The organism is Nocardioides panacisoli (assembly GCF_019448235.1).
GTDB classification, from domain to species: domain Bacteria; phylum Actinomycetota; class Actinomycetes; order Propionibacteriales; family Nocardioidaceae; genus Nocardioides; species Nocardioides panacisoli_A.
The window spans coordinates 1,695,183-1,921,689 of record NZ_CP080409.1 but is presented as its reverse complement, the minus strand read 5'-3'; the positions used below and the strand labels follow the sequence as shown (position 1 = coordinate 1,921,689).

215 protein-coding genes, 2 tRNA genes, 1 pseudogene and 1 riboswitch (2 of these 219 only partly in view) are annotated in these 226,507 nt (G+C 72.2%); of the genes and pseudogenes, 121 read left to right on the top strand and 97 right to left on the bottom strand.

What is annotated here, in order from left to right:
* From KUV85_RS09375 to KUV85_RS09360, 4 genes are all read right to left on the bottom strand, one after another.
* Positions 1-2,633, bottom strand: partial view of a bifunctional FO biosynthesis protein CofGH gene (locus KUV85_RS09375; protein ID WP_219959624.1) — the 5' portion only. Its footprint begins 7 nt before the window's first position; only the first 2,633 of its 2,640 coding nucleotides appear in the window; it begins with the start codon at positions 2,631-2,633; the stop codon falls past the left edge of the window.
* A 46-nt stretch (positions 2,634-2,679) separates the two neighbouring features.
* Positions 2,680-4,821 (bottom strand): acyltransferase family protein, encoded by a 2,142-nt coding sequence (locus KUV85_RS09370; RefSeq protein ID WP_219959623.1) that lies wholly within the window; start codon positions 4,819-4,821, stop codon positions 2,680-2,682.
* 92 nt (positions 4,822-4,913) lie between these two features.
* On the bottom strand, positions 4,914-6,062 hold the full coding sequence (locus tag KUV85_RS09365; RefSeq protein ID WP_273543984.1) for an acyl-CoA dehydrogenase family protein: 1,149 nt from the start codon (positions 6,060-6,062) through the stop codon (positions 4,914-4,916).
* Positions 6,062-7,090, bottom strand: coding sequence for an LLM class F420-dependent oxidoreductase (locus tag KUV85_RS09360; RefSeq protein WP_219959621.1), 1,029 nt, complete (start codon positions 7,088-7,090; stop codon positions 6,062-6,064). Before KUV85_RS09360 ends, KUV85_RS09365 begins: the two co-directional genes overlap by 1 nt.
* A gap of 131 nt (positions 7,091-7,221) precedes the next feature.
* Between KUV85_RS09360 and npdG the strand changes: the two genes are divergently transcribed.
* Positions 7,222-7,917 (top strand): NADPH-dependent F420 reductase, encoded by a 696-nt coding sequence (npdG, locus tag KUV85_RS09355; RefSeq protein ID WP_219959620.1) that lies wholly within the window; start codon positions 7,222-7,224, stop codon positions 7,915-7,917.
* Here npdG and KUV85_RS09350 read toward each other — a convergent pair.
* Genes KUV85_RS09350 through KUV85_RS09340 form a run of 3 tightly spaced genes read right to left on the bottom strand, consistent with a single transcriptional unit; the run spans position 7,905 to position 10,060 of the window.
* Positions 7,905-8,459, bottom strand: coding sequence for a hypothetical protein (locus tag KUV85_RS09350; protein ID WP_219959619.1), 555 nt, complete (start codon positions 8,457-8,459; stop codon positions 7,905-7,907). The genes npdG and KUV85_RS09350 overlap by 13 nt on opposite strands.
* A 12-nt stretch (positions 8,460-8,471) precedes the next feature.
* The gene (locus KUV85_RS09345; protein WP_219959618.1) at positions 8,472-8,810 is read right to left on the bottom strand and encodes a hypothetical protein; all 339 of its coding nucleotides are present in this window, start codon (positions 8,808-8,810) and stop codon (positions 8,472-8,474) included.
* On the bottom strand, positions 8,807-10,060 hold the full coding sequence (locus tag KUV85_RS09340; protein ID WP_219959617.1) for a PspC domain-containing protein: 1,254 nt from the start codon (positions 10,058-10,060) through the stop codon (positions 8,807-8,809). The genes KUV85_RS09345 and KUV85_RS09340 overlap by 4 nt, the downstream gene beginning before the upstream one ends.
* Positions 10,061-10,204: 144 nt before the next feature.
* On the opposite strand from KUV85_RS09340, the gene KUV85_RS09335 reads away from it, so the two are divergent.
* Genes KUV85_RS09335 through pcrA form a run of 5 tightly spaced genes read left to right on the top strand, consistent with a single transcriptional unit; the run spans position 10,205 to position 15,950 of the window.
* Positions 10,205-11,470 (top strand): ATP-binding protein, encoded by a 1,266-nt coding sequence (locus tag KUV85_RS09335; protein WP_219959616.1) that lies wholly within the window; start codon positions 10,205-10,207, stop codon positions 11,468-11,470.
* A complete protein-coding gene (locus tag KUV85_RS09330; RefSeq protein WP_425299332.1) occupies positions 11,467-12,129 on the top strand; it encodes a LuxR C-terminal-related transcriptional regulator in 663 nt (220 codons plus the stop codon). Before KUV85_RS09335 ends, KUV85_RS09330 begins: the two co-directional genes overlap by 4 nt.
* Entirely contained in the window at positions 12,126-13,025 is a 900-nt protein-coding gene (locus KUV85_RS09325) for a M15 family metallopeptidase (RefSeq protein ID WP_219959615.1), read from the top strand. Before KUV85_RS09330 ends, KUV85_RS09325 begins: the two co-directional genes overlap by 4 nt.
* A 21-nt stretch (positions 13,026-13,046) precedes the next feature.
* Positions 13,047-13,406: a hypothetical protein gene (locus tag KUV85_RS09320; protein WP_219959614.1), complete on the top strand. Its 360-nt coding sequence runs from the start codon at positions 13,047-13,049 to the stop codon at positions 13,404-13,406.
* 54 nt (positions 13,407-13,460) lie between these two features.
* Positions 13,461-15,950 carry a DNA helicase PcrA gene (gene pcrA / locus KUV85_RS09315; RefSeq protein ID WP_219959613.1) on the top strand — a complete coding sequence of 830 codons (2,490 nt, stop codon included), beginning with the start codon at positions 13,461-13,463 and terminating at the stop codon, positions 15,948-15,950.
* Between the two features lie 48 nt (positions 15,951-15,998).
* On the opposite strand, the gene KUV85_RS09310 is transcribed toward pcrA, so the two are convergent.
* The gene (locus KUV85_RS09310) at positions 15,999-16,904 is read right to left on the bottom strand and encodes a M23 family metallopeptidase (RefSeq protein WP_219959612.1); all 906 of its coding nucleotides are present in this window, start codon (positions 16,902-16,904) and stop codon (positions 15,999-16,001) included.
* Positions 16,905-17,234: 330 nt separating this feature from the next.
* On the opposite strand from KUV85_RS09310, the gene sucC reads away from it, so the two are divergent.
* Positions 17,235-18,398 (top strand): ADP-forming succinate--CoA ligase subunit beta, encoded by a 1,164-nt coding sequence (gene sucC / locus KUV85_RS09305; protein WP_237690120.1) that lies wholly within the window; start codon positions 17,235-17,237, stop codon positions 18,396-18,398.
* Between the two features lie 20 nt (positions 18,399-18,418).
* Positions 18,419-19,327 carry a succinate--CoA ligase subunit alpha gene (sucD, locus tag KUV85_RS09300; RefSeq protein ID WP_219959610.1) on the top strand — a complete coding sequence of 303 codons (909 nt, stop codon included), beginning with the start codon at positions 18,419-18,421 and terminating at the stop codon, positions 19,325-19,327.
* A 77-nt stretch (positions 19,328-19,404) separates the two neighbouring features.
* Here sucD and KUV85_RS09295 read toward each other — a convergent pair whose 3' ends face one another.
* Entirely contained in the window at positions 19,405-20,790 is a 1,386-nt protein-coding gene (locus KUV85_RS09295; RefSeq protein WP_219959609.1) for a hypothetical protein, read from the bottom strand.
* Positions 20,783-21,295, bottom strand: a complete 513-nt coding sequence (locus KUV85_RS09290) for an RNA polymerase sigma factor (RefSeq protein WP_219959608.1) — start codon at positions 21,293-21,295, stop codon at positions 20,783-20,785. Before KUV85_RS09290 ends, KUV85_RS09295 begins: the two co-directional genes overlap by 8 nt.
* Positions 21,296-21,418: 123 nt before the next feature.
* On the opposite strand from KUV85_RS09290, the gene KUV85_RS09285 reads away from it, so the two are divergent.
* Positions 21,419-22,825: an HNH endonuclease signature motif containing protein gene (locus tag KUV85_RS09285; protein ID WP_219959607.1), complete on the top strand. Its 1,407-nt coding sequence runs from the start codon at positions 21,419-21,421 to the stop codon at positions 22,823-22,825.
* Positions 22,826-22,835: 10 nt separating this feature from the next.
* Here KUV85_RS09285 and KUV85_RS09280 read toward each other — a convergent pair whose 3' ends face one another.
* A complete protein-coding gene (locus KUV85_RS09280; protein WP_219959606.1) occupies positions 22,836-24,743 on the bottom strand; it encodes a hypothetical protein in 1,908 nt (635 codons plus the stop codon).
* A 72-nt stretch (positions 24,744-24,815) separates the two neighbouring features.
* Here KUV85_RS09280 and KUV85_RS09275 point away from each other — a divergent pair, with 72 nt between their 5' ends.
* The 5 genes from KUV85_RS09275 to KUV85_RS09255 all read left to right on the top strand — a co-directional run bounded on the left by KUV85_RS09275 (position 24,816) and on the right by KUV85_RS09255 (position 29,673).
* The gene (locus KUV85_RS09275; protein ID WP_219959605.1) at positions 24,816-26,111 is read left to right on the top strand and encodes a DUF6350 family protein; all 1,296 of its coding nucleotides are present in this window, start codon (positions 24,816-24,818) and stop codon (positions 26,109-26,111) included.
* Positions 26,112-26,120: 9 nt separating this feature from the next.
* Complete coding sequence (purN, locus tag KUV85_RS09270; protein WP_219959604.1) at positions 26,121-26,738, top strand: phosphoribosylglycinamide formyltransferase; 618 nt, start codon at positions 26,121-26,123, stop codon at positions 26,736-26,738.
* A gap of 11 nt (positions 26,739-26,749) precedes the next feature.
* Positions 26,750-26,827, top strand: a riboswitch (ZMP/ZTP riboswitch).
* 37 nt (positions 26,828-26,864) lie between these two features.
* Positions 26,865-28,475, top strand: coding sequence for a bifunctional phosphoribosylaminoimidazolecarboxamide formyltransferase/IMP cyclohydrolase (purH, locus tag KUV85_RS09265; protein WP_219959603.1), 1,611 nt, complete (start codon positions 26,865-26,867; stop codon positions 28,473-28,475).
* Positions 28,476-28,495: 20 nt separating this feature from the next.
* The gene (locus KUV85_RS09260; protein WP_219959602.1) at positions 28,496-29,359 is read left to right on the top strand and encodes a bifunctional methylenetetrahydrofolate dehydrogenase/methenyltetrahydrofolate cyclohydrolase; all 864 of its coding nucleotides are present in this window, start codon (positions 28,496-28,498) and stop codon (positions 29,357-29,359) included.
* On the top strand, positions 29,356-29,673 hold the full coding sequence (locus KUV85_RS09255) for a DUF3017 domain-containing protein (RefSeq protein ID WP_219959601.1): 318 nt from the start codon (positions 29,356-29,358) through the stop codon (positions 29,671-29,673). Before KUV85_RS09260 ends, KUV85_RS09255 begins: the two co-directional genes overlap by 4 nt.
* Positions 29,674-29,738: 65 nt before the next feature.
* Here KUV85_RS09255 and KUV85_RS09250 read toward each other — a convergent pair whose 3' ends face one another.
* Positions 29,739-30,725: a malate dehydrogenase gene (locus KUV85_RS09250; protein WP_219959600.1), complete on the bottom strand. Its 987-nt coding sequence runs from the start codon at positions 30,723-30,725 to the stop codon at positions 29,739-29,741.
* 104 nt (positions 30,726-30,829) lie between these two features.
* Between KUV85_RS09250 and KUV85_RS09245 the strand changes: the two genes are divergently transcribed.
* Entirely contained in the window at positions 30,830-31,507 is a 678-nt protein-coding gene (locus KUV85_RS09245; protein ID WP_219959599.1) for a hypothetical protein, read from the top strand.
* A 118-nt stretch (positions 31,508-31,625) separates the two neighbouring features.
* Positions 31,626-33,827, top strand: a complete 2,202-nt coding sequence (locus KUV85_RS09240; protein ID WP_237690119.1) for an NADP-dependent isocitrate dehydrogenase — start codon at positions 31,626-31,628, stop codon at positions 33,825-33,827.
* A gap of 39 nt (positions 33,828-33,866) precedes the next feature.
* On the opposite strand, the gene KUV85_RS09235 is transcribed toward KUV85_RS09240, so the two are convergent.
* A complete protein-coding gene (locus KUV85_RS09235; protein WP_219959597.1) occupies positions 33,867-35,891 on the bottom strand; it encodes a hypothetical protein in 2,025 nt (674 codons plus the stop codon).
* A gap of 175 nt (positions 35,892-36,066) precedes the next feature.
* On the opposite strand from KUV85_RS09235, the gene KUV85_RS09230 reads away from it, so the two are divergent.
* A complete protein-coding gene (locus tag KUV85_RS09230; protein ID WP_219959596.1) occupies positions 36,067-37,308 on the top strand; it encodes an MFS transporter in 1,242 nt (413 codons plus the stop codon).
* Between the two features lie 82 nt (positions 37,309-37,390).
* Positions 37,391-40,939 carry an ABC transporter ATP-binding protein gene (locus KUV85_RS09225; RefSeq protein WP_219959595.1) on the top strand — a complete coding sequence of 1,183 codons (3,549 nt, stop codon included), beginning with the start codon at positions 37,391-37,393 and terminating at the stop codon, positions 40,937-40,939.
* A 13-nt stretch (positions 40,940-40,952) separates the two neighbouring features.
* Here the strand turns inward: KUV85_RS09225 and KUV85_RS09220 are convergent, their stop codons facing one another.
* Positions 40,953-41,573, bottom strand: a complete 621-nt coding sequence (locus tag KUV85_RS09220; RefSeq protein ID WP_219959594.1) for a TetR/AcrR family transcriptional regulator — start codon at positions 41,571-41,573, stop codon at positions 40,953-40,955.
* A gap of 45 nt (positions 41,574-41,618) precedes the next feature.
* Here KUV85_RS09220 and KUV85_RS09215 point away from each other — a divergent pair, with 45 nt between their 5' ends.
* From KUV85_RS09215 to KUV85_RS09190, 6 genes are read left to right on the top strand one after another with little or no spacing between them, the layout of a single operon-like run.
* Positions 41,619-42,971 (top strand): cytochrome P450, encoded by a 1,353-nt coding sequence (locus KUV85_RS09215; protein ID WP_219959593.1) that lies wholly within the window; start codon positions 41,619-41,621, stop codon positions 42,969-42,971.
* Positions 42,971-43,816 (top strand): SDR family oxidoreductase, encoded by an 846-nt coding sequence (locus KUV85_RS09210; RefSeq protein ID WP_219959592.1) that lies wholly within the window; start codon positions 42,971-42,973, stop codon positions 43,814-43,816. Before KUV85_RS09215 ends, KUV85_RS09210 begins: the two co-directional genes overlap by 1 nt.
* A gap of 54 nt (positions 43,817-43,870) precedes the next feature.
* On the top strand, positions 43,871-44,938 hold the full coding sequence (gene trpS, locus KUV85_RS09205) for a tryptophan--tRNA ligase (RefSeq protein ID WP_219959591.1): 1,068 nt from the start codon (positions 43,871-43,873) through the stop codon (positions 44,936-44,938).
* Positions 44,938-45,453 (top strand): 2'-5' RNA ligase family protein, encoded by a 516-nt coding sequence (locus KUV85_RS09200; protein ID WP_219959590.1) that lies wholly within the window; start codon positions 44,938-44,940, stop codon positions 45,451-45,453. The genes trpS and KUV85_RS09200 overlap by 1 nt, the downstream gene beginning before the upstream one ends.
* A gap of 5 nt (positions 45,454-45,458) precedes the next feature.
* A complete protein-coding gene (locus KUV85_RS09195) occupies positions 45,459-46,511 on the top strand; it encodes a YihY/virulence factor BrkB family protein (RefSeq protein WP_219959589.1) in 1,053 nt (350 codons plus the stop codon).
* A gap of 19 nt (positions 46,512-46,530) precedes the next feature.
* Complete coding sequence (locus KUV85_RS09190; RefSeq protein ID WP_219959588.1) at positions 46,531-46,749, top strand: SCO4848 family membrane protein; 219 nt, start codon at positions 46,531-46,533, stop codon at positions 46,747-46,749.
* A gap of 72 nt (positions 46,750-46,821) precedes the next feature.
* On the opposite strand, the gene KUV85_RS09185 is transcribed toward KUV85_RS09190, so the two are convergent.
* Genes KUV85_RS09185 through KUV85_RS09175 form a run of 3 tightly spaced genes read right to left on the bottom strand, consistent with a single transcriptional unit; the run spans position 46,822 to position 50,334 of the window.
* Complete coding sequence (locus KUV85_RS09185) at positions 46,822-47,565, bottom strand: succinate dehydrogenase/fumarate reductase iron-sulfur subunit (protein ID WP_219959587.1); 744 nt, start codon at positions 47,563-47,565, stop codon at positions 46,822-46,824.
* A complete protein-coding gene (locus KUV85_RS09180) occupies positions 47,562-49,583 on the bottom strand; it encodes a fumarate reductase/succinate dehydrogenase flavoprotein subunit (protein WP_237690272.1) in 2,022 nt (673 codons plus the stop codon). Before KUV85_RS09180 ends, KUV85_RS09185 begins: the two co-directional genes overlap by 4 nt.
* A gap of 34 nt (positions 49,584-49,617) precedes the next feature.
* Positions 49,618-50,334 carry a succinate dehydrogenase cytochrome b subunit gene (locus KUV85_RS09175; protein WP_219959585.1) on the bottom strand — a complete coding sequence of 239 codons (717 nt, stop codon included), beginning with the start codon at positions 50,332-50,334 and terminating at the stop codon, positions 49,618-49,620.
* Positions 50,335-50,526: 192 nt separating this feature from the next.
* Between KUV85_RS09175 and KUV85_RS09170 the strand changes: the two genes are divergently transcribed.
* The 5 genes from KUV85_RS09170 (at position 50,527) to fdhD (ending at position 57,245) form a co-directional block, all read left to right on the top strand.
* On the top strand, positions 50,527-51,330 hold the full coding sequence (locus KUV85_RS09170; protein ID WP_219959584.1) for a hypothetical protein: 804 nt from the start codon (positions 50,527-50,529) through the stop codon (positions 51,328-51,330).
* Positions 51,331-51,368: 38 nt separating this feature from the next.
* The gene (locus tag KUV85_RS09165; RefSeq protein WP_219959583.1) at positions 51,369-53,213 is read left to right on the top strand and encodes a fumarate reductase/succinate dehydrogenase flavoprotein subunit; all 1,845 of its coding nucleotides are present in this window, start codon (positions 51,369-51,371) and stop codon (positions 53,211-53,213) included.
* Between the two features lie 9 nt (positions 53,214-53,222).
* Complete coding sequence (locus KUV85_RS09160) at positions 53,223-53,993, top strand: succinate dehydrogenase/fumarate reductase iron-sulfur subunit (protein WP_219959582.1); 771 nt, start codon at positions 53,223-53,225, stop codon at positions 53,991-53,993.
* A gap of 108 nt (positions 53,994-54,101) precedes the next feature.
* Positions 54,102-56,414, top strand: a complete 2,313-nt coding sequence (locus KUV85_RS09155; RefSeq protein WP_219959581.1) for an FdhF/YdeP family oxidoreductase — start codon at positions 54,102-54,104, stop codon at positions 56,412-56,414.
* Between the two features lie 3 nt (positions 56,415-56,417).
* Positions 56,418-57,245 carry a formate dehydrogenase accessory sulfurtransferase FdhD gene (gene fdhD / locus KUV85_RS09150; protein ID WP_219959580.1) on the top strand — a complete coding sequence of 276 codons (828 nt, stop codon included), beginning with the start codon at positions 56,418-56,420 and terminating at the stop codon, positions 57,243-57,245.
* A 39-nt stretch (positions 57,246-57,284) separates the two neighbouring features.
* On the opposite strand, the gene KUV85_RS17630 is transcribed toward fdhD, so the two are convergent.
* The 4 genes from KUV85_RS17630 to KUV85_RS09135 all read right to left on the bottom strand — a co-directional run bounded on the left by KUV85_RS17630 (position 57,285) and on the right by KUV85_RS09135 (position 60,980).
* Positions 57,285-57,410, bottom strand: a complete 126-nt coding sequence (locus KUV85_RS17630) for an MFS transporter small subunit (protein WP_273543983.1) — start codon at positions 57,408-57,410, stop codon at positions 57,285-57,287.
* A gap of 27 nt (positions 57,411-57,437) precedes the next feature.
* Positions 57,438-58,820, bottom strand: coding sequence for an OFA family MFS transporter (locus KUV85_RS09145; RefSeq protein WP_219959579.1), 1,383 nt, complete (start codon positions 58,818-58,820; stop codon positions 57,438-57,440).
* A gap of 95 nt (positions 58,821-58,915) precedes the next feature.
* Positions 58,916-59,875 (bottom strand): LysR family transcriptional regulator, encoded by a 960-nt coding sequence (locus KUV85_RS09140; protein ID WP_219959578.1) that lies wholly within the window; start codon positions 59,873-59,875, stop codon positions 58,916-58,918.
* A gap of 52 nt (positions 59,876-59,927) precedes the next feature.
* Complete coding sequence (locus tag KUV85_RS09135; RefSeq protein ID WP_219959577.1) at positions 59,928-60,980, bottom strand: glycosyltransferase; 1,053 nt, start codon at positions 60,978-60,980, stop codon at positions 59,928-59,930.
* Between the two features lie 159 nt (positions 60,981-61,139).
* On the opposite strand from KUV85_RS09135, the gene KUV85_RS09130 reads away from it, so the two are divergent.
* The 3 genes and pseudogenes from KUV85_RS09130 to meaB all read left to right on the top strand — a co-directional run bounded on the left by KUV85_RS09130 (position 61,140) and on the right by meaB (position 66,090).
* The gene (locus KUV85_RS09130) at positions 61,140-62,903 is read left to right on the top strand and encodes a methylmalonyl-CoA mutase family protein (RefSeq protein WP_219959576.1); all 1,764 of its coding nucleotides are present in this window, start codon (positions 61,140-61,142) and stop codon (positions 62,901-62,903) included.
* Between the two features lie 83 nt (positions 62,904-62,986).
* Positions 62,987-65,092: pseudogene (gene scpA / locus KUV85_RS09125) on the top strand (methylmalonyl-CoA mutase); the annotation flags it as partial.
* Positions 65,092-66,090 (top strand): methylmalonyl Co-A mutase-associated GTPase MeaB, encoded by a 999-nt coding sequence (gene meaB / locus KUV85_RS09120; protein WP_219959574.1) that lies wholly within the window; start codon positions 65,092-65,094, stop codon positions 66,088-66,090. The pseudogene scpA and the gene meaB, both read left to right, overlap by 1 nt.
* 11 nt (positions 66,091-66,101) lie before the next feature.
* Here the strand turns inward: meaB and KUV85_RS09115 are convergent, their stop codons facing one another.
* From KUV85_RS09115 to KUV85_RS09100, 4 genes are all read right to left on the bottom strand, one after another.
* Entirely contained in the window at positions 66,102-67,433 is a 1,332-nt protein-coding gene (locus KUV85_RS09115) for an ABC transporter permease (RefSeq protein ID WP_219959573.1), read from the bottom strand.
* The gene (locus KUV85_RS09110; RefSeq protein WP_219959572.1) at positions 67,430-68,653 is read right to left on the bottom strand and encodes an ABC transporter permease; all 1,224 of its coding nucleotides are present in this window, start codon (positions 68,651-68,653) and stop codon (positions 67,430-67,432) included. The genes KUV85_RS09115 and KUV85_RS09110 overlap by 4 nt, the downstream gene beginning before the upstream one ends.
* Positions 68,650-70,161, bottom strand: coding sequence for an ABC transporter ATP-binding protein (locus KUV85_RS09105; protein ID WP_219959571.1), 1,512 nt, complete (start codon positions 70,159-70,161; stop codon positions 68,650-68,652). Before KUV85_RS09105 ends, KUV85_RS09110 begins: the two co-directional genes overlap by 4 nt.
* Before the next feature lie 89 nt (positions 70,162-70,250).
* Positions 70,251-71,351 (bottom strand): BMP family lipoprotein, encoded by a 1,101-nt coding sequence (locus KUV85_RS09100; RefSeq protein ID WP_219959570.1) that lies wholly within the window; start codon positions 71,349-71,351, stop codon positions 70,251-70,253.
* Between the two features lie 262 nt (positions 71,352-71,613).
* Between KUV85_RS09100 and KUV85_RS09095 the strand changes: the two genes are divergently transcribed.
* Together KUV85_RS09095 and KUV85_RS09090 are read left to right on the top strand one after the other, a co-directional pair.
* Positions 71,614-72,024 (top strand): cytidine deaminase, encoded by a 411-nt coding sequence (locus tag KUV85_RS09095; protein ID WP_219959569.1) that lies wholly within the window; start codon positions 71,614-71,616, stop codon positions 72,022-72,024.
* A gap of 3 nt (positions 72,025-72,027) precedes the next feature.
* Positions 72,028-73,314 carry a thymidine phosphorylase gene (locus tag KUV85_RS09090; RefSeq protein WP_219959568.1) on the top strand — a complete coding sequence of 429 codons (1,287 nt, stop codon included), beginning with the start codon at positions 72,028-72,030 and terminating at the stop codon, positions 73,312-73,314.
* On the opposite strand, the gene KUV85_RS09085 is transcribed toward KUV85_RS09090, so the two are convergent.
* Both KUV85_RS09085 and KUV85_RS09080 read right to left on the bottom strand, forming a co-directional pair.
* Positions 73,307-73,828: an Rv3235 family protein gene (locus tag KUV85_RS09085; RefSeq protein ID WP_219959567.1), complete on the bottom strand. Its 522-nt coding sequence runs from the start codon at positions 73,826-73,828 to the stop codon at positions 73,307-73,309. The genes KUV85_RS09090 and KUV85_RS09085 overlap by 8 nt on opposite strands.
* Positions 73,825-74,493, bottom strand: coding sequence for a LysM peptidoglycan-binding domain-containing protein (locus tag KUV85_RS09080; protein ID WP_219959566.1), 669 nt, complete (start codon positions 74,491-74,493; stop codon positions 73,825-73,827). Before KUV85_RS09080 ends, KUV85_RS09085 begins: the two co-directional genes overlap by 4 nt.
* 103 nt (positions 74,494-74,596) lie before the next feature.
* Here KUV85_RS09080 and KUV85_RS09075 point away from each other — a divergent pair, with 103 nt between their 5' ends.
* Positions 74,597-75,133 carry a hypothetical protein gene (locus tag KUV85_RS09075; protein WP_219959565.1) on the top strand — a complete coding sequence of 179 codons (537 nt, stop codon included), beginning with the start codon at positions 74,597-74,599 and terminating at the stop codon, positions 75,131-75,133.
* Positions 75,134-75,145: 12 nt separating this feature from the next.
* On the opposite strand, the gene KUV85_RS09070 is transcribed toward KUV85_RS09075, so the two are convergent.
* Genes KUV85_RS09070 through KUV85_RS09055 form a run of 4 tightly spaced genes read right to left on the bottom strand, consistent with a single transcriptional unit; the run spans position 75,146 to position 78,496 of the window.
* Positions 75,146-75,472, bottom strand: a complete 327-nt coding sequence (locus KUV85_RS09070; protein ID WP_237690117.1) for a sec-independent translocase — start codon at positions 75,470-75,472, stop codon at positions 75,146-75,148.
* Positions 75,473-75,500: 28 nt separating this feature from the next.
* On the bottom strand, positions 75,501-76,673 hold the full coding sequence (locus KUV85_RS09065) for an Mrp/NBP35 family ATP-binding protein (protein ID WP_219959564.1): 1,173 nt from the start codon (positions 76,671-76,673) through the stop codon (positions 75,501-75,503).
* Positions 76,674-76,707: 34 nt separating this feature from the next.
* Entirely contained in the window at positions 76,708-77,244 is a 537-nt protein-coding gene (locus KUV85_RS09060) for a DUF1003 domain-containing protein (RefSeq protein WP_219959563.1), read from the bottom strand.
* Positions 77,237-78,496 (bottom strand): magnesium transporter MgtE N-terminal domain-containing protein, encoded by a 1,260-nt coding sequence (locus KUV85_RS09055; protein ID WP_219959562.1) that lies wholly within the window; start codon positions 78,494-78,496, stop codon positions 77,237-77,239. The genes KUV85_RS09060 and KUV85_RS09055 overlap by 8 nt, the downstream gene beginning before the upstream one ends.
* Positions 78,497-78,606: 110 nt before the next feature.
* On the opposite strand from KUV85_RS09055, the gene KUV85_RS09050 reads away from it, so the two are divergent.
* The 9 genes from KUV85_RS09050 to KUV85_RS09010 all read left to right on the top strand — a co-directional run bounded on the left by KUV85_RS09050 (position 78,607) and on the right by KUV85_RS09010 (position 88,730).
* Positions 78,607-79,044 (top strand): hypothetical protein, encoded by a 438-nt coding sequence (locus KUV85_RS09050; protein WP_219959561.1) that lies wholly within the window; start codon positions 78,607-78,609, stop codon positions 79,042-79,044.
* Between the two features lie 10 nt (positions 79,045-79,054).
* Positions 79,055-80,362 carry a phospholipase D-like domain-containing protein gene (locus tag KUV85_RS09045; RefSeq protein ID WP_219959560.1) on the top strand — a complete coding sequence of 436 codons (1,308 nt, stop codon included), beginning with the start codon at positions 79,055-79,057 and terminating at the stop codon, positions 80,360-80,362.
* A 157-nt stretch (positions 80,363-80,519) separates the two neighbouring features.
* Positions 80,520-82,517, top strand: a complete 1,998-nt coding sequence (locus KUV85_RS09040; RefSeq protein WP_219959559.1) for an endonuclease/exonuclease/phosphatase family protein — start codon at positions 80,520-80,522, stop codon at positions 82,515-82,517.
* A 54-nt stretch (positions 82,518-82,571) separates the two neighbouring features.
* Complete coding sequence (locus KUV85_RS09035; RefSeq protein ID WP_219959558.1) at positions 82,572-83,621, top strand: hypothetical protein; 1,050 nt, start codon at positions 82,572-82,574, stop codon at positions 83,619-83,621.
* The gene (locus tag KUV85_RS09030) at positions 83,618-84,646 is read left to right on the top strand and encodes a glycosyltransferase family 2 protein (RefSeq protein ID WP_219959557.1); all 1,029 of its coding nucleotides are present in this window, start codon (positions 83,618-83,620) and stop codon (positions 84,644-84,646) included. The genes KUV85_RS09035 and KUV85_RS09030 overlap by 4 nt, the downstream gene beginning before the upstream one ends.
* The gene (locus tag KUV85_RS09025) at positions 84,643-86,205 is read left to right on the top strand and encodes a class I SAM-dependent methyltransferase (RefSeq protein WP_219959556.1); all 1,563 of its coding nucleotides are present in this window, start codon (positions 84,643-84,645) and stop codon (positions 86,203-86,205) included. Before KUV85_RS09030 ends, KUV85_RS09025 begins: the two co-directional genes overlap by 4 nt.
* Positions 86,206-86,242: 37 nt before the next feature.
* A complete protein-coding gene (locus KUV85_RS09020; protein WP_219959555.1) occupies positions 86,243-86,488 on the top strand; it encodes a DUF6752 domain-containing protein in 246 nt (81 codons plus the stop codon).
* Positions 86,485-87,576 (top strand): hypothetical protein, encoded by a 1,092-nt coding sequence (locus KUV85_RS09015; RefSeq protein WP_219959554.1) that lies wholly within the window; start codon positions 86,485-86,487, stop codon positions 87,574-87,576. Before KUV85_RS09020 ends, KUV85_RS09015 begins: the two co-directional genes overlap by 4 nt.
* Positions 87,577-87,698: 122 nt before the next feature.
* Positions 87,699-88,730 (top strand): endonuclease/exonuclease/phosphatase family protein, encoded by a 1,032-nt coding sequence (locus tag KUV85_RS09010; protein WP_219959553.1) that lies wholly within the window; start codon positions 87,699-87,701, stop codon positions 88,728-88,730.
* Here the strand turns inward: KUV85_RS09010 and KUV85_RS09005 are convergent, their stop codons facing one another.
* Complete coding sequence (locus tag KUV85_RS09005; protein WP_219959552.1) at positions 88,731-89,927, bottom strand: acyl-CoA dehydrogenase family protein; 1,197 nt, start codon at positions 89,925-89,927, stop codon at positions 88,731-88,733. It lies immediately after the preceding gene.
* A gap of 176 nt (positions 89,928-90,103) precedes the next feature.
* On the opposite strand from KUV85_RS09005, the gene KUV85_RS09000 reads away from it, so the two are divergent.
* Positions 90,104-91,162 carry a MaoC family dehydratase gene (locus tag KUV85_RS09000; RefSeq protein ID WP_219959551.1) on the top strand — a complete coding sequence of 353 codons (1,059 nt, stop codon included), beginning with the start codon at positions 90,104-90,106 and terminating at the stop codon, positions 91,160-91,162.
* A 22-nt stretch (positions 91,163-91,184) separates the two neighbouring features.
* On the opposite strand, the gene KUV85_RS08995 is transcribed toward KUV85_RS09000, so the two are convergent.
* Positions 91,185-91,652, bottom strand: coding sequence for a DUF6174 domain-containing protein (locus tag KUV85_RS08995; protein WP_219959550.1), 468 nt, complete (start codon positions 91,650-91,652; stop codon positions 91,185-91,187).
* A gap of 73 nt (positions 91,653-91,725) precedes the next feature.
* Between KUV85_RS08995 and KUV85_RS08990 the strand changes: the two genes are divergently transcribed.
* Positions 91,726-92,367: a DUF6758 family protein gene (locus KUV85_RS08990; RefSeq protein WP_219959549.1), complete on the top strand. Its 642-nt coding sequence runs from the start codon at positions 91,726-91,728 to the stop codon at positions 92,365-92,367.
* Positions 92,368-92,378: 11 nt separating this feature from the next.
* Here KUV85_RS08990 and KUV85_RS08985 read toward each other — a convergent pair whose 3' ends face one another.
* Positions 92,379-93,140 carry an SDR family NAD(P)-dependent oxidoreductase gene (locus KUV85_RS08985; RefSeq protein ID WP_219959548.1) on the bottom strand — a complete coding sequence of 254 codons (762 nt, stop codon included), beginning with the start codon at positions 93,138-93,140 and terminating at the stop codon, positions 92,379-92,381.
* Positions 93,141-93,187: 47 nt separating this feature from the next.
* Here KUV85_RS08985 and KUV85_RS08980 point away from each other — a divergent pair, with 47 nt between their 5' ends.
* The 3 genes from KUV85_RS08980 to KUV85_RS08970 are packed head-to-tail and all read left to right on the top strand — an operon-like array spanning position 93,188 to position 95,556.
* The gene (locus KUV85_RS08980; protein ID WP_219959547.1) at positions 93,188-93,973 is read left to right on the top strand and encodes a ParA family protein; all 786 of its coding nucleotides are present in this window, start codon (positions 93,188-93,190) and stop codon (positions 93,971-93,973) included.
* A complete protein-coding gene (locus KUV85_RS08975) occupies positions 93,973-94,662 on the top strand; it encodes a L,D-transpeptidase (protein ID WP_219959546.1) in 690 nt (229 codons plus the stop codon). The genes KUV85_RS08980 and KUV85_RS08975 overlap by 1 nt, the downstream gene beginning before the upstream one ends.
* Before the next feature lie 51 nt (positions 94,663-94,713).
* Positions 94,714-95,556, top strand: a complete 843-nt coding sequence (locus KUV85_RS08970; protein ID WP_219959545.1) for a hypothetical protein — start codon at positions 94,714-94,716, stop codon at positions 95,554-95,556.
* Positions 95,557-95,640: 84 nt separating this feature from the next.
* Here KUV85_RS08970 and KUV85_RS08965 read toward each other — a convergent pair whose 3' ends face one another.
* A complete protein-coding gene (locus KUV85_RS08965) occupies positions 95,641-97,164 on the bottom strand; it encodes a DEAD/DEAH box helicase (protein ID WP_425299402.1) in 1,524 nt (507 codons plus the stop codon).
* 183 nt (positions 97,165-97,347) lie between these two features.
* Between KUV85_RS08965 and KUV85_RS08960 the strand changes: the two genes are divergently transcribed.
* The gene (locus KUV85_RS08960; protein WP_219959543.1) at positions 97,348-98,013 is read left to right on the top strand and encodes a ferritin-like fold-containing protein; all 666 of its coding nucleotides are present in this window, start codon (positions 97,348-97,350) and stop codon (positions 98,011-98,013) included.
* Positions 98,014-98,037: 24 nt separating this feature from the next.
* Here KUV85_RS08960 and KUV85_RS08955 read toward each other — a convergent pair whose 3' ends face one another.
* Together KUV85_RS08955 and chrA are read right to left on the bottom strand one after the other, a co-directional pair.
* A complete protein-coding gene (locus KUV85_RS08955) occupies positions 98,038-99,162 on the bottom strand; it encodes an endonuclease/exonuclease/phosphatase family protein (RefSeq protein WP_219959542.1) in 1,125 nt (374 codons plus the stop codon).
* A gap of 73 nt (positions 99,163-99,235) precedes the next feature.
* Positions 99,236-100,444, bottom strand: coding sequence for a chromate efflux transporter (chrA, locus tag KUV85_RS08950; protein ID WP_219959541.1), 1,209 nt, complete (start codon positions 100,442-100,444; stop codon positions 99,236-99,238).
* Between the two features lie 122 nt (positions 100,445-100,566).
* On the opposite strand from chrA, the gene eno reads away from it, so the two are divergent.
* The 9 genes from eno (at position 100,567) to KUV85_RS08905 (ending at position 106,668) form a co-directional block, all read left to right on the top strand.
* Positions 100,567-101,844, top strand: a complete 1,278-nt coding sequence (gene eno / locus KUV85_RS08945) for a phosphopyruvate hydratase (RefSeq protein ID WP_219959540.1) — start codon at positions 100,567-100,569, stop codon at positions 101,842-101,844.
* A gap of 14 nt (positions 101,845-101,858) precedes the next feature.
* A complete protein-coding gene (locus KUV85_RS08940; RefSeq protein WP_219959539.1) occupies positions 101,859-102,428 on the top strand; it encodes an FtsB family cell division protein in 570 nt (189 codons plus the stop codon).
* Positions 102,425-102,967, top strand: coding sequence for a DUF501 domain-containing protein (locus KUV85_RS08935; RefSeq protein WP_219959538.1), 543 nt, complete (start codon positions 102,425-102,427; stop codon positions 102,965-102,967). Before KUV85_RS08940 ends, KUV85_RS08935 begins: the two co-directional genes overlap by 4 nt.
* A complete protein-coding gene (locus tag KUV85_RS08930) occupies positions 102,964-103,887 on the top strand; it encodes a Ppx/GppA phosphatase family protein (RefSeq protein WP_219959537.1) in 924 nt (307 codons plus the stop codon). The genes KUV85_RS08935 and KUV85_RS08930 overlap by 4 nt, the downstream gene beginning before the upstream one ends.
* A 25-nt stretch (positions 103,888-103,912) precedes the next feature.
* On the top strand, positions 103,913-104,434 hold the full coding sequence (locus KUV85_RS08925; protein WP_219959536.1) for a glycine cleavage system protein R: 522 nt from the start codon (positions 103,913-103,915) through the stop codon (positions 104,432-104,434).
* The gene (locus KUV85_RS08920) at positions 104,431-104,976 is read left to right on the top strand and encodes a peptide deformylase (protein ID WP_219959535.1); all 546 of its coding nucleotides are present in this window, start codon (positions 104,431-104,433) and stop codon (positions 104,974-104,976) included. Before KUV85_RS08925 ends, KUV85_RS08920 begins: the two co-directional genes overlap by 4 nt.
* Positions 104,977-105,051: transfer RNA gene (locus tag KUV85_RS08915), tRNA-Leu, on the top strand.
* An 18-nt stretch (positions 105,052-105,069) separates the two neighbouring features.
* On the top strand, positions 105,070-105,744 hold the full coding sequence (locus KUV85_RS08910) for a class I SAM-dependent methyltransferase (protein ID WP_219959534.1): 675 nt from the start codon (positions 105,070-105,072) through the stop codon (positions 105,742-105,744).
* Positions 105,745-105,837: 93 nt separating this feature from the next.
* Entirely contained in the window at positions 105,838-106,668 is an 831-nt protein-coding gene (locus KUV85_RS08905) for a Bax inhibitor-1/YccA family protein (protein ID WP_219959533.1), read from the top strand.
* Positions 106,669-106,746: 78 nt separating this feature from the next.
* Here KUV85_RS08905 and KUV85_RS08900 read toward each other — a convergent pair whose 3' ends face one another.
* Positions 106,747-107,781: an SGNH/GDSL hydrolase family protein gene (locus KUV85_RS08900; RefSeq protein WP_219959532.1), complete on the bottom strand. Its 1,035-nt coding sequence runs from the start codon at positions 107,779-107,781 to the stop codon at positions 106,747-106,749.
* A 65-nt stretch (positions 107,782-107,846) separates the two neighbouring features.
* On the opposite strand from KUV85_RS08900, the gene KUV85_RS08895 reads away from it, so the two are divergent.
* On the top strand, positions 107,847-109,256 hold the full coding sequence (locus tag KUV85_RS08895; RefSeq protein WP_219959531.1) for a cystathionine beta-synthase: 1,410 nt from the start codon (positions 107,847-107,849) through the stop codon (positions 109,254-109,256).
* Here the strand turns inward: KUV85_RS08895 and KUV85_RS08890 are convergent.
* Entirely contained in the window at positions 109,238-110,191 is a 954-nt protein-coding gene (locus KUV85_RS08890) for a GNAT family N-acetyltransferase (RefSeq protein WP_219959530.1), read from the bottom strand. The genes KUV85_RS08895 and KUV85_RS08890 overlap by 19 nt on opposite strands.
* 79 nt (positions 110,192-110,270) lie before the next feature.
* Here KUV85_RS08890 and fdxA point away from each other — a divergent pair, with 79 nt between their 5' ends.
* The 3 genes from fdxA to KUV85_RS08875 are packed head-to-tail and all read left to right on the top strand — an operon-like array spanning position 110,271 to position 113,151.
* On the top strand, positions 110,271-110,597 hold the full coding sequence (gene fdxA, locus KUV85_RS08885; protein ID WP_219959529.1) for a ferredoxin: 327 nt from the start codon (positions 110,271-110,273) through the stop codon (positions 110,595-110,597).
* A gap of 7 nt (positions 110,598-110,604) precedes the next feature.
* Entirely contained in the window at positions 110,605-111,711 is a 1,107-nt protein-coding gene (gene dapC / locus KUV85_RS08880) for a succinyldiaminopimelate transaminase (protein WP_219959528.1), read from the top strand.
* 51 nt (positions 111,712-111,762) lie between these two features.
* A complete protein-coding gene (locus KUV85_RS08875; RefSeq protein ID WP_219959527.1) occupies positions 111,763-113,151 on the top strand; it encodes a mycothione reductase in 1,389 nt (462 codons plus the stop codon).
* 30 nt (positions 113,152-113,181) lie between these two features.
* Here KUV85_RS08875 and KUV85_RS17670 read toward each other — a convergent pair whose 3' ends face one another.
* The gene (locus KUV85_RS17670; protein WP_219959526.1) at positions 113,182-114,150 is read right to left on the bottom strand and encodes a hypothetical protein; all 969 of its coding nucleotides are present in this window, start codon (positions 114,148-114,150) and stop codon (positions 113,182-113,184) included.
* Between the two features lie 47 nt (positions 114,151-114,197).
* The gene (gene dapD / locus KUV85_RS08865; protein WP_237690116.1) at positions 114,198-115,133 is read right to left on the bottom strand and encodes a 2,3,4,5-tetrahydropyridine-2,6-dicarboxylate N-succinyltransferase; all 936 of its coding nucleotides are present in this window, start codon (positions 115,131-115,133) and stop codon (positions 114,198-114,200) included.
* A gap of 278 nt (positions 115,134-115,411) precedes the next feature.
* Here dapD and ileS point away from each other — a divergent pair, with 278 nt between their 5' ends.
* A complete protein-coding gene (gene ileS / locus KUV85_RS08860) occupies positions 115,412-118,711 on the top strand; it encodes an isoleucine--tRNA ligase (protein ID WP_219959524.1) in 3,300 nt (1,099 codons plus the stop codon).
* A 10-nt stretch (positions 118,712-118,721) separates the two neighbouring features.
* Here ileS and KUV85_RS08855 read toward each other — a convergent pair whose 3' ends face one another.
* Positions 118,722-119,567, bottom strand: a complete 846-nt coding sequence (locus KUV85_RS08855; RefSeq protein ID WP_219959523.1) for an LLM class F420-dependent oxidoreductase — start codon at positions 119,565-119,567, stop codon at positions 118,722-118,724.
* Between the two features lie 163 nt (positions 119,568-119,730).
* Here KUV85_RS08855 and dapE point away from each other — a divergent pair, with 163 nt between their 5' ends.
* The 6 genes from dapE (at position 119,731) to KUV85_RS08825 (ending at position 124,045) form a co-directional block, all read left to right on the top strand.
* Positions 119,731-120,801 carry a succinyl-diaminopimelate desuccinylase gene (gene dapE / locus KUV85_RS08850; RefSeq protein WP_219959522.1) on the top strand — a complete coding sequence of 357 codons (1,071 nt, stop codon included), beginning with the start codon at positions 119,731-119,733 and terminating at the stop codon, positions 120,799-120,801.
* 1 nt (position 120,802) lies between these two features.
* Complete coding sequence (locus KUV85_RS08845) at positions 120,803-121,531, top strand: TIGR00730 family Rossman fold protein (protein WP_219959521.1); 729 nt, start codon at positions 120,803-120,805, stop codon at positions 121,529-121,531.
* A gap of 12 nt (positions 121,532-121,543) precedes the next feature.
* Positions 121,544-121,846, top strand: coding sequence for a DivIVA domain-containing protein (locus tag KUV85_RS08840; RefSeq protein WP_219959520.1), 303 nt, complete (start codon positions 121,544-121,546; stop codon positions 121,844-121,846).
* A gap of 101 nt (positions 121,847-121,947) precedes the next feature.
* Positions 121,948-122,115, top strand: coding sequence for a DUF3117 domain-containing protein (locus KUV85_RS08835; protein ID WP_219959519.1), 168 nt, complete (start codon positions 121,948-121,950; stop codon positions 122,113-122,115).
* Positions 122,112-123,707: a leucyl aminopeptidase family protein gene (locus KUV85_RS08830; protein ID WP_219959518.1), complete on the top strand. Its 1,596-nt coding sequence runs from the start codon at positions 122,112-122,114 to the stop codon at positions 123,705-123,707. The genes KUV85_RS08835 and KUV85_RS08830 overlap by 4 nt, the downstream gene beginning before the upstream one ends.
* A complete protein-coding gene (locus KUV85_RS08825) occupies positions 123,707-124,045 on the top strand; it encodes a hypothetical protein (protein WP_219959517.1) in 339 nt (112 codons plus the stop codon). The genes KUV85_RS08830 and KUV85_RS08825 overlap by 1 nt, the downstream gene beginning before the upstream one ends.
* A gap of 54 nt (positions 124,046-124,099) precedes the next feature.
* Here the strand turns inward: KUV85_RS08825 and KUV85_RS08820 are convergent, their stop codons facing one another.
* Positions 124,100-124,738, bottom strand: a complete 639-nt coding sequence (locus KUV85_RS08820) for an O-methyltransferase (RefSeq protein ID WP_219959516.1) — start codon at positions 124,736-124,738, stop codon at positions 124,100-124,102.
* A gap of 170 nt (positions 124,739-124,908) precedes the next feature.
* On the opposite strand from KUV85_RS08820, the gene sigE reads away from it, so the two are divergent.
* From sigE to KUV85_RS08805, 3 genes are read left to right on the top strand one after another with little or no spacing between them, the layout of a single operon-like run.
* Entirely contained in the window at positions 124,909-125,529 is a 621-nt protein-coding gene (gene sigE / locus KUV85_RS08815) for an RNA polymerase sigma factor SigE (RefSeq protein WP_219959515.1), read from the top strand.
* The gene (locus tag KUV85_RS08810) at positions 125,529-126,065 is read left to right on the top strand and encodes a hypothetical protein (RefSeq protein ID WP_219959514.1); all 537 of its coding nucleotides are present in this window, start codon (positions 125,529-125,531) and stop codon (positions 126,063-126,065) included. The genes sigE and KUV85_RS08810 overlap by 1 nt, the downstream gene beginning before the upstream one ends.
* A 43-nt stretch (positions 126,066-126,108) precedes the next feature.
* A complete protein-coding gene (locus KUV85_RS08805; protein ID WP_219959513.1) occupies positions 126,109-127,455 on the top strand; it encodes a S1C family serine protease in 1,347 nt (448 codons plus the stop codon).
* 12 nt (positions 127,456-127,467) lie between these two features.
* Here the strand turns inward: KUV85_RS08805 and KUV85_RS08800 are convergent, their stop codons facing one another.
* Positions 127,468-127,704, bottom strand: coding sequence for a helix-turn-helix domain-containing protein (locus KUV85_RS08800; protein ID WP_219959512.1), 237 nt, complete (start codon positions 127,702-127,704; stop codon positions 127,468-127,470).
* A gap of 136 nt (positions 127,705-127,840) precedes the next feature.
* Between KUV85_RS08800 and KUV85_RS08795 the strand changes: the two genes are divergently transcribed.
* Complete coding sequence (locus KUV85_RS08795) at positions 127,841-128,467, top strand: hypothetical protein (protein ID WP_219959511.1); 627 nt, start codon at positions 127,841-127,843, stop codon at positions 128,465-128,467.
* 9 nt (positions 128,468-128,476) lie between these two features.
* On the top strand, positions 128,477-129,679 hold the full coding sequence (locus tag KUV85_RS08790) for an AAA family ATPase (RefSeq protein ID WP_219959510.1): 1,203 nt from the start codon (positions 128,477-128,479) through the stop codon (positions 129,677-129,679).
* Here the strand turns inward: KUV85_RS08790 and KUV85_RS08785 are convergent.
* Together KUV85_RS08785 and KUV85_RS08780 are read right to left on the bottom strand one after the other, a co-directional pair.
* Complete coding sequence (locus KUV85_RS08785) at positions 129,669-130,982, bottom strand: hypothetical protein (RefSeq protein WP_219959509.1); 1,314 nt, start codon at positions 130,980-130,982, stop codon at positions 129,669-129,671. The two genes, KUV85_RS08790 and KUV85_RS08785, sit on opposite strands and share 11 nt — an antisense overlap.
* The gene (locus KUV85_RS08780) at positions 130,979-131,371 is read right to left on the bottom strand and encodes a hypothetical protein (RefSeq protein WP_219959508.1); all 393 of its coding nucleotides are present in this window, start codon (positions 131,369-131,371) and stop codon (positions 130,979-130,981) included. Before KUV85_RS08780 ends, KUV85_RS08785 begins: the two co-directional genes overlap by 4 nt.
* A gap of 119 nt (positions 131,372-131,490) precedes the next feature.
* Between KUV85_RS08780 and KUV85_RS08775 the strand changes: the two genes are divergently transcribed.
* From KUV85_RS08775 to KUV85_RS08765, 3 genes are read left to right on the top strand one after another with little or no spacing between them, the layout of a single operon-like run.
* Complete coding sequence (locus tag KUV85_RS08775) at positions 131,491-132,912, top strand: WS/DGAT/MGAT family O-acyltransferase (RefSeq protein ID WP_219959507.1); 1,422 nt, start codon at positions 131,491-131,493, stop codon at positions 132,910-132,912.
* 55 nt (positions 132,913-132,967) lie between these two features.
* Complete coding sequence (gene pruA / locus KUV85_RS08770; protein WP_219959506.1) at positions 132,968-134,596, top strand: L-glutamate gamma-semialdehyde dehydrogenase; 1,629 nt, start codon at positions 132,968-132,970, stop codon at positions 134,594-134,596.
* Between the two features lie 28 nt (positions 134,597-134,624).
* Positions 134,625-134,780: a hypothetical protein gene (locus KUV85_RS08765; RefSeq protein ID WP_219959505.1), complete on the top strand. Its 156-nt coding sequence runs from the start codon at positions 134,625-134,627 to the stop codon at positions 134,778-134,780.
* A gap of 26 nt (positions 134,781-134,806) precedes the next feature.
* Here KUV85_RS08765 and KUV85_RS08760 read toward each other — a convergent pair whose 3' ends face one another.
* Complete coding sequence (locus KUV85_RS08760) at positions 134,807-135,286, bottom strand: DUF2505 domain-containing protein (RefSeq protein ID WP_219959504.1); 480 nt, start codon at positions 135,284-135,286, stop codon at positions 134,807-134,809.
* A gap of 129 nt (positions 135,287-135,415) precedes the next feature.
* Here KUV85_RS08760 and KUV85_RS08755 point away from each other — a divergent pair, with 129 nt between their 5' ends.
* Entirely contained in the window at positions 135,416-140,320 is a 4,905-nt protein-coding gene (locus tag KUV85_RS08755) for an NAD-glutamate dehydrogenase (protein ID WP_219962826.1), read from the top strand.
* A 100-nt stretch (positions 140,321-140,420) separates the two neighbouring features.
* Here KUV85_RS08755 and KUV85_RS08750 read toward each other — a convergent pair whose 3' ends face one another.
* Complete coding sequence (locus KUV85_RS08750) at positions 140,421-141,335, bottom strand: Ku protein (RefSeq protein WP_219962825.1); 915 nt, start codon at positions 141,333-141,335, stop codon at positions 140,421-140,423.
* 47 nt (positions 141,336-141,382) lie between these two features.
* Between KUV85_RS08750 and ligD (KUV85_RS08745) the strand changes: the two genes are divergently transcribed.
* A complete protein-coding gene (ligD, locus tag KUV85_RS08745; protein ID WP_219962824.1) occupies positions 141,383-142,312 on the top strand; it encodes a non-homologous end-joining DNA ligase in 930 nt (309 codons plus the stop codon).
* On the top strand, positions 142,305-143,222 hold the full coding sequence (gene ligD, locus KUV85_RS08740) for a non-homologous end-joining DNA ligase (protein ID WP_219962823.1): 918 nt from the start codon (positions 142,305-142,307) through the stop codon (positions 143,220-143,222). Before ligD (KUV85_RS08745) ends, ligD (KUV85_RS08740) begins: the two co-directional genes overlap by 8 nt.
* A gap of 16 nt (positions 143,223-143,238) precedes the next feature.
* On the opposite strand, the gene KUV85_RS08735 is transcribed toward ligD (KUV85_RS08740), so the two are convergent.
* The gene (locus KUV85_RS08735; RefSeq protein ID WP_219962822.1) at positions 143,239-144,717 is read right to left on the bottom strand and encodes a hypothetical protein; all 1,479 of its coding nucleotides are present in this window, start codon (positions 144,715-144,717) and stop codon (positions 143,239-143,241) included.
* Between the two features lie 147 nt (positions 144,718-144,864).
* Here KUV85_RS08735 and KUV85_RS08730 point away from each other — a divergent pair, with 147 nt between their 5' ends.
* Positions 144,865-145,308 (top strand): hypothetical protein, encoded by a 444-nt coding sequence (locus tag KUV85_RS08730; protein WP_219962821.1) that lies wholly within the window; start codon positions 144,865-144,867, stop codon positions 145,306-145,308.
* Positions 145,309-145,333: 25 nt separating this feature from the next.
* On the opposite strand, the gene KUV85_RS08725 is transcribed toward KUV85_RS08730, so the two are convergent.
* The 4 genes from KUV85_RS08725 to KUV85_RS08710 are packed head-to-tail and all read right to left on the bottom strand — an operon-like array spanning position 145,334 to position 148,348.
* A complete protein-coding gene (locus KUV85_RS08725) occupies positions 145,334-146,530 on the bottom strand; it encodes an ArsA family ATPase (protein ID WP_219962820.1) in 1,197 nt (398 codons plus the stop codon).
* Complete coding sequence (locus KUV85_RS08720) at positions 146,527-147,510, bottom strand: ArsA-related P-loop ATPase (RefSeq protein WP_219962819.1); 984 nt, start codon at positions 147,508-147,510, stop codon at positions 146,527-146,529. Before KUV85_RS08720 ends, KUV85_RS08725 begins: the two co-directional genes overlap by 4 nt.
* A 14-nt stretch (positions 147,511-147,524) precedes the next feature.
* Positions 147,525-147,746: a DUF3107 domain-containing protein gene (locus tag KUV85_RS08715; protein WP_219962818.1), complete on the bottom strand. Its 222-nt coding sequence runs from the start codon at positions 147,744-147,746 to the stop codon at positions 147,525-147,527.
* A 2-nt stretch (positions 147,747-147,748) separates the two neighbouring features.
* Complete coding sequence (locus tag KUV85_RS08710; RefSeq protein ID WP_237690268.1) at positions 147,749-148,348, bottom strand: TetR/AcrR family transcriptional regulator; 600 nt, start codon at positions 148,346-148,348, stop codon at positions 147,749-147,751.
* Between the two features lie 220 nt (positions 148,349-148,568).
* Here KUV85_RS08710 and moeZ point away from each other — a divergent pair, with 220 nt between their 5' ends.
* The 3 genes from moeZ to KUV85_RS08695 all read left to right on the top strand — a co-directional run bounded on the left by moeZ (position 148,569) and on the right by KUV85_RS08695 (position 150,377).
* Positions 148,569-149,768 (top strand): adenylyltransferase/sulfurtransferase MoeZ, encoded by a 1,200-nt coding sequence (gene moeZ, locus KUV85_RS08705; protein ID WP_219962816.1) that lies wholly within the window; start codon positions 148,569-148,571, stop codon positions 149,766-149,768.
* A 31-nt stretch (positions 149,769-149,799) separates the two neighbouring features.
* A complete protein-coding gene (locus KUV85_RS08700) occupies positions 149,800-150,123 on the top strand; it encodes an MGMT family protein (RefSeq protein ID WP_219962815.1) in 324 nt (107 codons plus the stop codon).
* A gap of 62 nt (positions 150,124-150,185) precedes the next feature.
* Entirely contained in the window at positions 150,186-150,377 is a 192-nt protein-coding gene (locus tag KUV85_RS08695) for a PspC domain-containing protein (protein ID WP_219962814.1), read from the top strand.
* Positions 150,378-150,463: 86 nt separating this feature from the next.
* Here the strand turns inward: KUV85_RS08695 and tpx are convergent, their stop codons facing one another.
* Positions 150,464-150,955: a thiol peroxidase gene (gene tpx, locus KUV85_RS08690; protein ID WP_219962813.1), complete on the bottom strand. Its 492-nt coding sequence runs from the start codon at positions 150,953-150,955 to the stop codon at positions 150,464-150,466.
* Positions 150,956-151,029: 74 nt separating this feature from the next.
* Complete coding sequence (locus tag KUV85_RS08685) at positions 151,030-153,477, bottom strand: SCO7613 C-terminal domain-containing membrane protein (protein WP_219962812.1); 2,448 nt, start codon at positions 153,475-153,477, stop codon at positions 151,030-151,032.
* 499 nt (positions 153,478-153,976) lie between these two features.
* Here KUV85_RS08685 and KUV85_RS08680 point away from each other — a divergent pair, with 499 nt between their 5' ends.
* The 3 genes from KUV85_RS08680 to KUV85_RS08670 are packed head-to-tail and all read left to right on the top strand — an operon-like array spanning position 153,977 to position 161,150.
* Positions 153,977-154,642, top strand: coding sequence for a lysophospholipid acyltransferase family protein (locus KUV85_RS08680; RefSeq protein ID WP_219962811.1), 666 nt, complete (start codon positions 153,977-153,979; stop codon positions 154,640-154,642).
* A 47-nt stretch (positions 154,643-154,689) separates the two neighbouring features.
* Complete coding sequence (locus KUV85_RS08675) at positions 154,690-157,914, top strand: ATP-dependent helicase (RefSeq protein ID WP_219962810.1); 3,225 nt, start codon at positions 154,690-154,692, stop codon at positions 157,912-157,914.
* Entirely contained in the window at positions 157,911-161,150 is a 3,240-nt protein-coding gene (locus KUV85_RS08670; RefSeq protein ID WP_219962809.1) for an ATP-dependent DNA helicase, read from the top strand. The genes KUV85_RS08675 and KUV85_RS08670 overlap by 4 nt, the downstream gene beginning before the upstream one ends.
* Before the next feature lie 21 nt (positions 161,151-161,171).
* Here KUV85_RS08670 and aztD read toward each other — a convergent pair whose 3' ends face one another.
* A complete protein-coding gene (aztD, locus tag KUV85_RS08665; RefSeq protein ID WP_219962808.1) occupies positions 161,172-162,416 on the bottom strand; it encodes a zinc metallochaperone AztD in 1,245 nt (414 codons plus the stop codon).
* An 84-nt stretch (positions 162,417-162,500) separates the two neighbouring features.
* Between aztD and nudC the strand changes: the two genes are divergently transcribed.
* Complete coding sequence (nudC, locus tag KUV85_RS08660) at positions 162,501-163,409, top strand: NAD(+) diphosphatase (protein ID WP_219962807.1); 909 nt, start codon at positions 162,501-162,503, stop codon at positions 163,407-163,409.
* A 30-nt stretch (positions 163,410-163,439) separates the two neighbouring features.
* On the opposite strand, the gene KUV85_RS08655 is transcribed toward nudC, so the two are convergent.
* Positions 163,440-163,685, bottom strand: coding sequence for a mycoredoxin (locus KUV85_RS08655; RefSeq protein WP_219962806.1), 246 nt, complete (start codon positions 163,683-163,685; stop codon positions 163,440-163,442).
* A 75-nt stretch (positions 163,686-163,760) separates the two neighbouring features.
* Between KUV85_RS08655 and KUV85_RS08650 the strand changes: the two genes are divergently transcribed.
* The 4 genes from KUV85_RS08650 to KUV85_RS08635 all read left to right on the top strand — a co-directional run bounded on the left by KUV85_RS08650 (position 163,761) and on the right by KUV85_RS08635 (position 167,115).
* The gene (locus KUV85_RS08650; RefSeq protein ID WP_219962805.1) at positions 163,761-165,830 is read left to right on the top strand and encodes an ATP-dependent DNA helicase UvrD2; all 2,070 of its coding nucleotides are present in this window, start codon (positions 163,761-163,763) and stop codon (positions 165,828-165,830) included.
* 512 nt (positions 165,831-166,342) lie between these two features.
* Positions 166,343-166,648 carry a WhiB family transcriptional regulator gene (locus KUV85_RS08645; protein ID WP_219962804.1) on the top strand — a complete coding sequence of 102 codons (306 nt, stop codon included), beginning with the start codon at positions 166,343-166,345 and terminating at the stop codon, positions 166,646-166,648.
* Positions 166,649-166,695: 47 nt separating this feature from the next.
* On the top strand, positions 166,696-166,860 hold the full coding sequence (locus KUV85_RS08640) for a hypothetical protein (protein ID WP_219962803.1): 165 nt from the start codon (positions 166,696-166,698) through the stop codon (positions 166,858-166,860).
* A gap of 84 nt (positions 166,861-166,944) precedes the next feature.
* On the top strand, positions 166,945-167,115 hold the full coding sequence (locus tag KUV85_RS08635) for a hypothetical protein (protein WP_219962802.1): 171 nt from the start codon (positions 166,945-166,947) through the stop codon (positions 167,113-167,115).
* On the opposite strand, the gene KUV85_RS08630 is transcribed toward KUV85_RS08635, so the two are convergent.
* Positions 167,116-167,952 (bottom strand): hypothetical protein, encoded by an 837-nt coding sequence (locus tag KUV85_RS08630; protein WP_219962801.1) that lies wholly within the window; start codon positions 167,950-167,952, stop codon positions 167,116-167,118.
* 126 nt (positions 167,953-168,078) lie between these two features.
* Positions 168,079-168,237 carry a DUF5679 domain-containing protein gene (locus KUV85_RS08625; protein WP_219962800.1) on the bottom strand — a complete coding sequence of 53 codons (159 nt, stop codon included), beginning with the start codon at positions 168,235-168,237 and terminating at the stop codon, positions 168,079-168,081.
* A 144-nt stretch (positions 168,238-168,381) separates the two neighbouring features.
* Here KUV85_RS08625 and KUV85_RS08620 point away from each other — a divergent pair, with 144 nt between their 5' ends.
* The 4 genes from KUV85_RS08620 to KUV85_RS08605 all read left to right on the top strand — a co-directional run bounded on the left by KUV85_RS08620 (position 168,382) and on the right by KUV85_RS08605 (position 172,123).
* On the top strand, positions 168,382-169,209 hold the full coding sequence (locus tag KUV85_RS08620; RefSeq protein WP_219962799.1) for an enoyl-CoA hydratase/isomerase family protein: 828 nt from the start codon (positions 168,382-168,384) through the stop codon (positions 169,207-169,209).
* Positions 169,210-169,569: 360 nt separating this feature from the next.
* Complete coding sequence (locus KUV85_RS08615) at positions 169,570-170,622, top strand: PHP domain-containing protein (protein WP_219962798.1); 1,053 nt, start codon at positions 169,570-169,572, stop codon at positions 170,620-170,622.
* Between the two features lie 36 nt (positions 170,623-170,658).
* Complete coding sequence (locus KUV85_RS08610; RefSeq protein WP_219962797.1) at positions 170,659-171,192, top strand: M48 family metallopeptidase; 534 nt, start codon at positions 170,659-170,661, stop codon at positions 171,190-171,192.
* Between the two features lie 73 nt (positions 171,193-171,265).
* Positions 171,266-172,123: an alpha/beta hydrolase gene (locus KUV85_RS08605; protein ID WP_219962796.1), complete on the top strand. Its 858-nt coding sequence runs from the start codon at positions 171,266-171,268 to the stop codon at positions 172,121-172,123.
* A gap of 19 nt (positions 172,124-172,142) precedes the next feature.
* Here the strand turns inward: KUV85_RS08605 and KUV85_RS08600 are convergent, their stop codons facing one another.
* From KUV85_RS08600 to KUV85_RS08575, 6 genes are all read right to left on the bottom strand, one after another.
* Entirely contained in the window at positions 172,143-172,781 is a 639-nt protein-coding gene (locus tag KUV85_RS08600; protein ID WP_219962795.1) for a hypothetical protein, read from the bottom strand.
* A complete protein-coding gene (locus tag KUV85_RS08595) occupies positions 172,778-173,236 on the bottom strand; it encodes a hypothetical protein (protein ID WP_219962794.1) in 459 nt (152 codons plus the stop codon). Before KUV85_RS08595 ends, KUV85_RS08600 begins: the two co-directional genes overlap by 4 nt.
* 4 nt (positions 173,237-173,240) lie before the next feature.
* Positions 173,241-174,794 carry a hypothetical protein gene (locus tag KUV85_RS08590; RefSeq protein WP_219962793.1) on the bottom strand — a complete coding sequence of 518 codons (1,554 nt, stop codon included), beginning with the start codon at positions 174,792-174,794 and terminating at the stop codon, positions 173,241-173,243.
* Complete coding sequence (locus tag KUV85_RS08585) at positions 174,791-175,075, bottom strand: hypothetical protein (protein ID WP_219962792.1); 285 nt, start codon at positions 175,073-175,075, stop codon at positions 174,791-174,793. The genes KUV85_RS08590 and KUV85_RS08585 overlap by 4 nt, the downstream gene beginning before the upstream one ends.
* Before the next feature lie 74 nt (positions 175,076-175,149).
* A complete protein-coding gene (locus KUV85_RS08580) occupies positions 175,150-175,707 on the bottom strand; it encodes an NUDIX domain-containing protein (RefSeq protein ID WP_219962791.1) in 558 nt (185 codons plus the stop codon).
* Positions 175,704-177,047, bottom strand: coding sequence for a zinc-dependent metalloprotease (locus KUV85_RS08575; protein WP_219962790.1), 1,344 nt, complete (start codon positions 177,045-177,047; stop codon positions 175,704-175,706). The genes KUV85_RS08580 and KUV85_RS08575 overlap by 4 nt, the downstream gene beginning before the upstream one ends.
* A 62-nt stretch (positions 177,048-177,109) precedes the next feature.
* Between KUV85_RS08575 and KUV85_RS08570 the strand changes: the two genes are divergently transcribed.
* From KUV85_RS08570 to KUV85_RS08545, 6 genes are all read left to right on the top strand, one after another.
* Positions 177,110-177,538, top strand: a complete 429-nt coding sequence (locus KUV85_RS08570; protein ID WP_219962789.1) for a molybdenum cofactor biosynthesis protein MoaE — start codon at positions 177,110-177,112, stop codon at positions 177,536-177,538.
* 78 nt (positions 177,539-177,616) lie between these two features.
* A complete protein-coding gene (locus tag KUV85_RS08565; RefSeq protein ID WP_219962788.1) occupies positions 177,617-177,874 on the top strand; it encodes a hypothetical protein in 258 nt (85 codons plus the stop codon).
* Between the two features lie 52 nt (positions 177,875-177,926).
* On the top strand, positions 177,927-178,970 hold the full coding sequence (locus KUV85_RS08560) for a YlbL family protein (RefSeq protein ID WP_219962787.1): 1,044 nt from the start codon (positions 177,927-177,929) through the stop codon (positions 178,968-178,970).
* A 10-nt stretch (positions 178,971-178,980) separates the two neighbouring features.
* Entirely contained in the window at positions 178,981-179,535 is a 555-nt protein-coding gene (locus KUV85_RS08555) for a PPA1309 family protein (RefSeq protein WP_219962786.1), read from the top strand.
* On the top strand, positions 179,532-182,516 hold the full coding sequence (locus KUV85_RS08550) for a UPF0182 family protein (RefSeq protein WP_219962785.1): 2,985 nt from the start codon (positions 179,532-179,534) through the stop codon (positions 182,514-182,516). The genes KUV85_RS08555 and KUV85_RS08550 overlap by 4 nt, the downstream gene beginning before the upstream one ends.
* Positions 182,517-182,601: 85 nt before the next feature.
* A tRNA-Met gene (locus KUV85_RS08545) sits at positions 182,602-182,678 on the top strand.
* Here the strand turns inward: KUV85_RS08545 and KUV85_RS08540 are convergent.
* The 6 genes from KUV85_RS08540 to KUV85_RS08515 are packed head-to-tail and all read right to left on the bottom strand — an operon-like array spanning position 182,657 to position 187,388.
* On the bottom strand, positions 182,657-183,226 hold the full coding sequence (locus KUV85_RS08540) for a nucleoside deaminase (RefSeq protein WP_237690229.1): 570 nt from the start codon (positions 183,224-183,226) through the stop codon (positions 182,657-182,659). The two genes, KUV85_RS08545 and KUV85_RS08540, sit on opposite strands and share 22 nt — an antisense overlap.
* 58 nt (positions 183,227-183,284) lie before the next feature.
* On the bottom strand, positions 183,285-183,623 hold the full coding sequence (locus KUV85_RS08535) for a hypothetical protein (protein WP_219962784.1): 339 nt from the start codon (positions 183,621-183,623) through the stop codon (positions 183,285-183,287).
* Complete coding sequence (locus tag KUV85_RS08530; protein ID WP_219962783.1) at positions 183,620-184,831, bottom strand: fatty acid desaturase family protein; 1,212 nt, start codon at positions 184,829-184,831, stop codon at positions 183,620-183,622. Before KUV85_RS08530 ends, KUV85_RS08535 begins: the two co-directional genes overlap by 4 nt.
* Positions 184,832-184,865: 34 nt before the next feature.
* Complete coding sequence (locus KUV85_RS08525; protein ID WP_219962782.1) at positions 184,866-185,942, bottom strand: ferredoxin reductase; 1,077 nt, start codon at positions 185,940-185,942, stop codon at positions 184,866-184,868.
* Positions 185,943-186,001: 59 nt separating this feature from the next.
* Positions 186,002-186,655: an arsenate reductase ArsC gene (locus tag KUV85_RS08520; RefSeq protein WP_219962781.1), complete on the bottom strand. Its 654-nt coding sequence runs from the start codon at positions 186,653-186,655 to the stop codon at positions 186,002-186,004.
* 55 nt (positions 186,656-186,710) lie between these two features.
* A complete protein-coding gene (locus KUV85_RS08515; RefSeq protein ID WP_219962780.1) occupies positions 186,711-187,388 on the bottom strand; it encodes a helix-turn-helix domain-containing protein in 678 nt (225 codons plus the stop codon).
* Positions 187,389-187,418: 30 nt separating this feature from the next.
* Between KUV85_RS08515 and KUV85_RS17695 the strand changes: the two genes are divergently transcribed.
* The 4 genes from KUV85_RS17695 to KUV85_RS08495 all read left to right on the top strand — a co-directional run bounded on the left by KUV85_RS17695 (position 187,419) and on the right by KUV85_RS08495 (position 192,103).
* Positions 187,419-187,910 carry an HU family DNA-binding protein gene (locus tag KUV85_RS17695; RefSeq protein ID WP_425299391.1) on the top strand — a complete coding sequence of 164 codons (492 nt, stop codon included), beginning with the start codon at positions 187,419-187,421 and terminating at the stop codon, positions 187,908-187,910.
* A gap of 113 nt (positions 187,911-188,023) precedes the next feature.
* Entirely contained in the window at positions 188,024-188,575 is a 552-nt protein-coding gene (locus tag KUV85_RS08505) for a PadR family transcriptional regulator (protein ID WP_219962778.1), read from the top strand.
* Positions 188,572-190,593 (top strand): NADPH-dependent 2,4-dienoyl-CoA reductase, encoded by a 2,022-nt coding sequence (locus KUV85_RS08500; RefSeq protein WP_219962777.1) that lies wholly within the window; start codon positions 188,572-188,574, stop codon positions 190,591-190,593. The genes KUV85_RS08505 and KUV85_RS08500 overlap by 4 nt, the downstream gene beginning before the upstream one ends.
* Before the next feature lie 79 nt (positions 190,594-190,672).
* Positions 190,673-192,103 carry an MFS transporter gene (locus tag KUV85_RS08495; protein ID WP_219962776.1) on the top strand — a complete coding sequence of 477 codons (1,431 nt, stop codon included), beginning with the start codon at positions 190,673-190,675 and terminating at the stop codon, positions 192,101-192,103.
* On the opposite strand, the gene KUV85_RS08490 is transcribed toward KUV85_RS08495, so the two are convergent.
* The gene (locus KUV85_RS08490) at positions 192,087-192,980 is read right to left on the bottom strand and encodes an oxidoreductase (RefSeq protein ID WP_219962775.1); all 894 of its coding nucleotides are present in this window, start codon (positions 192,978-192,980) and stop codon (positions 192,087-192,089) included. The two genes, KUV85_RS08495 and KUV85_RS08490, sit on opposite strands and share 17 nt — an antisense overlap.
* A gap of 37 nt (positions 192,981-193,017) precedes the next feature.
* Complete coding sequence (locus KUV85_RS08485) at positions 193,018-193,821, bottom strand: Crp/Fnr family transcriptional regulator (protein WP_219962774.1); 804 nt, start codon at positions 193,819-193,821, stop codon at positions 193,018-193,020.
* 113 nt (positions 193,822-193,934) lie between these two features.
* Between KUV85_RS08485 and KUV85_RS08480 the strand changes: the two genes are divergently transcribed.
* Positions 193,935-194,537, top strand: a complete 603-nt coding sequence (locus tag KUV85_RS08480) for a hypothetical protein (protein ID WP_219962773.1) — start codon at positions 193,935-193,937, stop codon at positions 194,535-194,537.
* 30 nt (positions 194,538-194,567) lie between these two features.
* Positions 194,568-195,299, top strand: a complete 732-nt coding sequence (locus tag KUV85_RS08475) for a DsbA family protein (RefSeq protein WP_219962772.1) — start codon at positions 194,568-194,570, stop codon at positions 195,297-195,299.
* Between the two features lie 9 nt (positions 195,300-195,308).
* Here the strand turns inward: KUV85_RS08475 and KUV85_RS08470 are convergent, their stop codons facing one another.
* The 6 genes from KUV85_RS08470 to KUV85_RS08445 all read right to left on the bottom strand — a co-directional run bounded on the left by KUV85_RS08470 (position 195,309) and on the right by KUV85_RS08445 (position 200,848).
* Positions 195,309-195,713, bottom strand: coding sequence for a hypothetical protein (locus tag KUV85_RS08470; protein ID WP_219962771.1), 405 nt, complete (start codon positions 195,711-195,713; stop codon positions 195,309-195,311).
* 2 nt (positions 195,714-195,715) lie between these two features.
* The gene (egtD, locus tag KUV85_RS08465; RefSeq protein ID WP_219962770.1) at positions 195,716-196,684 is read right to left on the bottom strand and encodes an L-histidine N(alpha)-methyltransferase; all 969 of its coding nucleotides are present in this window, start codon (positions 196,682-196,684) and stop codon (positions 195,716-195,718) included.
* A gap of 4 nt (positions 196,685-196,688) precedes the next feature.
* Entirely contained in the window at positions 196,689-197,978 is a 1,290-nt protein-coding gene (gene egtB, locus KUV85_RS08460) for an ergothioneine biosynthesis protein EgtB (RefSeq protein WP_237690228.1), read from the bottom strand.
* A gap of 103 nt (positions 197,979-198,081) precedes the next feature.
* On the bottom strand, positions 198,082-199,458 hold the full coding sequence (locus KUV85_RS08455) for a dihydrolipoyl dehydrogenase family protein (RefSeq protein ID WP_219962769.1): 1,377 nt from the start codon (positions 199,456-199,458) through the stop codon (positions 198,082-198,084).
* Complete coding sequence (locus tag KUV85_RS08450) at positions 199,455-200,339, bottom strand: cytochrome c biogenesis CcdA family protein (RefSeq protein WP_219962768.1); 885 nt, start codon at positions 200,337-200,339, stop codon at positions 199,455-199,457. Before KUV85_RS08450 ends, KUV85_RS08455 begins: the two co-directional genes overlap by 4 nt.
* A gap of 5 nt (positions 200,340-200,344) precedes the next feature.
* Positions 200,345-200,848 carry a TlpA family protein disulfide reductase gene (locus KUV85_RS08445; protein ID WP_219962767.1) on the bottom strand — a complete coding sequence of 168 codons (504 nt, stop codon included), beginning with the start codon at positions 200,846-200,848 and terminating at the stop codon, positions 200,345-200,347.
* 85 nt (positions 200,849-200,933) lie between these two features.
* On the opposite strand from KUV85_RS08445, the gene KUV85_RS08440 reads away from it, so the two are divergent.
* Entirely contained in the window at positions 200,934-202,103 is a 1,170-nt protein-coding gene (locus KUV85_RS08440; protein ID WP_219962766.1) for a DUF3179 domain-containing protein, read from the top strand.
* Here the strand turns inward: KUV85_RS08440 and KUV85_RS08435 are convergent.
* Positions 202,096-203,112 carry an NADP-dependent oxidoreductase gene (locus KUV85_RS08435; protein ID WP_237690227.1) on the bottom strand — a complete coding sequence of 339 codons (1,017 nt, stop codon included), beginning with the start codon at positions 203,110-203,112 and terminating at the stop codon, positions 202,096-202,098. The two genes, KUV85_RS08440 and KUV85_RS08435, sit on opposite strands and share 8 nt — an antisense overlap.
* 49 nt (positions 203,113-203,161) lie before the next feature.
* Here KUV85_RS08435 and KUV85_RS08430 point away from each other — a divergent pair, with 49 nt between their 5' ends.
* Both KUV85_RS08430 and KUV85_RS08425 read left to right on the top strand, forming a co-directional pair.
* The gene (locus tag KUV85_RS08430; protein WP_219962765.1) at positions 203,162-204,172 is read left to right on the top strand and encodes an alpha/beta hydrolase; all 1,011 of its coding nucleotides are present in this window, start codon (positions 203,162-203,164) and stop codon (positions 204,170-204,172) included.
* Positions 204,169-204,894 carry an acyltransferase gene (locus tag KUV85_RS08425; RefSeq protein ID WP_219962764.1) on the top strand — a complete coding sequence of 242 codons (726 nt, stop codon included), beginning with the start codon at positions 204,169-204,171 and terminating at the stop codon, positions 204,892-204,894. The genes KUV85_RS08430 and KUV85_RS08425 overlap by 4 nt, the downstream gene beginning before the upstream one ends.
* A gap of 12 nt (positions 204,895-204,906) precedes the next feature.
* Here KUV85_RS08425 and KUV85_RS08420 read toward each other — a convergent pair whose 3' ends face one another.
* Positions 204,907-205,479, bottom strand: coding sequence for a TetR/AcrR family transcriptional regulator (locus KUV85_RS08420; protein WP_219962763.1), 573 nt, complete (start codon positions 205,477-205,479; stop codon positions 204,907-204,909).
* Positions 205,480-205,517: 38 nt separating this feature from the next.
* Between KUV85_RS08420 and KUV85_RS08415 the strand changes: the two genes are divergently transcribed.
* Together KUV85_RS08415 and KUV85_RS08410 are read left to right on the top strand one after the other, a co-directional pair.
* The gene (locus tag KUV85_RS08415; protein WP_219962762.1) at positions 205,518-206,777 is read left to right on the top strand and encodes a DUF445 domain-containing protein; all 1,260 of its coding nucleotides are present in this window, start codon (positions 205,518-205,520) and stop codon (positions 206,775-206,777) included.
* Between the two features lie 34 nt (positions 206,778-206,811).
* Positions 206,812-207,033 (top strand): RNA-binding S4 domain-containing protein, encoded by a 222-nt coding sequence (locus tag KUV85_RS08410; RefSeq protein ID WP_219962761.1) that lies wholly within the window; start codon positions 206,812-206,814, stop codon positions 207,031-207,033.
* A gap of 91 nt (positions 207,034-207,124) precedes the next feature.
* Here the strand turns inward: KUV85_RS08410 and KUV85_RS08405 are convergent, their stop codons facing one another.
* The 5 genes from KUV85_RS08405 to KUV85_RS08385 all read right to left on the bottom strand — a co-directional run bounded on the left by KUV85_RS08405 (position 207,125) and on the right by KUV85_RS08385 (position 212,210).
* The gene (locus tag KUV85_RS08405) at positions 207,125-207,502 is read right to left on the bottom strand and encodes an FKBP-type peptidyl-prolyl cis-trans isomerase (RefSeq protein ID WP_219962760.1); all 378 of its coding nucleotides are present in this window, start codon (positions 207,500-207,502) and stop codon (positions 207,125-207,127) included.
* 10 nt (positions 207,503-207,512) lie between these two features.
* Positions 207,513-210,086, bottom strand: coding sequence for a DUF4153 domain-containing protein (locus tag KUV85_RS08400; RefSeq protein WP_219962759.1), 2,574 nt, complete (start codon positions 210,084-210,086; stop codon positions 207,513-207,515).
* A complete protein-coding gene (locus KUV85_RS08395) occupies positions 210,083-210,775 on the bottom strand; it encodes a response regulator transcription factor (RefSeq protein WP_219962758.1) in 693 nt (230 codons plus the stop codon). The genes KUV85_RS08400 and KUV85_RS08395 overlap by 4 nt, the downstream gene beginning before the upstream one ends.
* Before the next feature lie 63 nt (positions 210,776-210,838).
* The gene (locus KUV85_RS08390) at positions 210,839-211,270 is read right to left on the bottom strand and encodes a CBS domain-containing protein (RefSeq protein ID WP_219962757.1); all 432 of its coding nucleotides are present in this window, start codon (positions 211,268-211,270) and stop codon (positions 210,839-210,841) included.
* A gap of 10 nt (positions 211,271-211,280) precedes the next feature.
* On the bottom strand, positions 211,281-212,210 hold the full coding sequence (locus KUV85_RS08385) for an inositol monophosphatase family protein (protein WP_219962756.1): 930 nt from the start codon (positions 212,208-212,210) through the stop codon (positions 211,281-211,283).
* Positions 212,211-212,226: 16 nt separating this feature from the next.
* On the opposite strand from KUV85_RS08385, the gene KUV85_RS08380 reads away from it, so the two are divergent.
* Together KUV85_RS08380 and KUV85_RS08375 are read left to right on the top strand one after the other, a co-directional pair.
* On the top strand, positions 212,227-212,685 hold the full coding sequence (locus KUV85_RS08380) for a DUF2231 domain-containing protein (protein ID WP_219962755.1): 459 nt from the start codon (positions 212,227-212,229) through the stop codon (positions 212,683-212,685).
* 136 nt (positions 212,686-212,821) lie between these two features.
* Complete coding sequence (locus KUV85_RS08375; RefSeq protein ID WP_219962754.1) at positions 212,822-213,793, top strand: hypothetical protein; 972 nt, start codon at positions 212,822-212,824, stop codon at positions 213,791-213,793.
* Positions 213,794-213,827: 34 nt separating this feature from the next.
* Here KUV85_RS08375 and rsgA read toward each other — a convergent pair whose 3' ends face one another.
* The gene (gene rsgA / locus KUV85_RS08370; RefSeq protein WP_219962753.1) at positions 213,828-214,829 is read right to left on the bottom strand and encodes a ribosome small subunit-dependent GTPase A; all 1,002 of its coding nucleotides are present in this window, start codon (positions 214,827-214,829) and stop codon (positions 213,828-213,830) included.
* Between the two features lie 7 nt (positions 214,830-214,836).
* Entirely contained in the window at positions 214,837-216,114 is a 1,278-nt protein-coding gene (gene aroA, locus KUV85_RS08365; RefSeq protein WP_219962752.1) for a 3-phosphoshikimate 1-carboxyvinyltransferase, read from the bottom strand.
* A 42-nt stretch (positions 216,115-216,156) separates the two neighbouring features.
* Here aroA and KUV85_RS08360 point away from each other — a divergent pair, with 42 nt between their 5' ends.
* The 4 genes from KUV85_RS08360 to rsrA all read left to right on the top strand — a co-directional run bounded on the left by KUV85_RS08360 (position 216,157) and on the right by rsrA (position 218,558).
* Positions 216,157-216,921, top strand: coding sequence for an SOS response-associated peptidase (locus KUV85_RS08360; protein WP_219962751.1), 765 nt, complete (start codon positions 216,157-216,159; stop codon positions 216,919-216,921).
* A 16-nt stretch (positions 216,922-216,937) separates the two neighbouring features.
* The gene (locus tag KUV85_RS08355) at positions 216,938-217,594 is read left to right on the top strand and encodes an alpha/beta family hydrolase (RefSeq protein ID WP_219962750.1); all 657 of its coding nucleotides are present in this window, start codon (positions 216,938-216,940) and stop codon (positions 217,592-217,594) included.
* 72 nt (positions 217,595-217,666) lie between these two features.
* Positions 217,667-218,284: a sigma-70 family RNA polymerase sigma factor gene (locus KUV85_RS08350; RefSeq protein ID WP_219962749.1), complete on the top strand. Its 618-nt coding sequence runs from the start codon at positions 217,667-217,669 to the stop codon at positions 218,282-218,284.
* Position 218,285: 1 nt separating this feature from the next.
* Positions 218,286-218,558: a mycothiol system anti-sigma-R factor gene (gene rsrA / locus KUV85_RS08345; protein ID WP_219962748.1), complete on the top strand. Its 273-nt coding sequence runs from the start codon at positions 218,286-218,288 to the stop codon at positions 218,556-218,558.
* A 64-nt stretch (positions 218,559-218,622) separates the two neighbouring features.
* On the opposite strand, the gene KUV85_RS17690 is transcribed toward rsrA, so the two are convergent.
* From KUV85_RS17690 to KUV85_RS08330, 4 genes are read right to left on the bottom strand one after another with little or no spacing between them, the layout of a single operon-like run.
* Complete coding sequence (locus KUV85_RS17690; protein WP_425299401.1) at positions 218,623-218,700, bottom strand: 50S ribosomal protein bL37; 78 nt, start codon at positions 218,698-218,700, stop codon at positions 218,623-218,625.
* 48 nt (positions 218,701-218,748) lie between these two features.
* Positions 218,749-219,132: a thioesterase family protein gene (locus KUV85_RS08340; RefSeq protein WP_219962747.1), complete on the bottom strand. Its 384-nt coding sequence runs from the start codon at positions 219,130-219,132 to the stop codon at positions 218,749-218,751.
* Between the two features lie 10 nt (positions 219,133-219,142).
* Entirely contained in the window at positions 219,143-220,807 is a 1,665-nt protein-coding gene (locus tag KUV85_RS08335) for an acetolactate synthase (protein WP_219962746.1), read from the bottom strand.
* Between the two features lie 9 nt (positions 220,808-220,816).
* On the bottom strand, positions 220,817-221,542 hold the full coding sequence (locus tag KUV85_RS08330) for a DUF2785 domain-containing protein (RefSeq protein ID WP_219962745.1): 726 nt from the start codon (positions 221,540-221,542) through the stop codon (positions 220,817-220,819).
* A 68-nt stretch (positions 221,543-221,610) separates the two neighbouring features.
* Here KUV85_RS08330 and KUV85_RS08325 point away from each other — a divergent pair, with 68 nt between their 5' ends.
* On the top strand, positions 221,611-223,089 hold the full coding sequence (locus KUV85_RS08325; RefSeq protein WP_219962744.1) for a sensor histidine kinase: 1,479 nt from the start codon (positions 221,611-221,613) through the stop codon (positions 223,087-223,089).
* A gap of 25 nt (positions 223,090-223,114) precedes the next feature.
* Here the strand turns inward: KUV85_RS08325 and KUV85_RS08320 are convergent, their stop codons facing one another.
* The 5 genes from KUV85_RS08320 to sodN all read right to left on the bottom strand — a co-directional run.
* Positions 223,115-223,369 (bottom strand): WhiB family transcriptional regulator, encoded by a 255-nt coding sequence (locus tag KUV85_RS08320; protein WP_219962743.1) that lies wholly within the window; start codon positions 223,367-223,369, stop codon positions 223,115-223,117.
* A gap of 460 nt (positions 223,370-223,829) precedes the next feature.
* Positions 223,830-224,864, bottom strand: coding sequence for an EamA family transporter (locus tag KUV85_RS08315; protein ID WP_219962742.1), 1,035 nt, complete (start codon positions 224,862-224,864; stop codon positions 223,830-223,832).
* Complete coding sequence (locus KUV85_RS08310; protein WP_219962741.1) at positions 224,861-225,529, bottom strand: FMN-binding negative transcriptional regulator; 669 nt, start codon at positions 225,527-225,529, stop codon at positions 224,861-224,863. The genes KUV85_RS08315 and KUV85_RS08310 overlap by 4 nt, the downstream gene beginning before the upstream one ends.
* Position 225,530: 1 nt before the next feature.
* The gene (locus tag KUV85_RS08305; RefSeq protein ID WP_219962740.1) at positions 225,531-226,121 is read right to left on the bottom strand and encodes a helix-turn-helix domain-containing protein; all 591 of its coding nucleotides are present in this window, start codon (positions 226,119-226,121) and stop codon (positions 225,531-225,533) included.
* A gap of 138 nt (positions 226,122-226,259) precedes the next feature.
* Positions 226,260-226,507 carry the 3' portion of a superoxide dismutase, Ni gene (sodN, locus tag KUV85_RS08300; RefSeq protein WP_219962739.1) on the bottom strand. 154 nt of this gene lie beyond the right edge of the window, so 248 of the gene's 402 nt are visible here — the last part of the coding sequence; the start codon falls outside the window, past its right edge — the gene reads right to left on this strand; its stop codon occupies positions 226,260-226,262.

Genomic DNA, 226,507 nt, shown 5'->3' with positions numbered 1-226,507 from the left:
TAGAGGGTCCTGCGCTCGCGGACGGGGCGGTCGATGCCGGCGCCGATCTCCTCCAGTTCGGCGACGGTCTTGGCCGAGCCGTGCTCGGAGCCGGCCATGCGGGAGATCGTCTCCTCCATCAGGGTGCCGCCGAGGTCGTTGGCGCCGGCGTTGAGCATCGCGCGGGTGCCCTCGACGCCGAGCTTGACCCAGGAGGTCTGGATGTTGCGGATGCGGCCGTGGAGCAGGATCCGTGCCATCGCGTGGACGGCGAGGTTGTCCCGCATCGTGGGGCCCGGCCGCGCGACGCCGGCGAGGTAGATCGGGGAGGAGTTGTGCACGAAGGGGAGGGGGACGAACTCGGTGAACCCACCTGTCTCGTCCTGGATGCGGGACAGGACGCGGAGGTGGCCGACCCAGTGGCGGGGGTTGTCGACGTGGCCGTACATCATCGTCGAGGTGGTCGGCAGCCCGATGCGGTGGGCGGTGGAGACGATGTCGATCCAGGTCGCGGCGGGGAGCTTGCCCTTGGTCAGCACCCAACGCACCTCGTCGTCGAGGATCTCCGCGGCGGTGCCGGGCAGGGAGCCGAGGCCGGCCTCGCGGGCCTTGATCAGGAAGTCCTCGACCGAGAGCCCGGTCCGGGCGGTGCCGTTGACGACCTCCATCGGGCTGAAGGCGTGCACGTGCATCTCGGGCACGCGCTGCTTGACCGCCTGCACCAGGTCGAAGTACGCCGTCGCCGGCAGCTCGGGGTCGATGCCGCCCTGCATGCAGACCTCGGTCGCGCCGAGGTCCCAGGCCTCCTGGGCGCGGTCGGCGACCTGGGCGTAGGACAGCGAGAAGGCGTCCGCGTCACTCTTGCGCTGGGCGAAGGCACAGAAGCGGCACCCGACGTAGCAGACGTTGGTGAAGTTGATGTTGCGGTTGACGACGTAGGTGACCTCCTCGCCGACGGTCTCGCGGCGCAGGTCGTCGGCGAGCCGGGCGACCTGGTCCAGCAGGTCCCCCTCCGCGGTCATCAGGGTCAGCGCGTGCTCGTCGCTGAGGTTGCCCGGGTCGGCCTCCGCCGCACGCAGGGCGTCGTGGCCGGCGGTCGTGAGAGCTGCGGGGGTCTCGACACGCCGCTCGCTGGCGCTCGCGTCGGCTCGACCAGCAAGGTCGGGCTGCTGGGCGTCGGCTCGACCCGCGAGGTCGGGCTCGTCACTGGTGGCCGTGTCGAGGCCCGCCGAGGTCTGCGCGGCGGCCTCGCGGATGGCGTCCCAGTCGCCGTAGACGGTGTCGAAGTCGGCGCGGCGGTCCTCGGTGCGGCCGGTCTGGTCGATCGCGGCGTGCAGGTCGGTGCGGCCGAAGCCGCCCTGGCCCTCGAGGCCGCCGTCGGGCTCCTGCCAGGGCAGGCCGGTGGGGCGGGCGTCGGGCAGGGCGAGGCCGTCGGCGTCGGCCAGTGCGGCGACGTGGCCGGCGACGCGGGGGTCCAGCCAGGGCTCACCGCGCTGGAGTGCGCCGACGACGTACTCGGGGTGGACGGTCAGGCGTGCCCGCAGCTCGAACCCACACTCCGCGGTGATGTCGCGCAGCCGGTCCAGCGAGGGCCACGGGCGTTCGGGGTTGACGTGGTCCGGCGTCACCGGCGACACGCCGCCCCAGTCGTCGACGCCGGCCTCCAGCAGCAGGCGGCACTCCGTCGAGCCCTCCGAGGAGTCCACCAGGTTGGGCGGTGCCTGCACCCGGGCGCGCGGTCCGAGCACGAGGCGGGTGACCGCGATCGCGGCCCGGAACTCCTCCAGCCCGAGGTCGTCGCTGTGGCGCATCGCGGTGTCGGGCTTGGCGCGGAAGTTCTGCACGATCACTTCCTGCACCGCTCCGAAGTCACGGGAGGTGCGCCGCAGCGCGAAGATCGTCTCGGCGCGCTCGGCCAGTGTCTCGCCGATGCCGACCAGCAGGCCGGTGGTGAAGGGGATCGAGTGGCGCCCGGCGTCGTCGAGCACCCGGAGCCGGACGTCGGGGTCCTTGTCCGGGGAGCCGTGGTGGGCCTCGCCCTTGGTCTCGTACAGCCGCCGTGACGTGGTCTCGAGCATCATGCCCAGCGACGGGCTCACCGGCTTGAGCCGGTTGAGCTCGGTCCACGACATCACGCCGGGGTTGAGGTGGGGCAGCAGCCCGGTCTCCTCCAGCACCCGGATCGCCATCGCACGCACGTAGGCGATGGTGGAGTCATAGCCCTGCTGGTCCAACCACTCGCGCGCCTCGGGCCACCGGTCCTCGGGACGGTCACCGAGGGTGAACAGGGCCTCCAGGCAGCCGAGGTCGGCGCCTTGGCGGGCGATGTCGACGATCTCGTCGGGGGAGAGGTACGGCGCCCGGCCCTCCCGTGCTGCCTGCTTCGGCGTCTCGACGAAGGTGCAGTAGTGGCACCGGTCGCGGCACAGCCGGGTGACGGGGATGAAGACCTTCGGCGAGTAGGTGACCGTCGTGGGTCGCCCGGCCGCGACCAGGCCCGCATCACGCACCCGGCCCGCCGCCGCGGTCAGCCGGTCGAGGTCCTCACCGGTGGCGGCCAGCAGTGCGGCGGCCTCCTCGACATCGAGCGCGGCGCCGCGCTCCGCGCGCGCGAGGGAACGCCGGATCTGCTGGGGAGTGGGGCCGTCAGCCATCCCCCTCAGGCTAGCGCCCGGGCGGGTGTCGCCCGGACCCGGTCCATCACCCGTTCCAGAGCTTCATGGCGCGGCCCAGGGGCTCGGCCAGCTGCTCGGCGTACTCGGTGGTCATGTGGTTGCGGTCGCGGTAGGGGATGGTGTCGCCGATGACCGGCGGGCACACCCCGTCGGAGCAGAACCACGGCCAGGTGTCGACGTAGCGGGCGCCGGTCTTCTCGGCGGCCTCCTCGCTGGCGGTGGTGAACTTTCCCTGGCGTCCGCTGGGGCCGCCGGCGCAGTCGCCGAGGTTCACTCCACGGTTGCTCAGGCACTCCCCGATCCGGTCGGACCGGCGGGGGATGTCGCCGAGCATGACCACCTCGCCGGTGTGCGGCTGGACCTCGGTGATGAGCTTCTCGAAGCCGTCGCGGACGGCCGGCAGCAGCACGTCGATGTCGGTCTCCCGCTCGCCGTCCACCAGGACGCCCGTGCCGGCGGTGGTGGAGACCGCGACGACCTCCGGCTCCATCTCCTCGATCTGGGTCTGCGCCCAGTCGTTGAAGTCCTCGCACTCCTGCCAGATCTCGTCGGCACCGGCACGGAGCAGGTCCGCGCGGACGGCCGTGCACTGGGACTTGACCAGGTAGTAGACCTTGAGGCCGGCGCGCTCGGCGATCTTGTCGATGGCCGGGATCCAGTGCCGGCCGTGGGAGTTGCCCAGGACCACCATCGTGCGGTCGGACTCGGTGTCGCCGCGGGGGCACAGGCTCCAGGGAGCGGCGCCGTAGTCGCAGTCGCCGACGTCGGCGATGTCGTCCTTGAGCTCGAGCAGGGGTGGATTGAGGTCCGCCGGGACGTCGGCGCCCTCCTGCGCTGCCCGGGCGGATGCCTGGACCTGTGCCACGACCGGGTTGCTGTCCAGCTCGTCACCACTCGGCGCCCGGTCGAACTCCTCGGTGGTGATGGCGCCACCACCGCCGTCGATCTCGACGTGGGTGGTCACGGTGATCAGCACGCTGGCGGCGCAGACCATCGTCACCGTCGCGGGGTAGAGCACCAGGCCGTCGCCCCAGCTCTTGGGCAGCCCCCGCCGCAGCGGGGTCTCGATCCAGTAGTAGCTGGCGAAGGAGACCGCGAAGATGATGGCGATGGCGAAGACCATCCCGCGCGCGCTCAGGTCGCGGCCGACGTACTGGGTGGCCACGATGATGATCGGCCAGTGCCACAGGTAGAGCGAGTACGACGCGTCCCCGATCAGGCGCATCGGCTTGCAGCCCAGCGCGCGCTGGGTCGCGGGGACCTTCGCCTCGCTCATCTCGGTGCCGGCGAAGATGATCGCCGCGGTGCCGAGCACCGGCAGCAGCGCCGCGTAGCCGGGGAACGCGGTCTGCGGGGTGATGATGAAGGCGGCGACCGCGATCGCCACCAGCCCCAGGACCCCCAGCAGGTTGCGGGCGCGGGCGGTGAGTGGGCCGGCGTACTTCGGCGCGACGACGGCCAGCAGGCCACCGACGCCGAACTCCCAGATGCGGGTGAGCGTGGAGAAGTACGCCGTCTGCGGGCTGACCGTGGAGGCGTAGATCGACCACGCGAAGCTCAGCGCGGTGATCACGGCGAGCGCGACGAAGATCGTGCGCGTGGGGTCGCGGTCGGCCCGCGTGCCGGTGGCCGCCCGCTTGGCGGCGTACGCCACGCAGGCGAGCAGCAGCAGCGGCAGGAAGACGTAGAACTGCTCCTCGACCGACAGCGACCAGTAGTGCTGGAACGGCGACGGGGCCTCGCCCTGGGCGAAGTAGTCGGTGTTCTCGGTCGCGAAGCGGATGTTGGCCGCGAACATCGCCGCCCACACCGCGTCGTACGCCGCCTCCTCGGCGGCGATGAGGTTGAGCCAGAACCAGGTCGCCGCGAGTGTGACGAGCGCCGTCACCGTCGCAGCGGGCAGGATGCGGCGGGCCCGGCGCTGGTAGAAGGTGCTCAGCGACAGCGTGCCCGTCCGGTTGATCTCCTTCAACAGCAGGAAGGTGATCAGGAACCCCGAGATCACGAAGAAGATGTCGAGGGTGACGAAACCGCCGGGGTAGAGGTCCAGGCCGGCGTGGTAGGCGATGATGAGCAGCACCGCCAGGGCCCGCATGCCCTGGATGTCACCCCGGAACTTGACCTTCGCGGCCCTGGGGCGGCCCGTGGCCGTGTCTGAGTTGGTCATGGCTCGTTCGGTCGGGTGCTGAGAACCGGCTCAGGCTATCAACGTGGTCCCAACCGGACCGACTCACGGGCGCGCCCCGCAGGGCGCTCGGCTCAGAGGCCGAGCGACCGGCCGATGATCTCCTTCTGAATCTCGGTGGTGCCGCCGTAGATCGTCTGGATCCGGGTGTCGGCGTACGCCCGGGAGATCGGGTACTCGGTCATGTAGCCGTAGCCGCCGAAGAGCTGCAGCGCCTCGTCGACGACCTTCTTCTGCAGCTCGGTGGTCCACCACTTCGCCATCGACGCCAGGGAGGTGTCGACGTCATCGGCGTTGAGCTTCTCCACGCAGTGGTTGACGAACGTGCGGGCGACGTAGGCCTCGGTGGCCAGCTCGGCGATGGTGAAACGGGTGTTCTGGAACTTGCCGATCGGGCGGCCGAACGCCTCCCGCTCCTTGACGTAGTCCAGCGTGATGTTGAGGACGTGCTCGATCGCGGCGACGGCGATGCAGGCGATGGAGACGCGCTCCTGGGGCAGGTTCTGCATCAGGTAGATGAAGCCCTGGCCCTCCTCGCCGAGCAGGTTCTCCTTGGGTACGTGGACGTCGTCGAAGGACAGCTCGGCGGTGTCCTGGGCCTTCAGGCCGAGCTTCTCCAGGTTGCGGCCGCGCTCGAATCCCGCCATGCCCCGCTCGACGACCAGCAGGCTGATGCCCTGGTGTCCGGCGTCGGGGTCGGTGCGGGCGACCACGATGACCACGTCGGAGAGGATGCCGTTGCTGATGAAGGTCTTCGACCCGTTCAGCACGTAGTGGTCACCCTTGTCGACCGCGGTCGTCCGGATGCCCTGCAGGTCCGACCCGGCGCCCGGCTCGGTCATCGCGATCGAGGAGATCAGCTCGCCCGAGACGAGCCCGGGCAGCCAGCGCTGCTTCTGCTCCTCGGTGCCGAGGGCGGTGATGTAGGGGACGATGATGTCGGTGTGCACCGCGAACCCCGGGCCGTTGGCACCCACCCGGGCGAGCTCCTCGGCCACGATCATGTTGTAGCGGAAGTCCTTGACGCCGAGGCCGCCGTACTCCTCGGGGACGTCGAAGCACAGCAGGCCGGTGTCGCCGGCCTTGCGCCACAGCTCGCGGCTGACCTGACCGTCCTTCTCCCACTGCTCGTGGTACGGCGCGACCTCCTTGTCCATGAAGGCGCGGGCGGTCGCACGGAAGTCCTCGTGCTCGGTCTCGTAGATGGACGGCTGGTCGGGCATCAGAGCCACTCCTTGATCTGGGCGATGGTTGCTGCGGGGTCCTCGGTCATCGGGGTGACCTGGAGTTCGGTGACGCCGGCCTCGCGGAACGCCTCGATGCGCTCCTTGACGTAGGACTCGGGCCCGACGAGGTTGCCGGCCTCGAGCCAGGCGAGGGGCACCTCGGCCTCGGCCTCCTTCTTCTTGCCGGACAGGTAGAGGTCCTGGATCTTCTTGGCCTCGGCCTCGAAGCCGTAGTCGCAGGCGAGCTGGTTGTAGAAGTTCTTCTCCCGCGAGCCCATGCCGCCGACGTAGAGCGCGTAGACGGGCCGCATGAAGTCCAGGACGCCCTTGACGTCCTCGCCGATCGCGACCGCGCCGCCGGCGGCGACCTGCAGCGGACCGAGCTCGGGGGAGCGCTTGGCCTTGCCGCGCTCCAGGGACTCGCCCCACACCTGGTGGGCCTTCTCGGGCAGGAAGAGGAACGGCAGCCACCCGTCGGCGACCTCGGCGGTCATCGCGACGTTCTTGTCGCCCAGGGCGGCGACCCACAGCGGGACGTCGGGGCGCTCGGGCTGGTTGAGCAGCTTCAGTGGCTTGCCCAGGCCCAGGCCCTGGTCGGCGGGCAGCGGCAGGGTGAAGTTGCGGCCGTCGTACTCCAGCTTCTCGCGGCGCAGCCCCATCCGCAGGATGTCGATCATCTCCCGCGTGCGGCCCAGCGGACGCTCGTACGGCAGGCCGTGGAAGCCCTCGATGACCTGCGGGCCGGAGGCGCCCAGGCCGATCACGGCCCGGCCGCCGGTCACGTTGTCGAGCCCGGCCGCGGTCTGCAGCATCGCGCCGGGCGTGCGGGAGAAGACGTTGAGGATGCCGGCGCCGATCTCGACCGTCTCGGTCTTGGCGGCGAGGTAGCCCATCAGCGTCGGGGCGTCGAACCCGTAGGGCTCGGCGACCCAGATCCGGTCGAGCCCGGCCTTCTCCAGGGCGGCGACCTGGTCGGCGGACTCGCGGGGGTTGCCGGCGTAGACCAGCGGCATCGAGAGCTTCATTGTCATCCCTTTCCGGGGACCGTGTTCGAGGGGCGGATCAACTGTGACAGTATTACTGTCACAATCGCAAGGGTGAGACCGGGTCCACCGGACTGCCCACGGTGTGGGACGCTGCGGAACGAGGAGGACCAGTGACTGACACGACGTACGAGGTCGCCGTCATCGGCGGCACGGGCCCGCAGGGCAAGGGACTGGGCTACCGGTTCGCGCGAGCCGGGCACCGGGTGGTGCTGGGGTCGCGGACCGCCGAGAAGGGCGAGGCCGTGGCCGCCGAGGTCACCGATCGCCTCGAGGGCATCAGCGGTGCCGGCACCGTGACGGGCGCCGCCAACGCCGATGCCGTCGCCCAGTGCGAGGTCGTGCTGCTCGCGGTCCCGTACGACGGCCACGACGAGCTGGTCGCCTCGCTCGACCTCGCGGGCAAGACCGTCATCTCCTGCGTGAACCCGTTGGCCTTCGACAAGCGCGGAGCCCACGGCCAGGTGATCAACGGCGGCGAGGGGTCGGCGGCCGAGTCGGCCCAGGAGCTCGCTCCCGAGGCCACGGTCGTCGGTGCGTTCCACAACGTGTCCGCCATCGGGCTGTGGAGCGAGGAGGACTTCCTCGACGAGGACGTCATCGTCGTCGGCGACGTCAAGGACACCAAGCAGGTCGCCATGGACCTCGCCGCCGCGGTCACCGGTCGGCGCGGCATCGACGGCGGCAAGCTGCGGCTCGCTCGCCAGCTCGAGCCGTTCACGGCGGTGCTGATCTCGATCAACCGGCGCTACAAGGCCCACTCGGGCATCCGGGTGACCGGACTCCCGGTCGAGGGTCAGGGCTCGTGATGCCAGGTCAGGAACGAGTAGAGCAGGTCCTCACCGCCGATGCGGTAGGCACTGCCGACGACCAGTTCGCGGCACCCGTAGCTCTTGCCTGAGACGGTGAACTCGCTGCCGTCGGGGTAGCCGAAGACCAAGCGGTAGCCGGGACCGATGTCCTGGGTGCACATCTCGGGCTTCTCGCCGCGCTGCTCGAGCCGGTTGATGTACTTCGTCAGGCGCGCGACGCTGTGCTCCATCAGCAGGTCGGGCTCCCTGAGTTTCGTGCCGACGCCTTGGCACAAGCGGACCGAGGTCGCCCCCGCGGGCACCGCGTCCGGCGCGTCCGGGTCGATCTCGTCGATCGGGTCGGTCTCACCCTCGGCGGGCGCCTCGGGGCACTCCGGCGGGGGTGGCGGCGTCTGGCTCGCCGGGTCAGTGGCCGAGTCGGTCTCCTCGTCGCCGCTGCCGGACAGGTTGACCGCCGCGACGACGACCGCCACCACGGCGATGGTCACCACCACGGCGGCCGCGGTCCGAGGCCACGCTGCTCCCTGGTCGGTGCGCATGCCCCCAGCGTGTCACGGACGCCGCGGCGTCGTGGCCCGACGTGCCCGGCTGCCCGCCGACGCGGCGAGGCCCGCCGCACCGGCGATGATCCACGGTGCGGGCAGCAGCCACTGGTGGTCGGCCAGCGACACGGCATCGCTCACGACCAGCGCCCACACGAGGGTCAGCCCCAGGAACGCCACTCCCATGACCAGGTGGCCGACGTTGACCGGGTGCCGACCCGACGTCACGGTCGGCATCGTCGTGGTGGGCGTGGTCGGCTCCTCCCGGGGCGGGTAGGACTCGTACTCGTCCGTCGTGGCCCGGTACTCCTCCTCGGGGAGGTCCTCGGGGTGCTCGCTCCAGTTCATGGCAGGTCCTCGGGGGTGATGATCTCGATCTGTCCGATCCGGCCGTCGGCGTCGATGTGCAGCACCGGCCAGTCGTCCTCGCCGTAGCTGATGCGGTCGGCCGAGTCGGAGTAGGTGTCGCCGAAGACCTTGATCTCACCGACGACGATGTCCGCCTCGCCCTGCACGGCGAGGCCGCTGGCGGGCACCAGCACCTGGACGTGGCCGATGCCGAGGTCCAGGTCGAGGTCGTGCCGGTCGGTCGCGTCGAGGTCGTCGAGGTCCACCTCGGTCAGGTCCAGCTTGATCTCGCCCATGCCGACCGCGTAGTCATCCTCGAGCTGGGAGAGCCGCTCGGGCGTCACCCGCGTCTGGCCGACACTGACCATGCTGTCCGAGAGCGGCACGCTCACCGAGAGCACCAGCGTCGCGATCGCGGCCAGCAGGCCGAGCGGGACCAGGCCACCGGCGCGGCCGTAGAAGGCGCCGACCAGCAGCATCACACCGCAGGCGGCCACGACCACGGCCGGGTACGCCGCCAGCGGCACGGCGAGGCCGGCCAGCTGCAGCGTGAGCAGCACCCCGGTGGCCACGGCGGCCAGCGCGAGCGTGAAGCCGAACCACAGCGGCCCCGCACGGCGCGGGTCGCGCCACACGACGTCACGGGAGTCCTCGGGGCCGGCCCACGTGCCGCCGTACGCCGAGGCGTAGGCATCGGTGTAGGCGTCGGTGTAGCCGGACGCGTACGACGCCGCATCCGCGTCGGGCCCGCTCCCGCGTTCAGCGTCGGGGCGGTCGCCGCCGGGGTGGCGTCGTACGGCGAGGTAGATCGCGACGACCACCGCCGCGATGGCCAGCGGCCAGGGGAACCCGAAGCCGCCGAGGGTGTCGCCCACCGCAGCCAGGGCGGCGAGGCCGCCGGCGACCACGAGGATCGTGGCGCGGCTGCGACCGTCGACGTTGACGACCGCCTGGTGGGTGCGGTCCTCGGGCACGAAGAGCCAGCAGGCGCCGTAGAGCAGCAACCCGCCGCCGCCGAAGAAGACCAGCACGACGAAGGCGATGCGCACGACCACCGGGTCGATGTCGAGGTGCCGGGCGATGCCGCCGGCGACACCGGCCACCTTGCGGTCGCTGGCGCTCCGCCGCAGCCGCGGCAGGTCGCGGATCTCGTCGCGCGTCACCCGGGGACCGGGCGGGGGCGGCGGAGGCGGTGTCGCGGTCGGGCCGCCGCCGGGGGTGCCGGCGTCGCCGGGCGGTGGGGAACTCATGGACACGATCCTGCGCCATCACCCGGCGGCGGACCATCGGGGACAGCCCTGATCCCGCCCCGCTTCCTGCGGGGGTGCCTCAGGGTGGGGTCAGGGTCATTCCCGCTGCCCCGTCGCCACCCGACGTGTGACGATGGAGGCACCATGTCGACCGTCCCGTCCGCACCGCCGGTGCGCGAGGTGCGCCGCGCCCACCGCGACCCCGATGACCAGCTCATCGGGGGCGTCGCGGCGGGCCTGGCCCACCACCTCGCGGTGCCCGTGCTGTGGGTACGCGTGGGGTTCGTGCTCGCCGCGGCGGCGGGCGGTATCGGCATCGCCTTCTACGCCGGCCTCTGGGTGATGCTCCCGGCGAGTCCGCCGCGCCCGGCCGCCCCGCCGGGCCTGGAGAGTGCGAGCCGCGACGGCCGCCGCCCACGGCATCGGCCGCGGGTCCGTGACGCCGGACCGATCGTCGCTCTCGGCGCGGTCGGACTGGGGCTGCTGTTCGTGCTGGGTGGCGGCGCGACCTGGGTGTGGCCGGTCGCGATCGGCATCGTCGGTGTCGCCCTGCTGTGGCGGCAGGCCGACGAGGCGCAGCGCGAACGCTGGCTCGACGCGACCGGTCGGGTGGACATCTCCCGGGTCGTGCTCGGTCGTGGCGGGTGGGCGGCGTACGCACGGCTCGCCGCGGGAGCCGTCCTGGTGCTGGGGGCGCTGGTGCTGTTCGCGCTGCGGGGTGGGTCGTTCTCGTTGGCGCGTGACATCACCATCGCCACGCTGCTGGGCGTCGCGGGCATCCTCGTGGTCGCGGGGCCGTGGGTCTACCGGCTCGCGACCGAGCTCACCGACGAGCGCGCCGAGCGGGTCCGGACGCAGGAACGGGCCGACGTCGCCGCGCACCTGCACGACTCGGTGCTGCAGACGCTGGCACTGATCCAGAAGAACCCGGCCGACGCGTCCCGGCTCGCGCGGGCACAGGAGCGGGACCTGCGGTCCTGGCTCTACTCCGGCGAGACGGCCGACGAGCGCACGGTCGCCAGTGCGCTGCGCGCGATCGCCGCGGACCTCGAGGACCGGTGGGGCATCGCGGTGGACGTCGTCGCTGTCGGCGACCGCGACCTCGGCGAGGGCGAACGACCCGTGGTGGCCGCCGCACGCGAGGCCCTCACGAACGCGGCCAAGCACGCCGGCGTGGACCGGGTCGACGTCTACGCCGAGATCACCGACGACTCCCTCGACGTCTTCGTGCGTGACCGGGGCGCCGGGTTCGACCCCGACGCCACCCCGGAGGGGCGGCTCGGCGTGCGGGGCAGCATCATCGACCGCATGGCCCGCCACGGAGGCACCGCCGAGATCCGTTCCGGGCCCGGCGAGGGGACCGAGGTGCGACTGCACCTGTCGGGCACGACTGAGGAGGCCGAGCAGTGACCGAGCAACCGTCGGGTGTGGTGCGCGTGGTGGTCGTCGACGACCACGCGATGTTCCGCCGTGGGGTCATCGCCGAGCTCGAGGCGAGCGCCCGGGGCCGCATCGAGGTCGTCGGGCAGGCCGCCGACGTCGACGAGGCCGTGGCCGTCATCGGCCGCGGGGCCCCGGACGTGGTGCTGCTCGACGTCCACCTGCCGGGAGGCGGGGGTGCCGAGGTCATGCGCCGGTGTGGTCCCACCGAGGTGCGCCACCTGGCGCTCTCGGTCAGCGATGCGGCCGAGGACGTGATCGGGACCATCCGGGGCGGTGCGCGCGGCTACGTCACCAAGACCATCACCGGCGAGGAGCTGGTCGACGCGATCGTGCGGGTCTCCGAGGGAGACGCGGTCTTCTCGCCTCGGCTGGCGGGCTTCGTGCTCGACGCCTTCGCGGGCTCCATCGAGGTGGCGAGCGTGGACGAGGACCTCGACCGGCTCACCGAGCGCGAGCGCGAGGTGATGCGGTTGATCGCGCGCGGCTACTCCTACAAGGAGGTCGCCAAGGAGCTCTTCATCTCGATCAAGACCGTCGAGACCCACATGTCGGCCGTGCTGCGCAAGCTGCAGCTCTCCTCACGCCACGAGCTGACCCGCTGGGCCTCGGACCGCCGGCTGCTGTGAGCTTCCCGGCCGCCAGCCGCGTCGCGCTGATGGTCCTGTTGGCCGTCGTCGCCGCTGCCTGTGCCAGCGGGCCGTCGGACGACATGCCGACCGTGGACCGATCCTTCCCCAGCGCGGCATCGGAGTCCCCCTCCAGTGCGCGCGAGGGCAGGAGCCCGACCCCGACCGACCCGGAGCCGCGCGGCCCGGCGTACTCGGACTGGGAGCTGGGGGCGTCGCCGTTGCCGCTGCGGCCCGACGGGTTCGGCGAGATGCCCGCGACGCCGCCCGAGCTGCGTGAGCGGCGCTTCCGCACCGAGGACCGGCTGCCGCCGCCGGAGGGCGGCCGGTTCCGGTCCAGCATCGCCGCGATCACTCCCGAGGTCCGTCAGCGGATGGGGGAGACGTGGTCGCCGCGGTGCCCGGTGCCGCTGGAGGACCTGCGCCACCTCACGGTGAGCTTCCGCGGCTTCGACGGCGCCGCGCACACCGGCGAGCTCGTCGTGGCCGCCTCGGAGGCCGAGGGGGTCGTGTCGGTCTTCGAGGCGCTCTACGCCGCCGACTTCCCGATCGAGGAGATGCGGCTGCCGACCACCGCGGACCTCGAGGCGGCCCCGACCGGCGACGGCAACAACACCGCCGGTCTGGTGTGTCGCGCCGCCCGCGGCACCGACTCCTGGTCCGCACACGCGCTCGGGCTCGCGATCGACCTCAACCCGTTCCAGAACCCCTACCGCAGGGACGACGTGGTGCTGCCCGAGCTGGCCCGCGCCTACCTCGACCGCGACTGGGAGCGTCCGGGGATGGTCGCCGGCGACGGGCTGGCCGTGCGCGAGTTCGCCCGGATCGGCTGGTCGTGGGGAGGCGACTGGCGGACCCTGAAGGACTACCAGCACTTCAGTGCGAACGGCCGGTAGGCGCTCGATAGGGTGGTGCGCATGGAGACGCTGCGCCTGGTCCTGCTGGTCATTCACATCCTCGGGTTCTCTGCCCTGATCGGTGGACTCCTCGTCCAGGCGAGCGGCGGCCAGGAGAAGCGGGTCAACGGGGCGATGCGCGACGGTGTCGGCACCGCGTTCCTCGCCGGTCTGTTCCTCGTCGGCGTGCTCGAGGCCGGCGACGACCCGGTCAACCACGCGAAGGTCGGCGTCAAGCTGGTCATCGGCCTGGTGCTGCTGGTGCTGGTGATGGCCAACCTGCGCAAGGAGCGCATCCCGCAGGGCCTGTGGGTCGGGATGGTCGCGCTGGCCGTCATCAACGTGGTGGTGGCCGTCATGTGGTCGCCCACGCACGCCTGAGCCCGTCGACCGGTCGCGGCGGCGGGGGGTGCCCGGCCGTAGGCTGAGGGTGACATGAGTACGCCGAAGCCACTCCCGGGATTCGACCACCTCACGCCCGTCGCGGAGGAGCCGCGCACCACGCGCCGGGGGCCGAGTCGCGAGGAGCTGCTGGAGGGGCTGAACGACCCCCAGCGCGAGGCGGTCCAGCACGCGGGTGCACCGCTGCTCGTCGTCGCCGGCGCCGGGTCGGGCAAGACCCGCGTGCTCACGCGTCGCATCGCCTGGCTGATCTCCGAGCGTGGCGCCCACCCGGGCTCGATCCTGGCCATCACCTTCACCAACAAGGCGGCCGCGGAGATGAAGGACCGGGTCACCGACCTGGTCGGCAACCGCGCCCGGATCATGTGGGTCAGCACCTTCCACTCCGCGTGCGTGCGGATCCTGCGCAAGGAGGTCGCGCACCTCGGGCACGAGCGGCTGAAGTCGAACTTCTCCATCTACGACGCCCAGGACCAGAAGCGACTCATCGCGCTCGTGCTGCGCGACCTGGACCTCGACCCGCGCCGCTTCCAGCCGGGACCGGTCCTGGGCTGGATCAGCAACCACAAGAACGAGCTGCGCGACCCCGCCGAGGCGCGCGCCGAGGCCCGCACGGGCAGCGACGAGGCCTACGTGGCGGCGTACGAGCTCTACCAGCGGCGGCTGCGCGAGGCGAACGCGCTGGACTTCGACGACCTCATCTCCGAGACGGTGCGACTCTTCGCCGAGCACCCCGACGTGCGCGAGACCTACCGGCGTCGGTTCCGCCACGTGCTGGTCGACGAGTACCAGGACACCAACCACGCGCAGTACGCCCTCGTGCACCAGCTGTGCGGACAGAGCCTCGAGGAGGTCCCGACCGGGGATCCGTCGGCGGTCGAGCCGGCCCGGACGACGGAGCCCGCCGAGCTGATGGTGGTCGGGGACGCCGACCAGTCGATCTATGCCTTCCGTGGTGCCGACATCCGCAACATCCTCGACTTCGAGCAGGACTTCCCCGACGCCCGGACTCTGCTGCTGGAGCAGAACTACCGGTCGACGCAGACGATCCTGACCGCGGCCAACGCGGTGATCGGCAACAACACCGGCCGCAAGGACAAGCGGCTCTGGTCCGACTCCGGTGAGGGGGAGCGGATCGTCGGCTACGTCTCCGACGACGAGCACGACGAGGCGCGGTTCGTCTCCGACACCATCGACCAGCTCACCGACGACGGTGTGCGGCCGGGCGACGTCGCGGTCTTCTACCGCACCAACGCCCAGTCCCGGGTGTTCGAGGAGATCTTCATCCGCACCGGCCTGCCCTACAAGGTCATCGGTGGGGTGCGCTTCTACGAGCGGCGGGAGATCCGCGACGCGCTGGCCTACCTGCGGGTGCTGGTCAACCCCGACGACCAGGTGTCGTTGCGCCGGATCCTCAACACGCCGCGGCGCGGCATCGGTGATCGTGCGGTTGCCGCCGTCAGCGAGCTCGCCGAGCGGGAGCAGCTCACCTTCTTCGAGGCGCTGCAGCGCGCCGAGGAGGCACCCGGGCTGGCCACGCGGTCGCAGAAGAGCATCGCGGCCTTCGTGGCACTGGTCTCCGAGCTCCAGTCCATGGTCGCGGCGGGGGAGCGGCCCGACGTGGTGCTGGAGTCGGTGCTGGACCGCTCGGGCTACCTCCGCTCACTCGAGGAGTCCGACGACCCCCAGGACGAGACCCGGGTGGAGAACCTCGGCGAGCTGGTGGCCGTGGCACGGGAGTTCGCCGAGGAGCCGGTGGCCGGCCCGTCGGCGGACCCCGCGGATCCCGACGACACCGTGGCCGGCACCGAGACGCCCGGACTGGCCGACTTCCTGGAGCGGGTCGCGCTCGTCGCCGATGCCGACCAGCTGCCCGACGTCCCCGAGGACGCCGAGGAGCCCGACGCCGGGGTCGTCACGCTGATGACGCTGCACACCGCGAAGGGGCTGGAGTTCCCCGTCGTCTTCCTGACCGGCCTGGAGGACGGCATCTTCCCGCACTCGCGGGCGCTGGGTGACCGTCCGGAGCTGGAGGAGGAGCGGCGGCTGGCCTACGTCGGCATCACGCGAGCGCGCCAGCGGCTCTATGCCACGCGCGCGATCGTGCGGTCCGCGTGGGGCGCTCCCGCCCACAACCCCGCCTCACGCTTCCTCGCCGAGCTGCCCATCGACCTGGTGGACTGGCGCCGGACCGAGGCCGACCAGACCCGCTGGTCCCGCCCCGCGATGCGCGGCGGTGGCGGCGACGCCGCAGGCGGGACGACCCGGCTCGGTGCGCCGACCGCGGCCGGGCGGCGCAACTTCTCCAGCGCGGCAGCGCGCGCGGATGCCGCGTCCAAGGCCAAGCAGTCGCGCCCGATCCCGTCGCTGGAGCCCGGGGACAAGGTCACCCACGACAGCTTCGGCCTCGGCACGGTCGTCGCCGTGGAGGGTCGGGCGGAGAAGTCGGTCGCCTCGATCGACTTCGGCTCCGAGGGCGTCAAGCGGCTCCTGCTGCGCTACGCGCCGGTCGAGAAGCTGTAGCCGGAGGGCCGGCTCGCGTCGGTCGCTGCGCTCGCTCGGAGGTTCGGGTCAGGGCTGGACGCCGTTGACCACGAGCGCGCGGTAGGGGTCGACCGGGTCGCCGCCGCCGGGACGGACCTCGAGGTGGAGGTGGGAGCCGGTCGAGTTGCCGGTCGAGCCGACGTAGCCGATGACCTCGCCGGAGCGGACCTCGTCGCCGGTGCTGACGCCGTACGACGACTGGTGGGCGTACCACAGCTCGGTGCCGTCCTCGAGCGTCACGACCGTCTTGTTGCCGTAGGAGCCGTCGTAGCCGGCCTCGGTGACGGTGCCACCGGCGACGGCGCGGATCGGCGTGCCGTACGGCGCGGCGAAGTCGAGGCCGGTGTGGGCGCTGGACCACAGGCCGTACTCGCCGAAGGTGGCGGTCAGCCGGTAGCTGGTCAGCGGCGTCACCCACGCGTTCTTGGCGATCTCGCCGGCCTCCTCCTGGGCGGCCTCGGCGAGCTGGCCCAGCCGGGCCTCGCGCTCGGCGGCCTGCTCCTCGGCCTTGGCGACCAGGTCGTCACCCTCGGCCTCGCGGCCGCCGTTGCGACTGATGACCTCGCCGCGGTCGAGCTCGCCGAGCGTGCCGGCGCTGTTGCTGCCCAGCAGGGCGCTCGGCGCGGAGAGGCGCACCTCGTTGGAGGTGGTGGTGATGTCGGGAGCGGTCACGACGCCGCCGGCCGCGACGGCCAGCACGGTGACGCCGACGGCGGCACGCAGCGAGGGCAGGAACGGCAGGGGAGTGCGGGCACGGCCGACGTGCTTGAGAGCGCGGCGCTTGCCGCCTGCGGCGCTGACGACGGGGATCTCCGCGGTGACGGTGGGGACCTCACCGGTGTCGGTGGTGTGGTGCTCGCTCGTGGGGGCGGGGGCTCGGTCGGCCCGGCGGGCGCGCGAGGTGCTGCGCTGATCCGCTCGGTGGCTTCCCATGCTGTCTCCGTTGCTCGACGTGCTGGCCGGGCGCTTCCCCGCGAGATGACTCCGTGGTGGCGTGTCAGCGAAGCGCAAGTGACGAACGTACGGGGATCGCACCCCATGACGAAATCGCCCACGCCTGCAACTGTGAACGCAACCACACGATCCGCACGGTTCCGCGGCACTGTCACCGCCCCGAAGGCTAGGGCATGAGAGGGAGATCACGCACATCGGGGGTCCGGTGGAGCCCTGCGGCCGATCCGGTCTAGGGTGCCCGAGGATGGGCTGTCGCTCGTCGGCCGGCCACCCGCCAGAGCCCGTACCCGAACCAAGAGGACGAATTCAGTGGACCTGATGGAGTATCAGGCGAAGCAGCTCTTCGCCAAGCATGGTGTCCCGGTCACCGAGGGCATCGTCGCCACCACCCCGGAGGACGCCAAGGCCGCCGCCGAGAAGCTCGGCGTCGTGGTCGTCAAGGCCCAGGTCAAGGCCGGTGGCCGTGGCAAGGCCGGCGGCGTGAAGCTCGCGAAGACGCCCGACGAGGCGTTCGAGCACGCCAGCAACATCCTCGGCATGGACATCAAGGGCCACACCGTGGGCCGGGTCCTGATCGCTCCGGGCGCGAGCATCGAGGAGGAGTACTACTTCTCCTTCCTGCTGGACCGCTCCAACCGTCGGTACCTCTGCATCGCCTCCGTCGAGGGCGGCGTCGAGATCGAGGAGGTCGCCAAGACCAACCCCGACGCCGTGAAGCAGATCCCGATCGACCCGGGTGCCGGCGTCGACGAGGCCAAGGCCCGCGAGATCGTCGCCGAGGCCGCCTTCCCCGAGGTGCTCACCGAGCAGGCCGTCGAGACGGTGCTGACGCTGTGGAAGACCTTCGTGGAGGAGGACGCCACGCTCGTCGAGGTCAACCCGCTGGCCCGTCTGGAGGGCGACAAGCTCGAGGCCCTGGACGGCAAGGTGTCGCTGGACGAGAACGCCTCCGAGGTCCGCCACGAGGACCACGCGTCGTTCGAGATCCGCGAGGAGGCCGACCCCCTGGAGTCCAAGGCCAAGGACAAGGGCCTCAACTACGTCAAGCTCGACGGTCAGGTCGGCATCATCGGCAACGGCGCCGGGCTGGTCATGTCCACGCTCGACGTCGTCGCGTACGCCGGTGAGAAGCACGGCGACGTGAAGCCGGCGAACTTCCTCGACATCGGTGGCGGCGCCAACGCGCAGGTCATGGCCGACGGCCTCGACGTCATCCTGAACGACCCGCAGGTGAAGTCGGTCTTCGTCAACGTGTTCGGCGGCATCACCGCCTGCAACGAGGTCGCCGACGGCATCGTCGGCGCGCTCGACATCCTCGGCGACGAGGCCACCAAGCCGCTCGTCGTACGTCTCGACGGCAACGCCGTCGAGGAGGGCCGGCGCATCCTGTCCGAGCGGAACCACCCGTTGGTCACCATGGCGGACACGATGGACGGCGCCGCTGACAAGGCCGCCGAGCTGGCGAACGGCTGAGGCGGAGGAGAGAACAAACTATGTCGATCTACCTGAACAAGGACTCCAAGCTCATCGTCCAGGGCATCACCGGCGGCATGGGTGCCAAGCACACCGCGCTGATGATGCAGGCCGGCTCCAACATCGTGGGTGGCGTCAACGCCCGCAAGGCCGGCACGACCGTCACCCACGCCGACAGCAACGGTGCCGACGTCGAGCTGCCCGTCTTCGGATCGGTGAAGGAGGCGATGGCTGAGACCGGCGCCGACGTGTCGGTGCTCTTCGTGCCGCCGGCCTTCACCAAGGACGCCTGCATCGAGGCCGTCGACGCCGGGATCGGCCTGATGGTGGTCATCACCGAGGGCGTGCCGGTGCAGGACACCGCCGAGGTGTGGTCCTACCTGCAGTCCGACGCCAACCACGCCGGCACGCGGATGATCGGCCCGAACTGCCCCGGCATCATCACGCCGGAGGAGTCGCTGGCCGGCATCACGCCGCACACCATCGCGGGCAAGGGCCCCATCGGCCTGGTGTCGAAGTCGGGCACGCTGACCTACCAGATGATGTACGAGCTGCGTGACTACGGCTTCTCCACCGCCATCGGCATCGGCGGCGACCCGGTCATCGGCACCACCCACATCGACGCGCTCGAGGCCTTCGAGAAGGACCCCGACACCAAGGCGATCGTGATGATCGGCGAGATCGGCGGCGACGCCGAGGAGCGCGCCGCGGCGTACATCAAGGACAACGTGACCAAGCCGGTCGTCGGCTACGTCGCGGGCTTCACCGCCCCCGAGGGCAAGACCATGGGCCACGCCGGCGCCATCGTGTCGGGCTCCTCGGGCACCGCGGCCGCCAAGCAGGAGGCCCTCGAGGCCGTCGGCGTGAAGGTCGGCAAGACGCCGTCCGCGACCGCCGAGCTGATGCGGGAGATCCTCAAGGACCTCTGATCCCGCGTTGGTCGCGCCTGTCCGGACCAGCAGCCACGCAGGGCCCGCTCCCGTCGGGGGCGGGCCCTGCGTGCGTCTCAGCAGCCGTCGGCGGCGAAGACACACATCTCCGCCGAGAGCGGGTCGGTGATCGCGTAGAGCTCCTCGATGGCGATCGGCACGGTCGAGGAGAGCTCCCACTCGCCGTAGGAGTCCACGGCCAGCACGGCGTTGCCGACCTGGACCAGGTGGTAGACGTCGCCGCCGAGGGCGGTGGAGAACGTGCGCGAGAGCACGAGGAAACCGTCGGCGCCGCGGGGTGGCCGGTTGTCCGGGTGGGCGGTCCAGACCTGTTCCTCCTTGTCCGCGCACCGCTCGGCATCGGCCTCGAGGGCCTCCAGGACGCCGGCCGCGGTTTCCTCGTCCGGGAACAGGACCAGTTCGCGCGAGTCGGCGAACTCCGGGCCGGTGGCCGCCGCTGCCAGGCGGTCCACGAACGGCGCCGGCCAGTCGGCCTTGCCGTCCCCGGCACCGGGACAGATGTTGAACGGGTTGACGCCCATCGCGTCGGGCCCGGGGCCGTTGATCGGATCCCCTTCCGGCGAGGTCAGGTCGCGGTCGACGGGGAAGTCCGCCGGGATGTCGAGTCGCCATTCGGTGCCCGTGGGGCCGGCTCCATCGCTGGCCGTGGCCGAGCGTGCCACGCGGTCCAAGGCCGGGCCCAGCATGCGCTCGACCGGTGACGTGATCCCCCAGATCGGGTCGTAGTCCGCCGTGGGCATGTCGTGGGAGAGCACCGTCAGCCGGTCCCCGGTCACGGCGGCGCCGGTCACCAACGCGTGGTCGTTGAAGGCCTCGCCACCGGTCGGCCCGTCGAGGCGGTAGGTGGTGCGGGCCAGGACCGCGGACCCGTCCGCGACGTCGTCGGCGGCCGGCAGGTCACTCGTCGAGGTCCCGGAGGCACCCGCCGGCGTGCAGTCGGCGAGCCAGCCGCGGACCTCCTCCCGGGCCGCCGTCGCATCGGCGGCGGAGTCGAACTCGGCGATGACCTGCGTCAGCGAGTGGACCTCCAGGCTCCACGTCCGCTGGAACACCGCTCCGGCACCGAGATCGGCGAAGGAGGACTCCTGGCACGCGTTGGCGACCGCCTGGCCGTCGCCCGCGAAGGTCTCGCCGACCTGCCACTGCTCGTTGAGGTCGAACTCGGTCTCGGCGTCGGTCATCAGGTCCGACCGGCTGATGCTCGGCGCGCCGCCCGTGGTGGTGGGAGCCGCAGGATCGACCTGCCCGGCGTCGTCGCCACCGGTCAGGATCGCGAGCGGAGCGACGACCGCGACCACGGCCAGCGCGGTCGCTCCGGTGAGCCCCACCGTCCGGCGGCGGCGCAGCCGGTCACCGCGACGACGTACGGCGGCAGCCGACGGCATCGGTGCGTCGGGCATCGCGTCGCGCAGGTGCTGCATGTGCTCGATGGGGTCAGGCATGGTTGATTCCTCCTGCGATGCCACCGGACGGATCGTCGGTGAGCAGGGCGGCGAGTGCGGTGCGCCCGCGGCTCAGGCGGGCCTTGACGGTGCCCTCCGGGGCGCCGACCTCGACAGCGACGCGGTGGACCGGGAGGTCGGCGATGTGGTGCAGGACGAGCGCCTCGCGTTGCGCCGGCGGCAGTTGCCGCAGCGCCGCGACCAGCGCGACGTGCGTCTCGTCCACCTCGCGCGTGGCGAGCGCACCCCCCACGGCGCGGTCCGGTGCCCCACGGTCCCGGCGCCGCCGGCGCCATCGGCTGATGGCCAGCCGGTGGGCCGTCGTACGCACCCACGCCTCGGGGTACTCGGCACGGTCCAGCTTGCGACGGTGCGACCAGGCCCGGGCGAACGCCTCCTGCACGCAGTCCGCGGCCTCCTCCGCGTCCCCGATGAGCGCGTAGACCTGGGTGGTGACCCGGCGGAACGACGCAGCGTAGAACTCGTCGAACTCCTGCTCGTCCACGGCGCCCCCTGAGATCGCTGTCCTCACCATGCTCTACGCGACAGCAGGGTCAACGGTTGCAGGCGTGCCCGATCGAGCCGTGGATTCCTTGCGATTCGAACACGTGTTCGATACCATCGGAAGATGTCGCCCAGCACCGCTCCCGCCTCGTCGGCCGCCGAGGTCGCCGACGCTGCGGTGCGGCTCGCGCGATCGGCGGCAGAGATCGAGGCCGGCGACCTGCCCGCCGCGGCCGCGGACGTGGCGCGTGCCCGGGCGGCGCTCGACGCGGTGCTGGTGACGCTGGCCGACCGCCTGGAGGACACCGGTGCCGCCCAGGACCTGGGGTGGGCCGGCGCGAAGGAGTTGCTGACCCACGTGACCGGTGGTCACAAGGGCGCCGGCGGTGGACTGGTCCGCACCGCGCGGCAGACGCGTGAGCTTCCCGAGGTGCGCAGTGCGCTGTCCGCCGGTGACATCTCGTTGGCGCAGGCCCGCGTGATCGGCAACCGGGTCGCGACCCTGCCGCGCGACCCCGAGTTCCGCGCCACGGCGGCGAGCACGATGCTCGACCGCGTCGCGCAGCACGGGTACGACGCGACCGACCTCGACCGTGCGATGCCCGGCGTCGTGGCCGAGCTGGACCCCGACGGGCGCCTGCTGGGTGGTGAGCGCGACAAGGAGCTGACCGAGCGCGGCGCCCACCGCGCGCGCCACCTCGCCTTCAGCGCCGACGGCCTGGGCGGGGTCCGCATCCGGGGCTACGCCACCGCCGAGGAGGCCGAGCTGGTCAAGACCGCGCTGATGCCGTTGGCCGCGCCGCGGCCGACGGACTCCGGTGCCTGCGGCGGTGAGCCCGGCACGATCGGCCAGCGCGACCGAGAGGGCCGGCGCGTCGGTCGCAATTGCCCCGATCCCACCTGTGCCCACGACGGTCGCGATCCCCGCGATGCCGGCGTACGGCTCTGGGACGCCCTGGTCGAGGCCGCCGGTCGACTCGTCGCCGCCGATTCCGTGCCGCAGACCCATGGCACGGCTGCGCGCGTCGTGGTCACCATGCGGTACGACGACCTGCGCGAGCAGCTCGCCGCCACATCGACATGCCGCGGCGAGGGCCGACTGGCCGGCGGCGACTCACTGTCGGTGGGAGCCGTGCGCCGGCTGGCGTGCGACGCCGAGATCCTCCCGGCCGTCCTCGGCAGCCGCGGCCAGGTCCTCGACGTCGGGCGGACCCAGCGGCTCGTCACCACCGCGATCTGGCACGCGTTGGTGCTGCGGGACCAGCACTGCGCCTTCCCCGGCTGCACCCGCCTACCGATCGCCTGCGATGCCCACCACGTCGTGCACTGGGCCGACGGTGGCGCCACCTCGCTGGCCAACCTGGTCCTGCTCTGCCGTGCGCACCACACCGTGGTCCACGAGACCCCCTGGCAGATCCGCATAGACCCCTCGTCCCACCGGCCCGTCTGGATCCCACCACCGCGGGTCGACGACAGCGGGCGCTTCACCTACCTGCCGCCCCGGGCGCCGCCGCCGACGTACGCCGCGTGAGCGGCCGGGGTCAGCGCTTCTTCTGGTAGCCGGGCAGCTCGTCCAGCCGCTCCAGGGCACGCTCGGCGAGGCCGACGAAGTTGCCGTCTCTCATCTGGGCGCGGGGCACCGAGACGAACAGCAGCGCCGAGACCGAGGTCCCGTCGCGCAGGATCGCGATGTCGTAGGTCAGCACCTGGTCGTCGGGGAGCTCGGTGCGCAGCTGCCACGCCGTGATCGAGCGGTCGCCGTTGTCGCGGCGGAGCAACTGGCGGACCTTCGTGCCGGCGCCCGCGTCGGAGTCCGGGCACTCCGCGATCTTGCCGCGGACGTCGCCGACGAACTGGCTCGCGCGCTTTGCCGGCAGTGACGCCACCGCCTGGGTCAGGCCGAACTCGACCGGGAGGTTGGCCTCGGGCAGCACGAACGATCGCAGCGCACCGTGACGGTAGCCCGCCCCCTTGAACTTGCCGGCCAGGCCCACCGTGGAACAGCTCACGACGCCGATCTCACCGCTCTCGGCAGTCAGCGCCGACACCGGCGGACCCACCCACGTCCCGGTGTCCCGCCCTGCCGGCGGGAGGTCCCAGGTGGAGAGCAGCGCGGGATTCTCACCGGCCGGGAACGGCGGCACCTCCGAGAGTGCAGCGTCACCGGCGCACTTGCCCGCCGCGGGCAACTTGCACATCCGCTGCACCGCCGACCCCACGAGGTCGGCCACGGCGTCCCGGTTGGTCCGCATCGCCAATGCCGCCGTCTCCAGTGACACCGCAGTGACCAGTCGCCCGGTGCGCGCCATGGCAGTGGCGTAGGTGACGCCGGTCTGGTCGTTGCGCAGCAGGAACAGGTGCGCCTGGTTGCCGACGTCCTCGATGTCGAAGGTCGCGACGAGGCGGTGCTGCGGCAGGTTCTGGCCCTCGTTCGACTCCGGGGCACAGCCCGCCATCCAGTCACGCAGACGGCGGTAGGACGTCCGCGCCGAATCCTGGTCGGCCGACGCCTCGGCGACCTGGATCACGCGCCGGGTCTCGTCGTTGCCGCGCGGCCCGTCGCGGAAGGTGCGCACCCACGCCGCCTCGCCGTCGGGGTCGACGTAGCGCGCCTGTTGGCATGCCAGCACCCGACCGTCTCCGTCGGAGTTGTCCTTGGTCGACCGCTCCTTCCAGCCGCGTCCGCCGAGCGAGGTCTGGACGGGACCAGCCGGCAGCAACTCGGTGTCCGGGAGCGTGACTTGCGGATCGGCCACCACGCCGTTGCTGGGACGCTCCACCTGGCGGTCCAACGTGGGGCGTACGCCGGAGGAGTCGCCCACGGCCATGCCCGCCACGACCAGGGTGGCCGCCACCGCCACGGCACCGGCCACCGTGTGGGCGCGGCGCCGGGCTCCGCCCGCCCGCGTGATGATGCTGCTGCGGGGCCACCGCACCGTGCGGGTCGCCGAGGAGAGGGACGCGAGGGCCTGCGGGATCTCCGCGGTGTCGATCGCCCGGACGCGGGCGAAGTCGGCCGCGCCGGTGCCGAGTTCGCGCGACGCCGCCTCGAGTGGCAACGCCACCTCGCGGGCGGCGGCCTGCAGCGACGTGCCGGCCAGCTGGGTGAGCAGCAGCACCTTGCGCTGCACGAGCGACAGGTCCGCCAGCCCGTCCAGTACCGCATTCGCCTCGGCGTCGAAGTCCTGGTCACGGCGCCAACGGCGGGCCGTCGCGCGACGCAGTGCGTGGCGCCAGGCCGTGGTCCGCACCGTGGACTCGGGATCGGTCGCGCGGGCCGTCTTGGGCCAGTGGTGCCACGCCACGACGAACGCGTCACGTACGCCGCTGCGCGACGCCGTGAGGTCACCGGTGAGCGCGAAGGTCTGCAGCAGCAGCCGGTCGCGGGTGAGCCGGTAGAACTCGTCGAACTCCGCGGCGGGGTCGCGGGAGGTGGGGGCGTCGCTCATGTCGCTCCTACGGTATCCGGCGCGGCGTGGCGGCCACGAGGAGCGGTCCCCAACCGCGATGATGAAACGGTCATGACGCTGCTGCATCCGCCCCGATCGTCGGCGACGTCGTCCAGCACGGAGGCCGACGTACGCCGCCGCCTCGCGACCCGCCGCCCGCTCGTCCCGACGGCCACCCTCGGTGGCGCGATCGCAGCTGCCGGACCGCTCCTGGTGCTGCTCGCCGTCGGTGTCGTGGGGTGGTTCCTCACCGACGCCGGCACCCACGGCAGCCCCAGCGGCGCGCTCCGCGTGGGTGCCTCGGGGTGGCTGCTCGCGCACGGCTCCGGCATCACCATCGAGGGCGTGCGCATCACCGCGGTGCCGCTCGGGCTCACCCTGCTCGCCGCCTGGTCGGTGTGGCGGGTGGGGCACCGGGTGGGGGAGTCGATCGCCGACCACGGTCCCGACGCCGGTCGGATCCAGGACGGCGAACGTGACTGGACCGTGCCGACCGCGGCCCTGCTGTTCGTCACCGGCTACGTCCTGGTCACCGTGCTCACCGCCACCCTCACCTCGACCGCCGCGACCGTGCCCAGCACGCCGCGTGCCGTCGGCTGGTCGCTGCTGCTGACCACGCTCGTGGGCCTCCCCGCCATCGCCGCGGGGAGTGGTCGGGCGGCCGTGTGGGTCACACTGCTGCCGCCCTCAGTGCGGGCAGCAGCAGCGGTGTGCCGGAGCCTGCTGGTCACCTGGCTGGTGTTCGCGACGCTGGCGTGGGTCGTGGCCCTCGTGGCCGACTTCGCCACCGCCGCCAACATCGTCTCCCAGCTCGACACCGGCGCCGGTGACGCCGCGCTGGTCTCCGCCCTCTCGCTGACCGCTGCTCCCAACGCCACGCTGTGGTCCAGCGCCTACCTGCTCGGCCCCGGGTTCACGCTCGGGACCGGCACGGTCGTCGGGCCGGCCGCGGTCGTCCTCGGCCCGCTCCCGCTCTTCCCGCTCCTCGCCGCGCTGCCGGCCGCCGGGTTGGGCGACACCGTCGCCGTGCTGGTGATGGGCACCCCGGCCGTCGTCGCCGCCCTCGCCGCCGCGCGCGCCCACCGACGCCTGCCCGCGGTCACCTGGGACCGGGCAGCGGTCCGCGGAGGCGTCGGCGGCATCCTCGCCGGCTTCCTGCTGGGTTGGCTGACCTCGCTCTCGGGCGGTGCCGTGGGCCCGGGGCGCCTGCAGGCGGTCGGCCCGTTCTCGGCGGAGGTGCTGCTCCACGCCGTCGCGGCACTCGGCATCGGGGGCCTGGTCGGCGCGCTCGGGGCCTGGTGGTGGACCGAGCACGGGGCGCGCATCCCGGGGCTGGGTCGCCTCCGGGCGGCGCGGCGTACGCCCTAGACTCGCCGCGTGCCTGACCGTCCCGCGCGCCTCGTCGTGCTCGTCTCCGGCTCGGGCACGAATCTCCAGGCCCTGCTCGACGCGACCGCCGACCCGGCGTACGGCGCCGAGGTGGTGGCCGTCGGCGCCGACCGTGACGACATCGAGGGGCTCGCCCGCGCCGAACGCGTCGGGGTGCCGACCTTCGTCGAGCGGGTCCGCGACCACGACGACCGGGCCGGCTGGGACCGCACCCTCGCGGACCGGGTCGCCGACCATGAGCCGGACCTCGTGGTGCTCGCGGGGTTCATGAAACTGGTGGGGGAGGACTTCCTGGCCCGGTTCGGCGGCCGCACGGTCAACACCCACCCCGCCCTGTCTCCGGCCTTCCCGGGGATGCACGGCCCGCGCGACGCCCTGGAGTACGGCGTGAAGGTCACCGGCTGCACCCTCTTCGTCGTCGACGCCGGCGTCGACACCGGCGCGATCGTGGCGCAGGAGACCGTCGGTGTCGCCGACGACGACACCGTCGAGACGCTGCACGAGCGGATCAAGGTCGTCGAGCGCGCCCTGCTCGTCGACAGCGTGGGCCGGATGGCCCGTGAGGGCTGGACCGTGGACGGCCGCCGGGTTCGGCTGGGAGGCTGAACGCCGCTACGCTGAGGGCACACGACTGGCGCGGGTGGAGCAACCACCGGGGAGTGCGAGAGTCGGCATCGTCCGCCTGGGTGCCCTCATCTGGTTCGACGCCCGACCGATGAGAGTGAGCGCCCCGTGAGTGACCCGGCCACCCCTGTTGACACCCCTGCTGGCACTGTCGACGCCGTCCCGATCAAGCGAGCCCTGGTCTCGGTCTTCGACAAGACCGGTCTCGCCGACCTCGCCCGCGGCCTCCACGACGCCGGAGTGGAGCTGGTCTCCACCGGGGGCTCGGCGAAGCTCATCGAGGAGCTCGGCCTGCCGGTGTCGAAGGTGGAGGACCTGACCGGGTTCCCCGAGTGCCTCGACGGCCGGGTCAAGACGCTGCACCCCCGGGTGCACGCGGGCATCCTCGCCGACCGTCGCCTGCCTGCCCACGTGGCGCAGCTCGACGAGCTCGACGTCGCACCGTTCGACCTCGTCGTGGTCAACCTCTACCCGTTCGCCGACACCGTCGCCTCCGGCGCCGGCGTGCAGGACTGCATCGAGAAGATCGACATCGGTGGCCCCTCGATGGTGCGCGCGGCCGCCAAGAACCACGCATCGGTCGCGATCGTCACCGACGGTGCCGACTACGGCCGGGCACTCGAGGCAGCGCGCGGCGACGGCTTCACCCTCGCCGAGCGCGAGCACCTGGCCGCCAAGGCGTTCGTCCACACCGCCACCTACGACGTGCAGGTGGCCTCGTGGATGGGCAACGTGCTCACCGACACCTCCGACGGCAGCGGCTTCCCCGCCTGGGTCGGGGCGACCTGGGACCGGGCCGCCGGCCTGCGGTACGGCGAGAACCCCCACCAGCCGGCAGCGCTCTACACCACCGGGTCCGGGCCCGCCGGTCTCGCCGGCGCCGAGCAGCTGCACGGCAAGGAGATGTCCTACAACAACTACGTCGACACCGACGCGGCGCGACGCGCGGCGTACGACTTCGCCGAGCCGGCGGTGGCGATCATCAAGCACGCCAACCCGTGCGGCATCGCGGTCGGCACCGAGGGCGGCGACATCGCCGAGGTGCACGGCCGCGCCCACGAGTGCGACCCGGTCTCCGCGTTCGGTGGTGTGATCGCCGTCAACCGTCCGGTGACCGTCGCGATGGCCGAGCAGGTCGCCGAGATCTTCACCGAGGTCATCGTGGCGCCGGGCTACGACGACGGCGCCGTCGAGGTGTTGATGGGCAAGAAGAACATCCGCATCCTCCGCGCCGAGGCGCCGCCGGAGTCCACGCCCGTGGAGACACGGCCGATCAGTGGGGGACTGCTGATGCAGCACGTGGACCGTTTCCAGGCCGAGGGCGACGACCCCGCCTCGTGGACGCTCGCCACCGGCGAGGCCGCCGACGAGGCGACGCTCGCCGACCTCGCCTTCGCCTGGCGGGCCTGCCGGGCGGCGAAGTCCAACGCGATCCTGCTCGCCGCGGGCGGCGGCTCGGTCGGCATCGGCATGGGCCAGGTCAACCGGGTCGACTCCTGCCGGCTGGCCGTCGAGCGCGCCGGCGAGCGCGCGACGGGTGCGGTCGCCGCCTCGGACGCGTTCTTCCCGTTCCCCGACGGCCCGCAGATCCTGCTCGACGCCGGTGTCCGCGCCATCGTCCAGCCCGGCGGGTCGGTCCGTGACGAGGAGACGATCGCCGCCTGCGAGGCGGCCGGCGTCACGATGTACTTCACCGGCACCCGGCATTTCGCCCACTGACACTCTGAAAGGATGAGCGCGTGACGGCGCAGAGGCTCGACGGCAAGGCGACGGCAGCAGCGATCAAGGACGAGCTGCGCGGACGCATCGAGAAGCTCGCCGAGCAGGGCATCACGCCCGGGCTCGGCACGGTGCTGGTCGGTGACGACCCGGGCTCGCGGTGGTACGTCGGCGGCAAGCACAAGGACTGCGCCGAGGTCGGCATCTCCTCGCTGCGCATCGACCTCCCCGAGACCGCCAGCCAGGCCGAGATCGAGCAGGCGGTGGCCGACCTGAACGCCGACCCCGCCTGCACCGGCTACATCGTCCAGCTGCCGCTGCCCCGGGGGCGCGACGAGAACCGGGTGCTCGGGCTGATCGATCCGGCCAAGGACGCCGACGGCCTGCACCCCACCAACCTGGGCTGGCTGGTGCTCGGCACCGAGGCCCCGTTGCCGTGCACGCCCTACGGCATCGTGGAGATCCTGCGCCGCCACGACGTGCCGATCGCCGGCGCGGAGGTCGTCGTGATCGGCCGCGGCGTCACGGTGGGACGCCCGCTGGGCCTGCTGCTGACCCGCCGCAGCGAGAACGCGACCGTGACCCTGTGCCACACCGGCACCGTCGACCTCGCCACGCACGTCGCCAAGGCCGACATCGTGGTGGCCGCCGCCGGCGTACCCGGCATCATCACCGGCGACATGGTCAAGCCGGGGGCCGCGGTGCTCGACGTCGGCGTCTCGCGCGTGGACGGCAAGATCGCCGGCGACGTGGCCGAGGACGTCTGGGAGACCGCCGGATGGGTCTCGCCCAACCCCGGCGGTGTCGGCCCGATGACGCGCGCGATGCTGCTGGCCAACGTCGTCGCGATCGCGGAGCAGAACGCGGCGGCCGCGTCGGCGTGAGCGAGGACCCCTTCGCCCAGCCGCGGCGCTACCCGTCGACGATCGGCGGCGTCTGCTACCTGGTGATGCTGGCCGTGACACTCACCGGGATCGCCCTCACGGCCTTCGTCGACTGGCGCATCGGGGTCCGGGTGGTCGCGGGCTCCCTGCTGGGCCTCGCCGTGCTGCGTGGGCTGATGCCCACCCACGAGGCCGGGATGCTCGCGGTGCGCAGCCGACCGGTGGACGTCGGGCTGCTCACCGTCGTCGGCGCCCTGCTGATCTTCCTGGCCGGCACCATCCCCGAGCAGCCGGCGCTCCCACTCGCGCCGTAGCGCCCGGACGCACGACGGGGCCGCCCCCCCGGAGGGGACGGCCCCGTGCAGCGAGGGGGACGGACTCAGATGAGTCCGAGCTCGGTCACCGTGTCGCGCTCCTCGACCAGCTCGGCGTTGGAGGCGTCGATGCGGCTGCGGGAGAACTCGTTGATCTCCAGGCCCTGCACGATCTCCCAGTCGCCACCGGAGGTGGTGACGGGGTAGGAGGTCACGATGCCCTCGGGGGCGCCGTAGGAGCCGTCCGAGAGCACCGCCATGGAGACCCAGTCACCGTCGGCGGAGCCGTAGAGCCAGTCGCGGGCGGCGTCGACGGTGGCCGATGCGGCCGAGGCGGCCGAGGAGGAGCCGCGCGCGTCGATGATGGCCGCACCGCGCTTGGCGACGGTGGGGATGAAGTCGTCGGCGACCCAGGCCTCGTCGTTCACGACCTCGGCAGCGTTCCGGCCACCGATCTCGGCGTGGAAGACGTCGGGGTACTGGGTGGCGGAGTGGTTGCCCCAGATCGTCATCTTCTTGATGTCGGTCACCGGCGAGCCGGTCTTGGTCGCCAGCTGCGAGATGGCCCGGTTGTGGTCGAGGCGGGTCAGTGCCGAGAACCGCTCCGAGGGGATGTCGGGGGCGTTGCGCAGCGCGATGAGCGCGTTGGTGTTGGCCGGGTTGCCGGTCACGCCGATGCGGACGTCGTCAGCGGCGACCTTGTTCAGCGCCTTGCCCTGCTCGGTGAAGATCGCGCCGTTGGCCTCGAGGAGGTCACCGCGCTCCATGCCCGGGCCGCGCGGACGTGCGCCCACGAGCAGGGCCAGGTTGACGCCGTCGAAGACCTTCTCGGCGTCGTCGCCGATCTCGACACCGGCCAGGTTCGGGAAGGCGCAGTCGTCGAGCTCCATGACGACGCCCTCGAGGGCCTTCAGGGCCGGGGTGATCTCGAGCAGGCGCAGCTCGATGGGTCGGTCGCCGGCCAGCGCACCGCTGGCGAGGCGGAACAGGAGGCTGTAGCCGATCTGACCGGCGGCTCCGGTCACGGCCACCTTCAGGGGCGTGTCGCTCACGAGTTCTCCTTCGTGTCTCCGCGGTGGGGTCGCAATCTGCTGGTGACGCTAGCAGCGCCCGGGCCCCGCGCGGCACTCGGCCACGGGTGGGGGACCATGGACGCATGGTCCGTCGTGGTGCCCGTCGACACCTGGTGTCAGCCCCCCTGCTCGCCCTCGGCATCACCGTGGCCGGATGCTCGGCCTCGGCACCGAGCCCGCCGACCGGCGTCGACACCCTCGAGATCCCGACGCCGAGCCCCGAGCCGGCGGACTTCGTCGCCGAGGTCGACAACCGCTGGCTCCCGCTGCCCGTCGGTGCCGAGTGGGTGTACGCCGTCACCGGCGAGCCGTCGTCCTACCAGGTGCGCGTGACGGTCTCGGAGGGGCCGGAGGTGCTCGGCGTGGCCACGACCGCGGTGAGGACCGAGCCGCTGGTGGGGGAGGACGAGCTGGTCACCACGACGCCCGGGACCGACTGGTACGCCCAGGACATCGAGGGCAACGTGTGGTGGTTCGGCAGCGAGGACGGCTGGCGGGCCGGCGAGGCCGGCGCCGAGGCGGGCCTGGTGATGGCGGCCGAGCCGCGCTTCGGTGACGGCTACCGGATGGCGGTCGCCGGCGGACTCGACGTACGGGCCGAGGTGACCGGTGTCGACGGTGCCGGCACGGTGGAGCTGGAGGTGTACCGGGGGGAGAACTCCCGCACCGAGGAGTACGCCGCGGGCATCGGCCTGCAGTCCTGGTCCAGCACCGGTGTCGGCACCTCGGGATCGCTGCAGCGCAGTGATCTGGACGGCTGACCGGGCGGATGGAAGGCTGGCGGAGTTGCGCGGCGGCCTGCCGCGTGAGATATCTTGACGTCGAGACACAATGACAGCATCAGAGTCGCAGACTGAGCAGACTGAGGAGAGCCGGAACGTGGCCACGGACGCATCCAGCATCATCTACACCCACACCGACGAGGCGCCGCTGCTGGCGACGTACTCCTTCCTGCCCATCGTCGAGGCCTACGCCAAGAAGGCCGGCGTCTCGATGGAGACCCGCGACATCTCGCTGTCCGCGCGTATCCTCGCCGCCTTCGACCTCGCGCCCGACGCGCTGGCCGAGCTGGGTGAGCTCGCCGGGGACCCGGCGGCGAACATCATCAAGCTGCCCAACATCTCCGCCTCGGTGCCGCAGCTCAAGGGCGCCATCGCCGAGCTGCAGCAGCAGGGGTACGACGTCCCGAAGTTCCCGGAGAACCCCTCCACCCCGGAGGAGGAGCAGGTCCGCGCCACCTACGGCACGGTGCTCGGCTCCGCGGTCAACCCCGTGCTGCGCCAAGGCAACTCCGACCGCCGCGCCCCCGGCTCGGTCAAGGCCTACGCCAAGGCCCACCCGCACTCGATGGGCGAGTGGTCCAAGGACTCGAAGACCAACGTCGCGACCATGGGCGAGCACGACTTCCGTTCCAACGAGCAGTCGGTCGTCATGGCCTCCGACGACACGCTGCGGATCGAGCACCAGGCCGCCGACGGCACCGTCACCGTCCTCAAGGACGGCCTGAAGGTGCTCGCCGGTGAGGTCATCGACGGCACCTTCATGAGCGCCTCGGCGCTGCGGTCGTTCCTCGCCGACCAGATCGAGCGCGCCAAGCGCGAGGACGTGCTGTTCTCGCTGCACATGAAGGCCACGATGATGAAGGTCTCCGACCCGATCATTTTCGGTCACGCCGTGCGCACCCTGCTCGGCCCGGTCTTCGACCAGTACGGCGACCAGATCGCCGCCGCCGACGTCTCGCCCAACGATGGCCTCGGCTGGATCCTCGAGGCCACCGAGCGCCTCGAGAACGGTGCGGAGATCAAGGCCGCCGTCGACGAGGCCCTCGCGGCCGGACCGCGTCTCGCGATGGTCGACTCCGGCAAGGGCATCACCAACTTCCACGTGCCCTCCGACGTCATCATCGACGCCTCCATGCCCGCGATGATCCGCATCGGCGGCAAGATGTGGGGCGCCGACGACGACACCCACGACACCCTCGCGGTGATCCCGGACTCCTCCTACGCCGGCGTCTACCAGGCCGTCATCGACGACTGCCGCGAGCACGGCGCCTACGACCCGACGCAGATGGGCACCGTCCCCAACGTCGGCCTGATGGCACAGAAGGCCGAGGAGTACGGCTCCCACGACAAGACCTTCGAGGCGCCCTCGGACGGCACCGTCCGCATCGTCGACGGTGCGGGGGAGACCCTGATCGAGCACGCCGTCGAGGCCGGTGACATCTGGCGCGCCTGCCAGACCAAGGACGAGCCGATCCGCGACTGGGTCAAGCTCGCCGTCACCCGTGCCCGCGCCACCGGCTCGCCGGCGGTGTTCTGGCTCGACGAGACCCGTGCCCACGACGCCAACCTGATCGCCAAGGTGCAGCAGTACCTCCCCGAGCACGACACCGACGGGCTCACCATCGAGATCATGGCGCCGGCCGAGGCCTGCAGCTACTCGCTGCAGCGCATCCGCAAGGGCGAGGACACCATCTCGGTCACCGGCAACGTGCTGCGTGACTACAACACCGACCTGTTCCCGATCCTCGAGGTCGGTACGTCGGCCAAGATGCTCTCGATCGTCCCGCTGATGGCCGGCGGTGGCCTCTTCGAGACCGGTGCCGGTGGCTCCGCGCCCAAGCACGTGCAGCAGCTGCTGGAGCAGAACTACCTGCGCTGGGACAGCCTGGGCGAGTTCTTCGCGCTGGCCGCCAGCTTCGACCACCTCGGCGACGTGGCCGACAACGCGTCCGCACGGGTGCTGGGGGCGACGCTGGACAAGGCGACCGAGACCTTCCTCAACGAGGACAAGTCCCCGACGCGTCGCATCGGCGGCATCGACAACCGCGGCTCGCACTTCTACCTGGCGATGTACTGGGCCCAGGAGCTCGCCGCGCAGACCGAGGACACCGAGCTCGCGGCCGCCTTCAAGCCCTACGCCGAGAAGCTGGTCGCCGCCGAGCAGCAGATCGTGGAGGAGCTCGCGGCCGTGCAGGGCTCGCCCGCCGACGTGGGTGGCTACTACCGCCCCGACGACGACAAGGCGGCTGCGGTCATGCGGCCGAGCTCGACCTTCAACGACGCGCTCGACGCACTCTGAGGCAGGTGTGCCCCCGCGGGGGCACACCCACGCCGTTGATCAGCGCACGCGGACGACGAAGGTCCGCTGCACCTGCCGTCCCGTCCGGTCGATGCCACGCAGCGTGATCTTGGTCCTGGTGCGTTGCTTGCCGCGGCCCTTGATGACGATCCGGTCCCCCTTGGTCGTGCGCCACAGGCCTCGGGGGAGGCTGCCCCGGACCTTGAGCCACCGGACCTGCCCGTGGGCGCCGTCGGTGCGGATGACGGCCTTGAACCATCGGCCGCGCTGGGCCACCGGCAGCCAGGCGCGGGTCGTGTAGCGGAACCTCGGCTCGACGGTGATCACGATCCGCGCGGTGCCGTGCACGACGGCGTCGCCGGTGCCGGAGGTGACGAGCACCTGGGGGCGCCAGGTGCCCGCGGACCTGGGGGTGCCGAACAGGTAGCCGCGGCGGCCGATCCCCATGCCCGGGGGCAGGGATCCCCCGACCACCTCCCAGGCGTAGGTGCCGTCACCTCCCGAGGCCTCGAGCCGGGTGCTGGTGCGGGCGCCCGCGAAGGCGGTCCGTGTCTGCCGCCGGACGTCGACCGGGTCGGGTTCGGCGGTGGCCCGGTCGGTGACCGTGACGGTGTAGGCGCCCAGCGAGCCGTAGTCGCTGTAGGCCAGCCCGGAGCCGTCGTTGCCGGTGCCCTCGACGGTGAGCACCCAGGTGCCGCCCGCGGTCGGCAGGGTGCCGGACCAGGAGGCGCCCAGCCCGGACGCGGTGCTCGCGGAGGTCCAGGTGACCTGCGGGTCGACCTCGGCGAGCCGGCGGCCGGTGGCGTCGCTGACGGTGAGCGCGACGTCGAGGTCGCTGTGGGCGGGGACGGCGACCTCGACCTCGGCCGTCCCGGCGCCGGTGAAGGTGAAGGCGTCGACGTCGTCGCTGCTCGAGACCAGCCCGGCCGCGGGCTCCCCGGCGGCGAGTTCGGTGGCGGCGGCGCCCTCGGCGCTGTCGGCGTGGTCGTCGGCGCGCTCGGGGACGACATCGGTGATGAGGGCGATGTCGTCCTCGGTGTTGTCGGCGTCGGCGTACTCGCCGCGGGAGAACTGGGTGACGGGCTGGTAGTAGCCGACGCCCATGATCGGCGCCCACGGGTCGGAACCGTCGTAGTAGGCGGTGCTGGTCGTCCCGTCGTGGAGCAGGCCGAGGTTGTGCCCGACCTCGTGGGAGGTGGCCTCGCCGATGCTCTTGCCGTTGGGGCCGGTGCCGCCGGCGAACACCCAGGCCGGCTGGTAGAAGCCGTGGCCGTAGTCGATGTCGAACACGTCGACGTAGGCGACGCCGCCGCAGTCGCAATCGTCGTAGATCGGGTTCCCGGGGCCGTTGGTGATCATGACGTGGGAGCCGTAGGTGTCGTCGGTCTCGTCGCTGCGGGTGAGTGCGTCCTGCCCGGGCCACTGGGTGGTGACGTTGACGTCGAAGGCGGCGTAGTCCGCCGCCACGACGGACCAGGTGTCCTGGATGTCGCGGAGCTCGGCGTCGGTGAAGTTCGCGTCGGTCGTGCCGCCGTCGTCGTAGGGGGTGACGTCGATGCGCTCCGTGCCGGTGCCGTTCCAGGCGGTGCCGGTGACCGTGCCGCCGTCGAAGTCGAGGTAGATCGTGTGGTCCGAGCCGGGCAGCGAGTTCAACGTGAAGGTGTCCGCGTACGCCGCGACCGGCCCGGAAGCGGCGGCTGCGGCCTCCTGCGCGGCATCGGCGGCGGCGATGTCGGCGGGGTCCGCGGCCGGCTCGACGTAGTAGACCTTGCCGCACACGTCGAACCAGGCGGACGGATCCTCGGCCGCCTTCGCCACGTCAGCGGGGTTGCCGCGCGCCGCGGCGGCGAAGGCGGCGGGCTTCCTCCGCTCTGCGCGGGCCACCTGGGTCGGACCGGCGAAGAGGGTGGTGCACTCGGTGTCGCCGCGCGCTCCGGCACCGGCCGGGACGCCGGCGGCGGGCGCCACGGTGGCAGCCAGCGCGAGGGTGGTGACCACGGCCGCCAGTGGCGCGAGGACACGGCCGCCGATCGAGGTGCGGGTGGGGGAAGCAGTGAGGGGCACGGGCGGGTTCCTCGGAACGAGTCGGGTGCGCTGCGCGCACGGGGTCCGCTGGAGCGGGACGCTACCGGGCGGGCACGGGATCCGCAGACGATTCGCGCATCGTCATCGTCGGGCCCCGGCGAGACGACTCGCCCCTCGGGGAATGTCGCGCCCGGTCCACAGGTTGCAGACACACGTGAGCACCACGGCGACTCGGCGCGAGACCGACACCAGCGACCGGACCCGCGCCTCGTGGGCGATCTTCGCGCTCGCGGTCGGCGGCTTCACCATCGGCACCACCGAGTTCGTCGCGATGGGCGTCCTGCCCGAGATCGCGGCCGGCATCGAGGTGTCGGTCCCGACGGCGGGCCACGTCATCTCCGCCTACGCGCTGGGCGTCGTCGTCGGCGTCCCGATCCTGTCCTTCTTCGGGGCCGGGCTCCCGCGCCGTGCCCTCCTGCTGGGACTGATGGGGGCGTACGCCGCCTGCAACCTGCTCAGCGCCGTGGCGACGTCGTACGAGATGCTCGCGCTGGCGCGGTTCCTCGACGGCCTCCCGCACGGTGCGTATTTCGGTGTCGCCTCCCTGGTCGCGGCCAGCCTGGTCACCCCGGAGCGGCGCGGCCGCGCCGTCGCCGCGGTGATGCTGGGCCTCAGCGTCGCCAACGTGATCGGCGTCCCCGCCGCCACCTGGGTGGGGCAGCAGGTGGGCTGGCGCGCGTCCTACCTGCTGACCGCGGCCCTGGGCGTGCTGACGCTGGCGCTCGTCGCGGCGTTCGTCCCCTCGATCCCCGGCAACCCCGAGGCCACCGGTCGCAGCGAGGCGAAGTCGTTCTTCACCAACCCCCAGGTGTGGTTGACGATGGCCGCGGGCGCGGTGGGCTTCGGTGGCCTGTTCGCGGTGTACTCCTACATCTCGCCGACCGTCACCACGGTGGCCGGCCTGCCGTCCTCGGTGGTGCCGATCTTCGTGCTCGCGTTCGGTCTCGGCATGGTCGCCGGCACCTGGCTGGCCGGCGAGCTGGCCGCCTGGTCGGTGATGCGCTCCCTGCTCGGTGCCGCCGCCGGCACCATCCCGGTGATGGGCGCGTTCTGGCTGCTCGCTCCGCTGGGGTGGGTCCTGCTCCCGGTCGTCTTCGCCGTCACCGCCATCGGGTCGGTCATGGTGGTCAACCTGCAGCTGCGGCTGATGGACGTCGCCGGTGACGCGGTCACCCTCGGCGCCGCGATGAACCACGCCGCGCTCAACGTCGCCAACGCCCTCGGCGCCTGGCTCGGTGGTGTCGTGATCGCCGCCGGCTTCGGCTACCGCTCGCCGGCCCTGGTCGGCGCCGCCCTCGCGGCCCTCGGCCTGGGCATCCTGCTGCTCTCCGCCGTCGTCCACCGGCGTGCGGGGCAGGCCCGGTGGGTGGGTCGCGAGCCCGTCGAGACCGCGTGACCGCGGCTCGTCCCTCGCAGCGCCGCCGGGCGGCGAAAACCAGGCGCGTGATGTCGGTGCGTTTCCGTATCGTCGGGGCGTCATGACCGCGACGACCGCCTCGCCCTCTCGGGCCCCGATCACGCCTGCCCCGCCGCCGATGGATCCGCGGCGCCGGGTCGACTGGCGACGGCTGCGTCGGCCACTGACGCTGCTGGCGCTGTTCGCCTCCGCCGTCGCCTCGCTGGGCCAGGCGCTGGGGACGGTCGTCGCCGGGCGACTGGCCGAGGAACCCACGACCGTCGGGGTCGGACTGCTCGGTGCCCTGGTGATCGGCGGCGCCCTCGTCGACACGGTCGGCAAGGTCTTCTGGGCGACCGTGGTCGACCGGGCCGAGGGACGGCTGCGCGACGACCTGCTGACCAGCGCGCTGTCCCAGCCCTTGGCGCAGCTCACCGAGCAGGCCGTCGGCGAGGTCCTCGACCGCGTCGACGACGACACCCACGAGGTCGGCACGCTGCTGCGCATCCACGTGTGGCAGCTGTTCCGCACCGTCTTCGGGGTGCTGCCGATGTGGTGCATCGCCGGCATCGCCTGGTGGCCGGCCTGGATCCTGTTCCCGCTCCTGGCCGTCCTGACCGGCCTGGCGATCCGGCCGCTGCTGGGGGAGATCTCGCGGCGCAAGGTCGTGGAGGAGATGGCCTGGACCGACCACGCCGCCGCCCTCGAGGAGGGCATCGCCGGGCGTGACGACCTGCGCACCAGCCTGGGCCAGCCCCACGTCGTACGCCGCCTGGCCCGGCTCTCGGCGCTGGTCCACGAGCGCTTCGGTTCGGTGCTGCAGGCCGAGAGCCGGGTGACCGCCCGCGCCGGCGTCCTCCTCCACGGCCTGCTGGCCGCGGTGGTGGTCGCCGGTGTCGCCGTCGCGACCACCGACGGGCTGTCGGTGGCCCGCCTGGTCACCCTCTTCCTGGTGACCTCGGCCTTCGTCGGCCAGATCAGCATGCTGGCCCAGCACCTGCCCGACCTCCAGGCCGGGCTGGGCGCGATCGTCCGCATCCGGCAGATGATGGCCGCCGACGCCGAGCCGGTGGGCGGCGACGCGCTCCCCGAGGGCGGCCTCGGACTGGAGCTGCGTGACCTGCAGTTCACCTACGAGGAGGGCTCGTTCGCGCTGCGCGACCTCGACCTGCGGGTGCCCGCGGGACAGACGGTCGCACTCGTGGGCCGCACCGGGTCGGGCAAGTCCACGGTCGCCTCGCTGCTCTCCCGCGCGGTGGAGCCGCCCCCGGGCACCGTGTTCGTGGGAGGTCGCGACGTCCTCGACCTCGACCTGGCCGCGCTGCGGTCGGCGGTCGGCGTGGTCACCCAGCGCACCGAGATCCTCGCCGGCACGCTCGCCGACAACATCGCCCTCTTCGCCCCGGACACCCGCGCGCGCGTCGAGGCCGCGGTGGCCGAGCTCGGCCTCGGGCCGTGGGTGGCGGGCCTGCCCGACGGGCTCGACACCATCCTCGGCCCCGGCGGCACCACGCTGTCGGCGGGGGAGGAGCAGCTGGTCGCGTTCGCACGCCTGCTGGTCCGCGACGTCCGCGTCGTCGTGCTCGACGAGGCGACCGCTCGCATGGACCCGGCGACCGAGGCGCGTGTCGTGGCCGCGGCCGAGCGACTGCTGCGGGGCCGCACGGGCATGCTGGTGGCGCACCGGCTCTCCACCACCGAGCGCGCCGACCTGGTCGCGGTGCTCGACCAGGGCCACATCGTGCAGCAGGGGCGTCGTGTCGACCTGGCGGCGACGCCCGGCCCCTTCCGGTCGCTGGTCGAGGCCAGCCGCGCCGAGCACGGTGCCCGCGCCCGGATGCCGTTGGACGCCACGGCTGCGGCAGCGGATGCCCCCGACACGGCGGCCGGCACCACGGTCGGCGGCCGTCGCCGCACGGGCCCGCCCCCGCCTCCGCCCGAGATCGCCGACGGTCCGTCCCTGGCACGCGGCATCTGGCGCGCCCTCGCGGTCCGCCCGAGCTGGGGCTACCTCGGCGCTGCCCTCTTCCTGGTCACGGCGCTCACCGCGCCGCAGGGGGCGCTGACCGGCTGGCTGTGGGGCCACGTCGTGGTCGACCTGCGCGAGGGCGGCCAACCGTTCCTGCTCGTGGGCTTGCTGGCATTCCTGCTGCTGGTCGGTCCGCTGCTGCTGGCCGACGCCATCCGCCGCTACCCGCGCTGGTGGATCGAGGTCATGCTGCGCACCCGGATGTCGGTGCTGCTGGGCCAGACTCGCCAACACCGGCTCGACCGCACGCCACCCGGCGAGGTGGTGGCCCGCTCGATGGACGCCGACCGGTTCGCGCGCTACGCCGACCGCTGGGTGGACTTCCTCAACGGCCTCGCCGTCGCGGCGGTGACGGCCGCGGTCGCGGCGAGCTGGCTGGCCGGCGGGGTGCTGCTCGCGGTGATGGTGGTCTCCGCGCTCGCCTCCACCCTGGGGCGGCCCGTCGCGGGCCGCTCCGCCGCGGCGGCCTCCGCGGCCCGGGCGCGGTTCGGTCGCATGCTGGTCTCGGCGCTGGAGTCGGCCCGCACCGTCAAGCTCGCCTCGGCGACGCCCGCGGTCCACGCGCAGGTGCGCCGCGTCGACAGCGGCCGCATCCGTGCGGCGATCACCGAGCACCGCGTCCAGGCGCTGCTGGACGGCGTCCCCATCGTGATGGTGCAGTGCGGCGTCGTCGCGGCGTGGGCGGCCTACCTCGGCGGCTGGTGGGGCCTGGCCACGGCGCTGCTGGTGGCCAACGCCGTCTCGGGCTTCGACTGGTTCGGCCGGGTCGCGGGTTCGGTGGTCACCGAGGCCCCCGGCACCCGTGTGTGGCAGCGGGTGACGACGCAGTACGCCGGTGGTGGCGACCTGATGGTCCTCCCCGCCGGCATCGACCTGGTCACCGGTGACGCCCCCGAACCGACCACCGTCGACCGGGTCCCGCTGGAGCGCCTGGAGCTGCGTGGCTTCAGCGCGATCCACGACGACGGCACCATCGGCGCGTCCGGGGTCGACCTCACCGTGCTGCCCGGCGAGTTGGTGCTGCTGGTGGGACAGGTCGGCTCCGGCAAGTCCAGCCTGCTCTCCGCGCTGGCCGGACTCGTCGACCACCGCGGCGACCTGCGCTGGAACGGTGAGGAGATCGGCGACCCGCAGCAGTTCCTGCGGCCCGGCCAGGTCGCCCACGTGGCGCAGGTGCCGCGGGTCCTGTCCGGCACCTTCGCCGACAACGTGCGGCTGGGCCACGCCCGCAGCTTCGACCGGCCGGTCGCCGACGCCCGCCTCGACACCGACGTGGACACCGCCGGCGGCCAGCACGCGATGGTCGGTCATCGTGGCGTCCGCCTCTCCGGGGGACAGGTGCAGCGCCTCGCGCTCGCCCGTGCACTCGCGGCGGATGCGGAGCTGTTGCTGGCCGACGACGTGTCGAGTGCGCTGGATGCGGCGACCGAGGTCGAGCTGTGGCGCAGCCTGCGTCACCGCCACCTGACCGTCGTCGGCGCGACGGCCAAGGTCGCCGCCCTCGCGCAGGCCGACCGCGTCGTCGTGCTCGTCGACGGCGAGGTTGCCGCCACGGGCCCGTGGGCCGAGCTGGCGCCCCGCTGGGGGCACCTGGCCGGCTGAGCCGGCGCCGGGTTCACCCGGCGTAGCCGAAGAGGCCGAGGTGGCTGCGGCTGGCGGTCGCGACGATCTCCTCGGGGGTGGCGGCCACGGTGCCGTCGAGCCATCCGGTCACGAGCTCGGCGACGCCGCCGATGAAGAGGAGGCCGGCGACGTCGTCCTCGTGTCCGCCCGTGGTGCGCAGGCCGGGCGTCAGGCGTGCCTCCTCCGCGACGCGGTGGGCGAACCGGTGCAGCAGCTCGGTGCGCCGTTGGCGCAGCCGTGGTGCGGCGGTGGCCGCCACCAGCGCCACCCGCCCCTTGCGGGGGTCGGCCTGGAGGAGGCCGAGGAGTGCGGCGAGCATCGCGTGGGTCCGTCGTGCCGCGTCCTCGCCCGCGGCCTCGGAGGCGGCGGTGCAGGTGTCCTCGATCTCGGTGGCGATGACGTCCATCAGGGTCGTGAGCGCGTCGTCCAGGTCACGGAAGCTCTCGTAGAAGTAGCGCTCGGTCAGCCGGGCCTCCTGGCAGACCGCGGTCATCGTCGTACGTCGCTCCGGGTCGGCCCAGACCGCGAGCGTGGCCTCGAGGAGCTCGGAGCGCCGGCGCGCGGCGCGATCGGCAGCGCTCACGCCGCGATAGACGCCGGTCTGACCACTCATGGACAAAGGTTGACAGAGCCTCCTGTCTGAATCAAGGTGGCTGCCATGACCCACGCGCCGCCACTTCGTGAGGTACCCGAGCTGCGGCCCCGGGACCGGGGCCTGCCCGTGGTCGGACGGCTGTTCGACTACCTGCGCGACCCCGTGGCCCTCATGGAGCACCAGTGGGAGCACTACGGACCGGTCTCACCGATGAACGCGCTGCTGGACCGCGCGGTCATGGTGCTCGGCCCGGACGCGTGCGACGCGGTGCTGCGCAACCGTGACAAGGCCTTCGCCAACGGACCGGCGTGGGGCCGCATCGTGGGTCCCTTCTTCGACCGCGGGTTGATGTTGCTGGACTTCGCCGAGCACCACGCCCACCGGCGGATCATGCAGGAGGCCTTCACCCGCGACCGGCTGGCGACCTACGTCGACGCCATGCACCCCGCGATCGCCCGCGGCACCGCCGACTGGGACAGCACCGAGGACTTCCGGTCCTACCCCGCGTTGAAGCAGCTCACCCTCGACATCGCCGCCGACCTCTTCATGGGCGGGGCCGAGCACACCACGCGGGAGGAGATGGACCGGGTCAACCGGGCCTTCATCGACTGCGTGCAGGCCGCCTCCGGCGTCGTCCGCGCCAACGTCCCCCTCACCCGGTGGGGGAGGGCCCACCGCGGCCGGCGCGTGCTCGAGGAGTTCCTCCGCGGCTACCTTCCCGCCAAGCGCGCCGAGCGCACCGACGACATCTTCTCGGTGCTGTGCCACATCGAGGGCGAGGACGGCGAGCGGTTCGGCGACGACGACGTCGTCAACCACATGATCTTCTTGATGATGGCGGCCCACGACACCTCCACCATCACCACCGCCACGATGCTGCAGTACCTCGGCCAGCACCCGCACTGGCAGCAGCGGTGCCGGGAGGAGTCCCTCGCGCTCGGCCCGGCACCGAGCCATGCGGAGCTGGAGTCGCTCGAGGCGCTGGACTGGGTGATGAAGGAGGCCCTGCGACTGCGGGCACCGGTGCCCGTCCTCGTACGCCGTGCCGAGCGGGACGCCGAGGTCGTCGGACACCGCATCCCGGCCGGCACCCACGTCATGGTCGGCGTGCAGTTCTCCCACCTCATGCCCGAGCTGTGGAGCGAGCCGACCCGCTTCGACCCCGAGCGGTTCGCTCCCCACCGGCGCGAGGACAAGAGCCACCGCGTCGCCTGGGAGCCCTTCGGCGGCGGCGTGCACAAGTGCATCGGCCTCCACTTCGGCGGCCTCGAGGTCAAGGCGATCCTCCACCACCTGCTGCGCCACCACGAGTGGCACGTCCACCCCGACTACGTCGCGCCGCTGGACCACCACTCGCTCCCCTTCCCGACCGACGGCCAGCCCGTCGACCTCACCCGCACCCGAGGAGCCGCCTGATGCCCGCATCCACCCCCGCGCCGATCGCCGAGCGCTCGATCATCGTCACCGGCGGCGCCCGCGGCATCGGCCGCTGCGTCGTGGAGCGTCTCGCACGCCGCGGCGCCCGGGTCGCCGTGGGCGACGTCGACCTCGACCTCGCCGCCGAGGTCGTGGCCCCGTTCGGCGACCGGGCGGCAGCCGCCTCCCTCGACGTGACCGACCCGGACTCCTGGCAGGAGTTCCTGCGGGCCGTGGACCACCTCGGGCCCTTCGACGTGCTGGTCAACAACGCCGGCATCATGCCGCTGGGCTCGGTGCTCAAGGAGCCGGACCGGGTGACCCGCGCCATCATCGACGTCAACCTGCTCGGCCCCATCCACGGGACCAAGGCCGTGGCGCCCGGCATGGTCGAACGCGGTCGCGGCCACGTCGTCAACGTCGCCTCGGCCGTCGGGCGGATCGCGGTGCCCGACGGGGCGACGTACTCCGCCTCCAAGCACGGCGTGGTCGGGTTCAGCGAGGCGACCCGCCAGGAGCTGGAGCCCCACGGCGTCGACGTCACGGTCGTGCTGCCCACCGTCGTGCAGACCGAGCTGGCCGCCGGCGTGCCGCCGACCCGCGGCGTACGCCCGGTCACGCCGGAGGAGGTCGCCGAGGTCATCGAGTCGGCGCTGGAGCGCCCCCGGGCCGAGCTGTGGGTCCCGCGCTGGTCGCAGGGCCTGAGCAAGTCCACCCTGGCGCTGCCCCGCTTCGTGCAGCGCGCGTTGGCCAAGGCGACCCGCGCCGACGCGGTGCTGTCGGCAGCGGACTCGGCGGCGCGGGCGGCGTACGAGGACCGGGCGCGCCGGAGTGCGCGCGACTGAGGGCCGCCGCACCCGTGCGGGCGGCGCCGGGTGCCCGGTGGAACAATGGCGACCATGTCGACGACCACCCAGCCCGAGGTGAGCGCGTCCCCGGCCGGCGGCCCGACCGTCCGGCCGCGGGTGCTGTCCGGTATCCAGCCGACCGCCGACGGCTGGCACCTGGGCAACTACCTGGGCGCGGTCCGGCAGTGGGTGGCACTCCAGGAGGACTACGAGCCGTTCTTCTTCATCGCCGACCTCCACGCGATCACCGTCCAGCACGACCCGAAGCAACTGCGCGAACGCTGCCTGCGCTACGTCGCGCAACTGCTGGCGGCCGGGGTGGACCCGGAGCGGTCGGCGATCTTCGTCCAGAGCCAGGTGCCCGAGCACACCCAGCTCGCCTGGGTCCTGGAGTGCCAGACCGGGTTCGGTGAGGCCCGTCGGATGACCCAGTTCAAGGACAAGTCCGCCAAGGGGGGCGAGGGCGCCGCCTCGGTGGGGCTGTTCGCGTACCCGATGCTGATGGCCTCCGACATCCTGCTCTACCGGCCGCACTACGTCCCGGTCGGCGAGGACCAGCGCCAGCACCTCGAGCTCACCCGCAACCTCGCCCAGCGCTTCAACAGCCGGTTCAAGAAGACCTTCCGCGTGCCCGAGCCCTACATCCTCGAGTCCACCGCGAAGATCTACGACCTGCAGGAGCCCACGGCCAAGATGTCGAAGTCGGCGTCCGCGCCGGGTGGCATCGTGGAGATGCTGGAGGACCCCAAGCGCACGGCGAAGAAGATCCGCTCCGCCGTCACCGACTCCGGCAGCGAGGTCCGCTACGACCCCGAGACCAAGCCGGGGGTGAGCAACCTGCTCTCGATCCACGCCGCACTGAGCGGCGAGACGACCGAGGCCCTGGAGGCGCACTACGCCGGGCAGGGGTACGGCGCGCTGAAGACCGACGTCGCCGACCTCGTCGTCGAGTACGTCACCCCGTTCCGGGAGCGGACGCTGGAGCTGCTCGACGACCGGGCGCACCTCAGTGCGGTGATGGCCGACGGTGCGGCCAAGGCACGCGCGGTCGCCCACCGCACCCTGGGCGACGTCTACGACCGCCTCGGCTTCCTCGCACCCGACCCCGCTGCCGACTGATGCCGACCGTCGGGGTCCTGGTCACGCTCCCCGAACCGGCGCTGTCGGAGTTGGACGGCTACCGGTTCGGGATCGGTGACCAGAACCCTGCGGAGGTGCCCAGCCACATCACCCTGCTCCCGCCGACCGAGGTCGACGACGGCGACCTGGTGGCCATCGAGGAGCACCTGGCGACCGCGGCGGCCGGGCATGCGCCGTACCGCGTCCACCTGCGGGGCACCGCCACCTTCCAGCCTGTGTCGCCGGTCGTCTTCGTGGTGCTCGCCGAGGGCATCGCGCGCACCGAGCAGCTGGCGGCGGCCGTGCGCAGCGGTCCGCTCGACGTCGAGCTCGCCTACCCCTACCACCCCCACGTCACGGTGGCCTACGACGTCGACCAGGAGGTCCTCGACCGGGCGTTCGAGGACTTCGCCGGCTACGACCGCGCCTTCGACGTGGCAGAGTTCCACCTTTACACCCAGGGCGCCGACGGCCGTTGGCGTCACACCCGTCGCTTCGATCTCGGGGAGGCCTGAGGACCGTGCCCTCGCTCAAGGACCGCGTTGCCACCGTCCGGTCCCGCGTCCCGTTCCTGGACCACCTCATCCGGACCCAGGAGCACGTCGGGGCCGTGAAGGCCAACCAACAGGCCGGCGCGATCACCTACTTCGGGTTCATCTCCGTCTTCCCCATCCTCGCCCTGTCGTTCGCGGTGATCGGGTTCGTGGCGCGCATCAACCCCGGACCGTCGATGAACCTCGAGGCACGGCTGATCACCGCGATCAACGACGTGCTCCCCGGCATCGCCGACGGCGAGCTGATCGACACCGTGCGCGAGAACGCCGAGGGCATCGCGTCGGTCGGTTTCGTGCTCGTGCTCTACTCCGGCCTCGGGTGGCTGTCGGCGATGCGCAACGCCCTGCTCGTGGTGTTCGAGATGCCCACCGACGAGTACCCCAACTTCGTGCTCGGCAAGCTGCGCGACCTCGGCTCACTGGCGCTGATCGGCATCACCATGCTGCTCGCGGTCAGCGTCGCCGGCGTGGTCAACGCCGCCTCGACCTGGGTGCTCGCGCAGCTCGGGCTCGACAGCGACCTGGAGTGGCTGCTGAAGCTGTTGGCGATCGTCGTGGGGCTCGGCGCCAACACCGTCCTGTTCTTCTGGATCTTCCGCCTGCTCGCCCAGCCGCCGCTCCCCACGGCATCGCTGTGGAAGGGCGCGTTCCTCGGTGCCTTCGGGTTCGAGGTGCTCAAGCAGGCGGCGACGTACCTGCTCGCCGCCACCCGGGAGCAGCCCGCCTTCCAGGTGTTCGGCATCGCCCTGGTCCTCGTGGTGTGGATCAACTACTTCGCTCGGGTCCTGATGTACGCCGCCGCGTTCGCCCACACCGGGCCGCAGGCGGTGGCCCAGCGCGAGGCCGAGGCGGCGGCCGAGGAGGCCGCGCAGGTCGCCGAGCTGGCCGAGGCGGTGGAGGAGCAGGCCGCCGTGGTGGCACGCCGGGAGACGCGCGGCAAGGTCAGCGGCCCGTTCGCCGCGGGTGCCGTGGGTGCCGCGACCCTCGCAGCGATGCTCCGCAAACGACCGCGCCGCTGAGGCGCAGGGGAGGAGACCCGTGCAGTTCGAACGCAAGCACGCCGTGCTGCTGTTGGCCGTGGCCGCCTGGAACGTGGTCACGTTCGGCAACTTCGCCAGGAACCTGGTCCAGGCGGCCCAGTCGGGGGAGGACCGGGCGGCCGGCTACTGGATCGCGCACACCGTGCTGATCGTGGTGAACTTCGCGATCGCCGCTGTGCTCGGGGCGCTGGGCTGGAAGGCCTGGCGCCGCACCTGACGCGGTCGACGTCGTACGACGAAGGGCCCCGGCGCATCGCGCCGGGGCCCTTCGTCGTTGACCAGTTCGTCCTCAGCGACCGCGCATCATCGAGGAGCGCAGGTCCTTGTTGAGCTGGCTGATGACGTCCAGCGGGATCTCCTTGGGGCAGGCGGCCGTGCAGGCACCGATGTTGGTGCACCCGCCGAAACCCTCGTGGTCGTGCTGGGCGACCATGTCGACCACGCGGCCGTCACGCTCGGCCTGGCCCTGGGGGAGCTCGCCGAGGTGGGTGATCTTCGCGCCCACGAACAGCGACGCCGACCCGTTGGGGCACGCCGCGACGCAGGCGCCGCAGCCGATGCAGGTCGCCACGTCGAAGGCGCGGTCCGCTGCGTCCTTGGGCACCTGCACCGAGTGGGCCTCCGGCGCCGCGCCGGTGTTGACCGAGACGTAGCCGCCCTGCTGGATGATGCGGTCGAACGCCGACCGGTCCACCACGAGGTCCTTGACGACCGGGAACGCCGCGGCGCGCCAGGGCTCGATGGTGATCGTGTCGCCGTCGCTGAAGGACCGCATGTGCAGCTGGCAGGTGGTGGTCACCTCCGGGCCGTGGGCGTCGCCGTTGATCATCAGCGAGCACATCCCGCAGATGCCCTCACGGCAGTCGGAGTCGAACGCGATCGGCTCCTCGCCCTGTTCGTTGAGCTCCTCGTTGAGGACGTCGAGCATCTCCAGGAACGACATGTCCGGCGAGACGTCGTCGAGCTCGTAGGTGCGCATCGCGCCCTTGGCCGAGGCGTCGGGCTGACGCCAGATCTTGAGGGTGAGCTTCACTTGTAACTCCGCTGCTTCATCTCGATGGCGGTGTAGACCAGGTCTTCCTTGTGCAGGACCGGGAGCTCGTCCTCGCCGGCCCACTCCCAGGCCGAGACGTAGGCGAACTCGTCGTCGTGGCGCAGTGCCTCGCCGTCCTCGGTCTGCGACTCGGCCCGGAAGTGGCCGCCGCAGGACTCGCGCCGGTTGAGCGCGTCGATGCACATCAGCTCGCCGAGCTCGAAGAAGTCGGCCACGCGGCCGGCCTTCTCCAGCGACTGGTTGAGGGTGTCGGCGGCGCCGAGGACCTTCACGTTGCGGTAGAAGTCGTCCTTGAGCGTGCGAATCAGGTCGATGGCCTTCTTCAGCCCGTCCTCGGACCGCTCCATCCCGCAGTACTCCCACATGATGTTGCCCAGCTCGCGGTGGTAGGAGTCCACGCTGCGCGTGCCGTTGACGCCGAGGAAGTGGTCGATGCGGTCCTGCACCGACTTCTCGGCCTCGACCACCGCGGGGTGGTCGGCGGGGACCTCCTCGAAGGGGCCGTCGGCCAAGTAGTCGCGGATGGTGTGGGGCAGCACGAAGTAGCCGTCGGCCAGGCCCTGCATCAGCGCCGAGGCGCCGAGCCGGTTGGCGCCGTGGTCGGAGAAGTTCGCCTCGCCCGTCACGAACAGGCCCGGGATGGAGGACTGCAGGTCGTAGTCGACCCAGAGGCCGCCCATGACGTAGTGCACCGCGGGGTAGATCCGCATCGGCACCTCGTAGGGGTTCTCGCCGGTGATGCGGGCGTACATGTCGAACAGGTTGCCGTACTTGGACTCGACCGCGTCCCGACCCAGGCGCTCGATCGCCGCGGCGAAGTCGAGGTAGACGCCGCGGCGCACCCCGTCGACCTCGGGACCGACGCCCTTGCCGTCGTCGCACTGGTACTTCGCGGCGCGCGAGGCGATGTCGCGGGGCACCAGGTTGCCGAACGAGGGGTAGATCCGCTCCAGGTAGTAGTCGCGGTCCTCCTCGGGGATGTCCCGCGGGTCCTTGTCGGCGTCGGACTTGTTCTTGGGCACCCAGATGCGGCCGTCGTTGCGCAGCGACTCCGACATCAGCGTCAGCTTCGACTGGTGCGAGCCCGACACCGGGATGCAGGTCGGGTGGATCTGGGTGTAGCAGGGGTTGGCCATGTAGGCGCCCTTGCGGTGCGCCCGCCACGCCGCGGTGACGTTGGAGCCCATGGCGTTCGTCGAGAGGTAGAAGACGTTGCCGTAGCCGCCGGAGGCGAGCACGACGACGTCGGCGGTGTGTGTCTCGACCTCGCCGGTCACCAGGTCGCGCGCGATGATGCCGCGGGCGCGGCCGTCGACCACGATGACTTCGAGCATCTCGTGGCGGGTGTACTCGGTGACGGTGCCGGCCTTCACCTGGCGCTCCATCGCCTGGTAGGCGCCGATCAGCAGCTGCTGGCCCGTCTGGCCCCGCGCGTAGAACGTCCGCGAGACCTGCACGCCGCCGAAGGAGCGGTTGTCGAGCAGGCCGCCGTACTCGCGGGCGAACGGGACGCCCTGCGCGACGCACTGGTCGATGATGTTCGTGCTGACCTCGGCCAGGCGGTAGACGTTGGACTCCCGCGAACGGTAGTCGCCGCCCTTGACGGTGTCGTAGAAGAGCCGGTGGACGGAGTCGCCGTCCTCCTTGTAGTTCTTCGCCGCGTTGATGCCGCCCTGTGCCGCGATCGAGTGGGCGCGGCGCGGGGAGTCCTGGTAGCAGAACGACTTCACGTTGTAGCCGGCCTCGCCCAGCGTCGCGGCCGCGGAGCCGCCGGCGAGGCCGGTGCCCACGATGATGACGTCGAGCTTGCGCCGGTTGGCGGGGTTGACCAGGCGCGCGTCGAACTTGCGCTGCTGCCACCGCTGGTCGATCGGGCCCTCGGGTGCCTTGGGGTCGACCAGGGGCTCCCCGAGCGTGTAGAAGCCGGCCGCGTCGTCGTAGGAGCCGCCCGAGGGACGGTCGTGGGACGGGTCGGAGGTCAGCGTGGTGTCCGGCATGTCGGTCATGTGTTCAGTTCCCTCTACCAATCCGTCAGTCGATGATGCCGGCGAGTACGCCGATCGGGACGAGCGCGAACCCACCGGCGATGACGACCGCGAGGGCCAGCGAGAACAGCTTGGTCCGGGCGCGGGCACGTGCCGACCCCGTGATGCCGAGTGTCTGGCAGGCGCTCCAGAGCCCGTGGTGGAGGTGGGCCCCGAGTGCCGCCATCGCGGCGAGGTAGATCAGCGTCATCCACCACAGCTCGAAGCTGTCGACCATCAGGGCGTAGGGGCCCTCGTCGGTCGGACCGCCCTGCGGGTTGACCTTGCCGATGGTGAAGTTGAGCAGGTGCCAGATGAGGAAGAGCAGGATGGTCAGGCCACCGAAGCGCATCATGCGGGCCGCCGGGATGGCGCCGGTGTTCTTCTTGACCTGGTACTGCACGGGGCGCGCCTTCTGGGCCCGCCGGTACAGCGCCACCGCGCACGCGACGTGGACGACCAGCGAGAGCAGGAGCACCACGCGGATGATCCACAGCGCGCCCTCGTGGGGGAGCATCGGCTCGCCGAGCTCGCGCAGGTGGTGGGCGTAGTCGTTGAACGCCTCCTCACCCGAGAAGGCCTTGAGGTTGCCGTACATGTGGGCGAGGACGAAGCCGATGAAGATGATGCCGCTGACGGCCATCAGCAGCTTCAGGGCGATCGTCGTGCGCGCGGCCCGTGCCCCGGAGACCAGGGTCGGGCGGTTCGGTGTCGAGGTTGCCACAGCCGCTCAGCCTAGCGTCCTGCTCGCGCCGTGGGGGGCGGCAGGGGTGTGAGATGGATCCATCAGGTGAGGCTTGCCTGACCCGCCGCGAAGTCCTCGAACGCTTCGGTGTGGCCCCTTTCACATTCGGCTCGGACTCGGCAGACTCTGCCTCACTCGATCCAGCAGTTCCGTCTCCCGTGAGGAACGCCGATGAGCACCAGCACCTCCAACGGTGTCAACAGTCCGAGCCGCGCCGACATCAGTGAGAGGTCGCTGCGCAACGACCGGTGGTGGTTGCTGCCCCTGGTCACGTTCGTGGTGTTCGGGGCCTTCGTGGTCTACGCGACGTGGCGGGCGTTCCTCGGCAGCGGCTACTACACGACGCCGTACCTCTCGCCGTTCTACGCGCCCTGCCTGGCGACCAGCTGCCCCGAGTCGGCCTCCGACCTCGGCCAGCCGGTGGGGGACTGGTGGCAGCTCTCCCCGGCGCTGATCATCCTGATCTGGCCGCTGGGGTTCCGGATGACCTGCTACTACTACCGCAAGGCCTACTACCGGGCGTTCTGGCTCTCGCCGCCGGCGTGCGCCGTTGCCGAGCCCCACCGCTCCTACAGCGGCGAGACGCGGTTCCCGCTGATCCTGCAGAACGTGCACCGCTGGTTCTGGTACGTCGCGGTGGTCTTCGCGTTCCTGCTCTCCATCGACGCGATCCGGACCTTCCGCAACGCCGACGGCGAGTGGGGCCACATGGGCCTGGGGTCGGTGCTGTTCGTGGTGAACGCCGTCTACATCTGGCTCTACACGCTCTCGTGCCACTCGTGCCGCCACACCGTGGGCGGTCGGCTGCGGCACTTCTCCAAGCACCCCGTCCGCTACCGGCTCTGGACCTGGGTGTCGCAGCTGAACACCAAGCACTCCCGCTACGCGTGGATCTCGTTGTTCTCCATCGCCCTGGTCGATCTCTACGTCTACCTGCTGGCCACCGACCGCATCAGCGATCTGAGGTTCTTCTGATGGTTTCGACAGGCTCAACCACCGGGGACAGGCATCCGATGACGGGCAACGAGATGTCCGGCGACGCCCGCGGCGGCATCGAACGCCACCGGTACGACGTCATCGTCATCGGCGCCGGGGGCTCCGGCCTGCGCGCCGCCATCGCCGCGCACGAGGCCGGGGCGAGGGTGGCCGTGGTGTGCAAGTCCCTGCTGGGCAAGGCCCACACCGTGATGGCCGAGGGCGGCTGCGCCGCCGCCATGGGCAACCTCTGGCCCGACGACAGCTGGCAGGTGCACTTCCGCGACACCATGCGTGGCGGGAAGATGCTCAACAACTGGCGCATGGCGCAGCTGCACGCGCAGGAGGCCCCGGAACGGGTCATGGAGCTGGAGGACTGGGGGGCGCTGTTCGACCGGACCGAGGACGGGCTGATCAGCCAGCGGGACTTCGGTGGGCACAAGTACGCACGGCTCGCGCACATCGGCGACCGCACCGGGCTGGAGATCATCCGCACCCTGCAGCAGCGGCTGGTCGCGCTCGGCATCGACGTGTTCATGGAGTGCACCGTCACCGACGTGCTCAAGGACCCCTCGACAGGTTCGGGGACCGGGGCGGTCGCGGGCGCCTTCGGGTACTGGCGCGAGACCGGGCGCTTCGTGGTGTTCGAGTCGCCGTCGATCGTGATGGCCACCGGTGGCTTCGGCAAGGCATGGAAGGTCACCTCCAACTCCTGGGAGTACACCGGCGACGGCCACGCGCTCGCGCTGCGCGCGGGCGCGGGCCTGATCAACATGGAGTGCGTCCAGTTCCACCCCACGGGGATGGTGTGGCCGCCGTCGGTCAAGGGTTTGTTGGTCACCGAGTCGGTGCGCGGGGACGGCGGTGTGCTGAAGAACTCCGAGGGCAACCGCTTCATGTTCGACTACATCCCGGAGTACTTCCGGGCGGAGACGGCCGACACCGAGGAGGAGGCCGACCGCTGGTACGACGACAAGGAGAACAACCGTCGGCCACCGGAGCTGCTGCCCCGCGACGAGGTCGCACGGGCCATCAACGCCGAGATCAAGGCAGGTCGCGGGACGCCCCACGGCGGCATCTACCTCGACATCGCCTCGCGGCGTACGCCGGAGTTCATCCGCAAGCGCCTGCCGTCGATGTACCACCAGTTCAAGGAGCTGGCCGACGTCGACATCACCGCCGAGGCGATGGAGATCGGCCCGACGTGCCACTACGCCATGGGTGGGATCGAGGTGGACCCGGAGACCGAGGCGTCGGTGGTCCCGGGCCTGTACGCCGTGGGGGAGTGCTCCGGCGGCATGCACGGCTCCAACCGTCTCGGCGGCAACTCCCTGTCGGACCTGATCGTCTTCGGCAAGCGTGCCGGGGACGCCGCCGCTGCCCACGCAGCCGGCCTGCCGGAGCCTCCGCGCATCAGTGAGGACGACATCGCCGCCGCCCAACGCGACGCCCTGGCGCCCTTCGAGGTGGAGGGTGGGGAGAACCCCTACACGATCCAGCAGGACCTGCAGCAGACGATGAACGACCTGGTCGGGATCATCCGCGAGGGGCCGGAGCTGGAGCAGGCGATCGTCAAGGTCGAGGAGTTCAAGGCCCGCATGGCGCGCATGGCCGTCGAGGGCCACCGGCAGTACAACCCCGGTTGGCACCTGGCGCTGGACCTGCGCAACATGCTCCTGGTGGGCGAATGCGTGGCCAAGGCGGCGCTCGCCCGCAAGGAGTCCCGTGGTGGCCACACTCGCAACGACTATCCCGGCCCGGACCCGGAGTGGGGTGCGAAGAACCTCGTGGTGACGCTCAACAGCACCGGCGACGGCGTGGACCTCGCCGAGAAGTCGCTGCCCGAGATGCCCGACGAGCTGAAGCAGTACTTCGAGGACTAGGAGGCAGCGATGGGCTACGACCTGAGCATGCGCGTGTGGCGCGGCGACCAGTCCGGTGGCGACTTCGGTGACTACACCGTCGAGGTCTCCGAGGGTGAGGTCGTCCTGGACGCGATCCACCGGCTGCAGGCCACCCAGGCCGGCGACCTCGCGGTGCGGTGGAACTGCAAGGCCGGCAAGTGCGGATCCTGCAGCGCCGAGATCAACGGCAAGCCGCGGCTGTTGTGCATGACGCGACTGTCGGACTTCGACCCGAGCGAGACCATCACGGTGACCCCGATGCGGGCGTTCCCGGTGATCCGCGACCTGGTCTGCGACGTCTCCTTCAACTACGAGAAGGCCAAGGAGGTGCCCTCCTTCGCGCCTCCGCCGCGCGACGCCGACGGCAAGCGCCGCATGGCCCAGGTCGACGTCGAGCGGGGCCAGGAGTTCCGCAAGTGCATCGAGTGCTTCCTGTGCCAGGACACCTGCCACGTGGTCCGTGACCACGAGGAGAACAAGCCGGCGTTCTCCGGTCCGCGGTTCTTCCTGCGCTTCGCCGAGCTGGACATGCACCCGTTGGACACCCACGATCGCCGCGAGCTCGCCCAGGGCGCCGGCGGCATCGGGCTCTGCAACATCACCAAGTGCTGCACCGAGGTGTGCCCGGAGGGCATCAAGATCACCGACAACGCCATCATCCCCATGAAGGAGCGCGTGGCGGACAAGAAGTACGACCCGCTGGTCTGGCTCGGCAACAAGATCGGCCTGCGCAACCGCGACTACGACGGTCGCGACTGAGGCGCCGTACGCGGTGGTCGGGAGCGACGGCCGCCCATCGGTGGCGTCGATCGTGCGATCACCGAAGGTTCTTTGACACCGTCTCGTGACCGGCGGGATGCTGGCCCCATGAGGTCCGGGGACGGTGCACGGGAGGGCTCGCTCGAGGACATCGAGGTCAGTGAGCCCAAGGCATGGGCCGCCGGGGTCCCCGGCGTCACGCATGCGTTGAAGTACTCGCTGTCGGAGAACTCCCCGGCCCGTACGGCGCGCACGCTGCTCGGCCTCAACCAGGCCGACGGCATCGACTGCCCCGGCTGCGCGTGGCCCGACCCGAGCCACCGCGCGCTGAACGAGTACTGCGAGAACGGCGCCAAGCACGTCAACGACGAGGCCACGACGCAGCGGGTCACGCCGCAGTTCTTCGCCGAGCACTCCGTCGCCGACCTGGACGGCCGCAGCGACCAGTGGCTCAATCAGCAGGGCCGGCTCACCGAGCCGATGGTCAAGCGCCCCGGTGGGAGCCACTACGAGCCCATCGGCTGGGACGAGGCCCTCGACCTGGTCGCTGACGAGCTGCGCGGCCTGGACTCCCCGGACGAGTCGATCTTCTACACCTCCGGCCGGCTGAACAACGAGGCGGCGTTCCTGCTGCAGCTGTTCGTCCGCGCCTACGGCACCAACAACCTCCCCGACTGCTCCAACATGTGTCACGAGTCGAGCGGGTCTGCCCTCGGGCAGACGCTGGGAGTCGGCAAGGGCAACGTCTCCCTCGACGACATCCACCAGGCCGACCTGGTCTTCGTGGTGGGGCAGAACCCCGGCAGCAACCACCCGCGGATGCTGTCGGCACTGGAGGAGACCAAGCGCAACGGCGGCCGCATCATCGCCGTCAACCCACTGCGCGAGGCCGGGCTGCTCCGGTTCAAGAACCCCCAGAAGCCCCGCGGCGTGATCGGACGCGGCACCGAGATCGCCGACCAGTTCCTCCAGGTCCGTGCCGGCGGTGACCTCGCGCTGTTCCAGGCGCTCAACCGCCTGCTGCTCGAGGCCGAGGACGCCAACCCCGGCACCGTGCTCGACCACGACTTCATCGCCGAGCACACCACGGGCTTCGAGGAGTTCGCCGCGCAGGTCCGCGACGTCTCCTGGGACGACGTCCTCTCCGCCACCGGGCTCACGCGGGAGGAGATCGAGGAGGCCCACCGCGCGGTGCTGGGCAGCAAGCGGATCATCGTGTGCTGGGCCATGGGTCTGACCCAGCACCGGCACGGCGTGCCGACCATCCGCGAGATCGTGAACTTCCTCCTGCTGCGCGGCGACCTCGGCCGTGACGGCGCAGGTGTCTGCCCGGTGCGCGGCCACAGCAACGTCCAGGGCGATCGCACCATGGGCATCTGGGAGCGGATGCCGGACGCGTTCCTCGACCGGCTGGCCGAGGAGTTCCAGTTCTCGCCCCCGCGCGAGCACGGCGTCGACTCGGTCGCCGCCGTCCGTGCCCTGCGCGACGACCGCGCCAAGGTCTTCGTCGGCGTCGCCGGCAACTTCGTGCGGGCGATGTCCGACAGCGACGTCACCGAGGACGCGCTGCGCCGGTGCCGGCTCACCGTGCAGATCTCGACGAAGCTGAACCGGTCCCACACGGTGTGCGGGGAGACCGCCCTGATCCTCCCGACGCTGGGTCGCAGCGACAAGGACGTGCAGGCGACCGGCGAGCAGTTCGTGACGGTGGAGGACTCCATGAGCGAGATCCATGCGTCGCGCGGGCCGCTCGCGCCGGCCTCACCCGCCCTGCTCAGCGAGGTGTCGATCATCTCCCGCCTCGCCCGGCGCACGCTGGGGGAGAGCGGTCCGCCGATCCCGTGGCAGGAGTTCGAGGACGACTACGGACTCATCCGCGATCGCATCGCGCGGGTCGTGCCGGGTTTCGAGCGTTTCAACGAGCGCATCGGCAAGGGTTTCCGGCTCCCCAACCCGATCAACGCCCGCACCTATCCGACCGAGAGCGGCCGGGCGATGTTCTCGTGCAACGACTTCGTCGACCTCACGCCGCCGCCGGGTCACTTGGTGCTGCAGTCCCTGCGCTCCCACGACCAGTGGAACACCATCCCCTACGCACCCGATGACCGCTACCGGGGCATCCGGGGCGGGCGCCGCATCGTGCTGGTGAACGCCGCCGACCTGGCCGACCTGCAGGTCGCCGACTCGTCCGTGGTCGACCTGGTGAGCGTGTGGCACGACGGCGTCGAGCGTCGCGCACCCGGCTTCCGCGTCGTGGCCTACCCGACGGCTCGCGGGTCCGCGGCGGCGTACTACCCCGAGACCAACGTGCTGGTGCCGCTCGACAGCGTCGCGGAGACCAGCAACACGCCCACCTCCAAGGGGGTCGTGGTCCGCCTCGAGCCCGCAGGGAGCGGCGCCCCCGGCTCCGGGAGTGACTGACCCGTGGGTCGCGTGACCGACCGCCGGCCGGTGGTGCGGGTGCGGGACGGGGCCGTGACCAGGCGCCCGGACACCCTCACCGTCGAGGAGCCGATGGAGCTCCGCCTCGACGGGCGCGCCCTGACGGTGACGATGCGCACGCCCGGGCACGACTTCGACCTGGCCGTGGGGTTCCTGGTCAGCGAGGGCGTGGTCGGCTCCGCGGAGGAGGTCGCCTCGATCCGGTACTGCGCCGGCGCGACCGAGGACGGGTCGAACACCTACAACATCGTCGAGGTGGGCCTCGCGCCCGGCGTCGCCGTGCCCGACCTCGCGCTGGAGCGCAACTTCTACACGACCTCCTCGTGCGGGTTGTGCGGCAAGGCCAGCCTGGAGGCGGTGCGGACCTCGACGCGGTGGGGGGTGGCCGAGGACCCGTTGCGGGTCACGACGGCAACGCTGGCCGAGCTGCCGGACCGGCTGCGCGAGGCGCAGAAGGTCTTCGAGAGCACCGGCGGCCTCCACGCGGCCGGGCTCTTCAGTGCCGACGGCGAGCCCATCCACGTCCGGGAGGACGTCGGACGGCACAACGCCGTCGACAAGGTGATCGGCGCCGCCCTCAGCGAGGGGCGGCTCCCGCTGCGGGAGACCATCCTGATGGTCAGTGGGCGTGCGTCCTTCGAGCTGGTCCAGAAGGCGGTGATGGCCGGGATCCCGATGCTCACCGCCGTCTCGGCCCCCTCGTCGCTGGCCGTGGACCTTGCGCGTGAGCAGGGGCTGAGCCTGGTGGGGTTCCTGCGCGGGGCGTCGATGAACCTCTACAGCGCGACCGAGCGGGTCGTCACTCCCTGACGACCCGCTCGGTCCTTGCGCTTGCCCGGAGGCCCCGGGTCAGCCCGTGAAGAGCTGGGCGGCGGCCTGGATCGCGTTGTAGAGCCCGTAGGCCAACGGGATGCTGACCAGCGCCCACGAGATGGCGATCCGTGCGGTGTGGTCGGACTGGTGCTCTGCCTGCATGTGCGGGTCCTCTCGTTCCAGTCGGGCTCAGCGGGCGGTGCCCGCGGCCTCGACGACGTCCTCGGGCTCGTGGAAGCGCTCCGCCACGGGCTTGATGAGCAGGTTGGCCACGAAGCCGACGGCCAGGATGGCGACCATGATCAGGATCGGGCTGCGGTAGTCGCCGGCCAGCAGCGCGCCGGGCTCCTTGCCCTGCGCGTCGAGGATCGCGTTGATGATCAACGGTCCCGCCACGCCGGCCGCGGACCACGCGGTCAGCAGCCGGCCGTGGATCGCGCCGACTTGGAAGGTGCCGAACAGGTCGCGCAGGTAGGCGGGCACCGTGGCGAAGCCGCCACCGTAGAAGGAGATGATCAGGAACATCAGTGCCACGAAGACGGCCGTCGAGCTGCTGCCGATCGCGGAGACGCCGAAGAACAGCAGCATCCCCCCGCCGAGGTACATCAGATAGGTCATCTTGCGGCCGATGTAGTCCGACACCGAGGACCACACGAAGCGGCCGCCCATGTTGCCCAGCGACAGCAGGCCGACGAAGCCGGCGGCGGTGCCGGCAGCGACGGCGGAGTCACCGGTGGTGGCATCGCGGAAGAAGTCCCGCAGCATCGGCTGGGCGTTCTCCAGGATGCCGATGCCGGCGGTGACGTTGCAGAACAGCACGATCCACACCAGCCAGAACTGCGGCGTACGGATCGAGTTGGCCGCCGAGACGTGCGCCCGGGTGACCATCTTCTTCTGCGTGGCCGCCTCGGGGTCGTAGCCCGCCGGGGCCCATCCGGGCGCCGGCACCCTCACGGTGAAGACACCGAACATCATGAAGGCGAAGTAGACGATGCCGAGCGTGACGAAGAGCTTCATCACCGCGTCGCCGCCGAACTCGCTGCCCCCGAAGGCGACCAGCAGCTCCTGGGACAGGGGCGAGGCGACCATCGCGCCACCGCCGAAGCCCATGATCGCCATGCCGGTGGCAAGGCCCGGGCGGTCGGGGAACCACTTGATCAACGTGGAGACGGGCGAGATGTAGCCCAGCCCCAACCCGATTCCTCCGAGTACGCCGTAGCCCAGGTAGACGATCCACAGCTGTCCCAGCTGGATCCCGAGGGCGGCGACGAGGAAGCCGGCGCCCCAGCAGCAGGCGGCGGTGAACATGGTGCGCCGCGGGCCGACCCGGTCCACCCAGGTGCCGAACAGCGCGGCGGAGACGCCGAGCACCACGATGGCGACGGAGAAGATGTAGCCGACGGCGGTGAGGCTGGTGTCGAAGTGCTCGACCAGGGCGATCTTGTACACGCTGGTCGCGTACACCTGACCGATGCACAGGTGGATGGCCAGGGCCGCCGGTGGGATCAGCCAGCGGCTGTAGCCCGGGGGTGCGACCGAGTGCTCACGATCGAGGAAGTTCAGCGCTGACACTCCGAGTGCCTCCAGAAGTCGAGATCCGAGGGGCTGTGCGTGACGTCACAGCCGACCTGCTGACGGTAGGGAGGCGACCTGAGTCAGGTCAAAGTTCAATTCTCGATCGGTTGATCGGCCGCTGTTATCGCCGCAGGCACCTCGCGGCGCAGCGTGGCGATGAGCGTGGCGGGGATGTCGACCTCTGCGGCGGTCGCGAGCAGGGCTCGGGCCAGCAGCGAGTCGCGGTCGTGGCGTGGCAGCACGAGCCCGACCTGGTGGCTGCGGGCAGCCGGTGCCAACGGCACGGCGCGAGTGCCGGGCGGGAGCCCGAAGGCGTGCAGCCACGCGTGCGGGATGATGCTCGACAGGCCCATCGAGGTGACGTGGGAGTACAGCGCCGAGACGGTGTCGGTCTCGAGCACCGGTGCGACCGATGCGCCCGCCTCGGCGAAGTTGCGCTCGAGGATGCGCCGGTTCTGCATCACCGGCAGCAGCAGGCACAGCGGCGTCCCGGCCGCCTCGGCCCACCCGACCTCGGCCCGGTCGGCCAGGGCGCCGTCGTCGGGTGTGAGGAAGAGGTAGCGCTCGCGGTAGAGCGGCACGACCCGCACCCCGCCCAGGGGCTCGCCGTCGACGTAGGTCATGCCGACCTCGATGTCGTAGTCGTTGAGCCGTTCGACGATCTCGCGCGAGGACATCGACGCCAGGTGGAAGCGGACGCCGGGGTACCGCTCCCGCATCGGTGTCGTCAGCAGCGGCGCGAGGGTCAGCGCGGTCGGGATCGCCCCGATCCGGAGCATGCCGGACAGGCCCCCGCGCATCTGGCTCAGCGTGCGGTCGAGGTCCTCGCGTTCGGCGAGGATGCGCAGCGCCCACGACAGCACGGCCTCGCCCTCGGCGGTGAACCCCTCGAAACGCTGGCTGCGCTGGACGATCTGGACGTCGAGCTCCGCCTCGAGCTTGCGGATGCCGGCGGAGAGGGCCGGTTGCGACACGTGGCACGCGACCGCCGCGCGACCGAAGTGCTGCTCACGAGCCAGCGAGGTGAGGTACTCCAACTGGCGCAGCAGCATGCGTCATGCCTACCACTGTGCCGGTCGCCGACGGCCCGGCGCCTCGGTGCGCTCAGGCGGCGGCCCGGTGCAGGGCGGGGTAGTGGTCGGCGATCAGCTCGTCGACCGCGTCGGTCCACGTGCGCAGCTTGGACTGCACGCGCGCCTGGCGCCCCAGCAGGTCCCGCTGCGGGTCGGCAACCACGGCCTGCACCGCGCGCCGCAGGTCGCCCCGTGAGCCGGGCGCGTGGAACATGCCGGTCTCCAGGTGGCGGACGACGTCCAGGGCTCCACCCGACCGTGCGGCGACCACCGGTACGCCGGCAGCCCCGGCCTCCCGCATCGCGTGGCAGCAGGTCTCGTGCTCCCCGGGGTGGACCACGACGTCGAGCGTGGCCATCGCGATCGTGAGGTCGCCGGTCTGCAGCGGACCGGTGAACTTCGCGTCGGGCAGGCGCTTGGCGAGCCAGTCCCGTTCGGGGCCGTCGCCGATGACCACGGGGCGGATGCCGTCGATGTCGGCGAGTGCGGCCAGCTGGCGGACACCGTGGCGCTTGTGGAGGCTGCCGACGTACCCGACGACCACGCGGGGGCCGTGCTTGGACTTGGCCTTGGACCAGGAGTTGTAGAGCCACTCGTCGCGCAGCGTCGGCGTGAACGCGACCGGATCCACGCCCGGTGCCCACAACTCGGCCTCGACCCCGAGCTCGGCGGCGCGCTCGACCATCCACGACGCGGTGACGAGCAGCCGGTCTGCGCGGTCGGCGACCTTGGCGCGCCAGTAGTCGGCGGCGAGGTCGAGCACCGGGGACTGCTCGATGACGATCGTCGGGGTACCCGTGCGCCGGGCGTGCTTGAGCGCCTTGCGCCCCACGAACCGGGGGGAGGTCGCCTGCACCAGGTCGGGTGCGAACTCGTCCAGGGCGGCACGCACCTGGTGGCCGGTCGGCTCGAGCGGCCTGACGCGGACCACGTCGCAGCCGCGGTAGGTGCCCAGGCCCGGTCCCGGCGCGATGATCCGCACGGCGTGGCCGAGGTCGACCAAGCGGTCGGCGGTGGCCTTCAGGGTGGTCGTGGTGGAATCCACGGCCGGGTAGAACGTCTCGGTGACCAGCGCGATCCTCATGGGCCCACCGTCGCGCCACGACATGGCGGGTCCTCCACGTCCGGGTGTCCGGCGAGCGAACGGTGGGCGTCCCTGCCCTGCAGGCGGATCGGCGCGCCGGATGCTCAGGTGGCGGATCCCGGACCGGGACCCCGAGCGGCGCCCTCTATCCTGCGGAGCATGACCGGTGGCACAGACGCGACACACCTCGCCCTTGCCGACACGGAGGACCAGCACGGTCGCGCGGAGTGGGAAGCCGCCGCTGCCGATGCACTCCGCAAGGCCCGGCGGCTGGGCGAGGACGACCCCGACTCCCGTGCGTGGGCGGAGCTGACCCACACCACGCTGGACGGCATCGACCTCAGCCCACTCGGCACGCCGGGCCTGGTCGAGGACCTGCAGACGGCCGGACGCCCCACCCGTGCCGGCGCGTGGGACATCCGCGTGATGACCGCCGGCACCGACCCCGCCGCGGCCAACGAGGCGGCGCTGGTCGACCTCGACGGCGGCGTCTCGTCGCTGTGGGTCGCCACCGCCGACGGCTCCGAGCTCGCCAGGGTCCTGACCGGCGTGCTGCTCGACCTCGCGCCGGTCGTGCTCGACGCCGAGGACCCGCGCGCTGCTGCCACCGCCCTTCTCGACGTCGCGGAAGAGCACGGCCAGGACCTCCACGCCGACAGCAACCTGGGCGCCGACCCGGTCGCGCGCGCCGTGCGGGCGGGAGCGGTTCCCGACGACTCCGCAGCAGACGTCGTGGCCACGGCCGAGCTCGCCCGCAAGGCCGGCATCCGCGGTGTCGTGGTGGACGCCACGGCCGTGCACGACCTCGGCGCCTCCGACGCCCAGGAGCTCGGCTACGCGCTCGCGGTCGCCGCGACGTACCTCCGTGCCCTGACCGGGGCCGGGGTCCCGCTCGAGGAGGCGGCCGGGCTGGTCGAGTTCCGGTTCGCCGCCACCGACGAGCAGTTCCCCACCATCGCCAAGCTCCGGGCCGCCCGCCGCCTGTGGGCACGGATGCTCGAGCTCAGCGGAGCCGACGCCGACCACGCCATCGCGCAGCACCAGCACGCGGTCACGAGCCGCCCGATGATGACGCGCTACGACCCCTACGTGAACATGCTGCGCGGCACCGTCGCCGCCTTCGCCGCCGGTGTCGGCGGCGCGGACGCCGTCACGGTGCTGCCCTTCGACAGCACCCTCGGCCAGCCGGACGCCTTCGGTCGTCGCATCGCCCGCAACGTCTCCCACCTCCTGATCGAGGAGTCCCACCTCGCCGCGGTGGCGGATCCGGCCGGCGGGTCCTACGCCGTGGAGCGACTCACCGACGACCTCGCCGCCGCCGGGTGGGCCGAGCTCGACCGGATCGAGGCGGCCGGCGGTATCGGGGCCGCGCTCGCGGACGGCTCGTTGCGATCGCGCATCGACGCGGTCGTGGCGGAGCGGGAGACCGCGATCGCCCGCCGCCAGCGACCCCTCACCGGTCTCACCGAGTTCCCGGCGCTGGGCGAGGACCTGCCGCAGCGCACCGGCGATCCCGCCGTGGGCGACGTACGCGCCTACGGCGCTGCGTTCGAGGAGCTGCGCGACACCCCGCCGGACCAGCACGTCTTCCTCGCCACGCTGGGCACCATCGCCCAGCACACCGCCCGGGCGACGTTCGCGACCAACCTGCTCGCGGCGGGCGGCATCGCCGTCGACGTCGCCGGCGCGACCGACGGCGTCGACGCCCTCGTCGCGGCGTACGACGGCCAGCCCGTCGTGTGCCTGGCGGGTGCCGACACCACGTATGAGGAGTGGGGCGCGGAGGCCGCGGCGGCGCTGCGCGAGGCGGGTGCCCGCCGCGTCATCGTCGCCGGGAAGCCGGCCGACCACGCCGACGACAACTGTGCCCTGGGGATCGATGCGCTCGACTTCCTGCGCCGGACGAGAGAGGTGCTCTCATGAGCGTTCCGAAGAGCTTCGCCGGACTGCCACTGAGCCCGGAGGCGGGGGAGGCCCCCGACATCACGCCGACGCCGCCGGTCGGCGAGGGGTGGCAGGCCCCCGAGGGCATCGAGATCAAGCCCTCCTACGGTGCCGAGGACCTCGAGGGCCTGGACGCCCTGGACACCTACCCGGGGCTCAGCCCGTTCCTGCGTGGTCCCTACCCGACGATGTACACCACGCGTCCGTGGACGGTGCGCCAGTACGCCGGCTTCTCGACCGCCGAGGAGTCCAACGCCTTCTACCGGCGCAATCTCGCCGCCGGCCAGAAGGGCCTCTCGGTCGCCTTCGACCTGGCCACGCACCGCGGCTACGACTCCGACCACCCGCGGGTGCGCGGGGACGTGGGCATGGCCGGCGTCGCCATCGACTCGATCTATGACACCCGGACGCTCTTCGACGGCATCCCGCTGGACCAGATGAGCGTCTCGATGACGATGAACGGTGCCGTGCTGCCGGTGCTGGCGCTCTACATCGCCGCCGCCGAGGAGCAGGGGGTGAAGCCGGAGCAGCTCTCGGGGACCATCCAGAACGACATCCTCAAGGAGTTCATGGTCCGCAACACCTACATCTACCCGCCGGCGCCGAGCATGCGGATCATCTCCGACATCTTCGCCTACACCAGCCAGCGGATGCCGCGGTTCAACTCCATCTCCATCTCCGGCTACCACATGCAGGAGGCGGGGGCGACCGCCGACCTCGAGCTCGCCTACACCCTCGCCGACGGCGTGGAGTACATCCGTGCGGGCCTCGACTCGGGGCTGACCATCGACCAGTTCGCGCCGCGGCTGAGCTTCTTCTGGGCGATCGGCATGAACTTCTACATGGAGGTCGCCAAGATGCGCGCGGCCCGCGCGCTCTGGAGCCGGCTGGTCCGCCAGTTCGACCCCCAGAACCCCAAGAGCCTGAGCCTGCGCACCCACAGCCAGACCTCGGGGTGGTCGTTGGCCGCGCAGGACCCGTTCAACAACGTCGCGCGCACGTGCATCGAGGCGATGGCGGCGACGCAGGGCCACACCCAGTCGCTGCACACCAACGCGCTGGACGAGGCGATCGCGCTGCCGACCGACTTCTCCGCGCGCATCGCCCGCAACACCCAGCTGTTGCTGCAGCAGGAGAGCGGTACGACGCACTCGATCGACCCGTGGGCCGGTTCCTACTACGTCGAGCGCCTCACCCATGAGCTCGCCGAGAAGGCCTGGGCCCACATCACCGAGGCCGAGGAGGCCGGCGGCATGGCCGCCGCGATCGAGCAGGGCATCCCCAAGATGCGCATCGAGGAGGCGGCCGCGCGGACGCAGGCGCGCATCGACTCCGGTGCCCAGACCGTGGTGGGCGTCAACACCTACCGGCTGCAGGCCGAGGACAAGCTCGATGTGCTGCGCGTGGACAACGACGACGTCTACCGCCAGCAGATCGCCAAGCTGGAGCGGCTGCGCGCCGAGCGGGACGACGAGGCCCTGCGCAGCTCGCTCGAAGCGCTCACCAACGCCGCCGAGGCCGGGGCGTCGCAGGGCGGCTCCCTGGAGGGCAACCTGCTCGACCTGGCCGTCGACGCCGCCCGCAACAAGGCCACGGTCGGTGAGATCTCCGAGGCGATGGAGAAGGTCTACGGCCGGCACCAGGCCGTGATCCGTACGATTTCCGGCGTGTACCGCGACGAAGCCGCCGCCTCCTCCGACGGCGAGGGCCCCAGCCAGCTCGACCGGGTGCGGCAGTCCACCGACGAGTTCGCCGAGGCCGAGGGCCGCCGGCCCCGCATCCTGGTCGCCAAGATGGGGCAGGACGGCCACGACCGCGGCCAGAAGGTCGTCGTGTCCGCGTTCGCCGACATGGGCTTCGACGTCGACGTGGGGCCGCTGTTCTCCACGCCCGAGGAGGTGGCCCAGCAGGCCATCGACGCCGACGTGCACCTCGTCGGGGTCTCCTCGCTCGCGGCGGGCCACCTCTCGCTCCTCCCGGCGCTGAAGGCCGCGCTGGCCGAGCACGGTCGCGAGGACATCCAGGTGGTCATCGGCGGGGTCATCCCGCCCGATGACGTCCCGACGCTGAAGGAGATGGGTGCCGCGGCGGTGTTCCTGCCGGGCACGGTGATCGCCGAGTCCGCACTCGACCTGCTCGCTGCGCTGCGCGACCAGCTCGGGCACTGATGGCACAGTCGCTCGACCAGCTCCTCGAGGGGATCCGGGCCGGCCGACGTGCCCAGGTGTCGCAGGCCATCACCCTGGTGGAGTCGACCAGCGTCCGGCACCGTGAGGGTGCCCGCGACCTGCTCGGGGCACTCGCGGAGGACGCCCCTGCGACGCCTGCGGTCCGCGTCGGCATCTCCGGCGTGCCCGGCGTGGGCAAGTCCACCTTCATCGAGGCGCTCGGTAGCCAGCTGACCGAGGCCGGCCACCGCGTCGGCGTCCTCGCGGTGGATCCCTCCAGTGTGCGCACGGGAGGCTCCGTGCTCGGTGACAAGACCCGGATGTCCCAGCTCGCCGCCAACCCGGACGCCTTCATCCGTCCCAGTCCCTCGGCCGGCACCCTCGGCGGCGTCGCCCGGGCGACGGTGCAGGCGATGACGGTGCTCGAGGCCGCCGGGTACGACGCCGTCCTGGTCGAGACCGTCGGTGTGGGCCAGTCGGAGGTCACCGTCGCGAAGATGGTGGACACCTTCTTGTTCCTCACCCTGGCCCGCACCGGTGACCAGCTCCAAGGCATCAAGAAGGGCATCCTGGAGATCGCCGACGTGATCGCGGTCAACAAGGCCGACGGCGATCGCGAGCGCGAGGCCCGCGGCGCCGCGCGGGAGCTGGCCGGCGCGCTGCGGCTCGTGCGCGGACAGGCCGAGGACTGGGCGCCCCCGGTCGTGACCTGCTCCAGCCTCCACCGCACCGGCGTCGACGACGTGTGGCAGCGGGTGCTCGCCCACCGCGAACACCTGGGCGCCGACGGCCTGGCGGCCAAGCGGGCCGACCAGCAGAACGACTTCACCTGGGCCCTGGTGCGTGACGAGCTGGACCAGCGGCTGCGGGAGTCGGCCGCGGTCCGGGCGGTGCGCGAGGAGGTGCGCGCAGCCCTGCTGTCGGGGGAGCTGACGGCACCGTTGGCCGCCGACCGCATCCTCGCCGCCTGGGACGGCGAGCACGGCGCGGCGGACTGACCGGCCGGTCCTCAGCCCTTGGTGTAGGGCGTGTTCAGCGCCGACGGCGGTCGGGAGTGCCCGACCAGCCCGGCCACGGCGAAGATCGTCACCACGTAGGGCAGCATCAGCATGAACTGGCTGGGCACCGGGGAGCCGAGCACCGACAGCACGCCCTGCAGGTTCGAGGCGAACCCGAACAGCAGTGCGGCGAGTGTGGCGCGGATGGGGTCCCACTTGCCGAAGATCATCGCCGCCAGCGCGATGAAGCCCGCGCCGCCGGTCATCTCGCGGTTGAACTGCGAGACCGCGACCAGGGTGTACGTCGCACCGCCGATGCCGGACAGCACTCCTGCGAGCAGCAGGGTGCGGTAGCGGGTCGCGAGGACCTTCACGCCGACGGTGTCGGCCGCCTTCGGGTGCTCCCCGACCGCGCGCACGCGCAGGCCCCACTTGCTGCGGTAGAGCGCCCACGCGATGAGCGGGACGGCGGCGTACATCAGGTAGACCAGCAGGGTCTGGCGGAAGAAGATCGGCCCGACCAGCGGGATGTCGCCCAGCAGCGGGATCGGCATCCGCGGGAAGCGGGGCGGGGAGTTCAGTGTCGCGGAGTTGGGGGCAAGCACCTGGGTGAAGAGGAAGCTGGTGAGCCCGATGACCAGCACGTTGAGCACGACGCCGACGATGATCTGGTCCACGCCATAACTGACCGAGAACACGGCCAGCACGAGCGCGATCGCCATGCCGGCCACCATCGCCGCCGCCAGGCCCGCGAGCAGGCCGGACCAGCGGGGGAGGGTCTCGCTGCCGGTGCCGAGTGCCTGGGTCACCGCCGAGCCGGCCAGCGCTGCGGCGAACGCGCCGAACAGGAGCTGGCTGTCGATGGCGATGTTGATGACGCCGGAGCGCTCGCCCAGCACGCCGCACAGCGCACCGAAGACCAGCGGGATGGCCAGCGCGAGGGCGCCACCGAGCAGGCCGACCACGGGCAGCGTGCCGCCGGCGGCCGCCCAGGTGAGGAAGGCGAGCATGCCCACCACGGCGTAGGCGACGACCAGCCACAACGGCGTACGCCGCTTGGCGACCAGCAGCGCGACCGACCAGGCCGTCGCGGCCGCGAGCAGGCCGACCAGGAGCCACGAGGTCGGCATCGTCGGGACGGTGACGGCGGGGATCTCGAACAGGTCCGTGCGCGTCGCGAGGCGGAAGGTGGTCTCCTGCCCGGCGTGGGAGCTGAGCACCAACAGCAGCGCGAGCAGGCCGGTGATCACCCCGAGCGCGATCGGGGTCTTGGGCGCCACCACCGGCGCCGTGCCGATGGCCGGGGTGCGGCTCGGCTCGAGGGGGGACTCCAGCGCGCTCACGCGGTTGCCTCCTTCGTGGGCAGCCGGAACATCGCTCGTACCAGCGGCGGGGCGGCGATGAACAGGACGATCAGGGACTGCACGACCAGGACGATGTCGACGGGGATGCCCTCGGAGGCCTGCATGGCGAAGCCACCGGCCTTGAAGGCGCCGAAGAGGATCCCGGCCGCGAGGATCCCGATGGGCCGCGAGCGACCCAGCAGTGCGACGGTGATCGCGTCGAAGCCGATGCCGGCGTCGAGGTCGACGGTGACGCCACTGGTGACGGTGCCGAGGACCTGGTTGACCCCGGCGAGCCCCACCAGGCCACCGGCGATCAGCATGACGGTGACGTAGGCGCGGCCCACGTCGATGCCGGCGGCGCGCGCTGCGTGGGGGTTCTCGCCCACCGCACGGAGCCGGAAGCCGAGCGCCGAACGGTTCAGCAGCCACCACACGAGCGCCACGGAGACGAGGGCGAGCAGGAAGCCGAGGTGGAGGTTGAACCGGTCGCCGAGCAACTGGGGGAGGACGGCGGTCTCGGGCATCGGGAGTGACTTCGGGTTCACCGTCCCCGGGGCCTGCAGGAGCGCCTGCTCGGAGAGGATGAAGAACACCAGGTAGAACGCGACGTAGTTGAGCATGATCGTGACGATCACCTCGTGGGCGCCGGTGCGGGCCTTGAGCAGACCGGCGATGCCGCCCCACAGGGCGCCACCGACGATGCCGGCGGCCACGGCGACGACGAGGTGGATGCCGACCGGCAGGTCGATCCCGACGGCGACCCAGCCGGCGGCGGCGCCACCGATGAGCATCTGGCCGCGGCCACCGATGTTGAGCAGTCCGGTGCGGAAGGCCAGTCCGACGCCGAGTCCGGCCACGACCAGCGGGCCGGCGAACTTCAGGGTCTCGGTGAGCGGTCGGATGGCGCCGGCGAAGTCATTGGCGCGGGAGTTGTAGATCGATCCCCGGAACAACGCGGAGTAGGCGCCGGAGATCGCATCCCACGCCGCGGTGATCAGGTCCATCGGGCGGGCGGCGAAGTACCCGGCCGCGTCGCGGACGCCCTGGTCGGTGAGGATGATCATCAGCGAGCCGACGGCGACCGCGAGGACGAAGGCGAGGGCGACGACCACGGCGTTGCCCATGGCGATCTCGCGCACCAGGCGGTGCATCCGGTCCGGCGGGGGTGGGTCCTGCTGCTCGGTCGCGTTCTCGGTCGCGGTGTCGTCGTTGCTCATGCCACGCCCTTCGGTCGCTCGCCGGTCATCATCAGGCCCAGCGTCTCGCGCGGGGTGTCGGCCGGCACGATGCCCACGACGCGGCCGCGGTAGAGCACCATGATCCGGTCGGCCAGGGCCTCGACCTCGTCCAGTTCGGTCGACACCACCAGCACCGGGATGCCGCTGTCGCGGGCGGCGACGATCTGCTGGTGGATGAACTCGATCGATCCCACGTCGACGCCGCGCGTGGGCTGGGCGGCGACCAGCAGGCGCAGGTCGCGCGAGAGCTCGCGCGCCACCACGACCTTCTGCTGGTTGCCGCCGGAGAGTTGGTCGGCCCGTGCCTGGATGCTCGGGCCGCGGACGTCGTAGGCCCGGAAGCGGTCCTCGGCGAACTCGGTGAGGGTCCCCAGCTGCAGCGACCCGCCGCGCACGAACGGCGCGCCGTGGCTGCGGTTGAGCATGAGGTTCTCCGCGATCGTGAAGCTCCCCACCAGGCCGTCGACCTGGCGGTCCTCGGGGATGAAGCCGACCCCGGCGTCGAGGACCTGGCGCACCGACTTGCCGACCAGCTCCTGGCCGTTGAGCCGGATCGAACCCGAGACGTGCTGCTCGAGGCCCAGGAGCGCCTCGGTGAGCTCGGTCTGGCCGTTGCCCTGGACCCCGGCCACCGCGAGGATCTCCCCGCTGCGGATCGAGAAGTTGATGCCGTCGACGTGGATCTGCGCATCCGCGTCGGTGACCCGGAGGTCCTCCACCGTCAGCGCGTCCTCACCGGCCTTGGCCGGCTCCTTGGCGACGGTGAGCTCGACGGGGCGACCGACCATCATCGCGGCCAGCTCGGCGCTCGACGCGGTGGGCTCGGCCTCGCCGACCACCTTGCCGTGCCGGATGACGGTGATCCGGTCGGCGACCTCGCGCACCTCGCGGAGCTTGTGGGTGATGAAGACGATGGCGGTCCCGGCGTCGCGCAGCTGGCGCATGATGGCCATCAGCTCGTCGGTCTCCTGCGGCGTCAGTACGGCGGTGGGCTCGTCGAAGACGAGCACCTGGGCGTCACGGGAGAGCGCCTTGATGATCTCGACGCGCTGCTGCACGCCGACCGGCAGCTGCTCCACGACGCGGTCGGGGTCGACGTCGAACCCGAACCGGTCGGAGATCTCGCGCACCCGGTCCCGGGCCGCGTCGACGTCCAGGCTGCCACCGAAGCCGGTGGCCTCGTGACCGAGCATCACGTTCTCGGCCACGCTGAAGACGGGCACGAGCATGAAGTGCTGGTGCACCATGCCGATCCCGGCGGCCATCGCATCGCCGGGGCCGTCGAAGTGCTGCTCCTCGCCGTCGATGAGGATCTGGCCCTCCTCGGCGTGGTACAGGCCGTAGAGGACGTTCATCAGCGTCGACTTGCCGGCGCCGTTCTCGCCGAGCAGGCAGTGGATCTCGCCGGGTTCGACGGTCAGCGAGATCCGGTCGTTGGCGACCAGGGTCCCGAACCGTTTGGTGATGTCGCGGAGTTCGAGCGTCATGGGCCCTCGGATGGTCTCGGCGGGTCGGAGGTCGTTGGACGTGGTTCTGGGGAGGCCGGCCGTGCCGACCTCCCCAGAATCAGATCACATCACTCGCCGAGGTAGGAGTCCACCTCGATGGAGCCGTCCATGATGCCCTCGCGGACGGTGTCGAGCTCGTCCTGGAGGGAGTCGGACACCTGGCCCTCGAAGTTGTGGAACGGGGCGATGCCGACGCCGTCGTTCTCCAGGGTGCCGACGTAGGGCGCGTAGTCCATCTCACCGCTCGCGGCCGACATGACGGCGTCCTCGGTGGAGACGTCCATCTTCTTCAGCACCGAGGTCAGCACGACGTCCTGGGTGTTGGGGTCGGTCTCGTAGAGGTCGGCGTCCACACCGATCAGCGCGATGTCCTTGCCGGAGTCGTCGATCGCGGTCAGTGCACCCTGGTAGATCGGGCCACCGACGGGCATGATCACGTCGACGTCCTGGTCGAGGACCTGCTTGGCGGTCGTGGTCGCGGCCTGGTTGGCCTCGAAGCCACCGGTGAAGGAGCCGTTCTCGCCGTCCCAGCCGACGACCTTGACGTCCTTGCCCTTCTCGGAGTTGTAGTACTCCACGCCCTGGGCGAAGCCGTCCATGAAGATGGTCACGGTCGGGAACGGCTGGCCGCCGTAGGTGCCGACCTTGCCGGTCTTGGTGTAGTCGGCCGCGACGTAGCCGGCGAGGAACGCGGCCTGGGCGGTGTTGTAGAGCAGCGGCTTGATGTTGGGCTCGTCGGCCTCGCCGTCGAAGGTCTCGCCGTCGTCGCCGCCGTCGGCGGCGTCGTCGATGAGGATGTAGGCGGTCTCCGGGTTGGCGGCCGCGGCCTCCTTCGTCGCGGCGGCGAGCGCGAACCCGACCGTGACGATGGCGTCGCAGCCCTCGGAGGCGAGGCTGGACAGGTTCGGTCCGTAGTCGTTCTCGCTGTTGGACTCCACCGCGTTCACCTCGGCACCGAGCTCGTCGGCCGCCGACTGGACGCCCTCGAAGCTGAGCTGGTTGAACGACTTGTCGTCGAAACCGCCGGAGTCGGACACGATGCAGGGGAGGAAGTCGGTCGACGCACCGCTGTCGCCGCTCTCCTCCGGTGCCTCACCGCAGGCCACCAGGGCGGTGGCAGCCAGTAGGGCCACGGTGCCGGCTGCTGCCGACCTCGTCGTCTTCTTCACGTCAGGACCTCCGTGTGGGTTCGCGCGCCGTCGGTCCGAGCCGCCGGCGCCCCGAGTTCGTTGTTGGTGCTCGGCATGATCCCGTGTCACGCCCGGCGGGGAAAGCCGAATCGCGCATCGGTTATCGAGTTGGAATGTAGTCGGCCGTGAGCCTCGGGGAGGGGAGATCGCCGGTGCCGGTCCGTCCGTGTCCCCACCGCCTCCCCGCGGCGTCGCTGCGTCTTGCCCGGGAGTGGATGGGGCTGCAAGTCTTGCGCCCATCATGGAGACCCACACGACCGCGCCGGACGCGGGATGGAGCCCGCTGCGCGAGGCGGCCACGGCCGCGATGCGACGGGCATACGCGCCGTACTCGGAGTTCGCCGTCGGTGCCGCTGCGCTCGTGGACGACGGTCGCGTCGTGACCGGCTGCAACGTCGAGAACGCGGCGTACGGCGTCGGCCTCTGCGCCGAGTGCGGGCTGGTGAGCCAGCTCTACGTGACCGGTGGCGGACGCTTGACCCACTTCGTGTGCGTCGACGGGCGCGGTGAACTGCTGATGCCCTGCGGCCGCTGCCGCCAGTTGCTGTGGGAACACGGCGGACCGGACCTGGTGGTCCTCACGCCCGCTGGAGCACGGCCGATGCGTGAGGTGCTGCCTGACGCCTTCGGCCCCGACGACCTGGAAGGGTGAGACGTGGCCGAGCACGACGTTGTCGAGGTGATCGCGACCAAGCGGGACCGGGGCACGCTGACCACCGGTCAGATCGACTGGGTGATCGATGCCTACACCCGCGGTGAGGTGGCCGACGAGCAGATGTCGGCCCTGGCGATGGCCATCCTGCTCAACGGCATGGACCGTGCCGAGATCTCGGCGTGGACCGCGGCCATGATCGCGTCCGGGGAGCGTCTGGACTTCTCCGGGCTGTCCCGCGCGACCACCGACAAGCACTCCACCGGCGGGGTCGGGGACAAGATCACGCTCCCGCTCGCCCCGTTGGTCGCGGCGTGCGGGGTCGCCGTGCCGCAGCTCTCGGGACGCGGCCTCGGCCACACCGGGGGCACCCTGGACAAGCTGGAGTCCATCCCGGGCTGGCGCGCCGCACTGAGCAACGACGAGCTCCGTGCCCAGCTCGACGAGGTCGGTGCCGCGGTGTGCGCGGCAGGCGACGGGCTGGCGCCTGCGGACCGCAAGCTCTACGCCCTGCGCGACGTCACCGGCACCGTGGAGGCGATCCCGCTGATCGCGTCCTCGATCATGAGCAAGAAGATCGCCGAGGGCACCGGTGCGCTGGTGCTCGACGTCAAGGTCGGCTCCGGCGCCTTCATGAAGGACGCCGACCGTGCGCGCGAGCTGGCCGAGGTGATGGTCGGACTCGGGACCGACGCCGGTGTGCGTACCGTGGCCCTGCTGACCGACATGTCGACGCCGTTGGGGCACACCGCCGGCAATGCGCTCGAGGTGGCCGAGTCCGTCGACGTCCTCGCCGGCGGCGGTCCCGCCGACGTCGTCGAGCTGACCCTGGCGCTGGCCCGGGAGATGCTGGCCGCGGCCGGACACGACGCCGTCGACCCCGCGGACAAGCTGGTCGACGGGTCGGCGATGGACGCCTGGCGCCGCATGATCCGGGCGCAGGGCGGCGATCCGGAGGCCCCCCTGCCCACGGCCCGCGAGTCCCACGTCGTCACCGCGGAGCGGGACGGGGTCCTCACTCGGCTGGACGCGCTCTCGGTCGGCACGGCGGCGTGGCGTCTCGGCGCCGGCCGGGCGCGCAAGGAGGACCCGGTGCAGGCCGGTGCGGGAGTGCGCTGGCACGCCCGGCCGGGCGACCGCGTCGCCGTCGGCGACCCGCTGTTCACGCTGTCGACCGACACCCCCGAGCGGTTCGACCGGGCGCTGGCAGCGCTCGAGGACGGCTACACCGTCTCCGCGCCCGGGACGGCGTACGCCGCCCCCCCGCTGGTCATCGACCGGGTCAGCTGAACTCCAGCGCGACGCAGACCCAGCGCTGCCGGATCCGCTCGAAGCGGGCCGCCACTGCCCGGGAGCGGGTGCCGTACTTGACGTGGACGGCTGTCTCCACCGCGTCGTCGCGGACGAAGCAGCTGCACACGCTCACCACCCGCGGGCGCACCGGCTGCACCCGGGCCAGCCCGGGCTGGTGTCGTCCCGCCCGTGCCACGACGCGGGCGCGGCGCTGCAGGTCGGCGTAGACCTCGTCGGTCGCCCACCGCAGCAGCTGCGACACCGGCCGATCCCCGCCCACCACTTCCACGGCGGCCTGGGCGAAGCGGCGCGCCCACTCCTCGACCGTGGCGCGCATGCGTCGGTCGATCGGGACGACCGTGGCCATCGGTCCAGAACCGGCCCGGGGTCGGGGTGGGTCCTGGCGCGGCACGAGGGCCAGGGCGAGGGTGCCCTGCGTCTCGGCGACCGGGACCGCCCAGTGGTCGTGCGAGCTGGCCGCAGCGGTGGAGTCGGCGGGGTCGATCATCATGCGTCCCTTCCTGGTGCAGGGGGAAGTCGGAGTCGTTGGCCGGGCAGGACGAGGTCGGGGTCGGGCCCGATCACCTCGCGGTTGTGCTCGTGGATGTCGCGGACGTGGCCGGCGATGCGGGCGTCGGTGGCATCGCCGGGCAGTCGTGCGCTCGCGATGCCCCACAGGTGGTCGCCGCGGCGCACGACGTGCACGGCCTCGTCCGGTCGCGACGCGGTCCGTGTCGTCGCGGCGCCGGACGTCGCGCGGTCGGGGAGTGGCAGGCCGCCGAGGGCCTCGCCACGGTCGGTGCGGGCCGCGGTCCGGTCCGACTCCTCCCGTGGTGTGTCGGCTGGCGGCTGGGCGCCCACCGGGCCGGCGACGAGGCTGATGCCACAGGCGAGCAACACCGCTGCCCGCACCGGCCCCACCGGGCGGCGTGCCTCCCGGCGGGTGAGGACGCAGCGGGCCACGTCGGTGGTCACCAGCCATGCCCCGGCGGCTGCGAGCAGCGCCAGCACGGCGCAACCCCAGGTCAGCGTGGAGGTGAAGGCCCGAGTGGGGCCGGCGGCGATGACCGGAAGCGTCAGCAGCCCGACACCGCAGCTCGCGGACGTGACGCTCGCCCAGACCGCGGCCGTGCGCAGCGCCAGGGAGGTCGTGACGAAGGTGACGAAGCGTGGCATGGCCCGAGAATCCTTGCGTTTGCGTGCGTTTGCCTCACTTCATCCTGCTTTGTCGTCCCTGTCAACTGGTTGTCCACACCCTTGATCTGCGAAAGTGCCCCTCATGGGATGGGAGACGGACCTGTTCGCCCTCTTCGACGACCTCGAACACCACGCGGGCACCATGGCCGCCGCGGAGCGCGCCGACGAGATCGCCGATCGCAGTCGCGCCGAGTACCAGTCCGTCACGCTCGCCTCGCGCCTCATGGCCTCCGTCGGCACCGAGGTGACCATCAGTGCCGACGGGCTCGACCCGATCACCGGCACCATCGACCGGGTCGCCGACGGATGGCTCCTGGTCGCCGCCGGCAGCCACGACTGGGTGGTCAACCTCGCCGCCGTCACCGGCGTCGTCGGCGCGTCGGTCCGATCCGTCCCCGAGGTGGCGTGGTCACCGCTCGCCCGGCTCCGGCTGGGCTCGGCCCTGCGGCGCATCGCCGAGGCGGGGGAGCGGTGCGTGCTCCACCAGCGCAACGGGCAGCGTCACGAGGGCACGCTGCGCCGGATCGGCGCCGACTTCTGCGAGCTGGTGGTCGGCGAGGAGCGCCGCATGGTGCTCGTGCCGTTCACCGGGCTCTCGGCCGCCCAGTCCCGGGGCTGAGGCCCGCGGGTCTCAGGTCGCGTCGAGGTCGTACGGCGGCGTCTCGCCCGCCGCCAGCGGCAGCTGTCCGGGACGTTGCTCGGGCTCGGGCTCGTCGGCCATCGCGTCGGCGAGCTGGCGTCGCACGATCTCCCGCGGGTCGAGGTCACGCAGCTCCAGGTCGGCGTACGCCGGACCGAGCTCGTCGCGGATCTCGTCGCGGGCGTTGGTGGCGAAGTGGCGCAGCTGGCGCAGCATCGCACCGGCCTGCCGCATCAGCTCCGGGAGCTTGTCCGGGCCGAAGACGAGGACGGCGACGAAGGCGATGACGACCATCTCGCCCAAGCCGATGTCGAACACCCGATCGCCCTCTTCGCTCGACCGGGGCTCAGAGCCGGTTGCTCGGTGTCAGCCCCAACTGCATGCCGGCGAGTCCGCGGCCGCGTCCGGCGAGTCGCTCGGCGATGCCGCTGAGCGAGGTGGCGGCCTCGGTCTCGGGTGCGGAGGAGACGATCGGTGTGCCGGCGTCGCCACCCTCGCGCAGGGCGAGGTCCAGCGGCACCTGGCCGAGCACGGGGACGTCGTAGCCGAACCGCTGGGAGAGGGTGTCGGCCACCCGGGCGCCACCGCCGGAGCCGAAGACCTCCAGGCGGTGGTCCTTGCCCTCGTCCGAGCAGTGCGGGCAGGGCAGGTAGCTCATGTTCTCGATGACGCCGACGACGCGCTGGTGCATCATCGAGGCCATCGTGCCGGCCCGCTCGGCCACCTCGGCGGCCGCCTCCTGCGGTGTGGTCACCACGACGACCTCCGAGCCGGGCAGGTGCTGACCCAGCGAGATCGCGATGTCGCCGGTGCCGGGCGGCAGGTCCAGCAGCAGCGCGTCCAGGTCGCCCCAGTAGACGTCGGCGAGCATCTGGACCAGGGCACGGTCGAGCATCGGCCCGCGCCAGGCCACGACCTGGTCGCGCCGCGGCTTGAGCATGCCGATCGAGATCACCGAGACCCCGCTCGAGGTGGGGACGGGCATGATCAGGTCGTCGACCTGCGTCGGGCGCTCGTCGGCCACGCCCAGCATCGCCGGGACCGAGTGGCCGTAGATGTCGGCGTCGACCACGCCCACCTTCAGGCCCTGCTCGGCCATCGCCAACGCGAGGTTGACCGTCACCGAGGACTTGCCGACGCCGCCCTTGCCGCTGGCGATGGCGAACACCTTGGTCAGGGACCCCGGCTGGGCGAAGGGGATCTCGCGCTGGGCCTGGCCGCCCCGGAGCTGCTCCTGGAGCCCGGCGCGCTGCTCGTCGGTCATGACGCCCATCTCGAGGTCGACCCGCGTCACGCCCTCCACCGCGCCGACGGCCGTGGTCACGTCGTTGTTGATGGTGTCCTTCAGCGGGCACCCGGCGACGGTGAGGAGCACCTTGACCCGGACGACACCCTCGTCGGAGATGTCGACGCTGTCGACCATCCCCAGCTCGGTGATGGGCTTCTTGATCTCGGGGTCGTTCACCGTCGCGAGTGCGTCGTTGACCTGGTCGACGGTGGGGGCGTGGGTCGTACTCATCACCGACGAGTCTAGGGAGTGGGTGCCGACGGCGTTAGTCGCGCCCCTCGTGAGGCTTCCCACTCGGCTCGTCGGCGTCCTCGGCGTCGGCACGCTCGACCTCCCGTGCGTCCAGCTCGGCCAGCAGCGACCGCAGTTCGGAACGGACGTAGTCGCGCGTGGCGACCTCGCCGATGGCCATCCGCAGCGAGGCCACCTCCCGGGCCAGGAACTCCATGTCGGCATGGGCCCGGGCCGTCGCCTCGCGATCCTGCGTCGCGACCACCCGGTCGCGGTCCTCCTGCCGGTTCTGTGCCAGCAGGATCAGCGGCGCGGCGTAGGAGGCCTGGAGGCTCAGGATGAGGGTCAGGAACAAGAAGGCGTACGGGTCGAACGCGAAGGGCGTGACCGTGTTCCACAGGATCCAGACCGCGATGAACAGCGTCATCCAGATCAGGAAGGTGGCAGTGCCCATGAACCGCGCGAAGCGCTCGGCGAAGACGCCGAAGGCGTCGGCGTCGTAGCGGGGGAGGTGGATCCGTCGCCGGGTCTTGAGGGGGGTGTCGAGACGTTCGTCGCGGCGCTCAGTCACGACGTACCCCGCGGTTCTGGTCGGTGCGCTCGCGCCAGTTGGCGGGCAGCATGTGGTCGAGCAGGTCGTCCACGGTGACGACCCCGAGCAGGCGGCGGTCCTCGTCGACGACCGGGGCCGCGACCAGGTTGTACGTCGCGAGGTGGGCGGCCACCTCGTCGATGCTCGCCTCGGGGTGGAGGTACTCGGTGGTCTTGTCCACCGCGCCGGCGACCAGGTTCGAGGGCGGTTCCCGCAGCAGGCGCTGGATGTGGGCCACCCCCAGCAGCTTCCCGGTCGGCGGCTCGACGGGCTGGCGGCAGACGTAGACCATCGCGGCCAGTGCCGGCGTCAGGTCGGGGCGGCGCACGTGGGCGAGCGCGTCGGCGATGGTGGCGTCGGGCCCCAGGATCACCGGCTCCGGGGTCATCATCGCCCCCGCGGTGTCCTCCACGTAGGACATGAGGCGGCGTACGTCGTCGGCCTCGTCCGGTTCCATCAGGTCCAGCAGCAGTTCGGCCGTCTCCGGCGGGAGGTCGGAGACCAGGTCCGCGGCGTCGTCGGCCGACATCTCCTCGAGCACGTCGGCGGCCCGTTCGTCGTCGAGGTGCTCCAGGATCTGGACCTGGTCCTCCTCGGGGAGCTCCTCGAGCACGTCGGCGAGGCGCTCGTCGTCCAGGGTCAGCGCGGCCGCCGTACGCCGCTCCACGGGCAGGTCGTGCAGGATGCTGGCCGCGTCGGCCGGCCGCATCTCGTTCAGCGCCGCCACCAGGTGCGTGGCGCCCTGGCGCTCGTCGGGCTCGGCGAGTCCACTCACCTCGTCCCAGTCCGCGAGGTGGGTCTGGCCCCGGCGCCGCAGGCCCTTGCCCGGCTCCCGGATCGCCACCCGGCTCACCACCCAGTCGCGGGTGCGGGCGCGCTCGAGTGCGACGTCGTACACGGTGCCGGTGACCTGGCTGGAGTTGATGGTGACGGTCCGGTCGAGGATCTCGCCGACGACCAGCGTCTCGGTCGAGCGCTGCTCGAAGCGGCGCATGTTGAGCAGGCCGGTGGTGGTGACCTGGCCCCCCTCGATCGTCGTGACCCGCGTCATCGGGAGGAAGACGCGCTGGCGGCCGACCTCGGCGACCAGGCCGAGCACGCGGGGCTGGCGGGCAAGCGTCCGGATGGTCACCACGACGTCGCGCACCTTCGCGATCCGGTCGCCCCGGGGGTCGAACACGGGCAGCCCGACCAGGCGGGCCGCATACACGCGGGACGGTGGTGCGCTCACGGCCACCACGCTAGACGATGCCCGTCACGCGGTTGCGCAGCCCGGGACCGCCGCGGATCGGTTCCGCCAGACGTTTCGCGGGTTCGGCCCTCGTCACCTACGATGCCCGCATGGTCTCGTCCGCTGGGGGGCGCCGTTCTCGGCTGCTCTGTTCGCTGCTCGCAGCGGCCCTGTTGCCTGCTGCCGTGCTCTCCGGCTGCAGCGGCGAGAAGTCGTCGGAGGTCTCGGAGGACACCGAGGCCGCCGCGACGACCTCGGAACCGACCGGCAGCCCCACGGCGCCGAGCACGACGCCGACGACGGCGAAGCCGTCGTGGGCCTCGTGCAGCGACGTGTGGGTGTCCGATGCCGCGTTCCCCCGCAAGTACCCCGGGTGCCTCGAGGACGGCGCCAAGGTGCGGGCGGAGAAGATGTACTGCTCGTCGGGACAGGTCATCGTCACCTACGCTGACCGGTTCTACGCGGTGCAGGGCAAGCACGTGAACGACACGGCGGGCCTGTCGAAGGACGCCGACTACCGCCGAGCAGTTACCTCCTGTCTGGCTTGAGGAGTCACCCATGCACATGAAGAAGATCGTCGTCGCCACCTTGTTGACCGTGGGGCTCGTGGTGTCGACGCTCGGCGTCAGCGGCACCTCGGCCGCCTCGCCGGCCCCCGTGAGTGGCGTGACCTCCGTCGGCGCCTCCAACGCCGCCAGCGCGGGGTGGGCCAACTGGGGGATCGGCAAGGGCCAGACCTTCAACGATCCCCGCAACAGCAAGAAGTGGAAGATCATCGACAAGATCAAGCGCACCATCAAGCACACGCCGGGTGGTCAGAAGATCTGGGTGATGACCTGGAACCTGCAGTCCAAGGGCATCGTCAAGCAGCTCATCCGCGCCCACAACCGCGGGGTCAGCGTGCGCCTGATCATGTCGCGCCAGCTGGCCAAGGAGCAGAACGGCAACGGCTCGTTCTGGACCCTGACCCGCGGCCTGAAGAAGGGCAACGCCAAGCGGGGCTGGGCGCGCAAGAGCTTCACCCGCACCTGCTCCAACTCCTGCCGGGGCTGGGGCGGCTCGATGCACTCCAAGTTCATGATGGTGTCCAAGGCCGGCAAGCGGAGCAAGATCGTCTCCCAGGGGTCGGCCAACTTCACCCACGCTGCGGCCACGCGGCAGTGGAACGACTGGTACACCGTCTACGAGAAGGGCCGTGTCTGGCGCGCCTACAAGCAGGTGTTCAAGCAGTCGCTGAAGGACAAGCGCTTCGGTGCCGTCCAGGCCTGGCAGGACCAGCACAACGCCTGGTTCGCCCCGTTCGGCAACCAGGGCGACAAGGTGATGCAGCTGCTGAACAAGGTGCAGTGCGGTGGCGCGGTCCGCTCGGGCGTCGACGGCAGGACGGCGCTGCGCATCGCCTCGTCGGTGTTCCAGAACAAGCGCGGCCTGCGCATCGCGCGCAAGATCAAGCAGCTGCACAACCAGGGCTGCAACATCCGCGTCGTCTTCACCATGATGACCAACAAGATCCGCAACGCGCTCAGTGGTGTGCCGACCCGCCACCTCGTCTACGACTGGGACAGCGACGGCTCCTTCGACCGCTACCTCCACATGAAGGTCATGACCATCAGCGGCAACTGGAACGGTGACCGCGACCACCGCCTGGTGTTCAACGGCAGCGCGAACTGGTCCAAGATCGGCGCCATCTCCGATGAGCAGGGCATGGTCGTGCACCTGAAGTGGCCCGAGAAGCAGTACGCCAAGCACATCAACTACCTGTTCAACACCGCTCCGCTCATCGCCCGCGGGACGCCCGACGACTACAAGTCGCGAGGCACCAACCCCTACGCCGGGCTCGAGCTGGAGCTCGCCGGACAGGGCTGAGCCCGGGTCGACGGACCCGATCGATCGTCCGCCCCCGGCTCCGGCCGGGGGCGGACGACGCTCCGGACTTCGTGAAATGGCAGCGGGGGAGGCGCGGCCTCCCTAGACTCCGCGGTGGCCGAACTTCTCTTCCCCCACCCCTCGGAGGTTGGCTGTCATGTCGACAGTGCGCGCACGCGCCACCCGGCGCTTGGGCCGGATGCTCGTTCTCAGCGGTCTGTGCGCCGCCCTCGTGGCCTCCGGGCTCGCGGCCGCTCCGCGCGTGCTGCAGGCCGACGGCGGGGACCAGGCTGCCCAGACTGCCCAGGCGGCACTGACGAGCGCCGCGCCGATCACCTCGCGCCTGCGCAAGGTCGCCGCCGGCGGTGAACACAGCTGCGGCATCCTGAACCAAGAGCTCTACTGCTGGGGTCGCAACACCTGGGGGCAGATCGGCAACGGCAAGCGCGGTGGCGCCGTCACCCAGCCGCAGCAGATCGGCAACACCGGGTGGCGCTACGTCGCCGCCGGTGGTGCCAGCACCTGTGGGATCCGGGGCAAGGATCGCAAGCTGTTCTGCTGGGGCGTCAACAACCGTGGCCAGCTCGGCGACGGCACCAAGAGCTGGTCCGACCGGCCGGTCAAGCTCGGCGGGCGCAAGTGGAAGTCGGTGGACGCCGGCTGGTACCACACCTGCGGGATCAAGAACAGCAAGAACAAGCTCTTCTGCTGGGGGGACAACTCCCACGGCCAGCTCGGTGCCGGCAACACCAAGCAGCGCCTGTCCAAGGTGCGCGTGCCCGGACAGTGGCGCAAGGTCGCCGTCGAGGGATGGACCACCTGCGGCATCAAGCGCGACAACTCGCTGTGGTGCTGGGGCCGCAACCTGCTGGGGCAGGTCGGCGACGGCTCGACCAAGGACCGCAACCGCCCGGTGCGGATCCACCGCCCGAACTGGAAGAGCGTCGACGTCAGCTGGACCCACGGCTGCGCCGTACGCCGCAACGGCAGCACCAAGTGCTGGGGCAACAACGACCGTGGTCAGCTGGGTGACGGCACCACCGGCCGGCGGCTCAAGCCCACCGAGGTCGACCGCAACGTCGACGCCAAGTGGGTGAGCACCAGCGAGGGTGGCACCTGCCTGACGACCAAGAGCAGTGACCTCTACTGCTGGGGCGATGACAACTACGGGCAGGTCGACGGCAAGCGCGCGGCGTACGCGCGTCCGCAGGAAATGGTCGGCAAGTACCGCTACGTCAGCTCTGGTTGGCTGCACAGCTGCGGTGTGCGCGCGGGCTACGGCATCGACTGCTGGGGCAACGACGAGCGGGGCCAGGTGCGTCCGGCCGAGAACCGCGACGTGCAGCCGGCGAGCCTGACCACGACGAGCGAGCCCGAGGTCCAGACGGTCGCGCAGACCGGTGCCGCGCGCAAGCCGCTGCGGTTCTCGCTGGCCAGCTTCAACGTGCTCGGCGAGAACCACACCGGTCCCTACCGCCACGACGACGGGTTCGCCCCGAGCCGACTGCGTGCGGAGTGGACTGCGCAGTCCTTCCGCACCCACGGGCTGGACATCATCGGCACCCAGGAGGCGACCGGTGGCCAGCTCAGCGCCATCCTGAAGGCCGGCAACGGGCGCTACGACGCCTTCCCCCACCCCACGAAGGACAACAAGAGCGTCGAGACCTCGATCCTGTGGGACACCCGACAGTTCGAGGTCGTCAAGAAGCGGGTGATCTGGACCCAGTTCATCGCCCGCAAGCTGCCGCGGCCCTACATCAAGTTCCGCCACCGCGAGTCCGGACGCACCTTCTGGGTGATGAACGTCCACAACGCACCGTGGAACTACCAGAAGAAGCGCAACGAGGCGACCCGCGACCAGCTCAAGCGCATCCAGTGGCTGGAGAGCCTCGGCGACCCGGTCTACTACGTCGGCGACTTCAACGAGTGGGGTCACATCCTGTGCAAGACGCTGCGCAAGACCGACATGCGCTCACCCCTGGGCGGGTACCTCAAGGGCGACGGCACGTGCGTCAAGCCCAAGGCGAGGATGCGCGTGGACTGGATCTTCGGGTCCAAGTACACCGACTGGCAGAACTTCCACAACTCCAAGGCGCCGGTGATCCGACTCGCCACCGACCACTGGGTTCCCATGGTCGTCGTACGAGTACCCTGACGGCCGTGCAGGAGGGCGGCCCGCTGCCCGGACGGACTCAGGAGAGGTGAAGGCGTGGCGTCGAAGGTCGTGCTGCACCTGGGGGCGATGAAGTCCGGCACGAGCTTCATCCAGAACGTCCTGGGCCACAACAAGGACCGCCTGGCCGAGGCCGGCGTGCTCTTCCCGGGACCGCGCTGGCGGTTCCAGGTCCGCGCGGTGCGCGAGCTGATGGGGTACGGCGGGCCGGACCAGGAGCCGATGCCGTCGAAGGGACGGTGGCGCCGGCTGGTCGCGGAGATCGACCGCTGGCCCGGGATCGCGGTCGTGTCGATGGAGTTCCTCGGACCGCGCCCGGTGCAGAAGATCCGCCAGGTCGTCGAGGACTTCGACGGCACCCCGGTCGAGGCCGTCCTCACCGGACGCGACCTGGGGCGCACCCTGCCCGCGATGTGGCAGGAGTCGGTGCAGAACGGCGGCATCCTGTCCTGGTCGGACTACCTCGGCGCGGTGCGCCGCCGCGGCCCCCGCGGCCAGCCGTTCTGGCGCCAGCAGGACCTGCCCGCGATCGCGGCGCGCTGGGCGGGCGTGCTGGGGGAGGACCGCTTCAGCCTGGTCACGGTCCCGCCCTCGGGCTCCGCGCCCGACCTGCTCTGGCGCCGGTTCGCCGAGGCCGTCGGCTTCGACCCCGAGGGCCACGAGCTCGACGTGCTGGCCAACCCCTCCATCGGGCTCGCGTCGACCCAGGCGCTGTTGCGGCTCAACCAGGCCTACCACCGCGAGCACGGGCGGATGCCCGACCACTACGACCCCTACGTCAAGCACAAGCTGGCCAAGCGCGGCCTCGTCCGACGCAGCGGTGAGGAGCCACGCCTGGGCCTGGACGAGAAGTGGGTGGTCCGGCTCGGGGAGGACCAGATCAAGCAGCTGCGCAAGGCCGGCCATCGCGTGGTCGGTGACCTGGCGGACCTGCGTCCGGCACCGGTCGCCGGCGTGGATCCCGACGACGTCAGCACCGAGGACGTGCTCGACGCGGCGCTGTTCGGGATCGCCGTGGGCCTGGAGGGCTGGTCGAAGGAGGCCGGCCAGCTGCGTCGCCGGCTGCGCAAGGCGAAGCAGGCATGAGGGGCGTGGGACGCCTCCGGCGCGCCGGCAAGGCGCTCGCCGGGCGGGACGAGGTCGCCGTGGCGGCGCGGCGACCCGCGCCGCCACGTCCTCGCGGACCGGCCTGGGACGATCGTGGTCGCACGCTCGAGGAGGGCGAGCTGCCCCGCGTCGCGGCGATCACCATGGCCCGCGACGAGGGCCCGATGATCCGTCGCTGGGTCGAGCACTACGGCGCCGCCTTCGGCGCCGAGCACGTGTACGTCGTCGACGACCACAGCTCCGACGGCTCCACCGACGACCTCCCGGCCACCGTGCTGCGCTATCCCTACCTGGACAAGTACGGCTTCGAGCCGTCGCGGATGGGGATCGTCAGCGGCCTGGCCCACAGCCTGCTCTTCGCCTACGACGCGGTCCTGTTCTGCGACGCCGACGAGTTCGTCGTCGCCGACCCCAAGCGGCACGAGAGCCTGCGGCACCTGGTCGCGGCCCTGGCCGACCGTCCCGCGGTCGCCGTGGCGGCGTACAACGTGATCCACGACGTGGCGCACGAGGCGCCGCTCGACCTCGACCGACCGCTGCTGCAGCAGCGGCGCTACGCCCAGTTCACCCCCCTGATGTGCAAGCCGAGCCTGAAGTTCGTGCGGGCCGACTGGTCCCACGCCTCCCACGCCGTCGGGTGCGAGTTCAGCGTGGAGCCCGACCTGGTGATGTTCCACATGAAGTTCGCCGACCGTGACCAGCTGGCCGTGCAGGCCGCGCGGCGCCAGCACCTCAACGTCTCCGAGAACCGGGCCCAGCAGACCAGCTGGGCCCGCAGCGGGGACGAGATGGTGGCGTTGCTCGACGAGGTCTCCGGCCTGATCGACGCCGACGACCTCGGCCGCTTCCGGCCCGCGCCCAAGCGACTGGAGCAGATCGTGCGCCACGAGGGCGAGCCCGGCGCCCCCAACGAGCGGTGGCGGTCGACCGGCGACGGTCAGGTGATCGCGCTGCGCAAGGGCCGCTTCGTCGCCATCCCGCCACGGTTCCAGGACCTGGTGTGAGCGCGGCGGACGGGCCCGACCCGGTCGTCCGCGTGCGGGAGGACGGCATCGAGGTCGCGGCCGAGGACCACCGCATCTTCGACCTCGTCCTCGACGGGCGACGCATCTGGTCCTTCCGTGCCGAGCGCGGTACGCCGCTGCCGGACGCGGACGCCCGGGTGCTGGTGGCCTGGCCCCACCAGCTCCGTGGCCACCTGCACGGCACGGCCGAGGTCACCGTCGCCGACCAGTGGGGCGTCGAGCTGGCCGGGTCCGAGGTGTGCTTCGGTGGATCGACCGACCGCGTCCAGGTGGTCGACGCCGAGGGCCGGCCGCTCGTGCTGGACGCGAAGGGCCGGCTGGCCCTGCCCTTCGACGAGGGCGCCGACGCACTGGCCCCCCTGCTGGAGGCGGCCCACCGCATCATCGGTGTGCTCGACACGGCCGGGGTGGCGGCGTTCCTCGCCTACGGCACGCTGCTGGGAGCGGTGCGCGAGGGCGAGTTCATCGGCCACGACAACGACATCGACCTCGGCTACGTCAGTGCTGCGCGCCACCCCGTCGACGTGATGCGGGAGTCCTTCCGGCTCGAGCGCGCGCTCGAGCACGACGGGCTCACCGTCGAGCGCTACAGCGGCGCGGGCTTCAAGGTCCTGGTCCGGGACGGTGCCGGGATCGCTCGCTGGATCGACGTCTTCGGGGGGTTCTGGCACGGCGACCGGCTCGCCCTCATGGGTGAGCTGCTGACGCCCTTCCGGTCCGAGTGGATCACCCCGCTGGGCTCGGTCCGACTGGCGGGGGAGACCTTCCCCGCCCCGGCGGTTCCCGAGCGCCTGCTCGAGGCGATGTACGGACCCGAGTGGCGCGTCCCCGACCCGACCTTCGCCTTCGACCCCGACACCGGCGCCCGCCGCCAGCTCAACCGTTGGTTCCGCGGCATCCGCCAGCACCGCAACCACTGGGACCGCTTCTACTCCGGTCGTCGCCACCACGCGCCGCCGACCGCTCCGCGCGGCCTGGCCCTGGACCTGCACGAGGACGCCCCCGGGAGCACCGTCATCGACGTGGGGTGCGGCCGTGGGCAGGACGTCGCCTGGCTCGCCGAGCAGGGCCACCGGGCCGTCGGCGTGGACTACTCCGCGTGGGCGATGGCCTACCTGCGCGGCCGCACCGACCATCCGGAGTTCCACACCGTCAACTTGCTCGAGTTGCGCCACGTCCTGGCCTGGGGAGCGCGCTTCGCACGGCTCCCGGGGCCGCGCTCGATCCTTGCCCGTCACTACCTCGACGCGGCGCCGCCGCTCGCCCAGGCCGGGTTCTGGCGCTTCGTGCCGATGGTGCTGCGTGGCGGCGGACGCCTCTACCTGGAGTTCTTCGCCGCCGAGGACCCCGAGCCACGGGCTCCCGGCGAGCTCGTGCGCGAGCTCGACCCGGCCGCCGTGGCCGAGGCCGCGACGGCGGCGGGCGGCCGGTTGGTCCGGACCTCGTGGCACGATCCCTCCGGTCCCGAGGTGGACTGGGGCGTCGGACGCTGGCGCGAACCGGCACGGTCGTGTCGGATGGTGTGGGAATGGCGATGACCGGCGAACGCACGACGGAGTCGGAAGGATGATCCAGATGGGGCAGTCAGGCGCGAAGGCGCGAGTGGTCGAGCGGATTCGCGCAGCCGCCGGAGTGGCCGAGCTGGAGCAGGAGCTGGCCGACCTGCGGGCCGAGGTCGAGGAGTACCGCGACACCCACGTCCGGTTCGCCGAGCTGGTCGACCTGGTGACCGAGCTCCTGGTCCCGCTGGCGCAGCAGGACAGCGAGCGGATCGAGCAGGTCATCGCCCGCTACACCGACGAGCTGGACCAGGAGTCATGACGGCCCGACGGGTCCACGTCCACATCGGGCTGCCCAAGACGGGCACCTCCTACCTGCAGTCGATCCTGTGGCCGCACCGCGACCGGCTGCGTGCCCAGGGCCTGTTGCTGCCCGGGCGCGAGAAGCGTGACCACCTGCTCGCCTCACTCATCGTGCGCGAGGACCCCGCCGTCGTACGCCGCGGCGAGGGGGCCGAGCTCGCCTGGGACGCGATCCGCGAGGACCTGGCCGCGCACGACGGCGACGCGGTCATCAGCCACGAGTTCTTCTGCTCCGCCTCCGCAACGCAGGCCCAACGGCTGGTGAGCGACCTCGCGCCCGCCGAGGTCCACGTGGTGCTCACCGCCCGCGAGCCACTCGGCCTCCTGACGTCCTCCTGGCAGGAGTCGCTGAAGAACAAGAGCACCACGCCACTCGCCGAGTACGGTCGGGGCGAGAGCGAGGACCCCCGTGAGGTCTGGGACTGGCGTGCGCTCGACCTCGGCCTGGTCCTCGAGCGGTGGGGGAGCGCCGTCCCCGACCGCCGGGTCCACGTGCTGGCTCCCACGGCGACCGACGCGCCCCGCGAGGACCTGTGGCAGCGGTTCGCGGCCCTGGTCGGGATCGAGGCCGACGCGATCCCGCACGAGCGTGCCTTCGCCAACAGCTCCCTCGGCGTGGTCGAGGCCGAGCTGCTCCGGCGCGTCAACGGCGAGCTGTCCGGCTTCGGTTCCGCGCGCGAGCGCGCCCGCTGGATCCGCACCGTGCTGGCCGACCGGCTGCTGGTGACGCCGGACGCCGAACGCTTCCTGCCCGACGAGGACCAGGTGGCCGATGCGCGTCGTCGCGGCGAGCGCACCGCCGCCCTCCTCGCCGAGCGCGACTTCGACGTGATCGGGGACCCGGAGCTGCTGCGCGTCCCCGACGACCTCCCCGCCCGTCGCCACCCCGAGCAGGTCAGCGACGCCGAGGTGCTCCGGGCATCGGTGCGCCTCAACGCCCAGCTCCTGGCCGAGGCCCGACGCCACGCCGCCCGCGCCGAGGAGCGCCGGCCCCCGGCGCGTCGCGGCGGTCGCCTCGCCGCCGTCGTACGCCGTCTGCGCGGCTGAGTGCACCCGGCCCATTTCTGCTGCGCGCCGGCGGCGGCCTACACTCGCAGCGTGCTCCGTGTCACGTCCTCGCAGGTTCCGGCGGGCCGTCGGCCGACGTGCCCGGGAGCGAGCGTGCGCTGATGGGGGCCCGACATCGCGCCGAGGCCACGCGTGGCCGTGCCGTCCTGGCCGTCGTCGCGGTGGCGATCGCCGCGGTGCTCGTGGCGCTGTTCCGGTGGGCGGCACCCGCCGGAGAGGTCACCCGTGTCGCCGACGAGCAGGTCTCGCCGTCCCCGGCCGCACCCTCGGACGCGAGCGGCGGCCCGGCCAGTGATGCCACGGCCACCGACGAGGCGTCGGCCCGGGCCCTGGGCAACTTCCAGCAGGGCATGCAGATCAAGCGACTCAAGCCGACCTGCAGCCAGGTGCCGGTGTCGACCTCGATCACGGTGCTCTCCTACAACATCAAGTCCGGCCACCGTGGCGGCCTGGGCGCCATCGCGAGCGTGATCCGCGGGTCGGGTGCCGACGTCGTCCTGCTGCAGGAGGTCGACCGCAACCGGCACTCCAGCGGTCGCGTCGACCAGGCCGCCTGGCTCGCGAGCAACCTCGGTGGTTGGTCCCACGCGTTCGGACAGAACGTGAGCCACGGCGGGTCGGCCGGCTACGGGACGGCGATCGTGTCGCGCTGGCCCATCGTCTCCAGCCAGAACCGGCACCTCCCGAACGGGCCCGGCGGCCAGCAGCGGGGCCTGCTCAACGCCGTGGTCGACATCGACGGGATGGCGGTGAGCTTCTACAGCACCCACCTGCAGAACCGCATCGACCGGCTGAAGGTGGCCCAGGCGCGCTCCATCGCGGGCATCGTCGCCGGCGACGGTCGCCCGAAGATCATCGGTGGCGACATGAACTCCTGGCCGGGGGACACCCCGGCAGGCATCCTGCGCTCCCAGTTCACCGACACCTGGTCGGTCGTCGGCCGCGGCGCGGGCGCCACCAACCCCGCACCGAACCCCCGGGGCCGGATCGACTACCTGATGCACGACGGCGCGGCGATCCGACCGACCAGCGCCGACGTACTCCCGGCGCAGGCCTCGGACCACCGCGCCGTACGCGCGAGTTATGCCCTGGACGGGGTCACCGAGAAGCGGTGCACCACGCCCGGTGCCTGATCACTTCAGCTTGTAGTCCTTGAGCAGGGCGCGGCCGATGATCATCTTCTGGATGTCCGAGGTGCCCTCGCCGATGAGCATGAAGGCCGACTCGCGGTAGAGCCGCTCGATCTCGTACTCCTTGGAGTAGCCGTAGCCGCCGTGGATGCGGAAGGAGGCCTCGACGACCTCGTTGCAGTACTCGCTGGCGAGCATCTTGGCCATGCCGGCCTCGACGTCCATCCGCTCGCCGGAGTCCTTGAGGCGGGCCGCCCGCACCATCATGTTGTGCGCCGTCTCGACCTTGGTGGCCATCTCGGCGATGCGGAACATGATCGCCTGGTGCTGCGCGATCGGCTTGCCGAAGGTCTCGCGCTGTTGGGCGTAGTCGATCCCGAGCTCGAAGGCGCGCCAGGCGATGCCGCAGGCGCGGGCCGCGACGTTGACGCGGCCGACCTCGACGCCGTCCATCATCTGGGCGAAGCCCTTGCCGGGCTCCCCGCCGAGGACCTGGTCGGCCGAGATCTGGTGGTCCTCGAAGACCATCTCGGTGGTGTCGACGCCCTTGTAGCCCATCTTGTCGATCTTGCCGGGGATGGTGATCCCGGGCGTCACCTCGCCGGTGCCGGTGTCCTTCTCGACCAGGAAGGTCGTCATGTTCTGGTACACCGAGTCCGCGCCCTCGTCGGTCTTGGTGAGGACCGCCACGAGGTTGGACGTGCTGCCGTTGGTCAGCCACATCTTCTGGCCGGTGATGGAGTAGTTGCCGTCCTCGCCCTTGACGGCCTTGGTCGACACCGCGGACACGTCGGACCCGAGGCCGGGCTCGGACATCGAGAACGCGCCGCGGATCTCACCGGTGGCCATCTTGGGCAGGTACTTCTGCTTCTGCTCCTCGGTGCCGTGACGCATCAGCATGTAGGCCACGATGAAGTGGGTGTTGATCACGCCCGAGACGCTCATCCAGCCGCGCGCGATCTCCTCCACGCACAGGGCGTAGGTCAGCAGCGACTCGCCGAGGCCGTCGTACTCCTCGGGGATCATCAGGCCGAAGACACCGAGCTCCTTGAGGCCCTCGACGATCTCGGCCGGGTACTCGTCGGCGTGCTCGAGGTCCTGGGCGACGGGGATGATCTGCTCGTCCACGAAGGTGCGGACCGCCTTGAGGATCTCCTGCTGGTCCTCGGTCAGTCCTTCGGTCTGGCACAGGCGCGACATGCGACTTCCTTTCGCTCGGCTCCTCGAGGAGCGGGCTCCATCCCCGCAACCCTACCGGCGCGTACGGCGGGGGGCCGCGGCCGATCCGGTGGCGAGATGGCGCCGTGAACCAGGTCACGCCGCGCCCCGGGCCGGTCCCCGGACCCCGCCCCTCCCGCCCGCGGACCTCGGGCACAATGCCGACCGTGAGCACCACGACCGCCTCCAAGACCGACCCGGGCAACCACTTCGAGGACTTCCGCCTCGGCCAGGTGATCGAGCACGCGACGCCGCGCACGGTCACCGACGGCGACCGCGCGCTCTACGGCGCGCTCTACCCGACCCGGTTCGCCCTGCCCTCCTCGGCGGAGTTCGCCGCCGAGTGCGGACTCCGGGAGGCCCCGCTGGAGGAGCTGATCGGCTTCCACGTCGCGTTCGGCAAGACCGTTCCCGACATCTCGCTCAACGCCGTGGCCAACCTCGGGTACGCCGAGTGCCGCTTCCGCCGTCCGGTGCTCCCCGGCGACACCCTGCGCACCACCTCGGAGGTCATCGGCCTCAAGGAGAACTCCAACGGCAGGACCGGCGTCGTGTGGGTGCGCTCGACCGCGACCAACCAGCGGGGCGAGGTCGCGATCGAGTGGTGCCGCTGGGTGATGGTGCGCAAGCAGGAACCCGCTGCGGCCGCCCCGGAGACCGTCGTCCCCGACCTGCACCCGGTCGTGCCCGCCGAGGACCTGGTCGTCCCCGAGGGCCTGGACTTCACCGACTACGACTTCGCCGCCGCCGGCGAGCCGCACCGCTTCGACGACTACGCGGTGGGGGAGCGGATCGACCACGTCGACGGCGTCACGCTCTCCGAGTCCGAGCACATGATGGCCACCCGGCTGTGGCAGAACACCGCCAAGGTGCACTTCAACGTCGAGGCGCGGCCCGAGGGCCAGCGGCTGATCTACGGCGGCCACGTGATCTCCATGGCGCGTGCGCTGTCCTTCAACGGGCTGGCCAACGCCCAGCTCATCGCCGCGATCAACGCGGGTGCCCACACGGCGCCGGCCTTCGCCGGCGACACGGTCTATGCCTGGTCCGAGGTGCTCGACAAGGCCGAGACCGCGGCCCCCGGCGTCGGTGCGCTGCGGCTGCGGCTGGTGGCGACCAAGGGCCGTGACGAGTCCCTCACCCTGCGCGGGGAGGACGGGAAGTACGCCGACGGCGTGCTGCTGGACCTGGACTACTGGGTGTTCGTGCCCCGCTGAGCCGAGGTCCGCGGGCGCTGCCTCAGCGGATCCGGACCTGCCCGATCACGTAGGTCACCTCGTCGTCGACCGCACCCTCGACCTGGTCGGTGCGCACCCGGTCGGGCCAGTCCTGGTCGTCGGGCCAGTCGACCTCGGCACGCTGCTCCGGGTCCTCGGCGATCTCGATGATGTCGGCAATGGTCAGCCGGTGGGAGTCGGGAGCCGGGTCGCCCTTCTTGACGGTGCGGGAGGACTCACGGGCCACGGCGGAGGTCACCTCCCCGTCGGCGACCGTCACCGTGACCGGCACGGTGAACGGGCAGTAGCAGCTGCGCTCGAGCACGTAGCGGTAGTCGGTCTCGGTGAACGCGTCCTCGTCGACCGAGGGCGTCGGTGGCTCGGGGGTGCCGGTGGTCTCGGGTCCGCTCGATCCGGTCTTGGCGTCCTCGGAGCTGCACCCCACGGCCACCAGGGCGACGATGGCGAGGGTGATCAGGGCGCTGCGCATGGCTTCCATGATGCCGCAGCGGTGATGGGTCCGGTCTTGACGTGCCGCGGGCGACGCAGCACCGTAAGGGGTCATGGCGCTGCACGCGGGTTGCCCCTGGTGCACCACGCCGGTCACCCGGACCGACGAGGGCCGCTGGGCGTGCCCGACCCACGGTCGCGTCACACCGCTGTGGCGACCGCAGGAGGCGGCGTACGACGCGCTGGTGGCGCACCTGGAGCGCGCCGGCTCGTTCCCGACCTACCTGCCCTGGCCGCTCGGGCCCGGCTGGTGGGTCTCGGACTTCGCGGTCGTGGGCGACGGTGAGGCGCACGCGACCATGGCCTGCGTGTCGGGCAGCAGCGCGCTGGACGGCCCCGTCGACGTGATGGTGATCAGCGAGGAACCGACCGGGGGCCTCGCGGCCAGGGTGATCGGACTGGCCGAGGGCGAGAGCACCGACTTCCGTGCCGCGGTGGTGACCGAGCCGGCCGAGGTCAAGGTGCGGGTGGGGTCGCACGCCGTCGGCCTGTGGCCCTACCCGGTCGGCGACGCGCACCAGGAGCAGGACCGCACCGTGCTGCTCGGCGAAGCGGAGGGCCGGTGGCTGTGGCTGGTCCTCCGGCCGGCGTCGGCGTTGTTGCTGCTGCGTGATGAGTGGATCCTGCGCGACGTCTCCTCCGCGGGGCCGCAACTGGTCGAGCTGCCCTTCGGCGGTCCGGCCGGCGCGTGGTGAGGGCGCACCGCCTACTTCCGGCCCAGCGCCTGGAAGCGCTGCAGTGCCGACCCCGGCACCACCCGCGCCGCCGCCACGATCGCCTTGTAGCGCTTGGAGGGGATCGAGGTCGCCCGGCCGGCGTCGTGGTCGGCCAGTGCCTCGCGCACCAGCCGGTCGGGGGTGAGCCACAGGGGCCGGGGAGCGGTCGAGTCCGGATCCGTGCCCAAGCGCTGGTGGAACTCGGTCCGGACGAAGCCCGGGCACAGCACCGTCACGGTGACGCCGGCGGGCCGGTACTCCTGGTGGAGCCAGTGGCTGAAGGAGTTCACCCACGCCTTGGCCGCACTGTAGGTGCCGCGGGGGAGGTACGCCGCCACGCTGGAGACGTTGATGATGCCGCCGGCGCCGCGGTCGACCATGGGGCCCAGCGCGGCGTGGCTCAGCCGCATCACGGCGCGCACCAGCACGTCCTGCTGGGCCTGCTCGGTGTCGACGTCGTTGTCCAGGAAGCGGCCCTTGAGCCCGAAACCGGCGTTGTTGACCAGCAGGTCGACCGGTCGCGCGCGGTCGGCCAGGCGCGCCTCGACCCGGGCCAGCTCGTCGGCCTCGACCAGGTCGGCGGGCAGCACCTCGACGGCGACGCCGTGCTGCTCGCGGAGGGAGGTCGCGACCTCGGTGAGTCGCTGCTCGTCCCGGGCCACGAGCACCAGGTCGGAGCCGCGTGCGGCGAGCTGGCTGGCGAAGGCGTGGCCGATGCCGGCGGTCGCGCCGGTGACGAGGGCGGTCGACATGGGTCGAGTGTCGCATCGGCCACCGCGCTCGGGCATGATGTCCCCTGATGAACGCTCCCGCGACCACCGTCCTCGCCGTTGCCAACCAGAAGGGTGGCGTGGCGAAGACCACGAGCGTGGCATCGATCGGGGCGGCACTGGCCGAGCGCGGCCAGCGGGTCCTCCTGGTGGACCTCGACCCGCAGGCCTGCCTGACGTTCTCGCTCGGGATCGACCCCGAGGACGTCGAGGTGTCGATCCACCACGTGCTCACCAAGGGCGTCGACGCCACCGAGGTCGTCATCACCACCGAGGACGGCGTGGACCTGTTGCCGGCGACCATCGAGCTCGCCCGCGCCGAGGCCGACCTGCTCACCCGCACCGGCCGGGAGCACGTGCTGCGTGCGGTGACCGAGGACCTCACGGCGGCGGGGGTCCACTACGACTGGATCCTGCTCGACTGCCCGCCGTCGCTGGGCGTGCTGACGGTCGCGGCGCTGACGGCCGCCTCCGGGGTCCTCATCCCGTTGCAGTGCGAGACGCTGTCCCACCGCGGCGTGGGGCAGCTGCTGGACACCGTCCACGACGTCCGCCGCTTCACCAACCGCCGTCTGGCCGTGTGGGGCGTGCTGCCGACGTTGTACGACGGTCGCACCAAGCACGCGCGCACCGTGCTGGAGACGATCTCGGAGACCTACTCGCTCGATGTCATCGAGCCGCCCATCCCGAAGACGATCCGGTTCGCCGAGGCGCCGGCCGCCGGCCAGTCGATCCTCCAGACGAGTCGGCGCAGCAAGGGCGCCGAGGCGTACCGGGAGGTCGCGGGCAACCTGCTGGCGCGCGCGGGGGCCTGATGGGCACCCACCGCAGCGACCGGGGACGCCGCCGCGCGGACGCGGCGGGGCGCCACCGCGCACCACGCACGTCCTTGCGGACGCCGCTCCTGGCCACGGCCGTGGCGCTCGCGGTGCTCGTGGGAGGGGGCGGCTACCTGCTCGCCGACGAGCAGGACTCCTCGGCGGTCGCCGGCACGATGGTCGTGCCGCGCGCCGCCGACACCGCCGCGAAGGAGGCGGCACCGGTCTCCGCCGCTGAGCCCAGCATCGCCCCGGGCTTCGAGATCGCCCGGGCCTCCCACCCGCTCCCGGCGGGGTCGGGCAGCGGGCGCCGCGTCGTGTTCAGCCAGGACGAGCAGCGGGTGTGGCTGGTCGCCGACGACGGCGAGGTGGTGCGCACGCACCCGGTCTCCGGCAGTCGCCTCGACAACCTCTTCCCGGGGACGTACGAAGTCTTCAGCCGCTCGCGCCACGCCACGGCGTACGACCGGTCGAGCACGATGGGCTGGTTCGTGCGCTTCACCTACGGCACGGGTGGCTCGGCGATCGGCTTCCACGACATCCCGGAGGCGGACGGGGAGCCCGTGCAGGCCCGCGGCGAGCTCGGCACGGCGTTGTCGGCCGGATGCATCCGCCAGGCCCGCCCCGACGCGGTCGCGGTCTGGGAGTTCGCCCCCGTCGGCACCACGGTGGTCGTGACGGGCTGAGCTCCCGGCGGCGGATTTTGGTCTGCGGCGGGCGCTCCGTAGGGTGCCCGGATGCGAGCCTCCATCAAGTCGTTGACGTCGGCGCTGGCGATCGCGCTGGGAATCACGCTGGCCCCGGTCACCGGTGACCAGCCCGACAGCGGCGGGACGGTCGCCTCGGCCGAGCTGCAGGGCGACGCCTACGTGGTCGCGCTGGCGACCTACAACGTCAAGTGCGGCCCCTGCGCCCCGGGTGGCATCCGTCGGGCCCACCAGGCGGCCAGCAAGATCCAGGACACCGGCACCCGCGTGGCCGCGCTGCAGGAGGTCGGGCCGCGGCAGTACAAGGTGCTGCGCAACCGACTCCCGAAGTACCGCTTCTGGCCCCGTCGGCGATTCGGCGGCAAGGACTCCGCGATCCAGCTCGCCTACGACCGCCGCGAGTACGGCCTGCGCAAGAAGGGCTCGTTCCGCGTGCCCGTCCGCGGCTACTGGCGCATCGTCCCGTGGGTGTGGCTCAAGGACCGTGACACCGGTCGCAAGTTCTTCGTGATGGGCATCCACAACTCCCCGAACGGCCGCGAGCGTGAGCGCGACCGGGCGACCGCGATCCAGATCAACCAGATCAACCGGCTCTGGCGCAAGGGCAACCAGAAGGCGCCGGTGTTCGTGATGGGCGACGCCAACGAGCGCAAGGAGTTCTGCTCGAAGGTCAAGCGCAACACCAAGCTCTGGTCGGCCAACGGCACGCAGGGCAACGGGTGCCCCGTGCCCCCCGGCGGACCCGACTGGCTGATGGGCAACCGCGGCGGCATCGTCTACCCGTACTACCGCCACATCGGCATGCGCAGCGACCACGACATGATCGTGACGCGGGCGCGGGTGCGGCCCAGCAGCCACTGGTACTGGAGCTGAGCGAGGCCGACTGAGGAGTCACGAAAGGGGCCGGGGCGCGTGATGCGCCCCGGCCCCTTTCGTGTTGTCGAGCCCGTGGTGGGCTCAGCCCTGCTGGTTGCCCTGCTGCTGGTTGCCCGGCGAGGCCTGGCCGCCCTGGCCACCGCCCGAGCGACGCCGCCGGCGACGACGGTTGCGGTTGCCGGAGTTGCCGGTGCCACCGGCCCGGTCGCCGGACGGCTGCTGGGCCGCCTGCTCGCCCGAGCCACCCGACACGACCTGGCCACGCTTGGTCCGCGTGCGGTTGCGGTTGTTGCGCGGGCGGTTGCGGTTGCCCTCACCGCGGCCGCCGCTGCGGCCACCGGGCTTCTCCTCGGCCGGCTTCGGTGGGACGATCCGTCCCTTCGTGCCGGGCGGGATGCCCTGGTCGTGGAAGAGGTGCTCGGAGGTCGAGTAGGTCTCGACCGGCTCGTCGAAGGGCAGTTCGAGCGCCTTGTTGATCATCTTCCAGCGGTGCAGGTCCTGCCAGTCCACGAACGTGATCGCCACGCCCGAGGCGCCGGCACGGCCGGTGCGGCCGATGCGGTGGACGTAGGTCTTGTCGTCCTCGGGGCAGGAGTGGTTCACCACGTGGGAGACGCCGGTGACGTCGATCCCGCGCGCGGCGACGTCGGTGGCCACGAGCACCTTGATCTTGTCGTCGCGGAACTTGGTCATCGCGCGCTCACGGGCCGCCTGCTGCATGTCACCGTGCAGCGGGCTGGCCTTGAAGCCACGCTCGACGAGGTCGTCCGCGAGCCGCTGGGACTGCCGCTTGGTGCGGGTGAAGACGATGACCTTGTCGGCCTCCTCGGCCTGCAGCAGCCGGGACACGATCTCGGGCTTGTCCAGGTCGTGCACCTGGTAGATGAACTGCGCGGTGGTCGGCACGGTCGCGTTCTCGTACGACGACTCGGCACGGATGTTCATCGGGTGCCGCATGTGGGTCCGCGCCAGCGAGACGATCGGTGCCGGCATGGTGGCCGAGAACAGCATCGTCTGCCGCGTCTCGGGTGTCAGTGACAGCAGCCGCTCGACATCGGGCAGGAAGCCCAGGTCGAGCATCTCATCGGCCTCGTCGAGCACCAGCGCGTGCACGTGGGACAGGTCCAGCGCCTTGCGGTTGGCCAGGTCGATGAGGCGGCCGGGGGTGCCGACGACGATGTCGACGCCGCTCTCGAGCGCCTCCAGCTGCGGGTCGTAGCCGACGCCGCCGTACACGGTCAGGACTCGCATGCCGCGGTCCTTGCTGGCCAGCTCGACGTCGCTGGAGACCTGCAGTGCCAGCTCGCGGGTCGGCGCCACGATGAGCGCCTGCGGCTTGCCCTGCTCGATCTCGGCGTAGTCGGGGTCCTGCGGCGCCACGCTGCGCTGGATGACGGGGATGCCGAACGCCAGCGTCTTGCCGGTGCCGGTGCGGGCCTGCCCGATCAGGTCGGTGCCCATCAGCGCGATGGAGAGCGTCATCTCCTGGATCGCGAACGGGTGCGTGATGCCCTTGCGCTCGAGGGCGTCGCAGATCTGGGGAAGGACCCCCAGGTCGCGGAACGTCGGCGCTTCGGTCGTGGTGGTCTCGGTGTCGTTGCTCAGTGTCTCGTCGCTTTCTGCGTGTGGTCAGCCGGGTTGAGCCGATTCATCGTCTGCGGCCGATTCACACTCAGCCGCGCACATACGGCGGGCGGCGCGTCGTGGGACGCCTGCGCCCCGAACGGGCGTCGAGCACGGGGCTCGGGCTGCCGTTCGACCGTCCCATCGTATCGGTACCCTGCGGGCATGGCTGAATCCGCCGATCCGGGCCCGCAGCGCGAGGCCGTCATCGAGCTGCTCGCGGTGATCTCCTACGGCGAGATCTCGGCCTTCGAGCGGCTCGCCGAGGACGCCGCGCTGGCCCCGTCGCTGGCCGACAAGGTCGCCCTGGCGACCATGGCCAGCAGCGAGTTCGGCAAGGTCGCGCCGCTGCACGACCGCATCCGCGCGCTCGGCGGGGAGCCGTACGCCGCCATCGCCCCGTTCCGTGAGGCGGTCGACGAGTTCCACCGCCACACCGCGCCGGCCGACTGGTACGAGAGCCTGGTCAAGGCCTACGTCGGGGACCGGTTGGCCGGTGACTTCTACCGCGAGATCGCGTCCGTCCTCGACGGCGAGACCCGCGACCTGGTCATCGGCACGGTGGAGAAGTCGGCGCAGGCCGCGTTCATCGTGGGGCGGGTCCGCTCCGCGATCGAGCAGGACCCCACGCTCGGGGGACGCCTCGCACTGTGGGCCCGCCGGCTGATGGGCGAGGCACTCACCCAGGCCCAGCACGTGGCCGCCGAGCACGAGGCGCTGGCCGAGCTCGTGGCCGGGCCCGGGTTCGACGTGGCGCGGCTCGCGGAGATGTTCTCGCTGCTCACCGAGCAGCACCGCAGCCGGATGGCCGAGCTCGGTCTCGAGCCCTGACGGCACGATCGTGCTGAGGGGCGCTCAGCCGCTCCAGCCGGACAGGTCGACCCGCGCGTAGAGCGCCGGGTGGTCCGAGGCGACCCGCACCTGGCGGCTGTCGAGTCGGTCCACCGACATGGAGTGGAACAGGTACATCACGCCGCGGTCCTTGGTGTAGGTGTAGCGCGCCGCGCGCATCTGGGCGACCGCGGACCAGCGCCCCTGCCCGGGGTGGGAGTTCATGTCGCCCCCGACCAGGACCGGGCCGTGGCGCTCCAGCCGGGAGACGAGCCCGCGGAGCACCTTCATGCCGTGGGCGTACTGCTGGGTGCGGGTGAGTGCGGGGTTGCCGTGCTGGCGTGGGAACTTCCCCGGGTTGGTCATCATGTGCGCCCCGACCACCGACATGATCGAGCCGTCGGCGCGCTGGAACGTCGTCCACGTGGCGTAGCGGTCCCACACGAAGGGCCGTTTGTGGTGGAAGCCGACGTCGTTCTCGACCAGCTTGACCCGTCCGGCGTCGACCAGCGTCCACCGGTCCTCGTTCCAGGCGATGACGTTGTTCATCGACTGGTTGCCGCCGCGGCCGGGATCACGCACCGGGTCGCGGTAGGCCCCGTAGCCCGGCGCCGCGCGGCGTACGTCGCCCAGGCTCCGCCCACTGACCTCGTTGAGCACGAGGAAGTCGGGCTCGGCGGCGGTCAGGGTCCGCAGCGACGCCGCGACCCGGCCGATCCCGACACGGTTGGGCAGGTTCGCGACCGCCGTGGTCACCGTGCCGGTCATCGCGGCGTCGACGGGCAGGTCCAGCGCGGGCAGGTCGCCCAGGGCGATCCCACTGCCCCTGCGCCCCGAGGACGCCGGCACGATCTCCGGACCGGCCGGTTCGCCGCGCTCCTGTCGCTCCTCGACCTCTCGTCGGATGACCAGCCCGGGCTGGAAGGCGGGCAGCTCCGTGGCGGCCGAGGCCGTCTCCCCGGAGACCGCGGCGTCGGTCGTGTCCTCGGGCGCCGCGGCCGAGGAGGTGCTCGACTGGCTGCTGGTGGCGGCGACCTCGTCCGGGGTGTCGACCAACCGGAACATCGCGAAGAGCAGGCCGCCGACGACCGCGAAGGCGCCGAGCAGGACCCAGGGGTTCTGGTCGGGTCCACGGGACGTGCGGCTCACGCCACGATCCTAGGCGTCGCGGGGTCATCGCGAGGCCGAACCGCGAGCGCCGGCAGCAAGTGCCGGACCGGCACTACAGCGCCAGGGCGCCCACCCCGCCGGCGACGATGACCACCGCCCAGGCGGGCACCCGCCCGGTGAGCAGCGCACCGAACGCGACCACCGCGATGCCCAGCGTCGGCGGCGAGGTGATGCCCTGCTCGATCACCGGCGTCCACAGTGCGGCCGCGAGCAGCCCGACCACGCCGGCGTTGACGCCCTGGAGCGCCCGACGGGCGCGGGGCGCACGGCGCAGCCGCTCCCAGAACGGCAGCGCGCCGAGCACCAGCAGTGCGGCGGGCAGGAAGATCGCCACCAGTGCGATCGTCGCACCGAGGACGCCGGTCGGCCCCGACTGGGCGACGCTCCCCAGGAACGCCGCGAAGGTGAACAAGGGCCCCGGCACCGCCTGGGCCGCGCCGTACCCGGCGAGGAACGCCTCGCGGTCCACCAGGCCGGTCTGCACGGTGCCGGACTCCAGCAGCGGGAGCACGACGTGGCCGCCCCCGAAGACCAGCGCGCCCGCCCGGTAGAACGCGTCGGCCAGGTCCAGGCCCGCACTCGCGGTCGCCGCCGCAAGGGCCGGGAGTGCAACCAACCCGACGGCGAAGGCGACCAGGCAGCCGACGGCGGTACGCCGACCCACCGGCACGTGGACTCCCTCGCCGTCCGCCTCGGTGCTCGGGGTGCCGCGCAGCACCAGCACCCCGACGATCCCGGCCGCCGCGATCACGAGCACCTGCCCACCGGCACCGCTGAGCGCCAGGGCGCCGGCCGTGGCGGCGGCGGCCAGCACGATGCGCGGCAGATCCGGCGTCAGCGTGCGGGCCATTCCCACCACGGCGTGCGCCACCACGGCCACCGCGGCCGCCTTCAGCCCTCCGATCCAGGCCGTCTGGCCGTCGAGGGCCGACAGCGCGTACCCGAAGGCGACCAGCGCGACCGCCGAGGGCAGCGTGAACGCGACCCAGGCGGCCGCCATCCCGCGCAGGCCGGCCCGCTGCAGGCCGATCGCCATCCCGACCTGGCTGGACGCCGGCCCCGGCAGGAACTGGCACAGGGCCACCAGGTCGGCGTACGCGTGCTCGGTCAGCCACCGGCGCCGCACCACGAAGGCGTCGCGGAAGTAGCCCAGGTGGGCCACGGGACCGCCGAAGGAGGTCAGTCCGAGGCCGAGGAACACCGCGAAGACCTCACCGGCGGACCCGGAGCGCGCGGTGGCGGCGGGGGAGGGGCGGGTCACCGGCGCAGTCTCCCGGGCCCAGGTGAACGTCGGGTGGACCGGTGGGTGCTCCCGGCCGGAGCGCCGCCGGGCGTCTAGGCTGGCTGCCGTCGACTCGTCCCCGAGCCCAGGAGCAGCACGCCGTGGCAGCCATCGAAGCCGTCGGAGCACGCGAGATCCTCGATTCGCGCGGCAACCCCACCGTCGAGGTCGAGGTGCTCCTCGACGACGGCTCCTTCGCCCGGGCCGACGTGCCCAGCGGTGCCTCGACGGGCGCCTTCGAGGCCGTCGAGCTCCGCGACGGCGGTGAGCGCTACCTCGGCAAGGGCGTGACGCGCGCCGTCGCCGCGGTCATCGACCGCATCGGACCCGCCATCGAGGGTCTGGACGCGGACAACCAGCGCATCGTCGACCAGACGATGCTCGACGTCGACGCCACCCCCAACAAGGCCACCGTGGGAGCCAACGCCATCCTCGGTGCGTCGCTGGCCGTGGCGCGGGCCGCCGCGGAGTCGGCGGACCTGCCCCTCTACCGCTATCTCGGGGGGCCCAACGCCCACCTGCTGCCGGTCCCGATGATGAACATCCTCAACGGTGGTTCCCACGCCGACACCGACGTGGACATCCAGGAGTTCATGATCGCGCCGATCGGCGCCCCGACCTTCGCCGAGGCCCTGCGCCAGGGCGCGGAGGTCTACCACGCCCTGAAGTCGGTCCTGAAGGGCAAGGGCCTCGCGACCGGCCTCGGCGACGAGGGTGGGTTCGCACCCAACCTGGAGTCCAACCGGGCGGCGCTGGACCTGATCGCGGAGGCGATCGACGCGGCCGGGCTCCGGCTCGGGACCGACGTGGCGCTCGCGCTCGACGTCGCCGCCTCGGAGTTCCACGCCGACGGCTCCTACCGCTTCGAGGGCACCGACAAGTCGGCGGCGGAGATGACCGCCTACTACGCCGACCTCGTCGACGCCTACCCGATCGTCAGCATCGAGGACCCGCTCAACGAGGAGGACTGGGACGGGTGGCGCACGATCACCGACGAGCTCGGCGAGCGCACCCAACTGGTCGGCGACGACCTCTTCGTGACCAACGTGGAGCGCCTGCAGCGCGGCATCGACGGCGGCCAGGGCAACGCCCTGCTGGTCAAGGTCAACCAGATCGGATCGCTCACCGAGACCATCGACGCCGTCGACCTCGCGCACCGCAACAACTTCCGCTGCATGATGAGCCACCGCTCCGGCGAGACCGAGGACACCACCATCGCCGACCTCGCGGTCGCCACCAACTGCGGCCAGATCAAGACCGGCGCCCCGGCCCGCTCCGAGCGGGTCGCGAAGTACAACCAGCTGCTCCGCATCGAGGACGAGCTCGGCCAGGCCGCCCGCTACGCCGGGGCGGCCGCGTTCCCCCGGTTCCGGGGCTGAGGGATCGACACCACGTGAGCGAGGAGAAGCGGCCCCCGGGCAGGGCGCACGGCCACCGCGATGCCGCGCGTGCGCAGCAGCTGCGCCGGCAGTCCTCGCGGGAGCGTGCGGCGTTGCGCGAGGACGCCCGCCGCGAGGAGCGCACCCGGTCCCGGTTCACCGGCCGGATGGCGGTGCTGGTGCTCGTGCTGGCGGTCCTGGCGGTCTCCTACGCCTCCTCGCTGCGCGCCTACCTCGAGCAGCGCAACGACATCGAGGCCCACGAGCAGCAGATCGCGGAGGCACAGGTCGCGATCGACGACCTCAAGCGCGAACAGGCCCGGTGGGAGGACCCGGCGTTCGTGGCGCAGTACGCCCGCGAGCACCTCGGCTACGTCACGCCCGGGGAGACGCCCTGGGTGGTGCTCGAGGACGGCGAGCCGCTCTCGGGCACCGAGCTGCCCGACCCCGACAGCGTCGCCGGGCCCGAGGAGCCGGCCTGGTTCGACGACCTGTGGGAGTCGACCAAGATCGCGGGCAACCCGCCCGAGGCGCCCCGGCCCCCGGCCGCGACGATCCAGGACGAGTCCGGCGAGTCGGAGTGAGCGGACCCGGAGTGGGTGACGCCGACGCGGCGGCGATCTCCCGGCAGTTGCAGCGCCCACCGCGGGGCATGCACGCGGTCGGCCACCGGTGCCCGTGCGGCAACCCGGCGGTCGTGACCACCGAGCCGCGCCTCCCGAACGGCACTCCCTTCCCGACGACCTACTACCTGACCTGCCCGCGGGTGAACTCGCGGATCGGCACGCTGGAGGCGTCGGGGCTGATGAAGCAGATGCAGGACCGGCTGGCCGAGGACGAGGAGCTGGCCACGGCGTACCGCGCAGCACACGAGGCCTACCTCGCCGACCGGGACGCCGTCGCCCGTGCCGCCGGGCTCGACGTGCCGGAGATCGACGGCATCTCCGCGGGCGGCATGCCGGACCGGGTGAAGTGCCTGCACGTGCTGGCCGCCCACGCCCTCGTCGCCGGCCCCGGGGTCAACCCGTTCGGCGACGAGGTGCTCGAACGGCTGGGGGACTGGTGGGCCGCCGGCCCCTGCGTGAGCGACCCCGAGGCCGTCGACGAAGGAGGAACGACATGAACGTGGCAGCGATCGACTGCGGCACCAACACCATCAAGCTGCTGGTCGGCGACCTGGCCGCCTCCCCGGACGGCAACACCGGCATCATCCGCGAGAGCCGGATGGTCCGGCTCGGCCAGGGCGTCGACGCCACCGGCCGCCTCGCCCCGGAGGCCCTCGAGCGCACCCTCGCCGCCGTCGACGAGTACGCCGCGATCATCGCCGACGCCGGTGTCGAGCGGGTGCGGTTCTGCGCCACCTCCGCGACGCGGGACGCCGAGAACGCCGCCGAGTTCCGCGCCGGCGTGACGCAGCGCCTCGGCGTGGAGCCCGAGGTGCTGCCCGGTGCCGAGGAGGCCCGCCTGGCCTTCGCCGGCGCGGTGCGCGGCCTGGTCGGCCGCGTCCAGGACCCGGTGATGGTCGTCGACATCGGCGGCGGCTCCACCGAGCTCATCCGCGGCACGGCGACCGGTGGACCCGACCAGGAGCACTCGATGGACATCGGCTCGGTGCGGATGACCGAGCGCCACCTCCACGCCGACCCGCCCACCGCGGAGGAGGTCGCGGCGTGCGTGGCCGACATCGATGCCGTGCTCGACTCCTCGCCGGTCGACCCCGGCGAGGTCGGGTCCGTGGTGGGGGTCGCCGGCACCATCACCCAGATCGCCGCCCTCACCCTGGGCCTGCCCGCCTACGAGCGGGAGCGCACCGACAAGGCGGTGCTCCGGGTCGACGACGTCGAGGCCTGCATCGACCGGCTCCTGTCGCTCACCGTCGCCGAGCGGACCGCGCTGCCCTCGATGCACCCGGGGCGTGCCGACGTGATCGGCGCCGGCGGACTGATCCTGTCGCGCGTGCTGCGGCGTACGCCGGCGACCTCGTTCACCGTCGCCGAGACCGACATCCTCGACGGGATCGCGTGGTCCCTGGTCGAGGGGTGAGCGCCGGACTGGGAGGATGGGGCCCGTGAGCGACCTGCATGCCGTCACCGTCCTGGGTCACGACCGACCGGGCATCATCGCCGAGACCACTGCGGGGCTCGCCCGACTGGGGCTCAATGTCGAGGACTCGACGATGACGCTGCTCCGCGGGCACTTCGCGATGATGCTGCTGTGCCGGGGCGAGGTGGGTGGTGACGCGATCGAGTCCGAGCTCGCGTCGCTGGCCGCCGACGGTGACCTCGACGTCGCCGTGCGGTCCGTGACCGACCGTCCCGACCCGTATGCGGCCGGGTCGTCGTGGGTGCTCACCGTCCACGGTGGCGACCGACCCGGGATCGTGTCCGCCGTCGTGGCGGAGGTGGCGAGCGCCGGGGGGAACATCACCGACCTGACCACGCGGCTCTCCGGTGACCTGTACCTGCTGCTCGCCGAGCTCGACCTGCCCGCGGGCGCGGACTCCGACGCCGTCGCGGAGGCCATCACGCGGGCCGGGGGCGAGGTCGGCGTCACGGCCACGCTGCGGCCCGCCGAGGCCGACGAGCTGTGAGTCCCGCCGACTGGACCGAGCAGGAGCTCGGGGTCGAGGGGCGCGTGCTGCCGGTCCTCACCGCACCGGACCCGGTGCTCTCCCGCCCCGGGGAGGAGGTCGACCCGACCGACCCGGCGACGGTGCAGCTCGCGGCGGACCTGGTGGCGACCATGCGCGTGAGCCCCGGCTGCGTCGGGCTCGCCGCCCAGCAGGTGGGCGTGGCCGCGCAGGTCTTCTGCGTCGACGTCTCCGAGCACCCCAAGGCGCGCACGCACCACGGCACGTTCGTGCTGTGCAACACCGAGGTGGTGCAGGCCAGCCGCAACCAGAAGGCACGCGAGGGCTGCATGAGCGTCCCCGACTTCACCGGGGACGTGAAGCGGGCGACGCGGCTCGTCGTCCGTGGCCGGCTCCCCGGCACGGGGGAGGAGGTCGAGCTGGAGACCGACGCGTTCGAGGCGCGTGCGCTGCTCCACGAGATCGACCACACCCACGGCCTGCTCTTCATCGACCGGGTGGCCGACGCCCACGCGATCCACAAGCGGCAGACTTACCTGTAGGCCCCCGTATCCCAATCGGCTAGAGGAAGTCGCCTTAAAAGCGATCCAGTCTGGGTTCGAGCCCCAGCGGGGGCACCCGAGGAGAGGGACACCATGCACCACCACGACCCTGACCACGAGCCGACGCTCGAGGAGCTCCGCGAGGCGCTCACCGAGGAGTTCTGGGACGCCAAGTACGAGGCGAGCCAGCGGGTGTGGAGCGGCAACCCCAACCAGCGACTGGTCGAGCAGGCCCGCGACCTGGCGCCGGGACGGGCGCTCGACGTCGGCTGCGGCGAGGGCGCCGACGCGATCTGGCTCGCGGGCCGCGGGTGGGACGTCACGGCGGTCGACGTCTCCACCGTCGCCCTGGACCGCACTGCCGAGCACGCGATCGAGGCCGACGTCGACGACGACATCGACGTCGGCGTGTACGACGCGATGGCCGGCCGGCCGAAGCTGCGCCGCGAGCGCTACGACCTGGTGACGGTCCACTTCCTCCACGTCCCGCGGGAGGACTTCGACGACGTCTACCGCCGGATCGCGGCAGCGGTGGCGCCGGGCGGCCGACTCCTCGTGGTGGCGCACCACCCGGCCGACGTCGAGTCCGGCGTACGCCCCTCGCACGGACCGGGGCTGCTCTTCCCGCCCGAGCGGGTGCTCCAGGCCGTGCGCGACGTCGCCGCCTGGTCGGTCGAGACCAGCGAGGCCGCGACCCGCGAGCAGGTCATCGACGGCGCACCGGTCACCGTCACCGACACGGTCGTGCGGTTGCTGAGGAATCGGTGAGAATCGAGCGCCGGTGACCCGCCGGGGGAACACCGGCCCCCGCGCAATCGTTGGACGAACTAGACTGGAATGGTCCAGTTCCCCAGGAGGAGCATGATGCAGAGCAACAACCCGGTCTTCCGCCGCTCCGAGGAGTTCTCGCGAGCCGGCGCCACCTACCAGGGCTACGGCCAGAACCCCTACCAGGGCGACCCCGGCATGCCGGGCGTCGACGGTCCGATCACCCACACCACCCCGGATCGGATGACGATCGACACCGTCGTCCAGAAGGGCGCGATCACGCTCGGGCTGGTGCTGGTCACCGCCTTCGCGACCTGGATCCTCACCCCCAACGTCGAGGCCGGTGCCGACCTCGGCACGCTCTACCTCGCGTCGATGGGTGGTGCGGGCCTCGCGTTCGTGCTGTCGCTGGTCAACTCCTTCAAGCGCGAGATCAGCCCCGCGCTGGTGCTGGCCTTCGCCGCGGCCGAGGGCGTCGCCCTGGGTGGCATCAGCAAGATCTTCCAGGCCTTCGCCGGGGACAGCCCGATCGTGATCCACGCGGTGCTCGGCACCTTCGCCGCGTTCGCAGGCACGCTCGCGGTCTACAAGTTCTTCAACATCCAGGTCGGCGACAAGTTCCGCACCATGGTCACCGCCGGCATGTTCGGCATGGTCGGCCTCGGCCTGATGGAGATGGTGCTGAGCATGTTCAACGCCGACCTCGGCCTGTTCGGCATGGGCGGCCTCGGCCTGCTGTTCGCCGTGGCCGGCCTCGTGCTCGGTGTGTTCATGCTCGTCATGGACTTCGACTTCATCGAGCGCGGCGTGGCCAACGGGCTCCCGGAGAAGGAGTCCTGGCGCGCGGTGTTCGCGCTGACCGTCAGCCTGGTCTGGATCTACACCAACCTGCTGCGGATCCTGGCGATCATGAACCAGGACTGAGCACCTCGATCGACCGATCGCGACGAGGGCCCCGGACCGCACGGTCCGGGGCCCTCGTCGTCGTGGCGTGCGCGCCGCTCAGTCGGCCGTGGCGTCGGCCTCGTCGGGCGCCTCGCGCTCGCCGGGGGCCTCGACCTCGGCCTGGGGGCGCCGGCGACGGTGGCGCAGCTCCACCCACAGGCCACGGACGCCGGTACGCCGGCCGGACACCTCGGTGCCGCCGAGCTCGGTGCCGGGCGCATTGACCGCCTCCGCCGCGGCCTTGGCAACCGGCAGCACGCCCTCGCCCCGCAGCGCGGCGGGCAGCGCCTCCTCCTCCAGCTGCAGGCCGATCGCGGCCAGCGCGGAGGGGATGAGGACCCCGGCGAGCGCCTGGTAGCCCTCCACGGAGGGGTGGAACTGGTCCGGGCCGAACAGCAACGCCGGCGCTGCGGCGAACTCGGGCCCCAGGATCGACCCGAGCGAGACCGTCCGGCCCCCCTCCTCGACCACGGCGATCGTCTGCGCCGCCGCCAGCCGGCGCGACCACGCGCGGGCGACCTGCTTGAGCGGGGGAGGGATCGGCTGGACCGTGCCCAGGTCCGGGCACGTGCCGACCACCACCTGGCAGCCCGCGGCGACCAGGCGGCGTACGCCCTCGGAGAGCTGGCGCACCGACTGGGAGGGCAGCACGGTGTGGGTGACGTCGTTGGCGCCGACGAGGATGACCGCCAGCTCCGGCTCGATCATCAGCGCCCGGTCGACCTGCGCGCCGAGGTCGGAGGACTTGGCACCGACGACGCAGAACTCGCCCAGGTAGACGCGGCGGTCGGCGTGCTCGGCGATGCCGCTGGCCAGCAGCGCGCCGGGCGTCTCCTCGACACGCTCCGCGCCGTAGCCGGCGGCGGAGGAGTCACCCAGGAGCGCCATCCGCACCGCGGGGCCGGGACGACGGCGGCCGTACCAGCCGGTGGCGTCGGGCGGTGGCTCGTCCAGCGGCTCACCGATGGTGCGCCGCGCCAGCTTGGCCTCGGCGGCGAGGACGCCGTAGATGCCGGCGCCGACCGCGGACAGCCCACCACCGCCGTAGAGCGCGGCAGCGGCCAGCTTGCGGGCGGCTGCAGCGGTGGTCACGAGCGCAACCCTAGTGAAGAGACGGGGATCACGCCCCACCCGGCTCGGGCGCCTAGGGTGGGTCCGTGCAGTACGTCGACTCACTCCTGGACCTGGTCGGTGACACCCCGCTGGTGCGCCTGAACCGCACGCTCGACCTGCCGGAGGGTGCCGGCGCGCCCCTGGTGCTGGCCAAGGTGGAGTACCTCAACCCCGGTGGCTCGGTGAAGGACCGCATCGCCACCCGGATGATCGAGGCCGCCGAGGAGTCCGGCGCGCTCCAGCCCGGCGGCACCATCGTCGAGCCGACCTCGGGCAACACCGGCGTCGGCCTGGCCATGGTCGCCCAGCAGAAGGGCTACCAGTGCACGTTCGTGTGCCCGGACAAGGTCAGCGAGGACAAGCGCAACGTGCTGCGCGCCTACGGCGCCGAGGTCGTGGTGTGCCCGACCGCGGTCCCGCCGGAGCACCCCGACTCCTACTACAGCGTCTCGGACCGACTCGCCGGTGAGCCCGGCGCCTGGAAGCCGGACCAGTACGCCAATCCCAACAACCCCCGCTCCCACTACGAGGAGACCGGGCCCGAGCTGTGGCGCCAGACCGAGGGGCGGATCACCCACTTCGTCGCCGGCGTGGGCACCGGCGGCACCATCAGTGGCACCGGTCGCTACCTCAAGGAGCGCAGTGCCGAGGGCGAGGGGCCGGCGGTCCAGGTGATCGGCGCCGACCCGACCGGGTCGGTGTACTCCGGCGGCTCCGGCCGTCCCTACCTGGTCGAGGGCGTCGGCGAGGACTTCTGGCCCGACACCTACGACCGCGACATCGCCGACCGCATCATCGAGGTCTCCGACGCCGACTCCTTCGCCTTCACCCGGCGGCTCGCCCGGGAGGAGCAGATGCTGGTCGGCGGCTCCTCCGGCATGGCGGCGTACGCCGCGCGGCAGCTGGCGCACGAGCTGGCCGGCACCCCGGAGGGCGAGTCCGCGGTCATCGTGGTCCTGCTGCCCGACTCCGGCCGCGGCTACCTGACGAAGGTGTTCAACGACGACTGGCTGGCGCAGTACGGCTTCGACGCCGGCCACGACCGCGGCACCCGCACCGTCGGGGAGGTGCTGCGCGGCAAGTCCGGCAGCCTGCCCGACCTGGTCCACACCCACCCCGGCGAGACCATCGCCGAGGCCATCGCGATCCTGAGCGAGTACGACGTCTCCCAGATGCCCGTGGTGCGTGCCGAGCCGCCGATCGTGGCCGCCGAGGTCGCGGGCGCGGTCTCGGACCGGGTGCTGATGGACCTGCTCTACACCGGCAAGGCGTCGCTGACCGACTCCGTCGAGCAGCACATGTCCGAGCCGCTGCCCACCATCGGGTCGACCGCCGACGCCCGCGACGCCGTGGTGATGCTCGAGCACCACGACGCAGTGCTCGTGCAGGAGGACGGCAGCCCGGTGGGCGTGGTGACGCGGTCGGACCTGCTGGCCTACCTCGCGCGTTCCTGAGGCGGGGCGAGGTAGCGGCACGCGTGGTGCCGCGTGAAGCCCAGGCCCTCGTACATCGTCCGTGCGGCGTGGTTGTCGGCCTCGACGTGCAGCCAGACGGTGCGCGCGCCCCGGGCGGCTCCCCAGTCGAGCAGCTCCGAGAGCAGCAGCGTGGCCAGCCCGCGGCGCCGGTGAGCGGGCTCCACGTGGACGTCGTGGATCCCGAGCCAGTCGCCGTCCAGTGCGGCGCGGGCCCCGGCGCCCGGGGCCGTCGCCCGGGCGTGGTCGTCGGCCTCCTCCAGCGTGGCGTCGCCGGCGACGTCGCGGAGCTCGCGCCGCAGCAGCGCGGTCGAGGTGAGGAGGAAGTCGGCGTCGCCGTCCGGCACCGGCGTCCAGCCGTGGCCGGTGACGGCTGCCTCCAGTGACGACCCGGCCTCGACCTGCACCAGCGGGTCGAGTCCGCGCTCCCAGAAGCCGCGGCGTACGCCGTCAAGTGCGGTGGGCAGCGGCAGGCCGGGGTCGACCACGGCCAGGCACGAGTTGGCGCGCTTGCGGCGGCGCCCGGTGGGCGAGGGCTCCCACCGCAGCGTCCAGTTCCCGATGGCCGTGGTCTCGATCCCCGGGAACAGTGAGGCGGTGTGCGACTCCGCGTCGGCGGTGCTGATGCGCATCCGCACCGACGGGCGGGCCGGCACCGGCTTGCCCGAGACGATGTCGGCGTGCGGGATGGCCACCGGGTCGCCGCCGCGCGGGGTCACCACGCAGGTGCCCTCCTCCCAGGCCTCGCACGTGCCCAGGACGTCGGTCATCGCCGGCCCGCCGCTGGGCCCGGTCTCGCCGCGCACGAGACGACGCACCACGATCCGCTGGCCGACGACGTGGGGCCCCAGGCGGTGGCGCCCGGTGCGTTGCTCGCTGGCCTGTCCGGATCCGGCGGGGTCGTGCGCATCATCCACGCCGGGGATACTAGGCTGGGGCCCCACACGAAACACTTTCGTGTCCCGCTCAGTCCGCTGTCCTTGTCAGGAGGAACAGATGACCTACGTCATCGCCCAGCCGTGTGTCGACCTCAAGGATCGCGCGTGCGTCGACGAGTGCCCGGTCGACTGCATCTACGAGGGCAAGCGGATGCTCTACATCCACCCCGACGAGTGCGTGGACTGCGGTGCGTGCGAGCCGGTGTGCCCGGTGGAGGCGATCTTCTACGAGGACGACGTCCCCGAGGAGTGGGCCGACTACTACAACGCCAACGTCGACTTCTTCGACGACCTGGGCTCGCCCGGCGGCGCGGCCAAGATGGGTGAGATCGACAAGGACCACCCGCTCGTGGCCAAGCTCGAGCCGCAGAGCCACGACGACTGACCGACCGGTGGTCCAGACCGTCTCGCAGCGCCTGCCGGACTTCCCCTGGGACAAGCTGGCGTCCCACGCCGACACCGCACGCGCCCATCCCGACGGGATCGTGAACCTCTCGGTCGGCACGCCCGTCGACCCGACCCCGGCGGTCGTGCAGGAGGCGCTGCGGGAGGCGGCGGACGCCCCCGGCTACCCGCAGGCCATCGGGCTGCCCGAGACGCGCCAGTCGGCCGTCGACTGGCTCGCGCGCTGCCACGGCGTGCCGGGCCTGACCGCCGACCAGGTGGTGCCGGCGATCGGCACCAAGGAGCTCATCGCCTCGCTGCCGCTGCACCTGGGCGTCGGCGCCGGTGACCTGGTGGTGTACCCCGAGCTGGCCTACCCGACGTACGAGGTCAGTGCTGCGCTGGTCGGCGCCGACACGCTGGCCACCGACGCCCTGACCGCGATCGGGCCGCAGGTGCCGCGGCTGCTGTGGCTCAACTCGCCGTCCAACCCCACCGGACGGGTGCTGCCGGTGGAGCACCTGCGCAAGGTGGTCCAGTGGTGCCGCGAGCGCGGGGTGCTGCTGGTCAGCGACGAGTGCTACCTGGACTGCGTCTGGGAGGCCCCCGAGGGCGGCGCCCTGTCGGTGCTGCACCCCGACGTCTGCGACGGCGACACGACCGGGCTGCTCGCGGTCCACTCGCTCTCCAAGCGGTCCAACCTCGCCGGCTACCGGTGCGGCTTCGCCGTGGGGGACCGGGACGTGGTCGCCGAGCTGGTCGCGGTCCGCAAGAACCTCGGCCTGCTGCTGCCGCGGCCGCAGCAGGTGGCGATGGCGACCGCGCTGACCGACGACGACCACGTCCGTGAGCAGCACGAGCGCTACGCCGCACGCCGCCGGCGGCTCCGCGCCGCGCTCGAGGGCGCCGGCTTCACCGTCGACCACTCCGAGGCCTCGCTCTACCTGTGGTCCACGCGCGGCGCGTCGTGCTGGGACACCGTCGCCGAGCTCGCCGAGCTCGGCATCCTCGTCGCCCCGGGCGACTTCTACGGACCCGCCGGCGCCCGGCACGTGCGGGTGGCCTTCACCGCCACCGACGAGCGCATCGACGCCGCCGTCGCGCGCCTGTCCTGACCCCCCACCCACCCCGCCGGTGCCTCACCGGGCATGGGGTTGACTGCGGGGGTGACCCACTACGACCTCGTGATCATCGGGACCGGCTCGGCCAACTCCATCCTCGACGAGCGCTTCGCCGACTGGCGCGTGGCCATCGTGGAGGAGGGCGTCTTCGGCGGCACCTGCCTCAACGTGGGCTGCATCCCGACCAAGATGTTCGTCCACCCGGCCGACCTCGCCCACGCGGCGTCGTACGCCGGCCCGCGGCTGGGCGTGGACAGCGAGCTCGCGGGGGTGCGGTGGCCCGAGATCCGTGACCGCGTCTTCGGTCGCATCGATCCCATCGCCGAGGGCGGCCGGCGCTACCGTCGCGAGCACCCCGACAACGCCCACGTCACGGTGTACGACGGCCACGGCAGCTTCGTGGGGGACAAGACCCTCGAGGTGGCCACCGAGGGCGGCACCGAGACGCTCACCGCCGACCGCTTCGTGCTCGGCGCGGGCAGCCGGGCGGTCGCGCCGCCGGTGCCGGGCCTGGCCGACGTCGGCCACCACACCTCCGACACGATCATGCGGCTGGAGGAGCTTCCCGCGCGGATGCTGATCCTCGGCAGCGGCTTCATCGCGGCCGAGTTCGCGCACGTCTTCTCCGCCTTCGGTGTCGAGGTCGTCCAGATCGCCCGCTCCGGCGCACTGCTGCGCTCCCACGACGGCGACATCAGCCGCCGCCACACCGAGGTGGCCAGCGCCCGGCACGAGGTCCGGCTCCACCGTGACACCGTCGCCGCCCGGCGCACCGAGGCCGGCATCGAGCTCGACCTGGCCCACGAGGGCGGGACCGAGACGGTCACCGGCGACGTCCTGCTGGTCGCCACGGGGCGCGTCCCCAACGCCGACCTGCTCCGTCCGGAGGCCACCGGCGTCGCGACCGTCGGGGACCGGATCGACGTCGACGAGTTCCAGCGCACCTCGGTCGAGGGGATCCTGGCGCTCGGTGACGTGTCCTCCCCCCACCAGCTCAAGCACGTCGCCAACCACGAGGCCCGCGTCGTGCAGCACAACCTGCTGCACCCCGACGACCCGGTGGCCAGCGACCACCGCTTCGTGCCGCACGCGGTCTTCACCCACCCGCAGATCGCGAGCGTCGGCCTCACCGAGGAGGAGGCGACCGAGCAGGGCCTGCGCCACGTCACGGCGATCCACGACTACGGCGACATCGCCTACGGGTGGGCGATGGAGGACACGACCGGCTTCGTGAAGCTGGTCGCGGACCCGGCCACCGGCCTGCTGCTCGGTGCCCACATCATCGGGCCGCAGGCGCCGACGCTGCTCCAGCCGGTCATCCAGGCGATGAGCTTCGGCCTGGACGTGGCCCGGATGGCCCGCGGCCAGTACTGGATCCACCCGGCGATGACCGAGGTGCTGGAGAACGCGCTGCTCAAGCTCGACCTCGACTGACGGCGTCGGCCACCGCGCCGGGCCGCGGGCTCAGGCGAACACGTCGACGTGCACGTGGTCGCGGTGCTCGAGGATGGCCCGGTCGCCACCGGAGGAGGACGGCACGTCGTAGTCGCGCCATCCCTCGTCGGAGCGACGCGCGGTCCAGATCCGGTCGTCGTAGATGACGGTGCTGACCTGCAGCCGCTCCGCGTTGGCCACGAAGTACTGCGCCATCGCCCAGCCGCGCACCTTGTTGCGTTCGTTGACGGGCCGGAAGAAGACGTCGACGGCGCGGCCGTCGTAGTGGGCCGAGCCCTCCATGTGGCCCTCGCTGACGCCGCCGGGCGCGAAGCCGCCCACCTGCTGGTCGCCGAAGCGCTCCTGGACCTCGCGGCGGATGGTCTCGGCGCGGGGCGTGAGCCCCGATGAGGTGAGCGTGGCATCGGCACTGTCGACGCTGCTGGGGGCGCGGCAGGTCAGGGCTTCGGGGGAGTTGCCGGTCAGTGCGGAGGCGATCGCGCGGGCGTCGTCCTCGTGGTCGGCGTACGCGCCGGGGAAGGCCGAGCGCTGCACCTCCTGGGCCGCCTCGGTGATGACCATGCTCTCGTAGCCGTCGACCTTCGCCAGCGCGTCGTAGAAGGCGTTGGTGGCGTAGACGGGGTCCATGATCTGCTCCTCGGTGCCCCAACCCTGCGAGGGCCGCTGCTGGAACAGGCCGATCGAGTCACGGTCGCCGTGGTCGATGTTGTAGAGGTCGGACTCCTGGTACGCCGTCGCCAGCGCGATCGAGGCCGCGCGCGCCGGCATGCCCCGCTGCCGGGCGATGGCGGTGATCAACGACGCGTTCTCCGCCTGCTCGCGCTGGAGCTTGGCGGTGTGCTCGCCCACGGTGACGGTGCACTCGGGGTTGATCCGGTCGGTGATCTCGCGGGCACCGAAGATCACCCCGATCCCCACCGCGGCCACGAGGGACAGCGCGGCGAGGCCGAAGAGGATCACGCCGATTCGTCGATGCACGCCTTCAGTGTGCGGGGTCGCTGGTCATCGTCGGTCGCACTGCGGCCTCAGTTGGCGTGCAGGGCCTCGTTGAGGGCGAACGACCCGCCCTCACGGGGCACGGCCTCGATGCGGCCGCTGACCGAGTTGCGACGGAACAGCACGTTGCTCGACCCGGAGAGGTCACGAGCCTTGACCACGCGCTCCTCGCTCCCGGGCTCGAGCACGGTGACCTTGGTCCCGGCGGTGATGTAGCACCCGGCCTCGACGACGCAGTCGTCGCCCAGGGAGATGCCCAGGCCGGCGTTGGCGCCGAGCAGGCAGCGCTCGCCGACGGAGATGACCTCCTTGCCGCCACCGGAGAGCGTGCCCATGATCGAGGCGCCGCCGCCGATGTCGGAGCCGTCGCCGACGACCACGCCGGCCGAGATCCGGCCCTCGACCATGCTGGCGCCGAGCGTGCCGGCGTTGAAGTTCACGAACCCCTCGTGCATGACCGTGGTGCCCTCGGCGAGGTGGGCGCCGAGCCGGGCGCGGTCGGCGTCGGCGATGCGGACGCCGGAGGGGATGACGTAGTCGACCAGGCGGGGGAACTTGTCGATCCCGAAGACGGTCACGTGCTGGCCGGTCGCGCGCAGGCGGGCGCGGGTGGTCTCGAAACCCTCGACGGCGCACGGGCCGGCGCTGGTCCACACCACGTTGGTCAGCAGCCCGAACATGCCCTCGAGGGTGACGCCGTGCGGCGGCACCAGGCGGGTGCTGAGCAGGTGCAGGCGCAGCCAGCAGTCCTCGGTGGTGGCCGGCGCGGCGTCGGTGTCGATCTCGACGAGCCGGACCTCACGGCGTACGCCGCGCGCCTCGTCGATGCCCTCGAGGGCGGTGAGGTCGGCCGGCGGCGTCGCGTCGCCCGGCTTCTCCCCCAGCGCGGGGGAGGGGAACCAGGTGTCGAGCACGGTGCCGTCGTCGGTCAGCGTGGTCAGGCCGTAGCCCCAAGCAGCAGTCACGCCCAGCGAGTGTAGGCGGCAGCACGCCGGAACCGATTGGCGGACCGTCACGCAGGCGCCGTATCCTGCTGGCACAGGCGTTCGAGCCGTCATCAGCGGCGAGCTCCGGGAAGAACGGCGCCGTCACCGACCGTGGTCGGGAACGGCGCCCAGTAGAACCCGGCGGGTGGCCCGTCACAGCCGTCAACGAGTGGCCCCTGCGGGGCAATCGAGGTGGTACCGCGGCTCACGTCGTCCTCGGCGACCGACCACCGACGAACGCAGGAGCGCCCGCCCCGATGTCTGACTCCGTCTACCCCAAGGTCAGCACCGACCCCGACCGGGGCGTCCCGGCGAGCCCGACCTTCCCCGCGATCGAGGAGCGCGTCCTCGCCTACTGGGACGCCGACCAGACCTTCCAGGCCAGCGTCGACCAGCGTGACGCCGGCGAGAACGGTGAGAACGAGTTCGTCTTCTACGACGGACCGCCCTTCGCCAACGGCCTGCCGCACTACGGGCACCTGCTGACCGGCTACATCAAGGACATCGTCCCGCGCTACCAGACGATGCGCGGCAAGCGGGTCGAGCGACGCTTCGGGTGGGACACCCACGGCCTGCCGGCCGAACTCGAGGCGATGCGCATCAAGGGCATCAAGACCACCGACGAGATCCACGAGATGGGCATCGAGACGTTCAACGACGCCTGCCGGATGTCGGTGATGACCTACGCCGACGAGTGGCGTGCCTACGTCACCCGCCAGGCCCGCTGGGTGGACTTCGACAACGACTACAAGACGCTCAACCCCGACTACATGGAGAGCGTCATCTGGGCGTTCCGGACGCTCCACGACAAGGGACTGGTCTACGAGGGCTTCCGCGTCCTGCCCTACTGCTGGAACGACGAGACGCCGCTGTCCAACCACGAGCTGCGCATGGACGAGGACGTCTACAAGTCACGGCAGGACCCCTCGGTCACCGTGGGGTGCCGCCTGGAGGACACCGGCGCCGGCGACCCGCTGGACGGTGCGCTCGCCCTGGTCTGGACGACGACCCCGTGGACGCTGCCCTCCAACCTCGCCGTGATGGTCGGCGAGGACATCGACTACGTCGTGGTGTCCTCCTCCTTCTCCGGCACCGAGGAGCGCTACCTGCTGGCGGCCGAGCGGCTCGACGCCTACGCCAAGGAGCTCGTCGACGAGGACGCGGAGTCGGTCCACCACCAGGTCGTGGCCCGGGTCAGGGGCAGCGAGGTCGTCGGGCGCCACTACACCCCGCCGTTCTCCTACTACCTCGGTCACGAGAACGCCTTCCGGCTGGTCCCGGCCGAGTTCGTCACCACCACCGACGGCTCCGGGCTGGTCCACACCGCCGGCGCCTTCGGTGAGGACGACAAGGTCGTCACCGACCGCGAGGGCATCGAGGCCGTCATGCCGGTCGGCAAGGACGGCCGCTTCACCGCGCCCGTCGACGAGTACGCCGGGATGCTGGTCTTCGACGCCAACCCCCACATCATCGACCACCTCAAGGACGCCACCGCCCTCGCCGGTCGGGCCGCGAGCGCCAGCGAGCGTGCCGAGACCACCGGGACCGGGAGCGTCACCCCCGGCACGGTGCTGCTGCGCCGTGAGACCTACGAGCACGCCTACCCGCACTGCTGGCGCTGCCGTGAGCCGCTGATCTACAAGGGCGTCTCGTCGTGGTTCGTCGAGGTGACCGCCATCAAGGAGCGGATGCTCGAGCTCAACCAGCAGATCACCTGGGTGCCCGACCACGTCAAGGACGGCCAGTTCGGCCGCTGGCTGGAGAACGCGCGCGACTGGTCCATCACCCGCAACCGGTTCTGGGGCTCCCCGGTGCCGGTCTGGAAGAGCGACGACCCGGCGTACCCCCGTCTGGACGTCTACGGCTCCTTCGCCGAGCTCGAGGCCGACTTCGGGCGACTGCCCCGCAACTCCGAGGGCGAGCCGGACCTGCACCGGCCGTTCGTGGACGACCTGACGCGGCCCAACCCCGACGACCCGACGGGGCAGTCGACGATGCGGCGCGTGCCCGACGTGCTCGACGTGTGGTTCGACTCGGGCTCGATGAGCTTCGCCCAGAACCACGTGCCGTTCGAGAACGCCGACTGGTTCGAGCAGAACTTCCCGGCCGACTTCATCGTCGAGTACATCGGCCAGACGCGCGGCTGGTTCTACACCCTGCACATCCTCGCGGCCGGGTTGTTCGAGAAGCCCGCCTTCTCCTCGGTGATCAGCCACGGCATCGTGCTGGGGTCCGACGGCAACAAGATGTCGAAGTCGCTGCGCAACTACCCCGACGTCTCCGAGGTCTTCGACCGCGACGGCGCCGACGCGATGCGGTGGTTCCTGATGGCCTCGCCGATCGTGCGCGGCGGCAACCTGGTGGTCACCGAGCAGGGCATCCGCGACGCCGTGCGGCAGGTGATGATCCCGCTGTGGAACAGCTGGTACTTCTTCGCGCTCTACGCCAACGCCAGCGGCCACGAGGCGCAGTGGTCCACCGCGTCCACCGACCGGCTCGACCGCTACCTGCTGGCCAAGACCCGGCAGTACGTCGCCGCCATGACCGAGCAGCTCGACGCCTACGCGATCGCCGACGCCTGCGAGACCACGCGCGGGTTCATCGACGTGCTCACCAACTGGTACATCCGGCGCTCGCGTGACCGTTTCTGGGAGGGCACGCCGGAGGCGATGGACACGCTCCACACCGTGCTCGAGGTCGTCACCCGCGTCACCGCGCCGCTGCTGCCGCTCACCAGCGAGGAGATCTGGCGCGGCCTCACCGGCGGCCGCTCGGTGCACCTGGCCGACTGGCCCGACGTGGACGACCTGGCAGCCGACAGTGCCGACAACCGCGCCCTGGTCGCGGCGATGGACCAGGTCCGCGAGGTCTGCTCGGCCACCTCGGCCCTGCGCAAGGCCGGGTCGCTGCGCAACCGGCTCCCGCTGGCGACGCTGACCGTCGTCGGTCCCGACATCGCCGGGTTCGAGGGCATCGTCGCCGACGAGACCAACGTCAAGCAGGTGCGCCTGCTGGCCGCGGACGCCGAGGAGGCCGCCTCCTACGGCGTGGAGGAGCGGCTCACGGTCAACGCCCGTGCCGCCGGACCGCGGCTCGGCAAGGACGTGCAGCACGCGATCAAGGGCTCCAAGACCGGCGACTGGTCGGTCGCGCCCGACGGTGTCGTCACCTCCGGCGGCATCGCGCTCGAGGAGGGTGAGTACACCCTCGAGACCGTCGCCGGCGCCGCCGACGACGGCACGTCGGTCGGCATGCTCAGTGGCGGCTTCGTCGTGCTCGACACCACCGTCACGCCCGAACTGGCCGCCGAGGGGCTCGCCCGCGACCTGGTGCGGGCGATCCAGCAGGCCCGGCGGGACGCCGGCCTGGACGTCTCGGACCGCATCGCGCTCCGCATCGGCGGCACCGACGCGGTGCAGGCCGCCGCCCGGACGCACGAGGCGCTCGTGACCGGCGAGACCCTCGCGACGGCGTACGACGTCGGCGAGCCGGGGGCGGGCACGACGGTGGTCGTGGGCGAGGGCGAGGAGGCGACCGTGGAGGTGCGCCGGGCCTGAGACTCCCGGTTCAGCCGATCCCGAGTCGGCCCGCGAGCTTGTCCAGGTAGCCGTGGACGACCTCGGGGTCGGCGTCGGGAACGCCCCAGATGAGTTCGGTGGCGCCGGCGGCACCCCAGTCGGCGAAGTCGTCCTCGGTGGGCTTCCTGGCGACCAGGACGCGGATGTCGGGGTCGCCGTCGCGGCCGGCCGCGGCCCATTCCTTGCGCAGCAGGGCGGCCTTGTCGGCGATGTCGGTCTCGATCGGGGTGGTCATCCAGCCCTCGGCGTGGGCGGCGATCCACTTCATCGTCTTCGGGCCGCCGCCGGCGCCGATGACGACGGGGATCCGGCCCTGCGGCGGCTTGGGGTAGGCCCAGGAGGGGCCGAAGGAGACGTACTCACCGTCGTACGCCGCCTCCTCCTCGGTCCACAGCGCGCGCATGGCCTCGAGGTACTCCTTGAGGACCGTGCGCCGCTTGGCGGCCGGGACGTGGTGGTCGGCGAGCTCGTCGGTGTTCCAGCCGAAGCCGGCGCCGATCGACACGCGCCCTCCGGAGAGGTGGTCCAGGGTCGCGATCTGCTTGGCGAGGGTGATCGGGTCCGACTCCACCGGCAGCGCGACGGCGGTCGAGAGGCCGATGCGCTCGGTGACGGCCGCGGCGGTCGCGAGGGAGACCCAGGGATCGAGCGTGCGCAGGTAGCGGTCGTCGGGCAGGTCCTCACCGCCGGTCGGGTGTGCCGCGTCGCGGCGTACCGGGATGTGGGTGTGCTCGGGGACGTAGAGCGTGTCGAAGCCCCGCTCCTCGGCGGCCCGGGCGAGCTCAGCCGGCGTGATGCCGCGGTCGGAGGTGAACAGGACGATGCCGTTGCGCATGGACAGCAGTCTAGAACACGTTCTAGTTTCTGGGAACGGCGCGCGAGGATGTCCTCCTTTCGCCCACCTTGTCCGGCGTTGCAGTGCCCGACAAGGTGAGCGATCCCCGGCCGACCGGGGATCGCTCCCTCGCCCCCGACCGCCCTCCTGATTGACTGCTCCCATGGCGACGCTCGACCTCGACACCGACGTGGTGACCCTGACCCGCCATCTGGTCGACATCGAGTCGGTGAGCCGCGAGGAGGGCGAGATCGCCGACGCCGTCGAGGCGGCGCTGCAGGCCCTGCCGCACCTGGAGGTCGTACGCCGCGGGCACACGATCGTGGCGCGCACCGACCTGGGGCGCGCGGAGCGCGTCATCCTGGCGGGGCACCTGGACACCGTGCCGGTCAACGGCAACCTCCCCAGCCGCCTCGAGGACGGGGTGCTGCACGGGCTGGGCAGCTGTGACATGAAGGGCGGTGACGCGGTCATCCTCAAGCTCGCGGCGACGGTCCGCGAGCCCGTGCGGGACCTGACGCTGGTCTTCTACGAGGCCGAGGAGATCGAGGAGAGGTACAACGGTCTCCGGCTGGTCGCCGAGTCCGACCCCGACCTGCTGGCCGCGGACTTCGCCGTGCTGATGGAGCCGTCCAACGCCGGTGTCGAGGCCGGCTGCCAGGGCACGCTGCGCTTCGAGGTCCGTACGACGGGGGAGCGGGCCCACTCGGCGCGTTCGTGGAAGGGCGTCAACGCCATCCACGGGGCGTCCGACGTCCTCGCCCGGCTCACCGACTACACCCCGCGCCGCCCGGTGATCGACGGGCTGGAGTACCACGAGGGGCTCAACGCGGTCTTCATCTCCGGTGGGGTGGCGGGCAACGTCGTCCCCGACGAGTGCGTGGTGACCGTCAACTACCGCTACGCACCCGACCGGTCGGCCGAGGAGGCGCTGGCGTGGGTCACCGAGCGCTTCGCGCCCCACGACATCACCGTCACCGACTCCGCCCCCGGTGCGCTGCCCGGGCTGGACCGGCCGGCGGCACGGGACTTCGTCGCCGCCGTGGGCGGCCGGGTCGCCCCCAAATTCGGGTGGACCGACGTCGCACGGTTCACCGCGTTGGGCGTGCCGGCGGTCAACTACGGCCCCGGCGACCCGTTGTTCGCCCACAAGGCCGACGAGCACGTCGCGGTGGCGGAGATCGAGCAGTGCGAGGCCCGGCTCCGGGCCTGGCTGTCCTCTGGAGGGGAATGAGATGAAGGCGAAGTACAAGGGCCCGGTCATCCAGCGACGCGACCAGGTCGACGGCTCCACCACCGACCAGCGGCTGCTGGACTCGCGAGGGCCCAGCGACTGGGTGCACACCGACCCGTGGCGGGTGCTGCGCATCCAGGCCGAGTTCGTCGAGGGCTTCGGCGCGCTCGCCGAGCTCGGGTCCGCGATCGCGGTCTTCGGCTCCGCCCGCACCGGGGAGGACCACCCCGGCTATGCGCAGGGCGTCGAGCTCGGCCGCCGGCTGGTCGACGCCGGGTTCGCGGTCATCACCGGCGGCGGTCCGGGCGCGATGGAGGCGGCCAACCGGGGCGCGAGCGAGGCCGGTGGCGTCAGTGTCGGCCTCGGCATCGAGCTGCCCTTCGAGTCCGGGCTCAACGACTGGTCCGACGTCGGCATCAACTTCCGCTACTTCTTCGTCCGCAAGACGATGTTCGTCAAGTACAGCCAGGGCTTCGTCGTCATGCCGGGCGGGCTGGGCACCCTGGACGAGATGTTCGAGGCGCTGACGTTGGTCCAGACCGAGAAGGTGACCGCGTTCCCGATCGTGCTGCTCGGCGTGGACTACTGGTCGGGCCTGCTGGACTGGCTGCGTGACACGGTCCTGGCCGACGGCAAGATCGCCGCGGCCGACCTGGACCGGCTGGTCCTCACCGACGACATCGACGAGGCGATCTCGATCATGGTCGCCGCGCGCGACCAGCACGGCTGAGAGGAGGCACACGTGTCCCAGGTGATGATGTGGGTCTTCGCCGTCCTCATCGTGCTCGTGATGGGCGTCATCGCAGTGCTCGCGGCCGGGCGCGGCACCCCCATGGCCGAGGCGTACGACGACCGGCCCGATGCGCTGGTCCCCGGCGATCGTGCCCTCGCGGGGGCGGACCTGCGGCGCGTGCGGTTCTCACTGGCCTTCCGTGGCTACCGGATGTCGGAGGTCGACGCGCTCCTGGCGCGGTTGGCGGCGGAGTTGGACAGCGCCGAGCAGCGGCGCGGGCGCGAGGAGGAGCCCGGTGACGGCGCCTCCTGAGGCCTCGGCGGGTGCGTGTGGTGTCGGCCACTGGTGCACGTGTCACGGGCATGCGCGATAATGGAGTCTCCCATCGGGATGGAAACGTAAAGGGGTACCGAATGGCGGCAATGAAGCCGCGGACCGGCGACGGTCCGCTGGAAGTCACCAAGGAAGGCAGGGGCATCGTGATGCGGGTCCCGCTCGAGGGTGGTGGCCGACTCGTGGTCGAGCTCAACGCCGACGAGGCCGGCGCTCTGGGCGAAGCGCTCAACGACGTCGTCGGGTGACTGCCGCCGTCCTCCCGCACCAGGTGACGCCGCCCGAGTTCACCCTCAGTGAGCTCGGGCCGGCCGCGGTCGCCGGTGCCGACGTGATCGCCGTCCCCGTCCTCAACGGCTCCGACGCGCAGGGCCTCGTGCTGGGTCCCGGAGCCGCCGACGTCGCCGACGCGACCGGCGTGGACCTGCTCGACGCCGCCGAGGTCCACCGCATGGCGGGGGCCGTCGGCGAGGTCGCGCTGGTGCCGGTCGCCCCGACGCCGGCCAACGCCGACCTGCAGGCCGTCGCGCTCGTCGGCGTGGGCGCGGCCCGCCCGATCGACGTACGACGTGCCGGTGCCGCCCTCGCGCGGCGGGTCAAGGACCGCGCGACGGTTGCCACCTCGATCCCCGCCGTCGTCCCCGACGTCCCCGACGACAGCGCCGACGACCCGTCCGTGGCACACACCGTCGAGGAGCTGGTCGAGGCCTTCGTCGCGGGCGCGACGCTGGGGTCCTTCGGGTTCGCCTGGCGCGCCGAGGGCCCCACCGAGCAGCCGGTGCGTCGCGTGACGATCGCCGGGGTCGGCGCGATCGACCCCGCCACCCTGCCCCGGGCGGTGGCCATCGCCCGCGCCGGCTGGCGCTCGCGACTGCTCGCGACCGTGCCCAGCAACGTCAAGAACCCCGGCTGGCTCGCCGAGCAGGCCGAGGAGATCGCGACGGAGCACGGGCTCGCCTGCACGGTGTGGGACGAGGAGCGCCTCGCCGCCGACGGGTTCGGCGGCATCCTCGCCGTCGGCAAGGCCTCGGCGACGCCGCCGCGCCTGATCCGGCTCGACTACACGCCCGAGGGCGTCGGTGCGCGGGCGGCCAGGAAGCTGCCGCACGTGGTGCTCGTCGGCAAGGGCATCACCTTCGACTCCGGTGGCCTCTCGCTCAAGCCCGGCCAGGCGATGGCCTCGATGAAGCGCGACATGACCGGTGGGGGCGTCGTCCTCGCGACGATGGCCGCGCTGGGTGCCGTCGGGTGCCCGGTCCGGGTCACCGGACTGGTCCCTGCCGCCGAGAACGCCGTCTCCGGCGACGCCCTGCGGCCCGGTGACGTCATCCGCCACTACGGCGGGACGACGAGCGAGGTGACCAACACCGACGCCGAGGGCCGTCTGGTCCTGGCCGACGCGCTGGCCTACGCCGTGGCCGAGCTCGGGCCGGACGTGATGGTCGACGTCGCCACGCTGACGGGGGCGGTCAAGGTGGCCCTGGGCCAGCAGGTCGGTGGCCTCTACGCGAACGGGGACGCGCTGGCCGCTGCCCTGCGTGCCGCGGGTGACCGCGCCGGCGAGCCGCTGTGGCGCCTGCCGTTGTACGACGGCTACCGGTCCCGGCTGGACTCCTCCATCGCCGACCTGGACAACGCGCCGGGCAGTGCGGGGTCGATCACCGCGGCGCTGTTCCTGCAGCACTTCGTCGGCGACGTGCCCTGGGCACACCTCGACATCGCCTCGGTGGGCGACGTCGAGTCCGACTGGCACGAGTGGACCGCGGGACCGTCCGGTTTCGGTGCCCGGCTGCTGCTGCACTGGCTCCGGTCGGCCGACCTCGTGCACGGGGTCGCCTGATGCGGGGGCTCACGGTGCGCTGGTCGCTGGCCGAGGCGCCCGCCGGGGTCGAGGCGGAGCTCGCCGACTACGTCGCCGACTCCTCCCACGAACGCTTCACCGGCATGGCGGGCCTGTCCTACAAGACCTGGCGGCTCCGGCCGGGGGAGTGGTTCGAGGGCGTGTACGTCTTCGCCGACGCGGCCGCGCGGTCGGCGTTCCAGGAGAAGTTCACCGCCGGCGCCGCGGAGGCGCCGGGCTCGGTGATCATCGGCAGCGCGCCGGTGCTGATCGAGCCCTGTGAGGTCGTCGCGATCGCCGAGGGCGCCGACGGCTTCAGCGCGACTCCCCGCGCCTGAGCAGCACTGCGAGTCGGCGCGAACCCGGCCGGGTCCACGCCGACTCGGTGTCGGTCAGTCGGCGACCCAGACCTTCTTGGCGACCAGCAGGCCGTCGCCGACGGGCAGCAGTGCGGGGACGAGCTGGTCGTCGGTGCGGATCTGGTCCACCAGGTCACGGATGGCGACGGTCTCGTCGTCGCGCACCGAGGAGTCGGCCACCCGGTCGTGCCACAGCGCGTTGTCGAAGGCCACCACGCCGCCCGGACGCAGCAGCCGCATCGCCTCGGACAGGTAGGCGCCGTACTCGCGCTTGTCGCCGTCGGCGAACACCAGGTCGTAGTGGCCGTCGGTCAGGCGCGGCAGTACGTCCAGCGCGGCGCCCGCGATGGTGCGCACCCGCTGCTGGGGGACGCCCTCGTCGTTGTAGCCCTCGCGGGCGAGGCGCTGGTGCTCGGCCTCCACGTCGACGGTGGTGAGGACCCCGTCGGGACGCATGCCACGCAGCAGCCAGAGCCCGGACACACCGGTGCCGGTGCCGATCTCGACCACGGCCCGCGCCTCCAGGGCCGCGGCGAGGAACCGCAGCGCCGTGCCGCCGCCGGCGCCGATCGAGACCACCCCGACCTCGTCCGCGCGCGCACGGGCAGCGGTGAGCACCTCGTCCTCGGCGATGAACTCCTCGGCGTAGGTCCAGCTGTTCGCGTTGATCACGGGGCAACGGTAGCGCCTGCGCAGCGGCGTCGCGTGCCACGCGCCGGAACAACACCGCCCCCTCCGGCGTTCCCCCAGCACACACGCAGCCGTTTCACAGGTTCCCTTCAGGACGGCTGGTTAGCGTGAGGCGTCCGATGAGGGCGGGCGCAGACGTAGGAGGACCACAGATGAGCACCACGGAGTCCGGCGAACCGGGGGCGGTCGCGACGCGGGCCGGGAGCGAGGACGTGCCCGACTGGGCCGACATCGTCGAGCAGCACTCCGACCGGGTCTACCGGCTGGCGCTGCGACTCACCGGCAACCGCCACGACGCCGAGGACCTCACCCAGGAGGTGTTCGTGCGGGTGTTCCGGTCGCTGCACACCTACGAGCCCGGCACCTTCGAGGGCTGGCTGCACCGCATCACGACCAACCTCTTCCTGGACCAGGCGCGCCGCAAGCAGCGCATCCGGTTCGACGCCCTCTCCGACGAGCGGGCCGCCAAGCTGGCGAGTGCGAGCGCACCCCCCGACGCGGTCTACGCCGACCGCACCTTCGACGCCGACGTCGAGCAGGCGCTCGCCGCGCTGCCACCGGAGTTCCGGGTGGCCGTCGTACTGTGTGACGTCGAGGGACTCAGTTATGAGGAGATCGCCACGATCCTCGACGCCAAGCTCGGCACCGTACGCTCGCGCATCCACCGCGGACGCGCGATGCTGCGTCGCGCCCTGGCGCACCGCGAGCCCCAGGAGGGCCGCAAGCGGTACGCCGGCCCGTCGTCGCTGTTCCCGGCGCTGGGGAGGGCCTGATGGGTCACCTCACCGGGACGCGGATCAGTGCGCTGTTGGACGGCCAGCTGACGGCGGCCGAGGTCGAGCAGGCGTGGACGCACGTGCACGCCTGCCACCTGTGCCGTGACCGGGTCGAGCGCGAGGGCTGGGTCAAGGCACAGCTCGCCGGCCTCTCCCAGGAGCACGGCGCGGCGCCCGACCGGCTGCGCGGCAGCCTGCACCAGCTCACGCCGGGCGAGCGCTACGCCGCCGACCCGCACGCCAGTGCCCGCGAGCTCGCCGGCCGTGCCGACGCCGGTCACGGCCGCCGCGCCGTGGCGGTCGTGGGCACCGGTGCCGCCAGCGCGGCGATGCTCGGCGTGCTCGCCCTCGGCGTCGCGCCCGCCTCGACCCCGACGCCCACCGACCGGCGCCCGACCGGCGGGGTGACCCAGCCGGTGTCGACCACGACGCCGACCCCGCTGCGGGCGCCGATCGCTGTCGCGGTCACGGTCGGCACCGTGTCGCCGACCGCGACCGGCACCACGGGGTCGACGTCGACGACGACCCCGTGACCGGCGCCGCCGGTCCGGCAGTGCATCAGGGAAGATGGAGAGCGTGAACGACCAGCACCGTGCCGACGACCATGAGCCGACCGAGCCGATCCGGCCCGTGCGCGACGAGCCGTTGGCCATCCCCGACGAGGCACGGGGGCGGGGTGGCGACGCCGAGGCAGGCGTCGGCCCGGCCCGGGCGACACCGCCCGCATCAGTGTCGTACCCCCCGCCGGGCCAGCAGTGGCCACCGCCCACGCCGACCCAGACCTTGCCACCGGTGGCCCCGCCACGGCCGCGGCGCCGCCGTCGCCCGGTGGGCCGGATCCTCCTGGTCTGCCTCCTCGCGACCGTCCTGGGCATCAGCGGCGGCCTCCTCGGCGCCGGCGCGTACGACGCGTGGTTCGACGACGACGGCGGCAGCCGGCTGAGTGGGCTCGGCGACGTCGAGCTCAACACCCAGCCCCCGCTGGAGGAGAGCGGCAGCGTCGCCGAGGTCGCAGGTGCGGTGGTGCCGAGCACCGTGCGCATCGTGGCCGAGTTCGAGGGCGAGCAGGGCGGTGCGACCGGCACCGGGTGGGTCTTCGACGACCAGGGCCACATCATCACCAACAACCACGTCGTGGCCGACGCCGCCCAGAGCGACGGCCAGATCCAGATCGTCGACCAGGACGGCAACTACTACGACGCCTCCGTGGTGGGGCGCTCGCCGGTCTACGACCTCGCGGTCCTCGAGAGCGAGGAGGCCACCGAGCTGCCCGCCGCCTCGATCGGTCGCGGCGACGCGCTCCGCGTGGGTGACCCGGTGGTGGCCGTCGGCTACCCGCTGGGGCTCAACACGACGGTCACCTCGGGCATCGTCAGCGCGTTGGGCCAACCGGTCTCGACCGGCAACGCCCGCGACGATTCCTCCTACATCTACGCGGTGCAGACCGACGCGGCGATCAACCCGGGCAACTCGGGTGGCCCGTTGATCGACGCCAAGGGCCAGGTCGTGGGCGTCAACTCCGCGATCGCCACCAACGGGGGCGGCACCGTGGACAGCCAGGCCGGCAACATCGGGGTCGGCTTCGCGATCCCGATCGAGCAGGTGCTGACCACCGCCGACCAGATCCTGAGCACCGGCGAGGCGCGGTACCCGCTGATCGGTGCCGACGTGCAGACCGGCGGCGTGCAGGACCAGAACGGCGCGCTGCTGGTCGACGTCAAGGACGGGTCCCCAGCCCAGGACGCCGGCCTGCAGACCGACGACCGGATCACCGAGGTCAACGGCGAGCGGATCACCGACGGGCTCCAGCTCATCGTCGTGATCCGCACCTACCAGCCGGGGGAGACCATCGAGTTCACCGTCGAGCGCGGCAACCAGGACACCCAGCAGGTCGAGGTCACCCTCGACGGCGACGTGGGCTGACCCGGCGCGACCTCACTCGGGCACGGGCTCGTCGGTGAAGGGGTGTTCGGCCACGAACTGTTCGGCCTCGGAGTACATCTGCTGGATGTACTCCTCGAGCTTGGTGGCCTCGACGCGCCACTGCCCGCGCCCGCCGATCTTGATGGCCGGGAGCTCGCCGCGCCGCACCAATGCGTAGACCTGCGCGCTGGAGGTGTTGAGCACCTCGGCGACGTCAGCCAGGGTGAGGAAGCGCGGTGTGGCGGCCATGGGGCCATGGTGACACCCGCGACACCCCGAGCCCAGCGCGGGGAGCGCGCCTGTGGAGGACCGGCTGCGCGTCGGCGGTCGAGCAGGCATCATGGCGGACGTGTCGAACGATCTCGGGAACTCGACGAACAGCTCCGTGCCCCTTGCTCCCCGCCTGCGCCGTACCGGCTGGCGTGACCCCCGGCTGTGGTTGGGCGTGCTGCTGGTGACGGTCTCGGTCGTCGGCGGGGCGCGCCTGCTCGCCGCGGCCGACGACACGGTGCGGGTCTGGGTGGCTGCCGGTGCGCTCGGCGCCGGGTCGGAGGTCACCGAGGCCGACCTGTCGGTGCGCCGCGTCCGGTTCGCCGACGCCGAGGACCTCGCGCGCTACTACCGTGCCCGGGACCCGTTCCCGGCCGACCGGGTGCTGCGACGCGGCGTCGGCGCCGGCGAGCTGGTGCCGCGCTCGGCGGTGGTGCCCAGCGCGCAGGTCGACACGCTGCGGGTGCCGCTCGAGGTGGCGCCCCACCAGGTGCCGCCGTCGGTGACGACGGGCTCGGTGGTCGACGTCTACCTGGTCCCCGCATCGGGGGAGCGGCAGCGCGGCTCCGGCCCCGCGCTGGAGGAGGTCGTCGTGGTCGACGCGCCGCCGGTCGAGGAGAGCTTCGCCGTCAGTGGGGCACGCCAGGTCGTCGTCACGGTGCCGGAGGAGGACGCCGCGACGTTCCAGGACGTCTACGGCGCGCTGGACGATCCGTCGGTGCGCATCCTCCAGCGCTCGTGAGGTGAGTCGATGATCGTGACCCTGCTGGTGTCCACCGGGGCCTCGTGGGAGTCCCACGCGCTGCGGGTGCTGGGCAGCGACGCCCGCACCGTCGTGCTCAAGCGCTGCGTCGACGTCGACGACCTGCTGGCGGCCGCGAGCACCGGGCAGGCGCACGTCGCCGTGCTCGGCACCGAGCTGCCCGGTCTCGACGGTGCCGTCGCCGAGGAGCTGGAGCGGTACGGCGTGGGGGTGGTCGCCGTCGCTGCGGAGCCCGAGGTGGCCCGGTCCGGTGCCGCGCGGATCGGCGTGACCACGGTCCTCGGTTCCGACCGGATCGAGGAGCTGCCCGAGGTGCTGGTCGGTGGCGCCGACACCGCCCCCGTTCCCTCCGACCCCGCACCCGAACCGGACGGCGAGGACGCGGAGGCCACGGGTGGATCGCCCGGCCGGGTGATCGCGGTGCACGGGCCGGGCGGGGGTCCCGGTCGCACGACACTCGCGGTCAACCTCGCCGCGGCACTCGCGGCCCGCGACGAGCCGACCCTGCTCGTCGACGCCGACCCGCACGGGGGAGCGGTCGCCCAACACCTCGGCATCCTCGAGGAGGTCTCCGGGCTCCTCTCGGCGGCCCGGCTCTTCACTGCCGGGTCACTGCCGGACCGACTGCCGAGCGTGGAACGCCGGGTCAACGGTGCGTTGCGGGTGCTGACCGGGCTGCCCCGTCCGGACCGGTGGTCCGAGGTCCGCCCGGGCGCCCTGACCGAGGTCGTCGACGTGGCGCGCGCACGCGGCCACGTCGTCCTCGACACCGGCTTCAGCCTCGAGCAGTCCTCGGCCGGCGAGCCGGGCGCGCGACCCGAGCGCAACGGACTGACGGTGGAGGCGATGGAGTGCGCCGACGAGGTCCTCATCGTCGGCGCTGCCGACCCGGTCGGCCTGGCGCGCCTGGTGCGGACCCTGCTGGAGGTGCGCGACACGGTGCCGGCCCCGCGGCGCCGCGTCGTGGTCAACCGGATGCGGCCGACGCTGGGGTGGCGCGAGGTCGACGTGCGCGGCATGCTCGAGGGCTTTGGCACCAGCCACACGATCGACTTCCTGCCCGAGGACCAGGCCGGCCTCGACCGCGCGCTGGTGGAGGGACGCAGCCTCGCCGAGGTCGGCGGCAGCGACCTCGGACGGGCACTGGAGCGGTTGGCCGCCGAGCTGTCCGCGCCGGCCGCTACGCGCTGAAGAGCAGGTAGAGCCCGCCGGCGGTGAAGCCGACCATCGCGAACAGCAGCGGCAGCTGTCCGGTGACCTGGTGGTGGCGCGGCAACACCGTCAGCGCCCGGTCGTGGGCCGACACCGCGGCGGCGACGTGCCCGACGACCACCCCGATCACCTTGATCGAGGCCAGCAGCGTCGCGTGGTAGCTGAACCAGTACGTCGGCGAGACACCCGCCGTCCCCAGGAAGTCGTCGCCCCGGCCGAACGGGTCGGAGGCATAGGCCAACGTCTGGGTGCCCTGGTCGAGGAAGAGCGTCAGGTAGTGCGCCACGAGGTAGCCGACGAGGATGGGGACCATCGAATGGGCGAAGTGGCGGGGCAGCGAGCGCCGGTCCTGGTCGGGGCCGACGCCGGTCAGCATCGTGCCCGCCACGAAGATCAGCCCGGCCAGGAGGCAGAAGGCGACCAACGCCAGGTTGTCGAGCTGGAACTTCGTGAGCGTCTCGTGCCCCTGGTAGTACTTCACCCACCGCTCGGACTCCCGGAAGGAGTCGAAGGCGGTGCTGCCGAAGAGCACGGCGACCACGGCAACGAGGCCGTGCCGCGGCGGGACCGTCGCGAGGTTCGCCAGGGGGCTCCGCAGCACCAGGCGGCCATCGGCGACCGCCCAGGGGGAGACCTTCGCGGCCAGCGTCGACCAGACCTCGAACGGGTCGGCGTTCTCGTGGAAGCGGGACCCGAAGAGGGCGCCGCCGACGAGCATCACGGCCACGTAGACGGCACACCACAGACGGACGGCGCCGAGCGAGGTCGCGGCGGGGCTGACCAGCTCCAGCCACACGAAGGACAGGAGCCCGAGCGCGGCCGGCCAGTGTCCGAGCCGGGCCGGGTAGTCGTAGACCCCACGGTGCGGGTCGGCGCCCGACAGGCGGGCCAGGCCGGCGCTGATCGTGCGCATCGGGCTGATCGCGCGCCACACCGGCCCGAACAGCACGGAGGCGAAGATGACGCCGACCCAGAGCCAGACGTAGACGATGCCGAAGAAGGGGTTGGTCAGCCGGTCCTCGCCGAACACGGCGGTCATCACTGCGTAGAGGAACCCGACCAGGCCGGCGGCGCGCAGTACGACCCGGAACCCCGTCGACTGCACCAGGCGCGACAGCGCACCGGGTGCGGGGCGGCCGCCCGGCGTGGTGTAGCGCGGGCGGCGCCACGCCACGATCAGGATCGTGAAGGAGAGGACCAGGGCGGCGACCGCGCCGGCGACGGCCAGGGACAGGGGGATCGGCAGGTCGGCCTGCCCACCGATTCCGTGGGCGTCGATCACCGGACTTCGAACTGGACGATCACCTGGTCGAGCTCGTGGGACTCGACGACGACCACGCCGGGCCGGTCGATCTGGAGCTCGATGGTCTGGGTGCCCTCCTCGTAGGGGAGGGTCTGCTCCTGCTCGGTGTGCAGGTGCAGCTCACCGGCCTCGTCCGCGGTGACCTCCAGGTCGATGGGGTCACCGGCCCCGACCTCGACCCGGTCGCCGTTGGGGGTCACCTCGTCGCCGGCGATCTCGATCTCGACCACCGTCGGCTCGGCTCCGCCGCTGGTCCCGTCGGTCTCCTCGCCGCCGCATCCGGCGGTCAGCGCCACGGCGCCGGCGAGGGCTCCGGCGGCCAGCCCGCGGACGAGGGACGTACGACGGACGGTGGAGCTCCCGCTCATGGTGGCCTTCCTGGACGCGGACGTGAGTCGGGGCCAGCGATGGACACGAGTCCGGGTCCGCTGGCCGCCTCTGACAGAATCTCATGCAGGCCAAACACCGATCGAAAGTGGGGAACCTCGTGGACCGCGTGCACCCTCGTGACCTCGCGTTCCTCATCGAGGAGACATCGGAGACGCCGCGTCACAACGCCTCGATCGAGGTCTTCGAGCCCGGGGACGACGGGTTCGACTACCAGGACCTGATCGAGCTCATCCGTGACCGCATCGGCTTCGTGCCGCGCTACCGCCAACGGATCCAGGGCGTGCCGGGCCGCGTGGCCAACCCGGTGTGGGTCGACGACGAGCACTTCGACCTCGGCTACCACGTGCGGCGCTCGGCGCTGCCGCGCCCCGGGACGATGGACCAGTTGCGCGACCTCAGCGCACGGATCGTCTCCCGGCCGCTGGACCGGGATCGGCCGCTGTGGGAGATCTACTTCATCGAGGGGTTGGAGAACGGCCGCATCGCCCTGCTCTCCAAGTCCCACCAGGCGCTGGTCGACGGCGTCCACACCGTCGACCTCGGCCAGCTGCTGCTCGACCACGAGCCGGGTGGTGCCGACCTGGAGCCCGACGACTGGCGGCCGCGACCGACGCCGTCGCCGGCCGCGCTGCTCGGCGGCGCCGTCCGTGACACCGTCGGCGACCACGCGGTGCGCATGGCGACGGTGCGGCGGACCGCCCAGGTGCTGCGGCGCGAGGCCGAGGGCCGCACCCAGGGCCTGCAGTCGTTCCTGCAGGCCGCGGTCGGGCGCAAGCCGCGCCACAAGGGCATCATCAACGGACCACTGTCGCGCCAGCGCCGCGTGCTCACCGTCGACACCGAGCTCGCCGACTACCGCCGGATCCGCGACGCCCACGGGGGCACCGTCAACGACGCCATCCTCGCCACGCTCACCGGCGCGATCCGCAGCTGGCTCATGGCGCGCTCGGAGTCGCTCAGTGGTTTCAACCAGATCCGGACGCTGGTCCCCGTCTCGGTGATCGACGACGAGATGCCGGCCACGTCGCTGGGCAGCCAGATCGCACCGCACTTCGTGGAGCTGCCGGTGGGGGAGGCCAGTCCGGTGGTGCGCCTGCACCAGGTCTCCTACTCCTTCAAGGCCCACAAGGAGACCGGCCGCGGCGTCGCCGCACGCCGCCTCGCCGGCCTGTCGGGGTTCGCGCCGAGCACGTTCCACGCCATCGGTGCCCGGGTGTCGGCCACGGAGCTGCGCCACGGCTACCAGCTGTCGGTGACCAACGTCCCCGGTCCCCAGGAGCCGGTGTACGCCGCCGGTGCCCGGCTGGTCAGCAGCTACCCCGTGCCGCCGGTCATGCCGGGCCATCCGGTCGTCATCGGCGTGACCTCCTACGACGGTGGCGTCCGCTACGGGATCACCGTCGACCGCGACTGGATCCCCGACCCCGACCTGCTCGCCACCGGCATCGGGGAGGCGCTCGACGAGCTGCTCGAGGTCTCCACCTCCACCCGCGCCCGGCGGGGGCGCTCCAAGCGCTGAGGCGGCGTACCGGCCCCCGTGCGCGACCGCGCGCCGGTTGCGTAACGTGGGTCACATGGACGCCATCACCCACCCGCCGGCTCCCACCAACGAGCCGAACCTGACCTACGCGCCCGGCACCCCGGAGCGCGCCGAGCTGGCCGCCTGCATCGAGGACCTCGAGAGCACCGAGCACGCTCTGGACGCCTACATCGGCGGCGAGTTCCGCCCCGGGGGCGGCTCGGCGATCGACGTCGTGCAGCCCCACGACCACCGCCACCGCCTCGGCGTGATCCACAACGCCACCGCGGCCGACGCCGAGGCCGCGATCGCGGCCGCGCAGGAGGCGGCGCCCGGCTGGCGCGACCTCCCCCTGGACGAGCGGTGCGCGGTCATCCTCAAGGCCGCCGACCTGCTGGCCGGCCCGTGGCGCCAGCGGATCAACGCCGCGACGATCCTGGGCCAGTCCAAGACGGCCTTCCAGGCCGAGATCGACTCCGCGTGCGAGCTGATCGACTTCTGGCGCTTCAACGTCCACTACGCCAAGCAGATCGTCACCACCCAGCCCATGGCCAACAGCCCCGGCGTGTGGAACCGCACCGACCACCGCCCCCTCGAGGGCTTCGTGTACGCCGTCACCCCGTTCAACTTCACCGCCATCGCGGGCAACCTGCCCACCGCGCCGGCGCTGATGGGCAACACCGTGATCTGGAAGCCCGCGCCCACCCAGCAGCTCGCCGCGACCCTGACGATGCAGCTGCTGGAGGAGGCCGGGCTGCCACCGGGCGTGATCAACATGCTGCCCGGCGACGGCCAGGCGGTCTCGGAGGTCGTGCTCCCGCACCGAGACCTCGCGGGCATCCACTTCACCGGGTCGACGGCGACCTTCCAGCACCTGTGGCGCTCGGTGGGGGAGAACCTCACCGGCTACCGCTCCTACCCGCGCCTGGTGGGCGAGACCGGCGGCAAGGACTTCGTCGTCGCCCACCCCTCGGCGGACCCGGACGTGCTGCGCACCGCGCTCATCCGTGGCGCCTTCGAGTTCGCGGGACAGAAGTGCTCGGCCGTGTCGCGGGCCTACGTGCCGCAGTCGCTGTGGCGCCGCATCGGCGACGACCTGGTCCACGCGACCGAGGAGCTGTCGATGGGCGACCCCACCGACTTCTCCCACTTCCTGGGCGCGGTGATCGACGACCGTGCGTTCAAGAAGCACGTGGCAGCGATCGAGCGTGCCCACGCGACCGACGGCCTGACCGTCGTGGCCGGTGGCCAGACCGACGACTCGGTCGGCTGGTTCGTCCGCCCGACGATCGTGCTCGGTGATGACCCGACCGACGAGATGTTCCACACCGAGTACTTCGGCCCGATCCTCGCCATCCACGTCTACGACGACGAGGACTGGGAGCAGGTCGTGCGGCAGGCCGAGTCGGTGGCGCCGTACGCGCTCACCGGTGCGGTGATCGCGCAGGACCGCACGGCGATCGAGTGGGCCCGCCACGAGCTCCGGTTCGCAGCGGGCAACTTCTACGTCAACGACAAGCCGACCGGTGCCGTCGTCGGTCAGCAGCCCTTCGGTGGTGCTCGCGGGTCGGGCACGAACGACAAGGCGGGGGCCGCCAGCAACCTGCTGCGGTGGACCTCGCCGCGGTCGATGAAGGAGACCATGGTGCCGCCGAAGGACCACCCCTACCCGCACCAGGGGTGAGGCCGGCCCGGCTGCCACAATGGCGGCCATGGTCCCGCTGCACCTGGGTGCGCTGCACCCGATCGAGCAGGCCCTGACCGTCGTCCTGGCGTTCGGGCCGTTCGTGGTGCTGGGCATCGTCGTGGCCGTGATGCGGCGCCGTGAGGCGCTCCACGGCCACGACGAGCACCGCGGCCAGGACTGACGTCCCGCCCGGGGACGTCCGCAGCGTCAGTCGAGGTACTTCTTGCCGGCGCGCTCCTCGGCGCGCAGGGCGCTGCCCAGCAGCTTGGCGACGAGTTCCTCGAGCTTGCCGGCGATGACGGGGATCTTGACCTTGATCTCGAGCTCGACGGTCTCGGTGGTGACGCCGTCGGACTCGCGCAGCGTCGCGGTGCCGACCATGGTGCCGGGCTTGCCCGGGATGGTGACCTCGATGTCGCCGTGCAGGGGGCCGGACCATTCCTCGCGCTGCACCACGTTGGTGCTGTCGCCGACGATCTTCTTCGCGAACGACGGCACGCCCTCGGTGGGAAGCCACTGGTCGATGGTCACCGACATCCCCTCGCCGGCCGGCGTGACCTGCACCGCGTGCTCGGTGGCGCCCTGCGTCTCGCACACCGACTCGCGGAAGGCGGGGTCGGCCAGCATCGCGGCGACCTTCTCGGCGGGGGCGTCGTAGACCATCTCGTGCACCAGGCGGGTGGCCATGGCTTCTCCTTCGTCGTGTGCGAGCCGCACCGAGCGGCGGGCCGGGCGCCATCATGCCCGAGCCGACACACCCAGTCGTTACCCGCCCGTGGTTGTCCGAGATGCCGCAAGGGTCCTACTGTCACAACCGTGTCAACGACGACGCATCACAGCCAGCGCGACCAGATCCTCGACCGTGCCGTCGAGGCGGCCGAACGCGGCGGCGGGAGCGGCGGACCCCCGCCCGCGGACCTGCAGGAGCTGCTCTCGGCCTACTACCGCCACGTCTCCACCGAGGAGCTCGACGACCGCTCCGGAGTGGACGTCTACGGCGCGTTCGCCTCCCATGCCCGCTTCGCGCGGCGGCGTACGCCGGGCGAGACGCTGGTGGCGGTGCACACCCCTGTCGTGGGCGAGCACGGGTGGACCGCGGCCGGCCACACCGTCGTGGAGGTCGTCACCGACGACATGCCCTTCCTCGTCGACTCGCTGACGATGGAGCTCTCCCGCCAACTGCACGGCGTCCACCTCGTGCTGCACCCGACCTACGACGTCACCCGCGACGCCTCGGGCGCGCTGCAGTCGATGCGCGCACTGGGCCGGGGCGCCCCGCCCGCGACCGACGGAGCGGTCCACGAGTCGTGGATGCACGTCGAGATCGACCGGCTCGGCGGCCAGCTCGAGCAGCAGGAGGCCAGCCAGCTCGAGGCCGACATCCGCCGCGTGCTCGCCGACGTCCGCGTGGCGGTCGAGGACTGGGAGCACATGGTCGCCCAGGTCGGCACCACCGTCGAGGAGCTCGAGGGCTCCCCGCCGCCGCTGCCGGGCGAGGAGGTCCAGCAGGGCATCGACCTGCTGCGCTGGCTGGCCGATGACCGGTTCACCTTCCTGGGCTACCGCGAGTACCGCCTGGAGCAGGGCCCCGGCGACGACGACCAGGAGATGCTCTCGGTCGTGCCGGGCACCGGACTGGGGATCCTGCGCGAGCAGCCGGGGGAGGCCGCCAAGTCGATGGCCTTCAACCGGCTCCCCGAGGCGGTCCGCCGGAAGGCGCGGGAGCAGTCGCTGCTGCTGCTGGCCAAGGCCAACTCGCGCTCGACGGTCCACCGGCCGGCGTACCTGGACTACATCGGCATCAAGCAGTTCGGTGCCGACGGCGAGGTCGTGGGGGAGCGTCGCTTCCTGGGGCTCTTCTCCAGCGCTGCCTACACCGAGTCGCTCACCCGCATCCCGGTGCTGCGCGACAAGGTCGACGCGGTTCTGGAGCGCACCGGGCTGGACCCGCGCAGCCACGACGGCAACGCGCTGCTCGACACGTTGGAGACATATCCGCGCGACGAGCTGTTCCACACCCCGGTTGACGAGCTCGCCCCGATCGCCGAGGCGGCGATGCAGGCGCGGGAGCGCCGTGCGGTGCGGCTGTTCATCCGGCGCGACACCTACGGCCGCTACCTGTCGGTGCTGGTCTACCTGCCGCGCGACCGCTACAACACCAACATCCGCCACAAGTTCGTGCGGTTGCTGGAGGAGGAGCTGGGCGCGGACTCGGTCGAGTTCAACGTCAACATCTCCGAGTCCACCACCGCGCGCGTGCACTTCGTGGTGCGGCGTCCGGCGGGTGAGCAGATCCCCGACGACATCGACACCGTCGAGCTCGAGCGCCGGATGATCGAGGTGTCGCGCTCCTGGCACGACGACTTCGCCCAGGCCGTCACCGCGGAGTTCGGTGAGGACGTCGGCGCCACGCTGGGCCGCCGGTACGCCGACAGCTTCCCGGAGGCCTACAAGGAGGACTACAACCCGCGGGTGGCCGCGGTGGACGTGGGCCGACTGGAGACGATCCGTGGCGAGGAGGGCGTCGACCAGGCGCTCTACTCGCCGCTCAACGCGGCCCCGGGCGAGGCCCGGCTGAAGATCTACCGCATCGGCGACCCGCTCTCGCTCTCCGACGTGCTGCCGATGATCTCCTCGATGGGCGTCGAGGTGGTCGACGAGCGGCCATACCGGCTCGACGGGCTGGGCCGGCGTGCCGACATCTACGACTTCGGGCTGCGCTACGACGCGCCGCTTCCCGACCGTGCCCAGGAGCTCTTCAGCGATGCGCTCCGCGCGATGTGGGACGACCGCAACGAGGTCGACGGCTTCAACGAGCTCGTGCTCCGCGCCGAGCTCACGTGGCGCCAGGCGCTGCTGCTGCGGGCCTACGCGAAGTACATGAAGCAGGGCAACTCGCCCTTCGCCATCGACTCCATCGAGGCGGCGCTGGTCGACAACGTCGCCCTGGCGCGGCTGCTGGTCGACCTCTTCACGGCGCGGTTCGACCCGGACCTGCGCGGTGACCGGGAGCGCCGGGAGCAGGAGATCGTGGCGCAGGTCGAGGAGGCACTCGAGGACGTCGCCAGCCTCGACCACGACCGGATCATGCGGTCCTACCTGGTCCACATCCGGGCGACGCTGCGGACCAACTACTTCCAGGCCGCCGACGACAGCGGAGCACCGAAGTCCTACCTGTCGCTGAAGCTCGAGCCCTCCGCGATCCCGGGGCTCCCCGAGCCGCGGCCGGCGTACGAGATCTTCGTCTACTCCCCGCGGGTCGAGGGCGTGCACCTGCGGTTCGGTCCGGTCGCGCGTGGCGGGCTGCGCTGGTCGGACCGGCGCGACGACTTCCGCACCGAGATCCTGGGCCTGGTCAAGGCACAGATGGTCAAGAACACCGTCATCGTGCCGGTGGGCTCCAAGGGCGGGTTCTACGCCAAGCAGCTGCCCGACCCCAGCGACCGCGAGGCGTGGCAGGCCGAGGGCATCGCCTGCTACCGCACCTTCATCTCCGGCCTGCTCGACCTCACCGACAACCGGGCCGAGGACGGTCGGTCCGCGTCCGACGGTGCCCCGGAGATCGTGTCCCCGCCGCGCGTGGTCCGCCACGACGGTGACGATCCCTACCTGGTGGTCGCGGCCGACAAGGGCACTGCGACGTTCTCCGACATCGCCAACGAGGTCTCGCAGTCCTACGGGTTCTGGCTCGGCGACGCGTTCGCCAGCGGCGGGTCGGTGGGCTATGACCACAAGGCCATGGGCATCACCGCCCGTGGCGCGTGGGTGTCGGTGCAGCGCCACTTCCGGGAGATGGGCATCGACTGCCAGCGGGAGGAGTTCACCTGCGTCGGCGTCGGCGACATGTCCGGTGACGTCTTCGGCAACGGCATGCTGTGCTCGCCGACGACCCGGCTGGTGGCGGCCTTCGACCACCGCGACATCTTCATCGACCCCGATCCGGACCCGGCCACCTCCTACGCGGAGCGGCAGCGACTGTTCGAGCTGCCGCGGTCGAGCTGGCAGGACTACGACACCGCGACCATCAGCGAGGGTGGCGGCGTCTTCCCGCGGTCGCTGAAGTCGATCACGATCACGCCCCAGATCCGCGAGGCACTGGGCATCAGCGCCGGCGTGACGTCGATGACGCCCAACGAGCTGATGCACGCGGTGCTGCTCGCTCCGGTCGACCTGTTCTGGAACGGCGGCATCGGCACCTACGTCAAGGGCGCCTCGGAGTCCGACGCCGACGTGGGCGACAAGGCCAACGACGCGATCCGTGTCAACGGCAAGGAGCTGCGCGTCCGGTGTGTGGGGGAGGGCGGCAACCTGGGCCTCACCCAGCGTGGCCGCGTGGAGTACGCCGCCGCCGGTGGTCGGGTCAACACCGACTTCATCGACAACTCCGCCGGCGTCGACACCTCCGACCACGAGGTCAACCTCAAGATCCTGCTCGACCGCGTGGTCGCCTCCGGTGACCTCACCCGCAAGCAGCGCAACGAGCTGCTGGCCTCGATGACCGACGAGGTCGCCGAGCTGGTGCTGCGGGACAACTACGAGCAGAACCTCGCCCTGGCCAACGCCGGCAAGAACGCGCCGTCGCTGCTGCACGTGCACGAGCAGTGGATGCGCGACCTGGAGAAGCAGGGGCGGCTGGACCGGCGACTCGAGGCGTTGCCGACCTCGAAGGAGGTCCGGCGGCGCATCGAGAACCGTGGCTCGCTCACGGCTCCCGAGCTCAGCGTGCTGCTGTCCTACAGCAAGATCATCCTCGCCGAGGAGCTGATCGACACCGACCTGCCCGACGACCCCTACCTCGCCCGGGGGCTGGTGAAGTACTTCCCCGAGCCGATCCGTGACGGGTTCGCCCCGCAGGTCGAGCAGCACCCGCTGCGCCGCGAGATCATCGTGACGCAGATCGTCAACGACCTGATCAACCACGCCGGCTTCACCTACCTGCCACGCCTGGCGGCCGAGACCGGTGCGTCGGACGCGGAGCTCGCTCGCGCCAACTTCGTGGCGCGGGACATCTTCGGTTCCGAGGCGTTCCGCCGCGAGCTGGAGGCGTACGACAACCGGCTCGACGCCGCCCTGGTCACCCGGATGCGGGTGGAGATGCGCACGCTGGTCGAGCGGGCGTCGCGGTGGCTGGTCACCAACCGTCGCCAGCCGCTGGACTCCGACGCCACGGTCGCGGCGTTCGCGGGGCCGGTGCAGGCGGCGATGACCCAGCTGCCCGAGCTGCTGCGGGGCAACGAGCTGGCCTCGCTCGAGCGTCGCCGGGAGTTCTACGAGGCCCAGGGCGTGCCCGAGGACCTCGCGGCCCGCGTGGCCGGCTTCGACGTGGCCTACCGCCTGCTCAACGTGGTCGACATCGCCGTCCGTGAGGAGCTCGAGCCGCCGGAGGTGGCCCGGGTGCACTTCGCGCTCGGTGAGCGCCTCGGCCTCTCCGCCCTCGGGGAGCAGGTGGTGAGCCTGCCGCGGGAGGACCAGTGGCAGACGATGGCCCGCGCCGCGATGCGCGACGACCTCCACGCGGTCCACGCGCAGCTCACGGCGGCGGTGCTGGAGGCGACCGACGGCGAGGAGGTCGCCGAGGACCGCGTCGCCGCTTGGGAGCAGGACCGCGGCACCGTCATCGAGCGCGGCGTGGAGACCCTGGACCACATCGCCGAGGAGGACGAGACCGACCTCGCGCGGGTCTCCGTCGCCCTCCGGGTCGTGCGGTCACTGCTGTCCTGATCGCCGAGTCGGCGTGAACTCGGCTCGGATCGGGCTCGAGTCGGCGTGAACTCGGCCGAGTTCACGCCGACTCGGCACCGCGGGCTCGTACGACGGCCGCTCAGCCGGCCTTCTTGCGGCTCGCCGCCTTCTTCGCCGGCTTCTTGGCGGCGCCCTTCTTGGCCGTCTTCTTCGCGGCCTTCTTGGCGGGCCGCTTGGTCGCCTTCTTCGCCGAGCCGCCGTCGTCCTCGCCGCGGGAGGACTTCGCCGCCTCGACCGACTTCTGCAGTGCCGAGAGCAGGTCGACGACCTCGCCGCTGGTCTTGGTCGAGGTCTCGGTGCGCTTGACCTCGCCCCCCTCGATCTTGGCCTCGACGACCTCCTTGACCTTCTCGGCGTAGTCGTCGGTGAACTGGTCGTGCTCGAAGTCGCCGGCGAGGGTGTCGACGAGGGTGCGGGCCATCTCGACCTCGGCGTCCTTGACCTCGCCGACCTCGACGGAGAAGTCCGGCGTCCGGATCTCGTCGGGCCACAGCATCGTCTGCAGCACGATGACCTCGCCGTTGTCGGTCTCGCGCACGCGCAGGACGCCGGTGGTCGTGCGCTGGCGCAGCGCGACGGTCACCACCGCCATCCGGTCCGCCTCCTGCAGTGCCTGGCGCAGCAGGGCGTAGGGCTTGGCCCCCGTCGCGTCCGGCTCGAGGTAGTAGGACTTCTCCAGCAGCATCGGGTCGATCTGGTCGCTGGGCACGAAGGTCTCCACGGCGATCTCGCGCGAGGAGGTCGTGGGCAGCTCGGCCAGGTCGTCGTCGTCGAGGATGACCATCTCGCCGTCCTCGGTCTCGTACCCCTTGGCGATGTCGGCGTAGGCGACCTCCTCGCCGCACACCGAGCAGACCCGCTGGTAGCGGATGCGCCCGCCGTCGGCGTGGTGGACCTGCCGGAACGAGACGTCGTGGCTCTCGGTGGCGGAGTAGAGCTTGACCGGCACCGAGACCAGGCCGAAGGAGACCGCACCCTTCCAGATCGCACGCATGCCCCGAGGGTAGCCCGAATCCAGCCCGGAGCAGGCAGACTGAGCCCATGCGCCCGATGCTCGCCACCCCCGGTGACCGCGTGCCGTCGGGGGAGTCGTGGCGCCACGAGGTCAAGTGGGACGGCGTCCGCGCGCTGGTGAGCGTGCGGGACGGCGCGGTGCGCCTGCACAGCCGCAACGGCAATGACGTCTCCGAGGCCTGGCCGGAGCTGCGTACGCCGCCGGCCGCCGTGTCGGAGGCGGTCCTCGACGGCGAGATCATCGCGCTCAACGACCACGGGATCCCGGACTTCCGCACGCTCGCGGAGCGGATCCACGTGCGTCGGCAGTCGACCGTGGCGCGCCTGGCCGCACGCGTGCCGGCGACCCTGATGGTCTTCGACCTGCTCGATCTCGACGGCACCGACCTGACCGCGCGACCGTGGTCGGAGCGTCGTGCGCGGCTGGAGGAGCTGGACCTCGAGCCCTCGGGCTGGCAGGTGCCGCCGACGTACGACGACGGCGCCATGCTGCACGAGGCGACGCGCGCGCAGGGACTCGAGGGCATCGTGTCCAAGCGGACCGACGCGCGCTACCGGCCCGGTGAGCGCACGCGGCACTGGCTCAAGTTCGCCCACCGCCACCGCGGCTCCTACGTCGTGGGCGGGTGGCGCCCCCAGACGGGGACCCGGGCCCGCCTGGCGGCGCTGCTGGTGGGTGAGCCCACCGCGGAGGGCCTCGCCTACCGGGGCCGGGTCGGCAGTGGCATCGGCCCGGCGCAGGCGCGGCAGCTCACCGACCTGGTGGGCGAGCTGTCCCGGGAGGAGAGCCCGTTCAGCGACGAGGTGCCCCGCGTCGACGCCGACGGCACGCACTGGCTCGCGCCGGTGCTGGTGGTCGACGTCGACAGCCACGGCACCGGCCACGACCGACTGCGCCAGCCCTCCTTCCGCGGCGTGCGCGACGACCTGGCCCCCGAGGACCTGCTCGATGGCTGAGGCCGAGCCGGTGCACGTCGACGTCGAGGGACGCACCCTGCGGCTGTCGAACCTGGACAAGGTGCTCTACCCCGCGACGGGCACGACCAAGGGCGAGGTGCTGGACTACTACGCACGGATCGCACCGGTGCTGTTGCCGCAGCTGGCCGACCGTCCGGTGACGCGGATCCGCTGGCCCCACGGCGTGCAGGCCATGAGCTTCTTCGAGAAGAACGCCCCCGCGGGCACCCCCTCGTGGGTGCGCACCGTCGAGGTCCCCACCACCGGCTCCCGCGCACCGAGCCGCCACGGCGACACGCTGCGCTTCCCGATCGTGGACGACCTGGCCACCTTGATGTGGCTGGGCAACCTGGCGGCGCTGGAGCTCCACACGCACCAGTGGACCGTCGAGGAGGACGGGACGCCGCGGGGAGCGGACCGCCTCGTGATCGACCTCGACCCGGGCGAGCCCGCCGGACTGCACGAGTGCTGCCGGGTGGCGCTGCTCGCGCGCGACCTGCTCGCCGACCGCGGCCTTGATGCCCGCCCGGTCATCAGCGGCAGCAAGGGCCTGCACCTCTACGCCGAGGTCTCGGCGCTGCTCCCGCCGGAGGAGACCACTGACGTGACCCGCGAGGTCGCCGAGCAGCTGGCCGCGGACCACCCGCGCGAGGTCACCGCGACCATGACCAAGGCACGTCGCCGTGGCAAGGTCTTCCTGGACTGGTCGCAGAACTCGGGCTCGAAGACCACCGTGTCGCCGTACTCGCTGCGCGGCACCGAGCGGCCCCAGGTGGCGACGCCCCTGGCCTGGGACGAGGTGGTCGCGGGGGCCGAGGACGAGCTCGGGCTCGACCAGTTCTCCCCGCGCCAGGTGCTGGCACGCGTGGACGAGCTGGGGGACCTGCTCGCGCGGGACGAGGCAGGGTGAGTCGGGACGGGCTCCCTCAGTCCTCGTCGTCGTCGAGCCAGCGCCGGGGGTGGGCGCACAGCACGGTGCCCAGCACGTTGCCGTCCACGGCGGCCACGTCCCGCGCGACCTGGGCGAGCTCGTCCTTCTCCGCCTCGCCCAGGGTCGCGGTCAGCACCACCTGGTCGCCCATCCGGGCCGCCGCCAGCAGGTAGGAGCGCCCCATGTAGGCGGGGAAGCCGAGGATGACCAGCTGGGTGTCGTCGCCGTCGACCTTCTCCGCCCGGAGCGTGAGGTACGCCGACCACGGGTTGGAGCGACCGTCCTCGGGGCCCGGGATGGTCACCACCAGCTCGGGGAAGAACGTGCTGTCGTAGCGGGCGACCGCGTCGGTGTTGAGCGGTCGCCGCTTGAGGCCCAGCGCCGGGCGCAGCGTGGAGAACATCGCGCCGTGCGGCGGGATGACCAGCTCGGTCTTGATGCCGGCCTCCGCGGTGGCGAGCGCGACGTTGACCGCCACGTCGGTGGGCTGGCCCTCGGCCGGGGCGATGTCGGCGATCGAGATCAGGTGGCGCCGCTCGGGGAGGGTGAGGATCCGCTCGCGGATGCTGCGGTAGGTGTCGCGGTCGGCGTCCTCGGCGGGCACGCTCGCCGCGGTGCCGGTGAGGGTGGCGAGCACGGGGTGGCCGGTCACGCGACCGACCTCGTGGCCGTCGCGCACGGTGGCGGACACGGCGTTGCGTCCGAACCCGGCCACCAGGCCCAGCAGCAGGCCGGCGAGCAGGCCGATGCCCAGGGCGAGCGGGCGGTTGGGTGCGGTCGTGGTCGGGTTGTCCTCGGCCGCGGTGAGCACCTCGCCACCACCGGTGTCGATGCTGTCCATGGCATAGCCCTGCTCCACGACCGTGCGCAGCTGGGTGCGCAGCGCGGTGCGGCTCGCCTCGGCCCGGGCCCGCGCCACGGCGCTGGCGCCCTCGGCTCGCTCCTCGGCGAGCGCGTCGGCGAGCTGCTGACGGACCTCGGTCTCGCGTTCGGTGAGCCGCTCCTGGACGCCGGCGAGGCGCTCCTCGGCGGTCGCCTGTCGGTGCTCGAGGTAGTTGGCCGCCAGCGCGTCCGCGCCCGCGACAGCGTCCTCGCGGCTCTCGGCGCCGTAGGTGATCTCCATGACGGTGGTGTCCTCGACCATCTCGGCCGACATGTGCTCGCGGACCTCGGCGGCCGGCCGGTCGACGAGCTCGGCGACGGCATCGACCACGGGGGAGGCGGCGACGAGACCGGCCTCGGTGGCCGGGTCGACGAGGTCACCGGCGGGCTGGTCCTGCTCGAAGGGCGAGAGCGAGACGACGTTGAGGTTGACCTTCACCTGCGCGGTCGTCGTACGCGGGGTGAGCGCGAGGTACGCCGCGGCGACGAGCAGTCCGACGAGGACGCCGATGGCCACCACGGGCCAGCTGCGACGCAGGATCTGTCGGTAGCGGCCACCACGGGAGTAGGTCGCGGGCTGTTGGGGAATCACGGCTCACCTCGGGGTCGGGCACGCACTGCCGGTGGGCAGGCATGGGAGCCGGCGTCCCGTCCGGGAGCGCCGACGGTGACGTCGGCGCATCACTCTAGTGCACCGTCGTCACAGGAGAAACGACGCAGATGACCTAGGGTGACGCCCATGGAGCGTCCCGCCGACTCGGTCGCGGATGCGATCGCGATCGCGCAGCAGGAGGCCGAGGAACAGGCCCGCGCCGATCGGGACGCAGCCCGCAACGCGTCCGCGGCCCGGGCCGCCGCCCGGCGCGCGCGAGCCCGGCGCCCCGCGAGCGAGCGCTCGGCGGGCACGCCGCCCACCGTCGCGGCGCCGGCGCCGCTGGACCTGGACGCGGTGCAGGAGCGGCTGCGCGCCCAGCAGGAGGAACTGGCACGCACCCGGGCCTCGCTCGACGCCGCGCTCGGCGCGCTGGCACAGGACCGGGCGGCCACCGAGCAGACGCTGGCCCGGGCACGCCGCGACCGGCAGGCGACCGACCACTCCCTGGCCGCCGCCCAGGAGGACCGGGAGGCCATCCACCGGGCGTGGGAGTCAGCGATCCGGGAGACCCGCGGCGAGGACGGTTGACCGACCGACCGTTACGAAGCGGCGGCTACTCGCCGGTGGCGTCCTCGTCGTTCATCAGCGCGCCGATCCGGCGCAGCCCGTCGAGGTCGTGGACGTCGCCCGCGAGCCCCGGCACGACTGCCGTGGGCAGCGAGGGGTGCGCGGCCTCGAACGAGAGCCGGGTGCGCTTCTCGCGGAGACTGAGCCGGACGCGGTCGGCGTGGAGCCGCAGCACCGCCGCCGACCGGGAGTCGGGGTCGGCGGTCCAGAGCTCCTCGGCGCCGCCGAGGGCCTGCTCGGCGGTCACCATCGCGGCCGGCTGGAGGGTGAGCTTGTTGATCACCACGCCGGTCGCGACGAGGTCGTCCTCGCCCAGCCGCTCCACGAAGTAGGTCGCCTCCCGCAGCGCGTCGGGGTCCGGCGTGGCCACCACGAGGAAGGCCGTGCTGCGGCCCTTCAGCACCCGGTAGGTCTCCTCGGAGCGCTCGCGTACGCCGCCCAGCACCGTGTCGAGCGCGACGACGAAGTCCTGGAAGTCGGTGAGCGTGTCCTTGCCCAGGATGCGCTGCAGGGACCGGGTGACGGCCCGCAGGCCGAACTGCAACAGCCGGGCGGTGCCCTTGGGCGGGTCGACCAGCAACCGGATGAAGCGGCCGTCCAGGAAGTGCGCCAACCGCTCGGGTGCGTCGAGGAAGTCCAGCGCCGACCGGGCCGGCGGGGTGTCGACCACGATCAGGTCGCAGCTGTCGTCACGCTGGGTCTCGGCGCGCAGCTGGGCCAGCTTCTCCATCGCCATGTACTCGCTGGTGCCGGCGAAGGAGCTGGACATCGACAGGTAGAAGGGGTTCTGCAGGACCCGCGCCGCGAGCTCCGGCGACCCCTGCTCGGTGACGAGGTCGTCGAAGGTCTGCTTCATGTCCAGCATCATGGCGCGCAGCGTGCCGCCGGCGGTGTCGTCGATGCCCGCGACCGACCGCGGGGTGTTGTCCAGCTCGTCGATGCCCATGGCCTGGGCGAGCCGCCGCGCCGGGTCGACGGTGATCACGATGACGCGGCGACCCCGCTCGGCGGCGCGCACGCCCAGGGACGCGGCCGTCGTGGTCTTGCCGACGCCACCGGCACCGCAGCACACGATGATGTCGACCGACCGGTCGTCGAGCAGCCGGTCGACGTCGAGCTCGGGGACCACGCCGCTGGCGTGGCGGGACGAGGCGTCGAAGCGGCGTGCGAGGGTCTCGCTCATCGGATGCCCTGCTCCCGCAGCTCGGTGGCCAGGTCGTAGAGTCCGCCCGGGTCGATGCCGTGGGGGAGCCGTTCCAGCTCATAGGTGGGGACGCCGAACCCCTCGACGCGGGTGCGCAACCGGTCCTCCAGCGCGCGCCGCTCGGCGTGGTCGCGCACCTCGTGGAAGAACTCGGCCAACAGCGCCGGCGAGGCGTCGGGGACCACCTCCTGCAGGTCCTTCTCCAGCGGCACCCGGTCCAGGGTGCCGTCCAGGGCCGCGGTGACGTCGGCGGTCGCCAGGTCGCGGGGGCGGGTCTGGTTCATGAAGACCGACCCGACGTGGAGCCCGCGTTCGCGCAGCTGCTCGATGCCCTCGTGGGTCTCCTGGACCGGCATCTCCTCCAGCAGCGTCACCAGGTGCACCTGGGTGCGGGGGGAGCAGAACAGCTCGGCCATCTGGGCGACCTGCTCGCGCAGCGGGCCGGACTCGGCCAGCTCGGACACCTCGGAGTTGACCGCCAGGAACGGCACGATGCGTCCGGTGGGTGGGGCGTCGACCACCACCGTGTCGTAGGTGCGACCGGTCTCGCGCACGACCGCCTCGAAGACCTTGCCGGTCAGCAGTACGTCGCGCGCACCGGGTGCGATCGTGGTCGCGAACTCCACGATGCCGTACCGCTGGAGCAGTCGCGCCGCCCTTCCCAGGCGGTAGTGCTCACGCAGGTGCTCCAGCAGCGCCGACTCGGGGTCGACGTGCAGCGCGTGGACCGTGCCGGGACGGGCACTGGCGCCGTCCAGCCCGGCGCCCAGCTTCTTCTCCGCATACGGCAGCGGCTCGACGCCGAACAGCCGGGCGATGCCCTGGCGTCCCTCGACCTCGCACAACAGCACGTGCTGGCCGTCGGAGGCCAGCGCCAACGCCAGTGCGGCAGCCACCGTGGACTTGCCGGTGCCTCCCTTGCCGGAGACGACGTGGAGCGATGCGCGGGGCCAGGACACCAGATGCCTCCCCGTCAGGAGCGGAAGCCGACCTGCCCGATGTGGGAGCTGCCGATCTCGACGTAGGCGAGCTTGTCCGCCGGCACGACGGTGCGACGTCCCTTGGAGTCGGTGAGGGTCAGGGTCCCGCCCTCGCTCAGCGCCTGGGTGACGGCCTTCTCGATGTCGTCGCTGGACTCGTCGGTCTCGACGAGGAGTTCGCGGGGCGCGTGCTGCACGCCGATCTTGACCTCCACGGTCAGTCCTCCTTGGTGGGTGCATCGGATATCGGGTAGCCCCGGATGCCTCGCCAGGCGAGGCCCGAGACCAGGGCGACGGCGTCGTCGTGGCCGAGGTGGCCGCCGTCGGTGAGCCAGAACCGGGCACTGACCTGTGCCATTCCCACCAGGGAGACCGCGAGCAGTCGCGCGGCCTCGCCGGGCAGCCCGGTGTCGTCGGCGATCACGCCGGCGATCAGGTCGCCGCACTCGGTGGTGACCCGGTCGACGTGGTCGCGCACCGCCGGCTCGTTGGTCAGGTCGGACTCGAAGACCAGCTTGAACGCGCCCGTGTCGTGGGCGACGTAGCCGTAGAAGGCCTCGATGGCGCCCGCCACGCGCTGCTTGTTGTCCTGGGTCGACTCCAGCGCCCTGCGGCAGTTGTCGATGATGTCGTCACACGCGGTGTCCAGGATCGCCAGGTAGAGCTCGAGCTTGCCCGGGAAGTGCTGGTAGAGCACCGGCTTGGAGACCCCGGCACGGTCGGCGATGTCGTCCATCGCGGCGGCGTGGTAGCCCTGCTGGACGAACACCTCCAGTGCGGAGGCGAGCAGTTGGGCGCGACGCTCGGGCCGCGGCATGCGTACGCCGCGCGGCCGTACCTCGTCGACGTCGTAGCCTCCGCTCACCACGGCTTCCTCCCGCACTTCGGTGATGTCCACGCTGAGCCTACTCCGCGGTAGGGCTCCTCGTGGCAGCGGTACCGTGGAGTCGCGGGAACACTCGGGAACACTGCGGAGTCGCGCTGCGTTACCTCCCGGACCCCGTTCCCGGACAGATCCATCCACTGAGGAGTTCGCTGTGAGTCTTGCCCCGCTGGTCGAGCCGGCCGACGAGCTGACCATCGACGAGGTGCGTCGCTACAGCCGCCACCTGATCATCCCCGACGTGGGCATGGCCGGGCAGAAGCGGCTCAAGAACGCCAAGGTCCTCATCATCGGTGCCGGCGGCCTCGGCAGCCCCGCCCTGATGTACCTCGCCGCCGCGGGCGTGGGCACGCTCGGCATCGTCGAGTTCGACGAGGTCGACGAGTCCAACCTGCAGCGCCAGATCATCCACGGCCAGTCCGACGTCGGCCGTCCCAAGGCGGAGTCGGCCAAGGACACCGTCGCCGAGATCAACCCCTACGTCGAGGTCGTGCTCCACCCCGAGCGCCTCGACAACGACAACGTCAAGGACGTCTTCGCCGGCTACGACCTGATCGTGGACGGGACCGACAACTTCGCGACCCGCTACATGGTCAACGACGCGGCGTACTTCCTCGGCATCCCCTACGTGTGGGGCTCGATCTTCCGCTTCGACGGCCAGGCCTCGGTGTTCGCGCCGACCGTCGTCGACGACGCCCCCTGCTACCGCTGCCTCTACCCCGAGCCGCCGCCGCCGGGCATGGTCCCCAGCTGCGCCGAGGGTGGCGTGCTCGGCGTGCTGTGCGCCTCGGTCGGCTCCATCCAGGTCAACGAGGCCATCAAGCTGCTCGCCGGCATCGGCGACCCGCTGGTCGGTCGGCTGATGATCTATGACGCCCTGGAGATGGAGTACCGCAAGCTCAAGGTCCGCAAGGACCCCAACTGCGCGCTGTGCGGCGAGAACCCCACGGTCACCGACCTCATCGACTACGAGACCTTCTGCGGTGCGGTGTCGGACGAGGCCGCCGAGGCCGCTGCCGACGCGACGATCTCGGTCACCCAGCTGGACTCCATGCTCAAGGAGCGCGAGGAGGGCAGCCGCGACTTCCTGCTCGTCGACGTGCGCGAGGAGGTCGAGTACGAGATCAACAAGATCCCCGGCTCGGTGCTGATCCCCAAGGGCGAGTTCCTCAACGGCAACGCCCTGGAGCAGCTGCCCAGCGACAAGCAGATCGTGCTGCACTGCAAGTCCGGTGTCCGGTCGGCCGAGGCGCTCTCGATCGTCAAGGGCGCGGGCTACGACGACGCGGTGCACGTCGGTGGCGGCGTGGTGGCCTGGGTCAACCAGATCGACCCGAGCCAGGCCTCCTACTGATCCCACCGTTGGTCGAGCCCGTCGAGACCGCATGACCCCCGACCAGGAGGAGTACGTCGAGCGCGTGCTCACCCTGGTCGAGGGCGTGCCGCCCGGCCGGGTGACGACGTACGGCGCCGTCGCGGCCGTCGTGGGCGGTGGCCCGCGCCGCGTGGGGACGGTGATGTCGCTGCACGGTGGGGGGGTGCCGTGGTGGCGCGTCGTGCGGGCCGACGGCTCGCTCCCGCCCAGCCACGACGAGCGGGCCCGCGAGCACTACCTCGACGAGGGCACCCCGCTGCGCCGCGCCGGCGTCGACATGGCCGGTGCGTTCTGGGATCCCGGCGAGCCGGACGACCACCGGCAGGGGCCCTGAGATGTCCCCGGGATCGACGTCTCGGGGCTGAATCGGCGGGGACGCGGGCGCACACTGGAGGCATGACAACTCCAGCGCGCCGACTGGTCCGTCCCCGCAACCGCGTCATCGCCGGCGTCTGTGCCGGCCTGGCGCAGCGGTTCGGCATGAGCCCGACGACCGTGCGCGTCCTGTTCGTGCTCAGCTGCCTGCTGCCGGGACCACAGTTCGTGGTCTACCTGGCGCTGTGGGTGCTGATTCCCAAGGAGCGCTGACTCGACGGATCGGGTCGTGGTCGTGGGTGTCAGCGCGGCCCACGGACCTCGCTGACACCCACGAACCGGTCACGTCAGCGGCGCGCTCAGCCGAGCGCGGCCACCGCCGCGTCGTAGTCGGGCTCCTGCGCGATCTCGGGCACGAGCTGGCTGTGGATGACCTTGCCGTGCTCGTCGACCACGACGATCGAGCGGGCGAGCAGGCCCTCGAACTTGCCGTCGGCCATCGTGACGCCGTAGTCCTCGCCGAAGCTGGACCGGAAGCCGGAGCCGGTGGTGACGTTCTCGATGCCCTCGGAGCCGCAGAACCGGGCCTGGGCCATCGGCAGGTCGTTGGACACGCAGACCACGGTCGTGTTGGCCAGGTCCGAGGCCAGCTCGTTGAACTTGCGCACGCTCGCCGCGCAGACGCCGGTGTCGACGCTGGGGAAGATGTTGAGCACGGTGCGCTGGCCCTCGGCCAGGCCGACGGGGGAGAAGTCGGCGCCGACCAGGTCCACGGCCGGGGCGTCGGCCCCGACGGCCGGGAGGTCGCCGGTGGTGCTGATCGGGTTGCCGCCAAGAGTGATGGATGCCATGGGCACTTTCCTACCAGAGCGAGCGAAGCCTCCCGGCGGCGCGACCACGCGGCGTACGCCGGACGTGGGCACCGTCACCGCAGCTGCCCCAGGCGGCCCGCAGCTGCCCGCACCTCCTGCAGTCGGCGCTCCCAGGTCACGCCGACCACGGTGAGCAGGGTGCCGGCGAGGCCGATCCACAGCCACTGCGGTGCCGAGCCGGCGTACGGCGCGAGCTCACGGACCACGAGCACCGTCCCGACGATGGCCCCCACCCCGAGCGGTGCGCTCCACCGGAGTGCGGCGCCCCCGACCGCGAGGCCGACGCAGGCCGCGCCGAGCAACAGCGCCCGCAGGGACACCGGGTCGTCCAGCACCCACAGCAGCGTGGGCACCGTGGCGAGTGACAGGCCCGGCACCAGCGCGGTCGGCGTGCCGCAGGCCGGGTCGCGGTGCAGGCGCCACAGGCCGGCGCCGGTGAGGGCGAGCGCCAGGGGGAGCGTGTAGGGCTCGGGCGCGCTCACCCCGAGGTCCCCGAGGCGCACCCAGCTCGCCAGCACCAGCAGCACCCCGCCCACCGCGACGGCCGGGCGACGCTCCCGATGCAGCAGCCCGGTGGCCGTCATCAGTGCACCGGCGACGGCCAGGTGCAGCGCGAGCGAGCCGCCGACGTCGCCGGCCGCGGGGACGGCGTACGCCGTCGCGGGCAGGGCGAGGAACGCCGCCGGCACCTCGACCTCGGGACGGGGCCGGGCGAGCGCGAGCAGGCCGAGCACGAGCAGCAGGGGTACGCCGACCCGTGACGGGTCGATCGCGCCCCAGCCCGCGATCGCCACGACGGCCAGTCCGGCTGCCGGGACGCCCGCGATGCCGCCCGCGACCCGCACCGTCGGGGTGGGACCGAGGAGGTGCAGCGCCACCGCGAGGCACAGGGTCGCCAGCGCGGCGGCGGCCGTCAGCGCGGCACTGGGGAGGGCGAGGCCGCAGGTCGTCGCCGCCAGGAGGAACGCGGCGAGCCCGTGGCCGGTGCGGCCACGGTCCGTCGTGGCGCGGACGCCGAGCACGAGTGATGCGGCGGTGAGGACCCCGGCGCCGGCGACCAGCACCGCCAGCGGCACCGGGTAGGACGCGAGGGTGGCCAGTCCGGCGACACCGCTCACGAGCCCCGCGGCGGGCAGCCAGCCACTCACCGGACCGCGGACGATCCGACCGGCCACGAGGATGCCGAGGATGAGGGCGGCCGCGGGTGCGGCGACCAGCGGTTCGGTGACGGGGTCGGGGCCGCCGATCCGGGCCTCGGCGCCGACCCCGAACGGCCCGCCCAGGCTTGCCCACCGCCACGCCGCGACGGTCGTCGTCACGACGAGCAGGCCGGCCAGCAGCAGCGCGCCGACGGCGGCCGGCAGGACTCCGATGGCCCGGGCACGTGCCGGGACCACCGCTGTTGCGGCGACCCACGCGGCCGTGGTGGCCACGGCGACGACGGCGAGGGTGCGCGCGGAGGCGTCGATCGCCGGCGCGGTCGCCGCGATGGTGGCCAGCAGGACTGCACCGGCGCCGCCGGCGACCAGCCACGGCACGCGGTGCAGCAGCAGGCCCGGTGCCAGGAGGGCGACCCCGGAGACCAGCAGGGACCACCCAGCACCCTCGACCACCCAGAACCCCCGCAGGGTCGGGTCCGCCAGCCCGGTCCCCAGTGCCACGACCGTGGTGATCGACCAGACCACGACGCCGGCGAGCGCGACGCTCCCGGCGAGCACGGCGAGCTCGAGCCGTCGTGCCGCGAGCCAGGCGGTCGCGAGCACCACCAGCGTCGCGTGGCCCACGAGGAGCGGGTGGTCGGAGAGGTCCGCGGCGCCGGCGTACGCGACGAGGGCGCCGAGGGCGGCCGCGACCTGCGGGGCCACCAGCGGCGGCCGGGTCGCGATCGCGATGGCGACGCCTGCCGCGGCGACCACCAGCCCGGTCGCGACCGCCGGGCCGCCGGCAGGCAGGTCGCCGAGCCACCCGGCCGACTCCGCACCCGCCACGTCCAGGGCCAGCAGCCCCAGGCTGACCGTGGCCAGGGACTCCGCGGCGATCCGCAGGCCGTGGCGCAGCAGCACGGTCGCGAGGCCGGCCGCGCCCGCGGTCAGTCCCACCAGCACCACGGTCCGTCCGCCGACGCCCAGCCAGGACCAGGTGACGGCGAGGAAGATGACGGCGGCGACCAACAGGCACAGCGCCCCCAGGCCGAGCAGCACCCTCGGCACCGACATCAGGCCGGGGCGGCCGGGGGCGGGCGCCACGGCTGCGGGCGCCATGCCCGGCACGACGGGTGGGGGAGGCGGTGCTGCGGCCGCGGCGGCCGGCACGGGCACCGCGGCGTGCTCGGTGCGCAACTGCGCCACGAGCCGGTCGGCGCGGGTGAGCGTGGCGAACAGCTGCTGGGCCAGCGCGTGCCGGACCAGGAGGTCGCAGTGCGGGCAGCGGTCGACGCCGGCGGGGAGGTGGTCGCGGCAGCCCGGGCAACGCGTGGGGTCGGCGTAGGTCATGGGCACCATCAAGCCACCCCGCGGCGGCGGTGCCCATCAGGCGCGCACTCATCCGGGGTGAGTACGCGTACCCAGGATGCCCGGCCCTCGCCCGCCGGTTGTCCACAGGCATACCCACAGTCTGTGGATCGGGCGGGGGCGTGCTGTGGACAGCCGGCGGCGTGTTGGGGAGGACACGCCGAGGTGCCGCATCGGATCGAGAAACCGGTGACCAACCCCTTGTGGCCGCCCGGTCGACGGCGTAGAACATGGGTGTCCTCCTCCGGGAGGGCGGATCGGTCGGAGCGAGGATCCGCACGGCAGACCACTCCCTCACGGGATGGCGCGCCGCACGGCCCGCGTGGTGCGGGCGGTGGGATCCGGCGCGAGGACCGGACCGACCGGGACACCATGACCGCCCGGTCACCGAAGGGCCCTTGGCACTCATACTGCCGAGGGCCCTTCCCTCGTCCGCCGGATTCCTGCGGAGTAGGACGACCCGCGGGTAACCACTAGCGTCCTGCCCGTGATGTACCGGGTCTTGCACACCGTGGTCCCTCCCGTGGCCAAGGCGGTCTGGCGCCCCCACATCACCGGACTGCACCACGTGCCCGACACCGGGCCGGTCATCCTGGCGAGCAACCACCTCAGCTTCGCCGACTCGGTCGTCATCCCGATCGTGGTGCCCCGCAAGGTCGTCTTCCTCGCCAAGTCCGACTACTTCACCGGCACCGGCCTGAGCGGCGCCGCGTCCCGGGCGTGGTTCGGGGGACTGGGCATGCTGCCGGTCGACCGCGACGACTCCGCCGCGGCGATGGAGTCGCTGCAGACCGCGCTGGAGGTGCTCGAGCGCGGCGAGGCCTTCGGCATCTACCCCGAGGGCACTCGCTCCCGCGACGGCCGGCTCTACCGCGGCCGGACCGGGGTCGCCCACCTCGCGCTGACCTCGGGCGCCCCGGTCGTCCCGGTGGGGCTCACCGGCACCCAGCACCTGCAGCCCATCGGTGCCCGACTGCCACGACTGGCCGAGGTCACGGTGAGCTTCGGTGCCCCGATCTCGGTGGGGGAGGAGTACGCCGGCGTCCCGCGCGGCCGTGCCCGACGAGACCTCACCGACCGGGTCATGACCGCCATCGAGGCCCTCAGCGGCCAGGAGACCGCGGGCGCCTACAACGACGGGCCGCCCGACGCCTGACCCGGACCCCGCCGACGGTGTCGGGGGTGCGTGGTTGAGTGGGGCGCGTGCCAGCCACGGAGACCACCTACACCCTCGCAGCGCCGCAGGTCGCGGCTCCGGCACCCACGCTCGACGAGTGGCAGCAGCGCGTCGTCGACCACCCGGGTGGACCGCTGCTCGTGCTGGCCGGTCCCGGCACCGGCAAGACCACCACGATGGTCGAGGCCATCGTGGAGCGCATCGAGCAGCGGGGTGCCTCGCCGGACCAGGTCCTGGCACTGACCTTCTCCCGCAAGGCCGCCGAGCACCTGCGGGACCGGGTCACGGCCCGGCTCGGGCGCACCATGGCCACCCAGCTCAGCTCCACCTTCCACTCCTTCGCCTACGCCTTGGTGCGTCGCCACGCCCCGGCCGAGCTCTACGAGGGCCCGCTGCGGCTGCTCTCCGCGCCCGAGCAGGACGTCGTGCTCCGCGAGCTGCTCACCGACCACCCCGAGTCCGTCGCCTGGCCCGACCGGTTCCGTCGCGCGCTCGGCACCCGCGGCTTCGCGCACGAGGTGCAGTCGGTGCTCGGCCGTGCCCGCGAGAAGGGCATGGACGGCCACGACCTGCGGGCCCTCGGCGAGGCGCACGACCTGCCGGAGTACGTCGCGGCCGGGCTCTTCCTCGAGCAGTACCTCGACTCGCTGGACTCCCAGGGCGCCGTGGACTACGCCGACCTCATCCGCCGCGCCCGCATCGAGGCCGAGGCCCACCAGCCCGAGCTGCGCGCGCAGTACCGCCACGTCTTCGTCGACGAGTACCAGGACACCGACCCGGGCCAGGTGGCGTTGCTGCGGGCGCTCGCCGGCGACGGTCGCGACCTGGTCGCGGTCGGCGATCCGCACCAGTCCATCTACGGCTTCCGCGGTGCCGAGGTGCGCGGGATCCTGGAGTTCCCGACCCAGTTCCGTCGCACCGACGGCGCCCCGGCCGACGTGGTCGCGCTCCGCACGACGCGGCGGTTCGGCACCAACCTGCTGCTCGCCTCCCAGCGGGTCGCCGGCCGGCTCGGCCTGCCCGGCACGATCCCCGAGCAGGCCAGGACGGCCTTCCTCCAGCCGCGCACCGCCGAGGGCATGCCGACGGGCAAGGTCACCGTCCACACCTTCGACACCGAGCGCGCCGAGGCCGAGCACCTCGCCGACCTGCTGCGGCGCGCGCACCTCGAGGACGGCATCGCCTGGGACGACATGGCGGTGCTGGTGCGTTCGGGCCGGGCCAGCATCGGCCCGCTGCGTCGCGCGCTCGGCGCCGCCGGGGTCCCCGTCGAGGTCGCCAGCGACGAGGTCCCACTGGTGCGCGACCCCGCCGTCCAGCCACTGCTGGACGCGCTGCGCGCGGTGGTGCACCTCGACACCACCGACCCCGCCGACCCCGACCACCTCGACGCCGGTCGGGTGGAGGGCCTGCTCACCGGGCCGCTGGGTGGCCTGGACGCCGGCGACGTACGCCGCCTGGCCCGCCAACTGCGCCACCGCGACAAGGCTGCGAGCCAGACCGACGGTCGTTCGCCGCGCCACTCCCGCGACCTGCTCCGCGGCGTCCTCACCGAGGAGGGGGCGCTGGTCGGGCTGGAGGGAGTCGAGGTCGATCGGGCCGACGCGCTCGTGGGCCTGCTGTGGCGGGCGCGGGCCCGCTTCGACACCGGCGCGTCGGCCGAGGAGGTCCTCTGGGAGCTGTGGGCCGGCACCGACTGGCCGCGGCGACTGCGCCGCAACGTCGAGTACGGCGCCGGGGCCGCCCGTCGCGCCCACCGCGACCTCGATGCGCTGTGTGCGCTCTTCGACCTCGCGGCCCGGGCAGAGGAACGCCGCGAACACCTCGGCGTGACCGCGTTCCTGGAGACGCTGGTGCAGCAGCAGATCCCCGCCGACACCCTCGCCGACCAGGGCGTGCGCGGATCGGCGGTGCGGCTGCTCACCGCCCACCGCTCCAAGGGGTTGGAGTGGCGCCTGGTGGCGATCGCCCACGTCCAGGCCGAGGGGTGGCCCGACCTGCGCCGGCGCACGACGCTGCTGCAGGCCGACCGGCTCGGCGCCGGCGAGCTCGTGCCGCCGGTCACCAGCCGGGAGCTGCTGATGGAGGAGCGGCGGCTGTTCTACGTCGCTGCCACCCGCGCTCGCGAGCGGCTGCTGGTGACCGCGGTGCGCTCGCCCGAGGACGACGGCGACCAGCCCTCCCGCTTCCTGGCCGAGCTGGTGGCCGACCCGCAGCAGGTCACCCACACCGTGGGACGGCCCCGGCGACCGCTGTCCCTGGCCGGCCTGGTGGCCGAGCTGCGACGCACGGTCGCCGACCCCGCGGCCGACGAGGGACTGCGGGAGGCCGCGGCCCAGCGACTCGCCCGCCTCGCCGGTGAGAGCGCGGGCGGCCGGCGCGTCGCCGCGGCCGCCGACCCGGCCACCTGGTGGGGCACGCGGGCGCTGAGCCGGTCCGAGGTCGCGGTGAGCGACCCGGAGCAGCCGGTGGCGATGTCGGCCAGCAAGCTGGAGGGCATCCAGGGCTGTCCGGCCCGTTGGTTCCTGGAGCGGGAGGCCGGTGGCGCCGGCCCGGGCCACCAGGCCGCCAACCTCGGCACGATCCTGCACAAGCTCGCCGAGCAGGTGGCCAACGACAAGGCACCGGCCGACGTCGACGAGTTGATGGGTCACGTCGAGCGCGTCTGGGACCGCATGGAGTTCCGCACGCCCTGGGCGCGCGACCGCGAGTTCGCGCGTGCCCGTGCAGCGCTCGAGCGGTTCCTCGCCTGGCACGCGCGCAACGACCGCGCGCTGCACGCGACCGAGGTGGAGTTCCGCACCGAGATCACCCTCGAGGACGGTCACCGGGTGCGGCTGCACGGCTTCGCCGACCGCATCGAGATCGACGCCGACGGCGACGTCGTGGTGGTGGACCTCAAGACCGGGCGCAGCAAGGCGCCCAAGATCGAGGAGAACCTGCAGCTCGCGCTCTACCAGCACGCCGTGGACGAGGGGGCTCTCGACGAGCGCGTCGGCCGTCCGGTGGCCTCCGGCGGCGCCGAGCTGCTGCAGGTCGGCCTCGTCGGCGCCGAGGACTACGTGGTGCAGGCCCAGGCCACCCAGCGCGACTCCGGCTCTGCCCGGGAGGACTTCCGCGCCACCCTCGCCGGCGCGGTGCAGCGCATCCGCGAGGAGGACTTCCCGGCCATGCCGGGGCCGCACTGTCGCTGGTGCGACTTCCAGCCGCTGTGTCCGGCCCAGTCGACCGGATCGGTGGTCTCCCAGTGACTCGCATCGACACCCCCGAGGCGTTGTGCCGCCGGATGGGGCTGGACTACGTGTTCAGCGACGAGCAGTGGGCCGCGATCTCCGCGCCGCTGGAGCCCGCGGTCGTGATCGCCGGCGCCGGGTCGGGCAAGACCACGGTGATGGCGGCGCGGGTCGTCCACCTGGTCCTCACCGGCCAGGTGCGGCCCGATGAGGTCCTGGGGCTGACCTTCACCACCAAGGCGGCCTCCGAGCTGCGCCACAAGATCCTCGAGGCACTGACCACCGCCGGGGCGCTGGACCTGCTCGCGCCGCGAGAGGTCGCCGAGGACGGCGGCGCCGACGTCCTCGAGCCGACCGTGGCCACCTACAACGCCTACGCCGCCGGCCTGCTCACCGACCACGGCCTGCGCATCGGTCACGAGCCCGACACCCGTGTCATCACCGACGCCGTGCGCTACCAGCTCGGTGCCCGCACCATCGATCGTCACACCGAGCCGATCGAGTTCCTCACCGACCACGCCGACACCGCGATCCAGAACCTGCTGGCGCTGGAGAGCGCGATCAGCGAGCACCTGGTCAGTGAGCAGCAGGTGCGCGACTTCGACGCCGAGCAGCGCCGCCACTTCGAGGCCGCCCTGGTCGAGGAGACGGCCGGGAAGAACCGCAAGACCTACAGGGACGCCGTCGCCGCGGCCATCCACGCCATCGACCGTCGCGCCGAGCTGCTCGGCCTCGTGGCGGCGTACCGCCGGCTGAAGGCGACCTACGGCGTCATGGACTTCTCCGACCAGATCGCGCTCGCGGCCCGGCTGGCGCAGGAGCAGCCCGAGGTCGGTGCGGCGGAGCGAGGCAAGTTCCGGGTCGTCCTGCTCGACGAGTACCAGGACACCTCGGTCGCCCAGGCGATCATGCTCTCGCGCCTGTTCTCCGGCGACGCCGCCGACACCGGTCGCGGACACGCGGTGACCGCCGTGGGTGACCCCAACCAGGCGATCTACGGCTGGCGTGGCGCGTCGGTGTCCAACATCCTCGACTTCGCCACCACGTTCCCCGCCGCGGACGGTCGTGAGCGGCGCGACCACCTCAGCATCTCCCAGCGGTCGGACCGTCGCATCCTCGAGGTCGCCAACGCCCTGGCCGCCCCGCTCTACGCCCGGTACGGCGACCAGGTGGCGCCGCTGCGCCCCGCTCCCGGCAAGGCCGAGGGCCGCGTCGACGTCGCCGTCTTCGAGACCGACCGCGAGGAGCTCGCCTGGCTCGCCGAGGCCGTGCGTGCCGCCCACACCGGCGCTTGGTCCGACATCGGCGTGCTGACCCGCGACAACGCCCACGCCGAGGGCGTCTTCGACGCACTCACCTCGGCGGGCATCCCGGTGGAGATCGTCGGCCTCTCCGGGCTGCTCCGGCTCGCCGAGGTCGCCCACGTCGTGGCGGTGCTGTCGCTGCTGCACGACGTCACCGACAACGCCGCGCTGCTGACCCTGCTCTCGGGACCCCGCTGGGCCGTCGGGCCACGCGACCTGCGGCTGCTGGGGCGGCGCGCCCGCGAGATCGCCGGCCGGGACGGACGCGTCGACTCCGAGGCACCGGACCTCGCCACCCAGGTGGTCGAGCTCGCCGACGGCATCGACCCCGCCGAGATCCCGTGCCTGGACGACGCGCTCGCCGACCCGGCGCCCACCGAGGAGCACCGGGCGGCGTACTCCGCCGAGGCGCTCGAGCGGTTCGCGTTGCTGCGCGACGAGCTGCGCCTGCTGCGCTCCCACGTCGGCGAGCCACTGCTGGACCTGGTGCGCCGGATCATCGACACCACCGGTGTCGACGTCGAGCTCGCCTCCTCCGGCGCCGCCGCGGCCGAGGCGCGCCGGGACAACCTGGACCTGTTCGTCAAGGCCGTCGCCGACTTCCAGGCCGTCGACGGCGAGGTCAGCCTGGTCTCGCTGCTGGCCTACCTCACCGCCGAGGACGAGCAGGGCAACGGCATGGACGTCGCGACCCCCACCGAGGCCGACTCGGTCAAGCTGCTCACCGTCCACCGTGCCAAGGGCCTGGAGTGGGACACGGTGTTCTGTGTCGGCGTGGGGGAGACCCGGTTCCCGGCCACCCGCGGCCGGACGCGGTGGGTGACCTCGCCGTCGGTGCTGCCCACGCCGCTGCGCGGCGATGCCGCCGACCTGCCGCAGTTGACCGGCCACGACAAGCCGGCGATCGAGGACTACAAGCAGCGCGCCAAGGACCACGACCAGGAGGAGGAGCTGCGGCTGGGCTACGTCGCCCTGACGCGGGCCGCCCACCAGCTGTGGGTCAGTTCCTACCTGTGGGGGCCGACCACGCGACCGTTCGGTCCCTCGCCCTACCAGGCCACCGTCCGCGAGCAGCTGGACCAGTGGGGGGAGGTGCCCCACCAGTGGCTGGACAAGCCCGACAAGGGCGCCCCGCACCCGCTCGCCGGCGACGACCCCGCGGTGCCCTGGCCGGTCCCGCACGAGGGGGAGGAGGCCCGCCGCCGCCGCGATGCCGCGGCCCGTGTGCGGGCCGCCGAACTCGACGCGCCGGACCCCGAGCTCGACGTCGTCGACGCCTCCCGGGTCGCGCAGTGGGACGCCGACATCGACCGGCTGCTCGCCGAGGCGCGCCGCGACCGCGCCGACGAGGTCGTGGTGCCGCTGCCGAGCTCGCTGTCGGCGACCGCCCTGGGTCGGCTCCAGGACGACCCGACCGGCTTCGCGCGCGACCTCGCCCGCCCGATGCCCCGTCCGCCGTCGCCCTCGGCCCGGTTCGGCACCCGCTTCCACGCCTGGGTCGAGGCACGGTTCGGCCAGCAGGGCCTCTTCGACCCCGACGAGCTCGCCGGCCGCGCCGACGCCGGCATCAGCGACGAGCAGGACCTCAAGGAGCTCGTGGCCAGCTTCGAGGCGGGCCCCTTCGGTGACCGGACGCCGTACGCCGTGGAGGCGCCGTTCGCCCTGGTGCTGGCCGGACAGGTGGTCCGGGGACGCATCGACGCGGTCTACCTCGAGGAGGCCGCGCCCGACGAGGACGGGCCGCGGTTCCTCGTCGTGGACTGGAAGACCAACCGCGCCGCGACGGCCGACCCGCTGCAACTGGCGATCTACCGCCAGGCGTGGGCCGAGCTCGCCGGCGTGGACCCCGGGCAGGTCCGGGCGGCGTTCCACTACGTGCGGACCGGCGACCTGGTCGTCCACCACGACCTACCGGACCGCCAGGCCCTGGTGGCGTTGCTGGGGGCCTGACGGTCCGTCGAGGGTGCTCGGTCAGCCGGTGACCCCGTTGAGCTCGTTGGGGGTGTGCGGCAGGTCGTGCGTGTCGGTCACCGACAGGTCGGCGAGGTCCACCACGTGGAGCTGGTCGGTGGCCGGCTCGGTCACGTAGGCGGTGTCACCGAGCACCAGCAGGGTCGGCCGCGGCTCCTGCCAGTCCATGGGCTCTCGCCACTCCTCGGTGACGGCCACGGCGTCGCGTACGGAGGCGTCGGCCACGTCGATCACGCGGAGTCGGCCGTCGGTGCCGAGCACCAGGCCGTCGCCGTCGGGGGTCCGGCCGAGCGAGCGGAAGCTGTAGCTGGCAGGGAGGTCGACCAGGCGCAACGAGGCGTCGCGGGTGTCGATGACCGAGACCCGCGTCGGACGCTCGAGCTCGGCGTCGGCGTCGACCTTGTAGTCGCCGAGCACGAAGGGCGACGCTGCGTGACCGGCCTGGTTGCCGATCCGCCCGTAGTCGTCGGGCGCGTCCACCTTGGTGATCTCGGTGCCGTCGAGGACGAGGACACCGTCCTCGCAGCCGAAGACGGCACGCTCGCCGCCGAAGGCCTCGCCGTGGACGCCGGGGCAGTCGTCGGTGCGGGCGAGCTCGTTGCCGGCGGCGGTGAGCACGGCGATCCCGTCGCGGGAGTCCTCGTTGCCCACGGTCGTCACGAGGTTGCCGCGCTCGTCCCGGAAGGCCACGCCGTGGTGGGCCTCCTCGGTGGTGGTGGTCTCGGTCTCCGGTGTGCCCTCGGCGAGCTCGGCCGGGTCCAGCAGCGTGATGGTGCCGGTGGCGTCGTCGAACAGGGCGGTGGTGCCGTCGTGGGGGACGACGTGTCCGGGAGCCTCGGCGGCGATGGTGAGGTCGGTGAGGGTCGGCTCGGCGGTCCAGGAGTGCCCGTGGTCGCCGTGGGCCTCGGTCCAGGTGCCCAGGTCCAGGGCGGTGAAGCCGCCGGTCGCCGAGACGAACAGGTGGCGGTCGTCGCCGGCGGGACTGAGACGGGTGAACCCCTCGAGCGGCGCGTCGTCCAGGACCTCACCGCTCTCGGCATCCAGGACGAGGATCCCGCCGTCGTAGGTGAGGGCCAGCCGGGGCTCGGCGCCGCTGACCTCGGTGGCCCCGGTGGTGGCCGAGGAGGGGGCGGAGTCCGTCGCCGAGGACGTGGTGGTCTCGGTGGCCCGGTCGGTCGCGGACGAGCCGCAGGCGGTGAGCAGGAGCGCTCCGGTGAGGAGGGGGACCGTCTTCAGTTTGAACATGAGAATCATTCTCAACTGGAAGTCGCGCGGAAGTCAACGCGACGCGGTCGGTGGGCGTCGCGGACGCCCGCCTAGTCTCGGGGCGTGAGGTATCCCCACGAGACGCTGATCGCCGACGCCCACGACCGCCGCGGCGTACGCCGTCGCGACCGGGAGTGGCTGGACGCCCGGTGGCAGGCACCCGACAGCCGCGTGCTGGTGGTGTCGGGCACCCGGGTCCGGCCGGTCGACGGCGCGCTGCCGTGGGTGCCGACCGACGAGGCGCCCGCGGGCCTGCGGCTGCTCCTCGGCGAGCGGGCCGGTGCGACCTGGTGGGCGGTCATCGTCGACCCCGAGGTCGCCGGGGCGGAGCCGGAGCAGTGGTTCCCGCTCCGCGGCCTGCTTCCCTTCCTGGGCGAGGACGACGCGGCTGCACCGTTGGTCTTCCACGCGCTCGGGATGGCCGAGTGGCACTGGGCGACGCGGTACTGCCCGCGCTGCGCGGGCGCGCTGGCGTCCCGCTCCGCGGGCCACGAACTGGTGTGCGAGGGGTGCGGCAAGGTCCAGTTCCCGCGACTCGACCCGGCGGTCATCATGCTCATCAGCGCGGGCGAGCCCGGCAGCGCGGACGAGCGGTGCCTGCTGGGACGCCACCCGGCATGGCCGGAGGGACGCTTCTCGACGCTGGCGGGCTTCTGCGAGCCCGGCGAGTCCCTCGAGGACGCCGTACGCCGCGAGGTGGCCGAGGAGACCGCGGTCGCCGTCGGCGAGGTGAGTTACTTCGGCAACCAGCCGTGGCCGCTGCCCAGCAGCCTGATGCTCGGCTTCCACGGCCGCGCCGTCTCCGAGGGGATCGACTTGGTCGACGACGAGCTCGCCGACGCGCGCTGGTTCACCCGCGAGGCGATGCGCGCCGAGGCCGAGGCCGGCACCCTGAAGCTGCCCGGCGGGGTCTCGATCAGCCGCTCGCTGATCGAGAGCTGGTACGGCGGCCCGCTGCCGGGGAGCTGGTAGCCGGGAGCCGTCGGCCGAGGCCAGCCCGCCTCAGCCGAGTGCGGCCAGCTTCTCCTTGACCTGGGCCAGCGACGGGTTGGTCATGCTCGAGCCGTCGGCGTAGACGACGGTCGGCACGGTCTGGTTGCCACCGTTGGCCTCCTCGACGATCTGCGCCGCATCGGGCTGCTGCTCGATGTCGACGACGTCGTAGCCGATGCCCTCGCGGTCCAGCTGGCTGCGCAGGCGGTGGCAGAAGCCACACCAGGGCGTCGTGTACATCGTGAAGGTGCTCATGCGGGACTGTCCCCTCCGGCGTCTAGTGTCGGTCGCGACGTTCCAACCGATCCCGACGAGGAGTTGTTCCCGCCGATGAGCGATGCCGCCCGTGTCGAGCACCTGCTCGGAGCGCTCGACCCCGAACAGCGGGAGGTCGCGGAGACGCTGCGGGGCCCGGTGCGCGTGTTGGCGGGGGCCGGCACGGGCAAGACCCGCGCGATCACCCACCGCATCGCCCACGGCGTCCTCACCGGCGTCTACGCGCCCACCGAGGTCCTCGCGGTCACCTTCACCACGCGTGCCGCGGGCGAGCTGCGCCAGCGACTGCGCCAGCTCGGGGCGCCCGGGGTCCAGGCCCGCACCTTCCACAGCGCTGCGCTGCGCCAGCTGCGCTACTTCTGGCCGTTGCTGCACGACGGCGCGGACCTGCCCACGCTGACCGAGTCCAAGCTCGGCCTGCTCGGCGGCGCGTGCCGCCGCCTCGGCCTGCGCACCGACCAGGCGACGCTGCGCGACCTCGCCTCGGAGGTGGAGTGGGCCAAGGTCAGCAACGTCTCCGCCGAGACCTATCCCAAGCTGGCCGAGGACCACGGCCGCTCGATCGCCGACCACACCCCCGACGCGGTGGCGAAGGTGATGACCGCCTACGAGGAGGTCAAGCGCGACCAGGGCCGCATGGACATGGAGGACGTGCTGCTCTACACCGCCGGCGTGCTGGCCGGTGACGAGCGGGTGGCCGCCCAGGTCCGCTCGCAGTACAAGTGGTTCGTCGTCGACGAGTTCCAGGACGTCTCCCCGCTGCAGTCGGCCCTGCTCGACCTGTGGCTGGGCGGTCGCGACGAGCTGTGCGTCGTCGGTGACCCCGCCCAGACGATCTACTCCTTCGCCGGCGCCGATGCCTCCTACCTGCTGGACTTCCCGAGCAAGTACGACGCGACCACCTCGATCAGCCTGGTGCGCAACTACCGCTCGACCCCGGAGGTCGTCACCGCGGCCAACCGGCTCCTGGCCGGCACCTCCAGTGCGGGGGTCGAGCTCCGCTCCCAGCAGTCGGCCGGCGTGAAGGTGCGGTTCTCGGGCGAGCCCGACGAGATCGCCGAGGCCGAGCAGGTCGCACGCCGCATCACCGACCTGCACGGGGCCGGCACGGCGTACTCCGAGATGGCGGTGCTGTTCCGCATCAACGCGCAGTCGGAGAACTTCGAGGAGGCCCTGGCCGACCGCGGCATCCCCTACGTCATCCGGGGCGCCGCCCGGTTCTTCGACCGCCCCGAGGTGCGCGAGGCGGTGGTCCGGCTGCGCGGGGCGGCCCGCAGCGGCGAGCACGGCGACCAGCCGTGGCCCGAGGTCGTGCGGGCCGTGCTGGGGGGCATGGGGTGGTCCGCGGAGGCGCCGACCTCCCGTGGCCAGGTGCGCGACCGCTGGGAGTCGTGGCAGGCATTGATCGCACAGGCCGACGACTTCGCCGCCGAACACGGCGCCGGCGCCGGCCTCGGGCCGTTCGTGGCCGAGCTCGACCGTCGCGCGGCCGACCAGCACGCCCCTGCCGCCGACGGCGTGACACTGGCGACCTTCCACGCCGCCAAGGGGCTGGAGTGGGACGCGGTCTTCTGCTGCGGCGTGCAGGACGGGACGGTCCCGATCAGCCATGCCGCGGCCGCCGACGACCCCGCCGCGGTGGAGGAGGAGCGACGTCTGCTCTACGTCGGCCTGACCCGCGCCCGTCGCCACCTGCAGGTCTCCTGGTCTGCGGCCCGCAACCCCGGGCAGGCCGCCCGCCGCAAGCCCTCCCGGTTCCTCGACCCGCTGCTGCCCGACTCCGCGCGCCAGCAGTCCCGTCCCAAGGCCCGCGGCAAGGTCGCGCGGTGCCGTGAGTGCAGCCAGCCGCTGGGCACGGCGGCGGAGAAGAAGCGGGGTCGTTGCGCGCACCACCCGGTCCACTACGACGAGGTGCTCTTCGACCGCCTCAAGGACTGGCGACGCGAACGCTCGCAGGCCGACGAGGTGCCGGCGTACGTCGTGTTCACCGACGCCACACTGGAGCTGATCGCCGAGCACAAGCCCGGTGACGAGCGCGCACTGGGCGCGATCAACGGGGTCGGGCCGAGCAAGATCGAGCGGTACGCCGAGGACGTGCTGGCCCTGGTCGCCGAGGCCGGGTGAGGACGCGGCAGCAAATCGCTGCGAATCAGCCGTTAAATCAATTGCGCGCCGGGTCGGCGCCTCCGTAATGTGTCAGCCGACAGCAACCGCACCGCGCACGACGGCCCTGGCAAGGCCGGCGCCCGAGGCAGGAACCAGGAGGTGACACCGATGAAGAAGTACCAGTTCTCCGCGCCGATGCTCGCGTCCCGCGACTTCGCAGCGCTCCCGTGTGTCACCGCACTGCCCGCGACGGATGCTCGCGGCCTTGCCGCGCGTGGCGCCGCACGGAGCGCCGCCGATGGCCACACCGACGCCCGTCGGGTGCGTCCGATCGGCACGCGCATCGGATTTGCCCACTGCACGGGTTCCCTGTCCTGGAGTCCGCCGACCTAGATCTCGATCAGCTCGGCACCGACACACAGGCCGCGGAACCCGGACCCGGGATCCGCGGCCGACTTGTTTCCTCAACCAGGAATCGGTTCGCCGCCCCCGGGACCACATCGACCAGGTCCCGAAGGAGGAGGTGAAACATGACCACCAGTGTTCTCGAGCCGACGCTGAGCAACCTGCACGACGAGGCTGCCCTCGCCGACGACTACGACCGGCTGCCCTGCCGGGTCAACGACCCGGAGCTGTGGTTCGCCGAGGCGCCGTCCGACGTCGAGGAGGCCAAGGCCCTGTGCACCGACTGCCCGGTGCAGCAGATGTGCTTCTCCGGCGCTCTCGACCGGCGCGAGCCCTGGGGTGTCTGGGGCGGTGAGCTGTTCCTCCAGGGAGTGGTGATTCCGCGCAAGAGGCCCCGCGGCCGACCGCCGAAGAACCGGGAAAGCGCCTGAGGCGCACCCCAGACAACCACCACGACACACCTCGAAGGAGACCTGCGATGAACCAGTGGACCCAAGAGCTGGTGCGGGCCGACCAGGCCCATCGTGCCGAGGGCGCCCTGGTCGGCGCCGAGGCACGACGGGCCGCCCGGGCCAGGCGACTCAGCCGCAAGGCCGAGCGCGCCGCCGGGCGAGCCCGCCTCGCACTTGCCCGATCGCTCTGATCACCGATGCCGGCAAGGACCCGGGCCGGGTACGACCATCGCGTCGTACCCGGCCCGGCTGCGTTCGGGCCCTATCCTCGAGGCGTGGGTGAGTTGATCGCGTGCGACTTCTGCGGCCGTGCGGCACCGGACGGCGAGGTGCCGCTGACCTGGGTGAGCTCGGTGGAGAACGGGCGGTTCCGCCGCTTCTGCGAGACCTGTGCGCGCGCCAACCTGCGCGCCATCGAGGGGAAGCTCGACAGCGACTGGTGGTGATCACGCCAGCAGCGTGTCCCAGGCGCAACCGCAGTGCGGGTGACGCAGCCGGGGCGTGAGCACGGGCGGTGCGGTGGGTCCGATGTCGACGGTGGTCGACCAGGTGCTGGGCTGGTCACCCTCGGCCCATCGCGCCAGGTCGCGCACCGCCCAGCCGAGGGCGATGCGCTCCAGCAGCGGATCGGGAGGAGGTACGCCGTCCGCCCCCGCGGCCTGCTCCAGCAGCAGCGGCAGGCGGGGGTCGTCGGCCGACTCCGCGGCGTCGACGCAGCGCAGGCAGGCGGTGCGCCCGGGGTCGACGAACGGGCCGAGTCGGTGGCCCTCGGGGCCGTGGGCGACCACCAGGTGGGGGAGGCCGTCGCGCAGCAGCGGGTCGAGCTCCGAGCGCCGCAGCGTGCCGGTGGCGACGACCAGGACGACGGTGGGGGCGCGGTCGTCGCGGGTGAGCCCCGCGTCGTCGAGCAGCGGGGTGAGGAGGTCCTCCGGTGCCCCGCTGCCCCGCACGGCCACGTGGTGGCGGCGACGTCGATGGTGCCGGGGCGCGGCCGTGGACCCGAACTGGGCCCGGGCCGCCGGGGAGGTGGTGGTCTCGGCCGGGACCAGCAGTCCGGCGGATCGCAGCGCGCGGAGCGCGGACGTGGTCGCTGCGGTCGGGGTGGGTGGTGCGCCACCACACTCCAGGGATCGCAGCAGGGCGATCACCTCGTGCGTGCGCGGCAGCCGGACCGCGAGCGGTGGGCGCAGCCCGACCTGCACCGAGTCCTCGTCACGCAGCAGGACCGAGCATCCCGGGCGCAGCACCTCACCGGACTGATCGGCGGTCGCGGGCTGGGGCATGTCCGGCAGCCTCGCAGGAGTCGCCGCCGCGCCGCTGTGCTCGTCCACAGGCCGCCTCCCGGCCCGGACGCACCACGGGCGGCACCATCGTGTCGATGGTGCCGCCCGTCGGTGGTGTTTCGGAGGTCAGGCCTTGCCGAGGATGCGGTTGAGGTTCGTGCCGCACTCGGGGCAGACGGCCTTGGCCATCCGCGTGCCCTTGTCGTTGACCTTGACTTCGCCATCGGCCTGACGCTTGGCCTTGCACTTGACGCAGTAGAACTCGCCGCTCCAGGTCTCCGCCATGACGGCCTCCTTGCTATTCGATTGATCAATCGGTCGTCGCGACGGGGACACCGGTGGGGGAAGCCCGTCGGGGCTCCAGCGCAGGGCTGGGAACACTGCTGACAGTACGACACGGCGCCCGCAGGGGTCGGTAGCGTGCCCCGCATGTCTGCACAGACCCCCGAGGAGCCCACGGCGGGCGATCCGCCCCTGACCCACCTGCGCCTGGAGCGCCCGGGCGACGGCGTGGCCCGGCTCGTGCTCGACCTGCCGGACCGGCGCAACGCGATGAGCGAGGAGATGACGGCCTCGTGGGTGGTCGCGATCGACCACCTCGCCGCCGACCCGACCGTGCGAGCCGTCGTGGTCACGGGGGAGGGCAGCGCCTTCTGTGCGGGCGGCAACACCGCCTGGCTCGCCGAGGAGCCCGAGGCCTCGGTGGCGCAGCTGCGGGCCAAGATGCAGCCCTTCTACCGCGCGTGGCTCGCGATCCGACGGCTGGAGGTGCCCACGATCGCAGCGATCAACGGCCCCGCCATCGGGGCGGGCCTCAGCCTCGCGCTCGCCTGCGACATCCGCTACGCCGCGGCGGACGCCCGCATGGGGGTGCCGTTCGTCAAGCTCGGCCTGCACCCCGGAATGGCAACGACGCACCTGCTGCCCGAGGTGGTGGGGCCGGCCGCTGCGAAGGACCTGCTCCTGACGGGCCGCCTGGTCGACGGTCACGAGGCGCTGGCGCTGGGCCTGGTCTCCCGCGTGCTCGAGGGCGAGGAGCTCGCCTCGGCGGCGTTGCAGGCCGCGATCGACGTCGCCGGCACCGCTCCCGTCGCCAGCCGGCTCACCAAGGTCGCGCTCGCCCGGGGGCACGCCGACCTCGAGGCCTGCCTGGACTGGGAGGCGCTGGCCCAGCCGGTCACGATGGCGACCGCGGACCTGCAGGAGGGCATCCGCGCGGTCCAGGAGCGGCGTACGCCGCGGTTCGAGGGCCGGTGAGCCCGTCCGGGGCCGGACATGAGACGAGGCCCCCGGACCGGATGGTCCGTCACGCGCCTTCCCCTTGCGAGTGACGGGTCCGACCCCGGGGGCCTCATCTGGGACTGAACGTTAGGCAACGACGGGCGGTTGGTCAACGCCGGCCCCCGGCGCGCTGTGGACCGACCTGGGGACAACCCTGTGGAAAGTGCCCGAATCCCGTGGAGGCAGCGGGGGATGGAGCCGATTACCTGTGGAGAACGGTGCGATGATGGCGACGCCCCTCGACCTGTCCGACCGCGCTGACCAGCACGGATGCCACGCGGGGGCCCGTCCACCGGGTGTGGAGGAGAGATTCTGCGGCGTGTCGGAGGAGGAAACGTGACCGAGCGTGACGCCGGGTACGACGCCGGCCCCGTCGCGGCGCTGCGACGCCTGGCCTTCCTGCTCGAGCGCGGGCGCGCGGACACCTACCGCGTCAAGGCGTTCCGCGGCGCAGCCGCGGCGATCCTGCCCCGGGACCCGGGCGAGGTGGCGGCCGCGGCCGAGGACGGCACGCTGACCGACATCGCAGGCGTCGGAGCCAGCAGCGCGAAGGTGATCGCCGACGCGGTCGCGGGACGGGTGCCCGAGCGCCTCGCCGCTGCCGAGGAGGAGTACGGCGGCCCGCTCACCCGCGACGGCGCGGGGGAGGACCTGCGGGCCCGGCTGCGTGGCGACCTCCACTCGCACTCGGACTGGTCCGACGGCGGGTCACCGATCGAGGAGATGGCGATGACCGCGATCGAGCTCGGCCACGACTACCTGGTGCTCACCGACCACTCGCCCCGGCTCCGCGTGGCCAACGGGCTCAGTGCCCAGCGCCTCGGACGGCAGCTCGGCGTGGTCGAGGCGGTCAACGACCACCTCGAGGGCAGCGGGTTCTCGTTGCTCCGTGGCATCGAGGTCGACATCCTCGACGACGGCTCGCTGGACCAGACCGAGGAGATGCTGGACCGCCTCGACCTGCGGGTGGCGAGCGTGCACTCCAAGCTGGCGATGGACCCCGAGCCGATGACCCGTCGGATGGTCGCCGCGGTCCGCAACCGGCACACCAACGTGCTCGGCCACTGCACCGGGCGCCTGGTGACCGGCAACCGCGGCACCCGGGGTGAGTCGCGGTTCGACGCCCGCGCGGTCTTCGACGCCTGCGCGGAGGAGGGGGTCGCGGTCGAGATCAACTCCCGCCCCGAGCGCCGGGATCCGCCCACGCGGCTGCTGGAGGCGGCGCGCGACGCCGGCTGCCTGTTCGCCATCGACTCCGACGCCCACGCGCCCGGCCAGCTGGACTTCCCGGTGCTGGGGTGCGAGCGCGCCGAGGCGGCGGGCATCGAGGCCGACCGCATCGTCAACACCTGGCCGCTGGACCGGCTGCTGGCCTGGGCGCGCCGCTGACGGCGAACCGGCCGAGCACCTGCGTAGGGTCACCCCATGGGCCTGCAGGTGGAGGTACGACGGTCGCGGCGGCGACGGCGTACGGTCCAGGCGCGCCGCGACGGCGACACGATCGTGGTGATGGTGCCCGACAACCTCTCGCGCGCCGAGGAGCGGGCCGTGGTCGCGGAGATGGTGGCCAAGGTCGAGCGGCGCGAGCGTCGCGGGTCGCGGCGCAGTGACGCGGACCTGATGCAGCGGGCGGCCGACCTGAGCGATCGCTACCTCGGTGGCATCGCGCGGCCGACGTCGGTCCGGTGGGTCGGCAACCAGCGTTCCCGGTGGGGGTCCTGCACCCCCGACGCGGGCACCATCCGGCTCTCCGAGCGACTCCAGACCATGCCGGGCTGGGTCGTGGACTACGTCCTGGTGCACGAGCTGGTCCACCTGATCGAGCCGCACCACGACGCCGCGTTCTGGGCGTGGGTGGCCAACTATCCCCACACCGAGCGCGCCAAGGGCTACCTGATGGGCTGGTCCGACGGCCACGGTGTCGACCGTCCGCCGTCGGAGGAGGGCGAGGTCGACTGAGCCACCACGAGCCGGCAGCGACCATCCGTCACGGCGGCGGCTCCGAAACACCGTCGTGAGACCGAGCGACCGGGTGACCGCGACCCTGATGCACGCGACGGCCCGGTGGACGGTCGACTACGGCCGCGACCTCCACTTCGCCGGCCGCGACCTGCCGCGTCCGCGCCGGGTGCGGGTCCCGACCCGGCACGGCACGGTGAGGATCCACGTCCACCACGATCCGCGATGGCCCGCGGGCCCGCGCCCGGTGCACGTGCACTTCCACGGCGGCGCCTGGTTGATGCGCTACCCGCAGATGGACGACTTCTGGTGCCGCTACCTGGTGGCGGAGGCGGGCGTCGTGGTCGTCAACGTCGACTTCCACGCCGGCCCCTACGTGACCTACCCGGTCGCACAGGAGGAGTGCCACGACGTCGTGGCCTGGCTCGCCGAGCACGGCGAGCGGGTCGGGGTCGACGGCGGGCGGATCTCCGTCGGGGGCTTCAGCTCCGGTGGCGGCCTGGCCGCCTCGGTGTGCCTCCAGGGGCGTGACCACGGCACGGTCCGCCCCCGGCTCCAGGTGCTCGGCGTGCCGGCGCTGGACCTGGCCAGCGACCTGCCGGCCGGTGCTCCGGGGATGATCTCGCCGCAGCTGCGTGGCCTCGTCCGGCGCGTCTACTTCCCCGACCCGAGGACCCGCGGCGAGCCCTACGCCTCGCCGGTGCTGGCGCCCGACCTGACCGGCCTGCCGCCGGCGGTGGTCTGCACCGCCGAGCGCGACGCGCTCCGCCGCGACGGGGAGGCCTATGCACGGCGGCTGCGGGAGGCGGGCATCGCGGTGGTCGAGGACGTCACGCCCGCCGCGGACCACTACTTCCTGACCGAGGACCTCGGGCGGGCGCGCAGCACGATGGCGATGATGGCCGGCGCCATCGCCTCCCACCTGTCCTGATCCGCACCCCGGACCGGACTCAACGGCGCAGCTCCTCGGCGAGGCCCGGTGCCGCGGTCGGCGCGAAGTACGCCGCCTCCACCAGCACGTCGCACAGGGACAGCACGAGGTCGGCGATCTCGCCGAGCGGCGTCGTGAGGCGCACCAGCACCACCTGCTTGGTGCCGGGCACCGGGAGCCAGTAGTCGGCCGCCAGGCGTCGTGCGTCCCCGGTCTCCGCCACCGGCTCGATCCGCTCGCTCCGGTGCGTCCGCAGGGCGGGAGCGCCGGCGCCGGTGCGGCGGACGAGGGACGCCGCACGCTCCGGGGCGTGACGACCCAGGCTCTCCGCGAGGACAGCCAGGACCTGCTCGGGTGCGGTGCCGATGCTCGGACTCATCCGCAGTCGGGTCGGTGCGTGCACCACCAGCGTGAGCGGCATCGGTGTGCGGTGGGCGATCTCGGTCGCGAACATCATGCTGGTCGCCTCGGCACGTCGCGCCGCCTCCAGGGCGCCCCGGAGGTCCCGCCGCAGCTCGGCCCGCTGACGCGCCCGGTCGTCGCTGCCGCCGATCGTGTCCCGCACCACGGACGCGATCGATGCCTCGCTCCGGTCGCCACCGCGCAGGTCGATGCGGTGCCAGGTGCCGGGGAGGCGGAAGTGCAGCTGCTGCCTCACTCCGGGTCTTCCCACGCGCCGTAGCGCTCCACCACCGGCCGGCCCCCCAGGATCGAGATCCCGCCCTGGCCGAAGGGCTGGAACTCCAGCGGGATCGCCTCGGCCGCTGCGCGGAGGTCGACCTTCCCCGCGGCGGGATCGACGGCCACGAGCACGATGCCGTTGGGTTCGAAGGGCACGTTCTCCCAGACGGTGCGCACGACCGCGTCCAGCTGGTCCGGTGTCGGCGGTCCCTCGTCGTCGAGGACCAGCGTCATGGAGATGGTGCTGCCGAGGCCGTCGGTGACCTGCTCGCTCTCCTCGACCGCGGTCACCCGGTCACTGCCCCGCACCACTGCGTCGTCGAGCCCGGTGAGGTCCATGGCGTCCTCCGTTCCGCCGGTCGGCAGGCTGCATGCCGCCAGGACGAGCGACACGAGCGCGAGCAGGGCGCCCCTGCGTGCCAGCGCCTGCATCACCTCACTCGCTCCAGTGGTAGTAGGTCGAGACACCCGGCAGCTCGCCCCGGGCGAACCACCGGTCCAGGTCGGGGTGCTCGGAGCGGATGGTGTCGAGGTGGTCGGCCCAGGTGTCGGCGTACGCGCGCGAGTTGTGGATGTTGCCGACGTCGACGGGGGAGGTCGCCGAGTCCGACGGGGTCTGGATGGTGGTCCAGTTGCTGCCGTGGTGGGGAGCGCCGTCGCCCACCGCGGAGTCCAGGCGGGGCACGGGATCGAAGTCGTGCTGGACCGAGACGACGTCGACGGTGTCGGGGATGGGCATGTGGTCGATCGGGGCGCCCGCCACGACCACCGCGTCGACCCCCAGCTCGGAGTTGTACGCCGCGAGGTGGCCGGCCATGATCCCGCCCTGGCTGAAGCCGGTCAGCAGCAGGTGGTCCTCGCTGGTGATGCCGGCCTGCTCGATCGCCTCGACGACGGCGCGCTCGTACTGGGTGTCGAGTGCGGGGGTCATCATCAGTGCCAGGTTGCTGTCCAGGTCGTTGACCGCTCCCTCGTCGCCGAAGCGGGACAGCCACTCCTGGGTACTGGGCAGCGTCACGGTCCAGTACCACCCGTCGGGACCGAGGACCCGCGTCACCTTCACGACCGACTCCTCGGACCGACCGAGCTGGTCGACCTCGGTCGTGCCCTGCAGCAGGCGCTCCAGGGTCGGCTCGAGGTCCGAGCGCTGGGCGGGGGCGTACGGCGTGACCGTGGGCGTCGGGGCGGTGGTGTCGGAGGCGATGCTCCACGCGATGAACGCCGCGAGGGCACTGGCCAGCAGCACGCCGGCGACCAGGCCGACCGGTCCGAAGGTGGCCAGCACGCTCACCAGCAGGGCGAGGACCGCGAGGGTCTCCAGGACCGCCTGGATGGTGGCGCCGACCTCGTCGAGGAAGTCGACCACGGCGGCGAAGAACCCGGCCACCCACTCCGCGAGCCCGTCGACGAAGTCGCCGAGGTCGTCGAAGAACTCGCCGACGGAGTCCCAGAACCCCTCGTTGGTGTCGGCGATGGCGTGCTGGATGCGGGCGATCGCGTCCTCGGCGGCCGCGTCGCGTTCCTGCCGGGCCTGCTCGATGCGGTCCTCGGCGTCCCGCACGGCCGACTGCGCCACGGCGAGTTCGTGGCGTGCGCCGGCGAGGCGGTCCGACGCGGCGGTCGTGTCGGCGTCGGCGGGGGCATCGGTCACCGCCCGCTGCCAGGTGTCGACGTCCTCCCCGGCGGTGGCGACGGCGGACCGCGCGGCGTCGAGGTCGTCCTGCGCGGCCTCCGCCTCGGCGTGCGCGGTGGTCAGCTCCACCGCGTAGTCACTGACGGCGCCCGCGGTGCCGTCGTACCGCTCGTGGATGCGTTCGAGCTGGCCACGGACGTCCTCGGCCAGGCCGTGGAGCGCCTCGACGGAGCGGGCACGGTCGTCATCGACGATGCCGCGCAGCGAGTCGATCACGTCCTGGATCCGCCCCGAGGTCCGCTGCAGGTCCGCGGCGCGGTCGGTGAGCGCGCCGGGGTTGCCCTCGAGCACGCTCATGGGCCGGAGATCCCGTGGGCCATCGTGTCGTCGAGGTCGCAGAAGGTGTCGTGGATGGCCTGCATGAAGTCCGCGACCCGGCCCAGCGCCTCGCCCAGGTCCTCCCGGGCGACGTCCCACTCGTGGCCGAACTCCTCGACCTTGGCGGCGAGGCCGTCGTGGCCGGTGAGTCCGCCGATGTCCTCGGCGAACCGCTCGGCACCGGCGAAGTCGTCGCGCAGCGTCCGCGCGTCACCGGCCGTCGCGGCGAGACGGTCCAGGTCGATGGCGACGTCGGTCACGACGGCAACCCTAGGGACGGGGCGGACCACCGGCAATGGGGAACGGTCCCCATCGCACGACGTTGGCGCCGCGCTCAGCCGCGGAGCGCGACGTGGTGGCGCGCCGCGGCGATGAGGTCCAGCATCTCCGGCTCGAGGTCGGGCAGCGCGTCGACCGGCCACCACTGCACGGCCAGTGACTCCTCGCTGGCCGCCTCCCGGGCCGCGGCCGGGGCCACCGCGAGGTAGCGCACGTCGAGGTGGTGGACCTCGTCGTGGTCGCCGCAGAAGGAGACGACGTGTTCGTCCAGCTGCGCCGGTCCGGGCAGCAGGTCCAGGTCGGCGATGCCCGACTCCTCGCGCGCCTCCCGGGCGGCCACGCCGGCGAGGCTGGTGTCACCGGGCTCGCAGTGGCCGCCGAAGTGGAACCAGCGCTGCGCCTTGCGGTGCAGGTTGAGCAGCACGTGGGCCGCATCCTCGGCGATGACCAGGGTCCCGGCCGTGACGTGGTCGGGCACGCAGGAGCGCCACAGGCCGTCCGGGTGGGCCACCAGGTGGGCCACGTAGCGCTCCTGCAGCGCCGCCTGGCGGGGGCCGGGCGGTGTCCACGCCTGCAGCGTGGCGAGGGCGTCCGCGTGGAGCGCGCCGCTCACTCGGTGTCGCGGTCGTCGCCGTCGGACTCCTCGCCGTCGAGCAGCTTGCGCAGCTCGGCGTCGAAGTCGACCTCGGCGAGGTCCTCCGGTGCCGTGGCCTCGGCACGGAACGACAGCGGGTCGTCCAGGTCCGCCGCGGTCGGCAGCAGGTCGGGGTGGTGCCACACGCCGTCGCGTGCCTCGGCACCGGCGCGGGAGCGCAGGCCGCCCCACAGCGTGGCGGCGTCGCGCAGCCGGCGCGGCCGCAGCTCCAGTCCGACGAGGGCAGCGAAGGTCTGCTCGGCCGGTCCACCCGCGGCGCGGCGACGGCGTACGGCCTCGCGGAGCTTGGCGGCGGCCGGCATCCGCTCCTCGGTCGCCTGGCCCACGACCTCGTCGACCCAGCCCTCGACGAGCGCCAGGGCGATCTCCAGGCGCGACAGGGCGGCCTCCTGCTGCGGTGACTTCGGCGGCTCGAAGAGCCCGCCCTCCATCAGCGACTGCAGCGAGTCGGGGTTGCTCGGGTCGACGCCGCGCAGCTGCTCCTCGATGCGCTGCTGCATCTCCTCGACGTTGAGCTCGATGCCGTGGGCGAAGGCCGTCACCGCACCCAGCAGGTGCTCGCGCAGCCACGGGACGTGGCCGAAGAGCCGCTGGTGGGCGGCCTCCCGCAGCGCGAGGTAGAGCAGGACGTCGTCCTCGCTCACGTCGAGGCCCTCGGCGAACTCGCGGACGTTGCTGACGACCACAGCGGCCTTGCCCGGCGCACCCAGCGGCAGCCCGATGTCCGAGGCCGTCAGGACCTCACCGGCGAGCGTGCCCAGGCCCTGCCCGACCTGGCTGGCGAACATGCCGCCGACGGCCTGGCCGATCATGCCCAGCAGGGGGCCGGCGGTGGACTTCATCTCCTCGGGCATCGCCCGGCTGACGCCGTTGACCGAGCGCTCGGCGACCGGCTCGACGAGCTGCTCCCACACCGGGCGGGTCTCCACGACCCACTCCGCGCGGCTCCAGGCCGCGGTCGACTGCACGCCGGAGGGGAAGTCGGTGGCGGTGTCGAGCCAGTGGTCGGCCAGGCGCACGGCGTCGGCGATGCGGTCGGCGTCGCGCTGGCCGGGGGAGGGGTCGGCCTCCTTGGCCACCGTCGAGCGAGCGATGTCGTCGGCGACCTTCCAGTTCATCGGGCCGTCGTGGGGCTGCATCATCGCCTGGAGCTGGCCGAAGATCTGGCTCAGGTCGAAGCCGCCGGCACCGCCGCCGCCACCGAAGGCGCCGAAGATCTGCTCGAACGGCGTGCCCTTGAAGGGGTTGTTCTCGCCGGAGTCGCCCTCGTCGCCGGACTGGTTGCTGCCACTGCTCATGGTCCAAAACTACGCCGCGACCGCAACCGATCACAGGGTGAGCGGGGGCTACAGTGCGTGACATGTCCCATCCCGCAGTCCGCCACGTCGCGATCTCGGACACGCCGCTCTCGGTCGAGGAGGTGCTGGGCCACCTCGACGACGAGGCCTCGGGCGGCGTGGTGACCTTCATCGGACGGGTCCGTGACCACGACCGCGACCAGGGCGTGACGGGACTGGAGTACTCCGCCCACCCGAGCGCGCTGCAGGCGCTGCAGCGGGTGTGTGACCAGGTCGCGGAGGAGTACGACGCCCGCGCGGTCGCCGCCGTCCACCGGGTCGGCGAGCTCGCGGTCGGGGACCTCGCGGTGGTGGTGGCCACTGCTGCCGGTCACCGCGGGAGCGCCTTCGACGCCTCGCGGGCGTTGATCGACACCCTCAAGGCGGAGGTCCCGATCTGGAAGCACCAGCGCTTCGCCGACGGCAGCGACGAGTGGGTCGGGTCGCCCTGACGGCTCCGGCCCATCCGATCGGCCCCGCCCGGCGCCGCCTCCCCGGGATCGGCCGGCTGCTCGCCTAGCCTCGGTCCCGTGGAGATCCTGCTCTGGCTCGCGCCCGCCGCGCTGGTCACCCTCGCCGCCATGGCCTGGGTGGGCTGGCAGGGCCGCGGCCACCGCGAGCTCGACCGCGAGACGGTCGCTCGCCGCATCGGCGAGGCGCTGGCGCGACAGGAGGGCCGCCGGCACGGCTACGCCGCCCCGCGGCGTACGCCGGATCCCGCCACGGGCGTGAAGGTCCGCCGCCACGAGACGCAGCCGGACGACTCCTCCCGGCAGCAGGCGTCCTGATCCCTGCGAGGTCGGACACGCCCGGGTTGGAGCGAAGTGAGAAGGTAGCGCCATGAGCCAGCGCTGGATCGCCGCTTTCGTCGCGGTGCCCCTGCTGGTCGCGTTGTTGCTGGTGGCCGCGGTCGCCCCGCTGCCGTTCGCGATCTACAGCCCGGGTCCGACCTTCGACGTGCTGGCCCAGGACGCCGACGACGCCGAGCTCATCCAGATCGACGGTGACGAGACCGAGGTCTACAACGACGACGGCGAGATCCGCTTCACCACCGTCCGCGCGACGGCCCGCAGCTACGAGCCCGGCCTGTTCGAGCTGCTGGGGGCCTGGGCCGACGCCGACCGGGCCGTGGTGCCGCACGACGTGGCGCACCCGCCGAGCCTCACCGCCGACGAGGAGGAGGAGCGCGGCCAGGTGCAGATGACGACGTCCCAGGACGTCGCGAAGGCCGTGGCGCTGGGTGAGGCCGGCTACGACCTCGACACGGCGATCCAGGTGCAGGCGGTGGCCGAGGACGGTGCCGCCAACGGCAAGCTCCTCGCCGGTGACGTCTTCCTCAGTGCCAACGGACAGCAGGTCAGCACCCCGCAGGACGTGGTCGACGCGGTCGAGGCCAATGGGTCCGACGACCCGGTGGACTTCCGGGTCCGTCGCGACGGCGAGCAGCTCGACGTCGCCGTCGCGCCCGAGGACGTGGACGGGGAGGCCCGCGTCGGCATCTCCGTCGCGCAGGGGTTCGACTTCCCCTTCGAGATCAAGCTGCGGGTCAACGAGGCCATCGGCGGACCGAGTGCGGGCCTGATGTTCGCGCTGGCCATCTACGACACACTGACCCCCGGGTCGCTCAGCGACGGCGAGGTCGTCGCGGGCACCGGCGAGCTGGCCCCCGACGGCACGGTCGGCCCGATCGGTGGCATCGAGCAGAAGATCGCCGGTGCCGAGGACGCGGGGGCGGAGCTCTTCTTCGTGCCGCCGGACAACTGCCGCGACGTCACCGCCCTGGACCCGGACCTGCGCCTGGTCAAGGCGGAGACGATGCACGACGCCCGACTGGCCCTCGAGGACTGGGCCGCCGACCGTGACGCCGACCTGCCGAGCTGCTGACGGAGCTGCGATGGACTACGAGCTGGACGTCGACCCGGCCCTGGCGGCCGCGGTGCTGGAGATCGAGTCCCACCAGGCCGCGGCCGGGTGGGACCAGCCCGCGCGCCTCTACGCCCTGGTCGGCACCGCCGACCTTGTCTCCCAGGAGCCGCAGCTCGCGGCGAGCCTGGGGCTGGACGGTCCGACCGAGGCCGGGTCGCTGACCCCGATCGAGCAGGACGAGCTCGATGCACAGCAGTCCCTGGAGGAGCTGCTGCCCGGCATCCAGTGGCCCGAGGCGGTGCGCGGCTGCGCGGCGGTGGTGGAGCGCGTGGTGCTGCCGCCCGGTGCCGACGGGACGATCCCGGAGGACCCCGAGGAGGCGGCGGAGTACGCCGCCGGGCACCCCGACCGTGCCGAGGTGAGGATCGTGGCGGGCGTGACCCGCCACGGTGCGTCCTACTGCGCGGTGCGCAGTCGGGAGCACGATGACGACATGTCGGTCATGGGTGGGACCGACCTGGTGCCCGCGTTGCTGGAACTGCTGCGCGGCACGCTCGATGATGAGGTGGAGGAAGACCAGTGAGCGAGTTGTTCGACGAGGAGCCGAAGGACCCCGGGCCGCCGCAGCGCAGCAACAGTCGGGGTCGCGCGCTGGTGATCACCGGCGTCGTGGTGGTGACGACGCTGTTCCTGGTCTCCACCTTCGCCACGCTCTACACCGACCGGCTGTGGTTCCAGGCGGTCGGCTTCGGCGAGGTCTTCAGCACCATGCTGTGGACCCGCATCGGCCTCTTCCTGGTCTTCGGCGTGCTGATGGCCGCCGCGGTCGGGGTCAACCTCTACTTCGCCTACCGCTTCCGGCCGCTGTTCGGCCTCGGCGGCGGTGACGCGAGCGTGATGCGCTATCGCGACGCGATCACGCCGATCCGGACCTGGCTGCTGCTCGGCGTCGCCGGCGTGATCGGCATCTTTGCCGGCTCCTCGGCGGTGGGCCAGTGGCGCGCGTACCTCATGTGGCGCAACGGCAGCTCCTTCGGCGAGGACGACGCCTACTTCGGCAAGGACGTCGGCTTCTACGTCTTCGACCTGCCGTGGTGGCACTTCCTGGTCGACTTCGCGATGACCGCCACGATCGTGGCGCTGCTGGCGACCGCGGTCGTGCACTACCTCTACGGCGGGATCCGGCTCCAGGTGCGCCACGACCGGCTCTCCGGGGCCGCCCAGGTCCAGCTCAGCGTCCTGCTCGGCCTGTTCGTGCTGTTCAAGGCCGTCGACTACTGGCTGGACCGCTACGACCTGGTCCTGACGGAGAACTCGCTGTTCACCGGCATGAACTTCACCGGCGAGAACGCCCTGCTGCCGGCGCGCAACATCCTCATCGGTGTCGCCGCGATCTGTGCGGTGCTGTTCTTCCTCAACGTGTGGCGCCGCACCTGGCAGCTGCCGTCGGTGGGGCTGGCGCTGTTCGCCCTCTCCGCGGTCCTGCTCGGCATGATCTGGCCCGCGCTGGTGCAGCAGTTCCAGGTCAACCCGACCGAGGCGGACAAGGAGAGCGACTACATCGCGGCCAACATCGCCGCCACGCGCTCGGCCTACGACATCGACGACGTCGAGATGCAGGACTACCGCGGCATCCCCGACACCGAGGGCGTCAGCAACCTCAACGAGCAGCTGAGCAAGGTGCCGGTGGTGGACCCGCAGCAGGTGTTCCAGACCTTCGAGCAGCGCCAGCAGCCACGCGTGTACTACTCGGTGCCGCCGGTGCTCGACGTCGACCGCTACCAGATCGACGGCGAGGACGTGCCGCTCGTGCTGGGCGTGCGCGAGGTCGACCCGGACGAGGTGCCGGAGCCGAACTGGACCAACATGCACACCGTCTACACCCACGGCGAGGGCGTCATCGCGGCGTACGCCAACCAGGTGTCGGCTGACGAGGGCAACGGTCGCATGGTGTGGGCCGAGGGCATCGAGGACGCGGAGAACGTCTTCACCTCCGACCCCGACTTCGAGCCGCGGATCTACTACGGCGAGATGAGCCCGCTCTACTCCGTCGTCGGCAAGCCCGACGAGGGTGAGGACGTCGAGCTCGGCCTGGGCCTGGACGAGAGCCAGGACGCCGAGGAGGCCGCCGAGACCGACCGCGAGACGACGTACGACGGCGCGGGCGGTGTCGACATCGGCAACACCTTCAAGCAGCTGCTCTACGGCATCAAGTTCGGCGAGCCGAACTTCCTGCTCTCCGGCCGTGTGCACGAGAACTCCAAGGTGCTCTACCAGCGCTCGCCGATCGAGCGGGTCGAGGCCGTGGCGCCGTGGCTGACCGTGGACCGCGACCCCTATCCGGCGGTCATCGACGGTCGGGTGCAGTGGATCCTGGACGGCTACACCACGACCGACCGGTTCCCCAACGCGCAGCGGGAGTCACTGGAGGCGATGACCGATGACTCGCTGCAGGAGGAGACCGGCTTCGCGACCGTGCCCACCGACGAGATCAACTACATGCGCTCGGCGGTGAAGGTGACGGTGGACGCCTACGACGGCAGCGTGACGCTGTACGAGTGGGACGAGGAGGACCCGATCCTGCAGACCTGGATGAACGTCTTCCCCGACTCGGTCCAGCCCAAGGACGAGATCTCCGACGGCCTCCTGGAGCACCTCCGCTACCCGGAGGACCTGTTCAAGGCGCAGCGCTACCAGCTCGCGAAGTACCACGTCACCAACCCGGCCGCCTGGTACGGCGGCACGGACCTGTGGGAGGTGCCCAGCGACCCGGAGGCCAGCCAGAGCCTGCAGCCGCCGTACCGCCTCTTCACCCGGGACGTGACCGAGGAGGACGACAGCGGCACCAACTGGACGCTGACCTCGTCGTTCGTGCCCGATGACCGCAACATCCTCGCGGCCTACGTGCAGGTGGACTCCGACGCCACCTCGCCGACCTTCGGCGAGATGCAGGTGCTGGAGATGAGCGACAACAACGTGCCGGGTCCCGGCATCGCGGCCAACGAGATGCAGCAGGACCAGGGCGTGCGTGATCAGCTGCGTGACTTCCTGGTCTCGGGGGCGACGCCGCCGATCTTCGGCAACGTGCTGACGCTGCCGGTCAGTGACGGCCTGGCCTACATCCAGCCGGTGTACGCCGTGCGGGCGGCGAGCGAGTCCAGCTTCCCGATCCTGCAGTACGTCATCGTGCGCTACGGCAGCGACGTGGGCATCGGCCGCAACCTCGCCGGGGCCCTGCGGGACGCCCTGGACGGCGACGGGGCCGGCAGCCAACAGCCCGAGCCCGAAGAGCCGGACACCGGGGGCGAACAGCCCGAGCAACCGGAGCAGCCCGACACCGGCGGCGGTGGCTCCGTCGAGCAGCAGATCGACGCGGCCCTGGCCGCGGCCGACCAGGCGTTCCGGGCCGCTGAGCAGGCCCGGGTCGACGGTGACCTCGTCGAGCGCGAACGCCAGTTGGCGGTCGCCGAGCGCGAGTTCAGCCGCGCCATCGCGCTCATCGAGCAGCGCGACGGCAACGGCGGTGGCGGCAACGGCGGCAACCAGGGCGACTCCGGCCAGTAGGCCCGGTCGGGGGTGGGGGAGACGTGTCTCACCCACCCCCGATTTGTCCCGGTCCGACGCCGTCGCGTAGTGTTCTATTCACCGACGCGGGGTGGAGCAGTTCGGTAGCTCGCCGGGCTCATAACCCGGAGGTCGCAGGTTCAAATCCTGCCCCCGCTACCACTCACGAGAACCCCCTGATTCGCTCGAATCAGGGGGTTCTCGCTGTCGGGGCCGGTGCTCCTTCCGCGCTCAGTCGCGATGGTGTCGAGCGTGCAGCGCTGCGACGCGATCGGCGTACGCCGCCACGGGACCGTCGACCGGCAGGCCCGGGGCGACGTCGGTGATGCGCAGTGGCGCACGGGGGCGGACGGCAGGCCGAGGTCGGCCAGCCAGTCGAGCAGCTGCGGGGTCGAGGTGGCGTAGACGATGCGCCCCAGGCCCACCCAGGCGTGCGCGGCCGCGCACATCGGGCAGTGCTCGCCGGAGGTGTAGACGGTGTGGGCCGCGCGCTCCTCGGGGGCGAGGTGGTCGCCGGCCCAGAGGGCGATCGCGAGCTCCGGGTGGCGGGTGCCGTTGCCGCCGCTGACGTGGTTGTGGTCCTCCAGCAGCACCGATCCGTCCGGGGCGACCAGGACGGACCCGAACGGCTCGTCGCCGGCCTCGACGGCGCGTTCGGCCAGCTCGACGCACCGGTCGAGGTGGCGCAGGTCGTCCTCGGTGATGGTCACGGCAGCCTTCCGCGGTCGTCGTGGACGTGGCGACGGTACCGACGTCGCCTGCGTCCGGCTACAGCAGCGAGTTCGGCGCGAAGCGGGGGCGGCGGTCCTCGTCGTGCTTGGCGGGGCGGATGAACTCGAACCCGGCCGTCAGCACGACCTCCCACTGCGCGTCGGCATCGCCGCGCGCGAGCAGCTCCTCGGCGCAGTCGCGGTGCAGCGGCGGCACGTGCAGCTCGTTGCGGTCCTGCTCGCCGCGGTCGGCCAGGAAGGCGATCGGGCGGCCCAGCGGGCGCGAGCAGGCGCCGCAGACGCGGCTCAGGGCGCACTGCACGACCCGCGCCCGCTCCAGCGCGTGAGGGAAGTCCGCCCAGGCGAACGGCGTACCCGTGGTGGCGGCGGCGCTCATGCGCCCAGCCGCGACCAGCCGCCGAGCTCGGTGCGCCGGGTCGGCCGGTCCTGCTCGTGCGGCCGACCGTGTCGCACCTCGGCCGACACCGGGGTCGCGGGCTTGTCGTCGGTCGTCATCGAGTTGGGCAGCGAGAGCTTCATGATCGTGCGCAGCACCTGGCCGTACTGCCGGTGCAGCGGTCCGGTCGTGTAGGGCAGGTCGTACTTGTCGCACAGTGCCCGCACGCGGACGGCGATCTGGGCGTAGCGGTTGCTCGGCAGGTCGGGGTAGAGGTGGTGCTCGATCTGGTAGCCGAGGTTGCCGCTCATGATGTGCAGCAGCTCGCCGCCCTCGAAGTTGGCGGTGCCGTAGATCTGGCGCAGGTACCACTCCGCGCGCGTCTCGTCCTCCAGCTCCTCCTCGGTGAAGTGGAGCGCCTCGTCGGGGAAGTGGCCGCAGAAGATGATCAGGTAGGACCAGACGTTGCGCATCAGGTTGGCGCTGGCGTTGGCGACCACGACCTGCTTCCACTTGGGACCACTCAGTGCCGGGTAGAGGACGTAGTCCTTCAGGATCTGGTTGCGTCCCTTGGCAGCGATCTGCTTGAGCTGCCGCTTCATCTCCTCGGGGTCCTTCTCCAGCTTGCGGATCGCCTCGATGTCCAGGTCGTGCAGCGCCACGCCCCACTGGAAGAGGCTGGCGAGCAGCGCGTTGTAGACCGGCTGGCCGAGGTTGGCCGGGTGCCACTTCTGCTCCCGTGCCATGCGCAGCACGCCGTAGCCGATGTCGTTGTCGTGGCCGAGCACGTTGGTGAACTGGTGGTGGATGTAGTTGTGCGAGTGCTTCCACTGCTCGGCCGGCTGGCCGGTGTCCCACTCCCAGGTCGAGGAGTGGATCTCGGGGTCGTTCATCCAGTCCCACTGGCCGTGCATGACGTTGTGGCCGATCTCCATGTTCTCCAGGATCTTGGCCACCCCCAGGGCCGCCGCGCTCACGCCGAGGGCGGCCTTGCGTGCCCGCCCCGACAGCGGCGTACTGGCGATCATCCCGATCCGCGCACCGGCCGCGAGCCAGCGCTGCACCTTGATCACCTTGTTGATGTACGCCGCGTCCGCCGCGCCGCGCGACTCCTCGATCTCGCGACGCAGCGCGTCCAGCTCGGCGCCGATCTGCTCGACCTCCTCCTCGGTGAGGTGGGCGTACTCGGCGACGTCGGCGATGGCCATGGGGTGGGTCCTCTCGGTCGTGGGGTCGAAGGAGTCAGATGTCGATGACGCACTCGCCCAGTGGGACGGTGACGCAGGTCTGGATCTGCTCGTTGGGCTGCTCGAACTTCTCGCCGTTGCGCACGTCCTGCACGGCGCCGGAGATCTTGGTCAACGTGCAGGTGTGGCAGATGCCGACCCGGCAGCCGTAGGGCATGCCGACGCCGGCGGACTCGCCGGCCTCGAGGACCGTGGTCGCACCGTCGGCCTCGGCCTGCTTGCCGGAGTTCTGGAAGGCGATCGAGCCGCCCTCGCCGTCGCTCTCCCGGGCCGCGAGGGCGAAGCGCTCCAGGTGCAACTGGTCGGTCAGGCCGGCGTCCTCCCACCACTGCTCGACCGCGTCGAGCATCGGGCCCGGACCGCAGGCCCAGGTCTCCCGCTCGCGCCAGTCGGGGACGAGGTCGTCGAGGCCGGCGAGCTCGAAAATGCCCTGCTCGTCGGAGAACCACTCGTGCACGACGAGGCTGGGATGGGTGTGGTGCAGGCGCTGGAGCTCGTCGCGGAAGATCATCCGCTCCGGGGTGGTGGAGGCGTAGTGGACGGCGACGTCGCCCATCGTGTCGCGGCGGTCCAGCGTGCGCAGCATGGCCATCACCGGCGTGATGCCGCTGCCGCCGACGAGGAAGAGGCTCTTGGCCGGCGGCGGGTCGGGCAGCACGAAGTCGCCGCTGGGCAGTGCGAGGCGCACGATGGTGCCCGGCTCCAGTCCGTTGACCAGGTGGGAGGAGAGGAAGCCCTCGGGCATCGCCCGCACGGTGATCGCCAGGTGGCGCCCGTCCTTCTTGGGCTCCGAGCTCACCGAGTAGGAGCGCCAGTGGAACTTGCCGCCGACCTGCACGCCGATGCCGACGTACTGCCCGGGCCGGTGGTGGTAGTTCCAGCCCCAGCCCGGCCGGATGACGAGCGTCGCCGCGTCCTCGGTCTCCCGGACGACCTTCTCCACGCGGCCGCGCAGCTCGCGGGAGCTCCACAGCGGGTTGAGCAGCGTCAGGTAGTCATCGGGGAGGAGGGGAGTCGTGAGCTTGTCGCTGGCCCGACGGACCCGTTCCCATGTCACTGTGCGCTGCGCCACGGGGGTCAGTGAACACGTGTTGCCTCGATCGGGTCAATGGTCCGTCCGAGGTGTGTCGCTCAACGCGCGGCCGGCACCCCGAGCTCCTCGAGCAGGGCCAGCACGCGGCGCTCGATCTCGTCGCGGACCGGGCGCACGCCCGCGACGTCCATGCCGGCGGGGTCGTCGAGCTGCCAGTCCTGGTAGCGCTTGCCGGGGAAGTAGGGGCACTCGTCGCCGCAGCCCATCGTCACCACGACGTCGGCCGCGCGCACGATCTCGTCGGTCCACGGCTTGGGGTACTCCGTCGCGATGTCGATGTCGCGCTCGGCCATCGCGGCAACGGCCGCCGGATTCACCGACTCGCCCGGCTCGGAGCCGCCGGACCAGGCGATCGCCCGACCGCCGGCGTAGTGGTTGAAGAAACCCAGTGCCATCTGGGAGCGACCGGCGTTGTGCACGCACAGGAACAGCGCGATCGGCGTGCCGTCGGTGCCGTGGCCCTCGACCCGGGCAGCGGCCTGCAGGCGCTGCTTGGCGAACCGCTCGGCCAGCAGGGGCAGGAAGTTCGGCATCGTGGCGTGGCTGGCGAACTGGTCGTAGGAGGTCGTGAGGAACCGCTCGATCGTCTCGCTGTTGAAGCTGCCGGCGAAGTGGTCGGCCAGCCGGGTCGCGGCGCTCTTGAGTGCGAGACGCTGGTCGAGGGTGATGTCGGGGTGCTCGTGGATGCTCATGGCGCGGCCTCTCGGATGTCCGTTGGTGCGGGCTGATGGGGTGGTCGATGGGGAGTCAGGCGGTGGGGGAGACGCGCCGGGTGAGCTCGCCCACCCGCCGGGCCAGGTCGTCGTACGCCGCGTCGAAGGCGCGCGCGGTGCCGGGGCGCACCGGGTCGGGCACCGACCAGTGCACGTCGCCGCTGGTGCCGAGCTCCTCGTGGGCGCGGTCGCACACGGTGACCACGAGGTCGCCCGCGGCGCTGACCTCGTCGAGGTGGCGCGGCGCGACCTCGGGCAGGTCCAGGTCGTGCCGCGCCGCCGCCGCGAGTGCGCCGGGGGCGATGCGATCGGCCGGGTGCGTGCCCGCCGACGCGGTCGGCACGGCGCTGGCGCGGCGCCACAGCGCCGCCGCGAGGTGGGAACGGGCCGAGTTGGCGGTGCACACGAACACCACGCGCCCGGGGGGCGAGCCGACCACGGTCGCCGCCGGGTCGTCGGGGCTCGCGGCCAGCGTCAGGTACGTGCGGCGGCCGTCGCCCTCGGAGCGGTGCCGCGTCACGACGCCGGCAGCCTCCAGGGTCTTGAGGTGGTGGGCCAGCAGGTTCGAGGGCATCGCGAGCATCCCCGCCAGCTCCGAGGGGGAGGCGTCACCGGTGCGGAGCGTGTCGACGATGCGCAACCGCGCCGGCTCGCCGAGCGCGGCGTGGACGGCTGCCCGTCGCACGAGCTCCGAATCTACCTCAGTGTTCATTGACTCAATGCTCACTGAACTAAATCGGGAGTGTCAAGTCCGTCTCGGCTCCCCGCGTCGCCGGCAACGCCCGGAAAGCCCGCAGAATCGGGCTTCTCGGCGTGCCGTCGCCCCCGATGTGGTGATGTTCGCCATCATGGCGACGCCGATACCTTCCTGCCTGCACCGGCGGGAAGGGCCACTCGAGTTTGGAAGGTGCACCAGATGAACAAGGCAGAGCTCGTCGAGGAGCTGGCGAAGCGGACCGGACTGTCCAAGGCCGACGCCAACCGCGCGTTCGGGCAGACCCTGAACGTCATCAGCGACGCGGTCGCCGACGGCGACCGCGTGACGCTCCCGGGGTTCGGCACCTTCGAGAAGCGTGAGCGCCCGGCCCGCACGGCGCGCAACCCGCAGACCGGAGAGCCGATCAAGATCAAGAAGACCAACGCCCCCGCGTTCAAGGCCGGCGCTGGCCTGAAGAAGTACGTCGCAGCCAGCAAGAAGGACCAGGCTGCGATGCGCAAGGAGCGCGACGCCTGAGGCGTTCCCGTCTCCCACGACCGCCCCGCCCGGATGTCCGGTGCGGGGCGGTCGTGCGTCAGGCCGCTATGCAACGAGTTGCATAGTGGCGCGGAATCAGCCACCATGACGCCATGGCCCTCGAGCACGCGATCCTGGTCTCGCTCAGCGAGCGGGCCGCCGCGGGATCGGAGCTGACGCGTCGCTTCGACGCCTCGATCGGCTACTTCTGGACGGCCACGCACCAGCAGATCTACCGCGTGCTGGCCAAGATGGAGCGGTCGGGCTGGGTGAGCGTCCAGGTCGTCCCGCAGGTCGACCGCCCGGCCAAGAAGGAGTACGCCGTCACCCCGGCCGGCCGGGAGGAGCTGCGGCGCTGGATCGCCGAGCCCACCACCTCGGACCCGGTGCGCAGCGACATCGGCGTGAAGCTGCGCGGCGCCTCGCTGGGCGATCGCGCCGCGGTGCTGGACGACGTACGCCGCCTCCGCGAGGAGCACACCAAGCGGCACTCCCTCTATGAGTACCTCGCCGGCCGGGACTTCCCGGATCCCGGCGCCCTGACCGGAGCCGACCTGGACATCTACCTGGTGCTGCGCGGCGGCCTGTTGGTCGAGCAGTTCTGGATCCAGTGGCTCACCGAGTACCTCGACGCCCACGACACCACGAAGGACTCCCACCGATGACGAGCACCACCGCCACCGCATTCCCGCTGCTGACCTCACCCGCGCGCGTCGGCGGCCTCGACCTCCAGTCCCGCGCGGTCATGGGCTCGATGCACACCGGCCTGGAGGACCGGCCCTGGCACGTCGACGAGCTCGCGGCGTACTTCGCCGAGCGCGCCCGCGGCGGGGTCGGCCTCATGGTCACCGGCGGCTACTCGCCCAACGTGCGTGGGTGGCTGCTGCCGTTCGGCTCGCAGATGACCACGCGGCTCAACGCCATGCGCCACCGTCGCGTCACCGAGGCGGTGCACGCCGAGGGGGGCCGCATCGCGCTCCAGCTGCTGCACGCGGGGCGCTACGGCTACACGCCGTTCAGCGTGTCGGCGAGTGCGTCGCAGTCGCCGATCACGCCCTTCAAGGCGTCCGCGCTGTCGACGCGGGCGGTCGAACGCACCGTCAACGACTTCGTGGACAGCGCCAAGCTGGCACGCAAGGCCGGCTACGACGGCGTGGAGATCATGGGCTCGGAGGGCTACCTGATCAACCAGTTCCTGCGGGGGACCACCAACCAGCGCACCGACCGCTGGGGCGGATCGGCGGAGAAGCGGATGCGGTTCCCCGTCGAGATCGTGCGCCGGATCCGCGAGGAGCTGGGCGAGGACTTCTTCGTGATGTACCGCCAGTCGCTGCTCGACCTGGTGCCCGAGGGGCAGACCTGGTCGGAGATCGCCGAGCTCGCGCAGCGTATCGAGGCCGCCGGTGCCGACGTGATCAACACCGGTATCGGCTGGCACGAGGCGCGCGTGCCCACGATCGTCACCAGCGTCCCGCGCGCGGCCTGGGCCGACACCACGCTGCGCCTCAAGGACGTCGTGGACATCCCGGTCTGCGCGAGCAACCGCATCAACACCCCCGAGGTCGCCGAGGACCTGCTCGCCCGCGGCATCGATCTGGTCTCCATGGCGCGGCCGTTCCTGGCCGACCCCGACCTGGTCGCCAAGGCCCGCGAGGGCCGCGCGGACGAGATCAACACCTGCATCGGCTGCAATCAGGCCTGCCTGGACCACACCTTCAAGGCCCAACGCGCCTCGTGCCTGGTCAACCCGCGCGCCTGCCACGAGACCGAGCTGGTCATCGGCCCGACGCGCTCGGCCAAGCGCGTCGCCGTCGTCGGCGCCGGACCCGCGGGTCTCTCGGCGGCCGTGACCGCCGCGGAGCGCGGGCACGCCGTCACGCTGTTCGAGGCGGCCGAGGAGATCGGCGGCCAGTTCCGGCTGGCGATGCAGATCCCCGGCAAGGAGGAGTTCGCCGAGACGCTGCGCTACTACGCCCGCCGGATGGAGGTCCTCGGCGTCGACGTGAAGCTCGCGACCCCGGCCACCCCGGACCTGCTCGCCGGGTACGACGACGTCGTGGTCGCCACCGGTGTCGCGCCCCGCGACCCCGGCATCGTCGGGATGGACCACCCCAAGGTCGTGTCCTATCCCGACGCCATCACCGGGGCGGTGCCGATCGGCGACCGGGTCGCGGTGATCGGCGCCGGTGGCATCGGCTTCGACGTGACCGAGCTGCTCGTCCACCGCGAGGAGAGCCTCGCGGAGTGGAAGGTGCACTGGGGCGTCAGTGAGGACCCGGACGTCCCCGGTGGCCTCGCCGAGAAGCAGCCCCGGGACCCCCGACGCGAGGTCTGGCTGCTGCAGCGCAAGGAGTCCCGCCAGGGCAAGGGGCTGGGCAAGACGACCGGGTGGGTCCACCGCGCGGTCATCAAGGACAGTGGTGTCCACCAGCTCTCCGGCGTCACCTATGACCGGGTCGACGACGCCGGCCTGCACATCCGCGTCGACGGCGTCCCGCAGGTCCTCGACATCGACCACGTCGTGGTCTGCGCCGGCCAGGAGTCCGTGCGGGGCCTGCACGAGGAGCTGGTCGGCGAAGGCGGTCGCGCCGCGATCCACCTCATCGGCGGCGCCGACGTCGCGGCCGAGCTCGACGCCAAGCGCGCCATCAAGCAGGGCACCGAGGTCGCTGCGGCCCTCTGAGCCGGCCGGGCCGGGCGCGGGTTTGGTTGACGCTGACAACCAAACCTATGATCGACATCCGACCCGAGGAGACCCCACCGTGACCCGACCCGACTCACCGGCGCAGCGACCGCTCGTCGCGGTCGCCGTGCTCTGCACCGGTGGTCTCGCCGCGTCGATGATGCAGACCGTGGTCATGCCGATCCAGTCCGACCTGCCCGACCTGCTGGGCACCTCGGCCTCGAGCGCCGGCTGGGTCGTCACGATCACCCTGCTGGCCGGTGCGGTCGGCATGCCCGTCTCCGGCCGGTTGGCCGACATGTTCGGCAAGCAGCGGGTCTTCGTCACCAACGTGGCGGTGCTGGTGGTCGGCTCGATCGTGTGTGCCCTCGCCTCCTCGCTGTGGCCGATGCTCGTCGGACGCGGCCTGCAGGGCCTGGCGATGGGGTTGGTCCCGGTCGGTATCTCGCTGATGCGCGAGGTCACGCCGCCGCACCTGGCCTCGACGGCCATCGCCGCGATGAGCGGCACGATGGGTGTCGGCGGTGCCATCGGACTGCCGATGTCGGCCGCCATCACCCAGTACGGCGACTGGCACGCGATCTTCTGGGTCTCCGGCGCCGTCGGGCTGGGTGCCCTGCTGCTGGCGGTGCTCTTCGTGCCCCATGTGGCCGACGCCCACGGCGGGCGGATCGACACCGTCGGCGTCATCGGGATGGCGCTGGGCCTGGTGGCGCTGCTGGTCGGGATCTCCAAGTCCAGCACTTGGGGCTGGATCGACCTCCGCACGCTGGGGTTCGTGGCGCTGGGACTGGTGGTCCTCGGTGCCTGGGCGGCCTTCGAGCTGCGGGTGCGTGACCCGCTGGTGGACCTGCGCACGTCGGTACGCCGCCCCGTGCTGATGACCAACCTCGCCGCGGTCGCGATCGGGTTCGGCCTGATGTCGAACCTGGTGGTGATCCCGCAGCTGCTGCAGCTGGACCCGGCGACCGGCTTCGGCGTGGGCGCCTCGCTGCTGGAGACCGGGCTGTGGCTCGCCCCGGCCGGGTTGATGATGATGCTCTTCTCGCCGGTGTCGGGCCGGATCATCGACCGGCTCGGCGCCCGCGCCGCGCTGCTGATCGGCGGCAGCGTGGTCGCCGCTGGCTACCTGCTCGGCCTGGCCCTGATGCAGGACGCCTGGCAGCTGGCACTCGCCGCCTGCGTCATCGCGGCGGGCGTCGGGATCGCCTACGCCGCGATGCCGACGCTGATCATGGACGCCGTCCCGCCGCGGGAGGCGGGCGCGGCCGTCGGCCTCAACGCCCTGATGCGTGCGATGGGCACCACACTGTCGGCCGCGGTGATGGCCACCGTCCTCACCAGCTCGACGGTGCCCTTCGGTGGGACGTCCGTGCCGAGCGAGACGGCCTTCGCCTGGTGCTTCGGCCTCGGCGCCGTCGCGGCGCTGGTCGGCGTCGCGGTCACCCTGCTGGTGCCGCGGCGTACGCCGTCCGCGGTGGAGCCCGTCGCGGTCACAGCGGGCAGCTGACGCCGCTCAGCTCCTCCGAGACCTCCCAGAGCCGTCGGGCCAGGGCATCGTCTCGGGCCGCGGGGGAGCGGCGTGCCGGAGCCGGCCACCCGTGCAGCTCGAGCCTGCCGTGGGGACCGATGTAGCTGTTGCCCGGCAGGTCCATGGTGGCGGCGTACACCGTGCACAGCGCGCCGCGCCACGTGGGCATGCTGACCAGCCGGTGGCCGTGGTGGCCGATCCAGGTGAGCACCGGGTTGCCGGAGCCGCCGGTGATGTGGCTCGCGGTGGCGCCGGGGTGGGCGCCGACGGCGCGGACGGTGGATCCTGCTCGGGACAGCCGACGGTCGAGCTCGGCGAGGAAGAGCAGGTTGGCCAGCTTGGACTGGCCGTAGGCGCCGAAGGCGCGGTAGCGACGGCGACGCCAGGCCAGGTCGTCGAGGTCGAGGTCGGCGCCGCGGTGCTGGCGTGAGCCGATGACCACCACCCGGTCGCGGATCGCGGGCAGCAGCAGGTTGGTGAGCGCGAAGTGCCCCAGGTGGTTGGTGGCAAAGTGCGTCTCCACGCCGTCCTCGCCCAGCCCGAACGGAGCCCCGAGCACCCCGGCGTTGTTGACCAACACGTCGAGTCCGTCGTGCTCGGCGCGGAACCGCGCCGCGAAGTCGCGCACCGAGGCCAGGGAGGCGACGTCGACCTGCCGGACGGTGACGCGACCCGCGGCGTGTCCGGGCACGGTGGCTGCGGCCGCCTCGCCGCGCTCGGCGCTGCGGCACGCCATCACGACCTCTGCGCCCCGGGAGCCGAGGATTCGTGCGACCTCGAGTCCCACCCCGCTGTTGGCGCCGGTGACGACGAAGCGCCGGCCCGGCTGGGGAGGGACTGCGGTCCACGGTCGCATGGAGCGAACCCTCCCACAGGGGGTGGTCGGGCACGTGTCAGTGCCCGCCGAGGCCGCGCAGCCGGTCGAGGTCGACGATGCTGATGCGACCACGACCGAGCGTGACGGCACCGGCATCGGCGAGTTCGCCGAGCACCTTCGTCGTGGTCTCCCGCGAGGTGCCGGCAAGTGCCGCGAGCTGCTCATGGGTCAGCCGGACCTGGCGTGGACGTCCCAGCCGGCCGGGTGCTTGAGCTGCTGCGAGGGCTGCCAAGGTGCTTGCCACACGCTCGGGGACCGACTTGAACACCGTGTCGGAGAGGCGCTGCTCCAACTCGCCCAGCCTGCGTCCCAGCGTCTCGGAGATCCGGGCCGCGATGCGTGCGTCCGCGAGGAGGAAACGACGTACGTCGGCCTGGCCCATCAGGCACACGGTCACGTCGTCGAGGGCCTCGGCGAAGCTGTCGTGCATGTGCTGCCCGACGACCACCATCTCCCCGAAGATCGTGCCGGGCGCCAGGATCGCCGTGGTGAGCGCCCGGCCGTCCTCGGAGACCCGGAAGATCCGCACTCGTCCCTCCTTGAGGATGAACAGCGCCTCGAGCGGATCGTGTGGGGAGTAGATGAGGTCGCCGCGGAGGTAGGTCCGCATCGGTGCCGACCGGGCCATCCGGTCCATCTCCGAGTCATCGAGATCGGCGAAGATGTCGACCTCGGTCAGACACCAGGTGCGATCGGGGTCGTTCGCTGCGTGACCCACGTCGGCCCCCTCCTCACGCCGACCCGGCGCCCACGGCCGGGCGACGTCCAGCATGCTGCCCACCCGCTCCGGAGTGGGACAGGCGTCATCGATGTCCTCCATGGTCGCAGACGCTAGGGCTCGGGGGACCGGCCTTCTGTGAGCGTCATCACCGACCGGTGGCGACGGGAGGGCAAGCGTGGTGTCCAACCGATCCTTGGAAGGGGTGGAACCCGATGGACACCAACGTCAAGCACGCCACGCCGTCGCGGCTCGGACGGGGCGCCGCGCTCGGTGCCGGAGCAGGCGTGGTCGCCTCGGTGGCGATGGGCCTGTATGCGATGGTCGCGTCACTGGTGAAGGACACCGGCTTCTTCACACCGCTGCATCACATCGCGACCGTGATCGTGGCGCCGGACGACCTGATGAGCTCGATGATGAGCGGGATGACGGGCGACGGCGCGTGGGAGGTGGCTCCCGGGACGGCGCTCCTCGGCCTGGCCGTCCACGTGATGACCGGCGCCGGTTACGGCGCGGCCTTCGGTGCCATCGCCTCGCGGCTGAGGTCGGCAGGAGCCGCGGTCCTCGCCGGTCTGGGTGCGGTGTGGGGCGGCCTCGTGTTCGTGATCAGTTCGTGGGTGGGACTGCCCCTGGCGGCGGCGGTCTTCGGCGTGTCTGACCTCGCTGAGGGCGGCATGGCCGGGATGAACCCGATCGCCGACATGCCGGAGATGGCCGGTTGGGGAACGTTCTTGGCCGAACACGTGTTGTTCGGAGTGGTCACCGGGCTGCTCGTTGCGGCGGGCCTGCGCCCTGGCCGCCGCCATCCACGCCAGTAGCGTGGGGACAACCGATCCGGAAGGGACGCGATGAGCGCCGACATCAACTTCTACTTCGACCCCGTGTGCCCGTTCGCCTGGATGACGAGCAAGTGGGTCCGCATGGTCGCCGCGCAGCGTGACTACGAGGCCGAGTGGCGCTTCATCTCGCTGCGGCAGGTCAACGCGCACATCGACTACGACAGCCACTTCCCCGAGGGCTACGAGGCCGGCCACACCGCCGGACTGCGGCTGCTGCGCGTCGCCGCCCACACCCGGCACGACCACGGCAACGACGCCGTGGCCCGGCTGTACGAGGCATTGGGCGGCCGCATCTTCGAGTCCGCGCCGCTCACCGACGCGGTCGGCCCCGACGGACTCGACCACCGCGGCACGGTGGAGTTCACCGAGTCCGTGCTGACCGAGGTCGGCCTGCCGACCGAGCTGGCCAAGTCGCTGGACGACGAGGACCTCGACCCGGTCATCCAGGCCGAGACCGACGAGGCGCTCGGCCTGACCGGCAAGGATGTCGGTACGCCGATCATCCACTTCCAGCCGCCCGAGGGCGTGGCCTTCTTCGGTCCGGTCATCAGCCGCCTCCCGCGCGAGGAGGAGGCCGCCGAACTGTGGGACCACGTCGTGGGCCTCGCCGGCTTCCCGGGCTTCGCAGAGCTCAAGCGGAGCCTGCGGGAGCTGCCCCAGCTGCCCGGACTCGGCGTGGAGCCGGGCGACACCGGTGCCGAGGAGGACTGGCACGGCGGGAGCCGACGCCTCAAGAAGTGAGTGCGACGGTCACCGTGGCACCGCCACGGTGACCGTGGCGCCGCCGTAGCCATGCTCCTGGTCCCGTCCCTGGACGGTGACCTCGTCGACGTCGTCGGGGATCTCCACGCCCGTCTGCGTGCGGGTGAAGGGTTGCTCGCCCGCGTGGTCGTGCAGGAGCCGGTGCTCGCCGTGGACGGTGTCGTCGGGTCCCAGCACCCGCCAGCCGTCGGCGTACCGCTCCGGGGAGTCGTAGGGCGAGCTGACCGTGACCTCGAGGGAGTAGCTGCCGTCCTGCTCCTCGATCTGGACCTCGACGATGTCGGGGTGGCGCTGGTCGTCACCGCTCCCGCCTGGCGACGACTCGGGATCGGATCCGCACCCGGTGGCGACCAGCAGCATCGCGGTCACGGCGAGGAGTGCGGACCTCGTCATGGTCAGCGCCGGGCCAGGACCAGCGCGAAGTCCTCGTCGGGGTCGGTCCACCACTGCTCCAGCACGAAGCCGGCCTCGGCGAGCTCCTCGTGGACCCCGTCGCGGCGGAACTTGCAGGAGTACTCGGTGAGGAGTTCCTCGCCGCGCTCGAAGCCGACGGTCAGGTCCAGCGCCGACAGGTGCACCGTCATCTCGCGCTGGGCACGCAGGCGCATCTCGATGCGCTCGTCGACCTCGTTCCACACCGCGACGTGGGTGAAGGCGGCCACGTCGAAGTCGGCGGCGAGCTCGCGGTTGAGCACCCGCAGCGCGTTGCGGTTGAAGTCCGCGGTGACACCCGCGGCGTCGTCGTACGCCGCCACGAGGCGGGCGGGATCCTTGACCAGGTCCAGGCCCAGCAGGAGCGCCTCGCCCGGTTTCATGCCCGACGCGAGGTCGGTCAGGAACTGGTGCCGCCCGGCACGGTCGTGGTTGCCGATCGTGCCCCCGAGCAGCGCGACGAGGCGGTGGCCCGGCTCCGGCAGGTCGGCGAGGTGACGGTCGAAGTCCGCGACCGCGCCGTGCACCCGGAGGCCGGGGTAGTCCGCGCCCAGGGCGGCCACGGCCTCCTCCAGCGCGCTGGCGCTGACGTCGACCGGCACGTAGGCCGTGAGCGCCCCGTCACCGGCCAGTGCGTCGAGCAGCAGACGGGTCTTCTCGCTCGACCCCGACCCGAGTTCGAGCAGTGTGTCGGCCCCGGCCGCGTGGCCGATGTCGGTGGCGTGGGCGCGCAGTAGCGCTGCCTCGGTGCGGGTGGGGTAGTACTCCGGCAGCCGGGTGATCTCCTCGAAGATCTCGCTGCCCCGGGCGTCGTAGAAGTACTTCGGCGGCAGCCACTTCTGTGCCGCGGTCAGCCCGGTGCGCGCGTCGTGCTCGAGGGCCTCGCGCAGGTCGCCCGGCTCGAGGAGCACCTCGATCTGGGTGTCGGGCACGTCGTCACCGGCCCCCGTTGTCGGCCAGGCGCACACCCGTCACGGGCCACCGGGCGCTGGGCGGGAAGAAGTTGCGGTAGGAGGCCCGGGCATGTCCCGGAGGTGTCAGGGCGCAGCCGCCGCGCAACACCATCTGGCCGGACATGAACTTGCCGTTGTACTCGCCGACCGCGCCCTCGGCGGCCTGGAACCCGGGGTAGGGCAGGTAGGCCGACCCCGTCCACTCCCAGCAGTCGCCGAAGAGCTGGCGAAGCTCGCCGGTGGGCGCTCCGGCCGGGCGGGGATGGAACGAGGTGAGGTTGGCGGTCTCGGCGGGGTCCCCGGCGTCGTACTCGCGCGCGGCGTGCTCCCACTCGGCCTCGGTGGGCAGCCGTTTGCCGGCCCAGGCGGCGTAGGCGTCGGCCTCGTAGTGGCTGACGTGGCACACCGGCAGCGCCGGGTCGACCGGGTGGGTGCCGTGCAGCGTGTGCTCGAACCACAGGCCGTCGGCCTCGGTCCAGTAGAACGGCGCGCGCCATCCCTCGGCCTGGACCTTGCCCCAGCCGTCGGAGAGCCAGAACTCGGGGCGCTCGTAGCCCCCGTCGGCCATGAACTGCTGCCACTCGCCGTTGGTGACCAGCCGGTCGGCCAGCCGGAACGGCTGGAGGTACTGCTGGTGGGGTGGCAGCTCGTTGTCGAAGCTGAACGCGGCGCTGTCGTGCCCGATCTCGACCAGGCCGCCGTCGAACTCCACCCAGCCCAGCGGCCCGGCGTGACCGGTGGCCGGGGACCCGGCGTACGTCGGCTGGAGCGGGTTGAGCGAGAGGACGTGCTTGATGTCCATCAGCAGCAGCTCCTGGTGCTGCTGCTCGTGGTGGAAGCCGAGCTCCACGGTCGGCGCGAGCTTGGCGAAGGTGCCGTCGTCGAGGCCGTCGAGGAGGTCGCGCATGCGCTCGTCGACGTTGGTGCGGTAGTCGCCCACGTCGTGGGCGCCCGGGCGGCTGACGACGCCGCGCATCGGGCGGGAGTACCGCGGGCCGATCGCTTCGTAGTAGGAGTTGAACAGGAACCAGTACTGGTCCTGGAAGGGCGCGAAGCCCTGCTCGTGCTCGGAGAGCACGAAGGTCTCGAAGAACCAGGTGACGTGGGCGCGGTGCCACTTCGTCGGCGACACGTCCGGCATCGACTGCACCGTCTGATCCTCCGGGGACAGGGGGGCGGCCAACTGCTCGGTGTAGGCACGGACCTCGTCGAAGCGACGGAGTGCGACCTCGGTGTCGAACCCGGACAGGGGAGTGCTCGCTGCGGCGTTCACCCTCACCACTGTGCCACGCGCCACCGACAGCGGTGGGGGATCGTGATGACGAAAAAGTGACGGGTGTCGGTGCCGCGGCCGTCGCGAGGTCGGCGGTGTGGGATCAGCCTGCGTCCGCGCGCAGGTCGCGCAGGGCGTCCTGGATGCCGCGGTGGAAGGTCGGGTAGGCCCAGATCATGCCCGCCAGGGTGGCCAGCGGGACGCGCGCGTGGACGGCGACCGCGAGGGCGCCGAGCACCTCCCCGCCGGTCGGTCCCACCGAGACGGCACCGACGAGCCGGTCGTTCTCGCGGTCGGCAACCAGCTTGATCAGGCCCGCGTTGCCCTCGCCGTGCAACCAGCCGCGCGTGGTCGCGGCGACATCGGCCCGACCGACGGCGACGTCGATGCCGGCGTCGCGGGCCTGCTGCTCGGTCAGTCCCACGCCACCGACCTCGGGATCGGTGAACGCCACGCGGGGCAGCGCGTGGTACTCCGCGTCGCCGGCACCGCGGCCCAGCAGGTCGGCGACCACCAGGTCGGCCTGGTAGGTCGCGACGTGGGTGAAGGCACCCCGCCCGGTCACGTCACCGACGGCCCAGACGCCGTCCCGCACCCGCAGGTGGTCGTCGGTCGGCAGCGACCCGGGATCGCCCTCGAGGCCCAGCGCCACCCAGGTGTCCGCGTCGATCGCGGGCCGGCGCCCGGTCGCGACGAGGAGCTGCTCGGCGTGCACCGGCTCGGCGCCGTCGAGGTGGACGGTGAAGCCGTCCCGGTGCTCCACGCCGGTTACCGATACCCCCAGTCGCAGGTCGACGCCGTCCTCCCGCAGGCGCTCGGCCAGCAGCTCGCCGGCGTCGGCGTCCTCGGCCGGCAGGGGCCGTGGGGCGCTCTCGAGGACGGTGACGGCGACCCCGAACCGGGCGTGGACCTGCCCGATCTCGCAGCCCACCACGCCGGCACCGATCACGGCCAGGCTGCGGGGCAGCTGCTCGGTCGAGATCGCCTCCCGGTTGGTCCAGTACGGCGTCCCCGCCAGTCCGGGGATCGGTGGTGCCGACGCGGTCGTGCCGGTGGCCACGACGAGGCCGCGGGAGGCGGTGAACTCGACGCCGTCGACCTCGACCCGGTCCGGGGCGAGGATGCGGGCGCGACCGCGTACGAAGTGCACGCCGGCGTCGGTGAGGCGGTCCACGGCGATCGTGTCGTCCCAGCCGGTGGTCGCCTTCTCCCGGATGCGCCGCGCGACCGGTGCCCAGTCCGGGTGCACGCCGTCGACGGTGCCGGCGGTGCCGGGCACGCGGCGCGTCTCGGCGAGCAGGTCGGCGGCGCGAACCATCATCTTGGTCGGGATGCACGCCCAGTAGGGGCACTCGCCCCCGACGAGCTCGGCCTCGATGCCGACGACGTCGACCCCGGCGGCCGCGAGGGAGCCCGCGACGGACTCACCCCCGACGCCCAGGCCGACGACGATGACCTCGGTGTGTCGCTGTTGGTTCATGACGCCTCCACGTGGTCGGGCTCGTCGGCGTCGCGGCGCCGACGGGGCAGGAGTGCGACAGCGGCCAGGGCTGCCAGCACGATGGCGAAGCCGACCAGCCCGACCTCCGCGGCGCGGCCCGCGAGCCACTGTTGGATGCCCTCGGCAGCGCCGACCACCGGGTCGGCACCCGCGTCGCCGTGGAGCACGCGGAGCTCCCACGCGCCGTACCAGGCGACGTACGCGCCGGCGAGGAGGAGGATCCCACCACCGACGCGGGTCATCACGCCGCCGCTGCGACGCAGCCGGGTGATGAGGTCGCCGCGGGCGAGGGCGACGGCGACGGCCGCGGCGCCGACGACCGCACCCATCGCGAGGGCGTAGGCGCCGAAGAGCACGATGCCGGCCGTGGTCGAGCCGGAGCGGAAGCTGCTGACCACCACCGCCAGGAACGGGGCGATCGTGCAGCCCAGCGAGGCGACGGCGTACGACGCCCCGAAGCCGGCCATCGCGGGCCAGCTCGTCGAGAGCGCACGTCCGCGCCGCGCCGTGCTCCCGCGACGCGTGAAGCTGGGCAGGGAGCGTCCGGCGAGCACCCAGCCGCCGGCGAGCGCGAGCACCACCCCGAGCACCACGGTGAAGATCGGCAGGTAGGCCTGCACCGAGGAGGCCACCGGGGCGATCGCCAGCCCGAAGAGCAGGAAGACCCCGCCGAACCCCAGCGTCAGCGCCGTCGTGGCTCGCGCCGCGCGGCCGAGTGCCGCACGGCGTCCGGGCGCGGAGTCGTCGAGCACGAAGACCGAGAGGTACGCCGGCAGCAGGGCGAAGCCGCAGGGGTTGACCGCGGCGACGAGTCCGGCGCCGACGGCGAGGGCGAGGGTGGAGGAGTCCGGCCAGGTCATGCTGCTCAGCCCCGGGCGAGTTCGGTGACGACGTCGGTGAGCTCCTGGTCGGCGAGCTGGCCCTCGGCGACCACCTGCCCGTCGGCGTCGAGCACGGTGTAGGAGCTCTGTGCCGTCACGCCGAAGTGGCTCCACACGGTGCCCTCGGGGTCGATGAGGTGGGTGAGCCCGTCGATGTCGCCGGCGGTCTCGGCGATCGCCGCCTCGTCGGAGAGCCCGCCGACGCCGACGAAGGACACGTCCTCGCCGTGGCGCGCCGCGAGATCGGTGAGGTTCGGAATCTGCGCCCGGCACGTCGGGCACCAGGGCGCCCAGAACCACAACACCGTCGGCTGCCCCTCGAGGCTCTCGCCCTCGAAGGTGTCGCCGCCGAGGGCTGTCGCCTCGAAGGCCAGGTCGGCCACGCTGCTGCCCGATGTGCTGGCGGCATCAGTCTCGGGGGCGGTGGTCGGAGTCGAGCCGCAGGCCGCGAGGACGCCGGCGAGGACCAGTAGGGCGATGACGCGCATTGCTTCATTGTGGCCCCGAATCGGGACCTCGGTGTGTGATCACGCTTACGGAACGGTGACGGGGCGTGGGGAGGAGAGTGGTCCCATGGGAGTCGGTGACGCACGGGGCCTCCTCGCCCTCGCCGCGTTGTTCCTCTCCGCGTGCGGTGGCGCGACGACCGAACGCGGAGTGGGGCACGCGAGCGGCGGGCCCCGACTCGATGTCCCGTCGGCGCTGGTGGAGCGGACACATCCGTCCTTTCCCGACCCGCTGATCGACGTGGTTGACCTGGTCGCCGGAGGGCCCCCACCCGACGGCATCCCGCCCATCGACCGCCCGCGGTTCACGTCCGTCGGCGAGGTCGATTGGCTGGCCGCCGATGACCCGGTGCTCGCGCTGACGATCGGTGCGGAGACGCGTGCCTATCCGCTCGAGGTCATGGTCTGGCACGAGATCGTCAACGACGTCGTGGGCGGCACACCGGTGGCCGTGACCTACTGCCCGCTGTGCAACTCCGGAGTCGCTTTCCACCGGGAGATCGACGGCCGGGTGTTGGACTTCGGGACCTCCGGGCTGCTCTACGTCGACAACTTGGTGATGTATGACCGACAGAGCGAGTCGTTGTGGCCCCAGCTCACCGGGCTCGCCTCCGTCGGGCACCTCACCGGCGAGCAGCTCGAGCGGACCCCGCTCGGCCTCACCGGTTGGGACCAGTTCCGAGCCGCCCACCCCGACTCGCTCGTGCTGAACCGCGACACCGGTCACGACCGGGACTACGGTCGTAACCCCTACATCGGGTACGACGACCCTGACGGTCGGTTGCTCGCACCCGTCCCCGGTGGGACCGACGACCGGCTGCCGGTCAAGGAACGTGTCGTCGGCCTCGAGGGCGAGGGTGATGTCGTGACCCTCCGGCGCAGCGCCGTCGCGACCGCCGGGGCAGTGAACGTGGAGGTCGGCGGCACGGTGCTCACCGTGTGGCACCAGCCCGGGCAGGCCTCCGCACTCGATGCGCCGGAGATCGTGGACGGGCGCGACGTGGGAACCGTCGCGGTCTTCGAGGCCCGCCTCGACGGCCGGCCGTTGACGTTCAGCCGCGAGGCGGGCGGGTTCGTCGATGCGCGTACCGGTTCCAGGTGGAACATCCGCGGCCATGCCGTCGACGGGCCGCTCGTCGGCGAGCGGCTGGTCGAGTACCCCTACCTCGACACTTTCTGGTTCGCCTGGATCGGGTTCCGGCCCGATGCCACGATCGAAGAGATCGGCGTCAGCTGACGCGGACGACGAGCTTGCCGAAGTTCTGGCCGCGCAACATCCCGATGAAGGCCTCGGGAGCGTTGGCCAGGCCGTCGACGACGTCCTCGCGGTACTGCAGCCGGCCGTCACGGACCCAGGCGCTCGCCTCCTCCAGGAACCGGGCCTCGTGCTCGGCGACGAACTCGGTCTGGATGAAGCCGCGCACGGTGAGGCTGCGGATCAGCACCTGCTGCATCAGCATCGACATCCGGTCGGGGCCGGGCGGCAGCTCGGTCTGGTTGTAGTGCGCGACGAGGCCGCACACCGGGACGCGGGCGTAGGTGTTCAGTCGCCGGAGGACCGCGTCCCACACGTGGCCGCCGACGTTCTCGAAGTAGACGTCGATGCCGTCCGGTGTCGCGGCGGCCAGCTGGTCGGCGAAGTCCGGCGCGCGGTGGTCGATGGCGGCGTCGAAGCCGAGCTCCTCGACGTGCGCCACCTTCTCCGGACCACCGGCGATGCCGACCGCACGCGCCCCGAGGATCTTCGCGATCTGGCCCACGGTGGCGCCCACCGGCCCGGAGGCCGCGGCCACGACGACGGTCTCGCCCGGCTGGGGCCTCCCGATCAGCGTCAGGCCGGCGTACGCCGTGAAGCCCGGCATGCCGAGCACGCCCAGCGCCGTCGAGATCGGGGCTGCCTCCGGGTCGAGCCTGCGCACGTGCTCGGGCCGCGCGACGGCGTACTCCTGCCAGCCCGCGTGGGCGACCACGACGTCGCCGACCGCCAGCGCCGGGTCGCGGGACTCGACGACCTCGCTCACCGTGCCGCCGACCATCACCTGGCCGAGCTCGACGGGGTCGGCGTAGGACTTGGCGGTGCTCATGCGGCCGCGCATGTAGGGGTCGAGCGAGAGGTAGCGAGTGCGGAGCAGCACCTGGCCCTCGCGCGGCTCGGGCACGGCGCCCTCGTCGATCTCGAAGTTCTCCGGGGTCGGCTCGCCCTCGGGGCGGGAGTGCAGCAGGACTCGGGTGTTCGTGGTGGTCACCCACCCATCGTGGCGCAGCCGTGGGTGTCGGGCAGACTGGGGCAGCATCATGGTGCGAACCTCTCCGGCGTGGTGGGCGGCCGGCGGCCTCGTGGCTGCCGCGGGCGTCCATGCTGCGCGGACGTTCGGGGCCGTCCGCCCCCAGTTGTGGCGACCCGAGCTGCTCTCGGCGTCCTCGGTCAGCGACGAACGGGACCTGGCCGACCTGCGCGAGATGCTGGGCCTCCCCACCGGCGGGCGTCCCGGGGTGGAGGTCACCCGGCGCACGGCCGTCCACGGGGACCACCGGGTCCCCGTGCTGTGGTTCGAGCCACGGCGTCGGACGGGACCCGGGGCCTACGTGTGGCTCCACGGCGGCGGGCTCGTCGCCGGCAGCGCGGCGGCCGACACCAGCCACTGCAGCCGGGTGGCCGCGGAGCTGGGCATCCCGGTGGTCGCGGTCGACTACCGGCTCGCTCCCGAGGACCCGTTCCCGGCCGCGTTGGAGGATGCGAGGGCGACCCTGCGGTGGGTGCTCGACGGCGCCGCCGATGCCGGCGTGGATCCGGCGCGGATCGCGATCGGGGGTGCGAGCGCTGGCGGTGGCCTGGCGGCGGCGGTGTGCCAGCTGGTGCGCGACCTCGGGGAGCCCGGTGCCTGCCTGCAGGTGCTGCGCTACCCGATGCTCGACCACCGCACGCGCCGTGGCCGGACGTGGCGGCGCTACGCTTGGAGCCCGGCGTCGAACCGCTTCGCGTGGCGCTGCTACCTCGGCGCCGAGGTCGACGCCGGTGCCGACCCGCCGGCGTACGCCGTGCCCGCGCTGGCGCGCGACCTGGCCGGCCTGCCGCCGGCCTGGATCGGCATCGGGGAGGCCGACCTCTTCCACGACGAGGCCCGCCGTTACGCCGCGCGGCTGGTCGCCGACGGGGTGCCGACGGTGTTCGACGCGGTCCCCGGGATGTACCACGGCGCCGAGGGCACCGCACCGGACGCACCCGCGATGCGGGCGTTCGTGGCGCGCGAGATGCGCGCACTGGGCGACGGGGTCGCCGGCATGGGGCAGACTTCGCTGCCATGACGTGGCAACTGGGGGACCGGCTCGTCGGTGCCCATCGCGACCGGCTGGTCGGCGTCGGGGTCCGCCCCGACGTGCTCGACTCCCTCGAGCTCCGCGAGGTCCGCGGACCGCTGCCGCCGTGGTGGCACGAGCAGCGCAACGTGCTCTACGTCCGCCCCGGCGTCACCGTGCCGGAGGAGCTGATCGGTGCCATGGCGCTGATCCCCTTCGAGGACGCCCTGCTGGTCATCGCCAGCACGGTCGAGAACATGGCCAAGCTGCACCTGGGCGGGGGCGGGGCGACGGTCTTCCTCGGGCCCGACAGCAGCTACACCGCCACCGACCTCTACTGCGGCGCGGACTCCAGCATCGTGCTCAACGCTGGCACCACCGCCACGCGGTGCGCCGTCCTGGACGCGCGCAACGGTGGGTCCATCGTCGCCCAGCCCGACCAGCTGTGGGCCGCGGACGTCTACCTCGCCACCGACGACATGCACCGGTTGGGCGACGCCGTGACCGGCGAACGGCTCAACCCGTACGGCGCCCACATCCGGCTGGGGGAGCACGTGTGGCTGGGGCGGGACGTGATCCTCACCGGCCACGTCGAGGTCGGCGAGGGCGCCGTGGTGGGCCTGCGCAGCCTGGTGCGCAACCAGGACGTGCCGCCCGCGACCGCGGTGGCCGGCGTCCCCGCCCGCGTCATCCGCAAGGACGTCGTCTGGAGCGAGGAGGACACGCCCTGACCCGCGGGCCGGTCAGGGCGTGAGGACCGCCTGCATCGCGTCGCCGTAGATCTCGATGATGCGGTCGGCGCTGGCGCCGAGCAGCTCCTCGCGCCGCTGCACGAAGAGCGCGTTGAGCAGCCCGTTCATCTGGGCCCCGGCCAGCAGCACCCGCAGCTCGCGGTCCTCGCCGTCGAGACGGTCGACCAGGGGGTCGACGAAGAGCTCCTTGGAGCGTCGGCCGAGCTCGGTGCCGATCTTGGGGTGGTGGGCGGCCCGGGTCAGGGGGAGGAACGCGTTGCGGAACTGCTCGCCCTCGTCGCTGAGGAAGTAGGCGACCATCCGGCGGCCGATCGCCTCCAGCGGGCCGCGGAGCACCTCCTGGATCCCGTCCCCGGTCTGCATCACCTCGAGGAAGAGCTCCTCCTTGGACCCGAAGTGCCGGATCACCAGCGCCGGGTCGATGTCGGCACGCGAGGCGATGGCGCGGACCGAGGCGCCGTCGTACCCGTGCTCGTCGAACATTTCCCGTGCGGCGGTGGCGATCGCCTCCCGAGTGGCGCGGCCGGCCGGACGGAGTCGCGTCTGGTCAAAGGGCTCGGTCACCCCGTCATCCTAAGCCTGCCGTGCGGCACGATGGGCCGGTGAGCGTTCCGATGCTGTCTGCCGACCCCACCGCGGACGAGGCCCGTCGCGCCGGCCTGCGCCGGATGCGGACGGTCGCGTTCGCACTGCTGGTCCTCGCCGCCGTGGTGTACGCCGCCACCCTGGACCGCGACGGGTGGCTCGGCTTCGTCAACGCCGGTGCGGAGGCCTCGATGATCGGTGCGATCGCCGACTGGTTCGCCGTCACCGCCCTGTTCAAGCACCCGCTGGGACTGCCGATCCCGCACACCGCGCTGGTGCCGCGACGCAAGGACGACCTGGCCCAGGGGCTGGAGCAGTTCGTGGGGGAGAACTTCCTGCAGGAGGAGGTGATCCGCGAGCGGATCGACGCGATCGGCATCTCCGGGCGTGTCGGGGCGTGGCTGGCGGTGCCGGCCAACGCCGAGCGCGTCGTGGACGAGGGCAGCGAGCTGTTGCGGATCGGGTTGGCCAAGGTGCGCGACGACCACATCGAGGCGCTGGTGACCGAGGCGCTGGTGCCGCGGCTCCGCGAGGAGCCGCTGGCCCCGCTGGCGGGCGGCCTGCTCTCGGAGGTGCTCGCCGACGACCTGCACCACGGGCTGGTGGACCTCGTGCTCGAGGAGCTGCACGGCTGGTTGGTCGCCAATCCGGACACGGTCCAGGACGTGCTGGAGGAGCGGGCGCCGTGGTGGGCACCGCAGGGACTCAACGACATGGTGACCTCGCGGCTGCACACCGAGATGGTGCGCTGGGTCGCCGAGATCCGGAGCGCGCCGACCCATCGCGCACGTCGCGCGCTCGACTCGATGCTGCACCAGCTGGCGGCGGACCTGCTGGAGGACCCCGACACCCAGGCCCGCACCGAGCGGCTCAAGGAACGGGTGCTGGACCATCCGGCGGTGCTCAACACGGCCACGGCGATCTGGCAGGCACTGCGCCGCGCCCTCATCGCCTCGCTCGACGACCCGCAGGGGGCGGTGCGTGAGCGGGTGCTGGTCGAGGTCCGCGCCGGCGCCGACCGGCTGCAGCAGGACGCGGCGCTGCGCGCGCGCCTGGACCGGATGGCGGCAGACCTGGCCGTGTTCGCGGTCGACCGCTACGGCACCGAGATCACCGCGGTGATCAGCCACACCATCGGCAAGTGGGACGGTCGTGAGGCGGCGAAGAAGATCGAGCTCCACGTCGGGCGTGACCTGCAATTCATCCGCATCAACGGCACGATCGTGGGTGGCCTGGTCGGCGTGGTCATCCATGCGCTGTCCCTGGCCGTCCACTGAGTCGCGACCGGAGGCCCGGACCTAGGATGGGGGCATGCTCGAACCCGTGGACGTCCCGATCTCCGACGGCAGCATCAAGCTCGGCCAGTTCCTCAAGCTCGCCAACCTGGTCGAGTCCGGATCGGAGGCCAAGCCGTTGCTGGCCGGTGGCATGGTGCGCGTCAACGACGAGGTCGAGACGCGCCGCAGCCGCCAGCTCCAGGTGGGCGACGTGGTGAAGGTCGCCACCGAGGCCGCACGCGTCGCCGGGGAGTAGCGACCGCGTCGTCCCCGGCGGCCGCGCCGAGCCCGTTGGTCGGGCCGAGCCCATTGGTCGGGCCGAGCCCGTTGGTCGAGCCTGTCGAGACCTAGCGGACGTCGACCAGGTCCACGACGAAGATCAGCGTCTCGCCGCCGGCGATGACCGGGGGAGCGCCGCGGTCGCCGTACCCCAGGTGCGGCGGGATCACCAGCTGCCGCCGGCCGCCGACCTTCATGCCCTGCACGCCGGTGTCCCACCCGGCGATGACCTGGCCGGCGCCGAGCTGGAACTGCAACGGCTGGCCGCGGTTGTAGGAGGCGTCGAACTCCTCGCCGGTCGAGTGCGCCACGCCGACGTAGTGCACGCTGACGGTGTGGCCGGCCTGCGCCTCGGCGCCGTCGCCCTCGGTCACCTCGGTGACCGCCAGGTCGGTCGGCGGCTCCAGACCGGGGAACTCGATCTCGGGCTTCTGCGGGTTGCTCATGCTCGCGACCCTACGGCAGCCCGGTGCCGTCGGGGCAGTCGCTGTCGCGGCCCGGCACGACCTGCCGTGTCGCGGGGAGGTACGCCGCGGCGCGGCTGCGTCCGAGGTTCCACTCCAGCCAGTCGTCGCGATCACGGACCCGCCCGGCCAGGGCACAGTCCTCGAGGTCGTCGGGCAGTTCCTCGACCAGCGTCGGGACGGCGTCCTGGGAGAGCCCCTGCAGGTAGGGCCAGTCGACCCTGCCGGTCTCGGCATAGCGGTCGAGGTTGCGTTCGGCGATCCAGGCGTCGGGGTTGAGGGCGACGATCCCCAGCAGGGCGACCGTGCCGGTGACGAGGGCGAAACGGGGGAGCCACCGCGCGCGCAGCCCGACCCCGGCGACCAGCATCGCGACGACCAGGACCCCCACCCAGCCCTCGAAGGCCGTCACCAGCAGGCGGAGCTCGGTGAAGCCGTACGCCTCCTGGTAGAGGTCCATGCGGTGCAGCGCCGAGGCGACCACGACCAGTGTCTGCACGCCCAGCAGGCCGAGCGCGCCGCGCAGCCACCCGCGGTCGGGCGCCGTACCCCGCGGAGCCTTGCGGGCCGCCGCCCAGGTCACCAGCAGCGTCAGGGCCGTCGCCACGGTGAGCTGGCCGAACCCCTGGTGCACGTACTCGGCGTAGGTCAGGCCGGTGGTGCGCTGCAGGTGGCCGTGGCCGCCGAACACCACGGTCGCCTGGGCCAGCAGGAAGGCGGCGAACACGGCGTTGACGACCATCACCGGCACCAGCCACTCGTAGCGCCGCGACACCGGCGGCACGTCGGTCGGCATGCGGTCGACGTCCGGCGGGTTCAGGGCGAGGTACGACGCCGCCAGCACCACGCCGCCCACGGCGACGGTGAGGAACGCACGCAGGACGACCGTCTGCGCGGAGAGGTCGGGGAGCAGCGCGGTCACCCACTCGGCGAGCAGCGCGTCGGCGGTGGCGAAGAGGGCGCCGAAGACCAGCAGCGCCAGCAGCGACCAGACGGTCGTGCGCAGCAGTGCCGCACCGTGGCCGCCGCCGGTCAGCACCCGCAGCGTGCGGCCCAGCCACGGGAGCCCACGTACGCCGGCCAGCGGCACCGCGACCGCGGCTGCGGCGAACCCGGACACGGTGCGTCCGCCGGCGACGCCGACCGCGGTCAGCAGGCCACCGAGCAGGACGCACAGCACCAGGACCCAGTCCGCGTCCCGGACCGAGGTGGCCACCGCGAGGAGGACGCACAGGGCGGCGCAGAGCAGGGTGAAGGGCTCGCGCCGGCGTCGGCTCGCCGTCAGGATCGCAGTGCCGGCGGCCAGCAGCACCAGCGTGGTGCCCACGCCGGCGTCGCGGAAGGGCAGCACGATCGCCGCCAGGACACCCACGCCGAGGGCCGCCAGCAGGACGGGGAGGCGGGCGGCGGTCCGGTCCGGCCACAGCGAGCCGAAGAAGTCCTCCAGCAGGCCGGGCGAGGCGACCGGCGTGACGGCCTGCTCCGGTGCTGCCGGTGGTGGCGGGGACGCAGTGGTGGGCACGGGGGACTCCTCGTGGTCGGGGACGGGGCCGGGGCGGCCGGTGGGACGGAGGGGGAGGTCGACGCGGACGAGGGCGCCCGTGCCGGTCGCGGGGTCGTGGAACGCGATGCTGCCGCCGTGCAGGTCGCTGACCCACCGTGCGATCGCCAGCCCGAGACCGGTCCCGCCGGTGGCGTCGGTGGTGCCGGCGGTGCGCGCCGTACCGAAGGGCTCGAAGACCCGCTCGCGGTCCGCGGCGGGGAGGCCGGGACCCTCGTCGTGCACGGAGAGTCGGTAGTGCTCGTCGGAGGTCTCGACGTCGACGTGGACCGTGCCGTCGCTCGGACTGTGGCGGGAGGCGTTGTCGAGCAGGTTGGTCACCAGCTGCCGCAGTCGGTCCGGGTCGGCGTGGACGACCAGGTCCGGCGAGACGTCGACGGCGAAGGCCACGTCGCGACCGAGGGCGGAGACCTCCTCGACCGCGTCCGTGACCAGGGCGTCGAGCCGGACCGGTTGCGGCGAGAAGGCGGCGCGACCCGCGTCCTCCCGGGCCAGGTCGAGCAGGTCCTCGACCAGGTCCGACATCCGCTCGGCGCGCGCCAGGGCGGCCGGCACCGAGTCGACGCCGTCGTCGACGCCGTCCACGACGTTCTCCAGCAGGGCACGCAGGCCGGCCAGCGGCGTCCGCAGCTCGTGGCTCACGTTGGCCACGAGGGCACGGCGTTGCCGGTCGACGTCGGCGAGGTCGGCGGCCATCGCGTTGAAGGTGTGGGCCAGTTCGCCGACCTCGTCCCGCGAGGTGGCCGTCACCCGCACCGTGTAGTCGCCGGTGGCCATGCGGCGCGCGGCGGCGGTCATCTCCCGCAGCGGCGCCACCATCCCCACTGCGAGCAGCTGGGTGACCGCCAGCGCGAGGGCGATGGCGACCGGGATGCCCAACCACAGCGGTACGCCGCTGGCGCGCCCCAGCACGCCCACCAGCGCCGCCACGGTGACGCTCGCCGCCACCAGGAGGCCCAGCTTGAGCTTGATCGAGCGCAGCGGGGCGAGGGGCGTCGACGTCACGTGGCGTCCCCGGTCTCCAGGGCGTAGCCCACGCCGTGCGAGGTGCGGATCCGGTCGTGGCCCACCTTCGACCGCAGCCCCTTGACGTGGCTGTCGACGGTGCGGGTCGTGGTCGCGTCCTGCCAGCCCCAGACCTCGGCCATCAACCGCTCCCGCGACACCACGGCGCCCGGGGACGCCGCCAGGCACTGCAGCAGGTCGAACTCGGTCGGCGTCAGCCGCACCTCGACGCCGTCGCGCCACACACGGCGCGCCGCCACGTCCAGGTGCACGTCGCCCAGCACCAGTGAACGTTGCTGCTGGAGCACGCCCGCGCGCTCGACCCGTCGCAGCAGTGCCGCGACGCGGGCCACGAGCTCCCGCATCCGGAAGGGCTTGGTGAGGTAGTCGTCGGCACCGACCCCCAGGCCGACCAGCACGTCGGCCTCGTCGGTGCGGGCGGTGAGCATCAGCACCGGCACGGGACGTTCGGCCTGGATGCGACGGCAGACCTCGTGCCCGTCGAACCCGGGCAGCATCACGTCGAGGACGACGAGGTCCGGGTGGTGCTCACGGCACGCGGCGACCGCGCCGGGACCGTCCACGGCGCGGTGGACGTCGTACCCCTCGGCGGCGAGGCGGTCGGCGACCGCCTGGTTGATGACGGGGTCGTCCTCGACCACGAGGACCCGTCGTGCTGCGCTGCTCATGGCAGCAGGTTAGGAGCGAACCTCGGCAGGATCGGCGTACGACGTGTGGAGGTTCTGTGCAGATCAGCTCTGGTGCACGTAGTGGTCGAGCTGGTCGCGCTCGAACTCGAGCTGCTCGATCTTGTGCTTGACCAGGTCGCCGATGCTGACGATGCCCACGGCCAGGCCGTCCTCGACGACCGGCACGTGGCGGAAGCGGCGCCGTGTCATCGAGCCCATGACGTCGTCGAGGGTGTCGTCGGTGGTGCAGGTCTCGACGACGTCGGTCATGATCGCGCCGACGGTGTTGTTGATGACGGTGCCGTCGTGGTGGAGGTGCCGGACCACGTCGCGTTCACTGACGATGCCGTCGAGGTGCTCCCCGTCGCGGCTGACGATCAGGGCGCCGATGTTGTGCTCGGCGAGCATGGCGATCAGCTCGCGGACCCCGGCCTCGGGGGTGATGGTCACGACGCCCTGGGTCTGCTTGGCCTGCAGGATCTCACCGATGCGCATGTGACCCAGATTACTCAGGGGGCGGGTCCTCGGCCACCGGTTCGCGGCGCTGTCTCAACTCCGAGACGGTGCCGCCGCGGGAGGGCTGCCAGTCGGCGTCGTGGTTGTCGTCGGGCAGCGAGCCGAGGAAGGACAGCGCGGCGTCGTGCAGGTGGCCGTTGGTGGCCAGCGCGTTGCCGCCCCACGGGCCCGGCGTCCCCTCCAGCGAGGTGAACTGGCCGCCGGCCTCGCGGACGATGATGTCCAGCGCCGCCATGTCGTAGACCTCGAGCTCGGGCTCGGCGGCGACGTCGACCGCCCCCTCCGCGAGCAGCATGTAGGACCAGAAGTCGCCGTAGGCGCGCGTGCGCCAGCAGCTGCGCATCAGGGCGAGGAAGTCCTCGCCGCGGCCGCGTTCCTCCCAGCCGCTGAGCGAGGAGAAGGACAGCGAGGCGTCCTCGAGGCGGCGTACGTCGCTGGTGCGGCACTCGGTCGCCTTCAGCAGCGACTTGCCCGTCCATGCGCCGCCGCCGACCGAGGCCCACCAGCGGCGCTGCAGCAGGGGAGCGGATACGACGCTGAGGACGACCTCGTCCTCCACGGCGAGCGCGATGAGCGTGGCCCACACGGGGACGCCGCGGACGAAGTTCTTGGTGCCGTCGATCGGGTCGATGATCCAGCGCCGCTGGGAGTGGCCCGCGCTGCCCTGCTCCTCGCCGGTGACGGCGTCGCGGGTGCGGACGCGGGACAGCGTGCGCCGGATCGACTCCTCGACCGCCTGGTCGGCGTCGGTCACCGGCGTCAGGTCCGGCTTGCTCATCACGTGCAGGTCCAGCGCCTTGAAGCGAGCCTGGGTGAGCGAGTCGGCATCATCGGCCAGCAGGTGTGCCAGCCGGAGGTCGTCGGTGTAGTCGGTGGCCACGCGGTCAGGGTATTGCCTGCTGCCTTTCGCGGCCGACATCGGGCACGCTGGGGGCATGGAGATCAACGGACTGCCGCTGCACCCGCTCGCCGTCCACGGTGCGGTGGTGCTCGCACCGATCGCGTCGCTGGTGGCCCTGGCCTACCTCGTCCCCGCGCTCCGGGACCGGCTGCGGTGGCCCACGCTGGTGCTGGCGCTCGTCGCGGCGGCCGCGGTGCTGGTCGCCTACTTCTCAGGCGACAGCTTCCGGGAGGCCAACGACTTCTTCAACGACCCCGGCGCGCCGGTCACCGAGAAGATCGACACCCACGAGGACCGCGGCGCGCTGCTGATGTGGTGGAGCCTGGCCTTCGCCGCCATCGCGGTGATCACCACCGCGTTGCACCGACGCGACGGCTGGGTCCGGTGGCTGCTGGCAGCGCTCCTCGCCGTCGACGCGGTCGCGGTGCTCGTCCTCGTCGTCCTCACCGGCGACTCCGGCGCCCGCGCCGTCTGGGACGGCTTCGCCGGCTGATCCGTCGACCGGGGAGGGCTGCGTGCACCCACTGCGCGCGATCCTCCCCGATCGTGTGTCCTGACGGGCGCCGACTTCTCCACAGGAGCGCCCCGAGTGCCTTGGTGGAGTCCACCGCGAGCGGTAGGACGGAGCCATGGACGTCGCCGAGCTGCTCGCGAGCCAGGACGGGGTCGTCGCGCGCCGTCAGGTGCTGGCCGCCGGGGAGGACGGCGGCGACGTCGCGCGCCGCCTGCGGCGCCGTGAGTGGGTGGTCGTGCATCCCGGGGTGTACGTCGACCACACCGGTCCACTCACCTGGCAGCAGCGTTCGTGGGCCGCCGTCCTGGCGTGCTGGCCCGCGGCACTGGCCGGCTGGTCCGCGATCCGCGCCCATGAGGGGCCGGGCCCGCGTGGTGGCGCCGAGGGGCCGGTGGAGGTCGTCGTCGCCCATCGACGACGCATCCGCACGCCCGAGGGAGTGGTGGTTCGGCGTGATCGCCACCTCGACGACCGGGTCCAGTGGAACCGGTCGCCGCCGCGGATGCGGTACGACGCCGCCGTGCTCGCGCTCGCAGCAGGTGCAGCGACCGACATGGCTGCCGTCGCCGTCCTCGCCGACGCCTGCGGGGCGCGGCGTACGACGGCCGCACGCCTGCGGCGCCAGGCCTCCGCGACGCCGCGACTGCGCCGGCGAGCGTGGCTCCTGGCGGTGCTCGACGACGTCGCCGAGGGCACGTGCTCGGTGCTCGAGCATGCCTACCTGCGGCGGGTGGAGCGTGACCACGGCCTCCCGCGCGGTCAACGGCAGGTCCCGGCGATCGCGGGTGGCCGACGCATGATGCGCGACGTGGTCTACGCGGGCCGTTCACCGGCCTGGACGCAGGTGGTCGAGCTCGACGGGCGGTTGTTCCACTCCTCCGCCGAGTCACGCGACCGTGACCTCGAGCGGGACCTCGACGCCGCGCTCGACGGTGCCGACACGGTGCGCCTGGGATACGCACAGGTCGTCGCGCGGCCGTGCGCCACCGCGGCGAAGATCGCCGCGCTGCTGCGGCGTCGCGGCTGGGAGGGTGCGCTGCGTCCGTGTGCCGACTGCCAGGAGTCATCACCGGGGAGGGTTGCGTGAACCCACTGCGCGCGATCCTCCCCGATCGTGCCGGTCAGCGGTCGGCGGCGGTGCGGGCGGCGAGCAGGCGTCGGTAGGACGCGATCCGTTCGGGGTCGGCGCCGCCGAGGTCGAGGCCGCACTCGGGCTCGGCGTCGCCGTGGGTGCAGCCGCGGGGGCAGTCGACGGTGAGCTCGGCCAGGTCGGGGAACGCGCCGATGAGGTCGCCGGGCTCGACGTGCGCGAGGCCGAAGGAGCGGATGCCGGGGGTGTCGACCAGCCACGAGTCCGCCGCGTCGGGCAGTGCGAGCATCACCGCCGAGGTCGAGGTGTGGCGGCCCCGGCCGGTCACGTCGTTGACGCCGCCGGTCTCGCGGTCCGCCTCGGGGACCAGGGCGTTGAAGAGCGTGGACTTGCCGACCCCGCTGTGGCCCAGCAGCACGCTGGTGCGCCCCACCAACCGTTCGCGCACCGCCTCGACCCCGAGGATGGTCCGATCGGTGGCGCTGGCCCTCCGGGTGACCACCGACGGCACCCCGAGCGCGCGGTAGGTCGCCAACAGCTCCTCGGGGTCGGCGAGGTCGGACTTGGTCAGGCACAGCAGCGGCTCGATGCCGGCGTCGTACGCCGCCACGAGGGCGCGGTCGATGAGCCCGTGCCGCGGCTCGGGGTCGGCCAGCGCGGTGACGATCATGAGCTGGTCGGCGTTGGCGACCACGACGCGTTCGTGCGGGTCGTCGTCGTCGGCGGTGCGACGCAGCACGGTCTGGCGCTGCTGCACCTCGACGATCCGCGCCAGGGTGCCGTCGGCGCCGGAGACGTCGCCGACCACCCGCACGTGGTCGCCCACGACGACGGCCTTGCGCCCCAGCGGGCGCGCCTTCATGGCGGTGACGACCACGTCGTCGACCAGCGTCGTGTAGCGACCGCGGTCGACGGCGACCACCAGGCCCTCGCGGGCGTCGGCGTGGGCGGGACGGTCCTTCGTCCGGGGCCGGGTGCGTCGCCGCGGACGCTCGTAGTGCTCCACGTCGTGCTCGGTGTAGCGGCGACCCATCGACGGCTCAGAACAGCGAGGCCCAGAAGCCCGCGAAGTCGGGGAAGGTCTTCGAGGTGGTGGCGACGTCCTCGACCAGGACGTCGGGCGCCGCCGCGCCGACCACGACGCCGGCGTGGGCCATGCGGTGGTCGGCGTAGGTGCGGAAGCGGCCGCCGTGCAGCGGGGCGGGAGTGAACCGCAGGCCGTCGGGGAGCTCGGTGACCGCGGCGCCGAGCCCGCCGAGCTCGGCGGCGAGGGCGGCGAGGCGGTCGGTCTCGTGGCCGCGGATGTGGCCGACGCCGGTGAGGTGGGACGGCGTCGCGGCAACCGCGCAGAGGGCGGCGACGACGGGCGTGAGCTCGCCGACGTCGTGCAGGTCGGCGTCGATGCCCTGCAGGGTGCCCGGTGCCGGTCCGGTGACCTGCAGGCCGTGCTCGAGGTGGGTGACGGTGCACCCCATGCGTGCCAGCAGGTCCCGCCAGGCGTCCCCGGCCTGGGTGGTGGCGCTCGGCCAGTCGCGCACGGTGACGGTGCCGCCGGTGACCGCGGCGAGCGCGAGGAAGGGGCCGGCGTTGGACAGGTCGGGCTCGATCTCGGTGTCCAGGGCGGCGATGGCGCCGGGGGAGACGACCCAGCGGTTCGCGTCGGCGTCGTCGACGGCGACACCGCGTTCGCGCAGCATCGCGACGGTCATGGCCACGTGCGGCAGGGAGGGGATCGGCTTGCCGTCGTGACGTACGTCGACGCCCTGCTCGAAGCGCGCGCCGGCGAGCAGCAGCGCGGACACGAACTGCGAGGACGTGGAGGCGTCGATGGTCACCCTGCCGCCCGGGACGCCGCCCTCGCCGTGCACCGTGAATGGCACGCCGTCGCCGGTGACGGTCACGCCGAGGTCACGCAGCGCGGCGAGCACTTCGCCGACCGGACGGTTGCGCAGGTGGGCGTCGCCGTCCAACGTCGCGTCGCCGCGGCCGAGCGCGGCCACGGGCGGCACGAAGCGCACCACGGTGCCGGCGAGACCGCAGTCGATCGTGGTGTCGTCGGTCGCGGTGCCCGGCGTGACTGCCCAGTCCTCGCCCTCGGTGTCGACCGTGGCGCCGAGCGAGGTGAGTGCGCGCGCCATCAGCTCGGTGTCGCGCGAGCGCAGGGCGCGGCGTACGACGGACGGACCGTCGGCCAGCGCGGCCAGCACGAGTGCCCGGTTGGTGAGCGACTTGCTGCCGGGCAGGCGGACGGTGGCGTCCACCGGTGCCGTCGCCACGGGAGCGGGCCAGGGGTCGGCGACGGGCGGGGCGGGCGGCATGATGCGACGATTCTAGGGGTCGATCACCGATACGCTGGCGGCATGTGCGGTCGCTACGCCTCCAGCCGCTCGCCGGAGGACCTCGCCGAGGAGTTCGAGATCCTCGACCCGCGGCTCGAGCGCGCGCTGCCGCCGGACTACAACGTGGCCCCCACCGACGAGGTGTACGCCGTCCTTGACCGCCCACCCAAGGGTGAGACCGAGGTGGTGCGCCAGTTGCGGGTGGTGCGCTGGGGGCTGGTGCCCTCGTGGGCGAAGGACCCGTCGATCGGCAGCCGGATGATCAACGCACGGATGGAGACGGTGGCCGCCAAGCCGGCGTTCCGGCGGGCGTTCGCCAAGCGCCGCTGTCTCGTGCCGGCCGACGGCTACTACGAGTGGTACCCCACCGAGCAGCGCACCGCGAAGGGCAAGCAGCGCAAGCAGCCCTTCTACATCCATCCCGTCGACGGCTCCTCGCTGGCGATGGCCGGCCTCTACGAGCTCTGGCGCGACCCCACCCGTGCCGACGACGACCCGGAGCGGTGGCGCTGGACGTGCACGGTGCTGACCACCAGCGCCCCCGACGACCTGGGCCACATCCACGACCGGATGCCCCTGCTGGTCACCCCCGAGCGCCGCGACGCGTGGCTGGACCCGGCCTCGGGGTCCGAGGACGTCCTGGACCTGCTCGTGCCCGCCCAGCAGCACGGGCTGGAGGCCCATCCGGTCTCCACGGCGGTCGGCAACGTGGCCAACAACGGTCCCGAGCTGGTCGAGCCGCTTCCCCCCGAGGACCTGCCGACGATCCAGGAGAGCCTGCTGTGAACACGCGGTGGACCGCATGAGCGAGGAACGCATCATCCCCACGCCACAGGGGGAGGGGCGCCTGGTCACCAAGCGCGCCCGCCACCCGATCGGCACGCTGCTGCTCAGCCACGGCGCCGGCGGCGGCATCGACGCGCGCGACCTCCTCGCGCTCGAACGACGACTGCCGGGCCAGGGCATCACCGTGATGCGCTTCGAGCAACCCTGGCGGCGCGCCGGACGCAAGGTCGCCACCCCGCCGGCGACGCTGGACGAGGCGTTCCGGGCGGCGGCCGACTCGATCCGGGTCCGCACCCCGCTCGTGGTGGGCGGTCGCTCGGCCGGCGCGCGGTCGGCGGCCCGGTGCGCGCGGGACCTGGCGGCCGTCGGCTGCCTGGCGCTGTCCTTCCCGCTCTACCCGCCGGGCAGGCCGGAGAAGTCGCGCCTCGACGAGCTCGCCGACGTCGGCGTCCCCACCCTGGTGGTGCAGGGGGAGCGCGACCCGATGGGCCGTCCCGAGGAGTTCCCGAGCCCGCTGCCCGGCCAGGTCGACCTCAGCGTGGTGCCGGCGGCCGACCACGGCCTGGGGGTGCCCAAGCGGGCCGACCTGACCGAGGACGACGCGATGGAGATCGTGGTCGAGTCCACGCTGGAGTGGCTGGTCCGCGAGGTCCTCGGGAATGAGCGGCGCTGATCGGGCGTTCTGCTGTGCATGACGGCAGTGCTGGATCGCCCCGTCGACGCGCGCGACGTAGGCTGGGGCCTGATGACCGAGACCCAGATCGACGTGGCGGCCGAGACCGAGGCCGAGCGTTCGGCGCGCTTCGAGCGCGACGCGTTGCCCCACCTCGACCAGTTGTACGCCGCGGCGATGCGCATGACCCGCAACCCCGCGGACGCCGAGGACCTGGTGCAGGAGACCTTCGCGAAGGCCTTCACCAAGTTCCACCAATTCAAGCCGGGCACCAACCTCAAGGCCTGGCTCTACCGCATCCTGACCAACACCTTCATCAACTCCTACCGCAAGAAGCAGCGCCAGCCGCAGCAGTCACTCACCGGCGAGGACGGTGAGATCGAGGACTGGCAGCTGGCGCGGGCGGAGGCCCACACCTCCGGTGGGCTGAAGTCGGCCGAGACCGAGGCGCTGGAGCACCTGCCCGACACCGAGGTGAAGCAGGCGCTCCAGGAGCTCCCCGAGGAGTTCCGCCTCGCGGTCTACCTCGCCGATGTCGAGGGGTTCGCCTACAAGGAGATCGCCGAGATCATGGACACGCCGATCGGGACGGTCATGTCGCGCCTGCACCGTGGTCGTCGCCAGCTGCGCGACATGCTGTCGGAGTACGCCGCCACCCGCAACGGGGTTCCCGGCGAGGGGGCGGTCTGAGATGGCTCACGAGCACGCCGGCACCGAGGACTGCTCCTCCTTCCTCGACCGCATCATGCGCATGATCGACAACGAGCTCGAGGAGGGTGACTGTGCGGTCGTGCGCGAGCACCTGGACTCGTGCAACCCCTGCCTGGAGAGCTACGACCTGCAGCGCACCGTGAAGATGCTCGTGGCCCGGTCCTGCTCCGAGACGGCTCCGGCCGAGCTGCGCGAGCGGGTGCGGGTCAGCATCCGGGCGGTCCAGGTGCAGATCCGCGACGAGAACGGCTGAGCAGCAGCCCCAGCACGACGAAACCCCCGGACCGATGGTCCGGGGGTTCGTTGCTTCTCGACGGTCAGCCGCCGAGGGGGCGCTTGCCGTGGTTGGCATTGTTCTTGCGACGCGCCTTGCGCTTGCGTCCACGCTTGCTCATGGTTCCTCCTCGAAGGTCGAGACGTGCCAGTTTGTCAGTCGGGGCGGCTCAACCCGTAATCCGCGACAGGAACTTCTCGCTGTCGACGATGATGCGGGTGACCTCTCCGGACCCGACGAGCTTGCCCGGCGTGCCGTCGGTCGAGTGACGGGCCGAGACCGAGAACCGGCGCAGCCGGCCGTCGCTGTGCGCGAGCCGGGCGGTCACGTGCACCTCCTGCCCGACGGGGCTGGCGGCGAGGTGCTCCAGGTCGATGCGTGTGCCGACGCTGGTCTCGCCCTCGCGCAACTCCTCGGCGACGGCCGCGCAGGTCGCGGCCTCGCACCAGGCGAGCAGTCGTGGGGTCCCGAGCACCGGCAGGTCGCCGGACCCCACGGCAGCGGCGGTGTCGTCCTCGGTCACGGTGTGGGTCTGCTCGGCGGCGTCCGCCACGGTGGCCTCCTCAGATGCCGAAGGTGTTGCGGGGGTAGGGGGCGTTGACGTCGGTGATGACGTTGATCAGGTAGGGAGCGTTGGCCGCGAAGCCGCGGTCCAACGCCTCGCCGATCCGCCCCGGGTCGGTGACGACCTCACCGGCGCCGCCGAGGGCCTTGACGACCTCGTGGTACTGCGTGCGCTCGGCCAGGTCGGCGGCGACGTCGTAGCCGTAGAGCATCTGCATCGGGCCCTTCTCCAGGCCCCACGCGGAGTTGTTGCCCATGACCATGACGACGGGCAGGTTGTGGCGCACCAGCGTGTCGACGTCCATCAGCGAGAAGCCGGCGGCGCCGTCGCCGAGGAGCAGCACGACCTGCGAGGACGGGCGGGCGATGCGGGCGGCGATCGCCGCGCCGAGCCCGGCGCCGAGGCAGCCGTACGGGCCGGGGTCGAGCCAGCAGCCGGGGCGCTGGGGCTCGACGAACTTGCCGGCGAAGGAGACGAAGTCGCCGCCGTCGCCGATGACCACGGCGTCCTCGGCGAGCCGGGGCACCAGTTCGCCGTAGATGCGGGCCGGGTGGATCGGGTCGGCCTCGGCGTGCAGCAGCGCGTTGTCGCGCTCGACGGCGGCCTGCACGGTCTGCTGCAGGTCCCCGGTCCAGCCGGACCAGTCCCGCGGGCCGGCGCGGTCGATCCCGGCCAGCAGCCCGTCCAGCACGGCCGACAGGTCGCCGGAGACGGACGCGGCGAGGTCGGCGTGCCCGGAGACCTGGTCGGGTGAGTCGGCGACGTGGACGACGCGTGCGGTGCCGTTGCCGTCCTCGTCGCCGCCGAAGACGCCGTAGCCCAGGCGGAAGTCCAGGGGCGTGCCGACGACCACGACCAGGTCGGCGCCCTTGAGCGCGGCCCCGCGGGCCTTGGTCATCAGCATCGGGTGGCCGCCGGGCACGATGCCGCGTCCCATGCCGTTGGTGATGGTCGGGATCTTGACGCCCTCGACGAGCCGGAGGGCGGCGTCCTCGGCGCCGTCGGCCCACACGTCGGTGCCGAGGATGAGCACCGGGCGCTCGGCCTGCGCGATCAGCGACGCGACGTGGTCCACCGCGCCGGCGTCGGGGGCGGTGCGCTCCGGGGCCAGGGCGGGCACCGTGCCGGTCCCGGCGTTGAAGAACTCGTCCATGCCGACGTCGACGTACGCCGGACCGCGGTGGGAGCTGCGGGCCGCGGTGAAGGCCTCGTGCATCCCCTCGGCGACGTCGTCGGCGGTGGGGATGGTGCGGGCGTACTTCGTGACGCTCTCGACGATCGGCACGTGGTCGATCTCCTGCAGCGCGCCCTTGCCCCACTGGTTGTTGGGGGCGCGTCCGCCGACGACGACCATCGGGGAGCCGTTGAACGTGGCCTGCGCCAGGGTGCTGACGCCGTTGGTGACACCGGGACCCGCGGTGAGCACGGCGAGGCCGGGCACCCGGGTGAGCTTGCCGGTCGCCTCGGCGGCGAAGGCCGCGGTCTGCTCGTGGCGCACGTCGAGCAGGCGCATCGTGTCCCCGGCCTCGGCGGCCTTCACGGCGCCGTCGTACATCGGGAACACGTGGGCACCGGAGAGGGTGAACATGGTCTCCACGCCGTGGGCGCGGGCGACGTGCACCGCCAGTTCGCCGGCGTGGCCGCTGATCTCGTTTCCGCTCATGGGAGCAACCTACTCACTGGTACGCAGGCCGGGGTGGACGGCGCGGAGCCGGTCGATCACCGAGAGGACCAGGTCGGCCCGGTCCGGCGGCGGGTCCGGCGCGAGGCTGAGGAGCAGGTAGAGCGCGCGGAGGTACGCCGCAGCGTCGGTGAGCCGCTCGAGCCATGCCTCGACCACGTCGGTGGGCACCAGGCCCCGGCGCAGCACCGCCATGGTGGCCTCGGCCAGCCGGTCGACGGAGTCGAGCCGCTCGAGGCCGACGGCGCGTTCGCCGATCACGTCGAGCACGACCGCCAGTTCGGCACCGGCGCAGGCGGGGTGGTGGGCGAGCGCGGCGACGGCGTCGGCGCCGCGCGCCGTGGCCGACTCCTCGGGCTCCTCCAGCCACCACGTGACGAGGCGGTCGCCCCAGGTGAGCACCTGCTCGGCGGGCACCCGCCGGGTGGCCTCGTCGCGGGCGATGCACTGCCCCAGCACCACCGCGGAGCTGGTGCGCCGCTCCCGCACGCCGGAGCCGAGTCCGGCGACCATGCCGTCACCCAGACCGGGGAGCAGGTCGTCGTAGACCCCGCGCCGCAGCCACGTCCGCAAGGCCGCCACTGCGGTGTCCTCGCGCACCCGGTCGTCGGCGTGCCCGAGCATCTCGGTGAGCTCGGCGGTCAGCTCCGACAGCGACGGCTCGTCGGGCACCGGGAAGTCCGACCGCGACAGTTCCTCCCAGGCATCCCTCCGCACGCCTCCATCCTGCCAGCGGCCCGGCAGCCGTCGGCACCCCCCACCGGGACCGAGCCTAGGCTGGTCCCGTGCCGTCGCTGTCCGAGATCGCCCACCGCCACACCCGACTGGGGGCGGCGGACATCGCCTGGCTCCAGCTGCTGCAGGCGGACTGGCAGATCATCGCCGACCTCTCCTTCGCCGACCTGGTGCTCTGGCTGCCCGACAGGGACGGTGACGGCTTCTGGGCCGGCGGCCAGATCCGGCCGACCACCGGGCCGACGGCGTACGACGACGACATGATCGGCGAGCACCTGCCGGCAGGGCGGCGGCCGCTGGTGGACACCGCCTACGAGCAGCGGCGGGTGACCCGCGAGGGTGACCCGGAGTGGCGCAACGACGTCCCGGTGCGCACCGAGGCGGCACCGGTGCGCCGCGAGGACCGTGTCATCGCGGTGATCGGGCGCAACACCAACCTGCTCGGGGTGCGTCCGCCGAGCCGGCTGGAGATCTCCTACGTCCAGACGGCCGGCGAGCTGATCCAGATGATCGCCCGCGGGCTCTTCCCGGCGCCGGGCCAGCGCAGCGACCACGCGGACTCGCCGCGGGTCGGTGACGGGTTCGTGCGCGTCGACGCGACCGGCCGCGTGCAGTACGCCAGCCCCAACGCGCTGTCGCTCTACCGCCGGTTGGGCGTCGCCGGCGACCTCACCGGGGAGCTGCTGACCGACGTCACCCGCGAGCTCGTGCCGTTGCGCAGTCGGCCGGACGAGGAGACGCTGAGCGCAGTGCTGGGCGGCCGTGCCCACCGTGACATGGAGGTCGATGCCGGGGACGTGGCGCTCATCGCGCGCTCGATCCCGTTGCGTCCTCGCGGTGAGCGCGAGGGGGGCCTGATCCTCACCCGCGACGTGACCGCGCTGCGTGACCGCGACCGGGAGCTGATCACCAAGGACGCCACGATCCGCGAGATCCACCACCGGGTGAAGAACAACCTGCAGACGGTGGCGGCGCTGCTCCGGCTCCAGGCCCGTCGCATCGACGCGCCCGAGGCGACCACGGCGCTGGAGGAGGCGGTGCGCCGGGTGGGGTCGATCGCGATCGTGCACGAGACGCTGAGCCATGCGGTGGAGGAGACGCTGGACTTCGACGGTGTCGCGGACCGGTTGGCCAAGCTGGTCACCGACGTGGGGTCGCTCTCGGCGGCGATCCGCGTCCGGCGCGAGGGCTCGTTCGGCATGCTCGACGCCGAGCGCGCCACCCCGCTGGCGATGGTGCTGACCGAGCTGCTGCAGAACGCCGTCGAGCACGGCTACGACGGGGAGGTGAGCACCGGGGACGGCGAGATCGTGCTCGCCGTGGATCGCCGGAGCGCCACGCTGGGCGTCGTCATCGACGACGACGGCCGCGGGCTGCCTGCCGGTTTCGACCTGGAGACGCGGGCGAGCCTGGGCCTCTCGATCGTCCGGACGCTGGTGGAGTCCGAGCTCGGGGGTCAGCTGGTCCTGGGGGCCTCGGCGACCGGAGGCACCCGCGTCGATCTCTCGATCCCGCTCGACCGGCCCTGACCCGGGGCAGCGGTCGGGGGAGCGCTCAGGCGCGGGTGCGGACGCGTGCCCGCGCGTTGCGACGCTTGAGCGCCCGGCGCTCGTCCTCGCTGAGGCCGCCCCACACGCCGTGGTCCTGTCCCGCCTCCAGTGCCCACTGCAGGCACTGTTCGCGCACGTCGCAGCGCTGGCACACGGCCTTGGCCTCCTGGATCTGCAGGATGGCCGGACCGGTGTTGCCGATCGGGAAGAACAGCTCCGGGTCCTCGTCGAGGCATGCGGAGCGGTGACGCCAGTCCACGGTGGGGGTCCTCTTTCCTTCCTGCGTGCGCAGGGAGTGATTGCGTGGGGGATGGATGAACAGGAGGCGGGGCGGCTCGTCCGGTCTGCAGGCAGCACCGGGACACACAAGTGAAGCCGTTCACCAGCCGAGCCCCAGCGTTCCAAGGAACGCGTCGTGAATCAAGGGGTAAGTGAGGTCGACTGGATCACAAAACCCGTGGTCAGCGTGGCGTGTCGGCGTGGTCTACGCTGCGCGGGTGTCGGAACCAGGGGACGCCCGCGAGACGCCACCACCGTTGACAGTGGCGGCCTCGCTGGTGGCGCTGCAGGCGGTGGTGCTGCTCGGCTTCGCCGTGGTCGAGGTGGCCGACCTCGCTCCGGAGCGTCGTGCGTTGGGGGTGTCGACCGCGATCTTCTTCGCCATCTACGCCGCCCTGCTGGCGGCGTCGGCGTGGGCGCTGTGGCAGCTGCGCGCCTGGTCACGGGGCCCTGTCCTGCTGACCCAGCTGATCCAGCTCGGCCTGGCCTGGAACCTGCGCGACATCCCCTTGTTGGCGATCGGGCTCGCGGCGACCGCGCTGCTGGCCATCGCCGGCACGATCCACAGCGACAGCGTGGCGGCGCTCGAGCGCGACGTCGACGACCGCGACTGAGGTCGGGGCTCGACGCCCCTGGCGCTGCGCTGCCGCCCCCGCGAGCACCACGAGGATGATGCCGAGCAGTTGCTCGGGGTCGGGGCGCTGGTGCAGCACCACCGCTCCGAGCAGCAGGCCGAAGGCCGGCTCGAGTGCCATCAGGGTGCCGAACGCGGTGTGGGTGAGGTGGCGCAGCGCGAGCATCTCGAGTGCGAAGGGCAGCGCGGGGAGCAGCAGCGCCAGCCCGGCCGCGGCGGCCACCACCGCCGGCGTGATCGCGCCGGACGCCTGCGGCACCCCGAACAGCGCCGCGGTCGCCGCGGCGATCGGGATGGTGAGGGAGAGGCCCGAGATGCCGCTGAAGCGATCGCCGACGTGTTGCGTGAGCACGATGTAGGTGCCCCATCCGAGTGCGCCGAGGGCCGCGAAGGTGACGCCGGCGACGTTGACCTCCCCCTGCCAGGGTTGGGTGAGCAGTACGACGCCCAGGAGCGCCAGTGCTGGCCACCGCAGCTGCCGTCGGTCGTGGCTCCGGACGGCGGCGACGGTCAGGGGGCCGAGGAACTCGATGGCAACGGCGGTGCCGAGCGGGATCCGCTCGATCGCCGCCAGGAACGTGATCGTGACGAGACCGGTCGTGACCCCCAGCCCGACCAGCGGCGCGACGTCGCGCCGCGTCACGGTGCGCAGGGGAGGTCGTGCCAGTGCCAGGAAGACCAGTGCGCCCAGGGTCAGTCGCAGCCATGCGGTGCCTGCCGGTCCCACCTCGGCGATCAGGCCCACCGACAGTGCGGACCCGAGCTGGACCGAGAGCATCGCGGTGACGGCCAGCGTCCACGGGGGCACGGGGAGCGAGCCGGTCGCCGGTCGGACCCTCACGTGGTGCCTTCGGGACGTTCCCGCCAGTCGCCCAGGAGGTCCCGGCGGCGCCGCTGTTGCCGCGCGGCGCCCCGGTCGAGCCGTTGGTTGCGCTCGTCGAGTCGCTCACTCACGCGGCTCCGGTGGCCCACGGGCTTCTCGTCGTCGTACTTGAACTTCGCCTCGACCCGCAGGACGGTCAGGACCAGTCCGCGGATGCCCGGCAGCATGCGGGCGTGGGGAGGCCCGTCGGCGGTCACCTCAGCGTGCCCGCCCTCGGGTTGGAGATCGGCCAGTTGCGCGCGGAGGATCCCGGCCTTGGCGTCGGGGTCGTCGACCACCGCTGGGTGGCACACGAACTGCACGGAGGTGTAGTAGCTGGTCGGGACACCGTCGGTCACGGGCGTGTCGGGTGCAGCCCGCCAGTAGGAGGGGACGTAGGCGTGGTCGCCGGTCAGGGCCAGTCGCACCTCCGCAGCTGCCTCGAGGTGCGGCCACGCGGGGTTCGACCGCGAGAGATGGAGCCAGATGTCGTCCCCGGCGAGGGTGAAGTGCGTGGGTACGACGATCGGTGCGGCAGCCGGGTCGCAGTTGTTGGCAGTGAGCAGCCCGAAGCGCTCGGTGGTGGCGAGCCACGCCCGCCACTCCCGGTCGCTCGTTGCCCGGTCCCAGGGCAGGATCTCCACGTCAGGCCCTCCTCGTCGCGCGCTCGGCCGGTTCCCACACGGTCAGTGAGAAGGTCGCGACGGCGTCACTCGTGTTGCCGTAGGCATGGGGACGGTCGCCATGGAAGGACGCGGCGTCCCCGGTCGCGAGCGTCACCGGTTCCCGGTCGACGGTCAGCATCAGCTCCCCGGTGTGGACGTGGAGGAGTTCACGGGTGCCGGGGGGATGGGCCTCACTGCGGTGTTCGTCCCCCGGGGCGAGGGTCCACGACCACAGCTCGACCACCTCCGGGCCCGGGGCATGGGCGACGAGGACGCCGTGGCCACCACGATCCCCGTGCCAGAGGGTGGCGCCCTCGTCCCGGCGGGTGATGACCAAGGGACGCGTGGTGGGCGGCTCGACGAGCTCGGGAAGCCCGATCCCGAGCGCCTCGGCGAGCCGCAGCAGGGTCCCGACGCTGGGGTTGGTGGCGCCCTGCTCGACGTTGACGACCATGCGTCGGCTCACTCCTGCCGATTCCGCCAGGCGGTCCAGGGTCCAGCCACGGGCTCCGCGTTGCTCCCGCAGGCGTGTCCCGATCGCCCGGGCGAGGGGAGTGGCGTGGTCGTCCATGAGTGCACGATAATGCACTGATCGTGCAATGTCACGGCGCGCGTGGCGGCGGGGTGCGGTGCCGGACCCGACCGCGGCCGGACGCACCAGTGGCCGTGCCCGAACTGGACACGGCCACTGGCGACTGCCTGCTGGGGATCAGCCCTTCTTGGTCTCCCAGAAGATCTCGGCGATCTCGTCGATCTTGGCGAGCAGCTCGTCGGCCTTCTCGATGTCGAAGGTGCCCTTCGTGCCGGCCGCGCCCGCGAGCTTGGTGGCCTCGTTGACGAGGACGTGCAGCTGCGGGTACTTCTCGAAGTGCGGGGGCTTGAAGTAGTCGGTCCACAGCACCCACAGGTGGTGCTTGACCAACTCGGAGCGCTCCTCCTTGATCACGATGGCCCGGG

Coding starts and splice junctions, on each gene's coding strand:
- KUV85_RS09370 (WP_219959623.1), bottom strand. CDS start 4,821: ATGACCAACTCAGACACGGCCACGGGCCGCCCCAGGGCCGCGAAGGTC.
- KUV85_RS09365 (WP_273543984.1), bottom strand. CDS start 6,062: ATGCCCGACCAGCCGTCCATCTACGAGACCGAGCACGAGGACTTCCGT.
- KUV85_RS09360 (WP_219959621.1), bottom strand. CDS start 7,090: ATGAAGCTCTCGATGCCGCTGGTCTACGCCGGCAACCCCCGCGAGTCC.
- KUV85_RS09350 (WP_219959619.1), bottom strand. CDS start 8,459: ATGCGCACCGACCAGGGAGCAGCGTGGCCTCGGACCGCGGCCGCCGTG.
- KUV85_RS09345 (WP_219959618.1), bottom strand. CDS start 8,810: ATGAACTGGAGCGAGCACCCCGAGGACCTCCCCGAGGAGGAGTACCGG.
- KUV85_RS09340 (WP_219959617.1), bottom strand. CDS start 10,060: ATGAGTTCCCCACCGCCCGGCGACGCCGGCACCCCCGGCGGCGGCCCG.
- KUV85_RS09335 (WP_219959616.1), top strand. CDS start 10,205: ATGTCGACCGTCCCGTCCGCACCGCCGGTGCGCGAGGTGCGCCGCGCC.
- KUV85_RS09320 (WP_219959614.1), top strand. CDS start 13,047: ATGGAGACGCTGCGCCTGGTCCTGCTGGTCATTCACATCCTCGGGTTC.
- pcrA (WP_219959613.1), top strand. CDS start 13,461: ATGAGTACGCCGAAGCCACTCCCGGGATTCGACCACCTCACGCCCGTC.
- KUV85_RS09310 (WP_219959612.1), bottom strand. CDS start 16,904: ATGGGAAGCCACCGAGCGGATCAGCGCAGCACCTCGCGCGCCCGCCGG.
- sucD (WP_219959610.1), top strand. CDS start 18,419: ATGTCGATCTACCTGAACAAGGACTCCAAGCTCATCGTCCAGGGCATC.
- KUV85_RS09295 (WP_219959609.1), bottom strand. CDS start 20,790: ATGCCTGACCCCATCGAGCACATGCAGCACCTGCGCGACGCGATGCCC.
- KUV85_RS09285 (WP_219959607.1), top strand. CDS start 21,419: ATGTCGCCCAGCACCGCTCCCGCCTCGTCGGCCGCCGAGGTCGCCGAC.
- KUV85_RS09280 (WP_219959606.1), bottom strand. CDS start 24,743: ATGAGCGACGCCCCCACCTCCCGCGACCCCGCCGCGGAGTTCGACGAG.
- KUV85_RS09275 (WP_219959605.1), top strand. CDS start 24,816: ATGACGCTGCTGCATCCGCCCCGATCGTCGGCGACGTCGTCCAGCACG.
- KUV85_RS09245 (WP_219959599.1), top strand. CDS start 30,830: ATGGTCCGTCGTGGTGCCCGTCGACACCTGGTGTCAGCCCCCCTGCTC.
- KUV85_RS09225 (WP_219959595.1), top strand. CDS start 37,391: ATGACCGCGACGACCGCCTCGCCCTCTCGGGCCCCGATCACGCCTGCC.
- KUV85_RS09220 (WP_219959594.1), bottom strand. CDS start 41,573: ATGAGTGGTCAGACCGGCGTCTATCGCGGCGTGAGCGCTGCCGATCGC.
- KUV85_RS09215 (WP_219959593.1), top strand. CDS start 41,619: ATGACCCACGCGCCGCCACTTCGTGAGGTACCCGAGCTGCGGCCCCGG.
- KUV85_RS09210 (WP_219959592.1), top strand. CDS start 42,971: ATGCCCGCATCCACCCCCGCGCCGATCGCCGAGCGCTCGATCATCGTC.
- trpS (WP_219959591.1), top strand. CDS start 43,871: ATGTCGACGACCACCCAGCCCGAGGTGAGCGCGTCCCCGGCCGGCGGC.
- KUV85_RS09200 (WP_219959590.1), top strand. CDS start 44,938: ATGCCGACCGTCGGGGTCCTGGTCACGCTCCCCGAACCGGCGCTGTCG.
- KUV85_RS09180 (WP_237690272.1), bottom strand. CDS start 49,583: ATGCCGGACACCACGCTGACCTCCGACCCGTCCCACGACCGTCCCTCG.
- KUV85_RS09170 (WP_219959584.1), top strand. CDS start 50,527: ATGAGCACCAGCACCTCCAACGGTGTCAACAGTCCGAGCCGCGCCGAC.
- KUV85_RS09165 (WP_219959583.1), top strand. CDS start 51,369: ATGACGGGCAACGAGATGTCCGGCGACGCCCGCGGCGGCATCGAACGC.
- KUV85_RS09160 (WP_219959582.1), top strand. CDS start 53,223: ATGGGCTACGACCTGAGCATGCGCGTGTGGCGCGGCGACCAGTCCGGT.
- KUV85_RS09155 (WP_219959581.1), top strand. CDS start 54,102: ATGAGGTCCGGGGACGGTGCACGGGAGGGCTCGCTCGAGGACATCGAG.
- KUV85_RS17630 (WP_273543983.1), bottom strand. CDS start 57,410: ATGCAGGCAGAGCACCAGTCCGACCACACCGCACGGATCGCCATCTCG.
- KUV85_RS09140 (WP_219959578.1), bottom strand. CDS start 59,875: ATGCTGCTGCGCCAGTTGGAGTACCTCACCTCGCTGGCTCGTGAGCAG.
- KUV85_RS09135 (WP_219959577.1), bottom strand. CDS start 60,980: ATGAGGATCGCGCTGGTCACCGAGACGTTCTACCCGGCCGTGGATTCC.
- KUV85_RS09130 (WP_219959576.1), top strand. CDS start 61,140: ATGACCGGTGGCACAGACGCGACACACCTCGCCCTTGCCGACACGGAG.
- meaB (WP_219959574.1), top strand. CDS start 65,092: ATGGCACAGTCGCTCGACCAGCTCCTCGAGGGGATCCGGGCCGGCCGA.
- KUV85_RS09110 (WP_219959572.1), bottom strand. CDS start 68,653: ATGAGCAACGACGACACCGCGACCGAGAACGCGACCGAGCAGCAGGAC.
- KUV85_RS09105 (WP_219959571.1), bottom strand. CDS start 70,161: ATGACGCTCGAACTCCGCGACATCACCAAACGGTTCGGGACCCTGGTC.
- KUV85_RS09095 (WP_219959569.1), top strand. CDS start 71,614: ATGGAGACCCACACGACCGCGCCGGACGCGGGATGGAGCCCGCTGCGC.
- KUV85_RS09085 (WP_219959567.1), bottom strand. CDS start 73,828: ATGATGATCGACCCCGCCGACTCCACCGCTGCGGCCAGCTCGCACGAC.
- KUV85_RS09080 (WP_219959566.1), bottom strand. CDS start 74,493: ATGCCACGCTTCGTCACCTTCGTCACGACCTCCCTGGCGCTGCGCACG.
- KUV85_RS09075 (WP_219959565.1), top strand. CDS start 74,597: ATGGGATGGGAGACGGACCTGTTCGCCCTCTTCGACGACCTCGAACAC.
- KUV85_RS09065 (WP_219959564.1), bottom strand. CDS start 76,673: ATGAGTACGACCCACGCCCCCACCGTCGACCAGGTCAACGACGCACTC.
- KUV85_RS09050 (WP_219959561.1), top strand. CDS start 78,607: ATGGTCTCGTCCGCTGGGGGGCGCCGTTCTCGGCTGCTCTGTTCGCTG.
- KUV85_RS09045 (WP_219959560.1), top strand. CDS start 79,055: ATGCACATGAAGAAGATCGTCGTCGCCACCTTGTTGACCGTGGGGCTC.
- KUV85_RS09040 (WP_219959559.1), top strand. CDS start 80,520: ATGTCGACAGTGCGCGCACGCGCCACCCGGCGCTTGGGCCGGATGCTC.
- KUV85_RS09030 (WP_219959557.1), top strand. CDS start 83,618: ATGAGGGGCGTGGGACGCCTCCGGCGCGCCGGCAAGGCGCTCGCCGGG.
- KUV85_RS09020 (WP_219959555.1), top strand. CDS start 86,243: ATGGGGCAGTCAGGCGCGAAGGCGCGAGTGGTCGAGCGGATTCGCGCA.
- KUV85_RS09015 (WP_219959554.1), top strand. CDS start 86,485: ATGACGGCCCGACGGGTCCACGTCCACATCGGGCTGCCCAAGACGGGC.
- KUV85_RS09010 (WP_219959553.1), top strand. CDS start 87,699: ATGGGGGCCCGACATCGCGCCGAGGCCACGCGTGGCCGTGCCGTCCTG.
- KUV85_RS09005 (WP_219959552.1), bottom strand. CDS start 89,927: ATGTCGCGCCTGTGCCAGACCGAAGGACTGACCGAGGACCAGCAGGAG.
- KUV85_RS09000 (WP_219959551.1), top strand. CDS start 90,104: ATGCCGACCGTGAGCACCACGACCGCCTCCAAGACCGACCCGGGCAAC.
- KUV85_RS08995 (WP_219959550.1), bottom strand. CDS start 91,652: ATGCGCAGCGCCCTGATCACCCTCGCCATCGTCGCCCTGGTGGCCGTG.
- KUV85_RS08990 (WP_219959549.1), top strand. CDS start 91,726: ATGGCGCTGCACGCGGGTTGCCCCTGGTGCACCACGCCGGTCACCCGG.
- KUV85_RS08985 (WP_219959548.1), bottom strand. CDS start 93,140: ATGTCGACCGCCCTCGTCACCGGCGCGACCGCCGGCATCGGCCACGCC.
- KUV85_RS08980 (WP_219959547.1), top strand. CDS start 93,188: ATGAACGCTCCCGCGACCACCGTCCTCGCCGTTGCCAACCAGAAGGGT.
- KUV85_RS08975 (WP_219959546.1), top strand. CDS start 93,973: ATGGGCACCCACCGCAGCGACCGGGGACGCCGCCGCGCGGACGCGGCG.
- KUV85_RS08970 (WP_219959545.1), top strand. CDS start 94,714: ATGCGAGCCTCCATCAAGTCGTTGACGTCGGCGCTGGCGATCGCGCTG.
- KUV85_RS08960 (WP_219959543.1), top strand. CDS start 97,348: ATGGCTGAATCCGCCGATCCGGGCCCGCAGCGCGAGGCCGTCATCGAG.
- KUV85_RS08930 (WP_219959537.1), top strand. CDS start 102,964: ATGAACGTGGCAGCGATCGACTGCGGCACCAACACCATCAAGCTGCTG.
- KUV85_RS08910 (WP_219959534.1), top strand. CDS start 105,070: ATGCACCACCACGACCCTGACCACGAGCCGACGCTCGAGGAGCTCCGC.
- KUV85_RS08905 (WP_219959533.1), top strand. CDS start 105,838: ATGATGCAGAGCAACAACCCGGTCTTCCGCCGCTCCGAGGAGTTCTCG.
- fdxA (WP_219959529.1), top strand. CDS start 110,271: ATGACCTACGTCATCGCCCAGCCGTGTGTCGACCTCAAGGATCGCGCG.
- ileS (WP_219959524.1), top strand. CDS start 115,412: ATGTCTGACTCCGTCTACCCCAAGGTCAGCACCGACCCCGACCGGGGC.
- KUV85_RS08855 (WP_219959523.1), bottom strand. CDS start 119,567: ATGCGCAACGGCATCGTCCTGTTCACCTCCGACCGCGGCATCACGCCG.
- dapE (WP_219959522.1), top strand. CDS start 119,731: ATGGCGACGCTCGACCTCGACACCGACGTGGTGACCCTGACCCGCCAT.
- KUV85_RS08845 (WP_219959521.1), top strand. CDS start 120,803: ATGAAGGCGAAGTACAAGGGCCCGGTCATCCAGCGACGCGACCAGGTC.
- KUV85_RS08835 (WP_219959519.1), top strand. CDS start 121,948: ATGGCGGCAATGAAGCCGCGGACCGGCGACGGTCCGCTGGAAGTCACC.
- KUV85_RS08825 (WP_219959517.1), top strand. CDS start 123,707: ATGCGGGGGCTCACGGTGCGCTGGTCGCTGGCCGAGGCGCCCGCCGGG.
- sigE (WP_219959515.1), top strand. CDS start 124,909: ATGAGCACCACGGAGTCCGGCGAACCGGGGGCGGTCGCGACGCGGGCC.
- KUV85_RS08810 (WP_219959514.1), top strand. CDS start 125,529: ATGGGTCACCTCACCGGGACGCGGATCAGTGCGCTGTTGGACGGCCAG.
- KUV85_RS08800 (WP_219959512.1), bottom strand. CDS start 127,704: ATGGCCGCCACACCGCGCTTCCTCACCCTGGCTGACGTCGCCGAGGTG.
- KUV85_RS08790 (WP_219959510.1), top strand. CDS start 128,477: ATGATCGTGACCCTGCTGGTGTCCACCGGGGCCTCGTGGGAGTCCCAC.
- KUV85_RS08780 (WP_219959508.1), bottom strand. CDS start 131,371: ATGAGCGGGAGCTCCACCGTCCGTCGTACGTCCCTCGTCCGCGGGCTG.
- pruA (WP_219959506.1), top strand. CDS start 132,968: ATGGACGCCATCACCCACCCGCCGGCTCCCACCAACGAGCCGAACCTG.
- KUV85_RS08765 (WP_219959505.1), top strand. CDS start 134,625: ATGGTCCCGCTGCACCTGGGTGCGCTGCACCCGATCGAGCAGGCCCTG.
- KUV85_RS08760 (WP_219959504.1), bottom strand. CDS start 135,286: ATGGCCACCCGCCTGGTGCACGAGATGGTCTACGACGCCCCCGCCGAG.
- KUV85_RS08750 (WP_219962825.1), bottom strand. CDS start 141,335: ATGCGTGCGATCTGGAAGGGTGCGGTCTCCTTCGGCCTGGTCTCGGTG.
- ligD (WP_219962824.1), top strand. CDS start 141,383: ATGCGCCCGATGCTCGCCACCCCCGGTGACCGCGTGCCGTCGGGGGAG.
- ligD (WP_219962823.1), top strand. CDS start 142,305: ATGGCTGAGGCCGAGCCGGTGCACGTCGACGTCGAGGGACGCACCCTG.
- KUV85_RS08730 (WP_219962821.1), top strand. CDS start 144,865: ATGGAGCGTCCCGCCGACTCGGTCGCGGATGCGATCGCGATCGCGCAG.
- KUV85_RS08725 (WP_219962820.1), bottom strand. CDS start 146,530: ATGAGCGAGACCCTCGCACGCCGCTTCGACGCCTCGTCCCGCCACGCC.
- KUV85_RS08710 (WP_237690268.1), bottom strand. CDS start 148,348: ATGCCGCGGCCCGAGCGTCGCGCCCAACTGCTCGCCTCCGCACTGGAG.
- KUV85_RS08700 (WP_219962815.1), top strand. CDS start 149,800: ATGACCCCCGACCAGGAGGAGTACGTCGAGCGCGTGCTCACCCTGGTC.
- KUV85_RS08695 (WP_219962814.1), top strand. CDS start 150,186: ATGACAACTCCAGCGCGCCGACTGGTCCGTCCCCGCAACCGCGTCATC.
- tpx (WP_219962813.1), bottom strand. CDS start 150,955: ATGGCATCCATCACTCTTGGCGGCAACCCGATCAGCACCACCGGCGAC.
- KUV85_RS08685 (WP_219962812.1), bottom strand. CDS start 153,477: ATGGTGCCCATGACCTACGCCGACCCCACGCGTTGCCCGGGCTGCCGC.
- KUV85_RS08680 (WP_219962811.1), top strand. CDS start 153,977: ATGTACCGGGTCTTGCACACCGTGGTCCCTCCCGTGGCCAAGGCGGTC.
- aztD (WP_219962808.1), bottom strand. CDS start 162,416: ATGTTCAAACTGAAGACGGTCCCCCTCCTCACCGGAGCGCTCCTGCTC.
- KUV85_RS08655 (WP_219962806.1), bottom strand. CDS start 163,685: ATGAGCACCTTCACGATGTACACGACGCCCTGGTGTGGCTTCTGCCAC.
- KUV85_RS08650 (WP_219962805.1), top strand. CDS start 163,761: ATGAGCGATGCCGCCCGTGTCGAGCACCTGCTCGGAGCGCTCGACCCC.
- KUV85_RS08645 (WP_219962804.1), top strand. CDS start 166,343: ATGACCACCAGTGTTCTCGAGCCGACGCTGAGCAACCTGCACGACGAG.
- KUV85_RS08640 (WP_219962803.1), top strand. CDS start 166,696: ATGAACCAGTGGACCCAAGAGCTGGTGCGGGCCGACCAGGCCCATCGT.
- KUV85_RS08630 (WP_219962801.1), bottom strand. CDS start 167,952: ATGCCCCAGCCCGCGACCGCCGATCAGTCCGGTGAGGTGCTGCGCCCG.
- KUV85_RS08625 (WP_219962800.1), bottom strand. CDS start 168,237: ATGGCGGAGACCTGGAGCGGCGAGTTCTACTGCGTCAAGTGCAAGGCC.
- KUV85_RS08620 (WP_219962799.1), top strand. CDS start 168,382: ATGTCTGCACAGACCCCCGAGGAGCCCACGGCGGGCGATCCGCCCCTG.
- KUV85_RS08610 (WP_219962797.1), top strand. CDS start 170,659: ATGGGCCTGCAGGTGGAGGTACGACGGTCGCGGCGGCGACGGCGTACG.
- KUV85_RS08595 (WP_219962794.1), bottom strand. CDS start 173,236: ATGCAGGCGCTGGCACGCAGGGGCGCCCTGCTCGCGCTCGTGTCGCTC.
- KUV85_RS08590 (WP_219962793.1), bottom strand. CDS start 174,794: ATGAGCGTGCTCGAGGGCAACCCCGGCGCGCTCACCGACCGCGCCGCG.
- KUV85_RS08575 (WP_219962790.1), bottom strand. CDS start 177,047: ATGAGCAGTGGCAGCAACCAGTCCGGCGACGAGGGCGACTCCGGCGAG.
- KUV85_RS08570 (WP_219962789.1), top strand. CDS start 177,110: ATGTCCCATCCCGCAGTCCGCCACGTCGCGATCTCGGACACGCCGCTC.
- KUV85_RS08560 (WP_219962787.1), top strand. CDS start 177,927: ATGAGCCAGCGCTGGATCGCCGCTTTCGTCGCGGTGCCCCTGCTGGTC.
- KUV85_RS08555 (WP_219962786.1), top strand. CDS start 178,981: ATGGACTACGAGCTGGACGTCGACCCGGCCCTGGCGGCCGCGGTGCTG.
- KUV85_RS08535 (WP_219962784.1), bottom strand. CDS start 183,623: ATGAGCGCCGCCGCCACCACGGGTACGCCGTTCGCCTGGGCGGACTTC.
- KUV85_RS08530 (WP_219962783.1), bottom strand. CDS start 184,831: ATGGCCATCGCCGACGTCGCCGAGTACGCCCACCTCACCGAGGAGGAG.
- KUV85_RS08520 (WP_219962781.1), bottom strand. CDS start 186,655: ATGAGCATCCACGAGCACCCCGACATCACCCTCGACCAGCGTCTCGCA.
- KUV85_RS08515 (WP_219962780.1), bottom strand. CDS start 187,388: ATGAACACTGAGGTAGATTCGGAGCTCGTGCGACGGGCAGCCGTCCAC.
- KUV85_RS08505 (WP_219962778.1), top strand. CDS start 188,024: ATGGCCCTCGAGCACGCGATCCTGGTCTCGCTCAGCGAGCGGGCCGCC.
- KUV85_RS08500 (WP_219962777.1), top strand. CDS start 188,572: ATGACGAGCACCACCGCCACCGCATTCCCGCTGCTGACCTCACCCGCG.
- KUV85_RS08490 (WP_219962775.1), bottom strand. CDS start 192,980: ATGCGACCGTGGACCGCAGTCCCTCCCCAGCCGGGCCGGCGCTTCGTC.
- KUV85_RS08485 (WP_219962774.1), bottom strand. CDS start 193,821: ATGGAGGACATCGATGACGCCTGTCCCACTCCGGAGCGGGTGGGCAGC.
- KUV85_RS08480 (WP_219962773.1), top strand. CDS start 193,935: ATGGACACCAACGTCAAGCACGCCACGCCGTCGCGGCTCGGACGGGGC.
- KUV85_RS08475 (WP_219962772.1), top strand. CDS start 194,568: ATGAGCGCCGACATCAACTTCTACTTCGACCCCGTGTGCCCGTTCGCC.
- KUV85_RS08470 (WP_219962771.1), bottom strand. CDS start 195,713: ATGACGAGGTCCGCACTCCTCGCCGTGACCGCGATGCTGCTGGTCGCC.
- KUV85_RS08455 (WP_219962769.1), bottom strand. CDS start 199,458: ATGAACCAACAGCGACACACCGAGGTCATCGTCGTCGGCCTGGGCGTC.
- KUV85_RS08450 (WP_219962768.1), bottom strand. CDS start 200,339: ATGACCTGGCCGGACTCCTCCACCCTCGCCCTCGCCGTCGGCGCCGGA.
- KUV85_RS08445 (WP_219962767.1), bottom strand. CDS start 200,848: ATGCGCGTCATCGCCCTACTGGTCCTCGCCGGCGTCCTCGCGGCCTGC.
- KUV85_RS08440 (WP_219962766.1), top strand. CDS start 200,934: ATGGGAGTCGGTGACGCACGGGGCCTCCTCGCCCTCGCCGCGTTGTTC.
- KUV85_RS08430 (WP_219962765.1), top strand. CDS start 203,162: ATGGTGCGAACCTCTCCGGCGTGGTGGGCGGCCGGCGGCCTCGTGGCT.
- KUV85_RS08425 (WP_219962764.1), top strand. CDS start 204,169: ATGACGTGGCAACTGGGGGACCGGCTCGTCGGTGCCCATCGCGACCGG.
- KUV85_RS08410 (WP_219962761.1), top strand. CDS start 206,812: ATGCTCGAACCCGTGGACGTCCCGATCTCCGACGGCAGCATCAAGCTC.
- KUV85_RS08405 (WP_219962760.1), bottom strand. CDS start 207,502: ATGAGCAACCCGCAGAAGCCCGAGATCGAGTTCCCCGGTCTGGAGCCG.
- KUV85_RS08395 (WP_219962758.1), bottom strand. CDS start 210,775: ATGAGCAGCGCAGCACGACGGGTCCTCGTGGTCGAGGACGACCCCGTC.
- KUV85_RS08390 (WP_219962757.1), bottom strand. CDS start 211,270: ATGCGCATCGGTGAGATCCTGCAGGCCAAGCAGACCCAGGGCGTCGTG.
- KUV85_RS08385 (WP_219962756.1), bottom strand. CDS start 212,210: ATGTCGGCCGCGAAAGGCAGCAGGCAATACCCTGACCGCGTGGCCACC.
- KUV85_RS08380 (WP_219962755.1), top strand. CDS start 212,227: ATGGAGATCAACGGACTGCCGCTGCACCCGCTCGCCGTCCACGGTGCG.
- KUV85_RS08375 (WP_219962754.1), top strand. CDS start 212,822: ATGGACGTCGCCGAGCTGCTCGCGAGCCAGGACGGGGTCGTCGCGCGC.
- rsgA (WP_219962753.1), bottom strand. CDS start 214,829: ATGGGTCGCCGCTACACCGAGCACGACGTGGAGCACTACGAGCGTCCG.
- aroA (WP_219962752.1), bottom strand. CDS start 216,114: ATGCCGCCCGCCCCGCCCGTCGCCGACCCCTGGCCCGCTCCCGTGGCG.
- KUV85_RS08360 (WP_219962751.1), top strand. CDS start 216,157: ATGTGCGGTCGCTACGCCTCCAGCCGCTCGCCGGAGGACCTCGCCGAG.
- KUV85_RS08355 (WP_219962750.1), top strand. CDS start 216,938: ATGAGCGAGGAACGCATCATCCCCACGCCACAGGGGGAGGGGCGCCTG.
- KUV85_RS08350 (WP_219962749.1), top strand. CDS start 217,667: ATGACCGAGACCCAGATCGACGTGGCGGCCGAGACCGAGGCCGAGCGT.
- rsrA (WP_219962748.1), top strand. CDS start 218,286: ATGGCTCACGAGCACGCCGGCACCGAGGACTGCTCCTCCTTCCTCGAC.
- KUV85_RS17690 (WP_425299401.1), bottom strand. CDS start 218,700: ATGAGCAAGCGTGGACGCAAGCGCAAGGCGCGTCGCAAGAACAATGCC.
- KUV85_RS08335 (WP_219962746.1), bottom strand. CDS start 220,807: ATGAGCGGAAACGAGATCAGCGGCCACGCCGGCGAACTGGCGGTGCAC.
- KUV85_RS08305 (WP_219962740.1), bottom strand. CDS start 226,121: ATGGACGACCACGCCACTCCCCTCGCCCGGGCGATCGGGACACGCCTG.